Origin of the sequence: Saccharothrix sp. NRRL B-16314 (genome assembly GCF_000716595.1) — a bacterium.
Taxonomy (GTDB): domain Bacteria; phylum Actinomycetota; class Actinomycetes; order Mycobacteriales; family Pseudonocardiaceae; genus Actinosynnema.
The window spans coordinates 735,537-966,222 of record NZ_JNXC01000001.1 but is presented as its reverse complement, the minus strand read 5'-3'; the positions used below and the strand labels follow the sequence as shown (position 1 = coordinate 966,222).

Annotated in this window: 219 protein-coding genes, 4 tRNA genes and 2 pseudogenes (2 of these 225 only partly in view); 74 read left to right on the top strand and 151 right to left on the bottom strand. The window is 70.7% G+C overall.

Annotated features, from left to right (window positions below; genetic code table 11):
- A protein-coding gene (locus OQ02_RS04735; RefSeq protein WP_033436819.1) for a type IV toxin-antitoxin system AbiEi family antitoxin crosses the window boundary here: on the bottom strand, positions 1-804 show its 5' portion. Its footprint begins 315 nt before the window's first position; the window shows 804 of its 1,119 coding nt (coding positions 1-804); it begins with the start codon at positions 802-804; its stop codon lies off the left edge, out of view.
- Positions 805-983: 179 nt separating this feature from the next.
- Here OQ02_RS04735 and OQ02_RS04730 point away from each other — a divergent pair, with 179 nt between their 5' ends.
- Positions 984-1,559 (top strand): HhH-GPD-type base excision DNA repair protein, encoded by a 576-nt coding sequence (locus OQ02_RS04730; RefSeq protein WP_033437059.1) that lies wholly within the window; start codon positions 984-986, stop codon positions 1,557-1,559.
- 9 nt (positions 1,560-1,568) lie between these two features.
- On the top strand, positions 1,569-3,338 hold the full coding sequence (locus OQ02_RS46615; protein WP_033436818.1) for a serine/threonine-protein kinase: 1,770 nt from the start codon (positions 1,569-1,571) through the stop codon (positions 3,336-3,338).
- Here the strand turns inward: OQ02_RS46615 and OQ02_RS04720 are convergent.
- Positions 3,269-4,495 carry an MFS transporter gene (locus OQ02_RS04720; protein ID WP_033436817.1) on the bottom strand — a complete coding sequence of 409 codons (1,227 nt, stop codon included), beginning with the start codon at positions 4,493-4,495 and terminating at the stop codon, positions 3,269-3,271. The two genes, OQ02_RS46615 and OQ02_RS04720, sit on opposite strands and share 70 nt — an antisense overlap.
- Positions 4,496-4,573: 78 nt before the next feature.
- Here OQ02_RS04720 and OQ02_RS04715 point away from each other — a divergent pair, with 78 nt between their 5' ends.
- From OQ02_RS04715 to OQ02_RS42165, 7 genes are all read left to right on the top strand, one after another.
- Complete coding sequence (locus OQ02_RS04715; RefSeq protein ID WP_081915369.1) at positions 4,574-4,891, top strand: ArsR/SmtB family transcription factor; 318 nt, start codon at positions 4,574-4,576, stop codon at positions 4,889-4,891.
- 20 nt (positions 4,892-4,911) lie between these two features.
- The gene (locus OQ02_RS04710; RefSeq protein ID WP_156076871.1) at positions 4,912-5,337 is read left to right on the top strand and encodes a hypothetical protein; all 426 of its coding nucleotides are present in this window, start codon (positions 4,912-4,914) and stop codon (positions 5,335-5,337) included.
- Between the two features lie 54 nt (positions 5,338-5,391).
- On the top strand, positions 5,392-6,168 hold the full coding sequence (locus OQ02_RS04705) for an ABC transporter permease (RefSeq protein WP_231499860.1): 777 nt from the start codon (positions 5,392-5,394) through the stop codon (positions 6,166-6,168).
- Positions 6,161-6,967 (top strand): ABC transporter permease, encoded by an 807-nt coding sequence (locus OQ02_RS04700; protein WP_231499859.1) that lies wholly within the window; start codon positions 6,161-6,163, stop codon positions 6,965-6,967. Before OQ02_RS04705 ends, OQ02_RS04700 begins: the two co-directional genes overlap by 8 nt.
- A complete protein-coding gene (locus OQ02_RS04695; RefSeq protein WP_033436813.1) occupies positions 6,964-7,920 on the top strand; it encodes an ABC transporter ATP-binding protein in 957 nt (318 codons plus the stop codon). Before OQ02_RS04700 ends, OQ02_RS04695 begins: the two co-directional genes overlap by 4 nt.
- A gap of 35 nt (positions 7,921-7,955) precedes the next feature.
- Entirely contained in the window at positions 7,956-8,351 is a 396-nt protein-coding gene (locus OQ02_RS04690) for a bacteriophage spanin2 family protein (protein WP_033436812.1), read from the top strand.
- Between the two features lie 67 nt (positions 8,352-8,418).
- A complete protein-coding gene (locus OQ02_RS42165) occupies positions 8,419-8,643 on the top strand; it encodes a DUF1918 domain-containing protein (RefSeq protein WP_081915367.1) in 225 nt (74 codons plus the stop codon).
- Here OQ02_RS42165 and OQ02_RS04685 read toward each other — a convergent pair.
- Positions 8,565-9,326 carry a TetR/AcrR family transcriptional regulator gene (locus OQ02_RS04685; RefSeq protein ID WP_081915366.1) on the bottom strand — a complete coding sequence of 254 codons (762 nt, stop codon included), beginning with the start codon at positions 9,324-9,326 and terminating at the stop codon, positions 8,565-8,567. The two genes, OQ02_RS42165 and OQ02_RS04685, sit on opposite strands and share 79 nt — an antisense overlap.
- 79 nt (positions 9,327-9,405) lie before the next feature.
- Here OQ02_RS04685 and OQ02_RS04680 point away from each other — a divergent pair, with 79 nt between their 5' ends.
- Positions 9,406-10,314 carry an NAD(P)H-binding protein gene (locus tag OQ02_RS04680; RefSeq protein WP_033436811.1) on the top strand — a complete coding sequence of 303 codons (909 nt, stop codon included), beginning with the start codon at positions 9,406-9,408 and terminating at the stop codon, positions 10,312-10,314.
- A gap of 54 nt (positions 10,315-10,368) precedes the next feature.
- Here OQ02_RS04680 and OQ02_RS04675 read toward each other — a convergent pair whose 3' ends face one another.
- Positions 10,369-11,178 (bottom strand): inositol monophosphatase family protein, encoded by an 810-nt coding sequence (locus tag OQ02_RS04675; RefSeq protein WP_051771829.1) that lies wholly within the window; start codon positions 11,176-11,178, stop codon positions 10,369-10,371.
- A gap of 68 nt (positions 11,179-11,246) precedes the next feature.
- Complete coding sequence (locus OQ02_RS04670) at positions 11,247-12,236, bottom strand: malate dehydrogenase (protein WP_033436809.1); 990 nt, start codon at positions 12,234-12,236, stop codon at positions 11,247-11,249.
- Positions 12,237-12,392: 156 nt separating this feature from the next.
- Between OQ02_RS04670 and OQ02_RS04665 the strand changes: the two genes are divergently transcribed.
- Positions 12,393-13,016: a pentapeptide repeat-containing protein gene (locus tag OQ02_RS04665; protein WP_442973569.1), complete on the top strand. Its 624-nt coding sequence runs from the start codon at positions 12,393-12,395 to the stop codon at positions 13,014-13,016.
- 87 nt (positions 13,017-13,103) lie between these two features.
- Here the strand turns inward: OQ02_RS04665 and OQ02_RS40735 are convergent, their stop codons facing one another.
- From OQ02_RS40735 to OQ02_RS04630, 6 genes are all read right to left on the bottom strand, one after another.
- Positions 13,104-16,199 carry a TNT domain-containing protein gene (locus OQ02_RS40735; RefSeq protein WP_156076870.1) on the bottom strand — a complete coding sequence of 1,032 codons (3,096 nt, stop codon included), beginning with the start codon at positions 16,197-16,199 and terminating at the stop codon, positions 13,104-13,106.
- 83 nt (positions 16,200-16,282) lie between these two features.
- Positions 16,283-17,791: a TNT domain-containing protein gene (locus OQ02_RS04650; RefSeq protein ID WP_033436808.1), complete on the bottom strand. Its 1,509-nt coding sequence runs from the start codon at positions 17,789-17,791 to the stop codon at positions 16,283-16,285.
- Entirely contained in the window at positions 17,788-18,309 is a 522-nt protein-coding gene (locus OQ02_RS04645; RefSeq protein WP_063746995.1) for a hypothetical protein, read from the bottom strand. Before OQ02_RS04645 ends, OQ02_RS04650 begins: the two co-directional genes overlap by 4 nt.
- Entirely contained in the window at positions 18,287-20,044 is a 1,758-nt protein-coding gene (locus tag OQ02_RS04640; RefSeq protein WP_033436807.1) for a WXG100-like domain-containing protein, read from the bottom strand. The genes OQ02_RS04645 and OQ02_RS04640 overlap by 23 nt, the downstream gene beginning before the upstream one ends.
- Positions 20,045-20,072: 28 nt before the next feature.
- Positions 20,073-20,384: a WXG100 family type VII secretion target gene (locus tag OQ02_RS04635; RefSeq protein ID WP_051771692.1), complete on the bottom strand. Its 312-nt coding sequence runs from the start codon at positions 20,382-20,384 to the stop codon at positions 20,073-20,075.
- Positions 20,381-20,878: a YbaB/EbfC family nucleoid-associated protein gene (locus tag OQ02_RS04630; RefSeq protein WP_051771689.1), complete on the bottom strand. Its 498-nt coding sequence runs from the start codon at positions 20,876-20,878 to the stop codon at positions 20,381-20,383. The genes OQ02_RS04635 and OQ02_RS04630 overlap by 4 nt, the downstream gene beginning before the upstream one ends.
- 115 nt (positions 20,879-20,993) lie before the next feature.
- On the opposite strand from OQ02_RS04630, the gene OQ02_RS04625 reads away from it, so the two are divergent.
- The 4 genes from OQ02_RS04625 to OQ02_RS04610 are packed head-to-tail and all read left to right on the top strand — an operon-like array spanning position 20,994 to position 24,341.
- A complete protein-coding gene (locus OQ02_RS04625) occupies positions 20,994-22,211 on the top strand; it encodes an MFS transporter (protein WP_156076869.1) in 1,218 nt (405 codons plus the stop codon).
- Positions 22,204-23,133 (top strand): DMT family transporter, encoded by a 930-nt coding sequence (locus OQ02_RS04620; RefSeq protein ID WP_081915364.1) that lies wholly within the window; start codon positions 22,204-22,206, stop codon positions 23,131-23,133. The genes OQ02_RS04625 and OQ02_RS04620 overlap by 8 nt, the downstream gene beginning before the upstream one ends.
- Before the next feature lie 37 nt (positions 23,134-23,170).
- Positions 23,171-24,028 carry a bifunctional methylenetetrahydrofolate dehydrogenase/methenyltetrahydrofolate cyclohydrolase gene (locus tag OQ02_RS04615; protein ID WP_033436806.1) on the top strand — a complete coding sequence of 286 codons (858 nt, stop codon included), beginning with the start codon at positions 23,171-23,173 and terminating at the stop codon, positions 24,026-24,028.
- 19 nt (positions 24,029-24,047) lie between these two features.
- Positions 24,048-24,341, top strand: coding sequence for a DUF3017 domain-containing protein (locus OQ02_RS04610; protein ID WP_051771826.1), 294 nt, complete (start codon positions 24,048-24,050; stop codon positions 24,339-24,341).
- Positions 24,342-24,350: 9 nt separating this feature from the next.
- Here OQ02_RS04610 and OQ02_RS04605 read toward each other — a convergent pair whose 3' ends face one another.
- Entirely contained in the window at positions 24,351-24,914 is a 564-nt protein-coding gene (locus tag OQ02_RS04605; protein ID WP_033436805.1) for a TetR/AcrR family transcriptional regulator, read from the bottom strand.
- A 74-nt stretch (positions 24,915-24,988) separates the two neighbouring features.
- Between OQ02_RS04605 and OQ02_RS04600 the strand changes: the two genes are divergently transcribed.
- Entirely contained in the window at positions 24,989-25,558 is a 570-nt protein-coding gene (locus tag OQ02_RS04600) for a dihydrofolate reductase family protein (RefSeq protein ID WP_033436804.1), read from the top strand.
- A 680-nt stretch (positions 25,559-26,238) separates the two neighbouring features.
- Here OQ02_RS04600 and OQ02_RS04595 read toward each other — a convergent pair.
- The 5 genes from OQ02_RS04595 to OQ02_RS43575 all read right to left on the bottom strand — a co-directional run bounded on the left by OQ02_RS04595 (position 26,239) and on the right by OQ02_RS43575 (position 32,801).
- A complete protein-coding gene (locus OQ02_RS04595; protein WP_033436803.1) occupies positions 26,239-29,556 on the bottom strand; it encodes an error-prone DNA polymerase in 3,318 nt (1,105 codons plus the stop codon).
- Positions 29,557-29,806: 250 nt separating this feature from the next.
- On the bottom strand, positions 29,807-31,381 hold the full coding sequence (locus tag OQ02_RS04590) for a Y-family DNA polymerase (RefSeq protein WP_156076867.1): 1,575 nt from the start codon (positions 31,379-31,381) through the stop codon (positions 29,807-29,809).
- Between the two features lie 54 nt (positions 31,382-31,435).
- Positions 31,436-32,119: a hypothetical protein gene (locus tag OQ02_RS04585; RefSeq protein WP_033437046.1), complete on the bottom strand. Its 684-nt coding sequence runs from the start codon at positions 32,117-32,119 to the stop codon at positions 31,436-31,438.
- Positions 32,120-32,445: 326 nt separating this feature from the next.
- Entirely contained in the window at positions 32,446-32,598 is a 153-nt protein-coding gene (locus OQ02_RS43580; protein WP_156076866.1) for a hypothetical protein, read from the bottom strand.
- An 8-nt stretch (positions 32,599-32,606) separates the two neighbouring features.
- Entirely contained in the window at positions 32,607-32,801 is a 195-nt protein-coding gene (locus OQ02_RS43575; RefSeq protein WP_156076865.1) for a hypothetical protein, read from the bottom strand.
- Between OQ02_RS43575 and OQ02_RS04580 the strand changes: the two genes are divergently transcribed.
- Positions 32,788-33,384 carry a hypothetical protein gene (locus OQ02_RS04580; RefSeq protein WP_033436802.1) on the top strand — a complete coding sequence of 199 codons (597 nt, stop codon included), beginning with the start codon at positions 32,788-32,790 and terminating at the stop codon, positions 33,382-33,384. The two genes, OQ02_RS43575 and OQ02_RS04580, sit on opposite strands and share 14 nt — an antisense overlap.
- A gap of 121 nt (positions 33,385-33,505) precedes the next feature.
- Here the strand turns inward: OQ02_RS04580 and purH are convergent, their stop codons facing one another.
- The 7 genes from purH to OQ02_RS04545 form a co-directional block, all read right to left on the bottom strand.
- Positions 33,506-35,089: a bifunctional phosphoribosylaminoimidazolecarboxamide formyltransferase/IMP cyclohydrolase gene (gene purH / locus OQ02_RS04575; RefSeq protein ID WP_033436801.1), complete on the bottom strand. Its 1,584-nt coding sequence runs from the start codon at positions 35,087-35,089 to the stop codon at positions 33,506-33,508.
- On the bottom strand, positions 35,086-35,721 hold the full coding sequence (gene purN, locus OQ02_RS04570) for a phosphoribosylglycinamide formyltransferase (RefSeq protein WP_033437045.1): 636 nt from the start codon (positions 35,719-35,721) through the stop codon (positions 35,086-35,088). The genes purH and purN overlap by 4 nt, the downstream gene beginning before the upstream one ends.
- 55 nt (positions 35,722-35,776) lie before the next feature.
- Entirely contained in the window at positions 35,777-37,330 is a 1,554-nt protein-coding gene (locus OQ02_RS43570) for a cell division protein PerM (RefSeq protein WP_033436800.1), read from the bottom strand.
- A 102-nt stretch (positions 37,331-37,432) separates the two neighbouring features.
- Positions 37,433-38,116: a DUF5336 domain-containing protein gene (locus OQ02_RS04560; RefSeq protein ID WP_033436799.1), complete on the bottom strand. Its 684-nt coding sequence runs from the start codon at positions 38,114-38,116 to the stop codon at positions 37,433-37,435.
- Positions 38,117-38,299: 183 nt separating this feature from the next.
- On the bottom strand, positions 38,300-39,190 hold the full coding sequence (sucD, locus tag OQ02_RS04555; RefSeq protein ID WP_033436798.1) for a succinate--CoA ligase subunit alpha: 891 nt from the start codon (positions 39,188-39,190) through the stop codon (positions 38,300-38,302).
- 2 nt (positions 39,191-39,192) lie between these two features.
- A complete protein-coding gene (gene sucC / locus OQ02_RS04550) occupies positions 39,193-40,362 on the bottom strand; it encodes an ADP-forming succinate--CoA ligase subunit beta (protein ID WP_033436797.1) in 1,170 nt (389 codons plus the stop codon).
- A gap of 309 nt (positions 40,363-40,671) precedes the next feature.
- Complete coding sequence (locus OQ02_RS04545) at positions 40,672-42,312, bottom strand: hypothetical protein (RefSeq protein ID WP_156076864.1); 1,641 nt, start codon at positions 42,310-42,312, stop codon at positions 40,672-40,674.
- 130 nt (positions 42,313-42,442) lie between these two features.
- Here OQ02_RS04545 and OQ02_RS04540 point away from each other — a divergent pair, with 130 nt between their 5' ends.
- Together OQ02_RS04540 and OQ02_RS04535 are read left to right on the top strand one after the other, a co-directional pair.
- A complete protein-coding gene (locus tag OQ02_RS04540; protein ID WP_051771823.1) occupies positions 42,443-43,423 on the top strand; it encodes an esterase/lipase family protein in 981 nt (326 codons plus the stop codon).
- A 261-nt stretch (positions 43,424-43,684) separates the two neighbouring features.
- Entirely contained in the window at positions 43,685-44,401 is a 717-nt protein-coding gene (locus tag OQ02_RS04535; protein WP_231499856.1) for a M23 family metallopeptidase, read from the top strand.
- Between the two features lie 280 nt (positions 44,402-44,681).
- Here OQ02_RS04535 and OQ02_RS04530 read toward each other — a convergent pair whose 3' ends face one another.
- A complete protein-coding gene (locus tag OQ02_RS04530) occupies positions 44,682-45,089 on the bottom strand; it encodes a winged helix-turn-helix transcriptional regulator (RefSeq protein ID WP_051771686.1) in 408 nt (135 codons plus the stop codon).
- Positions 45,090-45,199: 110 nt separating this feature from the next.
- Positions 45,200-47,542 (bottom strand): DNA helicase PcrA, encoded by a 2,343-nt coding sequence (gene pcrA / locus OQ02_RS04525; protein ID WP_033436795.1) that lies wholly within the window; start codon positions 47,540-47,542, stop codon positions 45,200-45,202.
- A gap of 46 nt (positions 47,543-47,588) precedes the next feature.
- On the opposite strand from pcrA, the gene OQ02_RS46610 reads away from it, so the two are divergent.
- A complete protein-coding gene (locus tag OQ02_RS46610; protein WP_331281521.1) occupies positions 47,589-48,020 on the top strand; it encodes a chorismate mutase in 432 nt (143 codons plus the stop codon).
- A 64-nt stretch (positions 48,021-48,084) separates the two neighbouring features.
- Here the strand turns inward: OQ02_RS46610 and OQ02_RS04515 are convergent, their stop codons facing one another.
- Positions 48,085-49,149, bottom strand: a complete 1,065-nt coding sequence (locus tag OQ02_RS04515; protein WP_033436793.1) for a histone deacetylase — start codon at positions 49,147-49,149, stop codon at positions 48,085-48,087.
- 64 nt (positions 49,150-49,213) lie between these two features.
- Between OQ02_RS04515 and OQ02_RS04510 the strand changes: the two genes are divergently transcribed.
- From OQ02_RS04510 to OQ02_RS04485, 6 genes are all read left to right on the top strand, one after another.
- Positions 49,214-49,531, top strand: a complete 318-nt coding sequence (locus OQ02_RS04510; RefSeq protein WP_033436792.1) for a hypothetical protein — start codon at positions 49,214-49,216, stop codon at positions 49,529-49,531.
- Between the two features lie 222 nt (positions 49,532-49,753).
- Positions 49,754-50,668 (top strand): hypothetical protein, encoded by a 915-nt coding sequence (locus tag OQ02_RS04505; RefSeq protein ID WP_033436791.1) that lies wholly within the window; start codon positions 49,754-49,756, stop codon positions 50,666-50,668.
- A gap of 453 nt (positions 50,669-51,121) precedes the next feature.
- Positions 51,122-51,904 carry a hypothetical protein gene (locus OQ02_RS04500; RefSeq protein ID WP_156076863.1) on the top strand — a complete coding sequence of 261 codons (783 nt, stop codon included), beginning with the start codon at positions 51,122-51,124 and terminating at the stop codon, positions 51,902-51,904.
- 158 nt (positions 51,905-52,062) lie between these two features.
- A complete protein-coding gene (locus tag OQ02_RS04495) occupies positions 52,063-52,977 on the top strand; it encodes a hypothetical protein (protein WP_033436789.1) in 915 nt (304 codons plus the stop codon).
- A gap of 361 nt (positions 52,978-53,338) precedes the next feature.
- The gene (locus tag OQ02_RS04490; RefSeq protein WP_033436788.1) at positions 53,339-54,718 is read left to right on the top strand and encodes a serine/threonine-protein kinase; all 1,380 of its coding nucleotides are present in this window, start codon (positions 53,339-53,341) and stop codon (positions 54,716-54,718) included.
- A 108-nt stretch (positions 54,719-54,826) separates the two neighbouring features.
- Positions 54,827-56,407: a serine/threonine-protein kinase gene (locus OQ02_RS04485; RefSeq protein WP_033436787.1), complete on the top strand. Its 1,581-nt coding sequence runs from the start codon at positions 54,827-54,829 to the stop codon at positions 56,405-56,407.
- 1 nt (position 56,408) lies between these two features.
- Here OQ02_RS04485 and OQ02_RS04480 read toward each other — a convergent pair whose 3' ends face one another.
- Positions 56,409-57,302 (bottom strand): LysR family transcriptional regulator, encoded by an 894-nt coding sequence (locus tag OQ02_RS04480; RefSeq protein ID WP_033436786.1) that lies wholly within the window; start codon positions 57,300-57,302, stop codon positions 56,409-56,411.
- A 76-nt stretch (positions 57,303-57,378) separates the two neighbouring features.
- Here OQ02_RS04480 and OQ02_RS04475 point away from each other — a divergent pair, with 76 nt between their 5' ends.
- From OQ02_RS04475 to OQ02_RS43565, 3 genes are all read left to right on the top strand, one after another.
- On the top strand, positions 57,379-58,302 hold the full coding sequence (locus tag OQ02_RS04475) for a DMT family transporter (RefSeq protein ID WP_051771684.1): 924 nt from the start codon (positions 57,379-57,381) through the stop codon (positions 58,300-58,302).
- 183 nt (positions 58,303-58,485) lie between these two features.
- Complete coding sequence (locus tag OQ02_RS04470) at positions 58,486-58,896, top strand: SsgA family sporulation/cell division regulator (protein WP_033436785.1); 411 nt, start codon at positions 58,486-58,488, stop codon at positions 58,894-58,896.
- Positions 58,897-58,917: 21 nt separating this feature from the next.
- Positions 58,918-60,627 carry a serine/threonine-protein kinase gene (locus tag OQ02_RS43565; RefSeq protein WP_051771681.1) on the top strand — a complete coding sequence of 570 codons (1,710 nt, stop codon included), beginning with the start codon at positions 58,918-58,920 and terminating at the stop codon, positions 60,625-60,627.
- Between the two features lie 10 nt (positions 60,628-60,637).
- Here OQ02_RS43565 and OQ02_RS04460 read toward each other — a convergent pair whose 3' ends face one another.
- Complete coding sequence (locus OQ02_RS04460) at positions 60,638-61,288, bottom strand: response regulator (protein ID WP_033436784.1); 651 nt, start codon at positions 61,286-61,288, stop codon at positions 60,638-60,640.
- Positions 61,285-62,523: an ATP-binding protein gene (locus OQ02_RS04455; protein ID WP_231499855.1), complete on the bottom strand. Its 1,239-nt coding sequence runs from the start codon at positions 62,521-62,523 to the stop codon at positions 61,285-61,287. The genes OQ02_RS04460 and OQ02_RS04455 overlap by 4 nt, the downstream gene beginning before the upstream one ends.
- A 110-nt stretch (positions 62,524-62,633) precedes the next feature.
- Here OQ02_RS04455 and OQ02_RS04450 point away from each other — a divergent pair, with 110 nt between their 5' ends.
- Both OQ02_RS04450 and OQ02_RS04445 read left to right on the top strand, forming a co-directional pair.
- Positions 62,634-63,851, top strand: a complete 1,218-nt coding sequence (locus OQ02_RS04450) for a PspC domain-containing protein (RefSeq protein WP_033437038.1) — start codon at positions 62,634-62,636, stop codon at positions 63,849-63,851.
- Positions 63,844-64,047 (top strand): hypothetical protein, encoded by a 204-nt coding sequence (locus OQ02_RS04445; RefSeq protein ID WP_033436783.1) that lies wholly within the window; start codon positions 63,844-63,846, stop codon positions 64,045-64,047. Before OQ02_RS04450 ends, OQ02_RS04445 begins: the two co-directional genes overlap by 8 nt.
- A 68-nt stretch (positions 64,048-64,115) precedes the next feature.
- On the opposite strand, the gene guaA is transcribed toward OQ02_RS04445, so the two are convergent.
- Positions 64,116-65,675: a glutamine-hydrolyzing GMP synthase gene (guaA, locus tag OQ02_RS04440; protein ID WP_033436782.1), complete on the bottom strand. Its 1,560-nt coding sequence runs from the start codon at positions 65,673-65,675 to the stop codon at positions 64,116-64,118.
- 51 nt (positions 65,676-65,726) lie between these two features.
- Here guaA and OQ02_RS04435 point away from each other — a divergent pair, with 51 nt between their 5' ends.
- Entirely contained in the window at positions 65,727-66,452 is a 726-nt protein-coding gene (locus tag OQ02_RS04435; RefSeq protein WP_051771667.1) for an aminoglycoside phosphotransferase family protein, read from the top strand.
- Positions 66,453-66,487: 35 nt separating this feature from the next.
- Positions 66,488-67,933: an aldehyde dehydrogenase family protein gene (locus OQ02_RS04430; protein ID WP_033436780.1), complete on the top strand. Its 1,446-nt coding sequence runs from the start codon at positions 66,488-66,490 to the stop codon at positions 67,931-67,933.
- Here OQ02_RS04430 and OQ02_RS04425 read toward each other — a convergent pair.
- Positions 67,923-68,489, bottom strand: coding sequence for a TetR/AcrR family transcriptional regulator (locus tag OQ02_RS04425; protein ID WP_033436779.1), 567 nt, complete (start codon positions 68,487-68,489; stop codon positions 67,923-67,925). The two genes, OQ02_RS04430 and OQ02_RS04425, sit on opposite strands and share 11 nt — an antisense overlap.
- Before the next feature lie 113 nt (positions 68,490-68,602).
- On the opposite strand from OQ02_RS04425, the gene OQ02_RS04420 reads away from it, so the two are divergent.
- The gene (locus OQ02_RS04420; protein ID WP_033436778.1) at positions 68,603-69,394 is read left to right on the top strand and encodes an SDR family NAD(P)-dependent oxidoreductase; all 792 of its coding nucleotides are present in this window, start codon (positions 68,603-68,605) and stop codon (positions 69,392-69,394) included.
- Positions 69,394-70,755, top strand: coding sequence for a cytochrome P450 (locus OQ02_RS04415; RefSeq protein WP_033436777.1), 1,362 nt, complete (start codon positions 69,394-69,396; stop codon positions 70,753-70,755). Before OQ02_RS04420 ends, OQ02_RS04415 begins: the two co-directional genes overlap by 1 nt.
- Here OQ02_RS04415 and OQ02_RS04410 read toward each other — a convergent pair.
- Genes OQ02_RS04410 through OQ02_RS04400 form a run of 3 tightly spaced genes read right to left on the bottom strand, consistent with a single transcriptional unit; the run spans position 70,730 to position 74,853 of the window.
- On the bottom strand, positions 70,730-72,145 hold the full coding sequence (locus tag OQ02_RS04410; RefSeq protein ID WP_197043209.1) for an FAD-dependent monooxygenase: 1,416 nt from the start codon (positions 72,143-72,145) through the stop codon (positions 70,730-70,732). The genes OQ02_RS04415 and OQ02_RS04410 overlap by 26 nt on opposite strands.
- Positions 72,142-73,101 (bottom strand): MBL fold metallo-hydrolase, encoded by a 960-nt coding sequence (locus tag OQ02_RS04405; RefSeq protein WP_033436776.1) that lies wholly within the window; start codon positions 73,099-73,101, stop codon positions 72,142-72,144. The genes OQ02_RS04410 and OQ02_RS04405 overlap by 4 nt, the downstream gene beginning before the upstream one ends.
- Before the next feature lie 33 nt (positions 73,102-73,134).
- Positions 73,135-74,853, bottom strand: a complete 1,719-nt coding sequence (locus OQ02_RS04400) for an FAD-dependent oxidoreductase (protein ID WP_033436775.1) — start codon at positions 74,851-74,853, stop codon at positions 73,135-73,137.
- A 124-nt stretch (positions 74,854-74,977) separates the two neighbouring features.
- Here OQ02_RS04400 and OQ02_RS04395 point away from each other — a divergent pair, with 124 nt between their 5' ends.
- Entirely contained in the window at positions 74,978-76,768 is a 1,791-nt protein-coding gene (locus OQ02_RS04395; protein WP_033436774.1) for a hypothetical protein, read from the top strand.
- A gap of 57 nt (positions 76,769-76,825) precedes the next feature.
- Here OQ02_RS04395 and OQ02_RS04390 read toward each other — a convergent pair whose 3' ends face one another.
- Both OQ02_RS04390 and guaB read right to left on the bottom strand, forming a co-directional pair.
- The gene (locus tag OQ02_RS04390) at positions 76,826-77,959 is read right to left on the bottom strand and encodes a GuaB3 family IMP dehydrogenase-related protein (RefSeq protein ID WP_033436773.1); all 1,134 of its coding nucleotides are present in this window, start codon (positions 77,957-77,959) and stop codon (positions 76,826-76,828) included.
- A gap of 60 nt (positions 77,960-78,019) precedes the next feature.
- Entirely contained in the window at positions 78,020-79,534 is a 1,515-nt protein-coding gene (gene guaB, locus OQ02_RS04385) for an IMP dehydrogenase (RefSeq protein WP_033436772.1), read from the bottom strand.
- A 67-nt stretch (positions 79,535-79,601) separates the two neighbouring features.
- Here guaB and OQ02_RS04380 point away from each other — a divergent pair, with 67 nt between their 5' ends.
- Entirely contained in the window at positions 79,602-80,051 is a 450-nt protein-coding gene (locus tag OQ02_RS04380) for a DUF5319 domain-containing protein (RefSeq protein ID WP_051771664.1), read from the top strand.
- Positions 80,052-80,110: 59 nt separating this feature from the next.
- Here OQ02_RS04380 and OQ02_RS04375 read toward each other — a convergent pair whose 3' ends face one another.
- The 5 genes from OQ02_RS04375 to OQ02_RS04355 form a co-directional block, all read right to left on the bottom strand.
- Positions 80,111-81,007, bottom strand: coding sequence for an anti-sigma-D factor RsdA (locus OQ02_RS04375; RefSeq protein WP_231499854.1), 897 nt, complete (start codon positions 81,005-81,007; stop codon positions 80,111-80,113).
- 36 nt (positions 81,008-81,043) lie between these two features.
- Complete coding sequence (locus OQ02_RS04370) at positions 81,044-81,616, bottom strand: sigma-70 family RNA polymerase sigma factor (RefSeq protein WP_033436769.1); 573 nt, start codon at positions 81,614-81,616, stop codon at positions 81,044-81,046.
- Positions 81,617-81,887: 271 nt separating this feature from the next.
- A complete protein-coding gene (locus OQ02_RS04365) occupies positions 81,888-82,484 on the bottom strand; it encodes a response regulator transcription factor (RefSeq protein WP_015805222.1) in 597 nt (198 codons plus the stop codon).
- Positions 82,485-82,564: 80 nt separating this feature from the next.
- Positions 82,565-83,467: a hypothetical protein gene (locus OQ02_RS04360; RefSeq protein WP_156076862.1), complete on the bottom strand. Its 903-nt coding sequence runs from the start codon at positions 83,465-83,467 to the stop codon at positions 82,565-82,567.
- Positions 83,468-83,688: 221 nt separating this feature from the next.
- On the bottom strand, positions 83,689-84,615 hold the full coding sequence (locus OQ02_RS04355; RefSeq protein WP_033436768.1) for a MerR family transcriptional regulator: 927 nt from the start codon (positions 84,613-84,615) through the stop codon (positions 83,689-83,691).
- 270 nt (positions 84,616-84,885) lie between these two features.
- On the opposite strand from OQ02_RS04355, the gene OQ02_RS04350 reads away from it, so the two are divergent.
- Positions 84,886-85,182: a WhiB family transcriptional regulator gene (locus OQ02_RS04350; RefSeq protein ID WP_033428626.1), complete on the top strand. Its 297-nt coding sequence runs from the start codon at positions 84,886-84,888 to the stop codon at positions 85,180-85,182.
- Positions 85,183-85,313: 131 nt separating this feature from the next.
- On the opposite strand, the gene groL is transcribed toward OQ02_RS04350, so the two are convergent.
- The 3 genes from groL to OQ02_RS04335 form a co-directional block, all read right to left on the bottom strand.
- A complete protein-coding gene (groL, locus tag OQ02_RS04345) occupies positions 85,314-86,933 on the bottom strand; it encodes a chaperonin GroEL (protein WP_033436767.1) in 1,620 nt (539 codons plus the stop codon).
- An 82-nt stretch (positions 86,934-87,015) separates the two neighbouring features.
- Positions 87,016-87,309 carry a co-chaperone GroES gene (gene groES, locus OQ02_RS04340; protein WP_015105192.1) on the bottom strand — a complete coding sequence of 98 codons (294 nt, stop codon included), beginning with the start codon at positions 87,307-87,309 and terminating at the stop codon, positions 87,016-87,018.
- Positions 87,310-87,455: 146 nt separating this feature from the next.
- Positions 87,456-89,216: a hypothetical protein gene (locus tag OQ02_RS04335; protein ID WP_051771659.1), complete on the bottom strand. Its 1,761-nt coding sequence runs from the start codon at positions 89,214-89,216 to the stop codon at positions 87,456-87,458.
- A 126-nt stretch (positions 89,217-89,342) separates the two neighbouring features.
- Here OQ02_RS04335 and OQ02_RS04330 point away from each other — a divergent pair, with 126 nt between their 5' ends.
- Positions 89,343-90,854 (top strand): alkaline phosphatase D family protein, encoded by a 1,512-nt coding sequence (locus OQ02_RS04330; RefSeq protein ID WP_033436766.1) that lies wholly within the window; start codon positions 89,343-89,345, stop codon positions 90,852-90,854.
- Between the two features lie 30 nt (positions 90,855-90,884).
- Here OQ02_RS04330 and OQ02_RS04325 read toward each other — a convergent pair whose 3' ends face one another.
- Positions 90,885-91,745 (bottom strand): NAD(P)-dependent oxidoreductase, encoded by an 861-nt coding sequence (locus OQ02_RS04325; protein WP_033436765.1) that lies wholly within the window; start codon positions 91,743-91,745, stop codon positions 90,885-90,887.
- A 99-nt stretch (positions 91,746-91,844) separates the two neighbouring features.
- Here OQ02_RS04325 and OQ02_RS04320 point away from each other — a divergent pair, with 99 nt between their 5' ends.
- Positions 91,845-94,982: an AfsR/SARP family transcriptional regulator gene (locus tag OQ02_RS04320; RefSeq protein WP_037329522.1), complete on the top strand. Its 3,138-nt coding sequence runs from the start codon at positions 91,845-91,847 to the stop codon at positions 94,980-94,982.
- Positions 94,983-95,142: 160 nt separating this feature from the next.
- Here OQ02_RS04320 and tsaD read toward each other — a convergent pair whose 3' ends face one another.
- From tsaD to tsaB, 3 genes are read right to left on the bottom strand one after another with little or no spacing between them, the layout of a single operon-like run.
- On the bottom strand, positions 95,143-96,195 hold the full coding sequence (tsaD, locus tag OQ02_RS04315) for a tRNA (adenosine(37)-N6)-threonylcarbamoyltransferase complex transferase subunit TsaD (protein ID WP_033436763.1): 1,053 nt from the start codon (positions 96,193-96,195) through the stop codon (positions 95,143-95,145).
- Complete coding sequence (rimI, locus tag OQ02_RS04310) at positions 96,188-96,646, bottom strand: ribosomal protein S18-alanine N-acetyltransferase (protein ID WP_033436762.1); 459 nt, start codon at positions 96,644-96,646, stop codon at positions 96,188-96,190. Before rimI ends, tsaD begins: the two co-directional genes overlap by 8 nt.
- A complete protein-coding gene (gene tsaB, locus OQ02_RS04305) occupies positions 96,643-97,317 on the bottom strand; it encodes a tRNA (adenosine(37)-N6)-threonylcarbamoyltransferase complex dimerization subunit type 1 TsaB (protein ID WP_033436761.1) in 675 nt (224 codons plus the stop codon). Before tsaB ends, rimI begins: the two co-directional genes overlap by 4 nt.
- A gap of 71 nt (positions 97,318-97,388) precedes the next feature.
- On the opposite strand from tsaB, the gene OQ02_RS04300 reads away from it, so the two are divergent.
- From OQ02_RS04300 to OQ02_RS04285, 4 genes are read left to right on the top strand one after another with little or no spacing between them, the layout of a single operon-like run.
- Positions 97,389-97,760, top strand: coding sequence for a MerR family transcriptional regulator (locus OQ02_RS04300; RefSeq protein ID WP_033436760.1), 372 nt, complete (start codon positions 97,389-97,391; stop codon positions 97,758-97,760).
- Positions 97,748-98,053, top strand: a complete 306-nt coding sequence (locus OQ02_RS04295) for a thioredoxin family protein (RefSeq protein WP_033436759.1) — start codon at positions 97,748-97,750, stop codon at positions 98,051-98,053. Before OQ02_RS04300 ends, OQ02_RS04295 begins: the two co-directional genes overlap by 13 nt.
- A gap of 34 nt (positions 98,054-98,087) precedes the next feature.
- Positions 98,088-99,425 (top strand): acyl-CoA synthetase, encoded by a 1,338-nt coding sequence (locus OQ02_RS04290; protein ID WP_033436758.1) that lies wholly within the window; start codon positions 98,088-98,090, stop codon positions 99,423-99,425.
- A complete protein-coding gene (locus tag OQ02_RS04285; RefSeq protein ID WP_033436757.1) occupies positions 99,422-100,639 on the top strand; it encodes a carboxyl transferase domain-containing protein in 1,218 nt (405 codons plus the stop codon). The genes OQ02_RS04290 and OQ02_RS04285 overlap by 4 nt, the downstream gene beginning before the upstream one ends.
- A 280-nt stretch (positions 100,640-100,919) precedes the next feature.
- Here the strand turns inward: OQ02_RS04285 and tsaE are convergent, their stop codons facing one another.
- The 5 genes from tsaE to glmS all read right to left on the bottom strand — a co-directional run bounded on the left by tsaE (position 100,920) and on the right by glmS (position 107,146).
- Entirely contained in the window at positions 100,920-101,378 is a 459-nt protein-coding gene (tsaE, locus tag OQ02_RS04280; RefSeq protein WP_033437034.1) for a tRNA (adenosine(37)-N6)-threonylcarbamoyltransferase complex ATPase subunit type 1 TsaE, read from the bottom strand.
- Positions 101,375-102,478, bottom strand: a complete 1,104-nt coding sequence (locus OQ02_RS04275; protein ID WP_033436756.1) for an alpha/beta fold hydrolase — start codon at positions 102,476-102,478, stop codon at positions 101,375-101,377. Before OQ02_RS04275 ends, tsaE begins: the two co-directional genes overlap by 4 nt.
- Positions 102,475-103,599 carry an alanine racemase gene (alr, locus tag OQ02_RS04270; protein ID WP_033436755.1) on the bottom strand — a complete coding sequence of 375 codons (1,125 nt, stop codon included), beginning with the start codon at positions 103,597-103,599 and terminating at the stop codon, positions 102,475-102,477. Before alr ends, OQ02_RS04275 begins: the two co-directional genes overlap by 4 nt.
- A 238-nt stretch (positions 103,600-103,837) precedes the next feature.
- The gene (locus tag OQ02_RS04265) at positions 103,838-105,268 is read right to left on the bottom strand and encodes a bifunctional ADP-dependent NAD(P)H-hydrate dehydratase/NAD(P)H-hydrate epimerase (RefSeq protein ID WP_033436754.1); all 1,431 of its coding nucleotides are present in this window, start codon (positions 105,266-105,268) and stop codon (positions 103,838-103,840) included.
- Between the two features lie 15 nt (positions 105,269-105,283).
- Entirely contained in the window at positions 105,284-107,146 is a 1,863-nt protein-coding gene (glmS, locus tag OQ02_RS04260) for a glutamine--fructose-6-phosphate transaminase (isomerizing) (RefSeq protein ID WP_033436753.1), read from the bottom strand.
- 133 nt (positions 107,147-107,279) lie between these two features.
- Between glmS and OQ02_RS04255 the strand changes: the two genes are divergently transcribed.
- Entirely contained in the window at positions 107,280-108,095 is an 816-nt protein-coding gene (locus tag OQ02_RS04255; protein WP_033437033.1) for a dienelactone hydrolase family protein, read from the top strand.
- A gap of 33 nt (positions 108,096-108,128) precedes the next feature.
- Here OQ02_RS04255 and OQ02_RS04250 read toward each other — a convergent pair whose 3' ends face one another.
- From OQ02_RS04250 to OQ02_RS04180, 15 genes are all read right to left on the bottom strand, one after another.
- A complete protein-coding gene (locus OQ02_RS04250; protein WP_033436752.1) occupies positions 108,129-108,575 on the bottom strand; it encodes a hypothetical protein in 447 nt (148 codons plus the stop codon).
- 2 nt (positions 108,576-108,577) lie between these two features.
- Positions 108,578-111,565, bottom strand: coding sequence for a hypothetical protein (locus OQ02_RS04245; RefSeq protein WP_033436751.1), 2,988 nt, complete (start codon positions 111,563-111,565; stop codon positions 108,578-108,580).
- A 4-nt stretch (positions 111,566-111,569) separates the two neighbouring features.
- Entirely contained in the window at positions 111,570-111,863 is a 294-nt protein-coding gene (locus OQ02_RS04240) for a WXG100 family type VII secretion target (RefSeq protein ID WP_033436750.1), read from the bottom strand.
- A gap of 810 nt (positions 111,864-112,673) precedes the next feature.
- The gene (gene glmM, locus OQ02_RS04235; protein WP_033437032.1) at positions 112,674-114,008 is read right to left on the bottom strand and encodes a phosphoglucosamine mutase; all 1,335 of its coding nucleotides are present in this window, start codon (positions 114,006-114,008) and stop codon (positions 112,674-112,676) included.
- Positions 114,009-114,188: 180 nt separating this feature from the next.
- A complete protein-coding gene (gene rpsI / locus OQ02_RS45550; protein ID WP_081915358.1) occupies positions 114,189-114,851 on the bottom strand; it encodes a 30S ribosomal protein S9 in 663 nt (220 codons plus the stop codon).
- On the bottom strand, positions 114,848-115,291 hold the full coding sequence (rplM, locus tag OQ02_RS04225) for a 50S ribosomal protein L13 (RefSeq protein WP_033436749.1): 444 nt from the start codon (positions 115,289-115,291) through the stop codon (positions 114,848-114,850). Before rplM ends, rpsI begins: the two co-directional genes overlap by 4 nt.
- Before the next feature lie 253 nt (positions 115,292-115,544).
- Complete coding sequence (locus OQ02_RS04220; RefSeq protein ID WP_033436748.1) at positions 115,545-115,838, bottom strand: WXG100 family type VII secretion target; 294 nt, start codon at positions 115,836-115,838, stop codon at positions 115,545-115,547.
- A 78-nt stretch (positions 115,839-115,916) separates the two neighbouring features.
- The gene (locus tag OQ02_RS04215; protein WP_033436747.1) at positions 115,917-116,231 is read right to left on the bottom strand and encodes a WXG100 family type VII secretion target; all 315 of its coding nucleotides are present in this window, start codon (positions 116,229-116,231) and stop codon (positions 115,917-115,919) included.
- A 144-nt stretch (positions 116,232-116,375) separates the two neighbouring features.
- Entirely contained in the window at positions 116,376-116,798 is a 423-nt protein-coding gene (locus OQ02_RS04210; RefSeq protein WP_156076860.1) for a hypothetical protein, read from the bottom strand.
- 16 nt (positions 116,799-116,814) lie between these two features.
- Positions 116,815-118,659, bottom strand: coding sequence for a type VII secretion-associated protein (locus OQ02_RS04205; RefSeq protein WP_033436745.1), 1,845 nt, complete (start codon positions 118,657-118,659; stop codon positions 116,815-116,817).
- A gap of 44 nt (positions 118,660-118,703) precedes the next feature.
- A complete protein-coding gene (locus tag OQ02_RS04200; RefSeq protein ID WP_051771657.1) occupies positions 118,704-121,673 on the bottom strand; it encodes an AfsR/SARP family transcriptional regulator in 2,970 nt (989 codons plus the stop codon).
- A 99-nt stretch (positions 121,674-121,772) separates the two neighbouring features.
- Positions 121,773-124,508, bottom strand: a complete 2,736-nt coding sequence (locus tag OQ02_RS04195; protein WP_033437029.1) for an AfsR/SARP family transcriptional regulator — start codon at positions 124,506-124,508, stop codon at positions 121,773-121,775.
- A 105-nt stretch (positions 124,509-124,613) separates the two neighbouring features.
- Positions 124,614-127,319 carry an AfsR/SARP family transcriptional regulator gene (locus OQ02_RS04190; protein WP_051771651.1) on the bottom strand — a complete coding sequence of 902 codons (2,706 nt, stop codon included), beginning with the start codon at positions 127,317-127,319 and terminating at the stop codon, positions 124,614-124,616.
- 279 nt (positions 127,320-127,598) lie between these two features.
- Complete coding sequence (locus OQ02_RS04185) at positions 127,599-130,349, bottom strand: AfsR/SARP family transcriptional regulator (RefSeq protein ID WP_033436744.1); 2,751 nt, start codon at positions 130,347-130,349, stop codon at positions 127,599-127,601.
- 548 nt (positions 130,350-130,897) lie between these two features.
- Complete coding sequence (locus OQ02_RS04180; RefSeq protein ID WP_033436743.1) at positions 130,898-134,902, bottom strand: type VII secretion protein EccC; 4,005 nt, start codon at positions 134,900-134,902, stop codon at positions 130,898-130,900.
- A 305-nt stretch (positions 134,903-135,207) separates the two neighbouring features.
- Between OQ02_RS04180 and eccD the strand changes: the two genes are divergently transcribed.
- Both eccD and mycP read left to right on the top strand, forming a co-directional pair.
- Complete coding sequence (gene eccD / locus OQ02_RS04175) at positions 135,208-136,602, top strand: type VII secretion integral membrane protein EccD (RefSeq protein WP_033436742.1); 1,395 nt, start codon at positions 135,208-135,210, stop codon at positions 136,600-136,602.
- Positions 136,603-136,609: 7 nt separating this feature from the next.
- Entirely contained in the window at positions 136,610-138,040 is a 1,431-nt protein-coding gene (mycP, locus tag OQ02_RS04170) for a type VII secretion-associated serine protease mycosin (RefSeq protein WP_033437027.1), read from the top strand.
- A gap of 91 nt (positions 138,041-138,131) precedes the next feature.
- Here mycP and OQ02_RS04165 read toward each other — a convergent pair whose 3' ends face one another.
- From OQ02_RS04165 to eccB, 3 genes are read right to left on the bottom strand one after another with little or no spacing between them, the layout of a single operon-like run.
- Positions 138,132-139,211, bottom strand: a complete 1,080-nt coding sequence (locus tag OQ02_RS04165) for a WXG100 family type VII secretion target (protein ID WP_033436741.1) — start codon at positions 139,209-139,211, stop codon at positions 138,132-138,134.
- Positions 139,211-139,579, bottom strand: a complete 369-nt coding sequence (locus OQ02_RS04160; RefSeq protein ID WP_051771815.1) for a hypothetical protein — start codon at positions 139,577-139,579, stop codon at positions 139,211-139,213. Before OQ02_RS04160 ends, OQ02_RS04165 begins: the two co-directional genes overlap by 1 nt.
- A 58-nt stretch (positions 139,580-139,637) precedes the next feature.
- Positions 139,638-141,281 (bottom strand): type VII secretion protein EccB, encoded by a 1,644-nt coding sequence (gene eccB / locus OQ02_RS04155; protein WP_051771649.1) that lies wholly within the window; start codon positions 141,279-141,281, stop codon positions 139,638-139,640.
- Positions 141,282-141,410: 129 nt separating this feature from the next.
- On the opposite strand from eccB, the gene eccE reads away from it, so the two are divergent.
- From eccE to OQ02_RS04135, 4 genes are all read left to right on the top strand, one after another.
- Entirely contained in the window at positions 141,411-142,748 is a 1,338-nt protein-coding gene (eccE, locus tag OQ02_RS04150; protein WP_156076859.1) for a type VII secretion protein EccE, read from the top strand.
- The gene (locus tag OQ02_RS04145) at positions 142,745-143,467 is read left to right on the top strand and encodes a hypothetical protein (RefSeq protein ID WP_033436740.1); all 723 of its coding nucleotides are present in this window, start codon (positions 142,745-142,747) and stop codon (positions 143,465-143,467) included. Before eccE ends, OQ02_RS04145 begins: the two co-directional genes overlap by 4 nt.
- A 254-nt stretch (positions 143,468-143,721) precedes the next feature.
- Positions 143,722-145,284 (top strand): S8 family peptidase, encoded by a 1,563-nt coding sequence (locus OQ02_RS04140; protein ID WP_033436739.1) that lies wholly within the window; start codon positions 143,722-143,724, stop codon positions 145,282-145,284.
- 43 nt (positions 145,285-145,327) lie between these two features.
- Positions 145,328-145,669 (top strand): Uma2 family endonuclease, encoded by a 342-nt coding sequence (locus OQ02_RS04135; RefSeq protein ID WP_051771643.1) that lies wholly within the window; start codon positions 145,328-145,330, stop codon positions 145,667-145,669.
- 63 nt (positions 145,670-145,732) lie between these two features.
- On the opposite strand, the gene OQ02_RS40000 is transcribed toward OQ02_RS04135, so the two are convergent.
- Both OQ02_RS40000 and OQ02_RS44700 read right to left on the bottom strand, forming a co-directional pair.
- A complete protein-coding gene (locus OQ02_RS40000) occupies positions 145,733-146,575 on the bottom strand; it encodes a glycosyltransferase family 4 protein (protein WP_063746994.1) in 843 nt (280 codons plus the stop codon).
- Entirely contained in the window at positions 146,572-146,799 is a 228-nt protein-coding gene (locus OQ02_RS44700) for a glycosyltransferase (protein ID WP_197043207.1), read from the bottom strand. Before OQ02_RS44700 ends, OQ02_RS40000 begins: the two co-directional genes overlap by 4 nt.
- 49 nt (positions 146,800-146,848) lie before the next feature.
- Here OQ02_RS44700 and OQ02_RS04125 point away from each other — a divergent pair, with 49 nt between their 5' ends.
- Both OQ02_RS04125 and OQ02_RS04120 read left to right on the top strand, forming a co-directional pair.
- Positions 146,849-147,595: a PIG-L deacetylase family protein gene (locus tag OQ02_RS04125; RefSeq protein WP_033436738.1), complete on the top strand. Its 747-nt coding sequence runs from the start codon at positions 146,849-146,851 to the stop codon at positions 147,593-147,595.
- Positions 147,592-148,530 carry a lysylphosphatidylglycerol synthase domain-containing protein gene (locus OQ02_RS04120; RefSeq protein ID WP_033436737.1) on the top strand — a complete coding sequence of 313 codons (939 nt, stop codon included), beginning with the start codon at positions 147,592-147,594 and terminating at the stop codon, positions 148,528-148,530. Before OQ02_RS04125 ends, OQ02_RS04120 begins: the two co-directional genes overlap by 4 nt.
- Here the strand turns inward: OQ02_RS04120 and truA are convergent.
- The 38 genes from truA to rpsL all read right to left on the bottom strand — a co-directional run bounded on the left by truA (position 148,487) and on the right by rpsL (position 172,038).
- Entirely contained in the window at positions 148,487-149,287 is an 801-nt protein-coding gene (gene truA, locus OQ02_RS04115; protein WP_231499853.1) for a tRNA pseudouridine(38-40) synthase TruA, read from the bottom strand. The genes OQ02_RS04120 and truA overlap by 44 nt on opposite strands.
- Positions 149,288-149,346: 59 nt before the next feature.
- Complete coding sequence (rplQ, locus tag OQ02_RS04110) at positions 149,347-149,925, bottom strand: 50S ribosomal protein L17 (RefSeq protein ID WP_033436735.1); 579 nt, start codon at positions 149,923-149,925, stop codon at positions 149,347-149,349.
- A 58-nt stretch (positions 149,926-149,983) separates the two neighbouring features.
- Positions 149,984-151,036: a DNA-directed RNA polymerase subunit alpha gene (locus OQ02_RS04105; protein WP_033436734.1), complete on the bottom strand. Its 1,053-nt coding sequence runs from the start codon at positions 151,034-151,036 to the stop codon at positions 149,984-149,986.
- A 151-nt stretch (positions 151,037-151,187) separates the two neighbouring features.
- The gene (rpsD, locus tag OQ02_RS04100) at positions 151,188-151,793 is read right to left on the bottom strand and encodes a 30S ribosomal protein S4 (RefSeq protein WP_033436733.1); all 606 of its coding nucleotides are present in this window, start codon (positions 151,791-151,793) and stop codon (positions 151,188-151,190) included.
- 23 nt (positions 151,794-151,816) lie between these two features.
- Complete coding sequence (gene rpsK, locus OQ02_RS04095; protein WP_033436732.1) at positions 151,817-152,224, bottom strand: 30S ribosomal protein S11; 408 nt, start codon at positions 152,222-152,224, stop codon at positions 151,817-151,819.
- 36 nt (positions 152,225-152,260) lie between these two features.
- Positions 152,261-152,641, bottom strand: a complete 381-nt coding sequence (gene rpsM / locus OQ02_RS04090) for a 30S ribosomal protein S13 (RefSeq protein WP_033436731.1) — start codon at positions 152,639-152,641, stop codon at positions 152,261-152,263.
- A 215-nt stretch (positions 152,642-152,856) separates the two neighbouring features.
- Entirely contained in the window at positions 152,857-152,970 is a 114-nt protein-coding gene (rpmJ, locus tag OQ02_RS04085; protein WP_010148647.1) for a 50S ribosomal protein L36, read from the bottom strand.
- Between the two features lie 53 nt (positions 152,971-153,023).
- Positions 153,024-153,245 carry a translation initiation factor IF-1 gene (gene infA / locus OQ02_RS04080; protein ID WP_005166804.1) on the bottom strand — a complete coding sequence of 74 codons (222 nt, stop codon included), beginning with the start codon at positions 153,243-153,245 and terminating at the stop codon, positions 153,024-153,026.
- A gap of 333 nt (positions 153,246-153,578) precedes the next feature.
- The gene (locus tag OQ02_RS47105; protein ID WP_197043206.1) at positions 153,579-153,836 is read right to left on the bottom strand and encodes a DUF1707 SHOCT-like domain-containing protein; all 258 of its coding nucleotides are present in this window, start codon (positions 153,834-153,836) and stop codon (positions 153,579-153,581) included.
- Positions 153,837-153,900: 64 nt separating this feature from the next.
- Positions 153,901-154,674: a type I methionyl aminopeptidase gene (gene map / locus OQ02_RS04075; protein ID WP_033436730.1), complete on the bottom strand. Its 774-nt coding sequence runs from the start codon at positions 154,672-154,674 to the stop codon at positions 153,901-153,903.
- A 50-nt stretch (positions 154,675-154,724) separates the two neighbouring features.
- Complete coding sequence (locus OQ02_RS04070) at positions 154,725-155,276, bottom strand: adenylate kinase (RefSeq protein ID WP_033436729.1); 552 nt, start codon at positions 155,274-155,276, stop codon at positions 154,725-154,727.
- A complete protein-coding gene (secY, locus tag OQ02_RS04065) occupies positions 155,276-156,586 on the bottom strand; it encodes a preprotein translocase subunit SecY (protein ID WP_033437022.1) in 1,311 nt (436 codons plus the stop codon). Before secY ends, OQ02_RS04070 begins: the two co-directional genes overlap by 1 nt.
- Positions 156,587-156,839: 253 nt before the next feature.
- A complete protein-coding gene (locus OQ02_RS04060) occupies positions 156,840-157,439 on the bottom strand; it encodes a LysE family translocator (protein WP_033436728.1) in 600 nt (199 codons plus the stop codon).
- Between the two features lie 247 nt (positions 157,440-157,686).
- Entirely contained in the window at positions 157,687-158,130 is a 444-nt protein-coding gene (gene rplO / locus OQ02_RS04055; RefSeq protein ID WP_037329521.1) for a 50S ribosomal protein L15, read from the bottom strand.
- Positions 158,127-158,312: a 50S ribosomal protein L30 gene (gene rpmD, locus OQ02_RS04050; protein WP_033436727.1), complete on the bottom strand. Its 186-nt coding sequence runs from the start codon at positions 158,310-158,312 to the stop codon at positions 158,127-158,129. Before rpmD ends, rplO begins: the two co-directional genes overlap by 4 nt.
- A 2-nt stretch (positions 158,313-158,314) precedes the next feature.
- Positions 158,315-158,920, bottom strand: coding sequence for a 30S ribosomal protein S5 (gene rpsE / locus OQ02_RS04045; RefSeq protein WP_037329520.1), 606 nt, complete (start codon positions 158,918-158,920; stop codon positions 158,315-158,317).
- 34 nt (positions 158,921-158,954) lie between these two features.
- Entirely contained in the window at positions 158,955-159,353 is a 399-nt protein-coding gene (gene rplR / locus OQ02_RS04040) for a 50S ribosomal protein L18 (protein ID WP_037329519.1), read from the bottom strand.
- Position 159,354: 1 nt separating this feature from the next.
- Positions 159,355-159,894 carry a 50S ribosomal protein L6 gene (gene rplF / locus OQ02_RS04035; protein ID WP_033436726.1) on the bottom strand — a complete coding sequence of 180 codons (540 nt, stop codon included), beginning with the start codon at positions 159,892-159,894 and terminating at the stop codon, positions 159,355-159,357.
- 17 nt (positions 159,895-159,911) lie between these two features.
- Positions 159,912-160,310, bottom strand: a complete 399-nt coding sequence (gene rpsH, locus OQ02_RS04030) for a 30S ribosomal protein S8 (RefSeq protein WP_033436725.1) — start codon at positions 160,308-160,310, stop codon at positions 159,912-159,914.
- A gap of 128 nt (positions 160,311-160,438) precedes the next feature.
- Positions 160,439-160,624 carry a type Z 30S ribosomal protein S14 gene (locus OQ02_RS04025; RefSeq protein WP_033436724.1) on the bottom strand — a complete coding sequence of 62 codons (186 nt, stop codon included), beginning with the start codon at positions 160,622-160,624 and terminating at the stop codon, positions 160,439-160,441.
- A 2-nt stretch (positions 160,625-160,626) separates the two neighbouring features.
- Positions 160,627-161,190 (bottom strand): 50S ribosomal protein L5, encoded by a 564-nt coding sequence (gene rplE, locus OQ02_RS04020; RefSeq protein ID WP_033436723.1) that lies wholly within the window; start codon positions 161,188-161,190, stop codon positions 160,627-160,629.
- A complete protein-coding gene (gene rplX / locus OQ02_RS04015; RefSeq protein ID WP_033436722.1) occupies positions 161,190-161,504 on the bottom strand; it encodes a 50S ribosomal protein L24 in 315 nt (104 codons plus the stop codon). The genes rplE and rplX overlap by 1 nt, the downstream gene beginning before the upstream one ends.
- Positions 161,505-161,506: 2 nt before the next feature.
- Positions 161,507-161,875 carry a 50S ribosomal protein L14 gene (rplN, locus tag OQ02_RS04010; protein WP_033436721.1) on the bottom strand — a complete coding sequence of 123 codons (369 nt, stop codon included), beginning with the start codon at positions 161,873-161,875 and terminating at the stop codon, positions 161,507-161,509.
- Positions 161,876-161,950: 75 nt separating this feature from the next.
- Complete coding sequence (rpsQ, locus tag OQ02_RS04005; RefSeq protein ID WP_033436720.1) at positions 161,951-162,232, bottom strand: 30S ribosomal protein S17; 282 nt, start codon at positions 162,230-162,232, stop codon at positions 161,951-161,953.
- Entirely contained in the window at positions 162,229-162,477 is a 249-nt protein-coding gene (gene rpmC, locus OQ02_RS04000) for a 50S ribosomal protein L29 (protein ID WP_033428581.1), read from the bottom strand. The genes rpsQ and rpmC overlap by 4 nt, the downstream gene beginning before the upstream one ends.
- Positions 162,477-162,896 (bottom strand): 50S ribosomal protein L16, encoded by a 420-nt coding sequence (gene rplP / locus OQ02_RS03995; RefSeq protein ID WP_033436719.1) that lies wholly within the window; start codon positions 162,894-162,896, stop codon positions 162,477-162,479. The genes rpmC and rplP overlap by 1 nt, the downstream gene beginning before the upstream one ends.
- 3 nt (positions 162,897-162,899) lie before the next feature.
- On the bottom strand, positions 162,900-163,724 hold the full coding sequence (gene rpsC, locus OQ02_RS03990; RefSeq protein ID WP_033436718.1) for a 30S ribosomal protein S3: 825 nt from the start codon (positions 163,722-163,724) through the stop codon (positions 162,900-162,902).
- Positions 163,724-164,140, bottom strand: a complete 417-nt coding sequence (gene rplV, locus OQ02_RS03985) for a 50S ribosomal protein L22 (RefSeq protein ID WP_037329518.1) — start codon at positions 164,138-164,140, stop codon at positions 163,724-163,726. Before rplV ends, rpsC begins: the two co-directional genes overlap by 1 nt.
- A gap of 35 nt (positions 164,141-164,175) precedes the next feature.
- Entirely contained in the window at positions 164,176-164,457 is a 282-nt protein-coding gene (gene rpsS / locus OQ02_RS03980; protein ID WP_033436717.1) for a 30S ribosomal protein S19, read from the bottom strand.
- Between the two features lie 18 nt (positions 164,458-164,475).
- Positions 164,476-165,312: a 50S ribosomal protein L2 gene (rplB, locus tag OQ02_RS03975; protein WP_033436716.1), complete on the bottom strand. Its 837-nt coding sequence runs from the start codon at positions 165,310-165,312 to the stop codon at positions 164,476-164,478.
- A gap of 22 nt (positions 165,313-165,334) precedes the next feature.
- The gene (rplW, locus tag OQ02_RS03970) at positions 165,335-165,634 is read right to left on the bottom strand and encodes a 50S ribosomal protein L23 (RefSeq protein ID WP_033436715.1); all 300 of its coding nucleotides are present in this window, start codon (positions 165,632-165,634) and stop codon (positions 165,335-165,337) included.
- Positions 165,631-166,323 (bottom strand): 50S ribosomal protein L4, encoded by a 693-nt coding sequence (rplD, locus tag OQ02_RS03965; protein ID WP_033436714.1) that lies wholly within the window; start codon positions 166,321-166,323, stop codon positions 165,631-165,633. Before rplD ends, rplW begins: the two co-directional genes overlap by 4 nt.
- 2 nt (positions 166,324-166,325) lie before the next feature.
- Positions 166,326-166,976 (bottom strand): 50S ribosomal protein L3, encoded by a 651-nt coding sequence (gene rplC / locus OQ02_RS03960; RefSeq protein WP_033436713.1) that lies wholly within the window; start codon positions 166,974-166,976, stop codon positions 166,326-166,328.
- 52 nt (positions 166,977-167,028) lie between these two features.
- Positions 167,029-167,334, bottom strand: coding sequence for a 30S ribosomal protein S10 (gene rpsJ, locus OQ02_RS03955; RefSeq protein ID WP_003938093.1), 306 nt, complete (start codon positions 167,332-167,334; stop codon positions 167,029-167,031).
- Positions 167,335-167,661: 327 nt separating this feature from the next.
- The gene (gene tuf, locus OQ02_RS03950; protein ID WP_033436712.1) at positions 167,662-168,855 is read right to left on the bottom strand and encodes an elongation factor Tu; all 1,194 of its coding nucleotides are present in this window, start codon (positions 168,853-168,855) and stop codon (positions 167,662-167,664) included.
- Positions 168,856-168,994: 139 nt separating this feature from the next.
- Positions 168,995-171,097, bottom strand: a complete 2,103-nt coding sequence (gene fusA, locus OQ02_RS03945; RefSeq protein WP_033436711.1) for an elongation factor G — start codon at positions 171,095-171,097, stop codon at positions 168,995-168,997.
- Between the two features lie 96 nt (positions 171,098-171,193).
- Positions 171,194-171,664: a 30S ribosomal protein S7 gene (gene rpsG / locus OQ02_RS03940; protein ID WP_033436710.1), complete on the bottom strand. Its 471-nt coding sequence runs from the start codon at positions 171,662-171,664 to the stop codon at positions 171,194-171,196.
- Entirely contained in the window at positions 171,664-172,038 is a 375-nt protein-coding gene (gene rpsL / locus OQ02_RS03935; RefSeq protein ID WP_030473471.1) for a 30S ribosomal protein S12, read from the bottom strand. The genes rpsG and rpsL overlap by 1 nt, the downstream gene beginning before the upstream one ends.
- 153 nt (positions 172,039-172,191) lie before the next feature.
- Between rpsL and OQ02_RS47100 the strand changes: the two are divergent.
- The 6 genes and pseudogenes from OQ02_RS47100 to OQ02_RS03910 form a co-directional block, all read left to right on the top strand.
- A pseudogene (locus OQ02_RS47100) lies at positions 172,192-172,590 on the top strand (hypothetical protein); the annotation flags it as partial.
- Between the two features lie 79 nt (positions 172,591-172,669).
- The gene (locus tag OQ02_RS43550) at positions 172,670-172,927 is read left to right on the top strand and encodes a hypothetical protein (RefSeq protein ID WP_156076856.1); all 258 of its coding nucleotides are present in this window, start codon (positions 172,670-172,672) and stop codon (positions 172,925-172,927) included.
- 298 nt (positions 172,928-173,225) lie between these two features.
- Positions 173,226-174,095 carry a phosphotransferase gene (locus OQ02_RS03925; RefSeq protein ID WP_033436708.1) on the top strand — a complete coding sequence of 290 codons (870 nt, stop codon included), beginning with the start codon at positions 173,226-173,228 and terminating at the stop codon, positions 174,093-174,095.
- Between the two features lie 38 nt (positions 174,096-174,133).
- On the top strand, positions 174,134-174,433 hold the full coding sequence (locus OQ02_RS03920; protein WP_033436707.1) for a TFIIB-type zinc ribbon-containing protein: 300 nt from the start codon (positions 174,134-174,136) through the stop codon (positions 174,431-174,433).
- 108 nt (positions 174,434-174,541) lie between these two features.
- Positions 174,542-174,982, top strand: a complete 441-nt coding sequence (locus OQ02_RS03915; RefSeq protein WP_033436706.1) for a hypothetical protein — start codon at positions 174,542-174,544, stop codon at positions 174,980-174,982.
- Between the two features lie 62 nt (positions 174,983-175,044).
- On the top strand, positions 175,045-175,413 hold the full coding sequence (locus OQ02_RS03910) for a hypothetical protein (RefSeq protein ID WP_033436705.1): 369 nt from the start codon (positions 175,045-175,047) through the stop codon (positions 175,411-175,413).
- A gap of 73 nt (positions 175,414-175,486) precedes the next feature.
- Here the strand turns inward: OQ02_RS03910 and OQ02_RS03905 are convergent, their stop codons facing one another.
- The 7 genes from OQ02_RS03905 to OQ02_RS44695 form a co-directional block, all read right to left on the bottom strand.
- Complete coding sequence (locus OQ02_RS03905; RefSeq protein ID WP_197043205.1) at positions 175,487-176,314, bottom strand: class I SAM-dependent methyltransferase; 828 nt, start codon at positions 176,312-176,314, stop codon at positions 175,487-175,489.
- A gap of 5 nt (positions 176,315-176,319) precedes the next feature.
- Positions 176,320-177,555, bottom strand: coding sequence for an aminotransferase class V-fold PLP-dependent enzyme (locus tag OQ02_RS03900; RefSeq protein WP_051771637.1), 1,236 nt, complete (start codon positions 177,553-177,555; stop codon positions 176,320-176,322).
- Positions 177,552-178,748 carry a hypothetical protein gene (locus tag OQ02_RS03895; RefSeq protein ID WP_156076854.1) on the bottom strand — a complete coding sequence of 399 codons (1,197 nt, stop codon included), beginning with the start codon at positions 178,746-178,748 and terminating at the stop codon, positions 177,552-177,554. Before OQ02_RS03895 ends, OQ02_RS03900 begins: the two co-directional genes overlap by 4 nt.
- 29 nt (positions 178,749-178,777) lie before the next feature.
- The gene (locus OQ02_RS03890) at positions 178,778-180,079 is read right to left on the bottom strand and encodes a glycosyltransferase family 4 protein (RefSeq protein WP_033436703.1); all 1,302 of its coding nucleotides are present in this window, start codon (positions 180,077-180,079) and stop codon (positions 178,778-178,780) included.
- A gap of 97 nt (positions 180,080-180,176) precedes the next feature.
- A complete protein-coding gene (locus OQ02_RS40725; protein ID WP_081915355.1) occupies positions 180,177-181,175 on the bottom strand; it encodes an NAD-dependent epimerase/dehydratase family protein in 999 nt (332 codons plus the stop codon).
- Positions 181,176-181,255: 80 nt separating this feature from the next.
- Complete coding sequence (locus OQ02_RS03880; RefSeq protein WP_033436702.1) at positions 181,256-182,125, bottom strand: EamA family transporter; 870 nt, start codon at positions 182,123-182,125, stop codon at positions 181,256-181,258.
- Between the two features lie 86 nt (positions 182,126-182,211).
- Positions 182,212-182,388, bottom strand: coding sequence for a hypothetical protein (locus tag OQ02_RS44695; protein WP_197043203.1), 177 nt, complete (start codon positions 182,386-182,388; stop codon positions 182,212-182,214).
- A gap of 404 nt (positions 182,389-182,792) precedes the next feature.
- Here OQ02_RS44695 and OQ02_RS03870 point away from each other — a divergent pair, with 404 nt between their 5' ends.
- Entirely contained in the window at positions 182,793-184,007 is a 1,215-nt protein-coding gene (locus OQ02_RS03870; RefSeq protein WP_063747008.1) for a cytochrome P450, read from the top strand.
- 63 nt (positions 184,008-184,070) lie between these two features.
- On the opposite strand, the gene OQ02_RS03865 is transcribed toward OQ02_RS03870, so the two are convergent.
- On the bottom strand, positions 184,071-185,120 hold the full coding sequence (locus OQ02_RS03865; RefSeq protein ID WP_033436700.1) for a methyltransferase: 1,050 nt from the start codon (positions 185,118-185,120) through the stop codon (positions 184,071-184,073).
- Positions 185,121-185,311: 191 nt separating this feature from the next.
- Between OQ02_RS03865 and OQ02_RS03860 the strand changes: the two genes are divergently transcribed.
- The 3 genes and pseudogenes from OQ02_RS03860 to OQ02_RS03855 all read left to right on the top strand — a co-directional run bounded on the left by OQ02_RS03860 (position 185,312) and on the right by OQ02_RS03855 (position 187,985).
- Positions 185,312-186,646, top strand: coding sequence for an XRE family transcriptional regulator (locus tag OQ02_RS03860; RefSeq protein ID WP_156076852.1), 1,335 nt, complete (start codon positions 185,312-185,314; stop codon positions 186,644-186,646).
- Positions 186,647-186,693: 47 nt separating this feature from the next.
- A pseudogene (locus OQ02_RS47095) lies at positions 186,694-187,033 on the top strand (IS982 family transposase); the annotation flags it as partial.
- Between the two features lie 145 nt (positions 187,034-187,178).
- Positions 187,179-187,985 carry an NTP transferase domain-containing protein gene (locus tag OQ02_RS03855; RefSeq protein WP_081915353.1) on the top strand — a complete coding sequence of 269 codons (807 nt, stop codon included), beginning with the start codon at positions 187,179-187,181 and terminating at the stop codon, positions 187,983-187,985.
- Between the two features lie 64 nt (positions 187,986-188,049).
- Here the strand turns inward: OQ02_RS03855 and OQ02_RS03850 are convergent, their stop codons facing one another.
- The 15 genes from OQ02_RS03850 to rplJ all read right to left on the bottom strand — a co-directional run bounded on the left by OQ02_RS03850 (position 188,050) and on the right by rplJ (position 208,638).
- Positions 188,050-191,946 carry a DNA-directed RNA polymerase subunit beta' gene (locus tag OQ02_RS03850; RefSeq protein WP_033436698.1) on the bottom strand — a complete coding sequence of 1,299 codons (3,897 nt, stop codon included), beginning with the start codon at positions 191,944-191,946 and terminating at the stop codon, positions 188,050-188,052.
- A 125-nt stretch (positions 191,947-192,071) separates the two neighbouring features.
- Positions 192,072-195,554 (bottom strand): DNA-directed RNA polymerase subunit beta, encoded by a 3,483-nt coding sequence (rpoB, locus tag OQ02_RS03845; protein WP_033436697.1) that lies wholly within the window; start codon positions 195,552-195,554, stop codon positions 192,072-192,074.
- 458 nt (positions 195,555-196,012) lie between these two features.
- The gene (locus OQ02_RS40720) at positions 196,013-197,179 is read right to left on the bottom strand and encodes a hypothetical protein (protein WP_051771626.1); all 1,167 of its coding nucleotides are present in this window, start codon (positions 197,177-197,179) and stop codon (positions 196,013-196,015) included.
- A gap of 9 nt (positions 197,180-197,188) precedes the next feature.
- Entirely contained in the window at positions 197,189-197,701 is a 513-nt protein-coding gene (locus OQ02_RS03835; RefSeq protein WP_033436696.1) for a hypothetical protein, read from the bottom strand.
- A gap of 13 nt (positions 197,702-197,714) precedes the next feature.
- On the bottom strand, positions 197,715-198,956 hold the full coding sequence (locus tag OQ02_RS03830) for an MCE family protein (RefSeq protein WP_033436695.1): 1,242 nt from the start codon (positions 198,954-198,956) through the stop codon (positions 197,715-197,717).
- Positions 198,953-200,131, bottom strand: a complete 1,179-nt coding sequence (locus OQ02_RS03825) for an MCE family protein (RefSeq protein WP_033436694.1) — start codon at positions 200,129-200,131, stop codon at positions 198,953-198,955. The genes OQ02_RS03830 and OQ02_RS03825 overlap by 4 nt, the downstream gene beginning before the upstream one ends.
- The gene (locus tag OQ02_RS03820) at positions 200,128-201,297 is read right to left on the bottom strand and encodes an MCE family protein (RefSeq protein ID WP_033436693.1); all 1,170 of its coding nucleotides are present in this window, start codon (positions 201,295-201,297) and stop codon (positions 200,128-200,130) included. Before OQ02_RS03820 ends, OQ02_RS03825 begins: the two co-directional genes overlap by 4 nt.
- 1 nt (position 201,298) lies before the next feature.
- Positions 201,299-202,324, bottom strand: coding sequence for an MCE family protein (locus OQ02_RS03815; RefSeq protein ID WP_033437011.1), 1,026 nt, complete (start codon positions 202,322-202,324; stop codon positions 201,299-201,301).
- Complete coding sequence (locus OQ02_RS03810; protein WP_033436692.1) at positions 202,321-203,349, bottom strand: MCE family protein; 1,029 nt, start codon at positions 203,347-203,349, stop codon at positions 202,321-202,323. The genes OQ02_RS03815 and OQ02_RS03810 overlap by 4 nt, the downstream gene beginning before the upstream one ends.
- Positions 203,346-204,668 (bottom strand): MCE family protein, encoded by a 1,323-nt coding sequence (locus tag OQ02_RS03805; protein ID WP_033436691.1) that lies wholly within the window; start codon positions 204,666-204,668, stop codon positions 203,346-203,348. The genes OQ02_RS03810 and OQ02_RS03805 overlap by 4 nt, the downstream gene beginning before the upstream one ends.
- A gap of 34 nt (positions 204,669-204,702) precedes the next feature.
- Positions 204,703-205,542 carry an MlaE family ABC transporter permease gene (locus OQ02_RS03800; RefSeq protein WP_033436690.1) on the bottom strand — a complete coding sequence of 280 codons (840 nt, stop codon included), beginning with the start codon at positions 205,540-205,542 and terminating at the stop codon, positions 204,703-204,705.
- Between the two features lies 1 nt (position 205,543).
- Complete coding sequence (locus OQ02_RS03795) at positions 205,544-206,275, bottom strand: MlaE family ABC transporter permease (protein WP_231499878.1); 732 nt, start codon at positions 206,273-206,275, stop codon at positions 205,544-205,546.
- Positions 206,276-206,325: 50 nt separating this feature from the next.
- The gene (locus OQ02_RS03790) at positions 206,326-207,402 is read right to left on the bottom strand and encodes an ABC transporter ATP-binding protein (RefSeq protein WP_033436688.1); all 1,077 of its coding nucleotides are present in this window, start codon (positions 207,400-207,402) and stop codon (positions 206,326-206,328) included.
- 210 nt (positions 207,403-207,612) lie between these two features.
- Positions 207,613-207,999, bottom strand: a complete 387-nt coding sequence (gene rplL / locus OQ02_RS03785; RefSeq protein WP_033436687.1) for a 50S ribosomal protein L7/L12 — start codon at positions 207,997-207,999, stop codon at positions 207,613-207,615.
- Between the two features lie 81 nt (positions 208,000-208,080).
- On the bottom strand, positions 208,081-208,638 hold the full coding sequence (gene rplJ, locus OQ02_RS03780) for a 50S ribosomal protein L10 (RefSeq protein ID WP_033436686.1): 558 nt from the start codon (positions 208,636-208,638) through the stop codon (positions 208,081-208,083).
- A 257-nt stretch (positions 208,639-208,895) separates the two neighbouring features.
- Here rplJ and OQ02_RS43545 point away from each other — a divergent pair, with 257 nt between their 5' ends.
- On the top strand, positions 208,896-209,705 hold the full coding sequence (locus OQ02_RS43545) for a hypothetical protein (RefSeq protein ID WP_156076851.1): 810 nt from the start codon (positions 208,896-208,898) through the stop codon (positions 209,703-209,705).
- Positions 209,706-209,777: 72 nt separating this feature from the next.
- Here the strand turns inward: OQ02_RS43545 and rplA are convergent, their stop codons facing one another.
- The 5 genes from rplA to OQ02_RS03750 all read right to left on the bottom strand — a co-directional run bounded on the left by rplA (position 209,778) and on the right by OQ02_RS03750 (position 212,570).
- Positions 209,778-210,494: a 50S ribosomal protein L1 gene (rplA, locus tag OQ02_RS03770; protein WP_033436684.1), complete on the bottom strand. Its 717-nt coding sequence runs from the start codon at positions 210,492-210,494 to the stop codon at positions 209,778-209,780.
- Positions 210,495-210,571: 77 nt separating this feature from the next.
- The gene (gene rplK, locus OQ02_RS03765; RefSeq protein ID WP_033436683.1) at positions 210,572-211,006 is read right to left on the bottom strand and encodes a 50S ribosomal protein L11; all 435 of its coding nucleotides are present in this window, start codon (positions 211,004-211,006) and stop codon (positions 210,572-210,574) included.
- A gap of 113 nt (positions 211,007-211,119) precedes the next feature.
- Complete coding sequence (gene nusG / locus OQ02_RS03760; protein ID WP_033436682.1) at positions 211,120-211,998, bottom strand: transcription termination/antitermination protein NusG; 879 nt, start codon at positions 211,996-211,998, stop codon at positions 211,120-211,122.
- 64 nt (positions 211,999-212,062) lie between these two features.
- Positions 212,063-212,464 carry a preprotein translocase subunit SecE gene (secE, locus tag OQ02_RS03755; RefSeq protein WP_033437010.1) on the bottom strand — a complete coding sequence of 134 codons (402 nt, stop codon included), beginning with the start codon at positions 212,462-212,464 and terminating at the stop codon, positions 212,063-212,065.
- Positions 212,465-212,497: 33 nt separating this feature from the next.
- Positions 212,498-212,570: transfer RNA gene (locus OQ02_RS03750), tRNA-Trp, on the bottom strand.
- A gap of 187 nt (positions 212,571-212,757) precedes the next feature.
- Between OQ02_RS03750 and OQ02_RS03745 the strand changes: the two genes are divergently transcribed.
- The 3 genes from OQ02_RS03745 to OQ02_RS03735 all read left to right on the top strand — a co-directional run bounded on the left by OQ02_RS03745 (position 212,758) and on the right by OQ02_RS03735 (position 215,276).
- The gene (locus tag OQ02_RS03745) at positions 212,758-213,999 is read left to right on the top strand and encodes a pyridoxal phosphate-dependent aminotransferase (RefSeq protein ID WP_033436681.1); all 1,242 of its coding nucleotides are present in this window, start codon (positions 212,758-212,760) and stop codon (positions 213,997-213,999) included.
- A 154-nt stretch (positions 214,000-214,153) separates the two neighbouring features.
- Entirely contained in the window at positions 214,154-214,789 is a 636-nt protein-coding gene (locus tag OQ02_RS03740) for an MmpS family transport accessory protein (RefSeq protein WP_051771624.1), read from the top strand.
- A gap of 97 nt (positions 214,790-214,886) precedes the next feature.
- On the top strand, positions 214,887-215,276 hold the full coding sequence (locus OQ02_RS03735) for an MmpS family transport accessory protein (RefSeq protein WP_033436680.1): 390 nt from the start codon (positions 214,887-214,889) through the stop codon (positions 215,274-215,276).
- Between the two features lie 6 nt (positions 215,277-215,282).
- Here the strand turns inward: OQ02_RS03735 and OQ02_RS03730 are convergent, their stop codons facing one another.
- From OQ02_RS03730 to OQ02_RS03705, 6 genes are all read right to left on the bottom strand, one after another.
- A complete protein-coding gene (locus tag OQ02_RS03730; protein ID WP_033436679.1) occupies positions 215,283-215,711 on the bottom strand; it encodes a MaoC family dehydratase in 429 nt (142 codons plus the stop codon).
- Positions 215,708-216,157 carry a MaoC family dehydratase N-terminal domain-containing protein gene (locus OQ02_RS03725; protein WP_033436678.1) on the bottom strand — a complete coding sequence of 150 codons (450 nt, stop codon included), beginning with the start codon at positions 216,155-216,157 and terminating at the stop codon, positions 215,708-215,710. The genes OQ02_RS03730 and OQ02_RS03725 overlap by 4 nt, the downstream gene beginning before the upstream one ends.
- Positions 216,158-216,243: 86 nt before the next feature.
- Complete coding sequence (gene rpmG / locus OQ02_RS03720; protein WP_015105301.1) at positions 216,244-216,408, bottom strand: 50S ribosomal protein L33; 165 nt, start codon at positions 216,406-216,408, stop codon at positions 216,244-216,246.
- A 75-nt stretch (positions 216,409-216,483) separates the two neighbouring features.
- Positions 216,484-216,556, bottom strand: a tRNA-Met gene (locus tag OQ02_RS03715).
- Positions 216,557-216,600: 44 nt separating this feature from the next.
- Positions 216,601-216,673 (bottom strand) — tRNA-Thr (locus OQ02_RS03710).
- Positions 216,674-216,745: 72 nt separating this feature from the next.
- Entirely contained in the window at positions 216,746-219,349 is a 2,604-nt protein-coding gene (locus OQ02_RS03705; protein ID WP_033436677.1) for a putative bifunctional diguanylate cyclase/phosphodiesterase, read from the bottom strand.
- A 486-nt stretch (positions 219,350-219,835) separates the two neighbouring features.
- On the opposite strand from OQ02_RS03705, the gene OQ02_RS03700 reads away from it, so the two are divergent.
- Positions 219,836-220,627, top strand: a complete 792-nt coding sequence (locus OQ02_RS03700; protein ID WP_051771623.1) for a GNAT family N-acetyltransferase — start codon at positions 219,836-219,838, stop codon at positions 220,625-220,627.
- A gap of 15 nt (positions 220,628-220,642) precedes the next feature.
- Here OQ02_RS03700 and OQ02_RS03695 read toward each other — a convergent pair whose 3' ends face one another.
- A complete protein-coding gene (locus OQ02_RS03695) occupies positions 220,643-221,143 on the bottom strand; it encodes a hypothetical protein (RefSeq protein ID WP_033436676.1) in 501 nt (166 codons plus the stop codon).
- A 267-nt stretch (positions 221,144-221,410) separates the two neighbouring features.
- Between OQ02_RS03695 and OQ02_RS03690 the strand changes: the two genes are divergently transcribed.
- A complete protein-coding gene (locus OQ02_RS03690; RefSeq protein ID WP_033437007.1) occupies positions 221,411-221,653 on the top strand; it encodes a hypothetical protein in 243 nt (80 codons plus the stop codon).
- A gap of 101 nt (positions 221,654-221,754) precedes the next feature.
- Here OQ02_RS03690 and OQ02_RS03685 read toward each other — a convergent pair whose 3' ends face one another.
- Positions 221,755-221,940: a hypothetical protein gene (locus tag OQ02_RS03685; protein ID WP_231499851.1), complete on the bottom strand. Its 186-nt coding sequence runs from the start codon at positions 221,938-221,940 to the stop codon at positions 221,755-221,757.
- A gap of 104 nt (positions 221,941-222,044) precedes the next feature.
- Between OQ02_RS03685 and OQ02_RS03680 the strand changes: the two genes are divergently transcribed.
- From OQ02_RS03680 to OQ02_RS03670, 3 genes are read left to right on the top strand one after another with little or no spacing between them, the layout of a single operon-like run.
- A complete protein-coding gene (locus tag OQ02_RS03680; RefSeq protein WP_051771622.1) occupies positions 222,045-223,022 on the top strand; it encodes a DUF3631 domain-containing protein in 978 nt (325 codons plus the stop codon).
- Positions 223,023-223,024: 2 nt separating this feature from the next.
- A complete protein-coding gene (locus OQ02_RS03675; protein WP_033436674.1) occupies positions 223,025-223,210 on the top strand; it encodes a helix-turn-helix transcriptional regulator in 186 nt (61 codons plus the stop codon).
- The gene (locus tag OQ02_RS03670; protein WP_063746992.1) at positions 223,207-224,694 is read left to right on the top strand and encodes a tyrosine-type recombinase/integrase; all 1,488 of its coding nucleotides are present in this window, start codon (positions 223,207-223,209) and stop codon (positions 224,692-224,694) included. The genes OQ02_RS03675 and OQ02_RS03670 overlap by 4 nt, the downstream gene beginning before the upstream one ends.
- A gap of 77 nt (positions 224,695-224,771) precedes the next feature.
- Here the strand turns inward: OQ02_RS03670 and OQ02_RS42140 are convergent, their stop codons facing one another.
- Positions 224,772-227,348 (bottom strand): P-loop ATPase, Sll1717 family, encoded by a 2,577-nt coding sequence (locus tag OQ02_RS42140; protein ID WP_231499877.1) that lies wholly within the window; start codon positions 227,346-227,348, stop codon positions 224,772-224,774.
- Positions 227,349-228,287: 939 nt separating this feature from the next.
- Positions 228,288-228,368 (bottom strand) — tRNA-Tyr (locus OQ02_RS03660).
- 123 nt (positions 228,369-228,491) lie between these two features.
- On the opposite strand from OQ02_RS03660, the gene OQ02_RS03655 reads away from it, so the two are divergent.
- Positions 228,492-228,983 (top strand): YajQ family cyclic di-GMP-binding protein, encoded by a 492-nt coding sequence (locus OQ02_RS03655; protein WP_033436672.1) that lies wholly within the window; start codon positions 228,492-228,494, stop codon positions 228,981-228,983.
- Positions 228,983-229,855: a glucose-1-phosphate thymidylyltransferase RfbA gene (gene rfbA / locus OQ02_RS03650; protein ID WP_033436671.1), complete on the top strand. Its 873-nt coding sequence runs from the start codon at positions 228,983-228,985 to the stop codon at positions 229,853-229,855. Before OQ02_RS03655 ends, rfbA begins: the two co-directional genes overlap by 1 nt.
- Here rfbA and htpX read toward each other — a convergent pair.
- Positions 229,852-230,686, bottom strand: the 3' portion of a protein-coding gene (htpX, locus tag OQ02_RS03645; protein WP_033436670.1) for a zinc metalloprotease HtpX. The gene runs 29 nt beyond the window's last position; 835 of the gene's 864 nt are visible here — the last part of the coding sequence; its start codon lies beyond the right edge, outside the window; its stop codon occupies positions 229,852-229,854. The two genes, rfbA and htpX, sit on opposite strands and share 4 nt — an antisense overlap.

Below are 230,686 nucleotides of genomic sequence, written 5' to 3'. Positions count from 1 at the left end.
CAGTTCTTCTTTCGCGCTCGACCACCACGATATTCCCTCGGTCGAGAAACCGCCGAGAAAGAGCGCGGGCGAGAGCGTGGTCGAATATGCCTCCGACCACCGGCTCAGCAATTCCCCAGCCCTGGCCAGCCTACGACCACCTGGCACGTCGTACAGGTAACCCGCGTTGGACAGATCATCGACGACGGCCTTGGCCGTGCCGAGCGAGACCCCGCCGGCACCCGCAAGCCGCCGCAGTGGCTCTCCGGCCATGTGAGGCCAGCCGAGCAGGACGAACCCGACTCGAAGCCCTGCGCGACCGAACGCCTTGCTGCCACGCGACGAAGGCGCTTCCTTCCGCCCGACGGCCTTGCGGCGACCTCGAACGTGGACGAAGACGTCGTTCCACGCGATGTGCGCATTGCCGGCCACGTCCACGTAGTCGATCCCTCGCGCACGGAGCAGTTCAGCGGCCCGCTCGGTGATCGAACGCGCAACAACGAGGGTCGGCAGCGACGCATGGGGGTGGAGCGCGGTCGCGAGCTCGGGAGGCACATGTCGCTTGATCTCGACAACGTACGTCCGACTCGATCCGGAGGGCGTGCTGACCTCGACAAACGCGTCAACCTCGGCGTCAGAGGGGGTGGCGGGTCGCACGACAGCACGAAGGCCGAGCTGTCCCAGCAAGTCCGGGAGCGCGGTCTGCGGTTCATCCTTGTTCAAAATTTCACTCTGTTCATTCCCGCTGAACATGCCGTCATATTGAACGATGCTTGGCTGGTGCGCAACCGTGGCCGACCCCCGCAGGACCTTGCGTACTGCCATTCGCGCTCATGGGACATGCCCGTCAGGACGGCCGCCCGACTGGTGTTCGGGCCTTCGATCATGTGCATCGTGCGTCGCAGAGCGGCGTTGCAGCGCAGTGGCCTTGGGATGTGCCCGACGGCTTGCCGACAGGACAGCATCACCCAGCACCCCGTGCCTGACGTGGGAAGATGGCCGACATGCCGAAGAAGCTGCGCCTCACCGGGGACCCGGAGGCCGACAAGCTGCTCAGTGAAGACCACTTCGCGCTGCTCACCGGCCTGCTGCTGGACCAGCAGTTCCCGATGGAACACGCCTTCGCCGGACCGCGGAAGATCGCGGACCGGATGGACGGGTTCAGCATCACCAAGATCGCCGAGACCGACGTGGACGAGTTCGTGGAGCTGTGCGTGCAGCCGCCCGCGATCCACCGGTACGGCGGCTCGATGGGGCGCCGCGTCCACGCGTTGGCGCTGCACATCTTGGAGAACTACAAGGGCAAGACGGCGAACATCTGGAAGTCCGGCAAACCGGACGCCAAGGAGGTGTTCCGCCGGGTGAAGGCGCTGCCCGGGTTCGGTGACCAGAAGGCCCGCATCTTCGTCGCGTTGCTCGGCAAGCAGCTCGGCGTCACGCCGGAGGGCTGGCGCGAAGCGGCCGGCGCGTACGGCGAGGAAGGCTCACGACGCTCCATCGCCGACGTCACCAGCCCCGAGACGCTGGCCGAGGTCCGCGCGTTCAAGAAGGCCGCGAAGGCAGCCGTCGCCAACGGCTAGAGTCCCGACGTGCAGTTGCCCGGACTTTCCGACCTCACGCCGTTGGGCCAGGGCGGCTTCGCCACGGTCTACCGCGCCCGCCAGGTCCAGTTGAACCGCGAGGTCGCGGTGAAGATCGACAACCGGGTCTTGCAGACCGAACGCGATCGGCGGCGGTTCCTGCGGGAGGCGCACGCCGCCGCCCGGCTGTCCGGGCACCCGCACGTGGTGTCCGTGCACGACGCCAACTTCACCCCGCAGGGCACGCCCTACCTGGTCATGGAGCTGTGCACGGGCGGGTCGCTGGCCGACGTGGTCCGGCGGGACGGACCGCTGTCGGCGGACCGGGTGCGGCAGCTCGGCGTGCAACTGGCGGACGCGTTGGCCGCCGCGCACGCGGAAGGGGTGCTGCACCGGGACATCAAGCCCGGCAACATCCTGCTGGACCGGTACGGCACGGTGAAGCTCGCCGACTTCGGGTTGGCGGCGTTGCTGGACGCCGAAGGTTCCAGCACGGTCACGCGTGACGCGTTGAGCCCCAGTTACGCGCCGCCTGAGGCTTTCGCCATGGCCCAGCCCACACCGGCCGCTGACGTGTACGCGCTGGCGGCGACGTTGTACGACCTGCTCGCCGGGAAGCCCCCTCGGCCGGTGCCGTGGCCGGTCGAGTCGTTCGATCACCTGGGTGACGTGCTGCGGTCGCCCGTGGCACCGGTGGTCGGGGTGCCGCGGGAGTTGCACGAGGTGTTGGTTCGGGCGCTCGAACCGGATGTCGCGCGGCGGACGCCTGGTGCGGCGCGGTTGCGGGATGAGTTGAGCCGGGTTGCCATGACGCCCGGCGGGCACGGTGGGTCGGACGGGGCCGCTGGTCCCGGCGGGCCGGGTGGGCTGAGTGGCCTGGGCGGGCAGGGTGGTCTCGGCGGGCCGGGCAGTCTGGCCGGCCCGGGTGGGCAGGGTGGCCAGGGTGGTCCCGGCGGGCAGAGTGGGCAAGGTGGTCTGGCCGGGCCGGGCGGGGCTTCTGGCCCCGGCGGGCCGGGCGGTCTTGGCGGGTCCGGCGGGGCCGCTGGTCCCGGCGGGCCGGGTGGTCTGAGCGGGCCTGGTGGGGTGCAGTGGCCGGGTGGGGCGGTTGGTTCCGGTTGGCAGGGCGGGGCGGGCGGCCCTGGCGGACCGCAGGGACAAGGCGGGGCGGTCGGTTCGGACGGCCGCGCCGGGCAGCGGTTTGAGCCGCAGGTCGGGTCCGGTTACGTTCGGCCGCCCACCAAGAAGCCCTGGCCGTTGGTCATCGGTGCAGCGGTGTTGGCGACGGTCGTCGCAATTGGTACGTGGTGGTGGGCAACGAAGAACAGCGGCACCTCCGCGCCGGGTGCGCAGTCCACCGGCACGACGACCGGATCCACTACCAGCGCCGAACTCCCGCCGCCCGACCTCAAGCCCTGCGCGACGGGCTACTGCGTCGACGAGTCGACCTGCTACCGGGGCATCGTCTCCGTCGGCGGCGCGGCTTCGACGGCACGCCGGGTCGCCAACTGCTCCGAAGAGCACCGCTGGGAGGCGTTCGCGGGCGGCTGGTTGTCGGGGCCGGTGCCGCAGGTCGACAGCGACGACCTGGTCAAGGCCCCCGAAGTCGCGAACGTCTGCACGGCCGAGGCGATGAAGGCGAACACCCGACCCACCGTGGACACGTCGGACTGGAAGTTCACGGCGGTCGGGTTCGCGGACGGCGAGGCGTCCTACTTCCACTGCTTGGCGAGTTCCCCCGAAGGCGGCGAGACGACCACCAGCGCGTTCGGCGGGTCCTGAGGTTCGTCGGAACCCTCACCCTTCACCGGCCTCATGGCGAAGAACAGCATCACCAACGCGACCGCGGCGAGCAGCCCCGCGATCGGTGCCAACGCCACCAGCCCGACCCAGCTGATCACCAGCCCGCCGACCACGCCGGACAGACCGACACCGAGGTAGATCGCGGACGCGTTGAGCGACAGGAGCAGTCCACCGCTGCCGGGCGCCAACGCGATCAGCCAGCTCTGCGTCGGCGGGTTCGTCGACCACGTCAAGGCTCCCCACACGAACAGCGCGACGGCGGCCGACACGGGGGTGGTCAAGGTCAGCGGCAACGTGGCCAGCACGACGGTGAAGCAGCCGACCAGCACGACGAGCAGCTTGCGCGGGTCGAACCGGTCGGTGAGCCGACCACCGGCCCAGTTGCCGAACACACCGCCCAGCCCGTACGCGACGAGGAGCACGCTGATCATCACGCCTTCCACGCCGGCGGTTTCGGTGAGCAGCGGCGCGATGTAGTTGAAGACGCTGAACACGGCGAGGCACGCGATCACGGTCAGGCCCAAAACCATCAGCACGCGCCGGTCGGCGGCGGGTGCGAAGCGCTCGCGGAGGCGGACCACCGGCGGCGCCTCGACGCGGGGCAGCCAGCGCCACACGGCCAGCGCCGCGAGCCCCGAGACGGCGGCGATCAACGCGAACACGCCCTGGTAGCCGAGAGGCCCGCCCAGCAGGTTGCCCGCCGGCACGCCGAGGACGAGGGAGAACGTGAGGCCGCCGAAGACCAGGGCGACGGCCCGGCCGCGGCGTTCCGGCGGGGTGAGCACGGTGGCGACGAGCGTCGCGGCCGGTGTGTAGACGGCCGCGCCGAGCGCGCTGATGACGCGCGCGGTCAGGAGGAGTGGGTAGTTCGGCGCGACGGCGGCCAGCAGGTTGCCGAACGCCGAGACGCCCAGCGCGGCGACGAGGAGGGTGCGGCGTTCCCAGCGGCCGGTCAGCGCGGCCAGCGGGGGTGCCGAGACCGCGTAGGCGATGGCGAACGCGGTCAGGAGCTGGCCCGCGGTGGCGTGGGAGATGTTCAGTTCCCGGCTCACGGCCGGCAGGACGCCGGAGACGATGTAGGCGCTCGTGCCGATGGCGAACGCGCCGACCGTCAGCAGATACGTGCGGGCGGACAAGGTGTGCTCCCCCGATCGAGTGATGATTCGATCGGTACCGTACTACGACGACCGTCGAAGTTCGACCAGTCTCGTAGTATGCGTGCCATGACGACCATGCTCGCGCACCCGGAGCGGGACGAGATCCGGATAGCGGCGGTGCTGCAGGCGTTGGCGGACCCCGTCCGACTGGAGATCGTGCGCGCGTTGGCCCGGTGCGAGGAAGGGATCTCGTGCGGGGTGCTCGACCTCGGGGTCACGGCTTCCACGTTGACGCACCACGTGCGGACGTTGCGGGAGGCGGGCGTGGTGCACGTCCGGCCGCAGGGGACCTCGCGGATCAGCTCGTTGCGACGGGCCGACCTGGACGCGTTGTTCCCCGGGTTGCTCGACGGCGTGCTGGCGGCCCGGCAGTGAGCGGCCCGGCAGTGAGCGGCATGGGCGACAAGGGGCCGGGCGACACCGGAGCGGGAGTCGGCGGCGCCAACGACTGGGAGTGGGTTCGGGTGCTGGCCCAGGGCAGGGTCTACGACGAGGCGCGGCCCGCGGTGAACCGGGCGGCTTGGGCGGCGGTGGCGCTCGCCGCTTCGCACGGCGGTGAGCGCAACGGGTTGCGGCGGGCTCGGGCCGTGGCTGATCGGTTCGCGCTGCGCGCCCGCGTGGCGGGGTCCGTCGGGACTTGGGCCTCCGATCCGGACGCGTTGGTGGCGGACGTGTTGGCGGAGAACGGTTTGCCGGACCGGTTCCTGAAGGCGGTGGCGCGGGGTTTGGCGCCGGTGGTGCCGTTGGTGCGGGACGGCCGGTTGCGGGAGCGCGGGGAGCAGTGGTTGGCGGTGTGGGGTCCACCGTCCGGTTCGAACTGACCGGGCCGGCCGAACGCGGTAAATCGGTTGCCCCCGTTCCTAGGGTTGGAAGACGTGCGCGCCTACGCCCGTCTTGCGCTGGCCGGTTTCCGCAGGTATTCCACCTATCGACAGGCGATGGTCGCCGGAATGGCGACGAACGTCGCGTTCGGGCTGCTCAGGATGGCCGTGCTGGTCGCAGCCGTCTCCCAGGGGCCCATCGCCGGCTATGACGTGGCCGCCACCGCCACCTACGTGTGGCTCGGCCAGGGGTTGATGGCAGTGGTCGTGCTGTGGGGCGACAAGCAGCTGGCCGACCGCATCCGCAGCGGGGACGTCGTGGTCGACCTCTACCGACCGTGGCACCTCCAGTCGGCGTTGCTGGCCGAGGACGTCGGGCGTGCCGGGTACGCCGTGCTCGTGCGGCTCGCACCACCGATCGCGTTCGGGGCGTTGTTCTTCCCCTTCCGGTGGCCCGAGCCGGCCACCTTGCCGTTGTTCGCGGTGAGCGCGGTGCTCGCGGTGGTCGTCAGCTTCGGGATGCGGTTCCTGCTGAACGCCACCACTTTCTGGCTCCTCGACAACCGCGGCGCGCAGGCGCTCTACACCGGGTTCGCCTGGCTGCTCAGCGGGCTGGCCGTGCCGCTCGCGTTCTTCCCCTCCTGGGCCGCACCGGCTCTCTGGTCCACGCCGTTCGCCGCCATGCTGCAAGCGCCGATCGACGTGTTCCTCGAACGCGGTTCGCCCTGGCCGCTGCTGGCGGGGCAGGCGTTCTGGGTCGTCGTGGTCCTCGGGGTGGGGCACCTGGTGCTGCAACGCGCGGTGCGCAAGGTGGTCGTGCAAGGTGGCTGACTCGACCGCCGGCATTTACGCGAAGCTCATCGGCGCACGCCTGCGCGGGCAGATGTCCTACCGCGCGTCGTTCGTCCTCCAGTGCGTGGCCAACGCCCTCGGCCAGCTGACCGAGCTGGCGATCATCCTCGTCCTGTTCGACCGCGTCGGCGCGCTCGGCGGCTTCTCGGTCGACGAGGTCGTTTTGATGTACGCGCTGGCGGGGACCGCGTTCGGGATCGCGGACCTCGTCGCCAGCCAGCTGGACGAGCTGCCGACGTACATCCGCACCGGGACGTTCGACGTCCTGCTGCTGCGCCCGCTGGGCACGCTCGCGCAGATGATGGCGACCGACCTCCCGCTGCGGAAGCTCGGTCGGATCGTGGCCGGTGTCGTCGTGCTGGTCTACGCCTTGAGCCACAACGACATCGCGTGGTCGCCGTTCACGGCGGCGCTGGTCGTGGTGGCGCCCCTCAGCGGCGCGGTGATCTTCTCGGCCATCTGGATCGTGGCCAACGCGATCTGCTTCTGGGTGGTCGACGGCCAGGAGCTGGCCAACGCGGTCACGTACGGCAGCAACGCGTTCACCTCGTACCCCGCCACCGTGTACGACAAGTGGCTGCGCCGGTTCTTCGCGTTCGTCATCCCCGGCGCGTTCGTCGCCTACTACCCCAGCCTTGCCCTGCTCGACCGCCCGGACCCGTTGGGCGGTCCCGCTTTCCTCGGCTGGGCCTCACCGCTGGTCGCCGTTGCCGCAGCCGTCGTCGCCGGCCTCATCTGGCGCGCGGCCGTCCGGCACTACCGAGGGACTGGATCATGATCGAGGTGCGCGACCTGTGCCGCGAGTTCACGGTGACGACGAAGGTCGGCCGCTTCAGGCGTGAGAAGCGCGTCGTGCGGGCGGTGGACTCGGTCGCGTTCGACGTCGCCGCAGGGGAAGCCGTCGGGTACGTCGGCCCCAACGGGGCGGGCAAGTCGACCACCATCAAGATGCTCACCGGCATCCTCGTGCCGACGTCCGGGCGCGTCCGGGTGTCCGGAGTGGACCCGTCGCGGGCTCGGCGTGATCTCGCGCGGCGCATCGGGGTGGTCTTCGGCCAGCGCAGCCAGCTCTGGTGGGACCTGCCGCTGCGGGACAGCTTCGACCTGCTCCGCGCGATCTACCGGGTGCCGCAGGGTGATCACGCCAGTCGGCTCCGGGAGTGCGTCGACCTGCTCGACCTCGGACCGTTCCTGGACACGCCGGTCCGCCAACTCTCCCTCGGGCAGCGGATGCGCGGCGAGGTCACGGCGGCCCTGCTGCACGGACCCGAGTTGCTCGTGCTGGACGAGCCGACGATCGGCCTCGACCTGGAGTCCAAGGAACGCCTGCGGGAATTCCTGGCCGACCTCAACGCCCAGCGCGGCACGACGCTCTTGCTCACCACGCACGACCTGGACGACATCGAGCGGCTGTGCCCGCGTCTCGTGGTGATCGACCGGGGCACGGTGCTGGCCGACGGGCCGTTGGACGAGCTGCGCGCGAAGGTCGCGCCGGACCGGGTTCTGGTGGTGGACTTGGAAAAACCGGCCACGGGGCTGGACGGGCTGCCCGGTGTCACCTCGGTGCGGACCGAGGTGAACGGACTGCGACACCACCTCACGTTCCGCCGGGCGGACACCACCGCGGCGGCGCTCATCTCGGCGGTGGCGGCTCGCGCGGAAGTGCACGACCTCGTAGTCGTGGAACCCGAAATCGACGATGTGGTGCGTCGCCTGTACGCGCGTCGGTAGAGTCGGACGAAACGGTCAACGAACGGGAGCACTCCATGCGCGCAGGTCGTCCGCTCGCCACCATCATGCTGGCGCTGGGCCTCATCGGGGTCGCGTCCGGCTGCGAGGCCGTACAGCAGGCGTCGGACACCGCGAACCAGGTCGGCCAGGCGGCGGACAAGGCGACGCTGTGCATCGAGGCGCTCAAGCTCGCGAACTTCACCCCCGACTCCGCCGACCCGCAGAAGGCGCTCGAGGAGACCCAGAAGAAGGCCGAGGAGCTGAACGCCCTCGCCGCGAAGGCCGGCGACACCACGCTCAAGGACGCCATCACCGGCGTGTCCGACACCATGAGCAACGTGACGGTGGAGGACCTGAACCCGGCCAACGCCGCCGCGTGGGCGCAGGAGAAGCTGGACACCGTCGCCAAGCTGTCCAACGCCTGCTCCTGAGCGGAAATGCCAGGCTGTCGGTACCTTCGGAACAGTCCTACGCTGTGACGCACCGGAGGTGTTGCAGATGCACGCGACAGTAGGCGACCGGTTGCACGTCCACAGCCGCGCGGTCGGTCTCGACGAGAAGATCGGCGAGATCGTGGAAGTCCGCGGCTCGGAAGGTGCGCCCCCATACCTGGTCCGGTTCTCGGACGGCCACGAAGGCCTGGTCTACCCAGGCCCGGACACGCTGGTCGAGCCCCGGACGTCCGAATCACCCAGGATCAAGGACTCGACCTCGGCGCGGTAGAGCAGCGCCGGGTCGATCCCCATCGGTCCGAACTGGCCCGCGACCTCCAGGCTGAGCACGCCGTGCAGCCTGGTGAAACCCCGCAGGCCGGCGAGCAGCACGGCGGGTGGCACGGTGCCCTCGCCGCGCGAGCCCGCCCACGCCACGAGCTGGGCGTCCAGCCCGGCCGTGGCGTCCTCACGCGGCGGTTCCCCCGTCGCCAGTGCCCCCGTCGACTGTGCCCCTGCCGGCGGTGCGCCTGCCGCCAGTGCCCCCGTCGGCAGCACAGCCAGGAACGCGCTCATCGTGCGGTGTGCGGCCATGATCGTGTCTTCCGGCGCCTGGTAGCCGGGTAGCGGCGTGCCGAGCAGCAGCAGGTACCGGTGCGGCTGGGCGATGGCCCACGACCGGAAGCCCGCCGCGAACGCGCGCACCCGATCGGGTGGATCTGCGCCCTCCGACGCCGAGACCGCCGCCTCGACGGCGTCCGCCAGGTCGTGCCACGCGTCCCTGACCAGGTCGTTCAGCAGGTCGTCGCGGCCCTTGAAGTACCGGTAGAGCGCGGGCCCCGTCACGCCCATCCGCTTGGCGATGGCGTTGACCGAGATCCCGGCGATCCCCTGTTCCGCCAGCTGCTCCAGCGCGATGCGCTTGGCCTCGACCTTCGTCTCCTCGCGGAACCGCTCGCGCCGCACGTTGACCACTCTCCGCACCTCCTTGACAAACGCACTCTAACTTGTGTTAGAACTTCTAACAACAGTGAGAGCTTGGTACGGAGGCGTCATGACGGTGGTCGTGCTGGGAGCGGGTCGGGGCATCGGTCGGGAGATCACCAGGCAGTTGGTGGCGGCGGGCAGAGAGGTACGGGCGGTAACACGTTCGGGTGGAGTTCCGGAGGGTGCGCAGGACGTGCGCGCGGACCTGATGGACCGGGCGTCGACGCTCAAGGCCGTGGAGGGCGCGTCGGTGGTCCACCTGTCCGCCAACGTCCCGTACACCAGCTGGGCGGACATGCTGCCGACGATGTTCGACAACACCGTCGCCGCAGCGGAGGCCGCCGGTGCGAAGATCGTGTTCGCGGACAACCTGTACTCGTACGGCCCGGTCACCGGCCCGCTGACCGAGGACACGCCGGAACGACCGGCGGGGCCGAAGGAGAAGCTGCGCAGCGAACTGGGCGCGCGGTTGCGGCAGGCGTCCGTGCCGGTGGCGACCGGTCGTTCCTCGGACTACTACGGTCCGGGCGGCACCTCGTCGCTGCCCGGCGAGCTGATGATCAAGCCGATGACGCGGGGCAGGAACGCGCTGTGGTTCTGGCCGCTGGACCTCCCGCACACGTTCGCCTACCTCGCCGACACGGCGCGGGCGCAGATCGTGCTGGGTGACGACGCGCGGGCGGACGGGAAGGTCTGGCACACGCCGGCCGCCGGGACGGTGACCGTCCGGGAGTTCATCGCGCTGACGGGACGGGTGCTCGGCAACGCGCGCAAGCCGCTGCGGCTGCCGTCGTCGACCGTCACCGTGAGCGCGATGTTCGACAAGCGGTTGCGCGGCTCCGGCGAGATGGACCACCAGCGGACCCGCGCGTGGGTGGTGGACCACTCCGCGTTCGAGTCCACTTTCGGGCGATTTCCGGTGACACCGCACGAGGAGGCGATCGCGGAAACGGCGCAGTGGTACCGGTCCGCGTGATCCACAACCCCGTTCGTTGAGCGAAACGGCAACCTGGGAACGTTCCCGGGCACGTCAGCCGAGGATGGTGCCGATCAACTCGTCGGCGAGGGCGGGTGTGGCGGCGGCGATGCCCGACCAGCGGCGGGAGAGGTCCAGGTCGAAGGTCAACGGCCGGCCGTGCAGGTCGAGCAGCGCACCACCGGCGGCGGGCACGGTCACCAGGGCGGCCATCAGGTCCATCAGCCGGTGGGTGTCCGAGCCGGGATCGGCGAACGCGTCGATGGAACCCTCCGCGACCAGCGCCGTCTCCAGGCACGTCGTGCACAGCACGCGAATCCGGTCGGCTTCGTTCGCCACCCGCATCCAGGCTTCCTCGGTGCCGCGCTTCGGACGCATCATGCACACCGACGCGCCCTTGAGCTTCGTGCGGCCGGTCGTGCGGAACGGCGTGGGCCTGCCCGCGTGCGCGGACCACGCCCGGCCGGTGTCGAACCAGACGGTGAGGGCCTCGACCGGCTGGTCGTCGATCACCAGCGCGCCCGCGAAGCACGACAGCGGCACGCCGAGCGCGGCGTTCGCGGAACCGTCCACCGGGTCGATCACGAGGGTCGCGACTGACCCGTTGTCGAGGAACCCGGCCTCTTCGGACAGCAGGTTGGCGCCCGCTCCGGCGGCGGCCTCGGCGATCGCGGCCTCCACGATCGCGTCCACCCGCATGGTCGGCGTGCCGTCCGCGCCGTCGGCGACCTCCTCCCGCAGCTGCACGCGGGTGAAGTCGCGGCGGGCCTGGCCGTAGGCGCGGGACGCGGCGAGCGCGGTGGCGGCGAGCGCGGGGTGCACGTCGGAGGGCAGGTCGGGCGTGGGCACGGGCCACTGGTTCATGACACCCAACATGCCACGAGAGGGCCACCCTCGGGCGGCCCTCTCGTGGGGTACGGCTCTTCGGGAACTCAGATCAGGCCGAGAGCCTTGACCGCGTCGCGCTCCTCGACCAGCTCGGCCACGGAGGCGTCGATGCGGGCGCGGGAGAAGTCGTCGATCTCCAGGCCCTGCACGATCGAGTACTCGCCGCCGGTCACGGTGACCGGGAACGACGAGATGATGCCCTCCGGCACGCCGTACGAGCCGTCCGACGGGATGGCCATCGAGACCCAGTCGCCCTCGGCGGTGCCGTTGACCCAGTCGTGGACGTGGTCGATCGCCGCGTTCGCCGCCGACGCCGCCGAGGACAGACCGCGCGCCTCGATGATCGCCGCGCCGCGCTTGGCCACGGTCGGGATGAACTCGTTCTCCAACCAGGCCTGGTCGTTCACGGCCTCGGCCGCGACCTGACCGTTGACCTCGGCGTGGAACAGGTCCGGGTACTGGGTGGCCGAGTGGTTGCCCCAGATGGTCAGCTTCTTGATGTCGGTGACCGACACCTGGAGCTTCTTGGCCAGCTGCGCCAGCGCCCGGTTGTGGTCCAGGCGGGTCATCGCGGTGAACCGCCCGGCGGGCACGTCGGGCGCGTGCTGCTGGGCGATCAGGGCGTTGGTGTTGGCGGGGTTGCCGACCACCAGCACGCGCACGTCGTCCGCCGCGCCCGCGTTGATCGCCTCGCCCTGCGGCTTGAAGATCCCGCCGTTGGCCTCCAGCAGGTCGCCGCGCTCCATGCCCTTCGTGCGCGGGCGGGCGCCCACCAGCAGCGCCACGTTCACGCCGTCGAAGGCGGTCTTGGCGTCGTCGGTGATGTCGATGCCGGACAGCAGCGGGAACGCGCAGTCGTCCAACTCCATCGCGGTGCCCTCGGCGGCCTTGACGGCCTGTGGGATCTCCAGCAGGCGCAGGCGGACCGGGACGTCGGGGCCGAGGAGGTGGCCGGAGGCGATGCGGAACAGCAGTGCGTAGCCGATCTGGCCGGCCGCACCGGTGACGGTGACGTTCACGGGCGTGCGGGTCATGTGCCTTCCCGAATGTTGTGGCTTCAGTCCTCGGGCACGACCACTAGGCAGGCTGACGACCTGTCAGCGGCGGTCTCTACACCGGGACCGCGCACCGGGCGGGGTTACCCGGCAGGTCGGAGGTTACCAACTGGCGAACGATGACAAGGTGTGACAGTGGACATCATCGGGGACGGCACCGGGGACAGCGCCGTGGACATCGTGGGTGAGGACTACTCCGACGCGGTCCTGTACGGGCAGGAGTTGGCGGGCCGGTCGTTCGTCCGGTGCGACTTCACCGAGGCCGACCTGCGCGGGGTGAGGACGTCCGGGTGCACGTTCACCGAGTGCACGTTCGACCGGACCGACCTCGGCGAGTCCGCGCACGACGCCACCGCGTTCCGGTCGTGCCGGTTCACCAGGGCGGTGCTCGCGTCGTCCACGTTCACGTCGTGCTCGTGGCTCGGGTCGGTGTTCGTGGACTGCGCGATGCGGCCGATCTCGTTGAAGGAGACCGATCTCACGCTCGCCGGGCTGACCGGCGCCGTGCTGCCCAAGGCGTCGTTGCGCGGGTTGCGGTTGCGCGAGGCCAACCTGGAGGGCGCCGACCTGCGCGAAGCGGACCTCCGTGACGCCGACCTGACCGGCGCCCGACTGCTGGGGTGCCGGTTGGAAGGCGCCGACCTGCGGGGTGCGCGGCTGGACGCCGACGGGCTCGCCCAAGCCACCCTGCGCGGCGCGCGGGTGGACTTGGACACTGCCGTCGCCTTCGCCGCCGCGCACGGGTTGCGCGTCGGCTGACGGTGCGTCGGTGGTTCAGGCCGTCGGTGGTTCAGGCCGTCGGTGGTTCAGGTCGTCGGTGGTTCAGGTCGTCGGTGGTTCAGGCCGTCAGTGGTTCGGGGCGTCCTGGTTGGCGACCTCCACCAGCACGCCGTCCGCGACCATGTCGTCGATCGTCTTCGGCATCAGGTAGGCGGTGCCGCCGCCCTGCTGCTCGAACCACGGCACGGCGATGCCGGTCAGCACCTCGACCGGTCGGCGCAGGCGGTAGACGTGGTACGGGCGGTTGATCCAGGACGGCACCAGCGAGCGCTGGCCGAACGGGGTGCCCGCCGCGTAGACGAGGTTGCCCTCGCCTTCGCCGAAGCGGTCCACCTCCATGCCGGCGGGCAGCTCGACCATCTTCTTGTGCCGGAACAGGGTGAGCGGTGGCTCGCCGTTCATCGGGTTGATCGGCCAGGAGCGCTGGGGCTTCGGCTCCTGGGTCGACGTCATGGCGCCCGACTGCGACGCGGGCTGCACGACCTGGGTGGCCTGCGCGGACGGCGCGGGCACCGGCGGTTCGACCGGCGGGCGCTGCTGCTGCGGCGGTCCGGGGCGACGCGGCGGTTCTTCGCGGAACCCGTTGTTCAGGCCGTTGTTCATGCCGTTGTTGAGCCCGTTGTTCACCCCGTTCATCGGCGGACGCGGGCGCTGCGGTGGTGGCGGCGGCATCGGGGCCGGTGGGCGGGGTGCGCGGCGGTTGGTGAGCACCAGCCGGCCGATCAGGTAGGCGGCGGCGTCCTCCAGGCGGTCGAAGCGGACCGGGTTGGTGGGGCCGTGGTCGAAGTACGACACCTCCCAGTCCTGGCCGTCGACGCGCAGCATCCAGGTGTGGTCGGCGGGCTCGCCGCCGAACCGGTAGGCGGTGGGCGGCACGTCCAGGCCGTCCAGGGTGCGGCGGACGGCGGACAGCTCCCGCTCCTCGTCCGGCGTGACCTGGCGCGGCTCGGGCGGCTTCGGCACGTCGACCTGCACCGGCGGTTCGACCGGCGGCGGGCTCAGGATCGGGGCCGGTGGCGCGGGCTGGTCCACGTCGTCGAACAACTCCACCGCGGGGGCGAACTGGGTCGCCTGGTCCGCGAACGGCGGCGGCACCTGCTCGGTGACGTGCTGGTCGGAGTGGTGCTGGTCGGAGTGGTGCTGGTCGCCGGCCTGGGGCTCGTCGTCCCGCGACTCGAACCGGGTGTCCTCCGGCTCACCGAAAGCCTGCTCGCCGAACGGCTGCTCGGTGTGCGGCTCGGTGTACGACTGCTCGGCGAAGTGCGACTCCGCCCGCTCCGGCGCGTACAACCGGTCCTGGTCCATCTCGAACTCGGCGGTGACCTCGGCAGCGTCTTCGCCGGCGGCGTCGACCGTGTCGACCGTGTCGTTCGTACTGTCGTTCGTACTGTCGTTCGTGCTGTCGTCCGCCGGGTGCTCAGCGGTGTCCTCGGGTGCGACGGACGGTTCCCCGAGCGGCTGCGGCTCGTGCTCCGCTGACGGCTCGTACCCCGGCTGGTCGTACCCGGACTGCTCGTAGACGGGCTGGTCATACCCAGGCTGCTCATAACCGGGCTGGTCGTACCCGGGCCGCTCGTAGGCAGGCTGGTCGTACGCGGGCTGCTCGTGGGCCTGCTCGACGTGCGCGGGCTCGTCGGTGATCGCCCTTACTTCGGCGGTCTCCTCGGCGGGCTCGGTCGCGGGCTCGGCTTCGGGCTCCTCGTCGGTGAACGGGTTCCAGGTCTGGGTGTCGTGCAGCTCGGGAGCGCGCGACCCGGTGTCGTCCGGCTGCGGCTCGCCCAGCTGTGGTTCGCCCAGCTGTGGTTCGCCCAGCTGTGGTTCGCCCAGCTGTGGTTCGCCCAGCTGCGGCTCGTTCGACTGCGGCTCGGCCGACTGCCGCTCCACCGACTGCGGTTCGCTCGGCCGTGATTCGCCCGGCTGTGGTTCGTCCGGCTGCGGGTTGCCCTGCTCCGGAGTACCCGACTGGATCTCGTTCAGCCGGGTCTCGTTCGAGTCACCCTCGTACGCGGCGGGGGCGAACAGGTCCATGCCGTCCACGTAGGACTCGCGCCGGTACCGGTCGTCGATCACCGGGCCGTCCTCGTCGAACCGCACCCGGTACGGCGGACCGTCCTGGGCGTACTCGATGATCTCCGGCCGCAACTCGGTGAGGTTCGCGGTCTCCTCGACGTCCACCGGCGGCTCGGGCTGGTTCACCGGCTCCGGCGCGCGGTCGGCGGCCAGGGCCGGCAGTGGCGCGACGACCGTCGTGCCCACCTCGACCGGCTGCTCGACCGGCGCTCCCACCGGCTCCGCGACCGGCAGCACGGTGCCCTGCGGCGCGGCGGGCGCACCCAGGTTCGCCGCGGCGGCGACCCGCGCCTCCTCGCTCACCTCGGGCAGCACGAAGTCCTGCGCCTTGGCCCGCTCCACCAGCTCCGGCTCCGGCGGCACGTCGTACGCCCGCAGGTAGTAGCCGACCGCGGCGGGCCAGATCCAGTGCCCGTCGGTCTGGAACGCCACCGGCACCAGCGCCGGCGCGTCCGGGTTCAGCACGTCCGCGTCGAACCCGCGCCCGATCACCGCGACCGGCGCCCGGTCCAGGTAGCTCAGCAGCAGGTCGCGGTCCGTGTCGGCGACCGGCGGCCGGTTCACCGACGGACGTCCGCCCGGACCGGCGCCGTCGAACACCCGGGCCGTGCGGAACGCCCGCGGCTGGTCGTGCGGCAGCTGGTCCTGCGGCGGCGGCGCGGTCTGCTGGAGGCGGCGGCGCAGCCAGTCCGGCACGTTCTCGTCGGTGCGCGGGAAGAACCGCATCTCGTCCAGGTACGCCTGCGGCGGCGGTGGCGTGGTCCAGGACGGCTCGGCGCGGTCGAAGTCCAGGTTGTAGCTGGACGGGTGGTCCAGCTGGTACCGGGCGTTGGACCAGCTGCCCCGGCCGTCGCGGTACATGCCGGCGCGCAGACGCGAGAACAGGCCGGCCACCTCGTGGGGCGGCGACCAGGCACGCAGGGCGCCGTCGGCCGTCCGCACCTCGGCGGCCAGCTCGAAGTACCGGCCGGTCGCGCGGTACTCGGCCGTCACGTGCCGCCACTCCTCCGGCGCGGCCCGCATCAGCGTCAGGCCGATCTGCTTGACCAGCGCATCCTGCTCGGTCGGGTTCAGCGGCTTCAGCTCGGACACGTGCAACATCTTCCCCCTCGGGTCCCGGTGCCCGCACGGGGACCCGCTGAGCCGAACGGACCAATGACGCGCTGCGACTGTCGCTAGACCCCCGGTGGCGACGTCCGAAGCGCCGCCGCGGCCTCCTCCACCAGGCTCCCACCGGCCAGAAGATCGCGCACCGACTTCGCCAGGAAGTACCCCGTGCCGCCGCCGACCTGCCCGAACCACGGCACCGCGACGCCCTTCAACGCCGGGATGGGCTTCATCACCCGGTACAGGTGGTACGGGCGGTTCAGCCACTCCGGCGGCAACGAGCGGCTGCCCGGCACCGTGCCGGCCGTGTAGACGAGGTTGCCGGTGTCCGCGCCGAACCGGTCCAGCTCGGTCCCGACCGGGATGACGACGTCCTCGTGATCCCGGAACAGCGACAGCGGCGGTTCGTCCGGCAGCGGCTGGATGCCCGCGACCGGCGTCACGAGGGCGCCGGTGTCCGCCGCGGGCGTCCGATCGAGGTCCGACTGCCACAGCAGCTCGGCCAGCAGCACCTTCGCCGCGTCCACCGCGTGCTCGTACACCCTCGGGTGACCGTGCGGGCCGCGGTCGGCGTCCCAGAACTGGACCTGCCAGCCGGACCGCCCGGGCACGGGTTCGATCACCAACGCGTCCGGCTTCGGCTCCACGATGCCGTACGCGGACGCCGCGACGCCGTAGTGGTCGAGCCGGGCCTTGAGGTGGTCGAGCGCGCGTTGGTCGACGTCGGTGATCACCCGCGGCCGGTGCTCGGGCAGCGGTGCGCCCTCGGCCTGCCCGGTGGCGACGGCGCTCGCGGCGGCCTCCGCGTCCGGTGAGACCTGCGGCACGGCGTACTCGTTGTCCCGGATGTGCTCCACGAGCTGCGGCAGCGGCGGCACGCGGTGGTGGCGCAGGTAGTGCGCCACGCCGCCCGGCCACACCCAGGTGCCGTCGGTGTGGAAGGTCAGCGGCACGGACGGCGGCGCATCCGGCTTGAACACGTCCGTGCCGCGGGAACGCGCGGACAGCACGACCGGCGCGTTCTCCAGGTAGGCGAGGAGGTCGTCCAGCTCCTGCGGGTGCACGGCCGGGCGGTGGTGCACCGGGTTGCCCCGCGGGTCGGTCCCGTCGAACACCGGCGCGGCGAACAGGCTGCTCCTGGCCGGCCCCAGCCCCACCCGTCCCCGCAGCCAGGCCGGGATCGCGCCGTCCTCGCGCGGGTAGAGCTGCAGCTCCTCGGCGTAGTGCCCCGGCGTGGGCGGCTGGTTCCAGTCCGGCTCGTGGTCCCGGTCGAACTCCGCCGAGTACGTGTCCGGGTGCACGAGGTGGAACTTCATCGAGAACCACGTGCCGACGCCCGGACCGGCCATGCCGGCGCGCAGCTGCACGAAGAACGGCTGCGCCTCCGGCGGCAGGTCCCAGTCGAACGACGAGCCGTACATGGTCACGCCGGAGACCTGCGCCTCCAGGTGGCTGCCCATCATCCGGAAGTCGACGAACAGCTGCTCCCAGTCGCCGGGCAGGCGCTGCACCAGCAGGGTGGTGACGGAGCCGAGGACGGCGTTCTGGTCCTCGACGTCCAACTGCGGCGCGGTCATGTGTTCTGCTCCTCGGTGCTCGCGTCCTTGGGGCCGGCGTGTTCGAGGTCGGCTCTCCCGGGGCCGGTGCTCGCCTCGACCAGCTTCGCGCGCAGCCAGTCGGGGAGGTAGGCCTCGTCGCGGGGGAAGACCTGGAGGTCACGGGCGAAGTCCGCCGCCGGCACCGGCGGGTCGAACCCGGGGTCGTGGTCGACGTTGTAGGTGACGTCGATCCGGGCCGGCGCGTTGACCACGCACCGCGCCGAGAACCACGTGCCGCGTCCCGGCTGGTACAGCACCTGCCGCAGCTCCTGGAAGGCGGCGATCAGCCCTTCCGGCGGGACCACCTCGGGGGTGCCGCGGTCCGGCATGTACACCTTCAACGTCGCGTCCTGCACCGCCACGGTCATCCGCACCAGCAGGTCGATCCGCCGGAAGCCGTCGGGAGCAGCGTCCAGCAGCACGCCGCCGATGTGCTGGAGCAGCTCGTCGTGGCGCTGCTCGGAAGCCGACCGGTCAGAGGGCTGCGTCGTGCTCATTCGGGTAGCTCCTGACGTGGATCTCGGTGGTGCCGTCGGCGAGCGTCACGCGCCATCGGGTCTGGTACGTGTGCGGGTGGAGGTGCAGCGGGTCGCGCAGGGCGACCGTGTCGATCACCTCGACCGTACCGCCGGACTTCGTGAACTTCGCGCTGTCCTGTTCCATCCGGTGCCAGGTCCCGTCGGTGACGAAGGCCGGGCGCCTGGCTCCCTGGTCCGTGTCGACGTCCTTGTGGGGCAGCGGATCCGTGGCGGGTTCGGTGGCGGTTTCCTCCGGCCATTCATGACCGGACGCCGGGGTGTGCTCGTCGGTCACGTCGGGCGTGACGTCGTCCGGTGGGCCTGCTTCGGGTGCTCGGGTTCCGGGTGCCGACCGACCGCGCGTCGAAGCACGAGCAGCCGCACCGCCGGCCATCGCACCGCCGGCCACCGCACCGGCCAGCGGCACCCCACCCGAGACCGCACCGCCGGCAGTGGGAGCAGCAGTCGCAGGCCCGCCACCGGACCCGCCGCCGACAGACCCACCGACAGCAGGTGCACCGACAGCAGGCGATGCGGGAGCCGGGCCAAGGCGGCTACCGATGGAAGGTCCCGCGCCACCACCGGAAAACGTCGGCACCGAAGCATCCGGGCGCCCGCCGGGAGTCCCGCTGAACGACGTAGACGACGTGGCAGGCGATGAGTCGCCACCACCGGCAAAAGAAGTCGGCGCGGTCATCGCCGGCGCAGCCGCCGAAGTCGAAGTCGTCCCCGCCGGCGGCCGGTTCAACCCGTCCCGACTCACGGGCGCCCAACCAGGCGAACCGACCGGCCCGCCGACCAACCCACCAACGGACCCGTCAACCCGCGGTGGCCCGGCAGGCAGACCGTCCTTGGCCCCGCCGATCGAACCGGACACCCCACCCGGCGACGCGCCCGTCGGCACGTCCTGCGCCGGGATGTCCTGCCCCACCGCCGCCGGGCCGACCGGGGACACCGCCGGGCCGACCGGGGGCACCGCGCCCTCGACCGCACCACGCGTAGCACCGACCGGCACCTGCCCGGTCGGCTCACCGCCCTCGACCTTCAGCCCGCCCGGGACACCGCCCACCACCCCGGACGACACCCTCGGCACCGCCGCCGACACCGCCCCTGGCACCGCCGCCTCGGTGATCCCGCCCCGGTCCCACGCCTCCCGATCACCGCGCGCCACCTGCACGGCCTGGGTGGTCGCGTCGACACCGACCGAGATCACGACCTCCCCCAGGATCGCGATGACCAGCTGACGGAACGCGAACTGCACGATCAGCCGCGTGGCCTGCTGAGCGATCGGAACACCCGCCGTCGACGCGCCGAACGTGCCGAACGCCGCCGCGACCAGCGCCGCGATCTCGATCGCCAGCGCGACCAGCGCCGCGATGATCGACAGCTTGGCGTACTCCACCTCCGACGCCGTGTTGTCGCAGCTCTCCGCCAACTCCTCACAGGTCTTCCGCAACGTCGACAGGTACGAGTCGTCGCCGTCGGAGAACTTCTGCCAGTACTCCCGGAACTCCTCGCCCGCTCCACCCGCCTGGCTCGCGACCACGGACGACGCCGCGCCGTTGCCCTCGTCGATCACGGACTGCACGCCCCGTGCGGCGGCGCGATAGGCGTCGGCCATCCGCCGGAGTGCCGTTTCGTCACCTTCCGGCCAGCTCTGCCCGACCACGACCGGGAAGAGCCAGGTGACCTCGCCCGGGATCTCGATGCCCAACGCCGTGCCCCTCAGTGAGTCCGGGAGATCAGTAGGTCCGGGAGATCCCGGTCGCGTTTCCCTGGTCGGAGCCCTCGTAGGCGTCGGCGCTCGCCTCCACGCCGGTGCGGATCCCGTCAAGCGCCTGCGCGAGTTCCTTGAAGGCGTTCAACGTCGCCTCGGAGTTGCGCACGTACTCCGCGGCGAACGCCTGGCCGGATTCGTCACCACCCCAGCACTGCCCCTCGGCCTTCAACGCCGAGTCCAACGCCTGCATGACGCCGTCCAGCGCATCGCCCGCCGCGCCGAACCGACCCGCGCCCTGGCGCAGGCCGGCCACGTTGACGTCGAACCCGCTCACCAGCCACTCCTGTCCATGACGCTGCTGCCGTCGTCGGCGGGCGGTGTGGGACGACCGGGTTGCGGCGAGGCCTCGGGCACGACCGGCGGCTTGGGGATGAGGTCGGCCAGCGCCGGCACGCCGGGCAGCATCTCGGACAGGTCGACGCTCGCGCCCTGCTGCGCCGGAGCCAGCACCTCGTTCAACTCCGTGCGCGCCTGTGCGATGGCCTGCCGCACGGTCTCGGTGGCGAGTCGGGCCAGCTTGTCGGGTGTGGAGCGCTCGAAGGCGTTCGGGGAGAACTCCAGGGAGGTCAACGCGCCGCCGGAGTCGACGGTGGCGCGGACGGAACCGTCCTCGGACACCGCGCTCGCCGTGATCGCCATGGCCTGCGCCTGTGCTTCGCGCACCTCGGCGGTCTTCTTGTGCAGCTCCGCCAGGAGGGAGTCGACCCGTTCGCGCATGGCCGCGTTCCGCGCCTCCAGCTCGGCCCGTCGCCCGGTCGGATCGGTCACGGCTGTCCCCTCGTATGCGCCACCCAGAAGGTGCTGACGCGGACGGAGGACCGCGGGTTCCCTCGGATCTCCGTGACCGATCGCCGTGACCGATCTGTCGGGGGGTGGGGGCAGAGTGTCACCCGTGCTCCGCCCGTACCGGCAACTCGCCGCGATCCCGCATCTCCCCTGGCTGCTCCTGTGGTCGGTGGTCGGCCGCATCCACCTGCCCGCGACGCCGTTGGCGGTGTCGTTCCTGATAGCCGGGTGGACGGGCTCGTACGCGGTGGCGGGCGTGGTCGGCGGTGCGTTGACGTTGGGCATGGGCGTGGCGGGGCCGATGCGGGGACGTGCCGCGGACCGGAGTCCGGCCGGGCGGTTGCTGCTGGTCACGGCCTCGGGCTACGGCGTGGGCATCGTGGTGCTCGGCCTGCTGCCCGGGTTCACGCCCGGCTCGGCGTGGCCGGTGGCGGCGGTCGTGGCGTTCCTGACGGGGTTGAGCACGCCACCGGTCACGGCGATGAGCCGGGCGAGCTTCCCGAGGCTGGCCACCGGTTCGGCGCGGTCGGCGGTGTTCACCGTCGAGGCGTCCGTGCAGGAGGCCATGTACATCGCCGGTCCGGCGGGGGCGGCGGTCGTGGTGGCCGTGTGGAACGGGCAGGTCGCGCTGTGGCTGTGCGGTGCGCTGGCGGTGCTCGGCGCGCTGGGGTTCGGTGGCGCGCTGCGCCGGGCCGGGCTTGATCAGCCGGCGGGCCTGGCGGCGGAGCGCGGCAGGCGGACGTTGTTGCGGGACCGACCGCTCGTGCTGGCGTTCGGCGCGTCGTTGTGCATGGTGGCGTCGCTGGTGTCGATCGACCTGGTGATCATCGCGTGGGCCCGTGACCTCGGCACGCCCGCGGTCGCCGGTGTGCTGACGGCGGTGTGGGGCCTGGGGTCGCTGGTCGGCGGGTTGATCGCGGGCGGGCTCGGCGGGCAGGCCCGGTTCCCCCGGCGGATGCTGTTGATGGCGCTCGGTGTCGCACCGCTGGTGCTGGTGCTGCCGCCGGTGCTGGAACCGTCGTCGGTGTGGCTGATCGGCCTGGTGCTGGGGGTGGGCGGGATGGCCATCGCACCCGCCATCGCGGCCAACAACGAGCGGATCAGCGGGCTCGCGCCGGAAGACCGCAAGGTCGAGGCTTTCGGCTGGATGGGCACGTTCACCACTGCGGGTTCGGCGTTGGCGCTGCCGCTGGCCGGCTCGCTGCTGGACCACTTCGGGCCTGCGGCGGCGGCCGGTGCGAGCACGGCGGCGGCGCTGCTCGGCGCGGTCCTGGCGAGCCGGGTGCGCGAGCGGGAGGCTGTTCCGGTTGGGTGACCGGGTGCGGCTGGTCGGTGCGCTCGTCGCGTTCGTCGGCGGGGTGTTCCTGGCCGTCCAGGGACGGTTGAACGGCGAGTTGGGGCACGTGCTCGGCGACGGTTTCCTGGCCGCGCTGGTGTCGTTCGGCGGTGGGTTGGTGTTGTTGCTGTCGGCGGTGCCGACGACGGCCGCCGGACGTGCCGGGCTGGCTCGGCTGCGCTCGTCGCTGCGCGCCGGGCACATCCGCTGGTGGCAGTGCGTCGGCGGTGCCTGCGGCGCGTTCTTCGTGTCCACGCAGGGGTTGACGATCACGGCGCTGGGCGTGGCCGTGTTCACCGTGGCGGCGGTCGGCGCGCAGGCCGTGAGCAGCCTGCTCGTGGACCGGGCAGGCCTCGGACCGGCCGGTCGGGTCTCGTTGACCGCGCCGCGCGTGATCGGCGCGGGCCTCGCCGTGGCGGCGGTCGCGCTGGCGGTGTCGGACGAGTTCGGCGACCCGTCCGACCTGTGGCTCGCTCTGCTGCCCGCCGTGGCCGGCCTCGGCCTCGGCTGGCAGCAGGCCATGAACGGGCTGGTCCGCGAGGCGGCGCAGAGCACACGGGTGACCACGTTGGTCAACTTCGGCACCGGCACCGTCGTGCTGCTCGCGGTGTGCGCGGTCGACCTGGCCGTGCGCGGGTTCCCGACGCGGGCGCCGGCCGAGCCGTGGTTCTACCTGGGCGGCGTCCTCGGCATCGTGACCATCGGCACGGCCGTGCTGGCGGTGCGCTGGCTGGGTGTGCTGGTGGTGGGCCTGTGCCAGGTGGCAGGCCAGCTGGTCGGCGCGATCGCGGTCGACGTGATCGCACCCGCCCCGGGCGGGCACCTCTCGGCCGCAACGGTCGTCGGCGCGGTGTTGACGCTGCTCGCGGTGGTGGTCGCGGCGCGCCCGCGGGCACGGTGATGCGAACGCGGACGGCGGTGATGAGAGGATGAGGCACGTGACTGCGACGACTCTCGACGGCAAGGCCACCCGGAACGCGATCTTCGAGGACCTGCGCTTGCGTGTCGCCGCGTTGGTCGAGCAGGGGGTGACCCCCGGCCTGGCCACCGTGCTGGTCGGTGACGACCCCGGTTCGCACTCGTACGTCCGCGGCAAGCACCTGGCCTGCGCGAAGGTCGGCATCACGTCGATCCGCCGCGACCTGCCGTCGGACATCACGCAGGCACAGCTCGAAGAGGTCATCGACGAGCTGAACGCCGACCCGGCCTGCACCGCGTACATCGTGCAGCTGCCGCTGCCCAAGCACCTCGACCCGAACCCGATCCTGGAGCGCATCGACCCGCACAAGGACGGCGACGGCCTGCACCCCGTCAACCTGGGCAAACTCGTCCTGGGTGACGAGGGACCGCTCCCCGCCACGCCGCGCGGGATCGTGGAGCTGCTGCGCCGGTACGACGTGCCGATCGCCGGGGCGAACGTGACCGTGGTCGGTCGTGGCGTGACCGTCGGCCGGCCGATCGGGCTGCTGCTGACCCGTCGCAGCGAGAACGCCACCGTGACGCTGTGCCACACCGGCACCAAGGACCTGGCGGCCGAGGTGCGGCGCGCGGACATCGTGATCGCGGGTGCGGGCAGCCCCGGCTTGATCACGGCGGACATGGTGAAGCCCGGCGCGGCCGTGGTCGACGTCGGCATCACCCGGACCGAAGCCGGCCTGGTGGGCGACGTGCACCCGTCGGTGGCCGAGGTCGCCGGGTACCTGGCGCCGATCCCGGGTGGCGCGGGTCCGATGACCATTGCGATGCTGCTGACCAACACGGTCGAGGCAGCCGAGCGCAACGTGGCGACGGCCTGAGGCGGAAGCGGTGGAGTTGTTGCCTGAACAGCGCTGGCGGTCCGCGGCAGGCAGGCACCTGCCGTTCGCGCTGGTGCTGGGCGTGGTCGGGTTGGGTCTCCTGCGGATCGTGCAGTACCACTGGCGGCAGGGCGCGGTGCTGATCGGGCTCGCGCTGCTGGTCGCGGCCCTGCTGAGGGTGCTCGTGACCGACGAGCAGGCAGGCCTGATCGCGATCCGCAGTCGCAGCGTCGACGCGTTGCTGTACTCCGGTTTGGGGTTTTCCGTGATCGTGGTGGCGATGACCATCATCGGCGGCCCGCTGGACCGCTGACGCCGCTGGCTACGCGCGGTCGACCAGGACCGTGATCAACTCCTGCATCTCCGCCTCCGGCAACACCTCCGGCAGGGTCAGGTGCTCGACGATCATGCCGCTCATCGCCAGGTAGAGGGACACGACGGTGGTCCGGTCCCCCGGCAGCCCCGCGTCCAGGTGGAAGCGGACGTTCTGCTCCAGGTTGTCGCTGATCGTCTTGGTCAGCGCGGCCTGCAACTCCGGCCGCCTGGTCGCCTCGAGGCGCAGCTCCAGCAGCGCCAGGTACCCCGTCCGGTCGACCTGGAGCCGTTCGAGCAGGTCCCGGAGCAGCCGCTCCACCAGGCTCTTGTCCGGTGGGGCCGCCATCGTCTCGGCCAGCCGCAGCGCGCTGGGCGCGAGCCGGACGTGCACGTACTCACCCACCTGCCGCAGCAGGTCGTCCCGGTTGGCGAAGTAGTTCGACGCGGTGCCGTTCGGCACCCCCGCCTCCTGGTCCACGGCACGGAAAGTCAGACCACGGGCACCCTCTCTGGCCAACACTTCGACCGCCGCATCGACGAGCACCGTACGCCTGGTCGGGTTGCTCACCATGATTCCTCCTTGACAACCACTCCAGCCATAGTACTACAGTCAGAGTGGTCACCGAAACCCCCGGAGGAGATCCCGTGCGAACCCTGACCTACTTCATCGCGACCTCGCTCGACGGCTTCATCGCCGACCCGAAGGGGGGCTTCGGCGACTTCCTGTTCGAAGGCGACCACATGACCGCCCTCTTCGAGGAGTACCCGGACACCATCCCCGCGCAGGGGCGCGAGGCGTTGGGCATCGACGCGCCGAACCGGCACTTCGACACGATCCTCATGGGCCGTGCGACCTACCAGGTGCCGGGTGGCCTGCCGAGCCCGTACCCACATCTACGCCAGTACGTGGTGTCCAGCAGGCTCAGCACCACACCGAGCGACGTGGAAGTGGTCGCGACCGACCCGCTGGCCAAGGTTCGCGAGCTGAAAGCCGAGTCCGGCCTGGGCATCTGGCTGTGCGGTGGCGGCAGGCTGGCCGCCTCGCTGCTGCCCGAGATCGACGAGCTGGTCCTCAAGGTCCACCCGATCGTGCTAGGCAAGGGCATCCCCCTCTTCGCCGGCGAGGTCCCGGCGACCCGCTTCGCCAAAGGATCGACCAGAACCTTCGAGACCGGCGTCGTGTTCAACACGTACACGAAGGCCGACGCCCTCTGACCTCGACGTGCCGGCGAGCCCGCCCGGCCTGATCAGGAGCGGTTCGATCAACGGTGAACGGCCGGCGCACCTCCCGCCGGACCGTTCACCACCTGCCCGCCCAACGCCACTACGTCCGATCCCGACCAAGCCGCCACCCCAGCCGGCCATCAACCCACTCGGCCGCCACGCCTCAGCCACCAACCCACCCAGCCGCCACCCAGTCGGCCGCCACCCCGCACAGCCGCCACCCCAGTCGGCCGTCAACCCAGTCGGCCGTCAACCCAGTCGGCCGTCAACCCACTCGGCCGTCAACCCACTCGGCCGCCACGCCTCAGCCACCAACCCACCCAGCCGCCACCCAGTCGGCCGCCACCCCAGTCGGCCACCAACCCACTCGGCCACCAACCCGTCGGCCGTCCACCCACCCAGCCGCATCCCGATCGGCCACCAACCAGTCGGCCGTCCACCCACCCAGCCGCATCCCGATCGGCCACCAACCAGTCGGCCGTCCACCCACTCAGCCGCCACCCCAGTCAGCCGTCAACCCACGCCACACCTTCCGCTCGGTCATCCCGAGTCGAGGAACCTCCCGATCCCCAAGTCCGAACACCACGGCCAACCGCCGGCGGATTCGGGCACCACGATCGGACCCCCGGCGGGCATTCCGGGGGATGTCCCCGGAATGGCCCAGTGCACCGTCACCGGAAATCCCGAGAACGAGACGGTATGCGCAGGTCCAACTGCTGCAACCGCTCCGCCCGAATACTGATGACCCCTTCAGCCGACTCGACCACACCTCGAACGAGCAGTGCAGGACTGCTCCGGGCGACCTTCCGGTAGCGGGCCCACAACCCGGTCGTGCACACCACGTTGACCATCCCGGTCTCGTCCTCGATGTTGAGGAACGTGACGCCTCCCGCAGTACCGGGCCGTTGCCGGTGGGTAACGGCGCCACCGATCAACACCCTGGTCCCGTTGGGCACCCGAACCAACTCGGCCGTCGTCAGCGCACCCAGACCGACCAGCCGTTCACGCACGAACTGGGTCGGAAAACTGTCCGGCGACAACCCCATGGCCCACACATCCGCAACCGCCAACTCCACCTCGTCCATACCGGGCAGGGCAGGCGCATCAGTTCCGACCACGGTTCCGGGCAACCGATCAGGCCGGATCTTCGCCACGGCCCCCGCCGACCACAACGCCGCACGCCGATCAAGGCCAAAACACCCGAACGCACCCGCGGTGGCCATGGCCTCCACCTGAGCGGTGGTCAAACGCACCCGGGCACCGAAGTCCGCCATGTCCGCATACGCCCCACCACCCGACTCCCGTTCCGCGACGACGAGTTCGGCGACCTTCTGACCCACCGTCCGAATACTGCCCAGACCAATGCGCACCGCGTACTCACCGTCGACGAGTTCAAGGGTCGCGTGCGCAAGGCTGGCATTGACATCAGGCCCGAGCACCCGGACACCGTGACGGCGGGCGTCCGCCACCAGTGATTGAGGGGAGTAGAAGCCCATGGGCTGAGCACGCAGAAGAGCCGCGCAGAACGCGGCCGGGTGGTAGAGCTTGAACCAGGAGCTGACGAACACGATGTGCGCGAAGCTGAGCGCGTGGCTTTCCGGGAAGCCGAAGTTGGCGAAGGCCAACAGCTTCGAGTAGATCTGCTCGGCCAGTTCGGGACCGATTCCCTTCGCCGCGGCGCCCTCGTGGAAACGGTCGCGGAGGCGTTCCATCCGGTGCGTGGAGCGTTTGGCGCCCATGGCGCGGCGCAGTTCGTCGGCCTCGGCAGGGCTGAAGTCGGCCACGTCGACGGCGATCTGCATCAACTGTTCCTGGAACAGCGGGACGCCGAGGGTCTTCTTGAGCGCGCCCTCCAGCAGGGGGTGGTCGTAGTCCCACTCCTCCTTCCCGTTGCGGCGGCGGATGTAGGGGTGCACCGAGCCGCCCTGGATCGGGCCGGGGCGGATCAGGGCGACCTCGACCACCAGGTCGTAGAACGTCCGCGGCTTGAGCCTGGGGAGGGTGGCCATCTGGGCACGGCTCTCGACCTGGAACACACCGACCGAGTCGGCGCGCTGCAACATCTCGTAGACGCGTTGGTCTTCCAGGTCGAGGTCACCGATGTCGACCTCGATGCCCTCGTGCTCGCGCACCAGGTCGATGGCGTAGTGCAGGGCCGACAGCATTCCCAACCCGAGCAGGTCGAACTTCACCAACCCGATGGAGGCGCAATCGTCCTTGTCCCACTGCAACACCGTGCGGTCGGTCATCCGGCCCTTCTCCACCGGGCACACCTCGCTGACCGGCCGGTCGCAGATGACCATGCCGCCGGAGTGGATGCCCAGGTGGCGCGGGAAGTTCTCCAGTTCGGCCGCCAACTCCAACACCGGACGCGGTATGCCGCCTTCGTCCACTGTGGACCGCAGTGGACCCCACCGGTCGATCTGCTTGCTCCACGCGTCCTGCTGGCCGACCGAGTAGCCGAGCGCCCGCGCCACGTCCCGGATCGCCGACCGGCCGCGGTAGCTGATGACGTTCGCGACCTGCGCGGCGTGCCGTCGTCCGTACTTGCGGTAGACGTACTGGATGGCCTCCTCACGGCGGTCCGACTCGATGTCGAGGTCGATGTCTGGGGGGCCGTCGCGGGCCGGGGCCAGGAAGCGCTCGAAGAGCAGGTCGAACCGGACCGCGTCGACGTTGGTGATGCCCAGCGCGTAGCAGACCGCCGAGTTCGCGGCCGAGCCGCGGCCCTGGCACAGGATGTCGTTGCGCCGGCAGAACGACACGATGTCGTGCACGACGAGGAAGTAACCGGGGAAGTTCAGCTCTTCGATGATCTTCAGCTCGTGCTCGATCTGCCGGTACGCCCTCGGGTTCTCCCCGATGGACCGGTAGCGGTGGGCCGCGCCCGCGTAGGTCAGCTCACGCAGGTGGCTGTTCTCGTCGTGACCGGCCGGCACGTCGAACGGCGGCAGTTCCGGCGCGATGAGCTTCAGGTCGAACTGGCACTGCATGCCGAGCACGGCCGAGCGTTGCACCGCGCCGGGGAACCGGGCGAACCGGCGGGCCATCTCCGCCCCCGACCGCAGGCACGCGGTGCGTCCGGGCGGCAGCCAGCCGGTCATCTCGTCCAGGCTGCGCCGTGCCCGCACGGCCGCCATCGCCGCGGCCAACCGACCGCGCGCGGGCACCGCGTAGTGCACGGCGTTCGTCGCCACGGTCGGCAAGCCCAGGTCGTGGGCCATCGCCCACAGCAGGTCGTTGCGCGGGCCGTCCTCGGGGTAGCCGTGGTCGGTCAGCTCCACGAACACCCGGTCCGCACCGTAGAGGTCGACCAGTCGGCGCAGCTGGGCGAACGCCGCCTCGGGGCCTTCCCGCGTCAACGCCCGGCGCACCGCGCCCTTGCGGCAGCCGGTGAGCACGACGCAGTCGTCCTTGGTGTCCGCAACGACCTCGTCCAGCCGGTAGACCGGTCGTCCTTTCTCGCTGCCGTCCGCGAGTTGGCCGGTGGTGATCGTGCGGCACAGCGCGTGGTAGCCGTCGCGGTTGGTGGCCAGCAGGAGCAGGTGCTCGCCTTCCGGGTCGGGCACACCGCTCTGCGGTGCGGACAGCCCGAGGCTCAGCTCGGTGCCGAACACCGTGCGCATGCCGAGTTCCTTGGCCGCCTCGGCGAACCGCACCACGCCGTACATGCCGTCGTGGTCGGTCAACGCCACCCCGTCCAGCCCGAGCTGCTGCGCCGCCTCCACCAGCTCCTCCGGATGGCTCGCGCCGTCGAGGAAGCTGAAGTTGGAGTGGCAGTGCAGCTCGACGTAGGGCACGCGGTTGCGGGTCGCACCGAGGTCGTCCACCTTGACCGCGAAATCGGGCGGCGCCTCGTAGCGGTCACGATGACGCGTCCACGCCGGACTGTCGCCGCCGTCCGGGACCGGAGCCCCATTCGACGGCGCTCGTCCCGACAGCGCGCGCTCCAGGTCCGACCAGTGGACCGGCGGGTTGTTCCAGCCCATCAGCGCAGGTCGTCGGGAGCTCGCCGAGGTGCCGGGATCTGCGACAACGGGATCGACGGCGGAATCGACGGCGGGGGCAGCGACGGGGGCAGCTGCGCCGGGAGCCAGCCGAAACTCACCACGTAGGCCGGCCCACCACGCTGATCCGACCCGCCGAAGTCGGCCAACCACTCAGCCAAACCACGGCGATCCGCACGATCCCGGCCATCCCGAGAACCCCGGCGATCCCGCTCGAAAAAGTCACCGCTCATCAGTCGTACACCCCTTCCACCGCCCACTTCCCACCCGCCCGGATCAGCAGGAACGCCAGTTCCTCGCCGTCCGAAGCGGCACCCAGCACCTGGAGCCGCGCCCCGCGCATCGCGGCCTCCTCGTCCCACCAGCGCTCGTCCACCGGCCACGGCCCCGACCACGCCACGACCTGCCGCGTCCGACCGGCGTGCACGATCCGGTGCGGCTGGACGACCAGCTCGGCGTACCCGGTGACCACGACGTCCGCGCCCGACTCGTCCAGCAGCGCCACCGGCTCGGGTTCGCTGAACACCGTCGCCGGCGACGGCGCGGGCAGCTGCCCCGGCCACGGCTGGTCCGGGTCCGCCGCCGGGGTGCGCTCGTCGCCCCACGGCACCAACCGCACCCGTTCCACCGGCCCACGACCACCTCCCAGCACGGGCGTGAGCACGGCGTCCGGCCCGAGCAGGCCTTGGACGTGCACCATCGCCCGCGCCGCGCGTTCCGCCGCCTCGCCCTGGTCCTGCCCCGCGCCCGGCCACAGGCCCAGTTGCAGGACGGTGGCGTCGACGACCTCTTCCGGGTCGAGCCGGAGCAGGTGGATTCCGGCGGTGAGCCGGGCGCGGGTGAGCCACCCGTCGAGTTGCCAGCGAACCCGGTCCGCGATGCCCTGCGGGGTGAGCGGGTCCGCGCAGCGCCACACCCGGTGCAGTTCCTCGCCGTTCTCCGTCGTGGCGCGGATACCGAGCCGCGTGCACGCCAGGCCGCGGTCGGCGAGGCCTGTGTGCAGGCGTTCGGCGAGGCCCTTCGCCGCGAACGCCGCCGCGTCGACCCGGTCGATCGGCGGGTCGAGTTGCCGGGTGACCGACAGCTCGGGCGGCGGGCGGCGGCGTGACCGGGCACGTTCCTCCAGTCCTGCGGCCAACCGGTGGGCCAGCACGGCTGCCCGACCGAAGCGGGTGGCGACGTCCCGCTCGGGAACGGCGGCGAACGCGCCGAGGGTGCGCAGACCGAGGCGGCGCAGCAAGTCGACCAGTTCGGCCCGGTCCTCGCGGTGTTCGGCGGGCTGGTCGAGTTCGTGGACGCCCAGCGGCTCGAGGAACTCCCTGGTCCTACCGGGCGGCACGATCAACCCGCGATGCGCGGCCAGGGTCGCCGCGAACAGCCCGTCGGCGAAACCGACCTGCGCTTCCACGCCGACGCGGACCGCCACCTGGTCCACCAGGCGTTCGGCGGCCTGCTCGGCGGACTTGTAGTAGCCGACCGGGCCCTGGGCCGCGACGACCACCAGCCCCGGCCGCACCACCTCGATCCCCGGCGCGAGCTCTTCCACCGCCACCGCGACCGGTTCGAAGAGCCGGGCGTCACGCACCTCGTCGTAGTCGAGGACGACCAGCTCGGGACACTGCCCCTGGGCCGCGCGCCGCCGCATCCCACGCCGCACGCCCTCTGCCCGCGCGACCGCCGAACAGGCGACGACTTCACCCGATCCGATCACGGCGGCAGGCACGTGCGGCGGGAGCGCGGCCTCCGCGGAGGCCGCCACCACCGGCCAGTCAGGACACCAGACGGCAAGCGTGTACAGGGGATTCACCTCTTCAGGGGGACGTGAGGCGGGTTCAAGGGGACGTGAGGCGGGCAGCACCGGTCACACCGCCTCGGCCGTCGTCGGGCGCGGTGCGGTGAGAGGGATCGGACCGGGACGCGATGTCGCGGTTCCGGGGAGGGGAAGACGGGTCTGCCTCGGTCTGGCGGCAGCGCCCCGCCCGGTCGCCTGGACCGTGACGGTCCGAGTGGACAGCACACCGTGACCGGCTTCCAAACCGGTCCACGGGCCGGGGACTGCGGTCAGCTCCACGTCGGCGCCCGGCCACTCGACCGCGAACGGCAGCAGGACGGCTTTGCGGTGACGGGCTCGCGCCGAGAGTTTGCGGGAGGTAGCCGGCGTGACCGGCGTGGCCACCGCGACCAGGTCGAAACCGTCGAGCAGCGCCGCGATGGTCTTCTCGACCTCGCCCTGGTCCCTCCCTGGACGAGGGACCAGGGCGAGGCGGTGGACGGCCACCCCCAGTTCGGCCGCCGCGAGTGCCCCACACCGCGGCAGACCTGCAAAAGCCGCCCAGCACCCTTCCGCCGTCGCCTCGGCCACCAGCGCGAGCAGCAACGATGTCGACCCGCGCACCGACACCGTGCTGCCCCGCCGCAGGCCGCCCCACGGGAGGAGCTCTGCCAGTTCCCCGCGAACCGGCAGAGCCAAGGCCGGTGCCGTGGTCAGCCCGCCCGCCGCGCCTACCCCGAGCGCGGTCAGCGTCGCCGTTGCCGACCTGGACACCCACCCTCCTCCCACCGATCCGCGCGCACCCCTGTGCGCGGATCGCCGTGGGAAGTCGGCGACCTGTCTGTCGAACGTGTGTTCGAACGACAGGACGATCTTATCCCGAAGCAGCCCACCGGTGTCAATGCCAACGGTGTCCCCGATCGGGTGGCCGGCAGACTTCCCGCGCACAGCGGTCGACACCACAGGGGGGCCGTGAACGCACCTCAGAACCCGCACAACCAGGCTCGACAGCTCCAGCACCAGCCCGGATCCGGCCCTCGGCAGCCCTCACCAGGACCACAGGGCCACGGCCAACCGGGCGCGCCCGGACACCCCGCCGGCTACGGCAACCGGGCGGCGGCCACCCCGGCCCTCAGCAACCCACCGGCTACCAGCAACCGGGCGGGTACCCGCAGTCCGCCGCCCAGCAGCAGCCCGCCACCCAACAGCCCACCGCTCAGCAGCCCGCCACCCGACAGCCCACCGCTCAGCACGCCGGCGCTCAGCAGCCCGGCGGGTACCAGCCGGCGGGCATCCAGCAGTCAGGCGAGTACCCGTCGGCAGGCGTCCAACCGGCAGGCGTCCAGCAGCCCAGCGGGTACCAGCAGCCCGGCAACCAGCAGCCCGGCGCGTACCAGCCCGGCGCGTACGGTCCCCAGCAGCCGAGGAAGAAGCGGACCGGGTTGGTCGTCGGCATCGTGGTCGCGGTGGTCGTGCCGGCCGTCGGCGGTGTCCTCGGCTCGTCCTACCTGAGCTACACCGACGAACCCGGCGGCGGTCCCGGCACGGAGCCGGTCGCCCAGTGCGTGCTGAGCGGCGACCTCAGGTCACAGGCGCACGTCAGCAGCTTCCGCCTCCTCCAAGCGCCCGCCGACGAAAACTCCGGCATGAGGCACAGCCATTGCATGTGGGGGCAGACCAAGGGCAAGGACGGCCCCGACCCGCGCACACTCGGCTTCCACGTCTACGACTACACCGAGTTCTCCGAGAAGGACGACCGCAACGTCGAATCGGCCAAGGGCAGCTACAACGGCTTCACGTCGTACGCCGCCGGCCGGCAGGCCAAGCCGGTCGACGGCCTCGGTGACGAGGCGATGATCGTCATCCCGGCCGGCGCCGATGACCTGACCGAGGTGAACCTCTTGGTCCGCAAGGGCGCGGTGGTGTGGAACATCCGCTACTCGGGCCACGACAAGGGTTTCTTCACCGACGCGGGGTTCCCTGTCGCGGACGCGGAGGCCGTCGCGCACAAGACGGCCGAAGAGCTGATCTCGAAGTAACGGGCACGGGGGCTCCTCGCACGCAGGCGAAGAGCCCCCGACCAACCGGAAACCACCAACCGAAAACCACCAACCACAACCACCGGCCGAAAACCACCGGCGGAAACCACCAGCCGGAAGCTCAGTGCGCGAAGTGCCGCGTCCCGGTCAGGTACACGGTCGCACCGGCCGCCTCCGCCGCCGCGATCACCTCGGCGTCACGGACCGACCCACCGGGCTGCACGATCGCCCGCACACCGGCCTCCACCAGCACTTCCAGCCCGTCCGGGAACGGGAAGAACGCGTCCGACGCGGCCACCGCGCCCCGCGCGCGGTCACCCGCACGCGCGACCGCGAGCCGTGCCGCGTCCACCCGGTTGACCTGACCCATGCCCGCACCGACGGTCGCACCACCGGACGCCAGCAGGATCGCGTTCGACTTCACCGCCCGGCACGCCCGCCAGACGAACGCCAGGTCGGCCAGCCCCGCCTCGTCCAGCGGAGCGCCGCAAGCCAACGTCCACTTGGCCGGGTCGTCGCCTTCGGCCTCGATGGTGTCCGCGGTCTGCACCAGCAGCCCGCCGGACACGGCACGCATCTCCACCCCGCCGCGCTCGGGCGCCGGCGCGACCAGGATGCGCACGTTCTTCTTGCGCGTCAGCACGTCCACCGCGCCATCAGCGTACGAAGGCGCGATGACGACCTCGGTGAAGATCTCCGCGACCTGCTCGGCCATCTCCACGGTGACTTCGCGGTTCGCCGCGATCACCCCGCCGAACGCGCTCACCGGGTCGCACGCGTGCGCGTTGCGGTGCGCCTCGGCGATCGCACCGGGACCGTCCACATGGGACACCGCGATGCCGCACGGGTTGGCGTGCTTGATGATCGCCACGCACGGCAGCTCGTGGTCCCACGCCGCACGCCACGCGGCGTCACCGTCGACGAAGTTGTTGTAGGACATCTCCTTGCCGTGCAGCTGCGACGCCGTCGCCAGGCCGGAACGCCCGTCGCCCTGCGTGTACAGCGCCGCCCGCTGGTGCGGGTTCTCGCCGTACCGCAGCACCTGCTTGCGGTTCCACGTCGCGCCGACCCAGCCGGGGAAACCCGAGCCCTCGTCGTCGGGCGCCACCACGCCGCCCAGCCACGAAGCGACCGCCACGTCGTACGACGCGGTGTGCCGGAACGCGTCCACGGCCAACCGCTGCCGGTCCGCCAGGCTGAACCCGCCGGCCCCGACCTGCTCCAGCACCCACGAGTACCGCGACGGGTCCACCACGACGGCCACGCTGGCGTGGTTCTTCGCCGACGCCCGCACCATGGCCGGGCCGCCGATGTCGATCTGCTCGACGCACTCGTCCGCCGACGCGCCCGAGGCCACCGTCTGCGTGAACGGGTACAGGTTCACCACGAGCAGGTCGAACGGCTCGATGCCCAGCTCGCGCAACGTCTCCACGTGCGCCGGGCGCCGGGTGTCCGCGAGCAGGCCCGCGTGCACGCCGGGGTGCAGCGTCTTCACCCGGCCGTCCAGCGCCTCCGGGAACCCGGTGACCTGCTCGACGGGCGTGACCGGCACGCCCGCGTCGGCCAGCGTGCGCGCCGTGCCGCCGGTGGAGACGATCTCGACCCCGGCCGCGTGCAGGCCGGTGGCCAGTTCCAGCAGCCCCGACTTGTCGGACACCCCGATCAGGGCCCGACGAACCGGTCGCCTCTCGGCAGGAGTGGTCACGGGATGCTCACCTTTCGTCCGTTCACGGTGCAGCCCTCGCGGGCCAAGCGGGCGACCACGTCGACCAGCAGCCGCCGCTCCACCACCTTGATGCGCTCGTGCAGGCTTTCGACGTCGTCGTCATCGGCGACGACGACCGCCTCCTGGGCCAGGATCGGCCCGGTGTCCACACCACCGTCCACGAGGTGCACGGTCGCGCCGGTCACCTTCACGCCGTAGTCGACGGCGTCGCGGACGCCGTGCGCGCCGGGGAAGGCGGGCAGCAGCGCGGGGTGGGTGTTGACCATCCGGCCGCCGAAGCGGGCCAGGAAGTCGGGTCCGAGGATTTTCATGAAACCGGCGGAGACCACCAGGTCGGGCCGGTGCTCCTCGACGGCGTCGGCCAGCGCGGTGTCCCACGCGGCGCGGTCGGCGTGGTCGCGCAGCTTCACCGTGAAACCGGGGACGCCGGCGCGCTCGGCGCGGCTCAGGCCCTCGATGCCGTCACGGTCGGCGCCGACGGCCACCACCTCCACCGGGTAACCGGGGTCGGCCGCCGAGTCCAGCAACGCCTGCAACAGGGTGCCGGAACCGGAAACGAGGACGACGACCCTGGCGGGGACGGGAAGCCGGAGTGTGGTCGCGGCGCTCAGCGTGCTCTCCTTGCTGGGGACTGTCACAGCAGCTCAAGAGCAGCCTAGGCGTTGGCTACCGGGGCTTGTCGGCCAGGTCCGGGTCGGCGTCGTCCGGCCCGTCCGGCTCCTCCGCGTCATCCGGCTCGTCCGGTGCTTCCGGCTCGTCCTCTTCGTCGGAGCCGTCGACTTCGCCCGGGGCGGGTTCCTCGTCCTCGAACTCCTCGAGGTCGTCGTACTCGTCCAAGTCGTGCTCGTCGAGGTCTTCCTCGTCCGGGTCTCCGTCGTCCAGGTCTTCCTCGTACTCCTCGTCCTCTTCCTCGAACTCCTCGACCTCGTCGTCGTAGTCGGTGACGACGGCATCGTCTTCCGACTCCAACTCGGGCTCAGCCCCTGGCTCGGACTCGGATTCCGGCTCGGCCTCCGGCTCCGGCTCGGGCTCCACCACCCGCGGCGGCCGGGGTCCGGAGAACCATGCCACGACCACCCCCGGCACGGTCACCCAGCCGAACGTCAGCACGGCCAGCAGCCCGGCCGGGATGGTCACCGGGTTGAACACCCCACCGCCCAACGCGCCACCGGACACCGCCGCCAAGACCAGCGTGCCCACACCCGCCGTGACCGCCGCGACGAGCACCGCGCGCACCCTTGACCGGGGCGTCTCAGCGGCGTTGCGCAGCGAGAACCCGGCCAGCACGCCCACCACACCGGGCACGATCAGCACCAACGGCAGGTAGACCGCCTGCTCCTCGGGCAACGCGGCCAGCAGCGGCACGGCGGGCACCGGGCCGCCGGTGAACTCCAGCGGTCCGACCACCACGGACCCGATCGAGAACCCCGAGCCCACCACGTACGACAGGGCACCGACCACCGCGTTCGGCAGGTACGCCAGGCACATCAGCCAGATGCCGAGACCGGTGCCGATCGTGCCGCCGACCGGGTGGAACAGCGAGGCGGTGGTGGACCACGAGGACACCAGGCCCAACACCAGCAGGAACGCGCCCGCCGCGGTGAGCGCGGACAGCGCCAGCGCACCCGCGCGCAGCCCGCGCCGGGCCACCGGGTCGATCCGCTCGAACACGACCTCCACCAGGCCGCAGCGCTGCGCGACACCCGCGACGGCCGCCAGCGCGGACACCGCAGCGCACCCGAAGAACGCCACCGCCGGCGTGGCCCGCACCGGACCGTCGTCGCCCATCAGGAACGCGATCACGCTGCCGACCACGGCGTGCGCGCCCGAGATCGCGAACACCACCGACCGCGCCTGCAACGGCTCGAACAGCCCCAACCGGTCCGCCGCGCTGGCCGCCGCCCGGTACACCAGCAGCATCACCAGCGCCGTCGGCAGCAGCGGCAGCATGCCGAGCTGCCCGCCGTCGAACCGCAGCGGCACGTGGTGCGCGACCAGCCAGCCCGGCGCGGCGGCGGTCAGCACGCCCGTCGTGGAGAACGACGCGTGCGCGGCCGTCGACGAGACCAGCGCGAGCAGCGCGGCCACCGCCGCGTAGCCGACGACCACCGAACCGGCGGCGGTCATCGTGAGCACCCGCACCCGTTCGGCGCGGGAGAACTCGGGCGGGCGGACGGAATCCGTCACGACGCCGTGCGAAGTCGCTTGCTGCACCGACATCCTCCCACTGTCCCAGTAGCGATGAGCCATTCGGGCGAGGCTCGCCGGGTACGCGAAAGGGGTGGCACCGGAGATCCGGTGCCACCCCTCGCACGACTTGGCTCAGCCCTGCTGCGGTCCGCCGAACCCGCCGGGCGGGGTGCCCTGACCCGGCTGCTGCGGCGGCACCGCCTGGCCGGGCTGACCGAACTGGCCCGGCTGCGGCATGTAGGACGTCGGCTGCGGCTGGTTCGGCTGCTGCCCCGGCTGCGGCTGCCCCTGCTGGGGCGACACCGGCTGGCCGAACTGGCCGGACGGCGGGCCGAACTGCTGCGGCTGCTGCTGTCCGGGCGGCGGGAAGCCACCGGACTGCGGGTTCCAGCCACCGGGCTGGCCGTAGATGTTCGCCGCCTTGGGCTGGAAGTTCACCACGCCGACCTCGAGCAGCAGCGCGAGCACGACGGCCGCCGTCTCCAGCAGCGCCACCAGCAGCAGCACGATCTGCATGCCCTGGACGTCGGCTTCGGTGGTGATCAGGCCCTGGAGCAGCCCGAGCGTCGGGATCAGCGCGAACGGGACCGCCGCGTACAGCAGGCCCTTGGGCGCCTTCGGCAGCACCGACAGACCGGCGAGCGTGCCCGCCGCGTACAGGTACGCCTCCGAGTGCACGTCGTCCGCGAAAGCGAGGAGGTACGCGATGAACGCCATACCGGCCGCGAGCAGCGGCAGGATGAGGTTCAGGTTCACGCCCACCGCCGGCTGCGCCGGACCCGGCTGCTGCTGAGGGGCGCCGTACGGCTGGGACATGGTGCGGTCTCCTCCATCTGTGGCTCTGACGTCGGTTCGACAGAACGCTAGCCGATGCACACTCTCCGACGATGACCGGACTCCCGTGGTTCCCCCGGATGTGCGCGCCGGCCTGCCCCGAACGAACCGAGGGCCACCTCCGCGTGGAGGTGGCCCTCAGTGTGTTGCACGAACGGACGAATGTCAGCCGATCGTCTTCATGATCTCCCGCATCAGCCCGGCGGTCTCGCTCGGCGTCTTGCCGACCTTGACGCCGGCGGCCTCGAGGGCCTCCTTCTTCGCCTGCGCGGTGCCGGCCGAGCCGGACACGATCGCGCCCGCGTGGCCCATCGTCTTGCCCTCGGGCGCGGTGAAGCCCGCCACGTAGCCGACGACCGGCTTGGTGACGTTCTCCTTGATGTACGCCGCGGCCCGCTCCTCGGCGTCGCCGCCGATCTCGCCGATCATCACGATCGCCGCGGTCTCCGGGTCGGCCTCGAAGGCCGCCAGCGCGTCGATGTGGGTGGTGCCGATGATCGGGTCGCCGCCGATGCCGATGGCGGTGGAGAAGCCGAAGTCACGCAGCTCGAACATCATCTGGTAGGTCAGCGTGCCGGACTTCGACACCAGACCGATCTTGCCCGCGCCGGAGATGTTGGCCGGGATGATGCCCGCGTTGGACTGCCCGGGGCTGATCAGACCGGGGCAGTTCGGGCCGATGACCCGGGTCTTGTTGCCGGTCGCGACGGCGTGCGCCCAGAAGGCGGCGGTGTCGTGCACCGGGATGCCCTCGGTGATCACGACGGCCAGGCCGATGCCCGCGTCGATCGCCTCGATCACGGCCGCCTTGGCGAACGCCGGCGGCACGAAGATCACGGTCACGTCGGCGCCGGTCGCGCTCATGGCCTCGGCCACGGAGCCGAACACCGGCAGCACGTTGCCGTCGAAGTCGACCTTCTCGCCCGCCTTGCGCGGGTTCACGCCGCCGACGATGTTCGTGCCGGAGGCCAGCATCCGCTTGGTGTGCTTGGTCCCCTCGGCGCCGGTCATGCCCTGGACGATGACCTTGCTGTCCTTGGTGATGAAGATAGCCATCGTCAGACCCCCGCAGCCGCGAGCTCGGCGGCCTTGTCGGCCGCGTTGTCCATTGTGTCCACCACGGTGACCAGCGGGTGGTTGGCCTCGGCGAGGATCCGCCTGCCTTCCTCCACGTTGTTGCCGTCCAGGCGGACCACGAGCGGCTTCTTGGCCTCGTCGCCCAGGATGCCCAGCGCGGCCACGATGCCGTTGGCGACCGCGTCGCACGCGGTGATGCCGCCGAACACGTTCACGAACACCGAACGCACGTCGGGGTCGTGCAGGATGATGTCCAGGCCGTTGGCCATGACCTCGGCCGACGCGCCGCCGCCGATGTCGAGGAAGTTCGCGGGCTTGACGCCCTTGTGCTTCTCACCCGCGTAGGCCACCACGTCGAGGGTGGACATCACGAGGCCGGCGCCGTTGCCGATGATGCCGACCTGGCCGTCCAGCTTGACGTAGTTGAGGCCCTTGGCCTTCGCCTTGGCCTCCAGCGGGTCCTCCGCCTGCTTGTCCACCAGCGCCTCGTGGCCGGGGTGGCGGAAGGAGGCGTTCTCGTCCAGCGTGACCTTGCCGTCGAGGGCGACGATCTTGCCCTCGGGGTCGCGGACCAGCGGGTTGACCTCGACCAGCGTGGCGTCCTCGGAGACGAACGTCTCCCAGAGCTTCACGATGACGTCGGCGACCTGGTCGGCCACCTCGGCCGGGAACTTGGCGGCGGCCACGATCTCGTCGGCCTTCGCGCGGTCCACACCGGTGATCGCGTCGACCGGCACCTTGGCCAGGGCCTCGGGCTTGGTCGCGGCGACCTCTTCGATGTCCATGCCGCCCTCGACGCTGGCCATGGCCAGAAAGGTGCGGTTGGCGCGGTCGAGGAGGAAGGAGAAGTAGTACTCCTCCGCGATGTCGGACGCCGGCGTCACGAGCACGCGGTGGACGATGTGGCCCTTGATGTCGAGGCCGAGGATCGCCTCGGCCTTGACCTCGGTCTCGTCCGGGGTCTCGGCCAGCTTGACGCCGCCCGCCTTGCCCCGGCCGCCGGTCTTGACCTGCGCCTTGACGACGACGGTCTGGCCGAAGCGCTCGGCGATCGCCTTGGCTTCGGCGGGGGTGGTCGCCACGTCGCCCGGAAGTACCGGGACGTCATGGGCGGCGAAGAGATCCTTCGCCTGGTACTCGTACAGGTCCACTCGGGTCTCCTGCGACGTCGGTGTCGGACACCGCGTCCTTCGTGCGGTCCTCTGAGGTCCGGCGCTCCAGGCTGGGGCCTGGTGCCCACACGTACCAGGCATCACCTGGAACGCCGGCATAGCCGAGGGGGACCGGCTCGACGCGGCTTCGCAAGACACTATCGACCGGCCAGGACTACTCCGCATCCCACGCCCGTGAAGTCGGTCATAACGGTGGTGAGGTCGATCACCACACCGATTCAGCAGGCACTTTCCTCACAACCGGTTCCCGCGGGCTGTGCGGCTCCGCGGGGCGGCCCGGCGCACCGCTCAGCGGGCGGTGCGGAGGGCGGCGGAGACGAGGAACGCGGCGGTGGCCGCCGCCGCCAGCCACAGACCGGGGCCGGGCACGGCGCCGGCGGCGCGGGCGGCGGTGAGCGGGTACTCCAGCGCGCGCACCCCGGTGACGACGGCCGCCCCGAGCAGCAGCGCCGCGCCCCGGTCCGCACGGGCCTTGAGCGCGACCCCTGCGGCGACCACCGCGGCGACCAGCGCCACGAGGAGCCCCCACGACCCGGCACCCAGGCCGAACGCGCCGATCGGCACGTAGTCCGAGGCCCGCAGGACGGGCAGGGCGAACGCGCCGACCGCGAGCAGCGCGGCGATCATCGTGCCGGCGATCAGCGGCAACGGCGGTTCGGCTCCGGCGACGCCCACCTCGTCCCGCTCGACCGCGCCGGCCAGGGCCGCGGTGCCGGCAGCGGCCGCCGCAGCCGCGACGGAGGCGACGGTGAACCAGACACCCGGGCCCGGCTGGGCGCTCAGCTCGGTGGCGGCGAAGACCGCGTCCAAGGCGCCTCCGGCCGCCAACGGGACGGTCGCGGTGGCGACGATGAACGCGGGCCGGACGGCGGCCTTGGCGATCAGCGCCGCGGCGAGCACGGCGGTGGCGATCGCGGCCGGCCAGAGCAGGCGGGCCGCGTAGTCCGTCGGCGGCGTGAGGCCCATGGGGAGGACCAGGTGGTCGGTGGACGCACCCGCGACGGCCGCCGCCGCCGCGACGAGCCCGAGCACGCCGGCGATGACGTGCAGGCGACGCGCGCCGGGCAGTTCGACGTCGTGCACCTCCTTGTCCTTCTCCGCACCGGCCTTGGCCGCGCGCTGCGGCCACGCGAGCGCAACCGCGGCGCCGAGGACGAGGAACGGGCCGACGGCCGGGCCGATCCCGTCGGCCGCGAGGGCCGTGGCGATCGGCGGGAGCGCGAGGGCGAGGAGGACGGCGGCGAGGCCGAGGAGTCCGCCCTTGCGGGCTTCGTTCGTGGTGGCGCTGGCCGCGAGCACGGCGAGGGCCGGCGCGGCGAGCGTGACGAGCAGCCCGCCCACCATCGGCAGGGTCGGCGAGTCGAACGGCCCACGGGCCGGGACCAACGCGTCGGACGAGGTGAACGGCACGGTGAACAGGCCGATTCCGGCGACGATGCCCGCCGTGGCGGGGAGCATGAAGCTCGCGCGTTCACTGCGGACGTCCGGTTCCGCACCGAGGGTGGCCATCGCGCCGACGCCCGCCGCGATGAGGAGGACGTGCCCGGCGAGGAGCAGCCACACGCCCGCGCTGGGGGTGGGCGGCAGCAGGCTGGTCGGCCGGAGCAGTTCGGGGCGCGACGCGTCGATGGGGCCGACCGCGAGCTGGAGGTCGTCGAGGAGCCGCCCGACGGCGAACACGGCGGGGGCGACGAGGGCCGCCGCAGCGGTCGACTCCTGACCTCGGGAGAGGAAGAACGCCGCCGAACCCGCAGGCAGAAGGGCCAGGAGCGCCAGGAGCGGCCAAGCCGTGAACGCGGGCGGTGCGGAGTCCTCGACCACTCCGAGGGCCGGGGCCACCGCGGTGAGCAACGCGCCCGCCACCGCCACCCCGACCGCGGCCCGCAGTCTCGTGGGGGTGGCTGAGACCGGTTCAGCGGTTCGGATCACCGCTCGGACGCTAGCAAAACCGGGCGGCACCCGAAGGGCGGGCGGCTCACGGCGGCGCGGCGGTCCGCGCATGTGGAGAAAGGACAGTGGGTACCCCTACTTGGTGAGCACATCACTTACGTTCAGCCGCATGGGTGATGGCGCGCGGCGGGCGGTCGGGGCGTGGCTCGGTGCGGGCCGGGCGTTGGCCGACGAGGTGCTCGGCGTCTCCGGTGACGTGCTCCGCGCCGTCGCCTCACCGGGCGGCGTGCGTGGCGTCGTGGTCGAAACGGCCTGGTTGGCGGCGCACACGGTGCTGTACCCGTGGGGCGTCCTGGAGGAGCGGTTGAAGCCCGACGGGCACTTCCGCGCCTACCGGACCGACGGCCTCCCGCCCCGTCAGCGCGGCCTGGTGGTTTCGGCCATGGACGCGGCGGGAACCCCCATCGTGTTGGTGCACGGCATCGGGGACAACAGGTCCGCCTTCGCAGTGCTGTCGGGGGCATTGCGAAGGCGTGGCTTCGGGGTTGTGCACGCCGTGAACTACAGCGTGCTGACGGCGTTGACGGGGGACGTCCGCCGGTCGGCCGCGCTGCTGGGGGAGCATGTCGAGCGGATCTGCGAGCAGACCGGGTCCGACCGGGTGCACGTCGTCGGCCACTCGCTGGGCGGCCTCATCGCCCGCTACTACGTGCAGCGCCTGAACGGCGACGCACGCGTGCGCACGCTCGTGACGCTCGGGACACCGCACGGCGGCACGCTGGCCGCCTACCTGCTCTCCACCACCCTGACCAGGCAACTCCGGCCCGGTTCGGAGCTCCTGTCCGAATTGGCCGAAGCATCCCGGCCGTGCCGCACGAGGTTCGTCGTGGTCTGGAGCGAGATGGACCAGGTGATCGTGCCGCAGCGGAACGCCCGGTTGGCGCACCCGTCGTTGCTCGTGGAGGAGCACCGGATACGTGATTCAGGTCACCTATCCCTGCCTGTTGACTCCCGAACGCTACGCGCTGTCATGAGCGCTATCACACGTTCGGATGACGAGCAAAATCACCCCATCGTGCCTGCACGCACGGGGTCTCCGAACGCGGCCCTGACTGAGGGTCACGGCTCACACTCCGGCCTTCCGCACTGACCGCTATTCGGTAGACATCGCCATCGGGGATTGCCCTTAGGGGCTCCGCGCCGTTATCTTCCCCCGGTCCGTTGTCACGGTCTGGTCACAAGCAGGACGACGAGTCGGTACCCCGACCGGCTCAACCGGGATCCCCCGCCCGGTGTCCGACCGGACTCCCCGAAGACGGAAGGCCAGGTTTTGTCTCAACACCGCTCCCCCGGCGGCCATACGAGTTCAGCTGTGCTCGAAGAGGCGGTAGACCGCGCTTCGACGCGTCCAGTGAGCACGCACCGGCTTCCACCACCGCCCTCGGCGCTGCGCGGCCGGATCGTGGTCGCAGCCGTTGCCGTCGGCGCGTTCGCCGCCGCAGGCGCCGGGCAGACGATCCACGCTCTGGGCTCCGACTCGTCGGCCGCGTCCGACGAGATCACGCCGCTCGCGAACGCCTCCGAAGGCGCCGCAGCGTTCGGCGTCGGCGGCACAGGACCCGCGTCACCGCAGGTGCTGCCGGTCGCCAAGACGGTCGACTCCGCCGCCGAGGCGCAGAAGCTCGTCAAGAGCCAGCAGATCACCGAGGACCGCGAGGCCGCCGAAGCCGAGGCCAAGCGCCCCAAGTTCTCGCACCCCGCCGCCGGCTCCTTCACCTCCGGTTTCGGCGGTCGCTGGGGCGAGATGCACTACGGCATCGACATCGCGGGCCCCATCGGCACACCGATCCTGTCCGCCGCGGATGGTGTCGTGATCGAGGCCGGTCCGGCAAGTGGTTTTGGCCTCTGGGTCAAGGTCGAGCACGCCGACGGCTCCGTCACCGTCTACGGCCACGTGGACACGTACTCCGTTTACGAGGGCCAGCGGGTCCGGGCGGGCGAGCAGATCGCCCGGATGGGCAACCGCGGCTTCTCCACCGGCCCGCACCTCCACTTCGAGGTCTGGAACCCGGACGGCAAGAAGATCAACCCGTTGACCTGGTTGAACTCCAAGGGCATCAGCGTCTGACGCGGTTGGTCCCACACGCGGACAAGAAGGGCCGGGCTGCGCGGAGCAGCCCGGCCCTTCCACTGTGCAACCGCCCCCCGAAGGCGATCCCTCCTGCGGCCACCGCCCCGACACGGCGCCCGCCCCACTACCTTCCCCCCTGTCGCCACGAAGCGGCTCCCCTCGGCCGGTTCACCCCGAACGACCCGCCCGTTCCGCTTGTGACACCCCTAAAGACGCGCGGACCCGAGTCTGGTTGCACCCGGACCAGGCCACGATCGGGTGACGGCCGGGTGAACGATCAGGCCGCGCCGGCGGTGGCGTCGAACGCCGCCCTCGCCGCCGCGATCTCCGCCTCGTGCCGGTCCGACCAGTCGCTCAGCACCCGGGCCGTCCGGTGCAGGCTCGCGCCCAGCGGGGTCAGCTCGTAGTCCACCCGCGGCGGGGCGGTCGGGTGGACGGTCCGCAGCACGAGCCCGTCGCGCTCGAGTCGGCGCAGCGTCACGGTCATCACCCGCCGGCTCACGCCGTCGATCTTGCGCCACAGCTCGTTGAACCGGTGCGACCGCTCGGCCAGGTACGCCAGCGCGAGCAGCGACCACCGGTCACCGACCCGGTCCAGCACGGCGCGCACCTCGCACCCGGCCCGGTGGTCCCACTGGCGCGCCTCGCCGTCGGCGCAGTCCACGAAAGAAACGCGTTCGTCCACGAGCCGTATTCTCGTGAGTGTTGCATGCACATGCAAGAGAGACGCGCGCCTCGACCGCTCGCACCGGTCGAACGGCGAAGGGCGAAGGGCGAACTACCGCTGAGCGCCCCTCAGAGCTTCACGAGGGGCACGCCGCCGATGAGCATCAGCCGCACCGTCCCAGCGCCGCCGAAGTCGATCGTGGCGGTCGCACGGGGCCCCGAACCGTCCACGGCCACCACGCGGCCGAGCCCGTACTTGTCGTGGCTCACCCGGTCGCCCACGTCCAGCGCCACCGCCGGCGTGTTCTTCCACCCGGCGTTCGACGGCGCGGGCCGCGACGGCGTGGACGACCCGCGGCTGCCCCACGACGTCGGCGCGGACGGCGCGGAGCGCTTCGGCTCCACCCGCCGCCACTCGACCAGGTCGGGCGGGATCTCGTCCAGGAACCGGGACGCCGGGTTGGCGGACGGCTGGCCCCACGCCGAGCGCACCAGCGACCGCGACAGGTACAGCCGCCGCTGCGCGCGGGTGATGCCGACGTACGCGAGCCTGCGCTCCTCCGCCAACTCGGTCGGGTCGCCCAGCGCCCGCATGTGCGGGAAGACGCCGTCCTCCCAGCCGGTGCAGAAGACGACCGGGTACTCCAGGCCCTTGGCGGTGTGCAGCGTCATCAGCGTGACCACGCCGTCCGACTCCGCGTCCGGCACCGAGTCGGCGTCCGCGACCAGCGACACCCGCTCCAGGAACGCGGCCAGCGAACCCTCGGCGGGCAGCCCGTCGTCCAGGGGCACGGCCTCGTCGGCGACGGGCACCGCCGCGCCGAGGTCGGTGAACTCGCGGGCCACCGTGACCAGCTCGTTCAGGTTCTCCACCCTGGTGTGGTCCTGCGGGTCCTCGCTGGCCTCCAGCTCGGCCCGGTAGGCGGTCTTCTCCAGCACCGCCTCGAGGATGTCGGCCACGTCGTCGCCGCGGTCGACCAGCACTCCCAGCTCGTCCATCAGCTCGACGAACCCGGCGATCGCGTTGCGGGAGCGCGGGTTGAGCAGCGGCACCCTGCCCTCGACCGCCGCGCGCAAGGCCGTCGCGAAGCCGATCCGCTCGCGCTCGGCGTACGCCGACACGCACGCCTCCGCGCGGTCGCCGATGCCGCGCTTGGGCACGTTGAGGATGCGCCGCAAGGACACCGTGTCGTCCGGGTTGGACAGCGCCCGCAGGTACGCCAGCGCGTCCCGCACCTCGCGCCGCTCGTAGAACCGGACACCGCCGACGACCTTGTAGGGCAGGCCGAGGCGGATGAAGATCTCCTCGAACACGCGCGACTGGTTGTTGGTCCGGTAGAACACGGCGATCTCGCCGTTGTTCGCCTCGCCGCCGTCCACCAGCCGGTCGATCTCGCGCGCGACGAACGCCGCCTCGTCGTGCTCGTTGTCCGCGACGTAGCCGACGATCTTCTCGCCCTCGCCCAGGTCGCTCCACAACCTCTTGTCCCGGCGGTCGGGGTTGCGCGAGATGACCGCGTTCGCGGCGCTCAGGATGGTCTGGGTCGACCGGTAGTTCTGCTCCAGCAGGATGGTGGTGGCCTGCGGGTAGTCCCGCTCGAACTCCACGATGTTGCGGATCGTCGCGCCGCGGAAGGCGTAGATCGACTGGTCGGCGTCGCCCACGACGCACAGCTCGCCCGGCGGTACGCCGTCCTTGCCGGTGCCGATCAGCTCGCGGACCAGCGTGTACTGCGCGTGGTTGGTGTCCTGGTACTCGTCCACCAGCACGTGCCGGAACCGGCGGTGGTAGTGCTCGGCCACGTCGGGGTGGCCCTGCAGCAGCTCGACGGTCCGCATGATCAGGTCGTCGAAGTCCAGCGAGTTCGACTCGCCGAGCCGGCGCTGGTAGCTCTCGTAGACCTCGGCGACGCGGCGCTCCAGGTCGTTGGTCGCGCGGTCCTTGGCGGTGGGCGCGTCGACCAGCTCGTTCTTCAGGTTCGAGATGTGGATCGCCAGCGTGCGCGCCGGGTAGCGCTTCGGGTCGAGGTCGAGGTCCCGGGCCACCAGCGTGATCAGCCGGCGGGTGTCGTCCGAGTCGTAGATCGAGAAGTTGGACGACATGCCGAGGGTCTTGGCCTCACGGCGCATCACCCGGACGCACATCGAGTGGAACGTGGACACCCACATCGAGCGGGCCCGCGCGCCGACGAGGTCGGACACGCGTTCCTTCATCTCGGCGGCGGCCTTGTTGGTGAAGGTGATCGCCATGACCTCGCCGGGGTGGACCTCGCGCTCGGCGAGCAGGTAGGCGATCCGGCGGGTGAGGACGCGCGTCTTGCCCGAGCCGGCACCCGCCACGACCAGCAGCGGGGCACCGGCGTGCTCGACCGCCCGGCGCTGGGACGGGTTGAGGTCTTCGAGCAGCCGTCCGGGGTGGGAGCCGGTGGACCGGGAGGGGTGACTTGTGGGCAAGTCGAACAAGGCGCTCATCGCCTGTTCACGTTACTCGGTGGCCCCGACAGTCCTCGGCTGTGGCATGATGAAGCGGTGCGCATGGCCCACTTCGAGTTTTTTTACGGGAACCGGACTCCGGCTCCCGTGGAGAGCTAGCGCAACCAAGCCACCACGAAGCCCCGGAGTCCTCGGACCCCGGGGCTTCGTTGCTGCCCAGGGCTGGGACTCCCACCAGAGTCGAGAGGTCGTCACCATGAACAGCACCGAAGCCGCACCGGACATCGACGCGTTGCGCGAGGAGATCGACCACCTGGACGCCGAGCTGCTGCAGATGGTCAAGCGCCGGGTCGAGATCTCCAAGATCATCGGCGCCGCGCGGATGGCCGCCGGCGGCACGAGGATCGTGCACAACCGCGAGATCGACGTGATCAACCGGTACAAGGAACTCGGCCCCGAGGGCCACAACCTGGCGATGATCCTGCTCAAGCTCGGCCGCGGCCCGCTCGGGCGGTGACGTGGCCGCGGCTCCGGGGACTGCAGCCCGGTCACCGCGACCTCGCCGTGGTGGTCCGGTCGGGTCACTGACGTGCGAACTGCCAGCTGGTCAGGGTGGACTTGGCGCGGGCCAGGTCCACCTCCACCAGCTGGGTGTCGTCCGGCACGTAGGCCAGCGGGTCGTCCAGCAGGTCCAGGTCCAGCAGGCCCTCCACCAGTGAGTGCAGGCACAGCGCGGAGTAGCCGCGCAGGTAGCCGCCCTCCTGGGTGAGCACGGTCGGCAGCCCGAGTCCCGCCACGGCCCGGCCGATCGAGCGGTACCCGTCGGCGGTCAGGTTGTGCCTGCCGTTCGGGTCGAACGCGGACCCGTCGAAACCCGAGGCGCAGACCAGGAAGTCCGCGCCGAACTCCGCCAACGCCGGGAACGCGACCTCGGCCAGCGCCCGCCGGTAGGCGCCGTCGCCCGCACCCAGCGACAGCTCGACGTTGATGTTCGACGCCCCCGACTCGGCCGGCGACCCGGTCTGGACGTGGTTGGCGCCCCACGGCCCGTGCCGCATGTGCACGGACACCGTCAGCACGTTGGGGGTGTCCCGGAAGACCTCCTGGGTGCCGTTGCCGTGGTGCACGTCCCAGTCCAGGACGGCGACCCGGCGACCCGCGCGGCGGGCCGTCTCGGCGACCAGCGCGGCGTTGTTGACCAGGCAGTACCCGTCCGCCAGCGCCGGCTGGGCGTGGTGGCCGGGCGGGCGGACCAGGGCGTACGCCAAGCGCGTCCGGCCGGCGGCGACCGCCTCGTACGCCGCCAGGGCGGTGCCGGCCGCGGCGCGGATCGCGTCCCACGAGCCGGGGCCGACGACCGTGTTCACCTCGACGGTCGTGCGCCGCCCGCACGCCGCGCGGAGGTCGTCCAGGTAGGACGGCGCGTGGACGCGCGCCAGCTCCTCGTCCGTGGCGAACCTCCCGGTCGACCAGGACAGGTGAGGTGCGATCGGGCCGTGCTCCAGGGCGTGCCGGAACGTGCGCAGCCGGGCCGCGCTCTCCGGGTGCGGCTCGGCCACGTCCAGCCACTCCCAGCGGCCGGGCAGCTCCCACAGGCCGACGCCCGTGTCGTGCTCCAGGCAGGCGTCGTGCCAGAAGACCTCCACCTCAGGTGGATATCAGGGCGATCACGGATGGTCCAGCGGCTTTGGTCGAGGGCACACTGTGCACATGGGAGTCATCGGTCTGATCACTGGCCTCATCGCGATCGTGGGTGTGCTGGCCGCGCTGGCGCACGACGGCTACCTCGCGATGCTCGGTTCCGCCGCCAAGTCCAAGCGCGCCGCGGGCGCGCCGATCGCGCAGTACGTGCGCAGCCGGTGGACCGTCGCCGGCGTCACCACGATCATCGCGCTGGTCGGCCTGCTGATCACGTCGGGCACGGGCACCTCGGGCGACATCATCGGCGCGCTGATCGCCGGCGGCGCCGGTTTCGCCGCCACCAACGCGCTCCAGAGCACCCGGAAGAAGTTGAACAGCGGCAGCTGATCTGGTCCTCAGATTCACACTTACGTGTGTCGCTCAGTGCCACAGGCCTGATCTGCACGGCTCCACGGGGACCCTGCTCCTACTCTGAAGTAGTTGCGGGGTCCTCAGCGTCCCACCCCCATGCCCCGCGCCACTTGAGCCATCCAGGTGAGCGTGAAACCGATCAGGTGAACAGGGCTACGAGGGTCGTCAGGCCAGGGGGCGGGAGGGGTCTGCACAGCTATGGACATCGGGGAACCGGGACAGTCGGGCCGGCAGCGGCATGAGGACGGGGCGGCGCTCTGGCGGCCCTCGGGCGGTGAGTCGGACGAACCGCCCCCGCCACGCGTGGTGGTACGCCCGCTGTCCCAGCCGCCACCGCCACCGCCGTTGTCGCTGCCGGACCAGTTCGCCGACACCGACGCCGTCGGGCTGGGCAAGTTCAACATCGGCATGGTGCCCGCCTCGGTGACGCCGCCCCGGACGTGGAAGCGGGCCGCGTGGTTCGCCGTGCTGTCCTCGGCGGGCGTCCTGGTCGGCCTGGCCATCGCGGCGGTGCAGCTGGTCGGGTCGCAGGGCCCGGTCGAGCGGATCGGGATGCCCGGCTACCCGACCGACGTGCCGCTGCTGACCGGTTTCGCCACCACGCCCCCACCGCCGCCGTCCCCCGCCACCCCCGAGCCGGGCCGTGAGCCCGTCGCCCGCGCCGCGCCGGACGGCCTGCGACCGCCCGCAGGCGACCACCGAACGGCCGCGGGCGGCAGCTCGTCCGCCGACCACACCGCCGACGCGCCGTCGACGGCGCCGCACGTCATCACCACGGTGCCGGCGGACGCGCAGCCGGTGGTGGACCCCGCCGCGATCGCGAGCAGCACCGAGCTGTTCTACGAAGACGTCGCGGACGACTCGGGCAGCGCGTTGACGCTGGTCTCCGATGCTCTCCGGCCGAACGGCGGCGCGTTGCTCCAGCGGTTCGCCGGGGTGTCGCTGATCGAGGTGGTGGAGATCAGGGTGGACGCGGTGAAGGGGCTCACGGTCAGCACGTTGCAGATGACGCACGACGACGGCACCACGAGCACGGAGAAGCGCGAGCTGGTGTTCACCACGACCGGCGATGTCCCGCTGATCGACGGCGAACGCCCGGTCGACGACGCGTAGCGGCCGGACGACGACGCGTAGCGGTCGGACGCAGCGCCGGCGGACTCGTGGCGCCGGTGGGCGGCGGTGGACTTGTGGCGGCGGCCGTACGGCGGCGGTGCACGGCGGGCCGTACGCAGCGACGGCACGCAGCGGCGGTGCGCGGCGGCGGGCATCCGACGGCGGCACGTGGCGGCGGCATCCGACTGCGGGCACCCGGCGATGGGCGCGTGGCGGCCGTATGTAGCGGCGCACCAGTGGCGGCGGTGGCGGGTAGTGGCGGTGGCCGTAGGCAGCGCCGTGACGCGCGTCCTGTGCGCCGTCCCCGTAGCGCCGTTCCGTAGTCCTTCGCCCGTTCGAGCGACGACTTTTGACCACTGGCCGCCACGAACGAGTGAACTCCCGCGCTGAGCTGGCTTCTCGTCCGCCGGGCACGGTACGAGTCTTGGCGACGTCACGACGAGGGAGTCGCCAGTGCAGCGCCCTAGGAAGAGCGGTCGCAGGCACAACCGCGCGGGTTCGGTCACGGTGGCCGAGTTGATCAGGAAACAGCCGGTACCAGTGCGCATCCAGTTCCACGGCCACGCCGCCGGCCGCACCCTGGCCACCGAACTGCTGGGCGACGAGGAGCCGCCGACGACCCGGCGGCCACCCACCCGGGCGGTCAAGCTCGCCGGTGTGGCCACCGGGGCGATCGTGTTGTTCGCCGCGGTCTCGGCCGCCTCTTTCCTGGCGGGGAACCGCCCCACCGGTCCCGAGCAGCCGCACGCCGCGGCGCCCGCGGCGATCAACGGGGCGTCCGCGCTCCGGCCGGACGTGCTGTCGGCGGAGCTGGGTGGCGACCGACCGCGACCGGCTGCCGCCCCGGCGCAGCAGGGCCCGCCGCCCGCCGCCGACCTGCTGGTCGAACCGGCCGTGGTGGTGCCGCCGTCCAGCCTGGTGGCCGGGCCGAACCCCCGCGTGGACGTGGTGCGGCGGTTCTTCGAGCTGCTGCCGGCCAACCCCGCGGACGCGTCCCGGCTGCTGTCGCGGGACCTCCTCGGCGGCGACGTCGACGACTTCGTCGCGTCGTGGGACGACGTGCAGGCGATCACCATCGAGTCGACCACCCTGCGGCCGGACGGCACGGTGCTCGCGGTGGTGTCGATGCAGGAGCGCACGGGTCGGTGGATGCGGGTCGAGCAGGTTTTCCGGTTGACGGAGACGACCGTGCCCAGCATCGTCGGCGCCGAGGTCCTATCAGCCCAACGCAGCTGACTCTCCGTAGCGATCTTCCCCAAACGTTCACTTAGCGTACATAAATCGTGCCTTTGCCAAACAAACTTCACTCAAAGGGGTTACGAAGACGGTCACGATTCGGTATCCATGATCCCGGTCAGTAGCGCAATGCACTCCCCGGGAGAGGTGTTCCAGCGGTGTCGAACGACGACAAACGCCGTCGACAGGATGGCTCGACGGCCAAGCTGTCGGTCGCCGACCTGCTCGCCAGGCGCGAGGCGGAGACGCAGCCCATCCCGCGGATCACCGAGCGGATCAACGACGACGAGGACACCGTGCGCTTCTCGGCGGCAGCGCTGTCGTCCGCGGCCCGGTCGTCCGGGGCACCCTCTGCGGCGCGATCGTCGGCAGGGCCCAGCTCCTCGACGGGCAAGTCGCCCGCGACCAACCTGTCCGGCCGCGAGCTGCACATCACCGAACTGCTGCGCCGCGAAGGGCGCGCCGGCGAGGAGGAGCGCGGCGGCGGGTTCTCCGTGCCGAAGCTCGTCGCGATGGCCGGTGGTGGCGTGGTGCTCGCCGGCACCGTCGCGTTCTCCGCGTCCAGCCTGATGTCGTCGCCGGACGAGCGACCGCTGGCCGAGGTGCGCTTCGACGCACGCGCCGCCGCACGGGGCACCAACCCGCTCACCAAGGACCTCGGCGCAGCCGCCGCCAAGCAGCAGCAGGCGCAGCAGGCACAGGCCGAGACCACCACCACGACGCCCGAGCAGACGCAGCAGCAGACGGTCGAGCAGACCGCTCAGCGCGCGCCGCAGCAGGCACCGCAGCAGACGACCACGACCACCACCACCACGACGACGGAGCAGGCGCCGACGACCCAGGCGTCCCCGTCGACCAGCGAGCAAACGACGACCCCGCCGCCGAGCACCAGCACCGGCACCACGACGCCCGCGCCGCCGAGCTCCAGCACCGCGCCGCCGCCTTCGTCGTCCGAGACGACCACCCCGCCGCCGACCGAGGAGACGGGCATCGGCCTCGACCTCGGGCTCGACCTCGGTGGAATCCTGAACCCGCTCGGCGGCGGGTTCGACTTCTTCGCCCCGGCGAGCTGACGGCACACCGTCCACAACGGTCCGCCCGGGATACCCGGGTGGACCGTTCGCGGTGTCCCGGCACGGGGTCCGGCGCGCCCGGTCGGACGGCTCACCAGGCGGTTGGGCCGTTCGGCCGCAAATACCGCGATCTTCGTGCGAACGGGTGTCCCTACGGGTCGGTATCGGGTATCCCTTCCCGGTCACCCCTCGGCTCACGTGACCTGCGCGACGGCTCGAAAGGCGTAGTCACGACCGGGGTAGGCTCTGCGGGCGGGCGGTGGCCTAGCCTGTTCCGCGCACCGATCCGCACGACGAGGAGCCCGAGCGTGAGACCTGCTGCCACCGCCGCGGTCACGCAACGCCCCAGCGAGGTGGTCCGGTGAGCAACGAGGATCGCGTCATCGCGGACCGCTATCGCTTCCTGGACCGGATCGGCAGCGGCGCGATGGGCGTCGTGTGGCGCGCGCAGGACGAGCGCCTGGGCCGCATCGTGGCGATCAAGCAGCTGCTGCTGGCACCGAGCCTGGACGAGCGCGAGCAGGACGAGGCCATCCAGCGCGCCATGCGCGAGGGACGCATCGCCGCCAAGCTGCACCACCCGAACGCCATCGCGGTGTACGACGTGGTGGAGGAGAACGGCGCTCCGTGCCTGGTCATGGAGTACCTGCCGTCGTACAGCCTGGCCGACACGATGGCCGAGCACGCGCCGCTCGACCCGATCGAGGTCGCGCAGATCGGCATGCAGGCCGCCGCCGCGCTGGCCGCCGCGCACGCGGCCGGGATCGTGCACCGGGACGTGAAGCCCGGCAACGTGCTGCTCGCCGACAACGGCCTCGTCAAGATCACCGACTTCGGCATCTCGCGGGCCAGCGACGACGTCACCGTGACCAAGACCGGCCTGATCGCGGGCACGCCCGCCTACCTGGCGCCGGAGATCGCCCGCGGCCAGGACCCGTCGCCCGCCTCGGACGTGTTCTCGCTCGGCTCGACGCTCTACGCGGCGGCCGAGGGCGAACCGCCGTTCGGGTTGTCGGAGAACACGCTGGGCGTGCTGCACTCCGTCGCGGCGGGCCGGATCAACCCGCCGACGCTCGACCACCCGCTGACCGACGTGCTGCTGCGGCTGCTCAGCTACGAACCGGCCGACCGGCCGACCATGGCCCAGGCCCGCGACCTGCTGAACGCGGTCGCGCAGGGCCGCGACCCGAGCCTGACCGGCCTGCTGCCGGCCAGCTCGCCCGGGTTCCCGCCGGTGGTCACCGCGGGCGCCACGGCCCTCATCGACGGCGACCGGACCCGCGTGGTGCGGCCCGGCCACCGCTCGACGGATGGCGCCTTGCCGGTCAGCCCGCCGCCACCGCCGCCGTCGAAGCCCAGCGGCAACCGGCCGCTGGTGATCACCGCCGTGGCGTTGGGCGTGGTGCTGCTGCTCGGCTTCCTGCTGGTGGCGCTGGACGTGTTCGACCGGAAGGAGCCCGTCACGCCGCCGATCAGCGAGACGAGCTCGTCCACGGCCACGCCGACCACGACGGTGCCGGCGACGAGCGCGGTGACGACCACGGTGGAGACGGAGACCGTGACGGTCCAGCCGACCACGACGGTCGAGCAGCCGACGACCACCACCACGCCACCGCCACCACCCCCGACCACCACCCCCGTCACGACGACGAAGACGACCGCCTCGGTGCCGACGCCCACGAGCGCGCCGACGACGACGTCGGCCCCGCCGGTCACCACCGTGGTGTCGGGGGGATCGTGAACCTCGTAAGGTGGTGCCGATCCCATTCGGGTGACGCAACGTTCTTGTCCTAGTGGCGTCTTGTCGTGTGCCACTGAATGAAGCCCTAGCAGCTACTGGGAGCACGCCGTGAGCGACGATGGCCGCCTGGTTGCCGGCCGCTACCGACTTGGCCGGCGGATCGGCAGCGGTGCGATGGGCATCGTCTGGCAGGCGCACGACGAGCGCCTGCACCGGACCGTCGCGGTCAAGCAGCTGCTGCTCCAGCCCGGCCTGGCGGAAGCCGACACGGACGAGGCGAAGCGCCGCGCCATGCGCGAGGGCCGGATCGCCGCCCGCCTCCAGCACCCGCACGCGATCGCGGTGTACGACGTGGCGGAGGACGACGGCCAGCCGTGGCTGGTGATGGAGTACCTGCCGTCCAAGAGCCTCTCGTCGGCCCTGTCCGAGCGCGGCACGCTGCCTCCCCGTGACGTGGCCTCGATCGGCTCGCAGGTCGCCTCGGCGCTCGCCGCCGCGCACAACGCGGGCATCGTGCACCGCGACATCAAGCCGGGCAACATCCTGCTGGGCAACGAGGGCACGGTGAAGATCACCGACTTCGGCATCTCCCGGGCCACCGGCGACGTCACCGTCACGGCCACCGGGATGCTCGCGGGCACGCCCGCCTACCTCGCGCCCGAGGTGGCCAAGGGGTACGACCCGGGCCCGCCGTCCGACGTGTTCTCCCTGGGGTCGACGCTGTACGCGGCGATCGAGGGCGCACCGCCGTTCGGGTTGAACGAGAACACCATCGCGCTGCTGCACCAGGTGGCGTCCGGCAAGGTCGTGCCGCCGAAGCAGGCCGGTCCGCTGACCGCGCTGCTGATGCGCCTGCTGCGCGCCGAGCCCGAGGACCGGCCGACCATGGCCGAGGCCCGCGAGGCGTTGGCCGCGGTGGCGGCGGGACGGGCCGCGCCCGAGTTCCCGATGGCGATGCCGCAGTCGCACCCGCCGTCGTGGCAGGGCACGCCCGTGCAGGCTCAGGCGACCCGTGCGCCGGCCGTCCAGCACAGCCCGCAGCCCGCCGCGACGAGGGTGGCACCCGCCCTGCAGCCCGCGCCGCAGCGGCAGCAGAGCCACACCCCGCCGCACGGCCACCCGATCGGCGCGTCGAGACCGGCCGCGAAGAGCGGTCCGATGAAGAGCAGGCGGTCCGCCGTGGTCACCGCGCTCGCCGTCGCGGGCGCCGCCGCCGTGGGCATCCTGCTGGCCAGCATCGTGTCCGACGGCGACGCCGACGACAAGCAGGCCGGCGCGACCACGTCGAACACGGCCGTGGAAGCGGGCGGTTCGGCGTCGGCGACCCCGCCGAAGAAGCCGGTCAGCCCGCCCCTCACGATCACCACCGACCCGACGCCCGCGCAGCAGGAGCAGACGGTCCGGGACTACTTCGCCATGCTCCCGGCGGACTCGGACGAGGCTTTCGGCCGCCTCAGCGACAAGATGAAAACGACGTCCGGCGGGCTCGCCGGCTTCAAGGGCCGGTGGGACCAGGTGAAGTCGGTCTCCCTCCGCGAGGTGTCGCAGAACGCGGACTACGCGTACGTGGTCGTCCTCGAGTACGAGATGAAGAACGGCTCGCGCACCACCGAGCGCAAGCTGGTCGGCCTGGCCTGGCGGGGCCAGGGCCTGTTCATCGACAAGGAAGAGCTGCTCGCCTACCCGTGACCTAGCGGGACGAGGCCTTCAGGGCTTCGAGCAGGCTGGTCACGGCCGGTGAGCCGACGCCTTCCTCCCGGATCGCGGCGCAGATGGTCCTGGTCGGCTCGGGGTGGCGCAGCTTGCGGATCACCACGCCGGGGTGGACCACGCCGAGGCTGAGCTTGGGCACGATGGTCACGCCGAGCCCGGCCGCGACGAACCCCTGGGCGGTCGGGTAGTCGTCCGCCTCGACCACGACGTTGGGCGCGAACCCGGCGCCCGCGCAGGCGTCGAGCACGATGTCCCGGCACGGCCCGGGTGACATCACCGAGTCCACCCACGGTTCCTCCGCCAGGTCGGCCAGTTCGATCACGCGCTTGCGGGTCAGCTCGTGCCCGCGCCGCAGCACGGCCAGGTACGGGTCGTCGAGCAGGTGCACGAGGTGCACGCCCCGAGGCGGCTCGCCGTCGCCGTGGTGGACGACGATGGCGACGTCGGCGCGGCCGGCTTCGACCTCCACCATGGGGTCGACCGGCTCGGTCAGCTTGAGGTCGAGCCGGACGTCCGCGTGCTTGGCCCGGAACAGCGCCACGGCGGGCGGCACGAGTGCCGCGCCCGCGGTGGCGAAGTACCGCACCCGGAGCCGCCCGGTCCGGCCCGCGCGCAGGTCGGCGAGCGCCGACTCGGCCTCGACCAGCCGGTCGGCGATGTGCGCGGCGTGCTCGGTGAGCATCCGGCCCGCCACGGTCGGCCGCACGCCCCGTCCGACCCGGTCCAGCAGCGGCAGGCCCGCCTGCTTCTCCAGGGCCGTGACCTGCTGGCTGACGGCCGAGGGCGTGTACCCGAGGTTCACCGCCGCGGCGGTGATGGAACCGGTGGCCACCACGGCCCGGAGCACCTGCATGCGTCGCACGTCCAACATGCCGCGACCTTACAGCTGTGCTTAAGGATCGTGCAGTTCTATTCACTTGTGCTGATGCCAAGCGACCGCGCAAAGTGTGTCCGTGAACAAGCCCGGCACGCTGATCAGGATGGGTGTCCTAGCCCTCATCTGGGGGTCCAGCTTCCTGTGGATCAAGATCGCACTGACCGGCCTCTCGCCGATCCAGATCACCTTCACCCGCACCGCGCTCGGCACCGTGGTGCTGGTAGCGCTCGTGTACTGGAACAAGCAGAGGCTGCCCCGGGACAAGCAGTCCTGGCGGCACCTGACGCTCGCCGCGTTCTTCGGCACCGCGCTGCCGTTCGCGCTGTTCGCGATCGGCGAGCAGACCGTGGACTCGGGCGTCGCCGGTGTGCTCAACGCCACCACGCCGCTGTGGGCGCTGGGCATCGGTCTGGCCCTGGGCACGGAGCGGCAGCGCAACCCCGCGCGGCTCGCGGGCCTCGTGCTCGGCTTCGCGGGCGTGCTGCTGATCTTCGCGCCGTGGCAGCAGGCCGGTCTGGCGAGCTGGGGCGCGCTCGCGTGCCTGGCCGCTGCGGCGTCCTACGCGGTCGCCTACGCCTACATCGGCCGCACGGTGTCCGGGCGTGGCCTGACGTCGATGCAGATCTCCTCGACGCAGCTGGTGGCCGCGACGGGCATGGCGGCGATCGCGATGCCGGTGGCGGGGTTGCAGCCGGTGCACCTGTCCTTGGGGCCGCTGGTCGCCGTGGCGATCCTGGGCGTGTTCGGGACGGGCGTGGCGTTCGCGCTGCACTACCGCGTCATCGAGGACGAGGGCCCGACGAACGCCACGATGGTCGGCTACCTGCTGCCCGTGGTCTCGGTGCTGCTCGGCGCGCTGTTCCTCGGCGAGGCGCTCAACGCACGGGTCGTCATCGGCATGGCGGTGGTCCTCGTCGGCGTCGCGCTGACCCGGAAGCAGCCCGCCGCCGTCATCGCGCCGGCGCCGAAGGAGCCTGCGACTACGCTCAAGTGACCTGCGCTGACCGACTGTTACTCGTCGGTACGGCCAAGTGAGACAGGGGTCGTGGGCAAACGGGTGGACTTGAGACCCAGGTCTCCCCCGATCGTATGGTGTTCACGCGAACCGCGTCCCGATTCCCCCTCTCGGACGTCTCCTCACATGAGAGGGACGACTCCGGAAGGGAACCCACTGGACATGAGCAACGACAGCATCACCATCACGACGACGTTCCACCTCCTCGTCCCGGGCATCACCCCGGCGCCGGTGGCGGCCGAACTCCACTACGAACCAGAGGACCCGTACGCGGTAGCCGTGCTGTTCCACACCGGGCAGGGCAAGGTCGAGTGGATCTTCGCCCGGGACCTGCTCGCGGACGGCCTGCTGACGTCGTCCGGTGAAGGCGACATCCTGGTCCGGCCGGCCGCCGACGACCCGGAGCGGGTGCTGTTGGAGCTGAACGCGCCGACGGGCTTCGCGATCCTGTCCGCCGAGGCCGAGGACATCGCCGAGTTCCTCGACCTCACCTACGACGTGGTCCAGCCCGGCGAGGAGGACCTGTGGATCGACTTCGACCGTGAGCTGGCCAAGCTGGTCTCGACCAACTGACCGATCGCCTACCCTCTGGGCGTGGCGGAGTCCGGGGGGACGGTAGGCGGCAGGTACACGCTGGTCGAGCAGATCGGCAGCGGCGCGATGGGCGTCGTCTGGCTGGCGCGCGACGCGTTGCTCGACCGCCCGGTGGCGGTGAAGGAGCTCCGGCCGGACCTGGCGTTCGAAGAGGTGCAGGTGGTCGGGGCACGGGCCATGCGCGAGGCGCGCAACGCGGCCCGGCTCCAGCACCCCAACGCCGTCGCGGTCTTCGACGTGGTGGTCGAGGACGACCGGCCCTGGCTGGTCATGGAGTACGTCCCCGCGCGCACCCTGGGTGCGCTGCTGACCGAGCGGGGCACGGTGGACCCGGCCGAGGCGGCCCGGATCGGCGGTCGTGTGGCCTCCGCGCTGGCCGCGGCGCACGCGGCGGGCATCGTGCACCGGGACGTGAAACCGTCCAACGTCCTCATCGGCGAGGACGGCACGGTCAAGTTGACCGACTTCGGCATCTCCCGCGCGGCGGGCGACGGCACGCTCACCGGCAGCGGCATGATCACCGGCACTCCCGCGTACCTGGCGCCCGAGGTGGCGCGCGGTGAGCAGCCGGACACCTCTTCCGACGTGTTCTCCCTCGGTGCGACGCTGTACGCGGCGACCGAGGGCCAATCGCCCCACGGTGTGAGCGACAACAGCTTCGGGCTGCTGTACCGGGCCGCGCTGGGCAAGGTCGAGCCACCGACCCGCTCCGGGCCGCTGACCGGCGTGCTGATGCGGATGCTCGCCACCGACCCCACCACCCGGCCGACCGCCGCCGAGGCGATCGGACTGCTGGCCGAGCCGCCCGCCGAGCCCGAGTCGCCTGACCAGTCAGAAGGCCAGTCAGAAGGCCAGTCGCACGACCAGTCGCACGCCGAACCGGCCGCGAAACCGCCCGCCAGGGCCCGCGCGAAGTGGCGCGCCAAGCCACGTGCCGGTTCCGACGACCCGGCCGCCGCGTCACCCGCAGAGCCGCCCGCAGAGTCGCCCGCAGCGTCGCCCGCCGAACCACGCCCGAAGTGGCGCGCCAAGTCACGTGCCGGTTCCGACGACCCGGACACCGCACCACCCGCCGCGTCGCCCGCTCAGCCCTGCCCGAAGTCACCCGCCGAGCGCCGCGCGAAGTGGCCCGCTGAGCCGGCCGCGGCATCGCCGGGGACGGTGCCTGCCGAGGTGCCCGCCGAGAAGTCCACCGGCCAGGCCGGCGGGCAGCGTGGTGGGCAGACCGGCGAGGGGGCCGCCGATCCGTCCCCCGAGCACGAGCGACGTCGTTGGCTGGTGCCGGTCACCGTGGCGGCCGTGCTGGTGCTGCTGGCGGTGGTCGGAGGCGCCGCCGCGTACCTGTGGCCCCGGGCGCGCAACGGGCCCGGCACCCCGGTCACGACCACAGCACCGGCCTACACCACCGAGGACGCGGTGGCGATGGTGCGCGGGCACTACGAGTCGTTGCCGGAAGACCCGCAGACCGCCTACCGGAACCTGGCCACGCACTACCGGCCGACCTTCGAGGACTACACCGGCAACTGGAGTCGGTACGAGCAGGTCCGCGCCGACGACATCAGCGCCGAGCAGGGCCACCCCACCCGGTTCCTCGTACGTGTGCGGGTGACGTTCGTGCAGGACGGGCACGAAACAGCCGGCTGGTACGAGCTCACGGTCGAGTTCGCCGAAGGCAGGCTGCTGATCGTCCAATCCCGGGAGACCGGCTAGCGGGCCGGGTTCAGACCAGCCTGCGGTCGGACGCCCAGCGGGACAGTTCGTAGCGGTTCGACAGCTGCGTCTTGCGCAGCACGCTCGACACGTGCGTCTCGACCGTCTTCACCGAGATGAACAGCTCCGACGCGATCTCCTTGTACGCGTAACCACGGGCCAGCAGCCGCAGCACGTCCCGCTCGCGCGGGGTCAGCAGGTCCAGCTCCGGGTCGCTGATCGGCGCCGCACCGGGCCGGTCGGCGAACGCGTCCAGCACGAACCCGGCCAGCCGGGGGCTGAACACCGCGTCGCCCTCCGAGACCCGCACCACCGCGCGCACCAGCTCCTGGCTGGAGATGGTCTTCGTCACGTACCCGCGCGCACCGGCGCGGATGACGGCGATGACGTCCTCGGCCGCGTCGGACACCGACAGCGCCAGGAACACCACCTCGGGCAGCGCCGTGCGGATCTGCCGCAGCACCTCCGCGCCACCGCCGTCCGGCATGTGCACGTCGAGCAGCACCACGTCCGGCCGGTGGTGCCCGATGCCGGCAACCGCCTCACCGACCGAACCGGCCTCGCCGACCACCTCGATCTCGTCGGTGATCGAGTCCAGCTCGGCCCGCACCCCGGCGCGGAACAGCGCGTGGTCGTCCACCAGGAACACCCGGACGGTCATGTCCTGGACCCCGTCTCTCGCTTGTCTGCGGTCTTCCTCGGCATCATCAGCTGCACCTCCGTGCCCTCACCCAGCCGGGTGCGGATCCGGACTTCGCCGCCGTGCCGGTCCATCCTCCCCCCAATCGAGTCCGCGAGGCCATGCCGGTCCTCCGGCACGGTCTCCGGGTCGAAGCCCTTGCCCCGGTCCCGGACGAACACGGTCACCCGTTCGGGTTCCACTTCGCCGTAGACGCTGATCTCACCGACGCCCGCGTGCTTGGCCGCGTTGACCATCGCCTCACGGGCCGCCTGGACCAGCGCGTACAGGTTCGGGTCCAGCTCGCAGTCGCCGACGACGACCTGCTGCACGGCCAGCGCGAAGCTGTCCTCCACCTCGCCGGCGGCCTTGGCGATCGCCGCGGACATGATCGTCGGCTGGCTGTTGTCGTCGACGACCCGCCCGTACAGCCACTCCCGCAGCTGCCGCTCCTGACCGCGGGCCAGGCGCTTGACCTCGCGCGGCTGCTCGGCCTGCTTCTGGATCAGCGCCAGCGTCTGCAGCACGGAGTCGTGCAGGTGGGCGGCGATCTCGGCGCGCTCCTCGGTGCGGATGCGGACCCGGCGCTCCTCGCCGAGGTCGTTGATGAGCTTGATCCACAGCGGCACGGTGAGCACCGCGACACCGCCCAGCGTGGCGACGACGGCGAGCAGCGCGAACCGCAGCTGGTCGATGCCGTAGCTGTTGACCAGCAGCACGCCGATGCCGATGGCGACCAGGGCGATGCCCGCCAGGACGCGCACGATCGTGCTGCGGCCCGCCCCGAGGAAGCCGGACTTCGCTCCGTCACGCCAACGGCGGCGCTGCGCCTCGTCGGCCTCGCGCCAGACGACCGCGGCGCCGACCAGGGCGACCGCGAGCGGCCCGGCGATCCAGCCGCTCACCGGGCCGGAGAACAGACCGGCCAGCACGGCCGCGGCGATGCCGAGCGCGACCAGGCCGAGCGCCTGCTGGCGTTCCCTCGGGTTCGGCGGGTCCTCCGGTTCGCTGACCGGGCGTTGCGGCACGAACAGCCACAACAGGCCGTAGGCGATCACGCCGACGCCGTTGAGCGCGGTCAACGCGGCGAACGCCGCTCGCACCCAGAACACCTCGATGCCGAGGTGGTCGGCGACACCACCGGCCACGCCCGCGACCACCCGACCCGTCCGCCTGCGGCGCACCGGATCGACGACGGCCTTCGTCTCCACACTCACCTCTCGATGGTCACACGCGCGCAGGGGGCGGTCATCAGGGTTCCACCCGATGCCCGGTTCAGGGTGCGTCCCCGATGTGCGGCGCGCCGGTTCTGAGCAAGCTGGTCACCGTGAGCGGGAACATCAGCGCAGCCAACGTCGAAGAGACGCTGAGGGACTTCTGGGCCACCAGGCCCAGGCGGCCACACGACGGTCGCAAGATCGCCGGTGTCGCCGCCGGTATCGCACGGCGGTACCAGCTCGACCCGGTGATCGTCCGGGTCGCGTTCGTCGCGATGGCGCTGTGCAACGGCGCCGGGGTGCTCATCTACCTGCTGGGCTGGTTGTTGCTGGCGCAGGCCGACGACGAGGTGTCGGCGGCGGAGTCGTTGCTCGGGCGGGGCCGCAGCTCGACGCCGACCGCGTTGACCATCCTGCTCGGGATCGCGGTGATCCCCGCGACCGGGTTCTTCGTCGACGGCGGCTTCACCATGGTCGGCGGCGTGCTGCTGTCCGTCGGCTCGATCTACCTGCTGCACCGCGGTCGCGGGCAGCTCAACCGGCCGGACGCACCGGCCTTCGACGTGGGGGAACCGGTGTCGACGGACGACCAGACGACCACGAGGGTGTCGCCGCCCGCCTGGGACCCGCTCGGCGCGGCCCCGTTCGCGTGGGACCTGCCGGAGCCCGCGGGCACGCCGGCGGCGACGACGCCGGCGGTACCGGCCCCGCGGCCGGTGCGCCGCAGGTCACGGGTGGGTGTGGCCACGTTCGGCGCGACCATGGTGGTGCTGGCCGGGTCGCTGGTGGCGTCGTCGTACTCGTCGTGGTTCGGCGTCGAGCACGTCCTCGGCCTGCTGGTCGCGGTGCTCGGCGCGGGCATGGTGATCGGCGCGCTCCGCGGTGACGGTGGGCGCGGGCTGCTCTGGCTGGTCGTGCCGATGTCGATGATCGGGGTGGCGCTGACGTCGGTCGACTTCGAGGGGATCGACTCCGACCGGATGGGCAACACCGAGGCCAGACCGACGTCGGTGGAGAAGGTCGAAGCCCGCTACGCGACGAGCATCGGTGAAGTGGACCTGGACCTGACCGGCCTGCCGAACGAGGGTTCCGTGACCACGGAGGTCGAGGTCGGGTTGGGGAGCGCGAAGGTCAGGGTGCCCGCCGACGCGGACGTGACGGTGACCTGCCGGACCGAGCTGGGCTCGGTGGCGTGCCTGGACCAGAAGTCCGACGGCAAGGACAGCCGCGAGGAAGTCAGTGACAACGGCGCCGATGGCGAAGGCGGCCTGAAGATCGTGCTGGACGTGCGCAGTGAAGTCGGAGACGTGGAGGTGAGTCGTGGCTGACCGGGATTCGATCGAGAAGCGTGGGGTCGACGTGGTGGGGCTGGTGTTCGGGCTCGCGGCCCTCGTCGCCGCCGCCTACATGCTCTCCGACGGCGCGTCCTGGCCGGACTTCCTCGACCTGAGGTGGGCGCTGGCCGGCGGGGCGATGGTGATCGGTCTGGGACTGCTGGCGGGGTCGGCTCGACGGCGCCGCTAGCGGGGGGATGGCAGGGAAAGCGAAAGGCCCGTCCTGGGGAGGACGGGCCTTTCGCGTGCTCGGGGGATCTACTCCCACTCGATGGTGCCCGGCGGCTTGCTCGTCACGTCCAGGACCACCCGGTTGACCTCGTTCACCTCGTTGGTGATGCGGGTCGAGATGCGCTCCAGCACGTCGTACGGCAGGCGCGTCCAGTCCGCGGTCATGGCGTCCTCGCTGGACACCGGGCGCAGCACGACCGGGTGGCCGTAGGTGCGGCCGTCACCCTGCACGCCGACGCTGCGCACGTCCGCCAGCAGCACCACGGGGCACTGCCAGATCGACCGGTCGAGACCGGCGCTGGTCAGCTCCTCGCGGGCGATCGCGTCGGCCTTGCGCAGGACGTCCAGGCGCTCGGCCGTCACCTCGCCGATGATCCGGATGCCGAGGCCGGGGCCGGGGAACGGCTGGCGCTGCACGATCGTCTCCGGCAGGCCCAGTTCGGTGCCGACCCGGCGCACCTCGTCCTTGAACAGCGCGCGCAGCGGCTCGACCAGGGTGAACTGGAGGTCGTCCGGCAGGCCGCCGACGTTGTGGTGGCTCTTGATGTTCGCGGTGCCCGCGCCGCCGCCCGACTCGACCACGTCGGGGTAGAGCGTGCCCTGGACCAGGAACGAGTAGTCGCCCTCGGCCTTCAGGTCCCGCTCGGCCTGCTCGAAGACCCGGATGAACTCCCGGCCGATGATCTTGCGCTTCTGCTCGGGGTCGGTGACGCCGGCCAGCGCGTCCAGGAACCGCTCGCGCGCGTCCACGGTCACCAGGTTCACGCCCGTCGCGGCCACGTAGTCCCGCTCGACCTGCGCCCGCTCACCCGCGCGCAACAGGCCGTGGTCGACGAACACGCAGGTCAGCCGGTCACCGATGGCGCGCTGGACGAGGGCCGCGGCGACCGCCGAGTCGACGCCGCCGGACAGGCCGCAGATGGCCTTGCCGTCGCCGACCTGCTCCTTGATGCGGGCCACCTGCTCGTCCACGATCGAGGACGTCGTCCACTGCGGCCGGATGCCCGCGATCTCGTGCAGGAACCGGCGCAGCACCTCCTGGCCGTGCGGCGAGTGCCCCACCTCCGGGTGGTACTGCACGCCCGCGAACCGGCGTTCGGTGTCCTCGAACGCGGCCACCGGCGCGCCTTCGCTGCTCGCCGTCACGGTGAAGCCCTCGGGCGCCTTCGTCACGCAGTCGCCGTGGCTCATCCACACCGGGTGGCTGGCGGGCAGCTCCTCGTGCAGGAGGCCGCCCGTCTGCTGGACGCCCAGGTCGGTGCGGCCGTACTCGCGGGTGCCGGTGTGCTCGACCGTGCCGCCGAGGGCGCCCGCCATGGCCTGGAAGCCGTAGCAGATGCCGAAGACGGGGACGCCGACCTCGAACAGCTTCGGGTCGATCTGGGGCGCACCGGGCTCGTAGACGCTCGACGGGCCGCCGGACAGCACGATCGCGAGCGGGTCGCGTTCCAGCAGTTCCGCCACCGGCGTGCTGTGCGGGACGACTTCCGAGTAGACCTGCGCCTCCCGGACCCGCCGGGCGATCAGCTGCGCGTACTGCGCACCGAAGTCGACTACCAGCACAGGGCGGTTGCTGCTCTCGGCCACTGGGGGAAAACCTCTCGTCTGGCGGATCCGCGCAGGTGAAGGATGTCATGCGTGGAAGAGGAAGCGCTCACCGGTGGCGGGCTCAACGAGGTGGTGCGGGTCGGGTCGACGGTGCGCAGGCCGACCGGCCCGTGGACCCCGAACGTGCACCGGCTGCTGGAACACCTTGCCCCGCTTGGCATCTCGCCGGTCGTGCACGGGGTGGACGACCGCGGGCGCGAGGTGCTGTCGTACCTGGAGGGTGAGGTGGGCCACCCGCCGCTGGCGGACGGACTGCGCACCGACGAGGTGCTGGTGGCGGTGGCGCGGATGGTCCGCCGGCTGCACGACGCGTCGGCGGCGCTCGTGGCGTCCGGCGCGGTGTCGGTGGACGACGGCTGGCAGCACCCGGCCCTGTCGCCCGTCGAGGTGATCTGCCACAACGACCTCGCGCCGTACAACATGGTGTTCCGCGACGGCCTGCCCGCGGGGGTGTTCGACTTCGACACCGCCCGGCCGGGTCCGCGGTGGTGGGACGTCGCCTACACGGCGTACTGCCTGGTGCCGTTCTCCCCGGAGTTCGGCACGCCGGACGAGCAGTGGCGGCGGGCCGGGCTGTTCTGCGCCGAGTACGGCATCCCGGTGGCCGGGCTGGGGCGCCGGGTGCTGGCCAGGCTGGACGACATGATCACGATGATCCGCGACCGGCCCGAGTTCGCGCGGCAGCGGGCGGAGGGCCACGACCACTACTACCTGGGCCATGCGGAGTACGTCCGAAATCACTTCCAAGATCGATAGGTCCAACCACCCCGTGCGGGCCTACGGTGTGGACCATGGACGCGTTCACCCCGCAGCCCAGGCCCTGCTGGATCGCCGGACACGCCGAGCAGGGCGGGCAAGCCATCACCGTCCACCACCCGTACGACGGCACCGAGGTGGCCTCGGTCGCGGTGCCGGAACCGGAGCAGGTGGAACGGGCGGTCGCCGCCGCGGCGGCCGTGGCGAAGGAGTTCCGCCGCACACCGGCGCACGTGCGGGCGGCGGCGCTGGAGCACGTGTCGCGGGCGATCGCGGCGCGGGCCGAGGAGATCGCGGAGACCATCACGGCGGAGAACGGCAAGCCGCTGAAGTGGGCCGACATCGAGGTCAAGCGCGCGGTGAACACGTTCCGCTTCGCGGCGGAGGAGGCGCGGCGGTTCACCGGCGACCTCCAGCGGCTGGACACCGACCCGAACGGCGAGGGCCGGATGGCCGTGGTGCGCCGGGTGCCGCGCGGGCCGGTGCTCGCCGTGGCGCCGTTCAACTTCCCGCTGAACCTGGTCGCGCACAAGGTCGCGCCCGCGTTGGCGGTGGGCGCGCCGGTGATCGTGAAACCGTCGTCCGCCACGCCGCTGTCGGCGTTGCTGCTCGGTGAGCTGCTGGCCGAGACGGACCTGCCGGAAGGCGCGTTCTCCGTGCTGCCGGTGCGTGGTTCGGAGATGAAGTCCCTGGTCACGGACGAGCGGCTGCCGGTCATCTCGTTCACCGGTTCCACCTCCGTCGGCTGGTCGCTGACCGATTCGGCGCCGCGCAAGCACGTGCTGATGGAGCTGGGCTCCAACTCGGCCGCGATCATCTGCCCGGACTGGCCCGACCTGGACTTCGCCGCGTCCCGGATCGCCACGTTCGGCAACTACCAGGGCGGGCAGTCGTGCATCGCGGTGCAGCGGGTGCTGGTGCACCGGGACGTGGCCGAGGCGTTCGTGCCGAAGCTGGTGGAGGCGGTGCGGGCGTTGAAGACCGGTGACCCGCACGACCCGGAGGTCGAGGTCGGGCCGCTGATCGACGAGGACAACGCGAAGCGGGTCGAGGAGTGGGTGGCCGAGGCCGTGGCCGCCGGCGCGACGCTGCACACCGGCGGCGGGCGTACCGGGACGACCGTGGAGCCGACCGTGGTGCAGGACGTGCCGCAGTCGGCGAAGGTGTGGCACCAGGAGGTGTTCGGGCCGGTGCTGGCGGTGTCCGTAGTCGACTCGGTGGCCGAGGCGTTCGAGCAGGCCAACGCCACGGAGTACGGGTTGCAGGCCGGTGTGTTCACGCGGGACGTGACGGTGGCGTTCGAGGCCGCCGCCGAGCTGGAGGTCGGCGGCGTGATCATCGGTGACGTGCCGTCCTACCGGGCCGACCAGATGCCGTACGGCGGCGTGAAGGGGTCGGGCACCGGGCGTGAGGGCGTGCGGTCGGCGATGGTCGACTTCACCGAGGAGCGCACGATGGTCCTCACCGGCATCACTCTGTGACCGCGCCCTTCGCCAACAGCACCAGGCCGTCGACCAGGTCTTCGGTGCCGGAACCGGTGGCGAGGGCGCGGAGCTTGAGGCCCATCACCATGCCCACCACGGCACCGGCGACCCGGTCTGCGTCCTTCACCCCCATGGACGTCAGGACGGTCGCGGCGAGCCGGTCGTAGGCGGCGAAGCACTCGGCGGCGGCGGCGCGCAGCTCCGGGTCGCGGCCGGCGTGCAGGTACAGCTCGTACGGCGCCAGGCGCTCGCTGTCCGTCCGGGTGGCCTCGGCGACCTGGCCGACGATCTCGACCACCTCGGCCAGGTCGGCGCACTCGGTCGAGTTCTCCTTCGCCAGCTCGCCGAACCGCTTGGTCTCCTCGGTGACGAAGTACCGCAGGCTCTCCCGCAGGAGGTCCTGCTGGGTGGCGAAGTGGTAGGTGACGGAACCGAGCGAGACGCCCGCCTCCTGCGCGATGCGCCGGTTGGTCACGCCCGCGATCCCGTCGTCGCCGACGATCCGCAGCACGGCGCTGATGATCCGCTGCCGGGTCTCGGCGGGCCTCGTCATGGCGTCATTGTCCCCTGCTCCGCCTCGTCCACCCGAAACTCGGTGGCCATTCACGGCCGCCGCCATCCGCGCTACTGTTCGTTCGAACGAACAGTAGCGTCAACGGAGGTCCCATGCACGTCGACGGAACGACCGTTCTGCTCACCGGCGCGACCGGCGGCATCGGACACGCCATCGCCCGCGCGTTCGCCCGCCGGGGCGCCGACCTCGTGCTGACCGGCCGCAAGACGACCGAGCTGGAAGCGCTGGCCGCGGAGACCGGCGCCCGCGCCATCACCGCCGACCTCGCCGAACCGGACGGCGTGCGGCGGTTGGTCGAGGAGGTCGGCGCGGTGGACGTGCTGGTCGCCAACGCCGCGCTGCCGGCCAGTGGGGCACTGCTGGAGTTCACGCCCGAGCAGGTCGGACGGGCGCTGGCGGTGAACCTCGAAGCGCCGATCGCGCTGACGCACGCGCTGCTCCCGTCGATGCTCGCCGCCGGACGCGGGCACGTCGTGCACGTCGGCTCCTTGGCGGGCAAGGTCGCCTCCGCGTACTCGTCGCTCTACAACGCCACCAAGTTCGGGCTGCGCGGGTTCGCGCTGGGGCTGCGCGACGAACTGCACGGCACCGGCGTCGGCGTGTCCATCGTGCAGCCCGGTTTCGTGCGGGACGCCGGGATGTTCGCCGACACCGGCGCCAAGCCGCCCGCCGGGATGCGCACCGTGTCGCCGGAACAGGTCGCGGCCGGCGTGCTGACCGCGATCGAGCAGGACGAGGCCGAGCTGAACGTCGCGCCGCCGGAGCTGCGGGCGCTGAGCGTGCTCGGCAGCGCGTTCCCGGCGTTCTCGTCCGCCATGCAGCGGGTGATGTCGAACGACGAAGTGATGCGGAAGATGAGCGGGGCGAACCAGGGGAAGCGCTGATGGCTGCGAAAGCGATGGACTCCATGGACACGACCGCGATCCCGCACCCGCGCTGGCGGGTGCCGTTGCTGGGTGACGTCGTCGGTGCGGGCCGGCGCACGCCCGTGCAGGACACCATGGCGCAGGCCCGCAACCTCGGACCGATCTTCACCCGGCGGTTCCTGCGGCGGGAGATCGTCTTCGTCGCCGGCGCCGGGCTGGCGGCGGAGCTGGCCGACGAGTCGCGGTTCTCCAAGCACCTCGCGCTCGGCGTGGAGGCGTTGCGCGACATCGGCGGCGACGGCCTGTTCACCGCCTACAACGAGGAGCCGAACTGGAAGGCGGCGCACGACGTGCTGCTGCCCGCGTTCACGCAGAGCGCGATGCGCGGCTACCACTCGACCATGGTCGACGTGACCGCGCGGCTGGTCGAGAAGTGGGACCGGGGTGAGGTCGTGGACGTGTCGGCGGACATGACCAAGCTGACCCTGGAGACCATCGGGCAGGTCGGGTTCGGGTACTCGTTCGAGTCGTTCGAACGGTCCTCCACCCACCCGTTCGTGCGCGCGATGGTCGGGTCGCTGGCGTACGCGCAGGGCACGACCACCACGCTCCCGTTGGTGCGCAAGCTGTTCGGCCGTGCGGCGAGGGAGCAGTACGAACGCGACCTCGCGTACCTGGCCGAGGTCGTGGACGAGGTGATCCGGTCGCGGCGCGGGACGCACGGGACGGACCTGCTCGGGCTGATGCTGTCGTCCGGCGAGCTGGACGACGTGAACATCCGCAACCAGGTGATCACGTTCCTGGTGGCGGGGCACGAGACGACGTCCGGTGCGCTGTCGTTCGCGCTGCACTACCTGTCACGGCACCCCGAGGTGGTCGAGCGGGCGCGGGCCGAGATCGACGCGGTGTGGGGTTCGGCGGAGGTGCCGGAGTTCGAGCAGGTCGCCAAGCTGCGGTACGTGCGGCGGGTGCTGGACGAGGCGCTGCGCCTGTGGCCGACCGCGCCGGGGTACGGCAGGCAGGCGCGGGAGGACACCGTGCTGGGCGGGAAGTACCCGATGCGGACCGGGCAGTGGGCGTTGGTGCTGCTCCCGTCGGTGCACCGCGATCCGGAGGTGTGGCCGACCCCGGAGGCGTTCGACCCGGACCGGTTCGCGCCCGCCGAGGTGCGCGCGCGGCCCGGACACGTCTACAAGCCGTTCGGGACGGGTGAACGGGCGTGCATCGGGCGGCAGTTCGCTTTGCACGAGGCGACGTTGGCGTTGGGCACGGTGTTGCGGCGGTATGACCTGGTCGGCTCGCCCGACTACCGGCTGAAGGTGGCGGAGACGCTGACGTTGAAGCCGGAGGGGTTCATGTTGACGCCTCGGCGTCGGTGAAGCCCTTGGCGCGACGCAGGGCCCGGTCGAGTTCGCCCTGACCGAACCCGGCTGGGGCGCGCTCGATGGGGGTGCGCTCGGCTGGGCGGGCCTCGGGCGGGGTGCCATCGGTCCCGTTGGGGTGGGTTGGGGCGCGGCCGGTTGGGGCGAGGGCGGCGGTGTGGCCGTCGGGGCGGATCAGGGCGTCCGCCTCCACCGTGAAGCCGGGGCCGTAGCGGTGGCTGTGCGGGCGGAGTTCGCCGTTGCCGTTCGTGGTCAACGGTGAATCGCGGTACGGGAAGGGCTCGAACAGGCTGCCCGAGTCGATCCGGTCCGTCAGACCGTGCTCCAGCACGTGCCGCCGGTAGGCACGTTCGGCTTCCGTCCGCGGCACCAGGAAGCGCATGGTCCTGCCGGTGACGCGCAGGTTCTCATCGGCCGCCGCCGCGCGTTCGTCGTGGTACGACTCCAGCAGGTGCGGACCCGCCTCACCGGCACGGGAGAGGGCGATCTTCCACGCCGCGTTGTCCGCGTCGCACACCCCCGAGTTCAGGCCACGCGCGCCGAACGGGCTCATCACGTGCGCGGCATCGCCCGCCAACAGGACGTTCCCCACCCGGAACCGGGCGGCTCGGCGCTGGTGGAAGCGGTACGTGGACTGCCACAGCACCTCGTACGGACGGTCGCCGGTGATCGCGCGGATGTGATCCTCGGTCAGCTCGAAACCCTCCGGCACCTGCCAGTCGATCCGGTGCACCCCGTCCGGCTGGGGGTGCACGAGAACCTGCCGGCCGGGGTTCCACGGCGGGTCGAAGTAGAAGCGGCGCTCCGGCTCGGGGTGACCCAGGTCGACCCGGATGTCCGCGATCACGAACCGGTCGGCGAACGAGTGGCCGTCGAACGCGACGCCGAGCAGCTCGCGGACCGTCGAGTGCGCACCGTCCGCCGCCACGCAGTGCGTGCCTTCGTGGATCTCGTCGACCGTCCGCAGGATGACGCGGTCGGTTTGTTGCACACCAACGACTCTCTGACCGTAACGGAGGTCGATCAGCGGCTGTCGACTGGCTTTCGCATGCAGGATCTCTTCGACCACGGTCTGGGGCGTGTTGACGAACGGCGGGAAGCCCTCCGCGTGCGGCAGCTCGACGGTGAGCACCTCGCGGTCCCGGTAGTAGGTCCGGCCGCGGTACCAGGTGACGCCCGCGTCGACCACGGCCTGCCCGACGCCGACCCGTTCCAGGATGTTCAGCACGTCCCGGTGCACGCAGATGGACCGCGAGCCGACCCCCTGGCGGCGTTCGGCAGCCTCGAGGACCGTCGTCGGCACACCCGCGCGAGCCAGCAGGAGCGCGGCGGTGAGCCCCACCGGACCAGCGCCGACCACCAGCACCGGCCGCGACCCCGGGCTCATCGCAACGCCGCCCACACCTCGCGGTCCCGCTCCGCCGTCCAGATCCGGGGCCAGTCCACGCCATCGCACTCGTCCCAGTACCGCTGCACGTCGAACGGGAGGCAGTGCTCGAAGATCGGCCAACGCCCGTAGCGCGGCGCGAGAGCGGCATGCGCGGCCTCGAACGCCTCCTTCACCGTGCCACCACCCACGTGCACCGTCCCGACCGCCCGACGGAGTTCGTCCAGGAAGTGCCGGGACTGCGCGATGGCCGCCTCCACCTCCACCCGGTCCCGCGCCGGCGCGCCGCGCCCACCCACCAACTGCTCCGCACCCAGCGCGGCGACGCGGTCGAGCGTCGTCGTGGCCCACTCGTCGTGGAACGCGTCGCCCGTGTACAGCGCGGCCTGCGACTCGACCAGGTCACCCGCGAACAGGATCCGCTGGTGCGGCAGCCACACCACGATGTCCCCGGCGGTGTGCCCCCGTCCGGAGAAGCGCAGTTCGACCTCACCCCGGTCACCGCCGAGCGGGATGGTGAGCCGGTCGGAGAAGGTGAGGGTCGGCCAGGTCAGCCCGGGAATGCCCTCGGGTTCCTCGAACAGCCGGGGCATCCGGCCGTACTCGCTGAGCCAGTCCGCCCGACCGCGTTCGGCGATCAACGCCCTGGTGTTCTCGTGCGAGACGACCTCGGCCGCGTCGAACGCGCTCGCACCCAACGTCCGGACCGCGTGGTAGTGGCTCAGGACCAGGTAGCGGACGGGTTTGTCGGTGCGCTCGCGGAGGACGTCCAGCCAGCGCCGGGCGGCCTTCGGCGTGGCGCGGGCTTCGACGCAGACGAGGAAGTCCTCGCCCTCGATCGCGCCGACGTTCGGGTCACCTTCGGCGGTCAGGGTGTAGACGCCGTCGGCCAACTCCACGAACTTCTCGTCCTTGGGCGCGAGGTCGGCGCTGGACGCGAACGGCTTCGTTGCCACACAACCCACCATAGGGCCCTTGGCACGGCCGGGTCAGGACGACTTGACCTCCACGATCGGCAGCCGCAGGGCGCCGGGCGCACCGGCCGGGACGGCGGGCCGCAGAGGTGGCACCGGAGCGATCCGCCGGTACCCGGAGGCCTGGTCCGGGCGCCGGTCCTGCTCGCCCTTGTTCGGCCACACCGAGAACGCCCGCTCGGCCTGCGCCGTGATCGTGAGCGACGGGTTCACGCCCAGGTTCGCCGAGATCGCCGCGCCGTCCACCACGGACAGCCCCGGGTAGCCGTAGACCCGGTGGTACGGGTCGATCACGCCGGTCTCCGGGTCCGCCCCGATCGCGCAGCCGCCGATGAAGTGGGCGGTCAGCGGGATGTCGAACAGCTCGCTCCACGTGCCGCCCGCGATGCCGTCGATGTGCCGCGCGGCGAGCAGGTTCGCCCGGTGCCCGGCCGGGATGAACGTCGGGTTCGGCTCGCCGTGGCCCTGCTTCGAGCTGAGCTTGCGGCCGAACAGGCCCTTCTTGGTGAACGTGGTGATGGAGTTGTCCAGGCTCTGCATCACCAGCAGGATCACCGTCCGCTCGCTCCACCGGTGCACGGACAGCAGCCGGGCGAACCGCAGCGGGTGCCGCACCGCCTGGGACAGGAACTGCAGGATGCGGGGCGTCGACTTCGCGCCGTCCGTGGCCAGCGTCTGGAGCAGCCCCATGGCGTTGCTGCCCTTGCCGTAGCGCACGGGCTCGATGTGGGTCTGCTCGTCCGGGTGGATGGACGACGTGATGGCCACGCCCTGGCTGAAGTTGCGCTCCTCGTCCACCGTGAAGCGACCCGCGCCGATGATCGACTCGGAGTTCGTCCTGGTCAGCTCGCCGAGCTTGGGCGAGATCCCCGGCAACGCGCCCTCGTCCCGCATCCGGTGCAGCAGCTGCTGGGTGCCCCACGTGCCCGCGGCCAGCACGACCTGGCCCGCGGTGATCGTGCGGCGGCCCTTGCGCAGCTTGCCGCCGGTGCGCCGGGTGCCGACCGCCCACGTGCCGTCCGGCGCCTGGCGCAGGTCGGTGACGGTGGTCAGCGGCAGCACCTCCGCGCCGTTCCGCTCGGCGAGGTACAGGTAGTTCTTGACCAGCGTGTTCTTCGCGCCGACCCGGCAGCCCGACATGCACGCGCCGCACTCGGTGCACCCGGTCCGGGCCGGTCCCGCGCCACCGAAGTACGGGTCTTCGGCGGCCTTGCCCGGCTCGCCGAAGAACACGCCGACCGGCGTCGGGTGGTACGTGTCGGCGACGCCCATGTCCTCGGCGACCTGCCGCATGACCGCGTCCGACGGCGTCGTGGTCGGGTTCTCCACCACGCCGAGCATCCGGCTCGCCTGGTCGTAGAACGGGGCCAGCTCGGATTCCCAGTCGGTGATGTGCGCCCACTGCCGGTCCGCGTAGAACGGCTTGAGCGGCCGGTACAGGGTGTTGGCGTAGACCAGCGACCCGCCGCCGACGCCGGAACCGGCCAGGACCATCACGCTGCGCAGGGCGTGGATGCGCTGGATGCCGTAGCAGCCCAGCGCGGGCGCCCACAGGTAGCGACGCAGGTTCCAGGACGTCTTGGCGAACTCGTCGTCGGCGAACCGGCGGCCCGCCTCGACCACGGCCACCCGGTAGCCCTTCTCGGTGAGCCGGAGCGCGGCGACGCTGCCGCCGAAGCCCGAGCCCACCACCACGACGTCGTAGTCGGTGTTGTTACCGGCGAGTTCACCCATGGTTGCGAGGTTAGGGGTTACTTCCGGTAACAGCTAGTCCTCGACCGGTTCAGGCCCAGGTCGGACCAGGAGGCTCGACACGACTCGACAAGAACCGGCGGACGCCGACGCCTACGCTGCACGGGTGATCCGCAGGCGAGCGGACCGTGACGCGCGGTCGAGCAACCAGGCACGCCACCTCGCGGTGGCCGGCGCCGTCGTGCTGCTCGGCGCCTTCACGCACCCGTCGAGCGCACCCCGTTCCGACCCCGGCGTCTACTCGTACGCGACCGACGACCACGTCGTCGTCATGCGGGGCGACGACGTCGTCACCCGCTGGTCGACGCAGGGCGCGGCAACCGGCCGCATGGTGTGGACCGACGACGGCAACCACGTGGCCTTCCTCGCCGAAGGGGACGCGGCACGCGAGCTCGTCACGCTGGACGCCCGTTCCGGCGCCGAACGCACCTTGCCGTGCGACACCTGCGCACGCGTCGCCGCCGCCGGCAACGACGTCCTGATGGTCGGCACCCAGGACGGCGACGGCTTCTCCGGCCTGCTCCGGCTCGACCTGGGCCGCGCCACGCCGCCGGCCGACGTCCCCGCCGACCTCCCGCCGCTGGTCGACGCGGCCATCTTCTCCGGCACGAACGGCGAAGTGCTGCTGCAAGGCGTGGACCGGACGGGCGGCGAGGTCCACCTCCGGGTCAGGCCCGACGGCACGACGTCACCGGTCGGCACCGCCACCCACGCCCGCCGCGACCGGCAAGGGCGGACGTTCCTGCGCGAACTCGTGGACGCCGCCGTGGCCGTGGACCACGAGGGCAACACCGTGTACGCGGTCGTCGGCGGCTTCCAGGCGCCCCAGGGCTCCTGCGAGCACGCCGCCGAGGTGTTCGTCGCCCTGCCGTCGCGGCAGAGCACCGTGCCGACCGACCTCAGCGGTGCCACTCCCGTCCCCGACGTCGACGCCGCCACCAGCACCACCGTCCTGTCCGCGTGGTGGGACCACGACGACCGCCTGCACGCGGCGGTGCTGGCGAGCGTGTGCGACGGGGAGGCGTCCATCGGGCCCACCAGCGGCGAATGGGTGCTCGACCACAACAGGTGGACGCAGGTCTCGACCGACCTCACCCTCGGCTCGCGGTCCCTGCGCGACGGGTCGGAGGTCGTCACCCGGTTCACCGGAGATCACTGGGGCGGCGCGGACCTCGTCCTGGAACGCGGGCCCGAGCCGACCCACATCGCCGACGGCGTGCTCAGCCTCGCCGCGCCGATGCCCCGCCGGACCGGGAGCGACCAGGTGCTGGAGCACCTCTGCGACCCGCGCGACGCCGTGTGCCTGGCCCGCGTCGGGCGTGACTACGAGGCGGGCTCCGCGACCGGGGACTTCGACGGCGACGGCGCACCCGACCGCGCCACGGTCGTCCGCGACCAGCGGGGCACCACGTCGGTGAAGCTCGCGTTCGCCGGCGGGCGATCGGAGACCGTCGCCCTCACCGCGACCGTCGACCAGGGCGTGCCGCACTGGGCGGGCGCGACCGACCTCACCGGGGACGGCCGGGCCGAACTCCTCGTCCCGCTCGGCACGAAGGCGAACGGCGTGGTGCTGGGGCTCTTCCGGTACGCGGACGGCCGGCTCACCGAGGTCCAGGGCGACCTCACCGGCCCGGTCGTCGGCGCGGGCGCGCAGGAGGCGTCCGGCATCCGGTGCCTGGAGGAGGACGGCCGCCGGCTGCTGCGGACCCGGACCGCCCGGACGGGCTCCACCGAGTACGTGCTCCGCGAGGTGACGTACGCGGCCGACGAGTCCGGCCGGCTCGTCCGGGTCACCGACGAGAGCTTCACGTTCCCGACCGGCGCGGACGGCGCGCTGCCCCCGCAACTGGCCGACGTGCCCGGCGTGCACTGCCCGGGCGTGCCCGCCCTGTTCTGAAACGACCGCTGCCCCCGGACGGGTCCGGGGGCAGCGGTGTGGGTCGACGGCGCGGGCTCAGCCGCGGATCGTCAGCCCGACCTTCTGGAATTCCTTCAGGTCCGAGTAGCCGGTCTTCGCCATCGCCCGGCGCAGCGAGCCGAACAGGTTCGTCACGCCGCGCGGGTCGACGGACGGCCCGAACAGCAGCGTCCGCAGGTCCACCACCTGGTCCACACCGGTGGACACGTGGCTGCGCGGCACCGAGGGGTGCGCCGACGCGGCGGTCCAGTACAGGCCCTGGCCCGGCGCCTCGGACGCCGCCGCCAGCGGCTCGCCCAGCATCACCGCGTCCGCACCGCACGCGATCGACTTCGCGATGTCACCGCTGGTCAGCACGCCACCGTCGGCGATCACGTGCACGTACCGGCCACCGGTCTCGTCCAGGTAGTCCCGACGCGCCGCGGCGGCGTCCGCGATGGCCGTGGCCATCGGGACACCGATGCCGAGGACGGAGTCCGTCGTGGTCACGCCCGGCGTGTAGCCGTAGCCGACGACGACGCCCGCCGCGCCCGTGCGCATCAGGTGCATCGCGGTCCGGTAGTCGCCGACGCCGCCCGCGATCACCGGGATGTCCAGGTCGGCGATGAACGACTTCAGGTTCAGCGGCTCACCGTCGCGGGACACGTGCTCGGCCGAGATGATCGTGCCCTGCACGACCAGGATCTCGACGCCCGCGGCCAGCAGGTCCGGGGTCAGCTCGGCGGCCCGCTGCGGGCTGACCCGCACCGCGACCGTCACGCCCGACTCGCGCACCTGCTTGATCGCCTCGGCGATGAGGTCCATCCGGACCGGGGCCGAGTGCAGCTCCTGGAGCACCTTCACCGGACCGGCCGGGTCGTCGGTGTCCTCCACCGCCTGCACCAGCCGGAACAACGCCTCTTCGACGTCGCTGTGCCGGGCCCACAGGCCCTCCGCGTTGAGCACGCCCATGCCGCCCAGCTCGCCGATCGCGACGGCCGTGCCCGGCGACACGATGGCGTCCGTGGGGTGGGTGATCAGCGGGATCTCGAACCGGTAGGCGTCGATCTGCCACGCCGTCGACACGTCCTTGGAGGACCGGGTCCTCCGGGACGGGATGATTTCGAGGTCGTCCAGCTCGTAGGCCCGCCTCGCGGTCCGGCCCATGCCGATCTCGACCAGATCGCGCACCTTCGTCGTCCTTCCGTGGAGCCAGCGGAACTTGGGAACCCTAGCTCACGCGGGTGATGTTCAGCGGGTCGTGTAGTTCGGGGCTTCGACCGTCATCGTGATGTCGTGCGGGTGGCTCTCCTTCAACCCGGCCGCCGTGATCCGCACCAGCTGCTTCTGCTGGAGCTCCGCGACCGTCTTCGAGCCGGTGTAGCCCATCGCCATCCGCAGACCACCCACCAACTGGTACGCCACCTGCGACAACGGGCCGCGGAACGGCGTGCGCCCCTCGATGCCTTCGGGCACCAGCTTGTCCTCGGACAGCACGTCGTCCTGGAAGTAGCGGTCCCGGGAGTACGACTTGCTGTTGTCGCCACGCCCGCGCAGCGCCGCCAGCGACCCCATGCCGCGGTAGGTCTTGAACTGCTTGCCGTTGACGAGGATCACCTCGCCCGGCGCCTCCGCGGTGCCCGCGAGCAGGCTGCCGAGCATGACCACGCTCGCGCCGGCCGCGATGGCCTTGGCGATGTCACCGGAGAACTGGATGCCGCCGTCGCCGATCACCGGGACGCCCGCGGGGCCGCACGCCAGGTTCGCCTCGTAGATCGCGCTGATCTGCGGCACGCCGACGCCCGCGACCACGCGCGTGGTGCAGATCGAGCCGGGGCCGACGCCGACCTTCACGCCGTCCGCGCCCGCGTCCACCAGCGCCTGGGCGCCACCGCGGGTGGCGACGTTGCCGCCGACCACGTCGACCTCGTCACCGAGTTCCTTCTTCACCCTGGCGACCATCTCCAGCACGTAGCGCTGGTGGCCGTGCGCGGTGTCGACCATGATCACGTCGATGCCCGCCTCGGCCAGGCTCATGGCCCGCGCGAAGCTGTCCTCGCCGGTGCCGATCGCGGCGGCGCACAGCAGCCGGCCGTCCGGGTCCTTCGAGGCGTTCGGGTACTGCTCGGTCTTGACGAAGTCCTTGACCGTGATCAGGCCGCGCAGCTTGCCGTCGCCGTCCACGATCGGCAGCTTCTCGACCTTGTGCCGGCGCAGCAGGCCGAGCGCGGCCTCCGCCGACACGCCGACCTGCGCCGTGACCAGCGGACCCTTCGTCATCACCTCGCTGACCTTGCGCGAGTGGTCCACCTCGAAGCGCATGTCGCGGTTGGTGATGATGCCGACGAGCTTGCCGCTCGGGTCCGTCACCGGCACGCCGGAGATCCGGTAGCGGGCGCACAGGTCGTCGACGTGCTTGATCGTGTCGTCCGGGGTGCAGGTCACCGGGTCGGTCACCATGCCCGCCTCGGACCGCTTGACCGTCTCGACCTGGCGGGCCTGGTCCTCGATCGACAGGTTGCGGTGCAGCACCCCGATGCCGCCCTGGCGGGCCATCGCGATGGCCATCCGCGCCTCGGTCACCGTGTCCATCGCGGCCGACGCCATCGGGATGCCCAGGGTGACGTTGCGGGACAGCTTGGTCTTCGTGTCCACGCCGCTCGGGATGACCTCCGACTCGGCGGGCAGCAGCAGTACGTCGTCGAAGGTCAGTCCCAGCATGGCGAACTTGGGCGGGACTCCGTCAGCGTTGAGCTCGCTGGTCATGGCGGCTGGCTTGCCTTCCGTCGTGCGGTGATCCCGCCGCCGCGGAGGAGGGGTTTCCACAGGCGGGATGGGTTCAGGTCATGGTATCTGGACGCGGGCGGGGGTCCGCCCGGTACCGTGCGGGGTCGTGCCGCACGACGCGTTGCCACCAGACCCGTTCGCGGGCGACCCGGAGGACCCGGCCCGGGTCCTCGGCGAGCCCGACCACGACCACGACCAGCCGCCGATGGACGACGCCGAGCGGGCCGAGCTGATCGGCGACCTCAGCGACCTCGCCGTGTACCAAGCGCTGCTGGAACCCCGTGGTGTCAGGGGAATCGTGGTGGACTGCGGCGAGTGCCAGGAGCCGCACTACCACGACTGGGCACTGCTGCGGTCGAGCCTGGAGCAGCTGCTGGCCGACGGCCGGATGCGCCCGCACGAGCCCGCGTACGACCCCGATCCGACGTCCTACGTCAGCTGGGAGTACTGCCGCGGCTACGCCGACGGCGTCACCGCCACCGAGAGCGCCCGCTGAAGTTGTGACGAAGCCCGCCCCCCGTGCGAGGGGCGGGCTTCGTCACATCGTGCGTGCGGCTAGTTCCCGGGAGCGGTCTGGACGCCGTCCGTGGTGCCCGGCGTGACCGTCTCGCCCTCGCCCCTGGTCTTACCGCTCGGGGTCTCGACCGAGGTGGGCTGGGCGGTGGCCACCGTGCTCGGGATCGGCTCGGTGGTGGTCGTCGTCGGCGCGGTCGTGGTGACCGGCGGCGTGGTCGTGGTGACCGAGGGCGAGGTCGGCCCGACCGGGGACGTGGTCGGCAGCGTCGGCGTGGTGGCCTGGGTGATCGTGGTCGGCGGGACGGTCGGGGTCGGCGTGGTGCTGGTCAGCTCCTCCAGCAGCGACTCGCGCTTCTGGGTCAGGTCGTCCTTGCCGTCGTCCGGGGAGACCGACGGCAGGCTCTGACCCGCCTTCAGCAGCGCGTCCCTTGCCTCGCCGTAGCGGCCGTCGCGCAGTGCCGCGCGGGCGGTGTCGAGATCGTCCTTGACCGCGACGGCGGCTTCCACCGACCGGGCGTGCTCGGAGTAGAGGACCCTGGTCAGGCCCCAGAGCGTGTCGCCGGGCTGCGCGTCGCGGGCCACCAGGCTCATCCCGGTGAACGCGATCGCCAGCACGGCGGCGGCGCTCGCGATGGGGATCAGGAAGCGGTTCTTGCCGCGGGGCTGGGTGCGGGCGGCGGCGATCGTGGCCGCCGCGGTGTCGGTGTCGACGAGCTCGCCCATGGGCGGGTCGTCCACTTCCCGGCGCCAGGCCAGCAGCAGTGCGTTCAGCTCGTCCTCGACGAGCGAGTCCGGCTGGTCGCCGTCCCGGTCGCCCAACGCGTCGAGCAGCGCGTCGTCGGCCCTGATGCCCGCGAGGTCGTCACCCGGCTCGATCGACGCGTCGTCGGCCAGGGTGTCATCAGACTGCGGCGGTCTCTCATCTCGTCCGCGCACGACTTCTCCATTGCCCTTCTCGTGCTGGTCGGCCACTCAGACCACCTCCTCCGCTGCCAACGTCTTGCGCAGGCGGGCGAGGGCTCGGTGTTGCGCCACCCTCACCGCACCCGGCGTCGAGCCGACCGCGTCGGCGGTCTCCTCGGCCGACAGGCCGACGACCACTCGGAGCAGCAGGATTTCCCGCTGCTTCTCCGGCAGGACCTTCAGGAGCACGGCCATCCGCTCCGACAGCTCGCCCTGCATGGCGCGCTGCTCCGGACCGGCCTCCGTCTCGGGTGCGTCGGGTACCTCCGGCACCGGTTCGGACCGGTTCCTGGCGGCTGAGCGGTGTGCGTCCGCGACCTTGTGCGCGGCGATGCCGTAGACGAACGCCAGGAACGGTCGACCCTGGTCTCGATAGCTGGGAAGGGCCGTCAGCACCGCGAGACACACCTCCTGGGCCACGTCGTCCGCCGAAGCGAATGACCTCTCCTGCCTGCCGACTCGGGCGCGGCAGTACCGCACCACGAGGGGTCGGATGGATGCCAGGAGCCGCTCGATCGCGTGGCGGTCGCCATCGACGGCTGCGCCCACTTCGGCGTCCAGTCCGTCCCCCAAGTTGGTCATCGCAGACAACTGCCCTGGTGTTACGCGTAGGCGTACGACATAGAACAGCACGGGACGATCGACGTCGCCCGTACCGGTGATGCTTACCGTACCGGTCGCGCGCCCCAAAGCACGGCAACGGGGTCATGAAGGGGTCTTTGGACCTAGTCCGACCAGGCGACACGCCGGGAACGCGAACCGGCCCGGCGACAGTGGCGTCGCCGGGCCGGCCCGGGAAGGTCGGGAGTGCCGGTGTGACCCGTCTTACGGGGCCCCGCAGGTCCTCTCAGGCCTACGAGACGAGACCGCGGCGGAAGCCGTGTGCCACGGCCTGCGCGCGGTCCCGCACACCCAGCTTGCGGAACAAGCGGCGGGCGTGCGTCTTCACCGTGTCCTCGGACAGGTAGAGCTCGCGCCCGATCTGCCCGTTGCTCTTGCCCTGGCTCATCCCGCGCAACACCTGGAGCTCGCGCTCGGTGAGCTGGACGCCCGGGTCCGACGGTTGCCGCGGCGCGGGCACGCTGGTGCTCGCGAGCGTGTGCGCCAGCGCGGCCACCAGCTCGGGGCGCGAGGCGTCCCAGCGGAGGTAGCCGCGGGCGCCGCCGGCGATCGCCGCGGCGATGCTGCCCGCGTCGTCCGGTGCGCCGAAGACGATGACGTTTGCCTGCGGGTTGGCCGAGACGAGTCGTCGGGTCGCTTCGACCCCGGTCGGGACGGCGCGCTGGGTGCCAACCAGTACGACGTCGACCGGCTGCCGAGAGAACCGAGCCAACAACTCGTCACCGTGCGCTACGCAGTCGATGCGGCTAACCCCTGGGACAGCCGACATCACGCGGGTGAGACCCTCCCGCACACTGCGCCGGTCGTCGCAAATAAGGACCGTGGTCACGGGGACTCCTTCCTGCAGCCGAGTGACGTTCCACATCCCCTATCGGACGCTAGAGGCCGAACCTTGACACGATCCGGTGCTTAATCCGTCAAGAAGTTCGTCTCAGCATCTGCGTTCGGGGGTTCCCCGGAACGGAGCAGCGCAGTCGGGATCCACGGCGAGAGTGCGGCGAGGTGGCGACCGAGCGGGTCGGCTCTGCGCAACACGCAGCTCAGAGCGTTTTTGGCGCTGTCCTTCACGTTTTCGCTTCCCGCAATACTGCGGTCAGCCTGGGCGTTCGCCAGGACGAGCGCCGTCGGCCAGATCAACGAGATCAGGCCGCTCCGGTGCGTGTGATTTAAGTCACAGTACAGCAGGTCGAGGCCTCGGCCAACGCTTTCGGGTGTCCCCCACACCACGAGTGCGGTCCCCAGGACGAGGTCGGACTTGAGGATGTGTCGCGTCGCGCCGGCCTCCCGGGCGGTCGCGGCGGCCACCTCGGCCGGGCGCACCGCCTGCTCCGCGTGACCGCCGGCCAACGCGATCTCGGCCGCCAGCCACTGGTGCCGCACCCGGCTGCGCCAACCGCGCGGCTCGACCCTCGCGTGCAGTCGCCGGGCCTCGACCAGCCGCCCCGCGCCCACCGCGTCGGCGGCCAACCCCAACAACGCGTCGGCCCGCGCGCCGGCCAGGTCGACGTCGTCCGCGTCACCGCTCTCGCCCTCGGCAGCGGTCACCAGGGCCAGCGCCCGCCCGTCGAGGCTTCGCGCCGCCGCGTGCCCGCCCAGCTGCCGCCGGTGCGAGGCCAACGTGGAAGCCGCCAAGGACCCGAACAGCCCTCCGGCCCGCATCACGTCACCCAGCACCCCGGCAGCCGCCGCGTAATGCCCCTGCCCGCCCAGCGCCACGGCGGCCAACCACCGCTCCTCGACCCCACCGGCCAGCGCGCCCCAGACCTCGTCCCCCGGCCGGTCCCCGAACGCCACCTGTCGCAACCAGCCCACCTGACCCACCCCGCCCACCTGACCGACAGCCCACCTGACCGACCGCCACCTGACCGACCGCCGAAGCCTCGCGAGTCGACTATCCGAACCCGCGAGTCCAGGCCCGAGTCCACCACTCGGGCACCGCGAGGCCACCACTCGGGGACCACGAGCCGGCGGCCTGAGAACGTCACCGACCAGCCGCGTGGCGAACCGGGCGGGGTGGGACGGGGTGGGGTGGGTCAGCAGACGGCACGTTCCACGGCGTCCGCCGCGGACGCCAGGTCGTTGATGCGCTCCGCCGGCTGCGGCACGACGCCGCGCTCCCAGCCGGGGCCGCCGGCGAACACGCGCACCTGCTGGCGGGTCCTCGGCAGGGCCGCCACGACACCCGGATCGGCGTAGCGCGAGAGCTGCGCCCAGAGCACCACCGCCGACGGCGCGGTGCGGCGCACGGCCACGGCCAGCGCGTCCGACGGCAGCGCCGCCCCCAACTGCCTGGCACCGATCCCCCGCTGCGCCAGCACCGCCGCCAACGGGTAGAGCGGCAGGTTGTGCCGCTCGTCCGGCATGCACGCCAGCAGCACGGGCCGGTGGTTGCGCGGGCTGGTCACGACCGGTGTCGCGCGGAGCACGGCGGCCAGCACGCACTCCTCCACCAGGTGCGACACCTCCACCCCCGCGCCCGACTGGTCCCACCTCGCCGCCAGCGCGGACATCACCGGGCGGACCACCTCGTCCCACGCCGCCACCACGCCGTCCACCTCGATCGCGTCGGCCAGCAGCGTCTGCACGGCCGCCGAGTCCATCGCCAGCGCCGCCCGCCCCACCCCGCGCGCCCGGCGGTTCGCCGCCTGCAACCTGAGCCCGCGACCACCGGCCGAGCCCGACACCCCGTCCAGCTCACCGCCGGTCAGCAACGCCGGCCCGGCCACCCGCGCCGGGCGCACGGGGCTCGCGAGGGCGTACTTGGCGGCCTCGGCGGACGACGCCCCGCGCAGCAGGGCCCGCTGCATCAGCTCGAGGCGTGCTACATCGAGTGGCGCGTACTTCCTGTGTCGCCCGGTCGTGTGATCGCTCGGTCCGAGGCCGTACCGGCGGTCCCACGTGCGCAGGGTGGCCGGCGCGACACCGAGCCTGCGGGCGACGGCGGCCACCGAGAGGGTCACCGAATGCGCTGGATCGTCTTCTGCCGCAATGGTTTCCGGATCGCCTTCCGGCACGGTCCCGGTGTGGTCGGGGGGCGTCATCACGCTGACATCGTCCGTTCACCTGCCGTCACCGGCAACTCCGGGACGGGCACCGACCGCTCACCCATCGTATGAATTGCCGGAAAATGCCCCCGCACCCCCTTGAACAAGTTTTGGCGCGGTTCTACGGTGGATCACCATTAAGCCGAATGGAGCAGTTCACGTCCATGGGCCAAGGAGGCGGTCTCGATGGCGGACACCCGAAGGCTTCCCGGTCCCAACGCGGATCTGTGGGACTGGCAGATGCGCGGCTCGTGCCGCGGGATGGACAGCGCGTTCTTCTTCCACCCGGACGGGGAGCGCGGACCGGCACGGGCACGGCGGGAGGCACGGGCGAAGGCCGTGTGCCTGTCGTGCCCGGTGCTGGAGATGTGTCGGCGGCACGCCTTGGCGGTGCAGGAGCCGTACGGGATCTGGGGTGGTCTCTCGGAGTCCGAGCGGGACAGCATCATCAAGGCGCGCAAGCGGCAGTTGACGCCTGCTTGAGCGGAACGGGCAGACCGGGCACCGACGCGCCGAACGCACGGAGGGGCGGCACCTCGCTGGGTGCCGCCCCTCCGCGTTCGCTGCCGATCCGACCAGCCGGAACACCGGCCGCCGAGTCGACGGCCGGTTGATCAGTGACCGTGGCCGTGACCGTGGCCGTTGCCCGCGGCGGACTCGTCTTCCTTCTTCTCCACGATGGCGCTCTCCGTGGTGAGCACCATGCGGGCGATGGAAGCGGCGTTCGTGACCGCGGAACGGGTGACCTTCACCGGGTCGATGATCCCGGCTTCGAGCAGGTCGCCGTAGACGAGCGTGGCGGCGTTGAGGCCGAAGCCCCACTCCTGCTCGCTCACCTTGTTCACCACGACCGCGCCTTCGAGACCGGCGTTCGCGGCGATCCAGAAGAGCGCCGAGCCGAGGGCCTCGCGGACGATCGCGACACCGGTCGCCTCGTCACCGGACAGGCCGAGGCCGCCGTCGAGCACCTTGGCCGCGTGCACCAGCGCCGAACCGCCGCCGGGCACGATGCCCTCCTCGACCGCTGCCTTGGTCGCGGCCACCGCGTCCTCGATGCGGTGCTTGCGCTCCTTCAGCTCGGTCTCGGTGGCCGCGCCGACCTTGATCACCGCGATGCCGCCGGACAGCTTGGCCAGCCGCTCCTGCAGCTTCTCGCGGTCCCAGTCGGAGTCGGTGGCCTCGATCTCGCGGCGCAGCTGCTCCGAGCGACCGGCCACGTCGGCCTTCGAGCCGCCGCCGTCGACGATGGTCGTGTTGTCCTTCGACACGACGACCCGACGGGCGGAGCCCAGCACGTCCAGGTTGGCCTCGGACAGCTTGAGGCCGACCTCGGCCGCGATCACCTGGGCGCCGGTGACGACCGCGAGGTCGTCCAGGAACGCCTTGCGGCGGTCGCCGAAGTAGGGCGCCTTGACGGCGACCACGCGCAGCGTCTTGCGCAGGGCGTTGACGACCAGGGTGGACAGCGCCTCGCCCTCGACGTCCTCGGCGATGATGACCAGCGGCTTGCCGCTCTCGGCCACCTTCTCCAGGATCGGCAGCAGGTCGGCCAGCGCCGAGATCTTCTCGCGGTGCAGCAGGATGCGGGCGTCCTCGAACACCGTCTCCTGGGCTTCGAGGTCGGTCGCGAAGTGCGCCGACACGTAGCCCTTGTCGAACTGCACGCCCTCGGTGATCTGGAGCTCGGTGGCCATCGAGGAGGACTCCTCGACGGTGATCACACCGTCCTCGCCGACCTTCTCGATGGCTTCGCCGAGCAGGGCGCCGATGGACTCGTCACGGGACGAGACGGTGCCGACCTGGGCGATGTTGTCGCGGCCCTTGACCGGGGTCGCCTTGGCCTTGAGGGCGTCGACGACGGCCTCGGCGGCGGCCTGGATGCCGACGCCGAGGGACATCGGGTTCGCACCCGCGGCGACGTTGCGCAGACCCACCCGCACCATGGCCTGGGCCAGGACGGTCGCGGTCGTGGTGCCGTCGCCGGCCACGTCGTTGGTCTTGGTCGCGACGCTCTTGGCGAGCTGCGCGCCCAGGTTCTCGAACGCGTCGTCCAGCTCGATCTCGCGGGCGATGGTCACACCGTCGTTGGTGACGGTCGGCCCACCGAACTTCTTGTCGAGCACGACGTGCCTGCCGCGCGGACCGAGGGTCACCTTGACCGTGTCCGCGAGCTTGTTCACGCCGCGCTCAAGGGCCCGACGAGCGTCCTCGTCGAAGCTGATCTGCTTGGGCATTGCTTAACCTCTCTTGATGCGAAACGCCCCGGGAAGCCCCGGTGATGGGGTTCGCCGGGGCGCCTTGCGTGTCAGCCGATCGTCAGTTGATGACGGCCAGCACGTCGCGGGCGGAGAGGATGAGGTACTCCTCGCCGTTGTACTTGACCTCGGTGCCGCCGTACTTCGAGTAGATGACGACGTCGCCGACAGCCACGTCCACCGGGACGCGGTTGCCCTTGTCGTCGATCCGGCCGGGGCCCACCGCGATGACCTTGCCCTCCTGGGGCTTCTCCTTCGCGGTGTCCGGGATCACGAGGCCGGAAGCGGTCGTGGTCTCGGCCTCACTGGCCTGGACGACGATCTTGTCCTCGAGCGGCTTGATGTTCACGCTCACCGGGCTGACCTCCACGGTCGTCGAAAGCGTTGGCAGGTTGCGTTTACGGCTCCTGCCACCCCGCCGTCGCGGGGGTCGGGGCGGTTGCTGGTGCCGTGCATCTAGCACTCTACCCATGCGAGTGCCAACGGTTCAACGAGCCCCCGTCACTCCATCCGGGCACCCAGTCCGGCGACGCCCTCCAAGTCGGCGCGGAACTGCTCGAAACCACGCCTCAGCGCCTCCGCCGCACCCTTCGTGACCACGTCACGGGCCTTGTCGTCGAAGTCGACCCCCTCCTCCGGGAACGGGAACGCGCCGCGCAGCGCGACCAGCGCACCGCCGACGGCGATGTCGGCCAGCGGTTCGAGGTCGAGCCACGGGATCGGCGGGTTCTCCACCTTGCCCGCGAGGGGGCCCCACGGGTCGAGCCACGGCCGCAGCCGGGGTTCGAGCTGGACGACCTGGTCGATCACCCAGTGCAGGGTCTGGCACGCGCTCGCCTGCCTGCCGAGCACGTCACGGGCGTGCACGCCGATCTGGAACAGCTCGCTGAGGTGCACCCGGCCCACGCTCGCGTCCGGCTGCATGAGGGTCGCCTCGACCAGCCGGTCCGACCAGACCAGGTCCCACCAGAACCGCGACCGCATGCACGTGATCCGGTCCGGCGGCGCGATCCACACGCCGACGTTGACGTAGTACTCCTTGATCTTGTCCAGGGCGTTGCGGCCGGACGGGCTGTACAGGAACCCGGTGTGCTTGGACAGGTGCGTGCCGGGGGTGCCGCCACCGCCGCCGGGGAAGTCGTCGAACCCGCCGCCCTCGACCACGCCGATCAGGTTCACGTTGACGAAGTGGTGCCAGGTGGAGTCGGTGACGACCCGGCCGACGTCGCAGCGGTGGCCGTCGTAGGTGGACACCACGCCGAAGCTGTGCGCCACGGTCGGCTGCTTGAGGTTCGCGCCCGCGTTCGACGACGCGGTGTTGCCCGCCGGCACGCGGCCCCGGGCGACGACCTCGGGTGACAGCTGCCCCGTGCCGTCGGTGGCGTCCGGGTACTCGGGCGAGCCGTCCCGGCAGGCTCCGGCCAGGCTGGACGGCACCCGCGTCTCGCCCTCGTGCGGGTGGTCCGGGAAGACGTCGATCCGGCCCGTCCGGCCGCACATCACCGGGTGCGGGTAGCGGGCTTCCTTCAGGATGTTGGCGTAGGTCGAGTAGAGCTTCAGGTCGAGCACCTGCGGCACGTCGTCGCTCTGGTCGCTGAACTGCGAGCCCGCGTCGTGGCCGACCCGGTTGGAGTCGTTGCGGCGGGCGGTTCCCATGCCGACCTCGCCGACGCCGAAGTCCGCCCAGTGGCGCATGTTGCGGACCCGGTCGACCGAGCCGCACAGGGCGTTGCCGAGGGACCCGTGGTCGCCGGTGGCGAAGATGCCACCGCCCTTGTTCATGTGCGCGGTCAGCGCGTTCAGCTCGGCGTCGCCGAGGCGGTTGGCCGGGAAGCGGCCGGGGTTGCCGGACCGGTTCGGGTAGCCGCCGTTGTGGAAGTTGGTCTCGATCCCGAACAGCCACACCTCGTCGAAGCCGGTGGGCGTGAAGTGGTTCGGGTCGTCGAACGCGAAGCCCTTGATGCTGCGGGCGATGCCCGGCGCGCCCAGCATGACGCCGGCGTTGGAGACGCCTGGCCGCAGGTGGGCCACGGTGATCTCGAACCGCACGTAGCTGCGGCCGTCGTTGAGCAGGATGTCCACGAAGGTCTGGAGACCGAAGTCGCCGAGGCCGAAGTCGAGCCCGCCGTCGGTGACCAGCAGGGTCTTGACCGTGCACGGTCGCCGCCAGGGGAAGATGATCGTCTGGTCTTCGAGGTGGAGCCTGGTGCGCCTGTCCACCAGGTCGACGAGTCGCTGGTTGCCTGTGCCGATGCCGTCCATTCGAGTGTTCTCGCAATCCGGTCGATGGGGGGCGGCGGTTGCCCCTCGTTGGACTGCGGAGTGCTGGATGCCCTGAGTAATACCTGCGTTCACCCGTTCGCCACTCTGTTCGGTCACGGTGAGCGCATGACCGTGACCCGACGTTCCCTGCTCATCGGCGGCGTGGCCCTCGCGACCGCGGCGACCGCGGGCGCAGGCTTCCCCAAGCTCGCCGACCCCTTCACGTTGGGCGTCGCCTCCGGCGATCCCCTCCCCGACAGCGTCGTGCTGTGGACGCGCCTCGCACCGCAGCCGCTCGCCGAGGACGGCCTCGGCGGCATGCCAGACCGGGTCGTCCCGGTGCACTGGGAATTGGCCGAGGACGAGCGCTTCCAGCACGTCGTGCGGCGCGGCGTGCAGCCCGCCAAGCCGGAGGCCGGGCACAGCGTGCACGTGGAGCCGTTCGGCCTGCGGCCCGGCCGCGAGTACTTCTACCGGTTCCAGGTGGACGGCCACCTGTCCCCGGTCGGCCGCACCCGGACCGCGCCCGACCCGTGGGTGCTCGGGCAGGACCTGACCATGTGCTTCGCGTCGTGCGCGCACTACGGCGAGGGCTACTTCACGGCGTACCGGCGACTCGCCGAGGACCACCCGGACGTGGTCCTCCACCTGGGTGACTACCAGTACGAGTACGCGGCGAAGGCGGCCGACGTGCGGACGGTGCTCGGCCCGGAGACCCGGACGCTGGCCGACTACCGGCTCCGGCACGCCCAGTACAAGACCGACGCCGACCTCCAGCTCGCGCACTCCGTCGCGCCGTGGGTCGTGGTGTGGGACGACCACGAGATCGAGAACAACTGGGCCGACGACGTGCCCGAGCAGCCCGACCCGAACTTCGCGGCACGGCGCGAGGCGGCGTTCAAGGCGTACTACGAGAACATGCCGCTGCGCCGGGGCGCGCGACCCGACGGCGTCGACCTCCAGCTGTACCGGCGGCTCGGCTGGGGCGGGTTGGTCAACTTCCACATGCTCGACACCCGGCAGTACCGGGACGACCAGGCGTGCGGCGACGGGTGGAAGACCTGCGAGGACGCCGCCCTGCCCGGTCGTTCGATCACCGGCGCGGCGCAGGAGGCGTGGCTGCTGGACGGGTTCCGCCAGTCCCGGGCGCGCTGGGACGTGCTCGGCCAGCAGGTGTTCTTCGCCGAGCGCGACCGCAAGGACGGGCCGGAGAAGGAGGTCTCCATGGACGGGTGGGACGGCTACCTCGCGTCCCGCGACCGGGTGACGCGCGGGTGGGTGGACGCGGGCGTGCGCAACGCCGTCGTGCTGACCGGTGACGTGCACGCCCACTACGCGGCGGACGTGAAGCTGGACTGGAACGACCCGGCGTCACCCACCGTCGGCACCGAGCTGGTGTGCTCGTCGGTGACGTCCGGCGGGAACGGCAACGACACGGTCGACCAGGTGCAGCTGCGGCTGAACCCGCACATCAAGCTGCACAGCCGGCGGCGCGGGTACGTGCGGACGAAGTTCACCGCGCAGGAGATGCGGGCGGACTTCCGCACGCTGCCGTACGTGCGCACGGCCGGGGCCGAGGCCACGACGCTCAAGTCGTTCGTCGTCGAGGACCGCAACCCCGGCCTGAACCCGGTGTGACCGCTGGTGCTTCCGGCGTTCCCCGCTTGATCAGCCGCGGATGACGTTGATCAGGGCGGTCCAGCTGTCCTTGCCGTGCCCCGCCTCGGTGGCGCGGTCGTAGAGGGCCTGGACCGCCCTGGGCAGCGCGGTGTCGAGCCCGGCGGTCTCGCTCGCGCCGACGACGTGCGCCGCGGTGGCGCCCATCATGGTCACGTTGGCCAGGTCGCCGGGGTGCCGGTCGGAGTCGACGTGCCGGGCGGTCTCGTCCACGTACATCGACAGCGAGGACAGCACGTCGGTGAGGTAGGGCGCGTACCGCTCGGCCGTGACGCCCGCCGACTTCACCAGCGCGATGCCGTGCAGCATCGCGGCCAGGGACGTGAGGAAGACGTCCAGCTGCGCCTGGTAGAGCAGCTGGGCGAGGGTGTGGTCCTCGCCCATGTAGTCCGCCCGGCCGATCACGGCGAGGGTCTCGGCGTGCCGGTCGAACACCTCGCGCGGACCGCTGTAGAAGACGTACGCGGACTCGTCGCCGACCAGGGGCGCGGGCACCATCACGCCGCCGACCAGCAGCTCGGCACCCCGTTCGGCCAGCCAGGCGGCGGCCTTGAGGGTGGTGTCCGGGGTGTCGGAGCTGAGGTTGACGACCACCCGGCCGGCCAGGTCGGCGCCGTCGAGGACGTCGTACATCGCGGCGTAGTCGGTGAGGCTGAGGACGACCAGCCGGCTCGCGGCGACGGCCTCGGCCGCGGTGGTGGCGCGGGTGGCGCCCAGGGCGACGACGGCGTCGGCGCGGGCGGGGGTGCGGTTCCAGACCGTCGTCGGGTGTCCGGCGGCGAGGAACCGGGTGACCATGGCCTGGCCCATCGGGCCGAGTCCGATCAGGGTCAACGGGGTCTTGTCGGTCATGTGCTCTCTTGCTCCTTCGGTGATGTGCTTCCCACCGTGGCCGAGGGCGCGCACGGTCCGCTGGGGGTTCGCTGGGGGTGCTCCGGTTACGGTCCGTGCGTGAGATTCGGGGTGTTGGGACCGCTCGGGGTGTGGACGGCCGGTGGTGAGGCGGTCCGGGTGCCGGAGGTCAAGGTCCGGCTGCTGCTGGCGGACCTGCTCGCGCACGAGGGGCGGCCGGTGTCGGCGGACCGGTTGGCGTTCGACCTGTGGGGTGACGAGCCGCCCGGCAACCCCGTGAACACGCTCCAGACGAAGGTGTCGCAGCTGCGGCGGGCGTTGGAGTCGGCCGAGCCCGGTGGTCGTTCGTTGGTGGCGCACGGGCCGGCGGGGTACGAGATCCGGGTCGACGCGTCCACTTTGGACGTGCTGCGGTTCCGGGAGCTGGTGGCCGCCGGGCGGATCGGCGAGGCGTTGGCGTTGTGGCGGGGTGAGCCGCTGGACGAGTTCGCCGACGCTCCGTTCGTGGCGCCGGTGGCGGCGCGGTGGAGTTCGGAACGGTTGGCGGCGCTGGAGGAATTCGCTCGTACGGGTGAAGTCGACCTGGCCGAGGAGGTGGCTCGGCACCCGATGCGCGAACGTTTGCGCGGCCTGCACATGCGCGCCCTGTACCGGGCCGGGCGGCAGGTCGAGGCGTTGGCGAGCTACGCCGAGCTGCGGCGGCTGCTGGCCGAGGAGCAGGGGTTGGAACCCGGCCCGGAACTGGCCGCACTGCACCAGGCGATGCTCAACCACGATCCAGCCCTCGACGCCCCGGTCCTCAGCGCCCCGGTCCTCAGCGCCCCGGTGGCCGGCCCTCCAGTGCCCGGCGCTCCAATGCCCGGCGCTCCGCTCGTCGGCGCTCCAGCTGTCGGCGCTCCGGCACCGGACACTTCGGCGCCGGGCGCTCCGGCACCCCACCTTTCGGCGTGCACGAACCTGCCCGTGCCGGTGAGCGACCTGGTCGGCCGGGACGAGGCGGTCGCGGACCTGTGCGAGCTGCCCAGTCGTGCCCGGCTGGTCACCCTCACCGGCCCCGGCGGGGTGGGCAAGACCCGGCTGGCGCTGGAGGTCGCGCGGCGGGTGTCCGTCGCGGACGGGGTGTGGCTGGTCGAGTTGGCGGGCGTCGGGCGGGCCGAGCAGGTGGTGAGCGCGGTCGCCGACGTGCTCGGCGTGCGCGAGGACACGTCGGGGATGGCCTTGGTGGAGGCGTTGCGCGCCCGTGAAGTGCTGCTGGTGCTGGACAACTGCGAGCGGCTGGTCGAACCGGTCGCCGCACTGGTGTCCCGGCTGCTGCGGGCGGCGGCGGGTCTGCGGGTGCTCACCACCAGCCAGGAACCGCTCGGCCTGTCGTTCGAGACGGTGTGGGCCGTCCCGCCGCTGGACATCTCGGACGCGGTCACGTTGTTCGCAGCGCGCGCTGCCGCCGCCGCTCCCGGTTTCACGCTGACTCCGTCCAACGCGGCGGTGGTCGAGGCGATCTGTCGACGGCTCGACGGGTTGCCGCTGGCCCTGGAGCTCGCCGCGACGCGGGTGCGCGGCCTGGGCGTGAACGCGCTGCTGGAGCGGCTGGACGACCGGTTCCGGCTGCTGGCCACGGGGCACCGTGACGCACCGGCCCGGCAGCGCACCCTGCGGGCGATGATCGACTGGAGTTGGGACGTCCTCGGTGAGGACGAGCGGATCGTGCTGCGGCGACTGTCCGTGCACGTGGACGGGTGTGCGCTGGACTCGGCGGAGGCCGTGTGCGCGGGCGGTGGCGTGGCTCCGGGTGATGTGTCGGACGTGCTGACCCGGCTGGTGAACCGGTCCCTGGTGGTGGCGCCGGAGCACACGGGCGAGCCGCGGTTCCGGCTGTTGGAGTCGGTCGCCGACTACGGGCGTGAACGGCTGCGTTCAGCGGGCGAGTTCGAGGAGGTTCGGCGGCGGCACGCGGCGTTCTACCTGGGGTTGGCCGAACGGGCGGACCCGGAGTTGCGCGGGGCGCGGCAGTTGGAGTGGTTGGACCGGCTGGATGCGGACACCGCGAACCTGCGTGCGGCGCACGACGCGTTGGACCCGGCGGGCGCGGGGCGGCTGGTGCGGGCGTTGACCTGGTACTGGTTCCTGCGCGGGCGGCTGCGGGAGGGGCGTCGGCTGATGACCGCTGCCGATCCGGTGACGGCGGCGTGGCGGGCGGGGTTCGGGGTGCTGCTGGGTGAGGCGGCCGATCCGTCCGCCCTGGCCGGGACGGCTTCGATCGTCGACCCGCTGGATCGGGCGCGGGCTCGGTGGTTCCTGGGTTACATCTTGTCCACAGTCGGCGATATGCCGACTGGTCAGCGGCTGACCGACCAGGCCTTGGAGGCGTTCGAGGAGCTGGGTGACGACTGGGGCGTGGCCGCCGCGCACAGCGACCGGGTGAGCCAGGCGCTGGCCGGCGGTCAGGTGGACGTGGCCCGGGAGGCCGCCGAGCGGTCTGCCGCGTTGTTCACCGCACTGGGTGAACGTTGGGGGCAGCTGAAGGCGTCGTTCGGGCTGGGCGTGCTGGCACAGCTGTCCGGGGACAACGCGTCGGCCGAGGCCGTGCACCGCGAGGGGTTGCGGGTGGCCGAGGAGCTGCGGTCGTGGCCGGAGGTGTCGTACAAGCTGTCGTGGCTGGGACGGGTGGCGCTGACCGACGGCGACTACGCGAAGGCCCGTGACCTGCACGAACAGGCTCGGCGTGCGGCGGCGGAGCACGGGTTCTCGCCGGGTGAGGCGTACGCGGAGACGGGGTTGGCGTTGGGCGCGCGGCGGGAGGGGCGGCTGGACGCGGCGGAGGCGCACTGGGACCGGCTGCGGTCGTGGCACCGGCGGGTCGGGTTCGAGGCGGGTGGCACGTTGGCGCTGGCCGAGTTGGGGTTCGTGGCCGAGTTGCGCGGTGACGCGGCGCGGGCGTTGGCGCTGCACTCGGAGGGGTTGGCGCTGGCCCGGCAGGTGGGTGACCCGCGGGCGATCGCGTTGGCGTTGGAGGGGGTGGCGGGGGCTCGGGCGCTGGCGGGTGACGCGGAGTCGGCGGCCCGGTTGTTGGGTGCGGCGACGGCGGCGCGGGCGTCCGTGGGCGTGCCGCTGCCGGCCGGTGAACGGGGCGACGTGGACCGGATCACCGCCGCGGCCCGTGAGGTGCTGGGGTCGGCCGGCTTCGAGGCGGCTTTCGCCGTCGGCCACGCCCAGTCCCTGACCACCACCATCCCGTGAGTCCTACGTTCAGGACCCGTGAGTCCTACGTTCAGGACCCCCGAGTTCAACGCTCAGAACGGCCCGGACCGACGCGAACGTTCAACTCACACGTCCTGAACGTAGGACTCACGCGTTCCCAACGTAGGACTCACGGGTCCTGAACGTAGGACTCACGGGGTCAGAGGATTTGGATGGTGGTCACCGGTAGGCCGGGGGTGGTGGAGAGGTCCAGGGACGACGGCTTGGCGTCGGCGGCGACCAGGTGGGCGCCCAGGGCAGCGATCATCGCGCCGTTGTCCGTGCACAGGCGGGGACGGGGAACGCGCAGCTCGAGACCCGCCTCGGCGCAACGCTCGGCGGCCAGGCCGGAGAGCCGCGAGTTCGCCGCGACGCCGCCGGAGATCACCAGCGTGTCCACGCCGAGGTCCTTGCAGGCCCGGATCGCCTTCGCGGTGAGCACGTCGGCCACCGCCTCCTGGAACGACGCGGCGACGTCCGCCAGCGGGATCTCCTCGCCCGCGCGCTCCTGCTTCTCGACCCACCGGGCCACCGAGGTCTTCAGGCCCGAGAACGAGAAGTCGTACTTCGAGTCACGCGGCCCGGTCAGCCCGCGCGGGAACGCGATCGCGCAGCCGTTGCCCTGCTTGGCGAGCTTGTCGATCGGCGGCCCGCCCGGGTACGGCAGGTCGAGCAGCCGGGCGACCTTGTCGTACGCCTCGCCCGCCGCGTCGTCCACCGTGGACCCGATCTCGGTGATCTTCTCCGCCAGGCCCTCGACCAGCAGCAGCTGCGAGTGCCCGCCGGACACCAGCAGCGCCAGGCACCGCTTCGGCAGCGGACCGTGCTGGAGGGTGTCGGCGGCGACGTGACCCGCGAGGTGGTTGACCCCGTAGAGGGGCTTGCCCAGCGCCGCCGCGTACGCCTTCGCCGCCGACACGCCGACCAGCAGCGCGCCCGCGAGCCCCGGTCCGGCGGTGACGGCGATCGAGTGCACGTCCCGCAGCTCGATCCCGGCCTTCTCCACCGCACGGCGCATGGTCGGGACCATCGCCTCCAGGTGCGCGCGGGACGCGACCTCGGGGACCACGCCGCCGAACCGGGCGTGCTCCTCCACGCTGGACGCGACCTCGTCGGCGAGCAGTTCCATCGCCCCGTCCGGGCCGAGCCGGACGATGCCGACGCCGGTCTCGTCGCACGAGCTCTCGATTCCGAGGATGAGCCGGTCAGTCACGGTTCGCGGGCCTTCCCATCGTGTATGCGTCGGCACCCGACGGCTGGTAGTAGCGGCGGCGCAGGCCGAGGTGCTCGAAGCCGTGCGCCAGGTACAGGTTGATCGCGGGCGCGTTGTCGGTGCGCACTTCCAGGAACACCGGCAGGCCCGCCTCGTCGGCCTTCGCCAGGAGCGTCCGCAGCAACGTCTTGCCGACGCCGCCGCCCTGGTGCGCGCCGGTCACCGCGATCGTGTGGACGCTGGACTCGAAGTCCGTCAGGCCGAGGCCCGCGTACCCGATCAGCGCGCCGCCGGCGTACGCGCCGACGTAGAAGTTGCCGTGGTCCAGCTCGCTGCGGAACGCGTCCTCGCTCCACGGGTCGTCACCGGCGAACAGCTCGTGCTCGATCTCCGCGCACCGCGGCACGTCCTCGTGGCGCAGCGGCGCGATCGTGACGGTGCCGGTGGTCACGCCTTCGTCACCCGCTTGCGGCCGGCCGGCTCCACCGCGTCGGGTCGACGCAGGTAGAGCGGGGTGAGGGCGGCCGGACGCGCCCCCGCGAGCAGTTCCTCGGCGGCCACCGCGACCAGCGACACCGGTGACGGGTAGCGCGCCTCCACGACGGGGAGCCCGATGACGTCGGCGTAGATCTCCGCGCCCTCCCCCGCCGCGTCGGACACGGCGGGCAGCTTGCCGACCAGGTCGGCGGGCCGGTCCACGTGCGGGCCGTCGGTGCGCCGGCCGGCCGCGTCGTAGGCCGCCCAGTACACCTCCTTGCGGCGCGCGTCGGTGGCGACCAGCAGCGGCCTGCCGGTGGCGGCGTCCAGCGCGATGGCGTCCGGGGTCGGCACGGGGTAGACGGGCCGGTTGAGGGCCTGTCCGAGGGCGGCCGCGGTGACCAGGCCGACGCGCAGGCCGGTGAACGGCCCCGGCCCCGAGCCGCACACGATGGCGTCGAGGTCGGCGAGCACGTGCCCGGCCTGTTCCAGCGCCTCCAGGAGGTGCGGGGTCAGCAGCTCGCCGTGCGCCTTCGAGTTCACCGTCACCCGCCCGGCGAGCAGGCGCGGCGGCGAATCGGGCGTCAGTTCCACCACGCCGGCCGTGACGGCGGGCGTGGCAGTGTCCAGAGCTAGCACCAGCACAACAGACAAGGGTACGGGTGGCACAAGCCACACTGGACTTGACGTCCACGTCAAGGCGGAGGATCGGGTCTGTGCGCATCGGAGAACTGGCGCGGCGGGGTGGGACGACCACTCGCGCACTGCGCTACTACGAGTCCCTCGGGCTGCTGTCGTCCCGACGCGGGGCGAACGGCCAGCGCGAGTACGACGAGGACGACCTGCGGCTGGTGAACGAGATCCGCTCGCTCGCCGACATCGGGTTCGCGCTGGAGGACACCCGCCCGTTCGTCCAGTGCCTGCGTGACGGCCACCGCACCGGTGACGCCTGCCCGGCGTCCGTGGAGGTGTACCGGCGCAAGGTCGCCGAGCTGGACGCCTGCATCAGCCGGCTGCAGGCGGTCCGGGACCAGGTGCGCGCGCAACTCCAGGAAGCCGAGCAGAGGAGCAGGCCGTGCGGACGTTGACCGACGACGAGTTCACCGAGGCAGTGGGTACGGGCAACGTCCTGGTGGAGTTCCGCGCCGACTGGTGCGGGCCGTGCCGGATGCTCGAACCGGTGCTGGCCGAGATCGACCGCGAGCGCGACGACCTGACCGTGGTCAAGGTCGACACCGACGCCAGCCCCCGCACCGCGCGCGACCAGCAGATCATGTCCGCGCCGACGCTCCAGCTCTACAAGGACGGCGAGTTGGTGGCGCAGACGGTCGGCGCCCGGCCGAAGATCCACCTGTTGGCGTGGCTCGAACCACACTTGTGATGCGCACGACGGTGGAGCACTCCACTGTAGGGGGATGCTGCTGCCAGCGTTGGCCTCGCCGTCGCCGAAGATCGCGCCGAAGATCGCCCTGAGGTTCCCCGAACGGGAACTGACGTACGAGCAGTTGGCCGCCGAGGCCCGCCGCGTCGCCTACGGGCTGGTGGGCAAGCGGCGGGTCGCGGTGTGGGCGCGGTCGACGCCCGAGACGTGCGTGGTGGTCGTCGGCGCGTTGCTCGCGGGCGTGCCGGTCGTGCCGCTCAACCCGAAGGTCGGCGAGAAGGAACTCGCGCACATCCTCGCCGACAGCACACCCGACCTGGTCGTCGACGACGAGCTGCCGCGCGGTGAGCCGGTCGACCTGCCGGAGCCGGACGGCGAGGCGCCCGCGCTGATCGTCTACACCAGCGGCACGACCGGGCCGCCGAAGGGCGTGGTGCTGCCGCGACGCGCGCTCGCCACGAACCTCGACGCGTTGGCACAGGCCTGGGAGTGGACCGAGGACGACGTCGTGGTGCACGGGCTGCCGCTGTTCCACGTGCACGGCTTGGGTGTCGGGGTGCTCGGCCCGTTGCGGCGCGGCGGGACCGTGCACCACCTGGGGTCGTTCAGCGTGGCGAAGGCGGCTCAGGCGTTGGCCTCGGGCGGCACGATGATGTTCGGCGTTCCCACGATGTACCACCGGATCGCGGGCGAGCCCGAGCACGCCGCCGCCTTCGGCAAGGCCCGGCTGCTGGTGTCCGGTTCGGCCGCGCTGCCCGCGTCGGTGCACGAGCGCATCGAGCAGCTGACCGGCCGGCGGGTGGTCGAGCGGTACGGGATGACCGAGACGTTGATGAACACGAGCGTCCGCGCGGACGGCGACCGGCGGCCGGGCACGGTCGGGCCGCCGCTGGACGGCGTGGAGGTCCGGGTCGTCGGCGAGGAGCCGGGCGAGATCGAGGTGCGCGGCCCGAACCTGTTCCTGGAGTACCTGAACCGGCCGGACGCCACCCGGGACGCGTTCCACGACGGCTGGTTCCGCACCGGTGACCTGGCCGTGGTCGACCCGGACGGGTACCTGCGGATCGTCGGCCGGCGCGCCACGGACCTGATCAAGAGCGGCGGCTACAAGATCGGCGCGGGCGAGATCGAGAACGCCCTGCTGGAGCACCCTTCGGTGGCCGAGGTGGCGGTGACCGGCGAGCCGGACGACGACTTGGGCGAACGCGTGGTGGCGTGGGTCGTCGCGCGCGGCGAGGCCCCGGCGCCGGAGGTGCTGAGCGACCACGTGGCCCGGCTGCTCTCGCCGCACAAGCGACCGAGGGTGGTGCGCTACCTGGATGCGTTGCCGCGCAACGACATGGGCAAGGTGCTGAAGCGGGAACTCCGGTGAACCCCCTGGGCTGGCCGGGCTACGAGGAGCAGCTCGCGCGGGCGCGGGAACGGTCCGGTGGCGCCGAATCGGTCTCGTGGCGGCGGCGCCGGCACGCCGTGGTGATCACGTTCGACTTCCGGTTCCTCGGCGGTTCGGTGGGCACGGCGACGGGCGCGCTGATCGAGGAGGCGTTCACCGAGGCGCGGGCCGCGCACCTGCCCGTGGTGTCGATGATCGCGACCGGTGGCAGCCGGATGCAGGAGGGGATGCTGTCGTTGCGGCAGCTCCAGCGGGTGACGCGGCTGTGCGCGGCGCACCGGCAGGCCGGGCTGCCGCACGTGTCGGTGCTGTGCGACCCGACCACCGGCGGCCTGTGGGCGTCGCTGGGTGCGGGTGCGGACGTGGTGATCGCGGTGTCCGGCGCGCAGGTCGGGTTCGCGGGCAGCAGGGTGCGGCCGGCCGACGACCCCGCCTACACGGCCGAAGGCCAGTTCGCGGCCGGGACGGTCGACCTGGTGGTGTCCCGCGACGAAGTCGACCCGATCGTGTCACGGACCCTGGACCTGTTGACCCGTGGTGACGCCGTGCCGGCGGAGGTGCCGCGCGCTCTGGGCGCTCAGGAACTGCCCGAGAACGGGTGGAGCGCGGTGTCGGGAGCGCGCGCTCCGGAACGTCCGCGTGCGGCTGCCTACCTCGACGACTACTTCGACTTCCGCGTGCCGATCAGCGGTGACCGCGCGGGCGGGGTGGACGCGGGGATGCTGTGCGGCATCGGGCGGCGGGGAGGGCGGGCCATCGCGTTCGCCGCGCAGACCGGCACCGCCACCACGCCCGCCGGGTTCCGCACGGCGTCCCGGCTGATCCGGCTGGCCGAGCGGTTCGCGCTGCCCGTGTTGACCTTGGTGGACACGCCCGGCGCGGCCAACGACGCGGCGGCCGAACGGGCCGGGGTCGGCGCGGCCATCGCGGAACTGTTCACGACCGTCGCGGAAGCCCGCGTGCCGATCACCACGCTGGTGATCGGGGAGGGCGGGTCCGGTGGCGCGTTGGCGCTGTCGTCGCCGGAGCACACGTGGATCACGCCCAACGCCTACTTCTCGGTGATCGCGCCGGAGCCGGCGGCGGCGATCCTCAAGCGCGACGACGTGCCGCAACTCGCCGACGACCTGCGGCTGCGTCCCCAGGATTTGGTGGAGCTGGGCGTGGTGCGCGGTATCCCGGATCACCGGTAGTCCACAGGCAGCCACCAGTTGTCCACAGGCCCGCCGCGATCACCGCCAACCGTCGGTCCCCGTCGGTAAGATCAAAGCAGGGGTCCCCTGGCGGGGACGCCTGCGTAGCGTGGGTCCGGCGGCCCGCGTCAGTCCAGCGGCCCGCGTCAGTCCGACAGCCCGCTCAGCCCGACAGCCCGCGTCAGCCGCATCCATCCGGCGGCCCGACAGCCCGCGTCAGCCCGCATCCATCCGACAGGTCCCGTCAGCCCGGCAGCCCGCGTCCATCCGACAGCCCTCGTCAGGCCGGCAGGTCGCGCTCGGTCCAAGCGCCGTGCGGGTGCAGGTGGGCGATCCGCACGTCGTCGTCCTGCCGTTCCAGCCTGATCAGCAGGTGGTCCTCGGACAGCCGCTCGGCCGCGCCCTCACCCCACTCCACGGCCACCACCGCGTCGACCAGGTCCGTGTCCAGGTCCAGGTCGTCCAACTCGTCCAGGTGCCCGCCGAGCCGGTAAGCGTCCACGTGCACCAACGGCACACCGCGGCCGTTCGGCGCCGGCTCGTGCACGCGGGCGATCACGAACGTCGGCGAGCTGACCCGGCCCGTCACGCCCAGACCGGCCGCCAGCCCGCGCACCAGCGCCGTCTTGCCCGCGCCCAACGGCCCGGACAGCAGCACCAGGTCACCGCCCCGCACCAGACCACCCAGCTTGCGCCCGAACTCCTCGGTGTCCTGCACCTCGGGGAGCGTCACGCTCACGCTCGTCGCCACCACCGTCGCCCGCTTTCCGACCGTTCGACGGCACTGCGCCGAACCAGACCGACCAGGTGCCCGGTGACCAGGTCGGGTTGTTCCAACATGAGCATGTGACCCGCGCCGGACACGCGGACCAGTTCGCCGTGCGGCATCTCCTCGGCCATCCGCTCGGCGTGCGAGAACGGCGTCAGCTTGTCCGCGTCACCGCTCATCACCAGCACCTCGCAGTGCCGCAGACCGGCCAAGGCCTTGTACCTGTTGTGCGTGCCGAGGGTTTCCAGGAACTCGGTGAGCACCTGCACCGTAACGCCGTTGATCATCTGTTCCATCAGGTCCACCAGCGACGGGCTGATCTTGCCGGCACCGAACGCCAGCGCCCTGATCCCGCTCCAGGTGAGCGTGGTCGACCGCTTGCGCACCCACTCGACGAGGCCCGGTTGCAGGCCCGCGATCCGGCTGACGCCCAACGTCACCGGGTTGTAGCGGGACAGCATCGACTTCGGCAGACCCGCACCGCCGACCGCGCCCGCCGCGGTGCCGACGAGGGCCACGCCGCGCACCCGTTCGGCGAACAGGTCCGGCCGCTCCTCGGCCAGCGCCATGATCGTCATGCCGCCCATGGAGTGGCCGACCAGCACCAACGGGCCTTCGGGCGCCATCGAGCGGATCACCGCGTCGAGGTCCTTGGCGCACTGGTCGATCGTGCTGCCCTCGGCGCTGGACCGACCGGAACGGCCGTGGCTGCGCTGGTCGTAGATCACCTGGCGCACGCGCGGCTCGGTGAGGGTGGCCAGGTCACGTCGCTGGAAGTGCCAGCAGCGGCGGTCCAGGGCGAAACCGTGCACGAGGACGACCGTGACCTCGGGTTTTCCACCGTCCTGGGGGTCGACCTCCTCGACCGACAGCGGCACGCCGTCGTCCGCCGCGACGGTGGACTCCCGGTTGGGCGTGAGGCGGCCCAGGGGTTCGTCGGCGAGCGGGTCGTCGGCGCGGCGGTCGAGCTCGACCTTCTTCTGGTTGGCCGCGACACCGACCGCGACGCCCGTCGCGGCGGCGCCGAGGATGCCGCCGGCCCAACCGACGGCCTTCCACACCGTGTTCACCGGCGGGACCCCGTGTACGTCCTTGCCACCCTCGGCCGGTACATGCCGGTGACGATCTCGTAGTCGATGGTGCCGGTGGTGTCGGCCCACTCGCGGGCCGTCGGCTCGCCCTCGTCACCGGCTCCGAACAGCACGACTTCGTCCCCCTCGGTCACCACGTCGTCGCCGCAGTCGACCACGATCTGGTCCATGCAGATGCGGCCGACGACCGGGCGGCGCTTGTGGGCGAGCCACACGTGCATCCGGTTCGAGAGGCTGCGCGGCACGCCGTCGGCGTAACCGACGGGCACCAAGGCCAGGTTCGTGTCGTTCTTGGCGGTCCAGCTCAGACCGTAGGACACGGATTCACCCGCCGGGATGCGCTTCGTGAGGGCGACTGCGGAGCGGAACGTCATCACGGGGCGGAGGTCGGCCGGTACGGGGACCGGGTTGAGGCCGTAGATCGCGATACCGGGGCGGACGAGGTCCAGGTGGAGGTCCGGGCGGGTGATGACGGCGGCGGAGTTGGCGATGTGCCGGCGTGGGTCGAGGCCTGCGGCGAGGGCTTCGCGGTAGGCGTCGTCGAAGCGTTCGGCCTGGGCGTCGGTGGCGGGGTGGCCGACCTCGTCGGCCACGGCCAGATGTGACCAGATCGAGTGAACTTCGATGTTCGCCGTCTTGGCGGCCAGGTCGACCAGCTCGGACCAGTCGGCGGCCGGGCAGCCGTTGCGGGACAGGCCCGTGTCGATCTTGAGGTGGACGCGCGCGGTCCTGCCGGCCTTCCCGGCCGCTGCGGCGATGTCCTTCAGCTGCGTGATCGAGGAGGCGGAGAGGTCGACATCCTGCTCCACGCCGGGGGCGTAGTCCGTTCCAGACGGGTCCAGCCAGGCCAGGATCGGCACCGTGCACCCGGCCGCCCTCAGCGTGAGGGCTTCGGTGAGCGAGCAGGAACCGAGCCAGGTCGCACCCGCGTCGACGGCCGCTCTCGCCACCTCCACGGCGCCGTGCCCGTACCCGTCGGCCTTGACGACGGCCATCGTGTCGGCGTCCTTGGCGAGGCCGTCGAGGTAGGCCACGTTGTGCCGGAGGTTCTCGAGGTCGATCACGACCTCAGCGCGAGGAGCAGCCATAACACCGCTCATGGTGACACAACCGCCTACCGGCGGTTCCAGTGCCCGAACCCGCGAGCCACCCCCCACCCCGTCGTGAGTCCTACGTTCCCGTCCCGTGAGTCCTACGTTCAGGACACGCGAGTCCTTCGTTCGGAACGACCGTGTCCTACGTTCGGAACCCCTGAGTTCAACGCTCAGTACGAGGACTGTTCTGAGCGTTGAATTCGGGGGTCCTGAACGTAGGACTCACGCGTTCCGAACGTAGGACTCACGGGGGCTGAACGTAGGACTCACGGGGGTGGGGGGTGGACTCGCGGGTGGTGCGGATGGCGTCGGGGAGGGCGCGGAGGAGGGCGGTGGCGGGGATGGGGGCTCCGTTGGCGGCCAGGGCGGCGGCCAGGGCGTGGACCTTGGCGGCGGCACCGGCGGCCAGGACGGGGTCCAGGCGGGCGGCCAGGAGTGAGCCCAGGAGGCCGGAGAGGACGTCGCCGGAGCCGGCCGTCGCGGCCCACGAGGTGCGGGCGCGGTTGACCAGGACGCGGCCGTCCGGGCCGGCGATCACGGTGGCGTGGCCCTTGAGGAGCACGACGGCGTTGTAGCGCTTGGCGGCCCTCTGCGCGGCGGCGACGCGATCGGCGCCGACGGGGCCGGCCAGGCGTTCGAACTCGCGGTCGTGCGGGGTCAGCACGAGCGGGGTGTCGGGGTCGCGGGCGTCCCACAGGTCCGGGTTGTTGGCGAGCATGGTGATCGCGTCGGCGTCGGCGCACACCGGCACGCCCGCCTCCAGGACGGTCCGGAGTACCGCCTCCGCGCCCAACCCGGTGCCCACGCCGGGGCCGACCACCCACGCCTGCACCCGACCGGCGTCCGTGATCGACCCGGTGCAGATCGCCTCCGGCCACCGCGCCCGGACGCCCTCGGCCGCCGCACCCGCGTACCGGACCATCCCGGACGTCCCCAGCAACGCCGCACCGGTCGCCAGCACCGCCGCGCCCGGGTAGGTCGCCGAACCGGCGGCGACGCCCGTGACGCCCTGCGTGTACTTGTCGTCGTCCGGCCCCGGCACCGGCCACGCCAGGCCGACGTCGGCGGCGTCCAGTTCGGCCAGGTCGGGCCCGGCCAACTCGGCGTCCAGCCCGATGTCCACCAGCCGCACGTCGCCGCAGTCCGCCAACGCGTGCACGGGCTTCAGGCAGCCGAACGTCACGGTGGTGTGCGCGCGCACGGCCGGTCCGGAGATCGCACCGGTGTCGGGGTCGATCCCGCTGGGCAGGTCGACCGCGAGCACCGGCGCGTCGAGGTGCGCGACGTGCTCGGCGGCGTCCGGGCGGAGCGGACCACGGGCGGACAGGCCCACGATGCCGTCGATCACCAGGTCGACGTCGGCCAAGCGGGGCACCACCCGGCCGCCGACGCGACGGAACGCGGCCAAGCCCTCCGCGTGCACACGATCAGGTGTCAGCAGGACAGCGGACACGGCGACTCCGCGCTTGCGGAGGTAGTAGCCGGCCCACAGCGCGTCACCGCCGTTGTTGCCCGCTCCGACGAGCAGGCCGACCCGCCGCTTGCCCGCGAGCAGCTCCGACGCCACGACCGCCACGCCGAAGGCCGCCCGGCGCATCAGCGCGCCCGGCGGCGCGACCGCCATGACGCGTTCCTCCGCCGCCCTGACCCGTGCCGCAGTCCACAGACCCCGCATGGGGCCAAGCCTGCCCTACTCGACCGTGACGGACTTCGCGAGGTTGCGCGGCTTGTCCACGTCGTAGCCGCGGCTGCGCGCGATCTCCGCCGCCAGCACCTGCAACGGCACGGTCGAGATCAACGGCTGGAGCAGCGTCGGCACCGCCGGGATCTCGATCAGGTGATCCGCGAACGGGCGAACCGTCTCGTCACCCTCTTCGGCGATCACGATCGTGCGCGCACCGCGTGCCTGGATCTCGGAGATGTTCGACACCAGCTTGGAGTGCAGCACCGCACGCCCCTTGGGCGACGGCATGACCACGACGACCGGCAGGCCCTCTTCGATCAGCGCGATCGGACCGTGCTTCAACTCGCCCGCCGCGAAGCCCTCGGCGTGCATGTAGGCGAGTTCCTTGAGCTTCAGCGCGCCTTCGAGCGCCACCGGGTAGCCGACGTGCCGGCCGAGGAACAGCACGGCCTTCGAGTCGGCCAGCTCACGGCCCAGCGCGCGGACCTGCTCGACCGTGCCGAGCACCTTCTGCACGGCGTCCGGCATGGCCTCCAGCTGGTGGAACTCCTGCGCCACCTCGTCCGGGTACTTCGTGCCGCGCGCCTGCGCCAGCGCCAGGCCGACCAGGTAGTTCGCCGCGATCTGGGCGAGGAACGCCTTGGTCGACGCGACACCGATCTCCGGACCGGCGTGCGTGTAGAGCACGGCGTCGGACTCGCGCGGGATCTGGGCCCCGTTCGTGTTGCACACCGCCAGCACGCGGGCCTTCTGCGCGCGGGCGTGCCGGACGGCTTCCAGCGTGTCGGCCGTCTCACCGGACTGCGACACGGCGACCACCAGCGTGTCCCGGTCCAGCACCGGGTCGCGGTAGCGGAACTCGCTGGCCAGCTCGACCTCGACGGGCAGCCGGGTCCAGTGCTCGATCGCGTACTTGGCGACGAGGCCGGAGTGGTAGGCCGAGCCGCAGGCGACGACGAAGACCTTGTCCACGTCCCGCAGGTCCTGGTCGGACAGGCGCTGCTCGTCCAGCACGATCCGGCCGTCGAGGAAGTGGCCGCGCAGCGTGTTGGCCAGCGCCTCCGGCTGCTCCTCGATCTCCTTCAGCATGAAGTACTCGTGGCCGCCCTTCTCGGCGGCCGACAGGTCCCAGTTGACGGTGAACGGCTTGGCTTCCGCCGGCTCGCCGTCGAAGTCGGTCACGGTGTAGCCGTCGCGGTCGATCACCACGACCTGGTCCTGACCCAGTTCGACGGCCTCGCGGGTGTGCTCGATGAACGCGGACACGTCGCTCGCGACGAACGTCTCGCCCACGCCGACGCCGACGACCAGCGGTGACGAGCGGCGGGCGGCGACGACCAGGTCGGGGTGGTCGGCGTGCGTCACGACCAGGGTGAACGCGCCTTCGAGGCGGCGGACCACCAGCCGGACGCTCGCCGTCAGGTCGCCCTTGGTGTCGCCCTCGTCGTACGCGCGGGCGATGAGGTGCGCGGTGGTCTCGGTGTCGGTGTCGCTGGCCATCTCGACGCCGGCGGCTTCCAGCTCGGCGCGGAGGGTGGCGAAGTTCTCGATGATGCCGTTGTGCACGACGGCGACGCGACCGGTGACGTCACGGTGCGGGTGCGAGTTGCGGTCGACCGGCGCGCCGTGGGTGGCCCAGCGGGTGTGCCCCATGCCGGCGGTGCCCGCGAAGCCCTCGCGGCCGACCTCGTCCAGGCGGGTCTCCAGGTTCGTCAGCCGACCCGCCTTGCGTTCGACGGCGAGGCCGCCCGCGCCGTCGAGCACCGCGACGCCCGCCGAGTCGTAGCCCCGGTACTCCAGCCTGCGCAGCCCGTCGAGCACGACGTCGAGCGCCGACCGGTGGCCCACATATCCCACGATTCCGCACACGGGGACAGCGTAACTAGACCAGGGCCATCACCCTAAAGGGCCACTTCAGGACGTTTGCGCTGGTAGTGGACATTATTGGTGTAGACCAATCGTTGCGTGCGCGGCGCGGGCACGATCGACTACCGTTCGCGTGGTGAGCGGCTACTCGGCGAAGCAGGTGCTCGACCAGCTCAGCAGGCCGGGCGAACACCCCGTGCTGCGCGGCGACCTGGCGTTGGTGGGACTCCCCGGCCTGATCTACACGCCCTCGGCCGGGCTGGGACTGCCCGCGGTGGCCTTCGGGCACGGCTGGTTGCAGCCGGTCAACCGGTATCGGGCGCTGCTGCGGCACCTGGCGTCGTGGGGGTTCGTGGCGGCTGCGCCCGGGACCCAGCGGGGGCCGTTGATGTCGTCCCGGCTGCTGGCCGGGAACCTGCGGACCACGCTCGACATCTGCACCGGCGTGCGACTGGGCGACGGCGGGATCAGCGTCGACGCGGCACGGCTGGCGGTGGCCGGTCACTCGATGGGCGGAGGCGCGGCGGTGCTCGCCGCGGCCGACGACCCGCGGGTCCGGGCCGTCGTGACGTTGGCCGCATCGGAGACCCGGCCGTCCGCGCTGGACGCGGCGAGGCGGGTGACGGCGCCGGGGTTGCACCTGGCCGGCGGTGAGGACCGCATCGCGCCGCCCGTCGGGCACGCGGAGGCGATCGCGGAAGCGTGGCAGGGGCCGGTGCAGCTGCGGTCGTTGCCGAAGACCAGCCACCTGGGTTTCGCCGAGGGTCGGCACTGGAGCGAGCTGCTGCTGGACGGCAAGGGCGAGCGCTCGTCGCAGAAGCTGGCGCGGGCGTTGATGACGGCGTTCCTGCTGCGCATCCTCAAGGGCGAGAAGCAGTGGGACGTGCTGCTGGACGGCGACGTGAAGGGCGCCGCGCTGACGTACCAGCGCGGCGCACTCGTCCACCGCTGACGACGGCACGGCCCGTGAGCCGTGCCTCTCGCGTCAGGTCAGCCAGCTCTGGCCGCTGAGGTCGTCGTCGTCATCGACCGGCGACGGCCGACGACGCTGGACCACCGGCGGCGGGGGTGGGAGTGGGGTCGGGAGCTGGGGCGGGGGCGCGGCCTGGAAGGACTGCGGCGCGACCGGAGCGGGTGCGGTGTCCGGCTCGTCGTCCTCCGGGCCGAGGGCCAGCTCGCCCGAGGACTGCGGCCCGCGTTCCCACTGCGGCTTGCGAGCGGGCTGGGAGCCCGCGGCGGCGAGCTGCTGCGCCTTCTCCTGGAGCTTCGCGCGTTCGGCCGCCAAGCGCTCGTCGCGTTCCTTCGCCTCGGCGGCCAGACGTGCCTGGCTCTCCCGCAGCACACCGGTGACCTCGGCGTTCGCCCGCCGGAACCGCTCGGTCTGCTCCGCGAACGCCTGCTGCACCTTCGGGTCGACCACGATGACGGTCACGGTCAGCGGCCTCCTTCTTCACCGAGCACGCCCTGGACCCGGCTCAGGCTCAGGTCGTCGTCGAACAGCGATCCGGTGGTCCGCCACTGGCTCGGGCTGCGCTCGTTGTCGCCGCCGCCCTGCTGACCGCCACCGGCGGGCATCCCGCCGCCCATCATGCCCCCGGCCATGCCGCCCGCCATGCCGCCGCCCGGCTGGCCGGCGCTGCTGCCGTCCTGCATGGAGGGCAGGGTGGCCGATCCGGGCTGGGCCGCCTGGGAGGCGTTCGTGTCGGCGAGGCCGTGGTCCGCCGCGTCGGCGGACGGGCTGCTCCACGGGCTCTCGGCGCCGCCCGGCGAACCGCTGGGTGAGCCGCCGAGCACGGAGTCGGCGCCGTCGAAGCCGCTCGGTCCGCCGAACATGGAGGCGCCCGACGTGGAGGTCGTGCCCTCGGTGTTCAGGGTCAGGGGCGGTGCGAAACCGGAGTCGGAGCGGGGTGCGAAGTCCTGGAAGGACGACGCTGCCGCGGGCTCGGTGAAGCCGGGCGCGAAACCGGAGTCGGGTGCGGGCATCGCCCGGAAGCCGGAACCCGGACCACCGCCCGCGCCACCGCCGCCGCCCATGCCGCCGCCGTCCGCGGGCATCGCGCTGAAGCCGGGGCCCGCGACACCGCCCCCGGCGGGCATCGCGCTGAAGCCCGGAGCCGCACCACCACCGGCACCGCCGCCTGCGCCACCGCCTGCGGCACCGCCAACGCCGCCGCCCTCGGCGGGCATCGCGCTGAAGCCCGGTGCCGCACCGGCCTCGGCCGGCATCGTGGTGAAGTCAGGGCCACCACCCATGCCACCGCCCACGCCGCCGCCGTCGACGGGCATGGCGCTGAAGCCCGGTGCCATCGCACCCTCGGCGGGCATCGTGGTGACCGGCTCGGTGAAGCCCGGCACCGCGCCCTCGGCGGGCATCGTCGTCACCGGCTCGGTGAAGCCCGGCATCGCACCCTCGGCGGGCATGGCGCTCAACGTCGGCTCGCCCATCGCGGGCATCGGCGCGGCGGCGTCCATGCCCGGGATGCCGGCCACGCCCTTGTCCGCGTCGTCCTCGCCGAACTCGACGCCGTACTCCTGCGGTTCGCCCGCGCCGTCGTCCACGGTGAGGTTGATCTCACCCGTCAGCGGGTCGACCTCGGCGGTGATCGACAGGCCGTCCAGCTCGATCAACGCCTTGCCGTCCGCACCCGCCTCGATCGGGACCGCGCCGTCACCACCGCCCGTGCCGCCGACCGCACCCGGCGTGGCGGGGGTGCCGGCGGGCGTGGCGGCGGTCGCTCCCGCCAGCGCGCCGGCCAACGCCGCCCCGCCGTTCTGACCCATCAGGGCCTTCGCGGCGTCCGGGTTGTTGCTGAAGTCGACGTCGTAGGTCTTCGGCGGGCTCTGCGGCGTGTCGACGGTGATCTTGACGTGGCCGTTCGCGTCCGGCTCGGTGATCTGGATCTCGTTGTCACCGCTCTTGATGGTGACGGTCTCCGGCGCCTCTTCGCCCTTGAGGCCGTCGGGTGCGCCGTCGGGCTTGCCGTCACCGTCGAGGTCGTCCGGCTTGCCGTCGCCGTCGGTGTCGCCCGGCACGTCGGGCTTGCCGTCGCCGTCCTTGTCCAGCGGGTTCTCCGGCTTCGGCATCTCCGGCACGCCACCGCCGCCACCGGGCGGGCCACCACCGGGGGTCCCACCGCCGGGCGTCCCACCACCAGGGGTGCCGCCGCCCGGAGTCCCACCGGGCTGCTCGACCTTCTCCCGGTCGCCGCCGTCCTCGCCGAACACGGGCGGGTCTCCGACCTGGCCGAACGGCTGGTCCTTGATCTGGCCTTCCAGCTGGCCGAACATCGTGTCGTAGGCGGTCTGGACGCCCATCTGCACGGCCTTGCAGTAGCCGTCGAACGCCTGCTGCTTGCCGTCGAACTCCTGGCACAGGCCGCGCAGCTTCTGCTTGGCCTCGTCCATCAGGCGCTGCCGGACCTCCTTGGCGTGGTCCGCCCACCCCATGAAGTTGCCGATGATGCCGCCGACCGGACCGCCGAGCACGATGCCGATCGCGCCGCCGATGAGCATGTCCGGGATACCGGAGAACCAGTCACCGAGGCTGAAGTCGCTCTCGTTGATGTCACCGCGGGCCATCCGGATCTGCTTCTTCGCCTCGTCCACCGACAGGCCGCCGCACTGCTCGGCGTACATGTCGTGGATGTGCTGCGCGAATTCCTTGACCTGCTGCTGGATCGTGGTCACGCCGGTCACGATGGTGCCCGGCGCGTTCTTCGTGTCCTGGATGAAGGTGCCGGCGGTGTTGAGGAACTTGCCGTTGTAGCCGTTGGCGGCCTGCGCGGCCTCGCCCTCCCAGGACGCCAGCCCGTTCCACGCGGTGCCGAGGCCGTTCTGGTGGTTGTCCAGGTCCGCGACCGCTTTGTTGATCTTGTCGGCGTCTTCGCGGAACTTGCCGAAGTCGATGTCGCGGACTTCGTCGTAGTTCTTGTAGATGTGGCCCTTGAGATCGGGGGCCTGGCCGCCGTGACCGGCGAGCGGCGCGGCCTCCTGGTAGATCGGGATGAACTTCTCGAAGAACCGCAGGCCGGGTGCGCCCGCGTCGATCAACTCGTTGGAGTTGCCGAAGTCGCCGGTCTCGTTGAGCACCTTCTGCGTGCTGCCGAGCTCGCGCTCTTCCTTGGCCTCGGCGACGAGCTTGTCCGCCTCGCCCCCCTCCATCGTCCAGTCGCCGTGCCGCACTTCCTGGCCGGCGTTGAAGGCGAGGCTGCCGCCGAGGGTCACGGGGGCGAGCAGGACTCCGCCCGTGTGCTGCCAGAAACCGGGGTCGTTGGGCACTTCGACGCCGTTCGCCTCGGCGTAGCGCCGGACGTCCTCTTCACTGCCACCGGCGCCCGCCAACGCGCGGACCAGCTGCTGCTTGGTCTCCGGCGTGACGTTGGGGTCGTCGAGGAGCTGCTTGATCTCGTTCTGGTCGGCCACCTCGTCACCCCTTGAACTGGTCGCTGGTGGCGGATTCGTTGCTCTCGTACGTCTTCGCCACGTCCTTGAGGCGCAGCGCGACGTTGCTCGCCTCTCGACCGAACGTCTCCATGCTGGCCTGGAGGCGGTCGAAGTAGACCTTGTACTTGGTCTCGGTGCCCTGGAACTTCCGGCCGACCTGGCCCGCGCCCACCGCCGGCGTCACCGAGTTCTTCAGCTGGATTATGTCCGCGCTGTGATCCTCGTACTGCTTGGCAGCGTTCTGCAGTTCACCCGGCCCAACACCGAAGCCCGCCATCGAATGCCTCCCCGTTTCCCCGGATCAGACGCCGGAAAACCTGCTCCGGTTCCTCGAACAGGGTGCCGGCTCGGGCCGGTCCGCAGACCGGGAACGGGGATTGCGGTTGCTCGGGCAAACGCGATCCGCGCCGTGTCCCGCACCAGGGCGATCCGGTTCGGTAACGCTGTCTCAGCCCTGTGGTGACGGCGGACCGCCGGTGGGCGGTTGCGGCGGGTAGGGCGGCCCTGGCGGCTGCCCTGGGCCTGGTTGGCCGTAGCCGGACTGGCCGGGGTTGGGCGAACCAGGGTCAGGCGGGCTGTAGCCCGGCTGGCCAGGGTTGGGCTGGTCATGGCCAGGCTGACCAGGGCTGGCCTGGCCATAGCCCGGCTGAGCGGGGCCGGGCTGGCCGTAGCCGGGCTGACCATGGCTGGGCGGACCGTAGCCGGGCTGGCCGGGGCTGGGCTGGCCATAGCCAGGCTGAGCGGGGCCGGGCTGGCCGTAGCCGGGCTGACCATGGCTGGGCGGACCGTAGCCGGGCTGGCCGGGGTTGGGCGGGCCATAGCCGGGTTGAGCGGGGCCTGGGTGGCCGTAGCCCTGCGGGCCGGGGTTGGGCGGGCCGTAGCCCGGCTGACCGGGACCGGGGTGGCCGTGGCCGGGGGGTGGGCCGTAGCCGGGTGGGCCGTAGCCGGGCGGTGGGTGGCCCTGGTGTCGGGAGCGCTTCTTCGTCGTCACCACGATGAGCACCACCACCGCGGCCACCAGGCCGAGGAAGAGGATGATCAGCTCCAGCGGCCCGATCCTCAGCATCGACGCACCCCGTCCCGACTGTCAGCGCACGGACGAAACGACTCCGGCCAACCGCTGTGCGGCGGATTCGGCCAGCTCCGGCGTCGCGGCCTCGACCATGACCCGCACCAGCTGCTCGGTCCCGGACGGGCGCAGCAGCACGCGACCGGTGTCGCCGAGTTCGGCCGACACCGCGGCCACGGCCTCGTTCACCGCCGCGTCCTTCGCCACTGCCGACTTGTCCCCGACGACCACGTTGATCAGCACCTGCGGCAGCCGGCTCATCACGCCCGCCAGCTCGGCCAGCGGCTTGCCGGTCTCCGCCATCCGCGCCATCAGGCGCAACGCGGTCAGCAGCCCGTCACCGGTGGTGGCGTGCGCCGGGAGGATCACGTGCCCGGACTGCTCACCGCCCAGCGCGTACCCGCCCGCCCGCAGCTCCTCCAGCACGTACCGGTCGCCGACGGCGGTGGTCTTGAGGGCGATGCCGTGCTCGCGCATCGCCAGGTGCAGGCCGAGGTTGCTCATCACGGTGGCGACCAGGGTGTTGTCGGTCAGCTCACCGTTCTCCTTCATGCCCAGCGCCAGCACGGCCATGACCTGGTCACCGTCGAGGTCGTTGCCGTCGGCGTCGACCGCCACGCAGCGATCCGCGTCACCGTCGTGCGCGATGCCCAGGTCGGCCCCGTGCTCGACCACGGCGGCGCACAGCTCCGCGACGTGGTTGGAGCCGCAGCCGTCGTTGATGTTCAGGCCGTCGGGCGCGGTGTGGATCTCGACCACCTCGGCGCCCGCGCGGCGGTAGGCGTCGGGCGCGGCCACGGAAGCGGCGCCGTTCGCGCAGTCCACCACGACCTTGAGGCCTTCCAGGCGGTGCGGCGTCACCTTCAGCAGGTGCTGCACGTACTGGCCCTCGGCGTCCTCGACGTCGCGGACGCGGCCGATGCCGGCGCCGGTCGGGCGGTACTCGCGGTCGCCGAGCTTCTGCTCGATCTCGTCCTCGACCGCGTCGGGGAGCTTGTGCCCGCCCGCGGCGAACAGCTTGAGGCCGTTGTCGGGCATGGGGTTGTGCGAGGCGGAGATCATCACGCCGACGTCCGCGCCCAGCGCGGACACCAGGTAGGCGACCGCCGGGGTGGGCAGGACGCCCGCCCGCAGGACGTCCGCGCCCGCCGATGTGAGACCGGCCACCACGGCCGCCTCCAACATCTCGCCGCTGGCCCGCGGGTCGCGGCCGACGACCGCGACCGGGCGGTGCGAGCGGTCGTGCTCGGCCAGCACGCGGGCCGCCGAGGCGGCGATGGACAGCGCGAGTTCGGGGGTCAGGTCCGCGTTGGCGAGACCGCGTACGCCGTCGGTGCCGAACAGCCGAGCCATGATCGCCGTGACCTCCATGGGTGAACCAAGCACAACACGCCGGCGGAGCCGGCAATTCAATTCGATTGCGGTAAGCCGGGTATCGCAGAACGACACCCGGAAATGCACTGCGGGAGCAGCAGTTCGACGAAAGAACTGACTGCTCCCGCAGGGATGGTGCTCGCCGGACCTGGGAAAAGGTCAGCGCTTGCTGTACTGAGGCGCCTTACGGGCCTTCTTCAGACCGTACTTCTTCCGCTCCTTGACCCGGGGGTCACGGGTGAGGAAGCCGGCCTTCTTCAGCACCGGGCGGTCCTCGGAGTCGACGGCGATCAGCGCACGCGCGATCGCGAGGCGCAGCGCACCGGCCTGGCCGGTGGTGCCGCCGCCACGCAGGGTCGCGATGACGTCGAACGTCTCCGGCTTCTCCGTCGTCACCAGGGGCTCACGGATGAGCTGCTGGTGCACCTTGTTCGGGAAGTAGTCGTCCATCGACTTCCCGTTCAGGGTGAACTTGCCGGTGCCGGGGAGGAGCCGCACGCGGACGATCGCCTGCTTGCGGCGGCCGACCGTCTGCGCGAGGTGGTGCGCACCCGCGTTGAGGGTGTGCCGCACGACGGGCGTGGGCTCGGCCTCGACGGCTTCGGGCGCCTCCGCCTCGGCGGCGTCGGTGTCGACCTCAGCGGCGTCGACCTCGGTGGCCTCCGCCTCTGGGGCGTCCGCCTCCGAGGCGTCTGCCTCGGGGGCTTCCGCCTCGGGAGCCTCCGCCTCGACGGCTTCGGTCTCGACGACGTCGGTCTCGACGGTGTCGAGCTCGGCCTCAGGGGTGGTCACGTCGATGTCCTCGGTCTGCTTCTCGGTCACTGGGCGACCTTCTTGATCTCGAACGGCTGCGGCTGCTGGGCAGCGTGCGGGTGGTTCGGGCCCGTGTAGACCTTGAGCTTGCCCGCGATCGCGCGGCCGAGGCGGTTCTTGGGCAGCATGCCCTTGATCGCCTTCTCGACCAGGCGGTCGGCACGGGTGTCGAGCACCTCACCGAACGAGCGCTGGCTCAGGCCGCCCGGAAAACCGGAGTGCCGGTACACGAACTCCTGATCACGCTTCTTGCCGGTCAACGCCACCTTGTCCGCGTTGATGACGATGACGAAGTCACCGGTGTCAACGTGTGGTGCGTAAGTCGGCTTGTGCTTGCCGCGCAGCAGCGTCGCGGCCTGGGTGGCGAGCCGACCGAGCACCACGTCCTGGGCGTCGATCACGTGCCAGGTTCGGGTCACCTCGCCGGGCTTCGGGCTGTACGTGCGCACGGGTCTACCTCGTCGTCACTTGCGTCTGGGGTCATTGCGGCGGTTGCTCAGGCCAGAGACCCCAGGTGGGCAGAGGACCAGAACACGAGGAACGCATAGTGCGAACCAGATACCGCACAACAACGTAGGAAGATACCGGTTGGGGTCGGGGCGGGTCAAAACGACCCCTCCGAAACCGGCTGGAACAGGCCGGGAACACGGCTGCGGGCCCCGGATCCTCGAGGATCCCGGGGCCCGCGAAGGTGGCCTGGGCTCAGCCCCAGCGACCGCGGTTCTTGTTCTCGGCGGCCTGGTACGCCTCGGTGGCCGCGGCGACCGCGGTGCCGACCTGGGCGAGCACCTGCTGGAGGCCGGCGGCGGACTGGTCCCACGCCGTCTGGGCCTGCTGGTACGCCTCGCTGGCGCCACCCTGCCACTGCGCGATGACCGGGTTCAGGCGGTCCTTCAGGTTGTCGAGCTCCGACTGGACCTTGCTCGCCTGCGAGCTGATGTCGTTGGCGGCGTTGCCCAGCTCAGCGAAGCTGACCTTGATCTGGTTGGTGTCCATGGTTTCCCCTCGGATGTGGAGTCAAGAAAGCAGAAAGCAGGTGGAACGAACTGACGGACAAAGTGCAGAAATCCGCGATCACGCGCCGCCGAGACGGCCCATGATCTGGGACATCTCCTGCGCCTGCTCTACTTCCTGCTGGAGGTAGGTCGCCGCGCTGCCGCTCATCTGCTCGGCGATGTCGAGCAGCGCCTTCTGCAGCTTGTCGGCGTCCTCGCGGAACCGCTCCATCATGGTGTTGAACGCGAGGGCGGCCTGACCGGACCAGACACCCGAGAGACCGTCGATGGTGCCCTGGAGCTGGGTCAGGATGCCCTGAACGGACTCGTTCGTGCTGACGATGTCCTTGCCGGCGTTGACAAGTTCCTCATGTCCGGTCTCGAAACCAGCCATTGGGTGCGACCCCCTAGGTCGAAGTGATCAGGCGTTCTCGTTCGTACGCCTCTTACGACGCAGACCCTCCCACGGCCGGTTCCACGTTGTCCCGACTTCTTCGGAAGTAGTTGCGGTTGTAAACGCATGGGTGGCGGAACCGCGTCAGTAGAGGATTCGCGCTTGCGAAAAGTCCTCGTCATCGCCACCTTCGGGGGGCAGTTGACCGCTCGGGCCCGCTACTGCGCGGGAACCGAGCACCGGCCGTTCCGGGACCGCATTTGCATTTGCGTCCGTTTGCTCTCGCGATTTCTCCGGCGCGAGCAGTTCGGCGGCCGGCGGCAGTTCCTCGACGGGCAGCCCCTGGTGCCGGCGGAAGCCGGTGGCGACGCGCTGGACGTCGGGTGACGTGGCCGCGTGCCGGTCCGGCCGGACCTGCCGCGCCTTGGCCTGCTCGGCCAGCTCCCGGTTGCGCTCGCGCTGGGCCGCGTTCTTCGCGCCGGCGGCGGCTGCCGCGCGCCGCCCCCTGGTCACCGCGGCGTCGAGGTCCGAGCGGAACCGGGCGAACGCCTCCGGGATGCCGGTCATCACAATCCCCACAAAGTCAGCTGGTCACGGTCAGCGTGCGGACGACCTGCTCGCACGCGGGGCGGACCCGGTCGCGCCCGCCCTCCGGGTACTGGCAACCGACGCTGACCTGCACCTCGTCCTGGAACAGCACGTACCAGTCGATGGTGGCCGGGCCCGCCTCTTCCCGGTAGTAAACGACATCCTTGGCCGCGAAGTCGGCGGAAGCGTCGAAACCGGACACGTTCTCCCGCGCGTCGTACTGGCCGCGCAACTCCGTTTCGGCGCGGGTCCGGTCCTTGGTGGCGTCATAGGTGAGCTTGCGCTCCTCGACCGCGATGACGTCCAGCTCGGATTCCGCCGATTCGGGCTTGAGCAGCACCTTGCGGGTCTCGACCTGACCGCCGGTCTGCTGCCAGCCCGTCGGCGCGACGAAGCTGTAGTCGTACTGGGCGACGGTCTTGCCCTCGGCCGACGGGGTGGTGGTCGGCGGCGCGGTGGTCTGCCCGCCGGCTCCCGGGCCGCCCCTGCTGAGCGCGAACGCCACGGAGGCGCCGGCGACCGCGAGCACCGCGACGACGATCGTCACGATCAGCGGCGCCCGGTTCTTGCGAGGCGCCGGTCGGGGGGTCGCCGCACCGGTGGACGCCGGTCCGGTCGAGGCCGGTCGGGTGGACGGCGGTGGGAAGTAGGGCTGCGCGAACCCGGACGGCGGTGACGGCGGCGTGATCCGCCGGGTGATCTTCCGGGTCGCCTGGCCGTCGGTGATCTTCCGGGTGACGTCGCCGCCACCCGGTGGCAGCGCGCCGGTGCGCAACGGGTCGACGCTCACCGCCCGCAGCGCGCCGCGGGCCACCACGGTCTCGGGCTGGTCGATGCTCGTCGGCACCACACCGGACTGGTCCAGGACCAGCCGGGCGACCAGCGGGATGCGGCTCGACCCGCCGACCAGGAACACGCCGGCCAGGCCGCGCGGGTCGAGCCCGGCGTCACGGACGGCCGTCACGACCAGCGCGGCGGCGCGGTTGAGCGGCGCGCTGATGAGGCGTTCCAGGTCGGTCCTGGTGACGTGGGCGTCGGCGAACGGTGGCGGCATCGGCACGTCGGTGTAGGCGTGCCGGGACAGCGTCTCCTTCGCGCCGCGCACGTCCTGGCGCAGCACCCGGCGCTTGCGGCGGTCGGTCATCTCCCGACCTTCGACGAGCTGCTGCCACGCGTCCGGGTCGCCCGGCGAGACCAGCGACCCGACGTGCTCCAGCAGGGCCTGGTCGACGTCCGCGCCGCCGAAGCCGGGATCGCCCTTGGTGGCGAGCACCCGGAACGCGCTGCCCTGGCGGGCGATCACGCTGGCGTCGACCGTGCCGCCGCCCAGGTCGAGCACGGCCAGCGCCGCGCCGTCCTGGATGGCGTGGGTCGCCGAGTGGAACACGGCCGCCGCGACCGGCTCGGGCACCAGGCGGAGTTCCTGGCCGAGCCCGCGGGCGGCTTGCAGGAGGACGCGGGTCCGGATCGCGCCCCAGTCGGCGGGGTGGGTGAGCACCAGCAGGTCGACCCGCGCGCCGCCGGCGACGCGCCGCGCCTCGTCCACGGCCCTGGTCAGCACGGCCCGCACCACGTCGGCCACGGGCAGCACGCTGGTGCCGAGCAGCAGCTCGCCCTCGTCGATGCGGCGCTTGGGGTGCGGCTCGTAGCGGGACGGGTCCACGGCGGCCTGGCGTTCCGCCTCCTGGCCGACGAACAGCGTGCCGTCCGCGGCGGCGAACACCGCCGACGGCACGATCGGCTGGCCGTCGACCACGACGACCTGCGGTTCACGGCCGTGCAGGGACATGGCGACGCAGGTGCTGGACGTGCCGAAGTCCACCGCCACGTGCAAGCTCATCCGTCATCCCCTCGTCGGCCGGGGCGGGCTCGCATATGCATACCTCACGGACGGGCTGCCCGGTCGGCTGGTCGGGCGATCGCCGCCGTGGCGTGTTCGTAGGCCTGCTCCATCCGCTCGATCGCGCGGGCCGCTCCCACGTGCCGGTACTCGCGCAGGGCCGGTTCCAGCACGAGCACCGCGTCGTCCGGCCGGCCCAGCGCCAGGTAGCCCTCGGCCATGGACGCGACGGCGTTCGCGGCGCCGATGCCCTCCCCGATCTCGACGAAGATCTGGTACGACCTGGCGGCGAGCCGGACGCCCTCGGTGTGGTCGCCGGTGGCCACCTTCACCCGGCCGGCGAGGTTGGTCACGTACCCGACACCCCTCGGGTCGTCGACCACCGTGACGAGTTCCATCGCCCGGTCCATCGCCCGGACCGCCCGCGCCAGGTCGTCGTTGTCCAGCGCGCAGCGGGCGACGCCGTAGTGCACTTGAACCTCGGGCAGCGTCAGCCCGAGCTCGCGGCAGATGTCCAGCGCCTCGTCGAAGTACACCAGCGCTTCCGCGTACTGGCCCAGTTCACCGAGCATCAGCGCGAGTTCCCGCACGGTCGAGCAGTAGGCGGTCCGGGAACCGCTGCGCTTCGCCACCTCGACGGCGCGGCGGGCCAGGTCGATCCCCGGCTCCTCGCCGCTCATGTGGCGGTAGTGCGCGAGCGATGCCAGGGCGATGGCCTCCGCCACCGCGTCGCCGTGCCGGCGGTACGCCTCGGTGCACGCCTCCAGCGTGCGCAGCAGGCCGTCCTCCACGGACCGCTTGAGCAGCTGCACCGCCCGGTGGTACTCGACGCGCCAGGCCAGCGGGGAGTCGCCCTCGGCGCGCACGGTGTCGCGGACCAGTTCGGCCAGCTCCACCACCCGCTCGGTCGGGATGTAGATGTCGAGGTACCTGATGGTGCGTTCGTAGACCGCGTCCGCCGCCACCCCCCAGCCGCGGCGGCACGCCGTCTCGATCGCGCGTTCGAGCTGGACCTGTTCGACCAGCAGCCACTTGACGCCGTCCGCGGTCAGCCGCTCGACCTCGCACGGCGCGAGGACCTCCGACGGCGCGAACGGGAGCATCGGCAGCTCGTCCACGCTCACGGCCAGTCGTTCGCACGCGGCGTCCGCCAGGGTCGTCAACGTGTCGACGTAGTCGCGCAGGGCGGCGGCGCCGCCTTCGTCGTCCTCGCCCAGCTCGGCGGCGTAGACGGCGAGGATGTCGTGCAGCCGGTAGCGCGGTTCGCCGGTCGCGTCGCGGCCCACGTCCTCCAGGAGGTTGGCCTCGACCAGCTGCTCGACGACCTGCTCCGGGTCGTCCAGGCCGGTGAGCGCCTTGACCACCCAGGACGCCACGTCGGACGCGCCGAGGAGGCCGAGCCGGCGGAACGCCAGCGCGGCGTCGGGCGGCAGGGCCTCGTAGCTCAGCTCCAGGCTGGCCCGGACCTCCAGGTCGCCCGCGGCCAGCTCGTCCAGCCTGCGGCGCTCGTCGGCGAGCCGGTCGGCCAGCTTGGTCAGCGGCAACGACTGGCGCGCGGCCAACCTGGCGCCGACGATCCGCAGGGCCAGCGGCAAGCCTCCGCACGCCTCCACGATCGCCGCCGCGGCCGAGGCCTCCGCCGCCACCCGGCGTTCGCCGATCATCCGCGACAGCAGGGCGAGACCCGACGGAGCGGCCAGCGGTGGCACCCGGAGCGGGCGGATGCCCGGCAGGCCGCCCAGTTGGTGCCGGCTGCTGATCAGCACGGCGCTGCTCGCGGTGCCCGGCAGGAGGTGCCGCACCTGCTCGAAGCCGGCCGCGTCGTCCAGGACGAGGAGCACCGCGCGGTCGGCGATGCGGGACCGGAACGCGGCGGCGCGGGTCTCCAGCCGGTCCGGCATGGCGGTGGGGTTGAGGCCGACCGCCGTCAGCAGCTCGGCCAGCACCTCGGCGGGGTCGCGCGGTGCGGCGCCGGCGCCGTCCAGCCGGACGAAGAGCTGCCCGTCCGGGAAGCGGGCCCGCAGCGCGTGCGCGACCCGGATCGTCAGGGTGCTCTTGCCGGTGCCGGGCGCACCGGTGATCGCCACCACCGGCACGGCCGTTCCCGACGGGTCGCCGGTGAGCAGCGCCGTCGCTTCCGCGCAGAGGTCGTCGCGCCCGATGAAGTCGGCCGTGTCGGGTGGCAGCTGGCACAGGGCGGTCCACGGTTTGAGCGCGTGCGCCGGCTCCGCGCCACCGACCAGCACGGTGCGGTGCACGGCCCGCAGGTACTCGCTCGGGTCGACGCCCAGCTCGTCGGCCAGCAGCCGGCGCACGGTGCGGAACGCGGCCAGCGCCTCGGCCTGCTGGTCGCTGCCGTGCAGGGCGAGCACCAACTGGCCCCAGAACCGCTCGCGCAACGGGTACGCCCTGGTCAGCGAGCGCAGTTGGGGCACGAGCCCGCCGAACCGGCCCGCCGCGAGGTCCACCTCGATCCGGCGTTCGAGGACGACCAGCCGCTCCTCCAGCAGCGGCTCGACCTCCGCCGTGTGCAGGACGTCGGACCGCACGTCCGACAGGGGCTCGCCCCGCCACAGCGCGAGCGCTTCGGCGTACTCGCCGTTCGCCGCGAGCCGGCGGAAGCGGTGCAGGTCGAGCGATTCCGGCTCGACGTCGGCGACGTACCCGTGCGTGACCGTGCGGACCACGTTCGCGGTGCCCAGGGCCTGGCGCAGCCGCCGGACCACCATCTGCAACGTCGCCTTGGCCCGGTCCGGGTTCGGCGCGCCGTCCTCCCACAACCGGTCGACCAGGGTGTCGACCGCGACGGGCTGGTTGGCGCGCAACAACAACGTCGCCAGCAGCACCCGCGCCCGACCCGCCGGGATCGTCAGCCGCGCACCGTCGTGCCAGACCTCCAGCGGGCCCAGCACGTTGAACCGCGTCCGACCCGGCGAAGCGGGGACGGCGGTGGAGGAGGACGACTGCTGTGCCGGAGGTGCGGCGAGCCCCGGTGCCGTGAACCGAGTCGCCATACCCCTCCTAGGACAACCCCACTTTACGACTTTCGCCCGTGGCGCGAGAACGTGGAACGCGGCTACCTGCCACTACCGGCCCCCGACGCCCGCACGGGATCACCGCAGGCCTTCGAGTTCACGTCGTACCTCGTCGGCGTGGGGGTGGTGCAGCTCCTCGAAGGCGGTCAGCGCGTTGCGCAGGGCGGCGCGTGCGGCGTCGAGGTCGCCAGCGCGGCGGTGGGTCTCGCCGAGTTCGCGCCACGAGCCCGCCTCGTAGTAGCGGTCACCCGACCGCGCGAACAGCTCCACCGCCTTCCGCTGCACGGTCAGGGCTTCCTCCAGCCGGCCCAGCTCGCGGTAGGCCATCCCCAGGTTTTCGGTCGCGGCGGCGTGGCCGGGCATGTCGGTCAGGTGCTCGTACAGCCCGATCGCGTCCGCGGCGAACCGGACGGCCTCTTCGTACCGGCCGAGCAGGAGGTAGCTGTACCCGCTCGACGTGAGTGCTCGCGCCTGACCGTGCACGTGACCGAGTTCCCGGAACAGCTCCAGCGCGCGCAGTTGCCGCGGCAGCGACTCGGCCGGTATGCCGCGCAGCTCGTAGCAGGCGCTCAGGTTGACCAGTGCGTACGCCTCGGACACCCGGTCACCGGCCTCCCGGAACAGGTCCAGGGCGGCGTTGAGGTGGTCCTCGGCCTCGTCCCAGCGGTGCAGCAGCGAGGCGGCGCGTCCGAGGCCGCGGTGCATGTCCGCCCGCCCCCGGACGTCGCCCAGCCGTTCCGCCGCGCCGAGCCCTTCCCGGCAGACCTCCACCCACTCCGGCCAGTGCCCGCTCGCGTGGCAGAACGCCGCCATGAACCGGGGGATCAACCACGCGTGGGCGTCGAACCCGTGCTCGGCCGCGTAGTGGGTGGCGGCGAGCAACGTGCACAACTCGGTGCGGTACCAGGCCATGGCCGCGGCGTGCGACTCGGCGGGTTCCGGGCCCACTCCCGGTCTGGCGGGTGGCAGCGCCACCGGCTCCCGCTGCGGGAAGACCACCTTGTCGGCCTGCTCGGCGGTGTGCGCGATGTGGTCGAGCAACCGGCCACGCGCCTCGTGGATCTCGGCGGCGGTGTGCTCCGCGTCGGCTTGGTCCGCGGCATAGCTGCGGAGCAGGTCGTGGACCGCGTAGCGGCCCGGCGTGTGCTCGGAGATCAGGTTGGCGTGCGCCAGCTCCACGAGGGCGCGGCGCGCCTCGGCGAACGGGAGCGCCGCGAGGCTCGCGGTGGTGGCCGGCGAGATGTCGGGTCCGGGGTGGAGGCCGAGCAGCCGGAACACGCGGGCGGCGGGGTCGCTCAAGTACTTGTAGGACCACGAGAAGACGTCGCGGACGGACGTCGACCGGTCGCCGGTGTCCAGCGCGTCGAGCCGGCTCCGGTCGGCCGCCGGCTCGGCCGCGAAGGCCCGCAGCGACGCGGCCGGCTCGACCGCCGTGCGCGCCGCAACCACCGCGAGTGCCAGCGGCAGGCCACCGCACCAGGTGACGAGTCGGTCCACCGAGCGCGGGTCGGCGGTCGACCTGGCCTTGCCGACGCCCGCTTCCAGCAGCGCGACGGCCTCGTCGCGGTCCATCAGGTCGAGCGGGACGGGCCGGGCGCCTTCCTGGACGACCAGACCGGTGAGCCTGCTCCGGCTCGTGACCACCACCAGGCAGCCGGGGGTGCCCGGCAGCAGGGGGCGGACCTGGTCGGCGTCGCGGGCGTTGTCCAGGACCACCAGCACCGACCGGTCGGCGAGCAGGCTCCGGTACAGCGACGCCTGCGCGTCCACGGTCTGCGGTATCCGGCCGGGTGGCACGTCGAGCGCTTCCAGGAACCCGCGCAGCACGTCCGTCGGCGATGCCGGCTGCCCGGACGGGTCGAACCCGCGCAGGTTGGTGTAGAGCTGGCCGTCGGGGAACCGGTGCGCGACCCGGTGCGCCCAGTGCACCGCGAGCGCCGTCTTGCCGATCCCCGCCGTGCCGTTGATCGCCGAGATCACCACCGCGGAGCCGGACTCGGCGGCGGGGTCCGGCACAGCGGCGTCCAGGTCCACGAGCGCCTGCCGGCGTCCGATGAAGACGCGCGGCGGCGCGGGCAGTTGGCGCGGCACCCCGTCGCGCGGCGCGGAACCGGCCGATCCGTGTTCCAGGATGCGCTGGTGGAGGCCGCGCAAGGCCGGACCGGGGTCGGCGCCGAGTTCGTCGGCCAGGTACGTGCGCACCTCTTCGTAGACGGCCAGCGCTTCCGCCTGCCGATCCGACCGGTAGAGGGCCAGCATCAGCTGCGCCCAGAACTTCTCGCGCAACGGGTGCCGCCGGGTGAGGACGCGCAGTTCCGCCACCACCTCACGGGCCCGCCCGGCGTCCAGGTCGACGTCGACCCGCTGCGCCAACACGTCGAGGCGGTGTTCCAGCAGTGGCGCGACCTCCTCGCCGTGGAGGGTGTCCGACCGCACGTCCGGCAGCGGGTCGCCCCGCCACACGGCGAGCGCGTCGGCGTAACGCCCCTCGTCCACCAGCGCGCGGTACCGGTGGAGGTCGAGGCTGCCCGGTGGGACGTCGGCGACGTACCCGGCTTCGGCGGTGCGGATCACGTTCGCGTCGCCCAGCGCCTGGCGCAGCCGGGTCACGGTCATCTGGAGCGTCGCCTTGGCCCGCGCCGGGTTCGGCGGCGCGCCGTCCCACAGCCAGTCGACCAACCGGTCCGCGGGCACGACCTCGCCCGCCCGCAGGAGCAGCGCGGCCAGCAGGACGCGGCAGAGCCCGGCCGGCACCGGCACCTCGCGGTCGTCCACGCTGACCCGGAGCTCGCCGAGGACTTCGAACCCGATCACAGCGGACGCACCCAGAACCGACGAACCCAGAACGGTGAGCGCGCCGCGCGTCGACCACGAGCCGCGTCGCACGAGCCGGATGTCCTCATGACCACGTCTCCAGCACTACAACTCCTTCAGCCGCGCACGAATCCGGTTGGCCACCGCGGACGTGGCGGGCCACAGCGCCAGCGCCGCCGTCAGGCTCTCCCGCGCGCCCGCCACGTCGCCCATCGCCGCCAACGTCCGGGCCAGGTTGTCCAGCGCCGCGGCCTCGGTGGTGTGGTCGCGCGCCTCGACGGCCGTCGCCAGGGCCTGTCGGTACGCCTCGACCGCTTCGTCCGTCCGCCCGGCGGCGGCGAGCGCGTTCCCGTAGTTGTCCAGGAAACGCCCCGTGACGACCGGGTCCTCGGTGCCCTCCACCAGCCGCAGCGCCTCCAGGCTCGCCGCGACCGCCTCCTCGCCGCGACCACCGGCCGCCAGCGCGCTGGACAGCGTGTTCAACGTGATGGCCTCCCCGTGCCGTTCGCCGACCTCGACCAGGATGCGCCGCGACTCCTCCAGCATCCCGATCGCCTTCGCCGACTCCCCCTGGCGGATGTGGCAGATGGCCAGCGCGTTCAACGTCAGCCCCTCGCGCCGCCGGTCACCGGCCGCCCGGCGGAAGTCGAGGACCTGGCGGTGGACGGCGATCGCGTCGTCGTACCGCTCGGCATCGCTGTACGTCATCGCCAACGCCTGCGCCGTGACCGACCGGACGTCCGGGTCCTCGACGGTGCGCGCCGCCGCCATGGCGATCTCCAACGCGGGGACGGACTCGGTGAACCGCTTGGCGATGTCGAAGAACGCCCACTGCGCGACCGGCAGCCGCCACGCGTGCTCGAACCCCGCTCCCGCCGCCCACCGCGTCGCGGCGGCCAGGTTCGCCTGCTCGACCTCGCACCACTCCAGCGCCTGCCGGCGGTCGGCGAACTCCAGCGCCCGTTCGCGCGAGGCACCCGTGCTCACGTCGGGGCGCAGGCTGCGGAGCAACGCCGTCGCGTTGAGCGCGGTGTCGGTGTAGAAGTCCAGCAGGCGGCGCATCGCCTCGCTCCGGGTCTCCTCGTCGTCCTCCGCGAGCGACTTCGCCGCGGCGTACTCCCGCAACAGGTCGTGCGACGTGAAGCGACCCGCCGCCGGTTGCCGGACCAGGTTCGCCGTCACCAGCGTGGACACCGACCGCCGCGCTCCCGCCACGTCACAGCCGAGCAGCGCCGCGACCGCCGCGATCGCGATGTCGTCACCAGGAACCAGGCCCAGCAACCGGAAGGCCGCCCGCGCGTCGGCGTCCAACCCCACGTACGACGAGTCGAACGCGGCGCGCATGGCGAGTTGTTCGTCCCCCTCGATCGCCAACGCGTCCAGGCGGTCCTCACCCCGCAGTTCACCGACGTACCGGGCGAGGTCCGGGGCCGCCCTGCCCGCCAGGTGCGCGCCCGCGATCCGCAACGCGAGGGGCCAGTGCGCGCACGTCACGGCGAGGTCCGCCGCCGCCTCGGGCGCCGCGTCGAGCACGTCGACGCCCAACACCCCGCCCAGCAACGCCAACGACTCGTGCGGGCGCAAGGGCTCGATCACGAACGACCGCGCGCCGTGACCGTCGACGAGTTCCGGCAGGCCCTCGCGACTCGTCACCAGCACCGCGCAGCGGGGGTCCTCCGGCAGCAGCAGCCGCACGTCCTCCACCCGGCGCACGTTGTCCAGCAGCACCAGCACCCGCCGGTCCGCGAGCAGCGACCGGTACAGCGACACCTGCTCCTCCGGGTCGCCCGGCACGTCCTCGGCGGCGATGCCCAACGCCCTCAGGAACCGCGGCAGCACGACCGCGGCGGTGACCGCGGACGAAGGCGAGTAGGAGCGGAGGTCCGCGAAGAGCTGCCCGTCGGGGAAGGCGTCCCGCAGCAGTCGGGCGACGTGCACCGCCAGCGCGGTCTTGCCGATGCCCGGCGCCCCGGAGATCAACGTGAGCGGGACGCGGGCGTCGTCCGCCGACAGCAGGGCGGTCAGCTCCGCCACCACGTCGGCGCGGCCGACGAACTCGGGCACGGGCGGCAACTGGCGCGGCACCACGCCGATCGGCCGCTCCCGCACGGCCCGGCCCGTCAGCACTCCGGCCTGCAACTCCCGCAACGCCCGACCGGGGTCGATCCCCAGCTCGTCGGCCAACCGCGCCCGCACCGTCTCGTACGCCGCCAACGCCTCGGCCTGCTGCCCCGCGCCGTGCAGCGCCCGCACCAACTGGCCCCAGAACCGCTCGTGCAACGGGAACCGGGCCGTCAGCACGCGCAGCTCCGGCACGACGTCGAGCGACCGCCCCGCGTCGAGGTCGGCGTCGATGCGCTTCTCCGTCACCACAAGGCGTTCGTCCAGCAACGGCGCGACCTCGACGCGGTGCAGCGAAGCCGACCGCACGTCCGACAGCGGCTCACCGCGCCACAACGCCAACGCCTCGGCGTACCGGCCCCGCTCCGCCAAGTCGCGGTAGCGGTGCAGGTCGAGGCTTCCCGGCGGCACGGCCGCGACGTACCCGCCGGTCGCCGTGCGCACGATCTCCACCGGGCCCAACGCCTGCCGCAACCGCCGCACCACCATGTGCAGCGTCGCCCTGGCCCGCGACGCGTTCGGCGGCGCCCCGTCCCACAGCCAGTCCACCAGCACGTCGACCGGGACGACCTGGTCGGCGCGCAACAACAACCCGGCGAGCAGCACGCGCGCGCGACCGGCCGGCACCGGCACGGCGCGACCGTCGAACCTCACCTCGAGCGGTCCGAGGACACCTAGTTCGACCGACACGACCCTCCTACTCCGCACCGGCGCGGGACGCCCGAGCCGTGACAGCGCCGCGTGAGTGGACTGTGAGGGCCACCGGTCACAGTGGACACGTTCACCGCCGCCCCTCTACGGGGTGCGCGGGACCGGCGGTCCGATCAAGGGGGGAAAGCCGGTTCCGGTCGCCGGTGGGTCGTCGGGGGGCGACGCACCGGAACGGCCCCGCGCCGCGGTGACGCCCGTACCCGCGGGCGCCCTCGACTCCTCCCCGTCGAGGGCCCTGCGGGATCGGAACAACGGCCGTCACGACAGGGCCGCCGCTCTCGCCCGCAACGCCTCGGCCGTGCCGTGGCCCAACTCGTCCAGGATCACCAACGCCTCCTGCCAAGCCGAACGCGCCGCACCGCGATCACCGGCCGCCACGTGCGCGTCACCGAGCCGTTCGAGGGTCGCGGCCTCCTCGTAGCGGTCGCCGCTCTCGCGGTACCTCGGCAGCGCCTCCCGGTAGCAGCGGACGGCCTCGGCCGGATCGTCCAGGCGGTGGTGGATGTAGCCGAGGCTGTCCCACGTCGCCGCTTCCGCCAGCACGTCGTTCACCTCGCGGAACAGCACCAAGGCCCGGCCGCAGTCGGCCAGCGCCCGGTGCAGGTCCTCGCCGAGCATCGCCCTGGCCCAGCCGACCGCGTTCAGCGCCCGAGCCGTGCCGGCGCGATCACCCAGCGCCTCGAACACCGCGAGGGCCTGCTCCGCGTGGTGCAGGGCGTCGTGCAGCCGGTCCGCCGCCTCGTACAGGCCGGCCAGGTGGCGGTGGATGTGCGCCTGGCTCTGCCGGTCGCCCAGCTCCCGGACCAGCTCCAGCGCCGCGGTCAGGTTGGCCTCGGACTCGGCGAACCGGCGCAGCGGGATCATGATCCGGCCCAGGCCGCGGTGCGTCGAGGCCAGCGCGACCCGGTCGTTCAGCCGCTTCGCCGCCGCCAACGCGATCTCCAGGCACCTGGCCTGCTCGTGCCAGAACGAGCGCAGCCGGGCGAACGCCGTGGTCGTCCACGCCAACTGCCAGGCGTGCGTGTCGAAACCGCGCGCGGCGGCGTGGCCGACCGCGGCCATCAGCGACCCGTGCTCCAGCTGGAACCACGCCAGCGCGTCGGCCCGCCCGGTCAGCTCCGGGACCACGACACCGGGCGCCGGTTCGGCGAACGCGATCTCCTCCCGCTGCGAGTACAGGAGCCGGTCGGCGTTGTTCGCGGTGTGCAGGTAGTGGTCGAGCACGCGGCGCAGGGCGTCGCGCAGGGCGGCCTGGTCCTCGTGCCGCGCGGTCAGATCACGCGCGCACGCGTGCACCAGGTCGTGCAACGAGAAGCGGCCCGGCACCGGCTCCGAGATCAGGTGCAGCCTGCTCAGCTCGCCCATCAGCCGCCGGGCCTCCCGCGGTGGCACGCCGGCCAGGCTCGCCGCCGCCGGTACCGACACGTCCCGGCCGGCGTGCACGCCGAGCAGCAGGAACATCCGGGCCGCCGGCGGGCTCAACCGCTCGTAGGACCAGGAGAACACCGTCTTGACGCTGGCCGTCGCGTCACCCGTGTCCAGCGCCTCCAACCGGGTCCGCTCGTCGGCCAGCTCGCCGGCCAGCGCCCGCAGCCGGAAGTCCGGGTGCGCCGCCGCCCGCGCCGCGACCACGGCCAGCGCCAACGGCAGGCCCGCGCAGTGCCCGATCAGCTCGCGCACCGCGTCCGGCTCGGCCGTCACCCGCGCCCGGCCGAGCTGCCGCTCCAGCAGCGCCGTCGCCTCCTCGTCCGACAGCACGTCCAGCGGCAACGGCCGCGCGCCCTCGCGCACCACCAACCCGTCGAGCTGGTTGCGGCTGGTGACCAGCGCCAGGCAGCGCGAACCGCTGGGCAGCAGCGGACGCACCTGCTCGTTGTCCGCGGCGTTGTCCAGCACCACCAGCACCCGGCGCTCGGCCAGCAGGCTCCGGTACAGCCCGACCTTCTCGTCCAACCCGGACGGGACCCGGTCGCGCGCCACGCCCAGCGCGCCGAGGAAACCGCGCAGCGCCTCGTCCGGGCTCATCGGCACGCCGGTCGGGTCGAACCCGCGCAGGTTCACGTAGAGCTGGCCGTCCGGGAACCGGTCGCGGCTCTGGCCCGCCCAGTGCAGCGCCAACGTCGTCTTGCCGACGCCCGCCGTGCCGTTGATCGCGGAGATCACCACCGTGCCGCCCGCCGCGGCCGTGTCCAGCAGCGCCCACAGCGCTTTCAGCTCGTGCTCGCGCCCGACGAAGAACCGGGTGTGCATCGGCAGCTGCCGCGGCGCGGGCGTGCCCGGCGAGTCGGGCGTGCGCTCGGTGATGTCCGGTGCGGCGGTGAGGATGCGCTGGTGCAGCTCCTGCAACCGCGGGCCCGGGTCGACGCCCAGCTGCTCGGCCAGCAGCTCGCCGACCGAGCGGTAGGCGGCCAACGCCTCGGCCTGCCGGTCGGACCGGGACAGGGCCTCCATCAGCTGACCCCAGAACCGCTCGCGCAACGGGTGCTCGCGGGTCAGCGAGCGCAACTCCGGCACCACCTCGGCGGCCCGGCCCGCGGCCAGGTCGGCGTCGAGGCGGCGTTCCAGCGCGTCGAGGCGTTCCTCCAGCAGCGGCACCACGTCCTCGCCGTGCAGCACGTCCGACGGCACGTCCGACAGCGGCGCGCCGCGCCACAGGTCGAGCGCCTCGGTGAACCGGTCCCGGCCGACCAGGTCGCGGAACCGGTGCAGGTCCAGGGCGTCCGGCGGCACGTCCGCCGCGTACCCGCCGGTGGCCGTGCGGACCACGTTCGCCGCGCCGAGCGACTGGCGCAGCCGCGTCACCACCATGTGCAGGGTGGCCCTGGTGCGGGCCGGGTTCACCGACCGGCCGTCCCACAGGCGGTCGACGAGGTCGTCCATCGGGACCACGCGGCCGGCGCGCAGCAGCAGGCTCGCCAGCAGCACCCGCGCCTTGCCGGTCGGCAGGGCCACCTGCCTGCCGCCGTGCCAGACCTCGAGGGGCCCGAGCACCTTGAACTCAGTCTTCACGCGCCTCCCCCTCGGTCCGCCGCAGCGCCCGGAGAGGCCGCCGCGACTTGCTTGTGAGGGATTGCCCCGCCGGGGAGCGTTCCCCACGGCACCTCACCCGGGATGCCACTACGCGGAGTGGACCACCGGCACCACTTCCGTCACATGCAGGCCGGAGCATAGAGCAGCGCGGCGACATCCGAGAGGTCTCCGTGAGTCGAGTGTGAGAGGCGCCCGGCACAGTGACGGCGTTCACCGCGAGCGACCGACCGGACGCGCACGGCAGTCGGCGACACCGGGGGGTACAGCCGTTCGCGCAGGTGGCACGGCCGCGACTCGTCCGCTTCGACGGGTGACGGCCGGCGGTGGCAGCACGGCGCGCGCCGGTTCGGCGGTCCTCCGCGGAACCGGCGGGCGCCGTCGACCCGGGTGGGCGACGGCGGCCGTCCGCTCAGCGCGTAACTCCGAATCTTCGACGCCACAGCGCCCGGAACACCCGTGACGCCGACCCGGGAACCCCCGGAAACGCGAAAAGCCCCGCCGAAGCGGGGCCCTCCACGTGTTCCGGACTACTCGGGGTCGATCCAGGCGACCTGGATGCGCTGCTGACCCAGCTTGCGGGTGACCAGCGTGCCCCGGCCGGGCGGCTGCGGCGACGGCTTGAGGTTGCCCACGATGGAGCCCTCCTCCTTCGAGCCGGAGCCCACCATGATCGGCGCCGAGATCTCCTTCAGCTTGCCCAGGATCGGGTCGTACATCGCCCGCGACGCGCCACCCATGCGGCGGACCGCGACGATGTGCAGACCGACGTCCTTGGCCTGCGGGATGAACTCCGCCAGCGCCTGCAACGGGTTCTGCCCGCCCTGCGGCGCGACCAGGTCGTAGTCGTCCACGATCACGAACAGCTCGGGGCCCTTCCACCAGGAGCGGTTCTTCAACTGCTCCTGGGTGACGTCCGGACCGGGCAGCCGGCCCGTCATCGAGCCCCGGACGTCCTTGATCATGTCCGTGAGCTGCGCCGACGACACCGCGTAGGACAGCAGGTGGTCCGTCTCGATGTAGCCGAGCATCGTGCGCCGGTAGTCGACCAGCATGATCAGCGCCTCGGACGAGGTGTAGCTGTTCATGATGCCGCGGACGATCGTGCGCAGCAGGTTGGTCTTGCCGGACTCGCCGTCGGCCAGGCACATGAAGTGCGGGTCGGCGTCGAAGTCCAGGTACACCGGCGCCAGCTCGTCCTCGTTGACGCCGACCGGCACCAGGTGGCCCCGGTTCGGGCGGACCTGCTGCACCTGGGCCATGAAGTCGGCGTAGGGCAGCAGGTCGGGCAGCAACCGGACCTGCGGCGCGCGCTTGCCGCGCCACGCGGCGTTGACCTTGGCGATCATGTCCTGCACGCCGGCGGCCACGTTCTCCGCGTCCGACGACGCGTCGATGCGCGGCAGCGAGGTCAGGAAGTGCAGCTTCTGCGGCGACAGACCGCGACCCGGGCGGCCGGCCGGGATGTTGACCGCGACCTTCCGGTCGACCTCGGACTCGCTGGGGTCACCGAGGCGCAGCTCGAACCGGGTGCCGAGCAGGTCCTTCATCGCGGGCCGGATCTCCGCCCACCGGTTCGCCGCCACGACCACGTGCACGCCGTACGACAGACCCTGCGCGGCCAGCGCCTGCACCATCGGCTCCAGCGCCTCGAACTCCTGCCGGAAGTTCATCCAGCCGTCGACCAGCAGGAACGCGTCACCGAAGTTGTCGTCGCGGATCTCGCCGCGCCGCCGGCGGTTGCGGAACTCGACCATCGAGTCGATGCCCTGCGCCCGGAACCGCTGCTCGCGCTCGGCGATCAGGCCCGACAGCTCGGCCACCATCCGGCGCGCCTTGTCCACGTCCAACCGGCTGGCGAAACCACCGACGTGCGGCAGCTTCTCCAGTGACGCGAGCGTGCCGCCACCGAGGTCGAGGCAGTAGAACTGCACTTCCTCGGGGGTGTGCGTCAACGCCATGGACGTGATCAGGGTGCGCAGCATCATCGACTTGCCGGACTGCGGACCGCCGACGATCGCGCCGTGGCCCGCAGCACCGGAGAAGTCCGCCCACAGCAGGTCGCGCCGCTGCTCGAACGGCTTGTCCACCACGCCGAGCGGCACCTGGAGCTTGCCGTTGGAGAAGAAGCCCGGCGCGGTCAGACCGCGGTCCTCGGTGGCCTGCAACGGCGGCAGCAGGGTGTCCAGCGACGGCGGCTCGTTGAGCGGCGGCAGCCACACCTCGTGCGCCGGCGGACCCTGGCCCACCAGGCGTTCGACGATGACTTCCAGCTCGGACGGCTCGTTGCTGTCCTCTTCCTTCTTCTCCTGCTTGACCGGTTCCAGCGGGCGGACCGGTTCCTTGGGGATCTCGATGTAGTCCGGCACGAAGTACCGGGGCCGCTTGTCGCTGCTCACCGGCGCGGACGGGCCGGCGACCTGCAACCCGGCGGGCCGGTACGGGCCGGACACGTACAGCGCCTTGAACCGCGTCAGCGGCGAGCCCTGCACGCCCAGGTACCCGGAACCGGGGATGGGCGGCAGCTCGTAGGCGTCCGGCACGCCGATCGCGGCGCGCGACTCGGCCGCGGAGAACGTCTTCAGACCGATCCGGTACGACAGGAACGTGTCCAGACCGCGCAGCTTGCCCTCTTCGAGGCGCTGCGAGGCCAGCAGCATGTGCATCTGGAGCGACCGGCCGACACGACCGATCTGGAGGAAGATGTCGATGAAGTCCGGCTTCGCCGTCAGCATCTCGGAGAACTCGTCGATGCAGATGAACAGCGCGGGCAGCGGGTCGATGTCGGCGCCGTTCTCACGGGCCTTCTCGTAGTCCCACACGTTCTTGTAGTTGCCCTTGGCCAGCACTTCCTGGCGCCGGGACACCTCGCCCGCGATGGCGTCCTTCATCCGGTCGACCAGGGTCAGGTCGCCGGCCAGGTTGGTGATCGTCGCGGCGACGTGCGGCGCCTTGTCCAGGCCGAGGAACGTCGCGCCACCCTTGAAGTCGACCAGGATCATGTTGAGCGAGGTCGACGAGTGCGTGGCCAGCATGCCCAGCACCAGCGTGCGCAGGAACTCGGACTTGCCGGAACCGGTCGCGCCGATGCACAGGCCGTGCGGGCCCATGCCCTCCATGGCCGCTTCCTTGATGTCCAGCTCGACCTGCTGACCGAACTCGCCGATGCCGAACGGCACCCGGTAGCGGTCGCGCACCGGCCGTGGCCGCCACGCGCCCTGCACGTCGAAGGTCATCGGGTCACCGGGGATGCCGAGGAACTCCAGCAGCGGCGGGTTGTTGCTCATCGACAGCGGGTCCTCGTCGCTGCCGCCCGCGTCGACGCCGCCGATCCGGTACGGCGAGATCCGCCGGGCCAGCGCCTCGGCCTCGACCACGCTCAGCCAGTCCGGTCCGCCGAACCACTCGACACCGCTCGCGCTGCGCGCGCCGAGCTTGCCGTCCTCGATCACCAGCCGGAGGCCGCGGCGTGCGGTCAGGTTGCCCAGCGACTCGGACAGGTCCAGCAGCGTGACGCCGACCAGGCCCTCCTCCAGGATGATCTGCTCTTCCCGGGTGACGTCGCCGTCGTCGATCACGATCACGATGTGCGGCTGGTCGGCGGGCGGCGGCGCGTTGCGGGTGAACCGCTGCCGGTCGCGCAACTGGTCGTCCAGCATCTGCTCGACCTCGGCCAGCGAGCTCGCCATCATCCGCATCTGGCCGATGCCGTCCACGATCTGCGGGTGCTGCACGTGCGGCAGCCACTTCATCCACTCCCACTCGGCCTTGGTGCGGCCCGTGGTGACGACCGCGATCAGCAGGTCGTCCGGCGAGTGGAAGGTCGCCATCTGCGCGAGCAGGGCGCGGGCCAGGCCGCGCTTCTCCTCGATGTCGCCGAGCAGGCCGACGGCGGCGAAGCCGCGCAGCGCGATGGAGATCGGCAGGTCGGGCACGAGCGAGTGGGCGCGCACGAACCGGCGCAGCGCCAGCGTCGCGATCGGCTCCAACTCCTCGACCGGACCGGTCTGCGGCGGCACGAGCCGGGTGGCCAGCCGCTGCGAGCCGCGGCCCGCGCGCAGGTGGCAGAAGTCGGGGTCGTTCTGCCGGCGTTCCCACATGCGCCGGGTGGTGGCCAGGGACCAGAGCATCTGGGGGTCGGGGTGGACCCACTCGCGCTCGGCGCGCTGCTCGTTGGCGGCCTCACGGGCGCGGTCCCGCATCTGGCCGAGGTACCGCAGGTAGTCCTTGCGGTCCTCGTTCATCTCGGCCTTCTTCTGGCCCTTGCCGCCGCCCATGCCGCCCGCCATCATGCCGATGGTCGAGATCAGCATCATGCCCGGCATGATCATCGCCGCCGGGCTGCGGGCGCTGTACTGGAACATCAGCACCATCATCCCGACGGACGCCACGATCATGACGACGGGCATCGCCTTCATCATGATGTTGCCGGGGATGACCCGGGGCACCTCGGGTGGCGGTTCGAGGTGGACCTCACCACCGGGCGGGCGGGGAGCGGCGAGGCGTGCCGTGCGCTTGAACTGCAGCGTGCTCACCTGACAGGCACCTCTTCAGCGTCGATCCCGTTGCGATCCCCCCGTCCCGGCAGGACCGGGAAGACGGGCGGGCCACCAGCGGCACGAGCCACCCGTGGCAACCGACACTATGGCGCATCGGAACCCCGCACGGCGGGGGGTCGGTGAAATCCGCGTCCCACCTGTTGCGCGGAACGGCCCTGCCGGGGCACCCGCTGCGTCCATACTGTGTCCGCTCCGATGGGGCGGACCGAAGCACGTCCGACCGGACCAATAAGGTCCCGGACGGACCCACAAGCACACACTCATTGACTTAGGGGGCGCTGGTGGCGACCGGTACGACGGTGTTCAGCAGGGTGACGGTGGTTGCGCCGCGAACGCGTATCGACGTCGCGCTGCCCGCCGACGTCGCGGTGGCCGACCTGCTGCCGATGCTGCTGGACATGGCCAAGGAGGCCACTCCGGACGGTGGCGTTCGACACGGCGGGTGGGCACTGGCCAAGCTGGGCGACAGCCCGTTGGACCCCAGCCGCACGCTCGCGTCGCTCGGCGTGGTCGACGGCGAGCTGCTCCAGCTGCGCAAGCGCAACGAGAACCCGCCGCCCCCGCTGTACGACGACGTGGTCGACGCGATCGCCGAGTCCGACCCGGACAGCTTCCGCCCGTGGACCAAGGACACGGCCCGGCGCTACGGCCACCTCGCGGGCGCGTTGGCGCTCATCACGGCCGCCGTCGCGGTGCTGATGGCGGGCCCGTTCGGCGGCGGCGGCAACCTCGCACCGGCGATCTGCGCGGGCGTGGTGGCCATCGCGGCGCTGGCCGCGGGCGCCGTGGTGGCCCGGTCCTACAACGCGACCGGCACGGGCGTGCTGATCGCCGCGGCCGGCGGCCTGCCGATGGCGTACGTGGCGGGTCTCTACATCGTGCCCGGCCCGCTCGAACGGCCGAGCCTGCTGCTGGCCAGCGTGCTGGTGCTGATCTTCGCCTCGGCCGCGATCATGCTGATCGGCCGGGGCATCACGGTGTTCATCGCCGCCGCCACGGCCGGCGCGCTGAGCGCCATCGCGTTCCTGATCGGCATCTTCGTCGACCACCCGATGCACGGCATCGCGGCGGCGACCACGGCCGTCGCGCTGGCCGCGCTGTCCGCGCTGCCCCGGCTCACGATCCAGCTGGCCAAGCTGCCGCTGCCGACCGTGCCGGGCAGCGCCGAGGACCTCAAGGAGGACACCGGCTTCCCGGAGTACTCCGTGATCGAGCGGCGCACGGCCAACGCGCACGAGTACCTGACCGGCATGATCATCGGCTGCGGCGGCATCGCCGCCCTGTTCGCGGTGATCGCCGCGGGCAACGGCTCCATCTGGGGCCCGCTGCTGGCGATCGTGGTGACGCTGGTGCTGCTGCTGCGCGGCCGGTCCTACGCGAACGGCGCGCAGGCGGTGGCGCTGCTGGCCAGCGGCCTCGTCGCGGGCGCGGGCGTGCTGCTGGGGTGGCTGGTGCAGTCCTCGCCGGGCGACCGGCTGCTGTGGGTGTTCGGCACCCTCGTGCTGCTCGGCGCGGGCGCGCTGGTGCTCGGCGTGATCTTCCCCAACCAGAAGTTCTCCCCGGTGCTGCGGCGCACGGTCGACGTGCTGGAGGCCATCCTGATCGCCGCGGTGCTGCCGCTGGCGCTGGCGGTGATGGACCTCTACGTGGCCATGCGCCAGCTCATCCCCGCGTGAGGCCGTGATGCGCATCCGCAGGATCGCCGCGCTGGCCGCGGTCACGGTGACGCTCGTGAGCGCGCCGGGCGCGCACGCCCAGCCGACCACGACCACGAACCAGGACAGCCGGCCGAACTCGCAGCCGCCGCCCGTCGACAAGGGCGCCTTCAGGCCGTTCACGGACCCCAAAGAAGACGTCAACTACCAGAAGAAGACGCAGTGCATCACCTCGGGCACGGGTGACAAGCGCATCCCGAACAAGCCCTGGGGCCAGATGCAGCTCCGGCTGGAGGAAGCGCACCGCTTCGCCACCGGCAAGGGCGTCATGCTGGCGATCATCGACACCGGCGTCAACGCCGAGCACCCGCGGCTCGCCGGCCGGGTCACGCCGGGCGGCGACTACGTGGAGACCAACGACCGCGGGATCGTCGACTGCGACGGCCACGGCACCGAGGTCGCGGGCGTGGCGGCGGCCAGCCGGGACGACGAGACCGGGTTCGTCGGCGCCGCACCCGAGGCGAACGTGCTGGCGATCCGCCAGACCAGCGACCACTACAACTACGAGGACCCGGCGAAGCTGGACAACCGGGCGTCCGCGGGCAAGGTCGGCACCCTGGCGCAGGCCATCGTGGCCTCCGCGACCAAGGGCGCGAAGGTCGTCAACATCTCGCTGACCGCGTGCGAACCGCCGCGCGAGCCCAGCGACCAGGAGCGCCAGCTCCAGGCCGCGATCGACTGGGCGGTCAACGAGAAGGACGTCGTCATCGTGACCGCGGCGGGCAACATCGACTCGCAGGGCGGGTGCGCCGCCCAGAACGACAACCAGAACCCGGCGAACGTCAAGGTCGTCGCGTCACCGCCGTGGTACGCCGACGACGTGCTGTCCGTCGGGTCGGTCAACATCGACGGCGAGGTGTCGTCGTTCTCGGTGTGGGGCCCGTGGGTCAGCGTGGCCGCGCCCGGCGAGAACATCGTCACGCTCGACCCGGCCGGCAAGGGCCTGACCGACGCCAACGCCGACCCCAACGGGCAGCTCTCCCTCATCCAGGGCACCAGCTTCGCGTCGCCGTACGTGGCGGGCGTGGCGGCGCTGGTGCGCGAGCGCTTCCCGCACCTGAACGCGCGCCAGGTGATGGACCGGATCAAGGCCACCGCGCAGCACCCGGGCAACCCGAGCGGCCGGAACCACAAGGTCGGCTACGGGATCATCAACCCGGTCGCCGCGCTGACCGCCGAACTGCCGTCCGAGCGCGAGGGCGCGAAGCCGGTGAAGCCCACGCAGCTGATGACGACCCTCGACCCGCTGGACCCGCCGAACAACGCGCCGATGATCGTGGCGCTGTCCGGCACGGGCGCGGGCGTCGGGCTCCTGCTGCTGACGCTCTTCATCGTGCACACCGTCAACCGCAACCGGGCCAGGCGGGCCACCGTCCCCGCGAGACGCTCGTCGATCTAGTCCACTGGAGACAGGAGAAGGGCCGCCCACCTCGGGCGGCCCTTCTTCGTTCGCCTGCCGCGCCGTCGTTCGCCTGCCGCGCCGTCCGCGCTCAGTCCTCGCCGAGGACGGGCGGTGCGGACTTCTTGGGCTTGCCGAAGACCTGCTCGGTCGAGCCCGCCAGCTGGACCTTCGACTTGTGCTCCTTCTCGCCGCCCTGCTGACCGCCCGCGCCGGCGCCGCCCATCATCCCCATGCCGCCCATCATCCCGGCGCCACCACCGGCGGACGGCGTGCCGGACGGACCCGCCGCCGCGGCGGCTGCCGGACGGGCGCCCTGTTCCACGGGGTGCGGCTCGGCCACCGCCGTCGAACCGCCCTGCTGCATGCGTTCCGGGGCACCCCCGCCGGCCACACCACCGGGCACGCCACCACCGCCGCCGCCGGGAACACCGCCGCCACCGCCACCCGGCATCCCGCCGCCGGAGCCCGAACCAGCGGCGGCCGGCTTGGTCTCGGCGGGCGGTGTGGCCGGGGCTCGCGGCACGGTCGGCTTGTCCGGCTTGGCCGGCTCCGTGAACGCCCAGTTCTGCTCGGGGTACTTGTGCTCCATCTTCACGTCGGCGAAGTCCGACGAGCCGGAAACCCCGTCGCACAGCCGGAGGAACGCCTCCAGCACGTCGCGCACCGACTCGTGCAGCTCCTTCGCCGGGTCGTGCAGCTCGTCCAGCGCCTCGACCACGCGCCGGTCGCCGTCCACCGGCAACGCCGCCGCGCCGGACACCGCGTCGGCCGCGTCGGCGAACACCCGCGACATGTCCTCGACGATGTCGCGGATGCCGTCGGCGGTGTGGTCCAGCGCCTCGCCCATCGCGTGCATCGCGTCGGACATGTCGTGCCCGGCCAAGCCGACCGTGCGCATGTGCTCCACGAACGAATCCGCGTCCTTGCCCTGCCACGCCGAGTCGAGCTTGCCCAGCGGCTTGGTCAGGTCGCGCGTCACGTGCTCGGCGACGAGCCCGGCCTTGCGCCAGCGCTCCGCCTCGTCGCTCAGGTCGTTCCAGTCGCCGACGACCGGCGTGAAGTAGTCCGCCACGAGGTCGCGCACGCCGAGCCGCCGGCTGATCCCGGACAGGTAGTCCAGCTCCGGCCCGACCGCGGCGGCGATCTGCCTGCCGTCCTTGCCCCGCATCAGAGCGACCCCGTCCGGCGTTCCACGGCCTTGATCATCGCGACCGCTTCGTCGTCCTGCGCGCCGTAGTGCTCGGCCACCTCGTGCAGGCCCTTCGCCGCCGACGTCAGCACTTCGCACGCCCGGTCGAGCTGCTGGTTCAGCATCGCCGCCGCCCGGCCGTACGCCTCGGCGTTGCGCAACGTCCGCCCCAGCTCACCGAAGCTCTGCGGGCGCACCGGCTCCTCCCGGAGCTCGGCCCGCGCACGGGTCAGCTCCTCGGCCGCCTCGTCCACCCGCTTCGCGTACAGCTCCACCCACCGCGGGTCGACCGACACCTGCCCGGTGCCCGTCGCCGCGACCGCGGGCCTGCGTGTGACCTCGTTCACCACGACACCTCCCGCACCTCTGACGGGAACCGGCCCACGCCGGTTCCGCCGAACGGGGTCAGCTGCCCTGCTTCTTCGCCTGCTCCTCGGGCAGCAGGCTGTTGCTCTTCGGCGCCGGGATGGAGTCCCAGCTGCGGGCGGCCTCGTTGCGGTTGAGCTGCGGCCCGTTGGGCAGCAGTCGCAGGATCGACTCCGGCCCGGGTGCGAAACCGTCCCCGCCCAAGCCCAGCGCGCCGCTCGTCGTCGTGTCCGGGATGCCGTACTTCACGCCGCGGCCGGTGATCAGGTGGATCGGTCCGCTGCCGAAGTCCTGGGTGGACGTCGAACTGCGCACCACGGCCGACTTGCCCGGCATCATCACGAACTCGCCGACGACCTCGCCGGTCGCGCCGACCTGGTTGATGGACACCGGTCGGGCGTCGGCCGGGATCGGCAGCGACGGCGCGATGGTCACCTTGGTGTGCTGGGACTTGTTGTCCGACGTGACGTCCTTCGCCTGCCAGCCGAGGCAGATCACCCGGTTGTTCTGGTTGGCCTCCAACACCTCCGGCACGTCCGGCGGGTAGTCGGCGAAGTCGAGCTGCTCGGTGGTCTGCGCGTCGTTGATGTCCGCGATGTCGACCAGCTTCGGCTCGGCGCCCTGCGCGTAGGCCGCGCGGAGCAGGTCGGCCGCGGCCCGGCTGACCTTCTGCAGGCCGTCCTTCAGCACCACGTGGAACTCGGAGTCCGCGCCGGACCGGCGGACCTCGATCACCGCGCCGACCTTCAGGCCGCTCGGCCTGGTGATGTACGTCACCGGCTGGCCGCGGTTCGGGATCTCGGGCGCCACCAACGGCTTCGCCTCGGGGATCGCGTTGAGCAGACCGGTGCTGATCGCCCGCGGCTTCTTGTTCGCCAGGTTCAGCGCGGTGCGGACCTCGGCGTTGCTCAGGTCGACCTTCGCCCGCACCGTGGACGTCGACGTGATCTTGGAGTTCACCGGCGCCTTGTAGATCAGGTACGCCTGCTTGTCGTCGGTGCCCGCCCGCACCAGCAGGGCGCGGTTGCCGTCGAGCAGCTCGCCGCCGCCGCTGATGCCGGCCAGCACGGTGGTGGTGAACTTGCCCGGCGCCGACGGGTCGTTCAGCGACTCGTCCAAGTGCAGCGTGTCGCACACGGACCAGTCCGAACCGATCCGGTCCTCCGGCTTGGGCAGCACGTCCGGGCCGTCCGGGATACCGGTCAACCGGCCCTTGGGCAGCTTCGACAAAGCCTTCTCGCTGACCAGTTTCGGCGTGCCGCCCGCGACCTGCGGCGCCTGGTTGACCGCACCGGCCGCCGCGTCACCGCCGCCGACCGACTGCTGGCTCGTGTCCGGGGTCTGCAGCTGCAACAGCAACAGCCGCGCGGACGCCAGGTTCGTCATCGGGACCAACGTCCTCGCGTTGCCGATCTCGCGCACGACGTAGACCTGGCCGGTCTCCTTGGAGATGGCGATCTGCGTGTCCTTGTCGAGCTGCGGGTCCGGCGAGAAGAAGCCGAAGATGAGGAACCCGATCATGCCGATGATGCCCAGCAGGACACCCACCGCGGTCGCGCGAGAGTGCGTGCGCATCGGGTCGTGCAGCATCACCGCGTCTCTGCGCACCAGGGCGGACTGCATCCTGCGCAGCACGAAGCGGTAGGCCTGGACCTGTGACTTGGTGGTGGGTGTTGATGCCATTCTCGGCTCGCTGCTCTCCCAGTCGCGGTACGGTCTGCACGATAGCCGGACGGCGGGTGGTCCGTGTGCGGGTTGGTCAGACCCGGTCGGTCCACCCGGCGCACGCCGACGGAAAGAGAACCAGAGCGGATGTCCGTGACCACCCCACATCCGGGCCAACCCAACCCCGCCATGGCGCGCGCGCAGGCCGCAGGTGGCGCCGTGCGCGCCGCGCTGCTCCGGGCACGGCGCCGCACCGCAGGCGCGAGCCTGGGCGCGCTGCCGGTCGCCAACCTGGTTGTGCTCGAGGTCGGCGTCGCCATCGCCCTGGTCCTGCTGGCGATCGGCGCCACCGGCGACGGGATCGAGCCCGTCCTCATGTACATCGCGGGTGGGATCGTGCTGATCGCGCTGATCCTCGCGTTCACCAGGTCACGGGGTCGCTGGCTGACCCAGTGGATCGGACTCGTCGCGCGGTACAGCTTCCGCTCGCACGGCCGCACGGCCAAGCGCAGCGGCCCGGTGGAGATGAAGCCTCCGTCGGAGGAGGAGTCCTCGGTCATCGGCCCGGACGACCCGCGGGTGGCCCTGCTGCGCCTCGCGGTGCCGGACCTGGTGGTGGCCAGGGGCGTCGACCACGAACGCCGCCCGCTGGGCATGGCCTGGCACCAGGGCGCGTGGACCGCCGTGCTGCTGGTCGACCCGGCGCCGGGTCTGATCACCGCGGTGGGCAGCGCGCCGTCGTTGCCGCTGGGCGCGCTCGCGCCGACGTTGGAAGACCGCGGTGTGGTGCTGGACGCGATCTCCGTGATCTGGCACTGCTACCCGGGCAGCGCGGCCCTGCCGGTGAACTCCCCCGCGCTCAACTCTTACCTCGAAGTGCTCGGCCCGCTGCCCGCGGCGGCCCGCCGGACCACGTGGATCGCGGTGCGGCTCGACCCGCGGCGGTGCGCGGCGGCGATCCGGGAACGCGGCGGCGGCGTCGTCGGCGCGCACCGCGCGTTGATCGGCGCGCTGTCACGCGTGCGCAACGCGCTGGAGTCGACGGGCGTCTCCATCCGCCCGCTCGACCCGGACGAGCTGATCCGGGCGGGCATCTCGGCGGCCGAGCTGACCTCGGTGGCCGGTGCCAACAAGTCGGTGTCGCTGCGGGAGAAGTGGTCCGGTGTGACGGCGGGCGGCGTCGGCCACGCCAGCTACGCCATCACCGGCTGGCCCGCCAAGGGCATGCGGAACAACCTGAACGCGCTGACCGGCGTGCGCGCGTTGTCCTCGACGCTGTCCATGACGATCTCGCCGAGCAGCGAGCAGGGCCAGGTCGGCCTGCGCGGCATGGTGCGGGTCAGCGCGCGGACGCCGTCCGAACTGGACCGCGCGGACGACCGGCTCAAGGCGTTGGCCGACAAGCTCGACATCACGCTGACCCCGTTGAACGGCCTCCAGGTCGCGGGGCTGGCCGCGACGCTGCCGCTGGGAGGTGTGGCGTGAGCAACTCCCGGTTGCTGAACTCGCAGGGCAAGGGCGTGGCGCCGGAGTTCCTGGTGTCGCCGCAACTGCTGGACGTGGTGAGCCCGTCGGGCGACCGCGGCGGCATGGTGCTCGGCTCGGGTCTCCAGGGCGAGCCGCTGACGATCTCGGTGCTGCGGTCCGCGCCGACCCGCATGGTCGTGGTCGGCGGGCTGTACCTGGCCCGGCAGATCGCGTTGCGGGCGATGGCGACGGGCGCGTGGATCACCATCGCGACGGGTCGTCCGGCGGCCTGGCAGCCGGTGGTGCGCGCGGCGGGCGCGGGCCCGGACGGCCGCCCCTCGCCGCTGGTGCAGCTGCGCCGGCTGAGCCCGGTGGAGCTGCCGCGGCCGTCCGAGGACAGCCCGCTGCTGGTCGTGCACGACGGCGGCCACGTGCCGCAGGAGCTGTTCCCGCCGCGGTCGCCGTGGCAGACCACCATGTACGTGCTGCCCTACCTGCACCCGCAGGCGGCGAACACCGCGAATTCCGCGGACCTGGTGCTGCTCCAGCGGTTGCCGCTCGGGCAGGCGCAGCTGGCGTCGCAGATCTGGCGGCTGCCGCCGCAGATGGCGCACCAGCTCACCACGCTCAAGGACGACCAGGTGATCGCGCTCGGCGCGAACCTGTGGCGGCCGTTGCGGTTGGTCACCACTCCCGGTGAGCAGCAGATCCTGGGTGCGGTCCGCCGCGGCGACTGACCCCGACAGCACCGACGTGCCGGATGTGCCCCTGGACGGTTGTCCGGGGGCACATTTTTCGCGGTAGGTCCAGTCACTCCCCGCAGCAATGCGTTCACAGCGCGACAAAATCTGTGGAGGAGCGGATCGTCGGGTATTGCCGGCAAATCATTGCGCCCCACCCGCAGGGCGAACTAGGAACAACTCACCGTGTCCGGTCGGTTTCGCGGTGACACCGGCCTGGCACCCACCCTGCGAAGAGGAGACCCCCTGCCATGGGAGACGTTCGCGCGTCCTGGACGAAACGGTTGGCCCGCGTCGGGCTGGCGACGGGTACGGCGTTCGCGGTGACCGCCGCGCTGACCACCTTCACGTCGGCGGCCGAAGAGGGTGCCATCCTCGGGTTGGGTGCGCCGAACTCCGTGAAGGACAGCTACATCGTCGTGCTGAAGGACGTCGGCGCGAGCAGCGTGGACGCGTTGAGCGGCAAGTACGAGGCGAAGGTCCTGCACCGGTACTCCAGTGCGCTGCGCGGCTTCTCCGCCACCATGACGGAGGCGCAGGCCCGCAAGCTGGCCGCCGACCCGTCGGTGTCGTACGTGCAGCAGGACGGCGAGGTGACGATCTCCGGCACGCAGGCGCCGACCCCGTCGTGGGGCCTGGACCGGATCGACCAGGCCGCGCTGCCGTTGGACAACTCCTACACGTACCCCAACGAGGGTGAAGGCGTCACCGCCTACATCATCGACACGGGCATCCGGTTCTCGCACGCGGACTTCGGCGGTCGCGCCGTGAGCGGTCGCGACACCGTCGACAACGACAACGACGCCTCCGACTGCAACGGCCACGGCACGCACGTGGCGGGCACCGTCGCCGGTGGCTCGTACGGCGTGGCGAAGAAGGCCAAGCTGGTCGGCGTGCGGGTGCTCAACTGCTCGGGTTCCGGCACGTACGCGGGCGTCATCGCGGGGATCGACTGGGTGACGGCGAACGCGGTCAAGCCGGCGGTCGCGAACATGTCGCTGGGTGGTGGCGCGGACGCGACGGTCGACCAGGCCGTGCGCAACTCCATCGCGTCCGGCGTGACGTACGGGCTCGCGGCGGGCAACGACAGCGGCGCGAACGCGTGCAACACGAGCCCGGCGCGGACGCTGGAGGCGATCACGGTCGGTTCCACGACCAACACCGACGCCCGGTCGTCGTTCTCCAACATCGGCACCTGCCTGGACATCTTCGCGCCCGGCTCGAACATCACGTCGGCCTGGCACACCGGTGACAGCGCCACCAACACGATCAGCGGCACGTCCATGGCGACGCCGCACGTGGTCGGCGCGGCGGCCGTCTACCTGGCCGCGAACCCGGCGGCGACGCCGCAGCAGGTGCGGGACGCGCTGGTGAACGGCGCGACGAGCGGTGTCGTCGGCAACGCGGGCACCGGGTCGCCGAACAAGCTGCTGCGCGTGGTCGGCGAGTCCACCCCGCCGCCCGGCGGGTGCGCCGCCAAGACCAACGCGACCGACGTGGCCGTGCCGGACCTCGGTGTGGCGTCCAGCCCGATCACGGTGGCCGACTGCGGCGGCAAGGCGGGTGCGGCGGCGACGGTCGAGGTGCACGTCAAGCACACGTACCGGGGTGACCTGGTGATCGACCTGGTGACGCCGAGCGGTGCGGTCAAGCAGCTGAAGGTGCAGTCCGGTTCGGACAGCGCGGACAACGTCGACGCGACGTACACGGTGAACCTGTCGGCGGAGAACGCCAACGGCACCTGGCAGCTGCGGGTCCGTGACACCTACGGCCAGGACACCGGTTACATCGACACCTGGACCCTCGACCTCTGACCCTCCGACCACCACCCCCAGCGGCCCCTCACCCCTCCCGCCGGTGAGGGGCCGCTCCACGTTTCACCTGGTCGCCTTCGAGCTGGCAGTACAGATCCGCATCGCGATACGCGCGGCCGGGCGAAACGACCTGCGCGTCGTCCCGGCGGTCAACGTGAAGGTCTCCGCGACCTCGCGGACCGGTCTGATCCCGGACGTCGTGATCGTCAACGGACTCGCCGACGTGGCCTTCCCTGCCGACGCGCGGCTGCCGGCGGTGGAGGTGGGGTCGCCCGGCGACACGCGCGGCGAGCGAGATGCGAAAACAGCCGCCTACGCGTCGGCAGGTGTGCCCTTCCTGTGGACGGTCGACTCGAGCAGGTGGTCCAGGTCCCGGGTCCGGTGACCACCACCACGGCGGCACCGGTTCCGAGCGCCGTCGACCCGGGCGAACCGGACTTCCGACCCCTCACACCCGCGCCGAGCACGAGCGCAGCGCCTCCAGCACCCGTGGCCAGGTGCAGTGGGTCGGCTCGGTCCCCCGGTTGTGCTCGGCGATCCGGGCACGCTCCTCCCGGTCCACCACCAGCCGCGTGATCCCGCCGGCGAGGTCGTCGGTGAGCAGCCCCTCCACCCCGTCGCGCACGAAGTCCGCCACCCCCGTCCCCGGCCGCGCGACGACCGGCACCCCCGCCGTCCGCGCCTCCAACGCCGCCAGCCCGAAGGCCTCCTGCCCCGCCGGGTTCACGAACACGTCCGCCCCCGCCAGCAGGTGCCCCACACCCTCCCGGTCCAGCCGGCCGGGCAGGCTGACCCACCCCATCCCGTGCCGTTCGACGTACCGCCGCAGCACCGCCATCTCCGGCCCCGACCCCGCCAACGTCGCCCGCAGCGGCACGTCCACCCGCACCGCGCGCAACGCCGCCAGCAACGCCATCGGCTCCTTCCGCGCCGCCAGCCGACCCACCGACACCACGTGCACCGCGTCGTCCGGCCGCTGCGTCGGGATTCCCCGCCACCGCGACGGCGTGATCCCGTTCGGCACCACCCCGACCGAGATCCCGGGCACCGCGTCCCGCATCCGGTCCGCCGCCGCCCGGCTCACCGCCGCCAACGTCATCGGCGCGGAACTCCACGACGCGAGCCGGTCCAGCGCGCGGTAGCACCACTGCACCACCGGGTCCCACATGCTGTGCACCACGACCACCGTCGGCAACCCCAGCCGCAACGCCGACCGCACCCCCGACCACGCGAACGGCGAGATGGCGCCGACGTGCACGTACACGACCGACGGCACCAGCGGGACGATCACCCGGTCGAGGTGCGACCCCGCCCGGGGTGCACCGGCAGGTCCCACGGCACCCGGACCGCGATCCGGTGCACCGAGTACCCGTCACCCGGCGACGCGAGCCTCGTCGCGGTCACCACGTGCACTTCCTCGCCGCTCGACGCCTGCGCCTGCGCCAGACCCGCTACCTGCACCTCGATCCCGCCCAGCCGCGGCAGGAAGCAGTCGGTGACGTGGATGATCGACAAGTTCGCTCCCGTCAAGCCGCCGAACGGACCAACTGCCACTCTTGCACCCGTGAGCCGAACGTGCGTCTTCTTCCACGCCCACCCCGACGACGAAGCCCTGCTGACGGGCGGCACGATGGCGCGCCTCGCCGGGGAAGGCCACCGGGTGGTGCTCGTCATCGCGACCGCCGGTGAACGGGGGTTGAGCGCCCGGCACACCGACCTCGGCGCCGTCCGCACCAGAGAGGCGCACGCGTCGGCCCGCGCGCTCGGCGCGGCACGCGTGGAGTTCCTGGGGTACGCCGATTCCGGGCTGTCCGGCCGGGACGGCGACGACGGGTTCGCCCGCGCCGACGTGGCCGACGCCGCCGGGAAGCTGGCCGAGCTCCTGCACGAGGAACGCGCCGACCTGGTCACCACCTACGACCCCCACGGCGGCTACGGGCACCCCGACCACGTCCAGGTCCACCGCGTCGGCACGCTGGCCGCCGAACTGGCCGGCACACCCCGCGTGTGGGAGGCGACGGTCGACCGCACCCTGCTCCTGCGCGGCCTGAAGCTCGCCCGGCTGGCCCGCAAGTTCGACCTGGCCCCGTTCGAGCAGGCCTTCACCGCACGTCACGAGATCACCCACTCGGTGGACGTGCGGCGGTATGCGCACGCGAAGCGGGCGGCGATGGCGGCGCACGCCACGCAGACCACCGGTGGCGAGTCGACCAGAACCCTCGCCGCGCTGCTCACGCTGCCGCCGCCGCTGTTCAAAGCGGTGCTGGGCACCGAGTGGTTCGTGGAGCGCAAACGGTTGCGGGCCCGATGAGGCGGTGGTCCCGGCTCGGCGCGTCGCTGGCGTCACTCGGCTTGGCGACGTGGCTGGTGATCGCCCTGGTGCCCGCGGTCGGCGGCGTCGCGTGGACCGCCGTCGGCGACCAACTGCGCCGGGTCGGCCCCGGCACGGCGCTCTGGCTGACGGTCCTGTGGCTGGCCGGCCTCTGGGCGTACACCTACGTGCTCACCGGGTCGCTGCCCGGCCTGCGCAACACCCAGGCGTTCACCCTGAACGCGGCGGGCAGCGCGATCAGCAACGTGCTGCCGTTCGGCGGCGCGGCCGGCGTGGCGCTCACAGCCGTGATGGCGTCGAGCTGGGGCCACTCCGCACGGGCGATCACCACGTCGGCGATCGTCAGCGGCCTGTGGAACACCCTGTCCCGGGCGGCACTGCCGATCGTCGCCCTGGCCGTGCAGGGCGCGGTCGTGCCGGGCGACGGAGTCCTGGTCGCGACGATCGGCGCCACCGCCGGCCTGCTGACCGCCGTGGTCGTCCTGCTCCGCCTGCGGTGGCTCGGCCGGCTGCTCGGGAGCCGGGCCACCCGGTTCCTGCTGCGGCTGCGCCGGGAAACCGGCCAGGTCGTCCGGGACCGCTGGCCCCAGCTCACCGCCGCCATGCTCGCCTACCTGCTGCTCCAGGGCGTGCTGCTGTGGTGCTGCCTGGCCGCCGCCGGCGTCCAGCTCGAACCGGGGCAGGCGGTCGCCGCGTTCGCGGTCAGCCGGCTGCTCACCCTGGCCGTGATCACGCCCGGCGGGTTCGGGATCACCGAGAACGGCACCATCGCGCTGCTGGTCGGCCTCGGCGCACCAGCAGCTCCGGCCGTCGCGGGCGTGCTGCTGTTCGCGTTCTTCACCTACCTGGTGGAGATACCGCTCGGCGCCGTCACGTGGCTCGGCTGGTCGGCGCGACGCGCACGTTCCGGGTGACGGCGGCCCGCGCGGCCAGCTCGTCGTCCGCCGGGTAGTCGACCCGGACCAGCGCCAACCCGTGCGGCGGCGCCACCGTGACCTCGCTCGACCGCGCCGTGAGCGACAGCAGCGACGCGGGCCAGCCCACCGGCTTGCGCCCCTCGCCCACCGCGAGCAGCGCACCGACGAGGCTGCGCACCATCGAGTGGCAGAACGCGTCCGCGGACACGAAGGCCGTCAGCACGTCACCGTCCCGCACCCACTCCAGGCGTTGCAGCTCGCGGATCGTCGTCGCACCCTCGCGCCGCCGGCAGAACGCGCAGAAGTCCCGTTCGCCCAGCAACAACTGCGACGCGTCGTTCAACGCGTCGAGTGACAGCGGGCGCGGCCAGGCCAGCGTGTCCAGCCGCCGCAACGGGTGCGCGCCGGAAGCGGCATCGGTGACCCGGTACTCGTAGTGCCGGCGCAACGCGGCGAACCGCGCGTCGAACGCGGCGGGCACGACCCGCGCCGAGAACACCCGCACGTCCGCCGGCAGCGCCCGCGCCAGGCGCTTGGGCAACCCGCCGACGTCCACACCGGACGGCAGGTCGACGTGCGCCACCTGCCCGGACGCGTGCACACCGGCGTCCGTGCGGCCCGCCACGGTCAGCTGCACGTCCTCGCGCAGCACCGTCGACATGGTGTCCTCCAGCACGCCGCAGACCGTCCGGCGATCGGGCTGCCGCGCCCACCCGGAGAAGTCCGTGCCGTCGTACGCCAGGTCCAGTCGCACACGAACGAGCCCGTCGTCCCCAGCGGGAACGACGGGCTCGTCGGTGAAGTTCGCGTCCGTCAGGACTCGTCCTTCTTCTCGTCCTTCGGAGCCTCGTCGGCGCCCTCGGCGGGCTCCTCGGAAGCGTCCTTCGTGGCGGACTCGGGCGCGTCGGCGTCCTGGTCCTGCACGTCCTCGACCTCGGTCTCCTCGGTCACGGCGGCAGCCTCGTCCTGCTTGGCGGGAGCCGCGTCCTTGGCGAACTTGGTCTTGCGGGCGCGCTCCGCCTCGGAGGTGACGGTCTGCTCCGCGACCAACTCGATGACGGCCATGGGCGCGTTGTCGCCCTTGCGCGGCATCGTCTTGGTAATGCGGGTGTAGCCACCGGGGCGGTCGGCGAACTGCGGACCGATCTCGGCGAACAGCTTGTGCACGATGTCCTTGTCGCGGATCACCTTGAGGATCTCACGACGGTTGTGCAGGTCACCGACCTTCGCCTTGCTGATCAGCTTCTCGGCGTACGGGCGGAGCCGCTTCGCCTTCGCCTCGGTGGTCGTGATCCGACCGTGGGTGAACAGGGACGTGGCCAGGTTGGCCAGCATCAGCCGCTCGTGGGCCGGCGAGCCCCCGAGACGGGGTCCCTTGGTGGGGGTGGGCATCGAATTGCTCCTCGGATTTCTTTCTGATCCTCTGCTCCGGCCCGGCCGCTAAGCGACCTCAGAGCTGCTCGGTCTCCGCGTAGTCCTGGCCGTCGTCGTGGTTGTCCACGGCGGTGTCCGTGCCCCAGCCTTCGGCGGGGTAGTCGGACGCGGCGGCCGACGGGTCGAACCCAGGGGGGCTGTCCTTCAGCGCGAGGCCGAGACCGACGAGCTTCATCTTGACCTCGTCGATCGACTTCGCACCGAAGTTGCGGATGTCCAGCAGGTCCGCCTCGCTGCGCGAGACCAGCTCGCCCACGGTGTGGATGCCCTCGCGCTTGAGGCAGTTGTAGGACCGGACGGTGAGGTCCAGGTCCTCGATCGGCATCGCGAACGCCGCGATGGTGTCCGCCTCGGCGGGCGAGGGGCCGATCTCGATGCCCTCGGCGTCGACGTTCAGCTCGCGAGCGAGACCGAACAGCTCGACCAGCGTCTTACCAGCCGACGCGACAGCGTCACGCGGCGTGATGGACGGCTTGGTCTCGACGTCGAGGATCAGCTTGTCGAAGTCGGTCCGCTGCTCGACACGGGTGGCCTCGACCTTGTAGGTCACCTTCATGACGGGCGAGTAGATCGAGTCGACCGGAATGCGGCCGATCTCGGCACCGGCCTGCTTGTTCTGGACGGCGGGGACGTAACCGCGACCGCGCTCGACCACGAGCTCGATCTCCAGCTTGCCCTTGCCGTTCAGGGTGGCGATGTGCAGGTCGGGGTTGTGCACGGTGACACCGGCCGGAGGCACGATGTCGCCCGCGGTCACCGCGCCCGGCCCCTGCTTGCGCAGGTACATGGTCACCGGCTCGTCCTCCTCGGAGCTGACGACCAGCTCCTTGAGGTTGAGGATGATGTCGGTGACGTCTTCCTTCACACCGGGGACGGTCGTGAACTCGTGCAGCACACCGTCGATGCGGATGCTGGTCACGGCCGCGCCGGGGATGGACGACAGCAGGGTGCGGCGGATCGAGTTGCCGAGGGTGTAGCCGAAGCCCGGCTCCAGCGGCTCGATGACGAACCGGGAGCGGGTCTCGTTGACCGCTTCCTCGCTGAGCGAGGGACGCTGGGAAATCAGCACTGGGTTCTTCCTCTCTTACCCCGACGCCCGCTATTTGACGTCGTGGAAGCCGGTCGCGGAGACCGGCAAACGCATGCGACACACCATTCCGTGCCGCCGCGGGACCCGACTGGAGGGGAATCCGACCAGGTCGGATTCCCCTCCAGGAGGATCACTTCGAGTAGAGCTCGACGATGAGCTGCTCCGTGACGGGCGTGTCGATCTGCGCCCGCTCCGGGAGCTGGTGCACCAGGATGCGCAGGTTGGACTGCACGACCTGGAGCCACGCCGGGATCGGCCGGTCACCGAAGGAAGCGCGCGCGGCCTCGAAGGGCAGCGTGGGCAGCGACTTCGGCTTCACGTCGATGATGTCGAACTTCGACACCCGGAAGCTCGGGATGTTGACCTTCTGGCCGTTCACGATGAAGTGACCGTGGCTGACCAGCTGGCGGGCCTGACGACGGGTGCGCGCGAGACCCGCGCGGTACACCACGTTGTCGAGCCGGGACTCGAGGATCTGGAGCAGGTTCTCACCGGTCTTGCCGGTGCGGCGAACCGCTTCCTCGTAGTAGCGGCGGAACTGCTTCTCCAGCACGCCGTAGGTGTAACGAGCCTTCTGCTTCTCCTGGAGCTGCAGCAGGTACTCGGACTCCTTGATCCGACCGCGGCCGTGCTGGCCGGGCGGGTAAGGACGACGCTCGAACGCCTGGTCCCCGCCGACGAGGTCGACCTTGAGACGGCGCGAGATGCGAGTGGCCGGTCCGGTATAGCGAGCCATAGTGTCTTACTCCTCCCCGTGCCTCAGACCCGGCGCCGCTTGGGCGGGCGGCAGCCGTTGTGGGGCTGCGGGGTCACGTCCTGGATGGTGCCGACCTCGAGGCCGGCTGCCTGCAGCGAACGGATCGCGGTCTCGCGGCCGGAGCCGGGACCCTTCACGAACACGTCCACCTTGCGCATACCGTGCTCGGCGGCCTTGCGCGCGGCGTTCTCGGCGGCCATCTGCGCGGCGAACGGCGTGGACTTGCGAGAGCCCTTGAAGCCGACGTGGCCGGCGGACGCCCAGCTGATCACGTTGCCCATCGGGTCCGTGATGGACACGATGGTGTTGTTGAACGTGCTCTTGATGTGCGCCTGGCCGTGCGAGACGTTCTTCTTTTCCTTGCGCCGGACTTTCTTGACCCCGGCGCCCGTGCGGGACTTGGGTGGCATGTCTGGGTGAACTCCTACTGCTAGAGACGCGAGGTCTTACTTCTTTCCGGCCTTCTTCTTGCCGGCGACGGTCTTCTTCGGACCCTTACGAGTGCGCGCGTTCGTCTTGGTGCGCTGCCCGCGGACGGGCAGGTTGCGACGGTGGCGCAGCCCCTCGTAGCAGCCGATTTCCATCTTCCGGCGGATGTCGGCCTGAACCTCGCGGCGGAGGTCACCCTCGACCTTGAAGTGGTTCTCGATGTATTCCCGCAGCTTCGCCAGGTCGTCGTCACCGAGATCCTTCACCCGGATGTCCGGGGAGATCTCGGTGGCGGTCAGCAGCTCCTTCGAGCGCGTCCGACCGATGCCGAAGATGTAGGTGAGCGCGATCTCCAACCGCTTTTCGCGGGGGAGGTCGACGCCAGCGAGTCGTGCCATACGGCGCTTGCTCCTAACAGTGGTGTCGCTCCAGGTCTGCTCCTCGCCCGATCCCGGGACTGACTCGCTGTGTCAGTGTCCGTTCGCTCTCGCGACCGGTGTCCCGGCCCCGGCCTGGAGTCCGGGGGTGTGCCGCACGTGGTTCCTCGTGCGGCAGGTGCGAGGAGGCTTACTCGGTGTCGCGTCCGCTGAAGACTCGACTCGTGCTGGTCTGGTCAGCCCTGGCGCTGCTTGTGGCGCAGGTTCTCGCAGATCACCATGACCCGGCCGTGACGGCGGATCACCTTGCACTTGTCGCAGATCTTCTTGACGCTCGGCTGGACCTTCACGCCTGAGCTTCTCCTGCGTCAGCCGGCGTGCCCTTGTGCGAGCACGCCGGAGGTCACTTGTAGCGGTAGACGATGCGCCCGCGGGACAGGTCGTAGGGCGAGAGCTCCACGACAACCCGGTCCTCAGGGAGGATGCGGATGTAGTGCTGACGCATCTTGCCGCTGATGTGTGCCAGGACCTTGTGACCGTTCTCCAACTCGACGCGGAACATCGCGTTGGGAAGCGGCTCGACTACGCGGCCCTCGACCTCAATGGCCCCGTCCTTCTTGCCCATGTCCTCCGCGTTTCGTGACGGTGGGTGTTGCTTCCGAAGTGCGGGCACGCAGCGCCCCGACTCCTCCAGGCCCTTGCGAACCCTGTCAGCACCGGGGAAGAGCTCCCCGGGCATGACGGAACCGGCGCGACGTGTGCGCCACCCGTCCATACTACGCGGGTCGGCGCGAACGCCCAAATCGGCCAGGTGACCCGGCACAGCGCCACCGGCGGCCGACGTCGTTGGGCGCCTACGAGAACGGCGTTACGATTGAAATCGCCGCTGCGGGCGTGCCCGGGTGCCGGGCCAGATCGCGGTGAGCGCCTTCAACGCCTATCCCCCCACGACCGGACTTCACCGGATCGGGTGACGTCGGCGCCGTGACCGCGACGGCGTGGGCGGCGGGCCGGACAGGCGGGACGCCCGGCAGGTCGGCCGGCTCACCCCGCGTCCTGGCCGCCCAGGCCCGCACCACCCCGGGTCGAACTCGGCCAGGTCGAGGCTGCCCTCGGCGTGTGCGCGGTGCAACCACTGCCGGACCGGTTCGCGTTCGACGTCGGAGGCCCGGACGTCGGAGGCCCGGACGTCTTCGGGCCGGACTGGCCGGTTCACCGCTCGATCCGACCGCACGAGCCGTCCACGAGGAGGCCGGACCCGGCACGGCCGAGCGGGAAGGTCAGGCGTCGAGGGCGGTGAGGACCCAGGGACCGTCGTCGGTGATCGCCACCGAGTGCTCCCAGTGCGCCGCGCGCGAGCCGTCGGACGTGACGACGGTCCAGCCGTCGTCCAGCTCCACCGTCTGCTCGGACCCCAGCGTCAGCATCGGCTCGATCGCGATCGCCATGCCGACCTTCAGGCGCGGGCCCTTGCCGGGCTTGCCGTAGTTCGGCAGGAACGGGTCCATGTGCATCTTCGTGCCGATGCCGTGGCCGCCGTAGCCCTCCACGATCCCGTACTCGATGCCGTGCTCCTCGCCGGCGAGGATCGTGGCCGACTCGATCGCGAACGAGATGTCGCTCAGCCGACCGCCGGGCACCGCCGCCTCGATGCCCGCGAGCATCGAGGCCCGCGTCGCGTCGGACAGCTTCAGCTCCGCGTCGGACACCTCGCCGACCGCCAGCGTCACGGCCGAGTCGCCGTGCCACCCGTCGAGGATGGCGCCGCAGTCGATCGAGATCAGGTCACCCTCGACGAGCACCTGCGTGCGGCTGGGGATGCCGTGGACCACCTGCTCGTTCACCGACGCGCAGATCGACGCCGGGAACCCGTGGTAGCCCTTGAACGACGGGATCGCGCCGGCGTCGCGGATGGTCTGCTCCGCCAGCTCGTCCAGCTCGGCGGTGCTGACCCCGGCCTTGGTGTGCGAGGTCAGCAGCGCCAACGTCCGCGCCACGACCAGCCCGGCGGCCCTCATGGCCTCGAGCTGCCCGCGGCTCTTGATCTCGATCATGCGGTCCCGACCGGGGACGATCCGACGCAGCGCACCGACAAGTCCACCGCTCACTTCAGGTCGCGCAACGCGCGGACAGCGCGCTCGCTGATCTCGTCGACCTCGCCGACCGCGTCGATGGTCACGACGATGTCCGCGTAGTAGTCGAGCAGCGGTGCGGTCTCCGTCCGGTACACCTGCTGGCGGTGCCGGATCACGTCTTCCTTGTCGTCCGTGCGACCGCGGGCGAGCAGCCGCTCGACCACGACGTCCTCGGGGACCTGGAACTCCAGCACCGCGTCGAGGGCGTGGCCCTCGGCCGCCAGCATCCCGCCCAGCACGCCCGCCTGGGCGGTGTTGCGCGGGAAGCCGTCGAGCAGGAAGCCGTTCACCGCGTCCGGCTGGGCGAGCCGGACGCGCACCATCTCGTTGGTGACCTCGTCCGGCACCAGCTCGCCCGAGTCCAGGTACTCCTGGACTTCCTTGCCCAGATCGGTCTGCTCGCTGATGTGCGCGCGGAACAGGTCCCCGGTGGAGATGTGCGGCACGCCGAGCTCATCGCTGAGCGTCTTTGCCTGGGTGCCCTTGCCCGCTCCAGGCGGGCCGACGAGAACGAGTCGCACTAGCGGAGGAACCCTTCGTAGTTGCGCTGCATGAGCTGGCTCTCGATCTGCTTCACGGTGTCGAGGCCGACACCGACCATGATCAGCACCGCCGTGCCGCCGAACGGGAAGTTCTGGTTCTGGCCCTGACCGGTGAGATCGAGGAACAGGTTCGGCAGGATGGCGACGATGCCCAGGTAGAGCGAGCCCGGCAGCGTGATCCGCCCCAACACGAAGCGGAGGTACTCGGCGGTGGGACGGCCCGGCCGGATGCCCGGGATGAACCCACCGAACTTCTTCATCTCGTCCGCGCGCTCGTCCGGGTTGAACGTGATGCCGACGTAGAAGTAGGTGAAGAAGACGATCAGCAGGAAGTAGAGCGCGATGTGCACCGGGCTGGACTGGCTCACCAGGTGCGTCTGCACGAACGTCGCCCACCAGCCGGGGGCGGAACCGTCGTTGGACGTCGTCAGCCTGGAGATGAGGTCCGGGAGGTACAGCAGCGACGAGGCGAAGATGACCGGGATGACACCGGCCTGGTTCACCTTGAGCGGCAGGTAGGTCGACGTGCCGCCGTACATCCTGCGGCCGATCATGCGCTTCGCGTACTGGACCGGGATGCGGCGCTGCGCCTGCTCCACGTAGATGACGCTGGCGATGATCAGCAGTGCCGCGAGGCAGACCAGGAAGAACGTCAGGCCACCGCGGTCGAGGATGAGCTTGCCCTCGATCGGGATGCGCGCCGCGATGCCGGTGAAGATCAGCAGCGACATGCCGTTGCCGATGCCCTTCTCGGTGATGATCTCACCGAGCCACATGATCACGCTGGTGCCGGCGGTCATGGCGACCACGAGGACGACCAGGTTGAAGATGCTGTCATCGGGGATGACGTCGAACTCGCAGCCCTGGAACAGCTGCCCTCGCACGGCCAGGGCGATGATGCCCGTGGACTGCAGGACCGCCAGCGCGATGGTCAGGTAGCGGGTGTACTGGGTCAGCTTGCCCTGACCCGCCTGCCCTTCCTTCTTCAGCTGCTCGAACCGCGGAATCACCACGGTGAGCAGCTGCACGATGATGCTGGCGGTGATGTAGGGCATGATGCCCAGCGCGAAGATCGACAAGTTCAGCAGCGCGCCGCCGCTGAACAGGTTGATCAGGGAGTAGATCCCCGATTGGTCGACCGCCTCGACGCACTGTTTGACGTTCTTGAAGGAGACGCCCGGCGCGGGCATGGTCGCGCCCAACCGGTACACCACGACGATCCCGAGTGTGAAAAGGATCTTCTTGCGTAGGTCCGGCGTCGCGAGAGCCGAGCGGAATGCGCCGAGCACGCGAACCTCCATCAGCGTTGCCGCCCCACTGGGGTCGGCATCCTGCGGTACCGGCTGTGTTGCCGGCACAGTCTTGCGGACGTGCCGTCGACCATCGCCGACGGTGGCGGAAGCGACGGGTGGCCGCGACCGACCCGGAGGGCATCCGGGTTCAGCCCGCGACTTTAACAGTCACTTGGCCGATAGCCGTAGTCAGTCTTCCTGCACACTTCGTACATGATCGGCCACCACCGCCGGCAAGCCCCCGAATGGATCAAGTTCGACTCGTGGCCAGCACGCCTGCCATGCCCAGTAGAACAGCCGCGGTGCCCTTGTCGAACCTCGCCTTGGCCCGCCGGGTGAGCCCGGCCTTGCGGATGCCCGCGCCGAGCACCACGTACGCCGTGCCGGCCAGCGCCTCCGCGACCAGGTACACCAGCCCGAGGGTGGCGAGCTGCCACGGGATCGGGCCGCGGGCCGGGTCGACGAACTGGGGCACGAACGCGGTGAAGATGAGCAGCGCCTTGGGGTTCGTGATCGCGACCAGGAACTCCTTGCGCAGCGGCGTGCCCTTCGCGACGGGGGTTTCGCCGCCGCCGGGCTCGGCTGACAGGAGCCGAACGGCCAGGTAGACGAGGTAGGCGACGCCGGCCCACTTGACCACCGTCAACGCGGTCTGGCTGGCGGCGAGGAGTGGCCCGAGCCCCGCGACGACCGCGCCGACCATCAGGGAGAACGCCGCAAGGCGGCCCAGGAGCGCCGTAGCGGCCCGCAACGGACCGTGGTGGACCCCGTGGTGCATCCCGAGGAGGTTGTTGGCGCCAGGGGTCAGTGCGACCAGCACCGAGGCGCCGAAGAAAACAGCGAGCCACATGAGTGCACGCTAACCCGGCGGCCAAGCGGGTTTACGCCGTGCGCGAACGTCCGTCTCAGCAGCACTTCAGGCCCTCGTCCGCCGGCGGGACGCCCCTCGCCGAACGCCGGCAACCGTCAAAAACCAGTGAGTCCTACGTTCAGAACCCGTGAGTCCTACGTTCAGAACCCCCGAATTCAACGCTCGGAACGCGAACGGCCCCCGGAGCGGGAGGCTCCGGGGGCCGTTCGACAGTGCTTCGTGCGTGTCAGAGCACGGTGGTGGTGCCACCGGCGGCGGCGATCTTCTCGACCGCGCTGCCGGAGAACTTGTTCGCCACGACGTCGACCTTCACGCCGTCCAGGTCACCGTTGCCGAGGACCTTCACGAGCTCGTTCTTGCGCACCAGGCCCGCGTTGATGAGGGCGTCCACGTCCACCCGGCCACCGTTCGGGAACAGGCGGGCGATGTCGCCCACGTTCACGACCTGGTACTCCGTGCGGAACGGGTTGCGGAAGCCCTTCAGCTTCGGCAGGCGCATGTGCAGCGGCATCTGGCCACCCTCGAAGCGCGGGGAAACGTTCTTCCGCGCGCCGGTGCCCTTCGTACCGCGACCGGCCGTCTTGCCCTTGGAGCCCTCACCGCGACCGACACGGGTCTTCGCGGTCTTGGCGCCGGGGGCCGGACGCAGGTCATGGATCTTGATGGTCACGACTGGACCTCCTCGACGACCACCAGGTGGCGCACGGTCTGGATCAAACCGCGCACCTGCGGCGTGTCCTCGCGGACCACCGACTGGCGGATCTTGCGCAGACCGAGGGTCCGGAGGGACTCACGGTGGTTGCGCTTGGTACCGATGCTGCTCTTGACCTGGGTCACCTTGAGCTCGGCCATGGTCACACCGCCCCTGCACGTGCACGGAGCATGCCGGCGGGAGCCACATCCTCGAGCGGCAGACCGCGACGGGCGGCCACCTCCTCGGGACGCTGGAGGCCCTTCAGGGCCGCCACCGTGGCGTGCACGATGTTGATCGCGTTGTCGGAGCCCAGCGACTTGCTCAGCACGTCGTGGACACCGGCGCACTCGAGCACCGCGCGGACCGCGCCACCGGCGATGACACCGGTACCGGCCGAAGCCGGGCGCAGCAGCACCACACCGGCCGCCTTCTCGCCCTGGATCGGGTGAGGGATCGTGCCCGCGATGCGGGGGACGCGGAAGAAGTTCTTCTTCGCCTCCTCCACACCCTTGGCGATCGCCGCGGGCACTTCCTTGGCCTTGCCGTAGCCGACACCGACCATGCCGTCACCGTCGCCCACCACGACCAGCGCGGTGAAGCTGAAGCGACGACCACCCTTCACGACCTTCGAGACGCGGTTGATGGCAACCACGCGCTCCAGGTGGGGGGTCTTCTCCTGGGCCGCTCCGCCGCGGCCACCGTCACGACGGTCGCGGCGCTCTCCGCGCTCGCCCCCGCCGCCTTCGCGACGCGTGCGTCCTGGCATCAGGCGTCCCTCTCAATTCCGGTGATGTGCATTGTCAGAACTCCAGCCCCGCCTCGCGGGCGGCATCGGCCAGAGCGGCGATCCGACCGTGGTAGGCGTTGCCGCCCCGGTCGAACACGACCTTGGTGATCCCGGCGTCCTTGGCACGCGCGGCGGCCAGCTGACCGACCTTCGTCGCACGGGCCTTCTTGTCGCCGTCGATCGCCCGGACGTCCGCCTCCACGGAGGAGGCAGCCGCAAGGGTCCGGCCGGCGATGTCGTCGATGATCTGCACGGTGATGTGCTTCGACGAGCGGTGCACGACCAGGCGCGGGCGCTCCGCCGTGCCGCTGACCTTCTTGCGGAGGCGGAAGTGACGGCGCGTCTTGGCGATGCGGCGAGTGGTCGAGATGTCCTTGCCCACCGGCTTGCGCTTCGTTGCAGTCTCGCTCATGTCACTTACCCGTCTTTCCGACCTTGCGGCGGATCTTCTCACCCGAGTAGCGCACGCCCTTGCCCTTGTACGGGTCGGGCTTGCGCAGCTTGCGGATGTTGGCGGCGACCTCGCCGACGAGCTGCTTGTCGATGCCGGCCACGGAGAAGCGGGTCGGGGTCTCCACCGCGAAGGTGATGCCCGCGGGGGCCTCGACCTTCACCGGGTGGCTGTAGCCCAGCGCGAACTCCAGGTCGGAACCCTTCAGCGCCACGCGGTAACCGACACCGTGGATTTCCATCTTCTTCTCGTAGCCCTGCGTCACGCCGACGACCATGTTCTGCACCAGGGTGCGCGACAGGCCGTGGAGCGAGCGGCTGCGACGCTCGTCGTTCGGGCGCTTCACCTCGAGAGTGCCGTCCTCGGCCTTCTCGATGATGATCGGCTCAGCGATGTTCAGCGACAGGGTGCCCTTCGGGCCCTTGACGCTGACAGCCTGGCCATCGATGTTCACGTCGACCCCGGAGGGGACGGTGATCGGCAGTTTTCCGATGCGCGACATTGCCTAGTCCCCCTTCCTCACCAGACGTAGGCGAGGACTTCTCCGCCCACGCCCGACTTGTTGGCCTGGCGGTCGGTCATCAGACCGCCAGAGGTCGAAATGATCGCGACGCCCAGACCGCCCAGCACCTTCGGCAGGTTGGTCGACTTCGCGTAAATGCGCAGGCCCGGCTTCGACACGCGGCGGAGGCCGGCGATGCTGCGCTCCCGGTTCGGGCCGTACTTCAGCTCGATCACCAGGTTCTTCGCCACGTCGCCCTGCTCATCGCGGTAGCTCGCGATGTAACCCTCGCGCTTGAGGATCTCGGCGATGCTGGCCTTCAACTTGGAGTGCGGCATCACGACCTTGTCGTGATAAGCCGAGTTCGCGTTCCGCAGACGCGTCAACATGTCTGCGATCGGGTCGGTCATCGTCATGGTGACCTGGTCAACCTTTCTCGCTGCGGTTCCCCAGCCAGGGTCCGAGCCGACCTTGCGGCCGGCTGGTCGTGGACGGGCCTACAGCGAAGTGATGAGTCTCAGAAAAACCTGCCGCCGAGCCGGACTTACCAGCTGGACTTGTTCACACCGGGCAGCTCGCCCCGGTGCGCCATCTCGCGGAGGCAGATCCGGCACAGGCCGAACTTGCGGAACACCGAGTGCGGGCGACCGCAACGCTGGCAGCGGGTGTAACCCCGCACCTTGAACTTCGGCTTGGCCGCGGCCTTGTTGATCAGCGCCTTCTTGGCCATGATCAGTTCTCCTTGAACGGGAAGCCCAGGTGCTTCAGCAGCGCCCGGCCCTCTTCGTCGTTGGTCGCGGTCGTCACCACGGTGATGTCCATGCCGCGGGGGCGGTCGATGGCGTCCGGGTCGATCTCGTGGAACATCGACTGCTCGTTGAGACCGAACGTGTAGTTCCCGTTGCCGTCGAACTGCTTGCCCGAGAGACCGCGGAAGTCGCGGATACGCGGGAGGGCGATCGTCAGCAGGCGGTCCAGGAACTCCCACATGCGGTCGCCGCGCAGCGTGACGCGCGCACCGATCGGCATGCCCTCGCGCAGCTTGAACTGCGCGATGGACTTGCGGGCCTTGCGGACCTCGGGCCGCTGGCCCGTGATGATCGACAGGTCCTTGACGGCGCCCTCGATCAGCTTGCCGTCGCGGGCGGCGTCACCGACACCCATGTTGACGACGACCTTCACCACGCCGGGGATCTGCATGACGTTGGCGTACTCGAACTGCTCGCGCAGCGCGACGACGATCTCTTCGCGGTAGCGCGTCTTCAGCCGCGGCAGGGTCTTCTCAACGGTGGTCATCAGATGTCCTTCCCGTTACGACGGGAAATGCGGACCCGCTTACCCTCGTCGTTCGTCCGGTAGCCCACACGGGTCGGCTTGCCGTCCGAGTCGACCACCATCACGTTGGACACGTGGATGGGGGCCTCCTGGGTCACGATGCCGCCCGACTGCGCGCCGCGCTGGGTCTGCGTGATCCGGGTGTGCTTCTTGATGCGGTTGACGCCCTCGACCAGGACGCGGTTCTCAGCGGGGTAGGCCATGATGACCTTGCCGCGAGCACCCTTGTCCTTGCCGGCGATAACCACGACGGTGTCGCCCTTCTTCACCTTCATGATCAGAGCACCTCCGGCGCCAACGAGATGATCTTCATGAACTTCTTGTCGCGGAGCTCACGACCGACGGGGCCGAAGATGCGGGTGCCCCGCGGCTCGTTGTCGTTCTTGATGAGCACCGCGGCGTTCTCGTCGAACCGGATGTAAGAGCCGTCGGGACGGCGCTTCTCCTTGACGGTGCGGACGATGACCGCCTTGACGACGTCGCCCTTCTTGACGCCGGCACCCGGGATGGCCTGCTTCACCGTCGCGACGATGATGTCCCCGATGCCCGCGTAGCGGCGGCCCGAGCCACCGAGAACACGGATGCAGAGGATTTCCTTCGCACCGGTGTTGTCGGCGACGCGTAGCCGCGACTCCTGCTGGATCACTTACCTACTCCTTGACCATTCCTGGCCCGCCAGATTTCCGACCTGACGGGCTCGGTCCGCTGCACCCGTGTGGGTTTACTTGGCCTTCTCGAGGATCTCGACAAGACGCCAGCGCTTGGTAGCCGACAGCGGACGCGTCTCCATCAGGAGGACGCGGTCGCCGACGCCGGCGGTGTTCTGCTCGTCGTGCGCCTTCACCTTGGTGGTGGAGCGCAGGACCTTCGAGTACCGGGCGTGCTTCTTCCGGTCCTCGAGCGCGACCACGATCGTCTTGTCCATCTTGTCGGACACGACGTAGCCCTCGCGGACCTTGCGGTCGTTGCGCACCTCGGTCTTCACTTCGTTGCTCTCGCTCATGCCGCACCCTCACCAGTGGAAACCGCGTCGGGGGAGGCCGAGAGGCCCAGCTCCCGCTCCCGCATCACGGTGTAGATCCGGGCGATCTCATGCCGGACCGTGCGCAGGCGGCGGTTGTTGTCGAGCTGCCCGGTGGCCATCTGGAAGCGGAGGTTGAACAGCTCCTCCTTCGCCTCCCTCAGGCGCAGCACGAGCTCTTCCTCGGTGAGCTCACGCAGCTCGGAAGCGGTGGTACCCGCTGCCATCAGAACTCACCACCCTCACGCGTAACGATGCGGCACTTCATCGGGAGCTTGTGGATCGCGCGACGCAGCGCCTCGCGGGCCACAGCCTCGTTCGGGAAGCTCATCTCGAAGAGCACCCGACCCGGCTTGACGTTGGCCACCCACCACTCCGGCGAACCCTTACCGGAACCCATGCGGGTCTCGGCGGGCTTCTTGGTCAGCGGGCGGTCCGGGAAGATGTTGATCCAGACCTTGCCACCACGGCGGATGTGCCGGGTGATGGCGATACGAGCCGACTCGATCTGCCGGTTGGTCACGTAGGCGGGCTCCAGAGCCTGGATGCCGAACTCGCCGAAGGTGACCCTCGTGCCGCCCTTGGCAGCACCGGACCGTCCGGGGTGGTGCTGCTTGCGGTGCTTAACCCTGCGCGGGATGAGCACGACTCAGCCCTCCGTCTTCTCTTCGGTCGGCGCGGCGGCCTGGTCGCCCGCAGCGGCCCGGCCGGCCTCGGTGCTGGTCGCGGTGGTGCCGCTGGCGCCCGAACGACGCGCCCGGTTCGGGCGGTCGGCACGGTCGCGGTCGCGGCGCGGCGCGCGGTCGGCCGCCGGAGCGGCGTCACGCTCACGCTTGGCGCTGAGGCCACCGACAATGTCGCCCTTGTAGATCCACACCTTCACGCCGATACGGCCGAACGTGGTGCGGGCCTCGAAGAAGCCGTAGTCGATGTCGGCGCGCAGCGTGTGCAGCGGCACACGGCCATCGCGGTAGTGCTCGGAACGGGACATCTCGGCACCGCCGAGACGGCCGCCGCACTGCACGCGGATGCCCTTCACCTGGGGCGAGCGCATGGCCGACTGGATGGCCTTGCGCATCGCGCGGCGGAAGGCGACCCGGTTGGACAGCTGCTCCGCCACGCCCTGCGCGACGAGCTGCGCGTCCGACTCGGGGCTCTTCACCTCGAGGATGTTGAGCTGCACCTGCTTCTTGGTGAGCTTCTCCAGCTCACCGCGGATGCGGTCGGCCTCGGCGCCGCGGCGGCCGATGACGATGCCCGGCCGGGCGGTGTGGATGTCGACGCGGACCCGGTCACGGGTGCGCTCGATCTCCACCTTGGAGATGCCCGCCCGCTCCATGCCCTTCGAGAGCAGCTTGCGGATCTTGACGTCCTCGGCCACGTACTCGGCGTACTGCTTGTCGGCGTACCAGCGGGACTTCCAGTCCGTGGTGATACCAAGTCGGAAGCCGTGCGGGTTGATTTTCTGGCCCACTACCGAGCCCCCTTCCTGTCAGCGCCGGCCTTCGCGCTGGTCTTCTTCGGACGGCTCTCCACCTCGACGGTGATGTGGCTCGTCCGCTTGCGGATCCGGTACGCACGGCCCTGGGCGCGCGGGCGGAACCGCTTGAGGGTCGGGCCCTCGTCCACGTAGATCTTCGACACCCACAGGGTGTCGGGGTCCAGGGACAGGTTGTTCTCGGCGTTGGCCACGGCGCTCTGCAGCACCTTGCGGACCGGCTCACTTGCCGCCTGCGGCGCGAACTGGAGCACGGCCAGGGCCTCGCTGGCGCTACGACCCCTGATGAGCTCGACGACGCGACGCACCTTCATGGGCGTGTCACGGACGTAGCGAGCCCGAGCCACGGCGCGCGGGAACTCCGGCGCTTCGGCTTCGTTACGGGCGTTCATCGCTGCTTCCCCTTGCTCTTCCTCTAGTTCGTCGCCTAGCGACGGCGCGACTTCCGGTCGTCCTTGATGTGGCCCTTGAACGTGCGGGTCGGGGCGAATTCGCCGAGCTTGTGCCCGACCATCGCTTCCGAGACGAACACCGGCACGTGCTTGCGGCCGTCGTGCACCGCGATCGTGTGGCCCAGCATGTCGGGGATGATCGTCGACCGGCGGGACCAGGTCTTGATCACGGTCTTCTTGCCCGACTCGTTGAGAACGTCCACCTTCTTGAGCAGGTGGTCGTCCACGAAGGGGCCCTTCTTAAGGCTGCGAGGCATCCTTCACTCCCTCCCTGCTCAGCGCTTCTTACCGGTGCGACGACGCCGGACGATGAGCTTGTCGCTTGGCTTCTTGCGGGCACGGGTGCGACCCTCGGGCTTACCGGCCGGGTTCACCGGGTGGCGACCACCGGACGTCTTGCCCTCACCACCACCGTGCGGGTGGTCCACCGGGTTCATGGCCACACCGCGGACGGTGGGCTTGCGGCCCTTCCAGCGCATCCGGCCGGCCTTGCCCCAGTTGATGTTCTGGTGCTCGGCGTTGCCGACCTCGCCGACCGTGGCGCGGCACCGGACGTCCACGTTGCGGATTTCGCCCGAGGGCATCCGCAGCTGGGCGTAGGGGCCGTCCTTGGCGACGAGCTGCACGCTGGCGCCTGCCGACCGGGCGATCTTCGCGCCGCCACCGGGGCGGAGCTCGATCGCGTGGACCACCGTGCCGACCGGGATGTTGCGCAGCGGCAGGTTGTTGCCCGGCTTGATGTCAGCCTTCGGGCCGTTCTCCACCATGTCGCCCTGCGACAACTTCGACGGCGCGATGATGTACCGCTTCTCACCGTCGAGGTAGTGCAGCAGCGCGATGCGCGCGGTGCGGTTGGGGTCGTACTCGATGTGCGCGACCTTGGCCGGCACGCCGTCCTTGTCGGTGCGGCGGAAGTCGATGAGGCGGTACGCCCGCTTGTGGCCACCACCCTTGTGCCGCGTCGTGATCTTGCCCGAAGCGTTGCGGCCACCACGGCCGTGCAGCGGACGGATCAGCGACTTCTCCGGCGTCGACCGAGTGATCTCGGCGAAGTCGGAGACGCTCGCACCGCGACGACCGGGGGTCGTCGGCTTGTACTTGCGAATGCCCATCTCTACGCAGTCCTCGTCGTCATCAGGCGGCCGGGCCGCCGAAGATCTCGATCGGCTTGCTCTCGGCGGACAGCGTCACGATGGCGCGCTTGGTGTCCTTGCGCTTGCCATAACCGGTCCGGGTCCGCTTGCGCTTGCCCTGGCGGTTGAGCGTGTTGACGCTGACGACCTTGACGCCGAAGACCTTCTCCACGGCAATCTTGATCTGGGTCTTGTTCGAGCCGGTGGCCACCACGAAGGTGTACTTGTTCTCCTCGAGCAGCCCGTAGGACTTCTCGGAGATGACCGGCGCGAGCAGGATGTCCCGGTGGTCGGGGATCACTTCGCGGCCTCCTCGTCCGACTCGGACGACTCGGCGGTGGCCTCGGCGGAGCCCTGCCCGTGCTGGGCCTTGCTCGCCAGGAACACGTCGAGCGCGTCCTTGGTGAACACCACGTCGTCGTTGACCAGCACGTCGTAGGTGTTCAGCTGGTCCGGCGCGATGATGTGCACGTGCGGCAGGTTGCGCAGGCTGACCCACGAAACCTCGTCCGTGCGCAGCAGCACCGCAAGCACGCGACGTGCCTCGCTGACCGTCTCCAGCACCTTGCGGGCCGTCTTGGTCGACGGGGCGTCGCCCTCGACGAAACCGCTCACCACGTGCACCTGGCCGGCGCGCGCCCGGTCGGAGAGGGCACCGCGCAGGGCGGCGGCCTTCATCTTCTTGGGGGTGCGCTGGCTGTAGTCACGCGGCTGAGGACCGTGCACGACGCCACCACCGGCGAACTGCGGCGCGCGGGTCGAGCCCTGACGGGCGCGGCCGGTGCCCTTCTGCCGGTACGGCTTCTTGCCACCACCGCGGACTTCGCCGCGGGTCTTGGTGGCGTGCGTGCCCTGGCGGGCCGCGGCCAACTGGGCCACGACGACCTGGTGCAGCAGGGCCACGTTCGCCTGTGCGTCGAAGATCGCGGCGGGCAGCTCGACGGAACCGTCGGTCTTGCCTGCCGGGGTGCGGATCTCAACGGAAGTCATGATCAGGCACCACCCTTCGCAGCGGTCTTGATGAACACGGTGCCGCCCTTGGGGCCGGGAACCGCGCCCTTGATGAGCAGGAGGCCGGATTCGGCGTCCACGCGGTGCACCTTCAGGTTCTGGGTGGTCACGCGGACGTGGCCCATGCGGCCCGCCATGCGCATGCCCTTGAACACCCGACCCGGAGTGGCGCAACCGCCGATGGAACCGGGGGAACGGTGCTTGCGCTGCGTGCCGTGGCTCGCGCCGAGGCCGTGGAAGCCGTGGCGCTTCATGACGCCCGCGGTGCCCTTGCCCTTGGTGGTGCCGACCACGTCGACCACCGCGCCGGCCTCGAAGACCTCGGCGGTGATTTCCTGGCCGACCGTGTACTCGGACGCGTCCGTGGTGCGCAGCTCCGCCAGGTGCCGGCGGGGCGTGACGCCCGCCTTGGCGTAGTGGCCCGCGACGGGCTTGTTGACCTTGCGCGGGTCGATCGCGCCGAACGCCAACTGCACGGCCGAGTAGCCGTCGATTTCCTGGGTCCGAACCTGGGTGACCACGTTCGGCTCGGCCTTGACGACGGTAACCGGAACGATCCGGTTGTTCTCGTCGAAGACCTGAGTCATGCCGAGCTTGGTGCCCAGGAGGCCCTTAACCTGCCTGTCAGACATGGGTCTCGTTACTCTCCGCCCCAAATGGGATCAACACTGCCGCGTCCAACGCTTACTGGATGTTGACGTCGACGCTCGCCGGCAGGTCGATGCGCATGAGCGCGTCCACCGTCTTCGGCGTCGGGTCGAGGATGTCGATCAGACGCTTGTGCGTGCGCATCTCGAAGTGCTCGCGCGAGTCCTTGTACTTGTGCGGCGAGCGGATGACGCAGTAAACGTTCTTCTCAGTGGGCAGCGGCACAGGCCCGACGACCCGAGCGCCGGTGCGCGTCACGGTCTCGACGATCTTGCGCGCGGACGCGTCGATCGCCTCGTGGTCGTAGGCCTTGAGCCGGATGCGGATCTTCTGTCCCGCCATGATGGCTTGCCGTTCCTCTGCTTCTAGTACCGCTGCGGTGCGGGCACCTTGCACGAGGTCACGGGACCTCCGGCGCGCTCCGCCCCCTATTCAGGATTGACACCGAGCGGTGTCACGGTGCCCGGTCCACGCGGTCGGGCGTGTCGCGCCCCAACACATAGACCGGTCCCACTGCTCAAACGTGTGGGATTGTCTTTCTCGATCAAACCCCGCTCGTGACGGGGCGGCCGAGTCCAGAACTCGAACCGGCCGCCCCGACGAGCAACCCGTCAATGGTCGCACACGTGCGTGCCCAGACCAAATCGGGGGTGTGCAGTTAGAGCCAGATCACTTGATGATCTTGGTGACCGAGCCCGCACCCACGGTGCGACCACCCTCGCGGATGGCGAACCGCAGACCCTCGTCCATGGCGATCGGCTGGATCAGCTTCACGGCCATGGTCGTGGTGTCGCCCGGCATGACCATCTCGGTGCCCTCGGGGAGGGTCACGACGCCGGTCACGTCGGTGGTGCGGAAGTAGAACTGCGGGCGGTAGTTGTTGAAGAACGGCGTGTGGCGGCCACCCTCGTCCTTCGACAGGATGTAGACCTGCGCGTCGAACTCGGTGTGCGGGGTCGTGGTGCCCGGCTTCACGATCACCATGCCGCGCTCCACCTCCTCGCGCTTCACGCCGCGGAGCAGCAGCGCCGCGTTGTCGCCGGCGCGACCCTCGTCGAGGAACTTCTTGAACATCTCGATCGAGGTGACCGTGGTCTTCTTCGAGGTCTCCTTGATGCCGACGATCTCGACCTCTTCGTTGACCTTGACGATGCCACGCTCGATACGACCGGTCACCACGGTGCCACGGCCGGTGATCGTGAAGACGTCCTCGACCGGCATCAGGAACGGACGGTCGACCTCGCGCTCCGGCTCCGGGATGTTCTCGTCCACGGCGGCCATCAGGCCGAGCAGCGCCTTGCCCCACTCGGCGTCGCCCTCCAGCGCCTTCAGCGCGGAGACGCGGACGACCGGCAGGTCGTCACCGGGGAACTCGTACTCGGAGAGCAGCTCGCGCACCTCGAGCTCGACGAGCTCCAGGATCTCCTCGTCGTCCACCATGTCGGCCTTGTTCAGGGCCACCACGATGTAGGGCACACCGACCTGGCGGGCCAGGAGCACGTGCTCCTTGGTCTGCGGCATCGGGCCGTCGGTCGCCGCGACCACCAGGATGGCGCCGTCCATCTGCGCCGCACCGGTGATCATGTTCTTGATGTAGTCGGCGTGACCGGGGCAGTCGACGTGCGCGTAGTGCCGGTTCGCCGTCTGGTACTCGATGTGCGCGATCGAGATCGTGATACCGCGCTGCTTCTCCTCCGGCGCCTTGTCGATCTGGTCGAACGGCGTGAAGGGGTTCAGGTCCGGGAACTCGTCGTGCAGCACCTTGGAGATCGCCGCGGTCAGCGTCGTCTTGCCGTGGTCGATGTGACCGATGGTGCCGATGTTGACGTGCGGCTTCGTCCGCTCGAACTTCGCCTTCGCCACTGGATTGTCCTCCTGGACTTCTATTGCTTAGCCCGGCGGGCGGATCACTGCCCGCCGGGCGTCACGTCAGGGTCGGTTGTGCGGACCCCGGGGCATCCCCCCGGAGAGCCCGCGTGGTGCTGCGGTGCTCCGGTTGGGGTTACTCGCCCGTAGCCTTCGCGATGATCTCCTTCGCGACGTTCGCGGGAACCTCGGCGTAGGAGTCAAAGGTCATCGAGTAGTTCGCGCGACCCTGGGTCCTGGACCGCAGGTCGCCGACATACCCGAACATCTCCGACAGCGGGACCAGCGCCTTCACGACACGGGCACCACTGCGCTCTTCCATGGCCTGGATCTGGCCACGGCGGGAGTTCAAGTCGCCGATCACGTCACCCATGTAGTCCTCGGGCGTGGTGACCTCGACGGCCATCAGCGGTTCGAGGATGGCCGGGCTCGCCTGGCGGGCGGCTTCCTTGAGCGCCATGGAACCGGCGATCTTGAACGCCATCTCGGACGAGTCGACCTCGTGGTAAGCGCCATCGGTCAGCGTCAGCTTGACGCCCACCAACGGGTAACCGGCCAGCACGCCGTACTGCATCGCGTCCTGGGCACCCGCGTCCACGGACGGGATGTACTCCCGCGGGATGCGACCACCGGTGACCGCGTTGACGAACTCGTAGAGCGCGCCGTCCTCGGTCTTCTCCAGCGGCTCCAGGTCGATGAGGACCTTCGCGAACTGGCCCGAACCACCGGTCTGCTTCTTGTGGGTGTAGGAGTACTTCTCCACCTTGCGGCGGATCGTCTCCCGGTACGCCACCTGCGGCTTGCCGATGTTGGCCTCGACCTTGAACTCGCGGCGCATGCGGTCCACCAGGATGTCCAGGTGGAGCTCGCCCATGCCGGCGATGATGGTCTGGCCCGTCTCCTGGTCCAGGTTGACCCGGAACGTCGGGTCCTCCTCGGCCAGCTTCTGGATCGCCGTGCCCAGCTTCTCCTGGTCGGCCTTCGTCTTGGGCTCGATCGCCACCTGGATGACCGGCTCGGGGAAGGTCATGGACTCCAGCACGATGGGGTTCTGCGGGTCGCAGAGCGTCTCACCGGTGGTGGTGTCCTTCAGGCCGATCACCGCGTAGATGTGGCCGGCCATGGCCTCGTCGACCGGGTTCTCCTTGTTGGCGTGCATCTGGAAGATCTTCCCGATGCGCTCCTTGCGGTCCTTGGTCGAGTTGATGACCTGGGTGCCGGAGGCCACCTTGCCCGAGTAGACCCGGATGTAGGTGAGCTTGCCGAAGAACGGGTGGGCGGCGATCTTGAACGCCAGCGCGGCGAACGGCTCGTCGGTCTTCGGCGCGCGGAAGGCCGGCGTCTCGCCGTCCTGCAGCGTGCCCTCGACCGGCGGGAGGTCCAGCGGAGCGGGCAGGTAGTCGATCACCGCGTCGAGCATGGGCTGGACGCCCTTGTTCTTGAACGCGGAGCCGCACAGCACCGGGTAGCCGGCGCGGTTCTTGACGATCGCGCGGATACCGGTCTTGATCTGCTCGACGGTCAGTTCCTCGCCCGCGAGGTAGGACTCCATGAGGTCGTCGTCGGTCTCGGCGACGGCCTCGATCAGCTGCTCGCGGTACTCGGCGACCTTGTCGGCGAGGTCGGCCGGGATCTCCTCGACCGTGTAGTCCTCACCCTTCTGGACCTCACCGCGCCACGTCAGCGCACGCATCTCGACCAGGTCGATGACGCCGATGAAGTCGCTTTCCGACCCGATCGGGAGCTGGATCGGCAGCGGCTTCGCACCCAGGCGCTCCTGGATGGTGCGGACGGTGAAGTAGAAGTCCGCGCCGAGCTTGTCCATCTTGTTGACGAAGCAGATGCGCGGGACGTCGTACTTGGTGGCCTGGCGCCAGACCTGCTCGGACTGGGGCTCGACACCTTCCTTGCCGTCGAACACCGCGACGGCGCCGTCGAGCACCCGCAGGTTCCGCTCGACCTCGACGGTGAAGTCGACGTGGCCCGGCGTGTCGATGATGTTGATCTGGTGGTTCTTCCAGAAGCAGGTCGTCGCGGCCGACGTGATCGTGATGCCGCGCTCCTGCTCCTGCTCCATCCAGTCCATCACCGCGGCGCCGTCGTGCACCTCGCCGATCTTGTAGCTGATCCCGGTGTAGAACAGGATCCGCTCGGTCGTCGTGGTCTTGCCCGCGTCGATGTGGGCCATGATCCCGATGTTGCGGACCTTGGCCAGGTCGGTGAGCACGTCCTGTGCCACGGGTTTCTTCCCCTGTCTTGAGCTAGCTGGTAGCAGGCTCACTAGGGCCGGGAGGCGCCAGGCGGGGCAACTCGGGGCTGCCCGCCTGGCGGCACGTCACCAGCGGTAGTGGGCGAAGGCCTTGTTCGACTCGGCCATCTTGTGCGTGTCCTCGCGGCGCTTGACGCTCGCGCCCAGGCCGTTGCTCGCGTCGAGCAGCTCGTTCATCAGGCGCTCGATCATGGTCTTCTCACGGCGCTGCCGGGAGAAGGTGATCAGCCAGCGGAGCGCGAGCGTGGTCGAGCGGCCCGGCTTCACCTCGACCGGCACCTGGTAGGTGGCGCCACCGACGCGGCGGGACTTCACCTCGAGGGCGGGCTTGACGTTGTCCAGCGCACGCTTGAGCGTGACGACCGGGTCGGTGCCGTTCTTCTCGCGCGCGCCTTCGAGGGCGCCGTACACGATCCGCTCGGCCACGGAGCGCTTGCCGTCGACCAGCACCTTGTTGATGAGCTGGGTCACCAGCGGAGAGCTGTAGACCGGGTCGGAGATCAGCGGCCGCTTCGGGGCCGGTCCCTTGCGGGGCATCAGCTCTTCTCCTTCTTCGCGCCGTACCGGCTGCGAGCCTGCTTGCGGTTCTTCACGCCCTGCGTGTCGAGGGAGCCGCGGATGATCTTGTAGCGGACACCGGGGAGGTCCTTCACACGACCGCCGCGCACGAGCACCATCGAGTGCTCCTGCAGGTTGTGGCCCTCACCGGGGATGTAAGCCGTGACCTCGATACCGCTCGTCAGCTTCACGCGGGCGACCTTGCGCAGCGCCGAGTTCGGCTTCTTGGGCGTGGTCGTGTAGACGCGGGTGCACACACCGCGCCGCTGCGGGCTGCCCTTGAGCGCCGCGGTCTTCTGCTTGGCGACCTTGTCCTGCCGGCCCTTGCGGACCAGCTGCTGGATCGTTGGCATACGCCGGCTGCTTCTTCCGTTTGCGTGCCCGCCGCGTGGGCGACGAGCGCTGTTTACTTGGTCCCTCTCTGCACCCGAGGTCGGGCGTGTCGCTGCCCTCGGCGCCGCCGAAAGGCAACGCCATCCCCTCAGGTCCGCAGGCGACATCCCAGGATGCCCCTACGCGTGGAGGTCACCGCGGCCGGCTTTCCAGCACCACTGGCGCGTAGGCACGCGGAGCGGCCCGACATGGGTCGGGCACGAGTACCAAAGATACCCCGCTTAGTTCCCACGGGTCAAAACGGATCCGCGACGCGGCCCGATCGAGCAGACAACACCCGGAAGCTGCGAACCACCGGGGGTAGGTCCGTGACGGACGCACGTGCCCGGCGTCTCGCGGGTTATCAGAACATGACGGAGCGGATGACGCAGCTCCGCGTGACGGCAGTTTCACCCGATCGAGTGGTGAGCGTCGTCGCTGGACCGGGTGGCTCCGACCTCGACGTCCAACTCCAGCCGGAGACGCAACGCATCCCGTCGCACGCGCTGTTCCGCGCCGTCATGAGCACGCTCCAGCAGGCCTTCGCCGAGTCCACGCGCCGGTCGGCCGAGGTCGTGCAGGAGTTCGCGGGCGATCAGCGTCGTGGCCAGGGTGAACAAGGTGCAGGAGGACGTGTTCGGCAACGACCCGGCCGAGCAGGCGCCACCGCACCTGAACGCGCCCGCGCCGGGGGCGTCGTTCGCCCAGCAGGCGAACGCCCAGCCGCCACCGCCGCTTCGTCCGCCCATGCCGCCTGCCGGTCGGCCGATGCCCCCGGCCAGCCGGCCGCGCCGCAGCCGCCCGTGCCGTCCCGCACCGCCGCCAGATCATGACCCGGACGACGACTTCGGCGGCTCGATCCTGCGCTGAGAGGGACGGCATGACATTCGGGGTGGGACGCCGAGGCGGTCATCGCCTCCGCGCCTGGCGAGCCGGCAGGGCCAGGCGGCCGACGCGAGCCGCTCGCGTGAAAGACCTCGTTCGGCGAGGCCAGCCTGTACGAGAAGGTCGCCTGCGTGCGGTGCGGTGCGGGTGCGGTCAAGGTGGTCGAGGTGTGGCGGGAAGGCCGACCGGACGCTGTGCGCCGGGGGTGCCGAGCCCCGAGTCTACCGGGAGCCGGCGACGACCGTCTGCCTGGCCGAGGCCTGAGCCGGGTCACACTGGTCCGGTGAACTCTGATCTCATCGCGGGCATGGCGGCGCTGGTGGCCGCCGACGCGACGCCCGAGGTGCTCGCGGTGCGCGGTGACGTCGTGGTGGTCCGGGTCGCGGACGTGGTGCTCAAGGCGCACGAGGCCGGCACCGACCTCGCGGTGCTCGCGGCGCGGCTCCGGCTGGCCGGCGACCCGCGGTTGGGTGAACTCCTGCTGGCGCCCCGGTCGGCGCCCGCGGTGGTGCTCGGACGGGTCGTCACGGCGTGGCCGATGGGCACGCCGGTGCCGCAGAGCGAGCCCGAGGACCTGCCGATGGAGGCGGCCGGGCGGATGCTGGCGGCGTTGCACCGGTTCACCGCCGACGACTTCGCGCCGCCCGTGCCGCTCGCCGGCGCGCACCCCCGGATGGAACGGGCCGTGCGCGATCTGACCCTGGACACGCCCGCCGCGCGGCTGGTGCGCCGGGCGTTCGCGACGCTGCCGGCGTTCGGCACGGCCGGGACCACGCTCATCCACGGCGACTGGCACCTCGGTCAACTGGTGTGGCGGGACGGGTACCGGTTGATCGACGTGGACGACCTGGGCGTCGGCGACCCGGCGTGGGACCTGGCCCGACCGGCCGCGCTGCACGCCGCGGGGGTGCTGGACGCCGAGGCTTGGGGACGGCTGCTCGGGGCGTACCTCGACGCGGGCGGCGCGGGCGTGCCGCGGGACGACCCGTGGTCGGTGCTGGAGGCGCCAGCGCGCGCTTTGGTCGTGCAGATGGCGGCGCGTGCCCTTTCCGCTGCGCAGCGCGACGAGAAGGAGCTGACCGAAGCCCAGGAAGCGCTGATCGACGCGTGTGCCCGCATCGTGTCGGCACACGAACCCATTCCGCGCGGCTAATATCGGATTTATCGCGTCAAGAGCAGGAGGCTCACACGATGCAGTGTCCCAAGTGTCATGCGAACATGCGCACCTTCGACCGCATGGGCGTGCACATCGAGCAGTGTGATGGCTGCCGCGGGGTCTTCCTCGACTACGGCGAGCTCGAGGCCATCACCCGCTTGGAGCAGCAGATGGCGCCGCCCCCGCCGCCCGCCGCGCCGCAGCCGGCGCAGGTGCACTACGTCCAGCAGCCGGTGGTCCAGCCGGGTTGGGGCGCCGCGCCGGGGTACGGCCACGGCGGTCACTACGGCCACCGGAAGCACCGCGGCCTGGGTGGGCTGTTCTTCTCGTCCTGATCTCCCGGTCCGGTCCAGCGGTGGTGGCCCCGCGCCTCGTGCGCGGGGCCACCGTTGCCACTACCGAAAAACCAGGTGATAATCGGTAGTGACCGGAGGAGGTCCGTCATGTCCGTCGCCACCGAGGCCGCGCAGATCCGTGACCTGTTCGATCGGATCGAGGAGATCGAAGAGGTCGCGTCGAGCCTGGCCGAGGGCGACGAGCGGCGGCACAAGCTGCACGGCGTGGTGACGAAGACGCTGCGCAAGGCGCCACCGGTGCGTCCGGTGGTGGCCGGGGAGCTGCTGGACCTGACCGAGAAGACGGTCAAGGCGTGGGCGCGCGAGGGCGTGCTCGCCATCCACAGCCGTGAGCCGCGGATGCTGTTGGACGCCGAGCGGTTGCACGAGGTGCTGCACGTGGTGGCGGACCTGAGGCGGGCCGGCAGGAGCCGCGCGCTGTTGGACGAGGTGCACCGGCGGTTGAGCGATTCGGCGCTGTTGGAGCGCGGCGACCTGGCCGACAGCCTGGCGCAGATGCACCGCGGTGAAGGACGCGTGGTGCGCTGATCAAGGTCGTCGAGACGCCGGTCGCCAGTCACCAGGCGGCAGGCCTGCGCGGTGCCGCGCGGGTGGCGTACGAGAGGTTCCTGGACGAACTGGCGCACAGCGGCTGCCTGGCCCTCGGGTACCGCGTGACGGGCCCCGAACCACTGCCCCGGCTCTGCGTGAAACACCTCCGCGGCGCCGATCGCGTGATAGTCGCATTCCCCACCCCCCGGACCGCGTGGATATTGCTCGTCGGACCGCACGACGACGATCCCGGCCGGGACCTTTACGAGACTTTGTACGAACTAGCCGGCGTGCGCCCGAAACTGACCGAAAAGCGCACCAAACCGCCGTGCTGCGAGGACGCCGCTCCCCCCGTCGCCGACGCCGACCTGGTCGACGACCTGGTGGCGCGAGCCCGCGCCCTGGCCAAGTCCCGCCGGCGGCCGTGAGACGGGTGCGGCGGCCCGCGCCGACCGCGGTGCGCCCGGGCACGGCCCGCGCCGGCCCGGACGCGCTCACGGGTCACCGGCCGACGACGTAGCTGACCATCGTCGGGATCGTCACCAGTCCCGTGTCCGGATCGCGGTGGGTCTCGGCCTCGGCCTCGATGTCGGCCGCCACTTCCGCCCGCCGGTCCGCGGGCACCCGCTCCCAGAACAGCCGCATGCCGTGCGTCCAGGTCCAGTCGACCAGCGCCCGGCCGGAGGCCGCCGTCAGGTGCAGCACCTCGTCGCGCACGGCGGCCACGCGGAACCCTGCGGTCCGCAGGTCGGCCAGGACGCGCTCCTCCCCGCCGAACGCCGAGGACTGGGGGTAGACGCGGGTGCCGGACTCGTACTCCGTCACCCACTTGGCGATCGAGGCGAGGCCGAAGATCAGGGGGCGCGGGGTCAGCACGGTGGTGGGGGCGGACACGCACAGCCTGCCGCCGGGCCGCAGCAACTCCCGGAACCGGGCGAACGCCGCGCCGGTGTCCGGCAGCATGTGCACGCTCATGCTGCCGATCACCGCGTCGAACGAGCCCGCCGGGAAGTCCGGGTCCTGGCCGTCCATCCGCAGGACCTCGACCCCGGGCAGGCCGAGGGCACGCACTTCGGCCGCCGTCGCCGCCACCATCGCCTCGGACAGGTCGATGCCGACGGCGCGGCCGTCACGGCCTGCCGCGGCGGCGGCCGGGAACAGGGCGGCACCCCGCCCGCACCCCACGTCCAGCACCGCGTCGCCGGCGCGGATTCCGGCCAGTTCGACCACTCGGCGTCCCACCGGCTGGAAGTAGTCGACGTCGAAGGGGTCGTAGCGGTCGGCGACCGCGTCGAACGCGGCACGCAGCACCGGTCGGACATCGGACAAGGTGATCACCTCTCGGCATCGGTGAGACCGGGGACAAGGGCGCTCAACGCCTCGACGCCGCGGTCGACGTCGGCCGGCGAGTTCACCACGCTCGGGGCGAAGCGGACGGCGCTGCTGCGGTAGGGCGTCTGACCGGCGACGACACGGGCCTCGAGGAGCCGTTCGACCACCACGTCCGGCGGCACGTCCGCCACGTCGAAGCAGACCATCCCCGCCGACAGCGCCGGGTCGACCGGGGTGCGCACCGACACTCCCGGCACGGTGGCCAAGCCCTCCTGGCAGCGGTCGTTGAGCTGTCTGGTCCGCGCTGCCACCGCGGTCCTGCCGATCGCGGTGTGGAACTCGAACGCCTCGGCCAACGCCCACCGGTGCTCGAAGGCGGGGAACCCGCCTGGGCTGAACCTCCGTCCCGGGGGCGCGACGTCGTCCGGCGAGAACCCCAGGTACCAGGGCCAGAACACCTCCACGTCGAACGACGGCGAGACCGGGGTGACCGCGTCCCACCCCCGCCGGCTGCCCCACACCAGGCCGGTGCCGCGCGGCCCGAACAGCCACTTGTGGCACCCGGTGACGAAGAAGTCGCACCCCAGGTCGGCGACCCGGAAGTCCTCCACGCCGAAGCCGTGCACGCCGTCGACGCAGACCAGCACCTCACGGCCTTCCGCCCGGCCCCGGTTGACCTCGGCGACCAGCTCGCCGAGCCGGCCGAGCGGCAGTTTGACGCCGGTGCCCGAGTGCACCCAGGTGAGCACCAGCAGCCGGGTCTCGTCGGAGATGCCCTCGCGCAGCGCGGACACGACTTCCTCCTCCGTCACCAGCCGGGGTTCCCGGTAGAGCCGGATCACCCGGTGCCGCGCGCCACTGGCGGCGGCCTTGAACCGGAGCATCTCGGAGGCGGCGTAATGCTCGTGCGCGGTGCTGACGATCTCGTCACCCGGCCGCAGCCGAAAACCGGCCAGCACGACGGCCAGGCCGGCGGTGGTGCTGTCGGTGAGCGCGATGTCGCCGGGCGCGGCGCCGAGGTAGGCGCCCGCGCGGTCGAGCACCACGCGCACCAGGTCGTCGCGGTGGTGGAAGTACAGCGCCGGGTTCGCGTCCAGGCCCGCGCGGTGTCGCTCGACCGCTGCCCGGACCGGACCGGGGTGCGAGGCGACCAGCGACATCGACAGGTGCGCGTAGGACGGGTCGAGCAGGAACTCCGCGCGGACCTGGTCCCATGACGGCGGACCCGGCGGACTCACGCCGGGCCCCTGTCCACACCCCACTTGAGGCGTTCGACCGGGGTGAGCTGGATCAGCTTCGCCCCGCGCCGGATCGCTTCCTCGTCCAGCACGGCGATGCCCGCGGGCGTCGGGTCCGGCATCAGCCGGCGCTCGTGGGCCTCCATGATCTGGTAGATGTCGAAGCCGTACTGGTTGCGCATGATCCGGTAGCCGAGCTCGTTCATCATGCAGTTGGTGCTGCACGAGCCGGTGTTGCGCGGCACGGCCCAACCCAGTGCCTCCAGGTCGGCGATCTTGCGCTCCAGGGTCGGTTGGGGGATGAACTCGTAGAACGGCACCATGACCGTCCGGGTGCGGAACGTGCGCAGCAGCTCGGCCGCCTCCGGCGCCTTGGCCTCGGCATGGGCGCGCAGCATCGACACCATGTCCTCGACCGCGGCGTCCAACGGGGGCAGCGCCCCACCCGGCACGTACGGCTTGCCCCGCATGTTGGTGCGGTTCTGCCCCTTCTGGGTGCCGATGAAGCAGAGGGGCACGTCCTTCTCGTGGCAGAAGACCGACGACTGCGCCACGATCGTGGAGAAGCACGGCCAGCACGCGGGGCCGTAGGACATCGCCGCACGCAGCAGGTGCGGGTCCTGCTCCTCGTTCACCGCGAACCCGAGCCGGAACAGCGTGTTCATCGGGTCCTGCTCCGGCCGGGTGATGACCAGCTCGACACCGAGCTTCTCGCACAGCGACTCGGCGTTGGCCAGTGCCGCGGGCGACTGGTAGCCCTGGTCGAGCATCCAGGCCACGACCCTCAGGTCGCCGCGCTGGGCCAGCTTCATGAGCATCCAACTGGAGTCCTTGCCGCCGCTGAACAGCACGACGGCGTCGTAGCGGGAGCCGGACCTGCGTTCGGGCACGCTCTCGATCAGCGCGGCGGGCGCCGCGTCCGCGGGCACGCCCAGTTCACGGGCGACCGCACCGGCGTCACGTGGCCAGGCCGCGCTCTCCCGGTAGACGCGCAGGAGCAGGTCCAACTGCGCGCTGCGGTCCTCGGCGACCGGCCGCTCGACCTCCGGTGAGGGTGCGGCGACACCCGCGCAGTGCGCGCACAGCTCGGGGTCGGGCGAGACCGGATCGCCTTCCACCGTGGCGACGTACCGGTCGTAGGACAGCGGCATCCCGCATCGGACGCACCTGGAGCTGTCGGGTTCGATCGGCATGGCAATTGCCTCCTTGTCACGCGGTGAGGTCATGTGGTGACCGCGAGCGGCTCTTCTGCGGCGACCGTGGCCGGATCGGCTGCCATCGGCCCGAAAACGTCCTCGTGCAGGCGGCGCAGCAGGACGGGGTCGCCGACCGAGCGGCGGTCCACCAGCCCCTGCCGCTGCGCCTCCACGACGATGTCCCGGGTCGTGCGCAGCCCGTGGTGGGTGAGCACGGCCCGCACGGACTCCGGCAGCCCGTCGACGTGGAGCCCGCGGTCCGCGTCGACGGGCTCCGTGGCCCGGCCGGTCGCGGTCAGGTCGCGGACCAGGGCGGTGAGCACGACCATGGTGTGGTCGTAGGTGCCCCACGCGGGCAGCTCGACGCGCAGGTCGGCGGCTCGGTCGAGGACGTCGACGCAGGCGGCGGCCAGGCCGTCCGGCCGCACGCGGGCGAAGTCGTAGGGGCTGACACCCTTTGCGACCGCCTCCACCTCGGCAAGCGCCCCGTTGTGCGACCCGATGAAGTAGGGGAAGCCGTCCCACCGCGGCACGACGACCGGCACCCCGCACGCCAGGGCCTCCAGCGGCGCCTTGCCGTAGGTCTCGAAGATGCTCGTAGCGCCGGACCAGTAGACGTCGGCCGAGTTGTACAGGTCGACGGTCGACGCGCGCTCGAGCCGCTGGAAGAGGACCGCGTCGCCCATCCGGGGTGCGAGGCGGTTGTAGTACGGCGGGTCGACGTGCGTCACGGACATGACGAGCAACGCGTCCGGCCGTGACTCCCGCACGAGCTCGTACGCCTCCAGCAGCGGGCCCAGGCCCTTGTCGTTCATGAACCGGCCCGTGTACAGCAGGATGCGGCGGTCTTCCGGCAGACCGAGCGCACGCCTGCTCGCGGCGCGGTCCCGCGGCCGGTAGACGTTCTTGATGCCGAACGTGCAGATGTTGCGCGCCGGGATGCCGGTCAGCCGCCGGTAGGCGTTGGCCGCGTTGGTGGAGCCGCAGATCACCAGGTCGGCCGGGTGCGGGTGCGCGGCGACGAGCAGGAAGTAGAACAGGATGTTCAGCGGGTACGGATTGGTGTGCGGGATCATCAGCGCCGGGCAGTGGTAGCCGTCGCGGCGCATGAAGTACAGCAGCGGCAGGGAGTCCACGTACTCGGCGATGACCAGGTCGACCTTCGACAGGTCGCAGGACTCGGCGAGCGTCCGGTACTGCTGCTCGAAGAAGGCGAAGTCGTGCCGGTCGGTCGGCAGTTGCGCGATGCGGAAGAGGAGGAGTTCCCCCTCGACGCAGAACTTCTCGACGTCGTCGGGTGCGTCGGTCAGCGCCAGCACTGTGGTCACGCGCGCTCCTGGTCGTCTCGGGGCGGGTGTGCGTCTCGGGCGGGTGGCGACGGGCGGGGGCCGCACCTGCCGGTGGAGGGCAGGTGCGGCAGTCCGCTCAGGACTTGGGGAGGGTTTCGAAGTACATCTGCATCGAGCCGAGGTCCGGCCACTGCGACTTGGCCTCCCGACCGGCCTCCACGACCCGGCGCACGCCCTCGCGGACGCTGATCGTCGGCTCGAAGCCCAGCACTTCACCGGCCAGGGTGGTGTCGGCGAGCAGCCGCTCGGCGTAGATGGCGATGGGCACCGGCACGTACTCCGGCTCCAGCTCGACGCCCATCTCCTCGCCGACCAACGCCAACGCTTCGTTGAAGGTCGTCTCGATCCCGGTGCCGACGTTGAACTCCTGCGTCTCCAGGTCGGTCTCCAGCGCGAGCTGGAACGCGTAGCCCGCGTCCTCGACGTAGATGAAGTCCCGCGTCTGGTTCCCGTCGCCCCACAACACCGGGCGGACGCCGTTGAGCGCGGCCCAGGCGAACAGGGAGATGACGTTGGCGTAGCCGCCCTTGCTGAACTCGTCGTGGCCGTACACGCTGAACGGCCGCATCCCGATGGCCTTGATGCCGTACCGCTCGGAGTACTGGCGGGCCGCCTCCTCGTTCCACTTCTTCGACAGCGCCTTGAGGTCCGGCGGCTTGATCTCCATGCCCTCGACGTAGGGCACCGGGTTGCCCTCGTAGACGGCGCTGGTGCTGGCGTAGACCAGCTTCTCCACGTCGCTGCGGCGCACCGCCTCCAGGATGTTGAGGAAGCCGTGCGTCGTCACGTGGGCCCCGTCGATCGGGTCCTCCTCGTACATCAGGAACGACGACGGCGCGGCGAGGTGGATGACGGCGTCCTTGCCCTTCACCGCCTCGGCCACCAGCCGGTGGTCGCGGGAATCGCCCTCCACCCAGTTCACGCTCTCCCGGACGTCCGGTGGCAGGAATTCCTTGCCACCGATCTTGTAGTTGTCGAGCGAGGTGATCTCGTACCCGTCCCGCACCATCCTCCGGATCATGTTTCGGCCGATGAACCCCGCGCCACCGGTAACCAGGACATGCTTGGCGGACATACTTCTCCCATGTTTGCGAACGAGCGGACAGGAACAGTTCAAAAATGCCGGTCGTGGGTTCGTCGAGCCGAACCGGCGGATCACGAGTAAGTCAGCATCAACACCCCGCCGGTCACCACGAGGGCGCCTACGAACCGGCGGGCGAGTTCCTTCTCCTTCAGGAAGAGCCACGCCCCGACCAAGGCCATGACGACGCTGAACTCTTTTGCGGGCGCGATGACGCTGACCGGTGCGATGCGCAACGCGAACAGCACGATCACGTAGGCGGTCGGGGCCAACACGCCGACCAGGAGCACCTCGCGCCGGTTGTGGGTCCACAGCCGGCGCAACCGGGGTCGGTCGCGCAGCGCCACCGGCGCCAGCAGCAGCACCTCGAACACCGAGATGCCCCAGTAGAAGAGGAACGGCGACAGGCCCAGTCCGGAGACGGCCTGCTTGTCCCACAGCGTCGCCGCGGTGTTGGCCAGCCCGATCAGCGTGCCGAACGCGACGCCGTAGATCTTCGCGGTGCGGGTGGAGTCACCGGTTGAGCGGTAGGCACTGATGATCACCACCCCGACGACGACCACCAGGACTCCGACCAGCCCCAGCGGTCCTGGTCGCTCACCGAGCAGCACCACCGCCGCCGTGACCGAGAACAGCGGCGCCATCCCGCTGGACAGCGGGTAGATCACCGACAGGTCGGACTTCGCGTAGCCGAGTTGCAGCAGGACGTAGTACGCGAGCTGGAACAACGCGCCGACCGCGACGGCCAGCAGCACAGCGGGCAGGTCCACCAGGCCTTCCCGGAACAGCAACACCAGGCCGACCGGCAAGACCAGCAGGCTGCCGACGATCTTGTAGAGCCACACGAAACCCGCGCCGCCGTCCGATACCCGCTTGGCGCACACGTTCCACCCCGCGTGCGCGACCGCGGCGACGGCCACGAGCAGAACCCCCAGTGGGACCAACAACGAATCCTCCGGTCCTCCGTGCCGAGACGGCCTGTTGCGACGACCGTGCGCCGGAGCGGCGGAAGCCGCCCCGGCGCGTCGGGTCACCGAACGGAGACCAACTCGTAAGCGCCCGCCACGGCGGTGGCCCGGGGAGCCAGCCACTCGGTGCGGTCGGACATCCACTCCGTGCGGCCCGCCAGCCACTCGGTGCGGTCGGACATCCACTCCGTGCGGCTCGCCAGCCACTCGGTGCGGTCGGACAACCAGGTCGTTTCCACTGATCACTCCTTGCCAGATGGACGTGCACACCTGAAATCGGCATACCGAAATCGGCGCCCAGGGCGGCGTCGGCCGAAAAATGGCGCAGTAAGATGACGAGTGAATTACCCCAGACACCGGATGAGCCGGCCGACTATTACCCGCAAACTACGCCCACTACATTTCTAGCGATTGACCGGGAGCACCTCAATAGACCGATCGGGTAATTGCGAGACCGGGTAGATCCTTAATTGTACCAGCCGAAAACTTCCCCCTAACGGACCATTGACCGGCACCGCGACCCCCGTCACCCGGGCGGCGGATTGTCCAATGACGGGGAATGCAACGTTATGATCGTCGAATCGAGGCGGCACCGATCGCCGTGATTCACCATTTCCCGTACCGCGTCCGGAGGGAGCTCGTGGTGCTCGACACCGTTCCGGGACTCGACCTGTCCGACCAGCCCGCGGGTTACGAAGCGTTGAAGGCGTGGTGGGCGCACATGCGCGAGCACGCCCCGATCCGGCGCGACCGCGTCCTCGGCCACTGGCACGTGTTCCGCCACGCCGACGCGACGGCCGTGCTCACCGACCACGAGACGTACTCGTCAGACCTGCGCGACCTGGTCGTGCAGCCCGAGCAGTTCGCGATCGTGGCGCGCGGCGCGTTCAACGGCTTCGACCCACCCGACCACCGCCGGATGCGCGGCCTGGTGGGCAAGGCGTTCACGCCCAGGGTCGTGGAGGCCCTGGAGCCGGTGGTGCGGCGCATCACCCGCGAACTGCTCGACGAGGTGCGCGGCCGGCCGGAAGTGGAGTTGATCGACGCACTGGCCTACCCCCTGCCGCTGGCGGTGATCGCGGAACTGCTGCGCATCCCGCTGAGCGAGCGCGAGCGGTTCCGCCGCTGGGCGGACGCGCTGTTCTACCAGGGGCGGGGAGACGACCCGGTGATCATCCCGACCGAGGAGATGCTGCGCTCGGTCGAGCCGCAGATCGGTGAGATGAACGCCTACTTCCTCGACGTCATCGCAGACCGGCGACAGCGACCCGGTGACGACCTGATCAGCCAACTGCTGCTCGCCGAGGACGAGGGGCAGCAGCTCGCCGACGAGGAGGTGCTCGGCGTCTGCGGGTTCCTGCTGGTCGCCGGGCACATCACGACGACGATGGTGCTGGGCAACGCCGTCCACCTGCTGGCCACCCGGCCCGACGTGGCCGATGCGCTGCGCACGGAGCCGTCGGCGATCCCGGCGGCGGTCGAGGAGGTGCTGCGCCTGCGCGGGCAACTCCCCGCGACCGCGCGGCGCACCACGCGGGAGGTCACCCTCGGCGGGCAGGTGATACCGGCGGGCGACGTCGTCCTGGTGTGGGTCGCCTCGGCCAACCTGGACGAGCGGCAGTTCCCGGACGCCGACGAGTTCCGACCGCGGCGCCGGCCGAACCGGCACCTGGCCCTGGGCCGGGGCATCCACTTCTGCATCGGCGCGCCCCTGGCCCGGCTGGAGCAGAAGGTGGCGCTGGAGGCGCTGCTCGCGGACTGGAGCGACTTCCGCCTCGGCGACGGCGTCGAGGAGGTCGACCCCCGGCAGGCGATCGGCCTGCGCGCACTGCCGATCCGCCCGGTGTGGGCCCGCTGAGGCGGTCCGGGGCTCGGCCGTCCGCACCACGACGTCGACACGAGACCGCCGACGCAGGGGGCCTCAGTCGCGGGCGACCGTGAAGACCAGCAGGTGCGCGCCCTGCTCGGGCACCAGCGGAGTCGTCGACTCCAGTCGGAGACCCGACGCCACTCCCAACGCCCGGAACTCGTCCAGCCCGCGCTCCCGCGCACCCAGCAGCACCAGCATCGCCATGTCCCGCTGGCTCACCAGTGTGCGCGCCGCCAGGTCGTGCCCGTCGCCGACCAAGCGCTCCGCCAGCAGTACCGTGCCGCCCGGCCCGGCCGCCTCGGCACAGCGCCGCAGGATGCGCTCGCTGTCGGCGTCCTCCCAGTCGTGAATGATGTTGGACAGCAGGTAGACGTCTCCACCGGCGGGCAACGGGTCGAAGAAGCTGCCGGCGGCCACCTCCACCCGGTCGGCGACACCGGCCGCCTCGAAGGTGGTGTGCGCCCGCCGCGTGGTGCCGGGCAGGTCGACGAGAGTCCCGCGCAGGTGCGGGTGGCGGCGCAGCACGTCGGCCAGCAGCAGGCCGGTGCCCCCGCCGACGTCCACGAGGCGCGTCACGCCCGACCAGTCCCACCGGGAGGCGACCGCGGGCCCGAAGACCGCGGCGTGCCCGGCCATCACCTCGTCGAACGCCTTGGAGAACTCCGCGTCCGCAGCCAGGTCCTCCCAGAAGGGCCGGCCGAACACCGACGGCCACGCGCTCGTGCCCGTGCGCACGGACTCCAGCAGCCCCGGCACCGCGCGGTCGGTCCGCTCGGCCCACGGGTTCGACTGGTCCAGCAGGCACGCCAACCGCGCCGGGTGGTCCGCCATCAGCACCCGGCCGCGCGGCGCGAGCTCCACCCGGTCCGGTCCCGCTTCGGTGAACAGCCCCAGGTTCACCAGGTGGCGCAGCACGCGGCGCAGCGCACCGGGGTCGGTGCCCGACCGCTCGGCCAACTCGGCCACACCGGTGCAGCCCCCGGCCACCAGGTCGGGCAGCCGGCAGGTGACGGCCAGGCGTACCGACCACGGGGTGAACAGCGTGGACATCGCCGCCACCTCCCTCACGACGGCGGCGTCCTCCCCGGCTTCGTCACTCATCCGGACACAGCTCCCTCTGCTCGGAGATCCACTTGATCGCAACGTAACAACGGGCCCGCTCTCGTCGCCGCCACCGAACGAGGGACATCGCCGAGGCGGACGACCGGTACCCGAATTCCAGCCGTTACCGCTCTGAGTAGTTATCTGGTTACCTAAAGACAACAGTCGGCACGGCCCAGGGGAGGCACATCGTGGGTTCCAAAGCCGGACGGGCACACGGGCCGTTCGCCGCGGAGTTGGAACGACTGCTCGCACGCCGGGGGATGTCGTGGCGGAAGTTCGCCGATCTGGCGGGGTACACCCCCGGCTGGCTGAGCAAGATCAAGAACGGCACTCCGCCGTCGGTCGACTTCGCCCGGCGCTGCGACGAGTTGCTGGAGGCCCGCGGCACGCTGCTCGCGCTCGTCGGCAGCACCGTGCCCCGGCCCGCGGAACTGCCGGCGGCCGTCGCCGGTTTCGTCGGGCGGCGTGGCCACCTGGACCAGCTCGACGCGCTGCTGGCGAAGCTGCACCGCCCCGGCGCCTCCCGCATCGCGGTGATCGAGGGCGCTCCGGGCGTCGGCAAGACCGCTCTCGCGCTGCGCTGGGCGCACGACGTCTCGCACCGCTTCCCGGACGGCCAGCTCTTCGTCGACCTGGGCGGGTTCTCCCACGACCACTCCCCCGCCACGCCCGAGGACGTGCTCGAGGAGTTGCTGCTCGGGCTCGGCTCCCCCGTTGACGTCGGCCTGCTGGACCTCACCCGCCGGGCCGCGCTGTTGCGGTCGATGCTCGCCGACCGCGAGGTGCTGCTGGTGCTCGACAACGCCGCCGACTCCGACCAGGTGCAGCCGCTGTTACCCGGTTCCGGCTGCTGCTTCGTGGTCGTGACCAGCCGTCGTTCACTGCCCGCCCTGGCGGTGCGCACCCACGGCGAACGGCTGGACCTGGGTCGGCTGAGCGACGCCGAGGGGGAGGAACTGCTGCGCGAGGCGCTCGGCACGGCACGGCTCGCCGCCGACCCTTCGGCGCCGGCGGCGTTGGCCGAGCTGGTGCGGCGGTGCGGCCACCTGCCACTGGCGCTGCGGATCGCCGCCGAACACCTCATCACCGACCCGCTGCTGTCCGTGGGCGACCTGGTGCGGCACCTCGCCGAGGAGGACAACAGGCTGAACGTGCTCGCCTTGGACGACCAGGTCGCCGTGCGGACCGTGTTCTCGTGGTCCTACCGCCGCTTGGACGTCGAAGAGCGCCGCGTGCTGCGGATGATCAGCACCCTGGGGCACACGGAGATCACCGCGGCTGCGGTCGGCGTGCTGGCGGGACTGGAGCACGAGCGGGCCCAACAAGTGCTGTACTCGTTGGTCGTCGCGCACATGCTCGAACACCTGGGCGGCGACCGTTACCGGCTGCACGAGCTGCTGGCCTTGTTCGCGGCCGAACGGGCGGAGCACGAGGACGACCGGGCGCATCTCGCGGCGGCAGTGCCCGCCTCGAACGACGATCCGCCCTGGACGATTGATTCCGAGGGATGGCCGGGCCCGTGACGTGAGACGGGGTGTCGACGATCGGTTGTGACGACCGACATCGACACCCCGCGTTGACGACGGAACGACCCGGCCAGACCCTGATCGCCGACCGCCACCACTACGGCCGCGACTTCGAACGGGCACTGGCCGACGCCGGAGTCGACCTGCTGCGCCCGGCCCGCAAGGGCGAGCCCGAACGGCCCGACGCGCGACTGTTCAAGCCGCTGCGCCGGACCATCGAGTCGATCAAAGACCTTCAAGGCACAGCTCGACCTGGAACGGCACGGCGGACGCACCCCCGCCGGGGTGATCGTCCGCGTCCTGCAACGCATCCTCGCCCTCACCGCCGCCATGTGGCACAACGACAAGACCGGACAACCGGTCAAGCGCCCACTGGTCGCCTATGGGCTACTGATCCCGTGGAATCGATCATCCAGCGGGCCGCCCACTGCCGTCGACGCGGCGGTGCGCGGATCGCCGGCCATGTTTACCGCAAGAGTCAACGGCTCAACACTGCCGATGACCGGCGCGAACGACGAATGTTGCCAGTATGCGGCAAACATCCCACGTCTTGCCCCTGGCCCGGCTGTCCTCGTCGCCGAGGGCCGTGATACTCACCGCGGGTCGAAGCGCGGAACTGGGGCGCGCTACCGCGGACCGCCCGGCGAGCCTCGTCGAGGTTCGCGGCGACACCCTGATCAGAAGGCAGAAGGCGGCGTTGCGCCGCGCGGGTGTGTGGCGGATCGGCGCGGTCGTCGGCTGGCGCACGGACGGCTTCCACGGCACGGACCTGACGCTGTTCGAGAACCCCCTCTGGGCGAGCACCACCTCGCTCGACTCACTCGCCGTGGCCGACGACTGGCTGCGCCGCGCCACGGTGGTGGTGCAGTTCGGCAACGTCGTGTGCTCGGCGGAAACCATCCGGCGGCTCTGCGCGGCCCCCGGTCCGCTGGCCGTCGCCTTCGACCCCCACTGGCGGGCGCTGTGGGCGCGGCGGCGCGACGATCCGCGGTCGGACGCCGACCCCGTCGTCCTGGACCGCAGCAGGCGGTACGTGGCGCGGATGGGGGGCCGTCCCGGCGACGGGCCGGTCGCGCAGGGGCAGTGGCTGCGACTGGTGAAGCTGACCCCCGCTTCGTGGCAGGTGCTGCGGCGGATGCGGGACACCGGACAGACCGAGGGCCTCGGCGTCGGCGACGCGCTCGCCCGACTGGTCCGGAGCCGGTCGGTGCCGGTGACGGCGGTGCCGTCCGCCGGTCCCTGGTTCCCGTTCGACAACCCGACCGACCTGGAAGTCGGCCGCGACGTCATGGACGAGCTGGACGGTTCGGCCGCGGCGGGATCGCGCTCGGCATGACGAGCCGGAAAGGCCAGAGGCCCCGGAGCGGTGCTCCGGGGCCTCTGGCTCATGCGGTTCGACTTCAGCGGTAGTCGCGGCCGAAGTCGTAGTCGTCCAGCGGGACGGCCGCGCCGGTACCCGTGCCGAAGACGTCCGGCGTGTAGTAGCCGTCGTCGTAGCTCGGGATGGCGTAGGCAGCCGCGCGGGCTTCCTCGGTGGGCTGCACCTGGATGTTCCGGTACCGGTTGATGCCGGTGCCGGCCGGGATCAGCTTGCCGATGATCACGTTCTCCTTCAGGCCGATGAGCTTGTCCGAACGCCCGTTGATGGCGGCGTCCGTCAACACCCTCGTCGTCTCCTGGAAGGAGGCCGCCGACAACCACGAGTCCGTGGCCAGCGACGCCTTCGTGATACCCATCAGCACCGGACGACCGGCAGCGGGCTCGCCGCCTTCGGCCACCACGGCCCGGTTGCCCGACTCGAACTCCGCGCGCTCGACCAGCGAACCCGGCAGGAACTCGGTCGCACCCGAGTCGATGATCGTCACTCGGCGCAGCATCTGCCGGACGATGACCTCGACGTGCTTGTCGTGGATCGCCACGCCCTGGGCCCGGTACACCTTCTGGACCTCGCCCACCAGGTGGAGCTGGGCCTCACGCGGACCCATCACGCGCAGCACCTCGTGCGGGTCGGGCGTGCCCTCCAGCAGCTGCTGGCCGACGCCCACGTGGTCGCCGTCCTGCAGCGGGCCGGTGACCGTGTTCGCGAGCCGCTGACGCTTGGACAGCTTCTCGAAGAGGATCTCCTCGGACCCGTCGTCCGGGATGAGGGTGATCTTCCAGAAACGGTCGCCGTCCTCGATGCGCACCCGGCCGTCGACGTCCGCGATGGGCGCCTTGCCCTTCGGCACCCGGGCCTCGAACAGCTCCTGCACACGGGGCAGACCGGTGGTGATGTCGTCACCGGCCACACCACCCTGGTGGAACGTGCGCATCGTCAGCTGCGTGCCGGGCTCACCGATGGACTGCGCGGCCACGATGCCGACGGCCTCGCCGACGTCGACCAGCTTGCCGGTCGCCATCGAGCGGCCGTAGCAGGACGCGCACACACCGACCGCGGACTCGCAGGTCAGCACCGAGCGCACCTTGACCCTGGTCACGCCCGCCTCGACGAGCGTCGCCAGCGCCGGGTCGCCCAGGTCGTCACCGCGGTTGAGCACGAGGTCGCCGCCCGCGTCGGTGATGTCCTCGGCGAGCGTCCGCGCGTACACGCTGGTCTGCGCGAACTCGGCCAGCACGACCTTGTCGCCCTGCTTCTCGCCGACCGTCATGACCACGCCGCGCGAAGTGCCGCAGTCGACCTCGCGGATGATGACGTCCTGCGAGACGTCCACCAGACGACGGGTCAGGTAACCCGAGTCGGCGGTGCGCAGCGCGGTGTCGGCCAGACCCTTGCGGGCGCCGTGCGTGGCGATGAAGTACTCCAGCACCGACAAGCCCTCGCGGAACGAGTTCTTGATCGGACGCGGGATGTACTCGCCCTTCGGGTTGGTCACCAGACCGCGCATACCGGCCAGCGAGCGGACCTGGGTCATGTTGCCCGCCGCCCCGGACATCACGATCATGCGGATCGAGTTGTCCTCGGGGAAGTTGGCCTCCATGGCCTCGGCGACCTCTTCCGTCGCCTTGGTCCACACCTTGACGAGCTCGTTGTTGCGCTCGGTGTAGGAGAGCTGACCACGCTGGTAGCGCTTCTCCACCGCGTCGGCGAGCTTCTCGTACTCGTCCAGGATGCCCTGCTTGGCGGCGGGCATGAGGACGTCCGAGATCGCCACCGTCACGCCGGACCTGGTGGCCCAGTGGAAACCGGCGTCCTTCAGCCTGTCCAGCGTCCGGGCGACGGTCACCATCGGGTACCGCTCGGCGAGGTCGTTGATGACCATCGCCTGCCGCTTCTTCGGCGCGACCTCGTTGATGAACGGGTAGTCCGGCGGCAGGATCTCGTTGAACAGCACCCGGCCGAGGGTGGTCTCGGCCAGCCACGGGCGACCGGGCTCCCAGCCCTCCGGCTCCTGGCCCTTCGGCGGGTTCTTGTCCGTGATCCGGATCTTGACCATCGCCTGGAGGCCCAGGACCTTGCGGTCGAACGCCATCTGCGCCTCGGCGGGCGAGGAGTAGGCCTGGCCCTCGCCGAGGTCGCCGTCCTTGTGCCGGGTCAGGTGGTACAGGCCGGTCACCATGTCCAGACGCGGCATGGCCAGCGGCTTGCCCGACGCGGGCGACAGGATGTTGTTCGACGACAGCATCAGCACGCGGGCCTCGGCCTGCGCCTCGGCCGACAGCGGCAGGTGGACCGCCATCTGGTCACCGTCGAAGTCCGCGTTGAACGCCTCGCAGACCAGCGGGTGCAGCTGGATGGCCTTGCCCTCGATCAGCTGCGGCTCGAACGCCTGGATGCCGAGCCGGTGCAGCGTGGGCGCGCGGTTCAGCAGCACGGGGTGCTCGGTGATGACCTCTTCCAGCACGTCCCACACGGCGGGGCGCGCACGCTCCACCATCCGCTTGGCGGACTTGATGTTCTGCGCGTGGTTGAGGTCGACCAGCCGCTTCATCACGAACGGCTTGAACAGCTCCAGCGCCATCTGCTTGGGCAGGCCGCACTGGTGCAGCTTGAGCTGCGGGCCGACCACGATGACCGAACGGCCGGAGTAGTCGACGCGCTTGCCGAGCAGGTTCTGGCGGAACCGGCCCTGCTTGCCCTTGAGCAGGTCGGACAGCGACTTGAGCGGCCGGTTGCCCGGACCCGTCACCGGACGACCGCGGCGGCCGTTGTCGAACAGCGCGTCGACGGCCTCCTGGAGCATCCGCTTCTCGTTGTTGACGATGATCTCGGGCGCGCCGAGGTCGATCAGCCGCTTGAGGCGGTTGTTCCGGTTGATGACCCGGCGGTACAGGTCGTTCAGGTCGGACGTGGCGAAGCGGCCACCGTCGAGCTGCACCATCGGGCGCAGGTCCGGCGGGATGACCGGGACGCAGTCCAGCACCATGCCCTGCGGGTTGTTGCGGGTCGCCTGGAAGGCGGCCACGACCTTCAACCGCTTGAGGGCGCGGAGCTTCTTCTGGCCCTTGCCGCTGCGGATGGTCTCGCGCAGCACGTCGGCCTCGGCGTCCACGTCGTAGTCACCCAGGAGCCGCTGGATGGCCTCGGCGCCCATGGCGCCGGTGAAGTAGTCGCCGTAGCGGTCGTACAGCTCGCGGTACAGCATCTCGTCCGCGATGAGCTGAGCGCGCTCGAGCTTGGTGAACGTCGACCAGATCTCGTCGAGCCGGTCCAGCTCGCGCTGGGCGCGGTCGCGGAGCTGGCGCATCTCGCGCTCGCCGCCCTCCTTGACCTTGCGGCGGACGTCGGACTTGGCGCCCTCCGCCTCCAGCTCGGCCAGGTCGGCTTCCAGCTTCTGCGCCCGGGCCTCGACGTCCGCGTCGCGGCGGTTCTCGACGCGCTTGCGCTCGACCTGCATCTCGCTCTCGAGCGTGGGCAGGTCGTTGTGGCGCAGGTCGGCGTTCACGCCCACGATCACGTAGGCCGCGAAGTAGATGATCTTCTCGAGGTCCTTGGGCGCCAGGTCGAGCAGGTAGCCCAACCGGCTGGGGACGCCCTTGAAGTACCAGATGTGCGTGACCGGCGCGGCCAGCTCGATGTGGCCCATCCGCTCACGGCGCACCTTGGCGCGCGTCACCTCGACGCCGCAGCGCTCGCAGATGATGCCCTTGAAGCGGACGCGCTTGTACTTGCCGCAGTAACACTCCCAGTCCCGGGTGGGACCGAAGATCTTCTCGCAGAACAAGCCGTCCTTCTCGGGCTTGAGCGTGCGGTAGTTGATGGTCTCGGGCTTCTTGACCTCGCCGAAGGACCACTGGCGGATGTCGTCCGCGGTCGCGAGACCGATGCGGAGCTCATCGAAGAAGTTGACGTCTAGCACGTCTACTCTCTTCCCCTTATTTGTTTCGTTGCCCCGGAAGGCGGTGCTTGGGAGCTGGTGGCGGGGCCACCGCGGGGTGCCTGTCCTCGATTCGCAGGGCAGGCACCCGCGGTGACCGACGAGGGTCAGTTGACGACGTCGTCCACGGACGGCGACTCGGACCTCGACAGGTTGATGCCGAGGTTCGCCGCCGCGCGTTCGAGGTCTTCGTCGTCGCCGTCGCGCATCTCGATCGCGGCGCCGTCCGAAGACAGCACCTCGACGTTGAGGCACAGCGACTGGAGCTCCTTGAGCAACACCTTGAAGGACTCCGGGATACCCGGCTCCGGGATGTTCTCGCCCTTGACGATGGCCTCGTAGACCTTCACGCGGCCGAGCACGTCGTCGGACTTGATGGTGAGCAGTTCCTGGAGGGTGTACGCGGCGCCGTACGCCTGCATCGCCCAGCACTCCATCTCACCGAAGCGCTGGCCACCGAACTGCGCCTTACCACCCAGCGGCTGCTGTGTGATCATCGAGTACGGGCCGGTCGAGCGGGCGTGGATCTTGTCGTCCACCAGGTGGCCGAGCTTGAGGATGTACATGTAGCCGACCGACACCGGGAACGGGAACGGCTCGCCGCTGCGCCCGTCCAGGAGCACCGCCTTGCCGTCCTCCTTCACCAGGCGCTCGCCGTCGCGGTTGGGCAGCGTCGAGCCGAGGAGGCCCATCAGCTCGTCCTCGCGCGCACCGTCGAACACCGGGGTCGCGGTCTTGGTGTCGGGGTCGACCTCGTACAGGCTCTCCGGCAGGTTCTTCGCCCAGTCCGGGTCCCCGTTGATGCTCCAGCCCTGCTTGGCGATCCACCCGAGGTGGGTCTCCAGGACCTGGCCGATGTTCATACGACGCGGCACACCGTGCGTGTTCAGCACGATGTCGACCGGGGTGCCGTCCTCCAGGAACGGCATGTCCTCGACCGGGAGGATCTTGCCGATGACGCCCTTGTTGCCGTGGCGGCCGGCGAGCTTGTCGCCGTCCTGGATCTTGCGCTTCTGGGCGACGTAGACGCGGACCAGCTCGTTGACGCCGGGGGGCAGCTCGTCGTCGTCCTCACGGCTGAACACGCGGATGCCGATGACCTTGCCGCGCTCGCCGTGCGGCACCTTCAGCGACGTGTCGCGGACCTCGCGGGCCTTCTCGCCGAAGATGGCGCGGAGCAGGCGCTCCTCCGGGGTCAGCTCGGTCTCGCCCTTGGGCGTGACCTTGCCGACCAGGATGTCGCCCGGCTGGACCTCGGCGCCGATCCGGATGATGCCGCGCTCGTCGAGGTCGGCCAGGACCTCCTCGGAGACGTTGGGGATGTCCCGGGTGATCTCCTCGGCGCCCAGCTTGGTGTCCCGCGCGTCGATCTCGTGCTCCTCGATGTGGATCGAGGTCAGGACGTCGTCCTGGACGATGCGCTGGGAGAGGATGATCGCGTCTTCGTAGTTGTGGCCCTCCCACGGCATGATCGCCACGAGCAGGTTCTTGCCCAGGGCCATCTCGCCGTTCTCGGTGCACGGCCCGTCCGCGATGACCTGGCCCGCCTCGACCCGGTCACCCTCGTTGACGATGGGCTTCTGGTTGATGCAGCTGCCCTGGTTGGACCGGCGGAACTTGTGCAGCGCGTAGGTCTGCCGCGAGCCGTCGTCGGCCATGACCGTGATGTAGTCGGCGGAGATCTCCTCCACCACACCGGTCTTCTTGACCACGACGACGTCACCGGCGTCGACCGCGACGCGCAGCTCCATGCCCGTGCCGACCAGCGGGGACTCGCTGCGCAGCAGCGGCACCGCCTGACGCTGCATGTTCGCGCCCATCAGGGCGCGGTTCGCGTCGTCGTGCTCGAGGAACGGGATCAGCGCGGTCGCGGCGGAGACCATCTGACGCGGCGACACGTCCATGTAGTCGACGTCGCCCGGGTCGATGAACTCGACCTCGCCGCCCTTCTTGCGGACCAGGACGCGGTCCTCGGTGAAGTTGCCGTCCTCGTCGATCTTGGCGTTCGCCTGCGCCTTGACGTACCGGTCTTCCTCGTCGGCCGTCAGGTAGTCGATCTTGTCGGTGACCCGGCCGTCGACGACCTTGCGGTACGGCGTCTCGATGAAGCCGAACGGGTTCACCCGCCCGAAGGACGACAGCGAGCCGATCAGACCGATGTTCGGGCCTTCCGGCGTCTCGATCGGGCACATGCGGCCGTAGTGCGACGGGTGGACGTCGCGGACCTCCATGCCGGCGCGCTCACGGGACAGACCACCCGGGCCCAGCGCCGACAGGCGGCGCTTGTGGGTCAGGCCCGCGAGCGGGTTGATCTGGTCCATGAACTGCGAGAGCTGCGAGGTGCCGAAGAACTCCTTGATCGCCGCCACCACCGGACGGATGTTGATCAGGGTCTGCGGCGTGATGGCCTCGACGTCCTGGGTCGTCATGCGCTCGCGGACGACGCGCTCCATGCGGGACAGGCCGACCCGGATCTGGTTCTGGATCAGCTCGCCGACGGTGCGCAGGCGGCGGTTGCCGAAGTGGTCGATGTCGTCGACCTCGACCGGCACCTCGGTGTCGCCGGGCTGCATCGTCGTCTCACCGGCGTGCAGGCGGACCAGGTACTCGATCGTCGTGACGATGTCGTCCTCGGTCAGCACACCCGTGGAGATCGGGGAGGCCAGGCCCAGCTTCTTGTTGATCTTGTACCGGCCGACCTTCGCCAGGTCGTAGCGCTTGTCCTTGAAGAACAGGTTCTCCAGCAGCGCCTGCGCGGACTCCTTGGTCGGCGGCTCGCCCGGACGCAGCTTGCGGTAGATGTCGAGCAGTGCCTCGTCGGTGCCCGCGGTGTGGTCCTTCTCCAGCGTCGTCAGCAGCGTCTCGCTGAACGAGAAGCGCTCCCGGATCTGCTCGGTGGTCCAACCCAAAGCCTTCAGCAGCACGGTCACCGGCTGACGGCGCTTGCGGTCGATGCGGACACCGACCGTGTCGCGCTTGTCGACGTCGAACTCCAGCCAGGCACCCCGGGACGGGATGATCTTGACGCTGAAGACGTCCTTGTCGGTCGTCTTGTCGATCGCGGTGTCGTAGTAGACACCCGGCGAGCGGACGAGCTGGGAGACCACGACCCGCTCGGTGCCGTTGATGATGAACGTGCCCGTGTCGGTCATCATCGGGAAGTCACCCATGAACACCGTCTGGCTCTTGATCTCGCCAGTGGTGTGGTTGGTGAACTCCGCCGTGACGAACAACGGGGCGGCGTACGTCATGTCCTTGTCCTTGCACTCCTCGGTCGAGGCCTTGACCTCGTCGAAGCGTGGGTCGGAGAAGGAGAGCGACATCGAGCCGGAGAAGTCCTCGATCGGCGAGATCTCGTTCAAGACCTCTTCAAGGCCGCCCATCGGCGCCTCGTCACCTTCGTCGACGCGGCGCTGGAACCACGCCTCGTCGCCGGTGAGCCATTCGAACGACTGAATCTGCAGGTCGAGCAGGTTGGGCGTCTGAAGCGGTTCGTGGATCTTCGCGAAAGAGACTCGCTTCGGCGCTCCGGGAATCCCCGACGTGGAGTTGGTCGCAGCAGTGGCCTTGGTCGCGCGAGAGATCGCCAAGATGCGTCCTTCCAGGGACAGGTAGCTGGCTAGTCAGCGGAACTAGCACGGCTGTCAAGGGTGCGGCGATGCCCGGCAATCCAGCTCTCGGCGAAGGGCAAACGGAAAGAGGGCAGCGCAAAGGAGCAGTCTAGCCACGCGCGCGGCAACTGTCGAGAGGCACCTGGAAGGACCTTTCTCGTGCTCACCGACAGAGTGACCCCGCCGACGCCCACAGTCAAGATGCCACGCGGCGATCACTCCACTGGCGCAAACGGTGATAACGCGGAGTTACCGCCGTGACCTGCGAAAACGCCGGGGCGTGAGCCTGCGTGAACCTTTGGCAGGTGCGCGACCCCCGAAGGGACATGTCGACGACGCCGCTCGGTTACCGGCTTGAAGTGTGATGCAGATCACGTTGTGCGAAGGTCAAACATGGGGGTCAGGAGTCCTGGTCGGACGTCCGGAGGTCCGACCCGTCAGCACTTGGCGGTCTCGACCGCCTGATCACCGGCCTGGCCGAACATCTCCATGTTGTCGACCTTCCACCGGCCGTCGACCTTCTGCGCGCCCACCCGCATCATCGCGATGCCGCCGCTGCTCTGGTTGTCGGTGGTGCGGAGCGCGACCTGGTCGAGGAAGAGGAGCACGGTGGCGCGGTCGTCGTCGAGCGAGGTCACACCGGTGGAAACGGCCTTCACCGTGACCACGAGCTTCTGCTCGGGCGCGAGCTTGCGGACCGGGTCGAAGATCGCGTTGTACTGGCACTGTGCCTTGCCGACCAGCAGTTCGTTGGCGGCCTTCTCGGTCGCGCCGACGTCGGCGAAGTTGTAGGAGAACGCCTTCTCGACGGCTTCCCGGGTCTGACCGGCGACTTCGGTGGTGCCGGCGCTGTCCACCAGGGCCTGGTTGTAGCGGACGTCGCCCGCCTGGTGCCGGAACCACAGGCCGAGGCCGACCAGGAGACCGGCGAGCACGACCAGGGCGATCGGGAGGAGCAGGCCGTGCCGGTCGGTGCGGTCGGCGGTGTGCGCTGCGCTGTGGTCGGCGGTGCGGTCGGCGGCGCGGTCGGTCCAGTCGGCGTGGGCGGTGCCCGACCTGCCGTGCTTCCGCTTGATGTCGGTGAACACGCTCGCCGGGACGGGCTCGCCGGTGCGCTTGCGACGACCGGTCGGGCGGGCGAGCGGTGTGGGCGCGACCTCGCCGCCTTCGATTCCGCCGCCTTCGACCTCGTCGTCTTCGACCTCGTCGTGCTCGTCCTCGACCTCGTCCGGACCGGGCTCGATCAGGCCGGCCGCTTCCACCTGGCGGCGCTCGGCGCGCTCGGCCTCGGCACGCAACTCCTGGCGGCGTTCGGCCTCGCTGAGCGGTTCGTCCGGCTCGGCGGCCTGCTGTGCGACGGACCCGGCAGCGACGGGCTCGGTGTTGGAGTCGCTGGTGGAGTCGTCGGTGGTGACGCCTTCGGGGTTGGCGACTTCGGGGTTGGTGTCGTCGACCTGCGTGAACTCGGGCCCGGTCTCAGGACCGGCGACCTCGGCAGGCGTCGCCCCGGGGCGTTTGCGCAGGCCGGCGACGCGCGGCCGGGTGGTCGGCGTGGTCGGGACGGGGCGGCGGCGGGGCGGCGGTGGCGGTGGCACTGACGTCATCTCCTCGGGTCACGCGCCGCCGGCCGCGACCGGCCCCAGCGCGCTGAGCTTCCAACCGGCATCGGTGCGGACCAGGTCCGTCTGGTACCGGTTGACCTTCTTCACCGCCTGCCCGCCCTCCGGCGTCACGGTCGTCTCCACCACGGCGATCAGGTGCGCCTTCCCGGCCCGCGCGTCCAACTCCGTCACGGCCGCGTCCAGCACCCGGCTCACGGTCACCGTCTTGGCGTCCTCGATCTGCTTCTTGCGGGTCGCCCGATCGCCCTCGACCTCGGAGCGCAACTCGCCGGTGGACGTGTCGAGCCACCGGTCCAGGTCCTCGTCGACCTTCTTGTAGTCGAGCGTCGTGAAGTTCGCGATCCCGACCTGCCCGACCCGGAGCACCTCTTCCCGCTCCCGCGAGAACGCCACCGACTCGTCGGACGACGCGCTCCACCAGGACACCCCGGCCCACACCGCGTACCCGGCGGCCAGCACCGCCAGCACGGCGGCGACCGGCAGCACCCAACGTCGGACGTGCATCCGCAAACCTCCCTCAGCCCGGCAGACCGAGCAACTGCCCCAGGCTGGTGAGCACCGGCGCCTCGACGGCCCGACCCGAACCCGGGTCCGCGGCCGGTTCCCGACCCGGCTGCGACGTCGCGTCGCCGACCGGCGTGCCGGGCGTGCCGCCGTAAGGGGCGTTCTGCGCACCCCTCACGCTGGTGGCACTACCCCGCGCGAGCGCGCAGTAAGCCTGGGTGTTCAACCCGATCGGGTTGGTGTCCGTGCCGGTCCGCACCGGCGTCCCCTCGTAGCCGACGGTGCACGGCGGCGGGTCGAACACGTTCAGGGCCAGCCCGAAGTGCGCGCCCGTGCCGTCGCCCTTGGCCACGGTGAACCCGCCGCCGACCACGATCGGGTAGGTCACGGCGATCTGCTCCAGCCCGTCCAGCCTGCTCACCAGGATGTTCCCGGTGGTCAGCAGGTTGGCGAACACCACGCCGAGGTTCGGCCCGCTCTCCCGGAGCAGCGCCGACACCTGCTCGGCGGCCTGCGGCGACACCGCGATGAGCCGCCGGATGTCGGCGTCCGAGTTCTTCAGCTGCTCGGCCAGCGCCCGCAGGTCGGTGGAGAACGACCGGATCGCGCTCCCCTGCGAGGCCTGCGTGTTCAGCACGACCAGCCCGTCGTTGATCAACGCCTTGGTCTGCGGCAGGTGCTCGGTCGCCGCCTGGGTGAACGCCCGGGTGTTGTCCAGCAGCACCTGGAGGTCCGGCCCGGTGCCGTTGAACGCCAGGTCCAACTCGTCCACCACGGTCCGCAGCGACTCCGTCGGCACCGACTTGGCGAACGAGTCGAGGTTCGTGAGCAGCGCGTCGACCGGCGGCGGCGTCTTGGTCGCCGACCGCGGGATGACCGCACCGGCCTCCAGGTACGGCCCGTCCTCGCCGCGCGGCCTCAGGTCGACGAACTGCTCGCCGACCGCGGACCGGTTGGCGACCACTGCCTCCAGGTCGGCGGGGATGTCGGGCGCGCTGGGGTCGATGTCGAGGTCGACCTCGAGGCCGTCGGCGGTCAGCCTCATCTGCCCGACCCGCCCGACCGCGACGCCGCGGTAGGTGACCTCGGCGTTGGTGAACACGCCGCCGGAGTCGGCGAGCTGCATCGTCACCACGTACCCGGACGCGCCGAACAGCCTGCCGAGCCCGACGTACCGGGCGCCGACGTAGCTCACGCCGAGCAGCGCGATCAGCACGAACACGCCGATCTGGACCTTGACCTTGCCGGGGATCACCGCCCACCTCCGAGCAGTCCGCCGAGCACGTCACCCAGGCCCGACGACGTGCCGGACGTGCCGGGCAGGGGCAGGTTCGGCAGCGGCAGCGGCAGGGACGGCGCGTGGCCGTCGATGCCGGGCAGACCGGGCAGGGCGGGCAGTGGGGACTGCCGCGACCGGCCCAGGTTGTCCAGGATCGTGCCGAGGTTCAGGTCCATGTCCACGTACAGGTTCGTGTAGTCGCCCTTGATGGCGTCGATCGACGAGTCCGGGAACGGGTAGGTCAGCAGCAGCTCGAAGGCGTTGGGCAGGTTCGTGCCCGCCTCGGTGAGCTTCTGCAACGTCGGCGCCAACGCCTTCAGGTCGGCCACCATGTCGTCCTTCGACTTGTTCACCGTGTCCACCGCGACGTCGGACAGCGCGTCCAGCGACTGGAGCAGGGTGACCAGCTGGGTCCGCTGCTCGCTGAGCACCTTGAGCCCCGGTTCCAGCCCGTCCAGCACACCGGCGATCTGCTCGCGCTGGACGTTCAGCGCGCCGCCGAGGCGGTTCAAGCCGTCCAACGCACGAGTGATCTCGTCCTTGTGCCCGTCCAGCTCGCCGACCAGCGTGTCCAGGTTGTGCAGCAGCGACCGGATCTGCGGCTCGTTGCCCTCCATGGCCGCGTTCAGCTCCCGGCTGATGTCCTGGAGCTGGGCGACGCCACCACCGTTGAGCAGCATGGACAGCGCGCCGAAGACCTCTTCGACCTCGGGGTTGCGGTTGGTCCGCTCGACCGGGATGACCGAGCCCTCGCCCAGCGCGCCCTCTTCGCGTCCCTCCACCGGCCCGGCCAGCTCGACGTACTTCTCGCCGAGCAGCGCGGACTGGCGCAGCCGGGCGACGGCGTTGCCCGGCAGCTTCACGCCGCCGTTGACCAGCACGGTCACCTCGGCGGTCCAGCCGTCCGCGGCGAGGTCGATCCGGTCCACCCGGCCGACCGGCACGTCGTTGACCTTCACGCCCGCCTGCGGCACCAGGTCCAGCACGTCCTTGAACCGGACCTTCACCTGGTACGGCCGGTCACCGACGTCCGCGCCGCCGGGCAGCGGCATGTTGTAGACGCCGTCGAAGCCACCCGAGCCGCAGCCGGTCAGCACCGTCAGAGCCAGGGCGCTCGCCAGGAGCGCCGAAGTGCGCCATGAACGCCTCACTGGGGCACCCCCGCGAGTGGCAGGGGCAGCGGCACCTTGCCCTGGGACAGGTCGGTCAGCACTTCGGCGGGCGTCTTCAACGGCACCGCTCCGCTCAGGACTGGTTCCAGCTGACGGCACACGTCCGCGAGCGGGCCGGGCACGCGACCCGGTTCGAGGCCCTGGACGATCTTGCAGACCAGCACGATCGGCGGCTGGTTCAGCTCGTTGATGTCGGCGCGCACGTCGAGCGTGCCGGACGTCGCGTTGTAGGCGTTCTGGAGGTTGCCCAGGGCCAGCGGCGCGGTGTCCAGCGCCTCGGCCAGCGAGGCGCGCTGGTCCACCAGGATCTGGGTGATGCCGGCGAGCTTGTCGACGTTCGACTTGAGCACGGCCCGGTTGTCCTGGATGAAGCCCTGCACCTGGCCGAGCGCGGAGGCCAGCTCGTTCAGCGCGCCGCCCAGGTTCTCCCGCTCGTCGGCGAGGAAACCCGCGACCTCGGCCAGCTGCTGGTTGACGTCGCGCACCTGGCTGTCGTTGGCGGCGAGCATGCCGGTGAACTTCTGGAGGTTGTCCACCGTGCCGAACAGGTCGTCCTTCGAGCCGGACAGCGTGCGGGTGGCGTCACCGAGCTGCTTGATGGTGTCGCCGAGCGCCTGGCCGTTGCCGTCGAGGTTGTCCGCGGCCGAGTCGAGCAGCTCGGACAGCGCGCCGTCCTTGTTCGCGCCGTTCGGGCCGAGCGCGGTGGTGAGCTTGTTGAGGCTGTCGTACAGCTGGTCCAGCTCGACGGGGGTGGCGGTGCGCTCACGCGGGATGGTCGCGTTCTCGCCCATCGCCGGGCCGCCGGTGTACACCGGGGCGAGCTGCACGTACCGGTCGCTGACCACGCTGGGCGCGACCACGACCGCCTGCGCGTCCGCGGGCACCTTCACCGTGCGGTCGAGCGACATGACGACCTTCACCGTCGTGCCCTGCGGCTCGACCTCCTCGATGGTGCCGACCTTCACGCCGAGCACCCGCACGTCCGAGCCCTCGTACACGCCGACGGCCGCGCCGAACACCGCCGTCCCCTTGCGGCTGTTGGCGCCCGCGAAGATCCACCACACGGCCAGCGCGGCGACGAGGGCGAGCACGCAGGCGATCGACACGGCACGGACCAGGTCGCGGCCGATCCTCGTGGTCGCCATGTCAGTTACCACCCGTCGGTGACGGACTCTGCACGCCGGGCGGGAGGCAGCCCTCTTCGTTGAACCCGACCGCGCCGAGGTTCACCGCCGGCGGCAGCAGCCCGCAGATGTACGTGTCGAACCAGCGGCCGTTGCCCAGGGTGTTCGCGAACACCCGGTAGAACGGCCCCACCAGCGACAGGCTGCGTTCGAGCTGGTCCTGGTTGCGCTGGAGCATCGTGGTCACCCGGTCCAGCTGCTCCAGCGCGGGCCGCAGCTGGGCGGAGTTGTCCGCGACCAGGCCGGACAGCTCACGGGACAGCTCACGGGTGCCGGTGAGCAGCGCCGAGATCGCGTCCCGGCGCTTGCGCAGCTCACCCAGCAGCAGGTTGCCGTCCGCGAGCAGGTTCTCGAACTGCTCGTTGCGGTCGGCCAGGGTCTTGGTGATCTGGTTCGTGTTCGCCAGCAGCCGCGCCAGCTGCTCGTCCCGCGAGGAGATCGTCTTCGACAGGGCGGACAGGCCGTCCAACGCGCCGCGGACGCTCTCCCCCGAGCCCTGGAACGTCTCCGACAGCACCTCGAAGCTGTCCGCGAGCTGCTTGGTGTCGATCTGCCCGACCGTGGACGCCAGGCCGTTGAACGCCTCCTGCACGTCGTACGGCGACAGCGTGCGCTCGCGCGGGATCGGGACGCCCGGGTTCAGCGGCTCCGACCCCTGCGGGTCGAGGGCCAGGAACTTCTGCCCGAGCAGGGTCTTGATCCGGATGGTCGCGGTGGTGCGGTCGCCCACCCACGCGTCCTTGACCTTGAACGACACCTTGACCTTGTCGCCGTCCAGCTCGACCTTGGTCACCTTGCCGACCTTCACACCCGCCACGCGCACCTCGTTCGTCGGGATCAGGCCGGCCGCCTCGGTGAACTCGGCCGAGTACGTGGTGCCGCCGCCGATGAGCGGCAGGTCGTCCGAGTAGAAGGCGGCCAGCATCAGCAGGGCGATCACGGTCAGGCTCACCGCGCCCACGGTCACCGGGTTGCGTTCGGTCTTCACGGGCGGCACCTCGGCTGGGTGATCGGCAACGGCGTGATCGTGATCGGGTCGTTGACGACCGGGGGCACGCTGATCGTCCCCGAGCCCTCGCACAGGAAGAAGTTGAACCAGGACCCGTAGGACGCGGTCCGCGACATCGCCTCGATCTTGCCGGGCAGCCGCTGGATGACGCCCTCGACGACCGCCTCGTTGTCCGCGAGCGTCTGCGACACCAGGCCGAGGTGCGCGATGTTCTCCTTGAGCGGCTGCCGCGACTCCTCCAGCAGGCCCGCCGTGGTGGTGGTCAGGTCACCGAGGGCGCTGATCGCGTCCCCGATCGGCTGCCGGTCGCCCGCCAGGCCCGTCGTCAGCTCCTCCAGCGTGGTGACCAGCGTGGAGACCTGCTCGGTGCGCGAGTTGACGGTCTCCAGCACCGCGTTCAGGTTGGTGATGACCTCACCGATCACCTTGTCGCGGCCCGCCAGCGTCGACGTCAGCGACGCGGTGTGGCGCAGCAGGCTGTCGATCGTGCCGCCCTCTCCCTGGAGCACCTGGATGATCTCGTTCGACAGCTGGTTCACGTCGTCCGGGTTCAGCGCCTGGAACAGCGGCTTGAAACCGTTGAACAGCACGGTCAGGTCCAGCGCGGGCTTGGTGCGCTCCAACGGGATCACGTCACCCGGCGCGAGCGGGGACGCGTCGCCGACGCCGTGCTCCAGCGCGATGTACCGCTGGCCGACGAGGTTGCGGTACTTGATCGTCGCGGTGACCGACGCGGGCAGCGTCCGCTCGCCCTCCAGCGAGAAGTCCACCTCGGCCACCCGCCGGTCGACCACCCGGATCTCCTCCACCTGGCCGATCCGGACGCCCGCGATGCGGACGTCGTCGCCCTCGTTGAGCGCGGTCACGTCGGTGAACCTGGCGGTGTAGGCGGTGGCGCCGTTGAAGTTGACGTTCGAGATGGTCACCGCGAGCAGCGTCGTCGCCAGGATCGTGATCGCGGCGAACACGGCCAGCTTGACCAGCGGTGCGGCCAGGGACCTCACACCGTCACCTCCGCACCCCGGTACAGGGGGCCGAGCAACAACGACGTGAAGCTCGGCATCTCGTTCTTGCGCATCCCGAACTGCGGCGCGAGCAGTGCGGCCAGGAAGTCCTGCTCCTCCGGCGAGTTGGCCAGCGAAGGCACGCCATGGAACGTCGACGGCGACGTCGTGCCGCCCTGGGAGGACGCGGGCGGCAGCACACCGTCGTGCGCGGAGCGCGCGGGCGGCGGGCTCGACGACCCGTCCTTCACCGGGCCCTCCGGCGGGTACTGCGGGAACGGGTCCGGCCGCGGCACGACGTCGTAGCAGCGGGGGCCGCGCTTGTCGGCGTACTCCGGCTCGTCCTTGCCCGGCTCGTACTTGCCGCGGTTGGCGGTGACCTCCAGCGTGATGTGCAGGCCCGGCTCGTCCGTGTCCTTGCCCCACACCTGGTCCATGATCGGCTTGAACTCGGCCAGGCCCTTCAGCAGGCACGGGTACTCGGGCGAGTACTTGGCCAGCAGCTCCAACGTCGGGCGGCTGACGTCGGCGAGCTGGATCAGGTTGTTCTTGTTCACCGCGAGGAAGCTGTTCATGTCCAGCGCGGTCGTGGTCAGCGTGCCGTACATCGCCTGCAGGTTGTCGCGCTGCTCGACCAGCGTGCGGCTGGTGACCGTGGCGTCGGTGAGGGCCTGCACCAGGTCCGGCGCGGCGTCGGCGTAGACGTCGGTGACGTCCGCGAGGCGGCTGATGCCCTCCTTCAGCGCGGGCAGCTGCGGGTTGAACTCGCCCAGGTGCGCGTCCAGCTGCACCAGCGTCTCGCCGAGCGGCTTGCCGCGGTTCTCCAACGCCTGCGACAGCGCCGTCAACGTGGTGGCCAGCTTCTCCGGCTGCACGGCCTGGAGCACCGGCATCAGGTCGTCGAGCACCCGCTCCAGCTCGATGGCGCTGCTGGAGCGGTCCTGCGCGATCACGTCACCCTCGGCCAGCGGCTGCCGCGCCTGCTTCGGCAGCACCAGGTTCACGTACCGCTCGCCGAACAACGTCTTCGGCAGCAGCCGCGCGGACACGTTGGCCGGGATGTGCCGCACCTGCTCGGGGTCGAGCGCCAGGTCGAGCTCGGCGCCGTCGCCCGCGGTGCGGATCGCCTTGACCTCGCCGACGATCATGCCGCGGACCTTCACGTCCGAGTCCAGCTGGAGCTGGTTGCCGACCCGGTCGGTCTTCAGCGTCACCTTCACGACCTCGGTGAACGCGTCGTTGTACAGCGCCACCGTGAGGGTGAGGAAGAGGGCGATGATCGCGAGGAACGCGACGCCCAGGAGCCGGATCTTCAGCATGGCGCCACCGCCGCCGGGAAGAACACGTCCGAGGTCATCCCGCGATCCTCACCGTCGTCGTGGTGCCCCAGATCGCCATGCTGAGGAAGAAGTCCAGCAGGCTCGTCGTCACGATCGCGGTGCGCACCGCGCGGCCGACCGCGACACCGACGCCCGCCGGGCCGCCGCTCGCGCGGTAGCCGTAGTAGCAGTGCGTCAGGATGATCACGACCGCGAAGACGAGCACCTTGCCGAACGACCAGAGCACGTCGACCGGGGGTAGGAACAGGTTGAAGTAGTGGTCGTACGTGCCCGCCGACTGCCCGTAGAACTGGACGGTGATCACTCTCGCCGCCAGGTACGACGTGAGCAGGCCGATCACGTACAGCGGGATGATCGCGATGAACCCGGCGATGATCCGCGTGGTCACCAGGTACGGCAGGCTGGGGATGCCCATGACCTCCAGCGCGTCGATCTCCTCGGAGATCCGCATCGCGCCGAGCTGGGCGGTGAAGCCGGAGCCGACCGTGGCGCTCAACGCGAGCCCGGCGACCAGCGGCGCGATCTCGCGGGTGTTGAAGTACGCGGACACGAAGCCCGCGAACGCCGACGTGCCGATCTGGTTCAGCGCGGTGAAGCCCTGGAGGCCCACGACCGTGCCGGTGAACACGGACAGGCCGACCATCACGCCGATCGTGCCGCCGATGACGGCCAGCGCGCCCGTGCCGAAGCTGACCTCGGCCAGCAGCCGCAGCGTCTCGCGCAGGTAGCGGGTCAGCGTGCGCGGGGTCCACGCGAGCGCGCGGAGGTAGAACCACAGCTGGTCGCCGAACGTGTCCAGCATCGAGAGCGGCGCGTTCGCCACCTTGCGCAGGCGGTCGTTGACCGTGGCCATCTCAGCTCCCCTTCGCCGGGACGACCTGGAGGTAGATCGTGGTGAGCACGAAGTTCACGAAGAACAGCAGCAGGAACGTGATGACGACGGCCTGGTTGACCGCGTCGCCGACGCCCTTCGGTCCGCCCGCCGGGTTGAGGCCGCGGTAGGCGGCGACGATGCCCGCGAGGAACCCGAAGATCAACGCCTTGATCTCGGAGATCCACAGGTCCGGCAGCTGGGCCAGGGCGCTGAAGCTCGCCAGGTAAGCGCCGGGCGTGCCGTCCTGGAGGACCACGTTGAAGAAGTAGCCGCCCATCACGCCGACCACGCTGACCATGCCGTTCAGCAGCACGCTGACCAACATCGCGGCGAGCACGCGTGGCACGACGAGGCGCTGGATCGGCGAGACGCCCAGCACCTCCATCGCGTCGATCTCCTCGCGGATCTTGCGGCTGCCCAGGTCGGCGCAGATCGCGCTGCCACCCGCGCCGGCGATGAGCAGGGCCGTCACGATCGGGCTCGCCTGCTGGATGATCGCCAGCACGCTGGCCGCGCCGGTGAAGGACTGCGCGCCGATCTGGCGGGTCAGCGAGCCGATCTGGAGCGCGATGACCGCGCCGAACGGGATCGACACCAGGGCCGTCGGCAGCACCGTCACGCTCACCACGAACCAGCACTGCTGGATGAACTCGCGGAGCTGGAACGGGCGGCGGAACGTGAGGCGGACGACGTCGATGGCGAGCGAGAACATCCGTCCCGTCTCGCGCAGCGCGCCGACGCCGGGGAACGTCGCCCGTGCGCTCACAGGACGCCCCCTCGACGCGGCCACGGGCTGGGAGTCGACGGGCTGGGCGCCGCCGGGACGGCACCGACCGCGACCCGGTAGTGGCGCTGCTCGTCCGGGGTCAGGCTGGCGATGATGCCCTGCTGGGCCTCCGGCGGCAGCGTGTGCAGGATGCTCATCACCCGGTCCTTGCGCCGCCGGACCGCGCCACGCGGCGGGAGGCCGGGCGTCGGCTCCAACTGCGGCACCACGCCGCGCACGTCCTCGTCCGGCGAGCCGTCCGCGTGGCCGGCGTCGCGGTGGGCGAGTTCGGCGGCCATCGTCGCCTGGTCCTTCTCCTCCGACATGCCGATCGGACCGATGCGGCGGCCGTTGAGGAACTGCTCGACCACCGGTTCGTCGCTGGTCAGGAGGACTTCACGGGGGCCGAACATGATCAGTTCGCGGCGGAAGAGCATGCCCAGGTTGTCCGGGACCGTGCGGGCGACGGTGATGTTGTGCGTGACGATCAGGATGGTGGCGTCGATCTGCGAGTTCAGGTCGATGAGGAGCTGGCTCAGGTAGGCCGTGCGGACCGGGTCGAGGCCGGAGTCCGGTTCGTCGCACAGGATGATCTCGGGGTCGAGCACCAGGGCGCGGGCCAGGCCGGCGCGCTTGCGCATACCGCCGGAGATCTCGCCGGGGAGCTTCTTCTCCGCGCCGACGAGGCCGACCATCTCCATCTTCTCCAGCACGATCCGCCGGACCTCGGCCTCCGTCTTGCGGGTGTGCTCGCGGAGCGGGAAGGCGACGTTGTCGAAGAGGTTCATCGAGCCGAAGAGGGCGCCGTCCTGGAAGAGGACGCCGAAGAGCTTCCGGATCTCGTAGAGCTTGTGCTCCGAGCAGCGGACCAGGTCCGTGCCGTTGATCGTGATCTTGCCCTGCTCCGGCTTCAGCAGGCCGACCAGGGACTTGAGGAAGACCGACTTGCCGGTGCCCGACGGGCCGAGCATCACGCTGACCTCGCCCGGCGGGAGGGTGAGCGTGACGTCCCGCCAGATGGTCTGCTTGCCGAAGGACTTGGTCAGGCCTTCGACGACCACCTCGACGCCCATCGCACCTCCTGGTCACCGGCAACAACGCCCAGACGCCGGACAGGCCGGCGTCATACCGGTGCAACGAGGAGCCCCCCTCCCGGTTACTCACCAGTTGGGCTAACGCGGTCTCAGGTCAGTAACGGTGGCAGACAGCACGAGGGCGGGCACCCGGTGTGGGTGCCCGCCCTCGTAGCGGCGCGCGGTGTTCGAATCCCTTGCGGGATCAGATCACTTGAGCGAGATCTTGGCGCCGGCAGCCTCGAGCTTCTCCTTGGCGGCGTCGGCGACGTCCTTCGCCACGTTCTCCAGGAGCGGCTTCGGAGCGGCCTCGACCAGCTCCTTGGCCTCCTTCAGGCCCAGGCCCGAGACGACCTCGCGGACGACCTTGATGACCTGGATCTTCTTGTCGCCGGCGCCCTCGAGGACGACGGTGAACTCGTCCTTCTCCTCCTCGGCGGGGGCGGCAGCGGCGGCCGGGCCGGCAGCGGCAACCGCGACCGGAGCGGCGGCGGTGACCTCGAAGGTCTCCTCGAACTGCTTCACGAAGGACGACAGCTCCAGGAGCGTCATCTCCTTGAACGCGTCGAGCAGCTCGTCGGTGCTGAGCTTCGCCATGATGGCGGTCCTTTCTCTTTCAACGCCCGAACTGCGGCCGGGACGCGGAGTGTCTGGGTGTGATCAGCTTTTCGGGCGTGATCAGCTTTCGGCGGGAGCCTCGGCCTCGGCGGCGGCAGGCGCCTCCGCGGCCTTCTTCTCCTGGAGGGCAGCAGCCAGGCGAGCGACCTGGGAAGCCGGGGCGTTGAACAGACCCGCGGCCTTGGCCAGGTTGCCCTTCATCGCGCCCGCCAGCTTGGCGAGCAGCACCTCGCGGGTCTCGAGGTCCGCGATCGCGGAGACCTCTTCGACCGAGAGGGGACGGCCATCCATGTAGCCGCCCTTGATGACCAGGGCCTTGTTGTCCTTCGCGAAGTCACGCAGCGCCTTCGCCGCGTCGACCGGCTCGCCTTCGACGAAGGCGATCGCGGTCGGGCCGACGAGCAGGGCCTCGAGACCCTCGACGCCCGCGTCCTCGGCGGCACGCTTGACCAGCGTGTTCTTCGCAACGGTGTACGTGGTGCCCGCGCCGAGAGCGCGACGCAGCGTGGTGAGCTGCGCCATGGAGAGGCCGCGGTACTCGGTCACGACAGCGGCCGAGCTTCCACGGAACTTGTCCGTGAGCTCGGCGACGGCCGAAACCTTGCTGGGCTTCGCCATGATCGCCTCCTCTCTGGGCTTGTGACGCACCGGTCGAGCCGAGAGGCCGCGCAAAGCAAAAACGCCCCAGCGCAGCAGCACGGGGCGTGACAGACGCGTGAACGCCTAAGTCTTCCTCGTTCTCCTGCGCGGGCCGCCCGCATCGCGGGACCTTCGCTCCCAGCCGACAAGGGCCAGGACGACCAGCGGTCTTTGGTGAACCATCGGCAAGAGTACGGGATGTGTCGTCGCGGCTCCAAATCGGCATGATGTGACCCGTGACCGAAGAGCCCCCGAGGAACCCGCCGCCGCCGGACATCGACCCGGAACAGCTCCGGCAGTTCCAGGAGTTCCAACGGTTCCAGGAGTTCCAGCGCTTCCAGCAGGCCCAGGGCGCAGGACTACCGCCGAGCCTGCCTCCCGGCACCACACCCGCAGCCCCATTCCCTGCCGGCCCACCTCATGCCGGCCCACCCCCGACCGATCAACTCCCAACCGGCCAACCCCCGACCGGCCAACCCCCGACCGTCCAACCCCCGCGCAAGCCGCTGTGGAAGATCCTCCTGCACAGCCGACTGGTCCGCCGCCTCGTCTACCTCGCGGTCGTGCTGCTCGTGCTGTCGTACTTCTACGACAGGTACTTCGGCGGTGACGACCCCGGTGACATCGCGGTCGACAGCGGCGGCGACAAGGGCAACATCATCGCGCCCCAGACCCCGTACGGCCTCCAGGGCACGGTTGCGCTGTTCTACAAGCACGTCATGAACGACGACTCGGGCCGCGCGTGCCTGCTGTTCTCGGAAGACGACGCGAAGAAGGCGTTCGCCACCGCGTTCGGCGCACCGAACTGCGAGGACGCCGTGCACGGGCTGCACGGCAAGGTCACCCGTGAAGTCGACTACCGGCAGATCAGGTTCCCGAGCACCATGCGCGAAGTGCCCACAGGCGGGTCGGTCGAGGTCAGCTCGTGCGCGCTGGACGTGAGGGGCGGGCCGCGGTTGGGCAAGTTCGTGCTGTCCGCGCAGCAGAACAAGACCTGGGTGATCACCGGCTACGAGGCCGAGCCCGCGGACTGCGTCGGTCCGTGACCCCTGGCGGAAGCAGCAGCGCCCCTCGGCGGGAGGCCGAGGGGCGCTGCTGGGTGCTTCGACGTGCCGAGATCAGGCGGTGGCGTCGTCGGTCAGGAGGTTCCGGGTCCGGTTCGGGTCGACCGGGATGCCGGGGCCCATCGTGGTCGAGACGGTGATCTTCTTCAGGTACCGCCCCTTCGCCGCCGACGGCTTGGCCCGCAGGATCTCGTCCAGCGCGGCGGCGTAGTTCTCGACCAGCTTCTCCGGGTCGAACGACACCTTGCCGATGACGAGGTGCAGGTTCGCCTGCTTGTCAACGCGGAAGTTGATCTTACCGCCCTTGATCTCGTTCACGGCCTTGGTGACGTCGGGCGTCACGGTGCCGGTCTTCGGGTTCGGCATCAGGCCACGCGGGCCGAGGATGCGGGCGATGCGACCGACCTTCGCCATCTGGTCGGGAGTGGCGATCGCGGCGTCGAAGTCGAGCCAGCCACCCTGGATCCGCTCGATCAGGTCCTCGGAGCCGACCGCGTCCGCACCGGCGGCCTCGGCCTCGGCGGCCTTGTCACCGGTCGCGAAGACGATCACGCGGGCGGTCTTGCCCGTACCGTGCGGCAGGTTCACGGTGCCGCGGACCATCTGGTCGGCCTTGCGGGGGTCCACGCCGAGCCGGATGGCGACCTCGACGGTCGCGTCCAGCTTCACCTTGGACGTTTCCTTGGCGAGCTTGGTTGCCTCCAGCGGCGAGTACAGCCGCTCCCGGTCAACCAGCTCAGCAGCGTTCTTGTACGCCTTGCTGCGCTTCATGCTTCTGTCCTTAAGAGTGGATCAGCTGTGGTGACGAGCCAGCGCGTGGCTCTCCCACGACTACGAAAGAGAAAGGGTCAGCCTTCGACGGTGATGCCCATGGAGCGGGCGGTGCCGGCGATGATCTTCGCCGCCTGGTCCACGTCGTTGGCGTTGAGGTCGACCATCTTGTTCTGCGCGATCTCGCGCACCTGGTCCATGGTCACCTTGGCGACCTTGAGGCGGTGCGGCTCGCCCGAGCCCTTCTCCACACCGGCGGCCTTGAGCAGCAGCTTCGCGGCCGGCGGGGTCTTGAGCTTGAAGTCGAACGAGCGGTCTTCGTACACGGAGATCTCGACCGGCACGACAGTGCCGCGCTGCGACTCGGTCGCGGCGTTGTACTGCTTGCAGAACTCCATGATGTTGACGCCGTGCTGACCCAGCGCGGGACCAACGGGCGGCGCGGGGTTCGCGGCCCCGGCCTTGATCTGCAGCTTGATGACAGCTGCGAGCTTCTTCTTCTTGGGAGGCATCTCGGTTCCTTTATTGCGGTGTCCGCGCGCGGCCCTGCCAGCCGCAGCGTGGCTGCCGGCGCCTGTCCGTCAGAGGGGCACCGGAGTTCTTGTTGTCCTGGCTGGACCTTCGGCTAGATCTTGGAGACCTGGCTGAACGACAGCTCGACCGGGGTCTCGCGACCGAAGATCGACACCAGCACCTTCAGCTTCTGGCCGTCCGCGTTGACCTCGCTGATCGTCGCGGGCAGCGTGGCGAACGGGCCGTCCATGACGGTGACCGACTCGCCGACCTCGAAGTCGACCTCGACGGCGGACTTCGTCGGGCTCGCGGCGCTCTTCTTGCCGGCGGCGGGCTTCTGCTCGACCTGCGGCAGCAGGAACTTCAGCACGTCGTCGATGGTCAGCGGCGACGGCTTCGACGTCGCGCCGACGAAACCCGTCACGCCCGGCGTGTTGCGCACCGCGCTCCACGACGCGTCGTTGAGCTCCATGCGGACCAGGATGTAGCCGGGCAGCACCTTGCGCTGCACCTGCTTGCGCTGGCCGTTCTTGATCTCGGTGACTTCCTCGGTCGGCACCTCGACCTGGAAGATGTAGTCCTCCATGTCGAGCGTCTGGATGCGCGTCTCGAGGTTCGTCTTGACCTTGTTCTCGTAGCCCGCGTACGAGTGCACGACGTACCAGTCGCCGGGGGCGCGCCGCAGTGCTTCGCGCATCTCCTCGGCGGGGTCCGCGGGCTCGGCGTCGATGTCGACGGCAGCGAGGTCGACGTCCTCGACATCGCCACCGGATTCGACGTCACCACCGGACTCGACGTCACCGGCCGACTCGACGTCGTCACCGGCCTCGTCGTCACCGTCGGACTCGGACTCGGCCTCGACGGGGGCGGACTCCTCGGTGTCCTCCGTCGCTTCCGCCTGCTCGACGTCCTCGACGCCACCGTCGAAGTCCTGCTCGTCGGTCAGGTCGTTCAGCTCCTGGGCGTCAACGCCGCCGTTGTCGGAGGTCACTGTGGGTCTCGCTTCCTCTCATGCATCACATGTCCGCCGCCACCCGGGGCGGCGGGCGCTCGGCTCAGCCGAACACCCTGAACATGCCCCAGGCGAAGGCCGTATCAAGGCCGAACACAAACGCCACCATGAAGGCCACGAAGACCAACACAACTCCGGTGTAGGTGATCATCTGCTTGCGGGTCGGCCAGATGACCTTCCGCAGCTCGCTGACCACCTCGCGGACGTACCGGACGATCCGGGCGAAGAAACCGGCCCGCTTCTCCGAATCCGCCCGCGAGCGCGTGGGACGACCCTTCTTGGCCTCCTCGGCGTCGGAGTCGGCCTCAGCCGCCTTCTTCGCCTCGGCGTCCTTGCGGCCCGCCGGTCGCGCGGAGCCACGGCGCTCACGCCGCGCTGCGGCGGTAACCGGCCGGGACGCGCTCTCGCGCTCTTCCGGCTGGTCCTGCTCGCGGCCCTCGCTCATGCCGTCCTCCGCTTCAACCATCGCGCTTCGACGCAGGGGCGACAGGACTTGAACCTGCAACCTGCGGTTTTGGAGACCGCTGCTCTGCCAGTTGAGCTACACCCCTTTGAGGTTCTGGGACCAGAACCTCCTGGCTGGAGACGCCCCCCACCCTCCTCACGTGGCTCGTGAGGCAGCGACTGGACGTTCCAAGACCGGAAGCATACGGCACCAAGGGGCCGTCCTTCCAACTGGCCCGGTCAGAGGGGGTGCCGGAAGCCGAGTCGGTTGTGCGGTCTGCCACGATTGGGGCCATGGGCACGCCTGAAACGACCACCGGAACCAGTACCTCCGAGCACCCTCGCGTCTCGCAGCGGATCGCCGGCATCGCCGAGTCCGCCACCCTCGCGGTCGACGCGAAGGCGAAGGCGCTCAAGGCCGCGGGCCGACCGGTGATCGGTTTCGGCGCGGGCGAGCCGGACTTCCCGACCCCCGAGGCCATCGTAGTCGCAGCTCAGGCGGCCTGCGCCAACCCGCGCAACCACCGCTACACGCCCGCCGGCGGGCTGCCGGAGCTGCGGGAGGCCGTAGCCGCCAAGACCAAGCGAGACTCGGGCTACGAGGTGACCGCCGCCCAGGTGCTGATCACCAACGGCGGCAAGCAGGCGGTCTACCAGGCGTTCGCGACGATCGTGGACCCGGGCGACGAGGTCCTGCTGCCGGCGCCGTACTGGACCACCTACCCCGAGGCGATCACGCTGGCGGGCGGCGTGCCGGTGCAGGTCACCGCGGACGAGTCGACCGACTACCTGGTGACGGTGGAGCAGCTGGAGGCGGCGCGCACCCCGAAGACCAAGGTGCTGCTGCTGTGCTCGCCGTCGAACCCGACCGGCTCGGTCTACTCCCGCGAGCAGATCACCGCGATCGGCGAGTGGGCGCTGGAGCACGGGCTGTGGGTGATCACCGACGAGATCTACGAGCACCTGGTGTACGACGGCGCCGAGTCGGTGTCGCTGCCGGTGGCCGTGCCCGCGATGGCGGACCGGACGATCGTGCTGAACGGCGTGGCCAAGACGTACGCGATGACGGGCTGGCGGGTCGGCTGGATGATCGGCCCGGCGGACGTGGTGAAGGCCGCCGCGAACCTCCAGTCCCACCTGACCTCGAACGTGGCGAACGTGTCGCAGCGGGCCGCCCTGGAGGCCGTGTCCGGGCCGCTGGACGCCGCGCACGAGATGCGCGTGGCGTTCGACCGCCGTCGCCGCACGATCGTCGACATGCTGTCCGCCATCCCCGGCGTGGAGTGCCCGACCCCGCGCGGCGCGTTCTACGTGTACCCGTCGGTGAAGGCGTTGATCGGCAAGAAGCTGCGCGGGGTGGAGATCACCGACACGGTGCAGCTCGCGGCGCTGATCCTGGAGCACGTCGAGGTGGCCGTGGTGCCCGGTGAGGCGTTCGGCACGCCCGGCTACCTGCGGCTGTCGTACGCGTTGGGCGACGACGACCTGAAGACCGGTGTGACCCGGATGGCCGAGCTGTTGGCCGAGGTCGACTAGCACAAGACCGACGCACCGTCACGAAAGGCACCCGATCCGGGTGCCTTTCGTCGTGTTCGGACACAGTTCGATCACGGGCGGTAATGGTTTGGGTGGCACCACGATGGATCGGAGGTCCGGCTCGCCCCATGAGCCGCCCCCGACAGGAGAGCACATGTCCCACCCCCAGCAGCCGATGATGCAGTACCAGCAGCCCGCCCCGCCGCCGGCGCCCGAGAACGGCCTCGGCACCGCGGGGTTCGTGCTCGGTCTGCTGGGCCTGCTGTTCAGCTTCATCCCGATCATCGGCGTGATCGCGTGGCCGCTCGTCATCCTCGGCCTGATCCTCGGCCTGGTGGGGCTGTCCAAGGCCAACAAGGGCCAGGCGAACAACAAGGGCCTCGCCATCGCGGGCATCACGCTCTCCGCGGTGGGCCTCGTGGTCTCCATCCTGTGGGCGGCGGTGTTCACGAAGGCCGCGTCCGACGCCACGGACGCGATCGCGGACTTGGAGGCGCAGGCCAACAAGGAGTCCGTGCTGGTCTACGAGATCACCGGTGACGCGCCGTCCGCGACCGTCAGCTACTCGACGTTCAGCGACAGCGGGTCTTCCACCAACGACGAGGACGTCACATCCTTCCCGTGGACCAAGGAGTTCACCGTCAAGGGCCTGTTCAGCGGCGGCACGCTGACCGTCATGACCGGCGCCGAGGGCGGCACCGTGACCTGCAAGATCACCGTGGACGGCGTGGAGAAGAAGACCGCGACCGGCACCGGTGCGCACGCGCTGGCGAGCTGCTCGAACTTCTGACGCTGCGTAACCCCTTTGGGTGATGCGAGTAACCCTCGGTAGAACTACATCGATGGTCCTTCCAGTCGCATGGACATTCACCCGAGGAGTGCAACGCATGACGGAGTCCGACCTGCGCGAGCATCCCGGCCGCAGGTGGTTGGTGATCACGGCCTCGGCGGCGCTCGTGCTGGGCGCGCTCGTCCTGGTCCTGCTGACCACGTCCCCGGACCCGCCGGTCCGGGTCGTCTACCAGGTCAGCGGCACGGCGACCCGGGCCACCGTCACCTACTCGACCTTCCAGGGCGTCGAGACGCGCCAGGAGGAGCTGACCGCGCTCCCCTGGCGCATCGAGATCATCGCCGCCGAAGAACCCGACCACGGCGTCCTGACGGTCACCATCGGGCCGGACGGCGGGAACGTGGCGTGCGAGGTGCGCGTGGCCGACGTCGTCCGGCGTTCGGCCACGGCCACCGACGCCAGCACCAGCGCCTTGTGCAGCTTCTGACAGCGGCTAGAGGCCCTGGGGCAGCCGAACCCGGGCCGAAGCGCCGCCGAGCACGGACTTGCCCTCGAACGACGCCGTCACGGTGATCTTGAACGTCCCGTCCTCCAGGACCTTGGCCACCTTCGCGGTCACCTCGATCAACGCGCCCTCGGCGTCGTCAGGCACCGGTACGGGCCTGCCGAACCGCACGCCGTACTCCACGACGGCGCCGGGGTCGCCCGCCCACTCGGTGACGATCCGGCCGGCCAGGCCCATGGTGAGCATCCCGTGCGCGATCACGCCGGGCAGGCCGACCTCGTCGGCGAACCGCTCGTTCCAGTGGATCGGGTTGAAGTCGCCGGACGCGCCCGCGTACCGGATCAGGTCGGCGCGGGTCACGCGCACCGACAGCGGCGGCAGCTGGTCGCCGACGGAGACTTCCGATGCGGTGATCACGCGTTCTCCCCCCTGACCACGAGCGTGGACTTCGCGGTGGTCACCGGCTCGCCGTCCTCGGTGGTGATCTCGGCGCGCAGCGCCAGCATGTCGTTGCCCATCCGGGTCGTGACGCCGTCCACGTGCAGCTCCACCCGGAGCCGGTCGCCCGCGGTGATGGGGCGGTGGTGGACGAACGACTGGTCGCCGTGCACCACGCGGCCGTAGTCGAGGCCCAGGTCCGGGTCGTCGATCAGCAGGTCGTTGACCTTCAGGGACAGCACGACGGCGAACGTGGGCGGCGCGATGACGTCCTTGTAGCCGGCCGCGCGGGCGGCCTCGGGGTCGCGGTGCACCGGGCTCGCCTCGCCGACCGCGTCCGCGAACTCGCGGATCTTCTCGCGGCCGACCTCGTAGGGCGGCGACGGCGGGTAGGAACGTCCGGCGAACGACTGGTCGAGTGGCACCGGAAAAGGTTATACGCGGCGGGTCGCACGCGACGAGGCCCGCCCCGGATTCCGGGACGGGCCTCGTCGGAAGAGCGACTACCGGCTCAGCGGGTTTCCTTGTGAGCGCGGTGGGTCTTGCAGTTCGGGCAGAACTTCTTGATCTCCAGGCGGTCCGGGTCGTTGCGCCGGTTCTTCCTGGTGATGTAGTTCCGGTGCTTGCACTCCTCGCACGCGAGGGTGATCTTGGGGCGTACGTCGGTTGCAGCCACGGTCCTTGCCTTTCCAGAGCTCGTCTGCCCCGATTCCCCAGTACGGGCTTACCGCCTGGCGGGGATCCTGCTGAGTAGCGGTGGCCGGACTTGAACCGGCGACACAGCGATTATGAGCCGCTTGCTCTACCAACTGAGCTACACCGCTGAGACAACGCAGCCGCGATGCTTGAGCACCGCGGCCGGTTGTTGAGCCCCTTTACGGAATCGAACCGTAGACCTTCTCCTTACCATGGAGACGCTCTGCCGACTGAGCTAAAGGGGCTTGCTGTTGCGCTCTTGCAGCGAGGAGAACTCTACAACAGGCCCCGCGCCGGAAGGAAATCGGGGTGCCCGCTCAGTGCACCAACGTGAGCACCGTCTCATCCCGCGCACCCCTGACCTGCACGGTGCGGGCCCGCAGCCACGCCTCGAACCGGTCCTCCGACAGCGGCCGGGAGATCAGGTAGCCCTGCGCCACGTCGCAGCCCATGCCGACGAGCTGGTCGCGCGCCGCGTCGTCCTCGACGCCCTCGGCGACCACGATGAGCCCCAGCGAGTGGCCCAGCTCGACGATCGAGCGGACCACCGCCATGTCGCCCAGATCGGTGCCCATGCCGAGCACGAAGCTCTTGTCGATCTTCACCTCGTCCACCGGCAGCTGGCGCAGGTAGGCCAGCGACGAGTAGCCGGTGCCGAAGTCGTCGACGGCCAGCACGACGCCCATAGCGTGCAGGCGCCTCAACACCGGCAGGGCGCGCTCCGGGTCGGCCATCACGCCCGACTCCGTCAGCTCGAACGTCAGCAGCTCCGGCGGCACGTCGTGCCGCTTCAGCGCCGCCGCCACCCGGTCCGGGAACTCCTCGTCGGCCAGCGTCCGCACCGACAGGTTCACCGCGATGGACATCCGCAGCCCGCGGTCGATCCAGCGGCGCACCCTGGCCAGCGCCTTGTCCATGACGAAGTCGGTCAGCACGTCGATCAGGCCGGTGGCCTCGACGGCGGGCACGAACTCGTCCGGGTCCACCCGGCCGAACTCGGGGTGCTTCCAGCGCACCAGCGCCTCCGCGCCGACGACCTGGCGGCTCGGCAGCGCGACCTTCGGCTGGTAGTGCACGGAGATCTGGCCGTTCTCCACCGCCGACCGGAACTGGGTGACCAGCTGGAAGCGGCGCAGGAAGATCTGGCCCATGCTCGGCGCGTACTGGCGCAGCGGCTCGTTCTCGCTCGTCGCGCGCACCGCGACGTCGGCCCGCTGCAGCAGCGCGTCCGGGTCCGGTTCGTCGACCTCGCAGTCCGCCGTGGTGGCCCAGCCGACGACCGCGCCCGCCTCGACGGTGAGCCGGTCGACCGGGTACGGCACGGAGAGGGCGGCGCGCAGGCGTTCGGCGATCTCCTGGATGCGCTCGGCCTGCCGGTCCAGCATCAGGGCGGCGAACGCGCCACCCTCCAGCCTGGCCAGCGGCACCTCGGGCCCCAGCTCGTCGCGCAGCCGTCGTCCGGCGGCGACGACCATCCGGTTGCCCCACGCCTGGCCGAGCGCGTCGGAGACGGTGGACAGCACGTCCAGGTCGATCCGGACCACGACGGCGGTGTCGGCCTCGCGCATCGGCTCGTTCGCGGCCTCGCGGAAGCCGGGCCGGTTGAGCAGGCCGGTCAGCGGGTCGTGGTACGCGTCGTGGCGCAGCCGGGCGAGCAGCCGCCGGTTGTCGACGGCGGTGGAGAGGTGGCTCGCGAGCGTACGCAGGAGCTGGATGTCGGCCTTGCCGAAGCCGCGCCACCGGCTGAGCCGGTCGTGCACCTCGACCGCGCCGAGCAGCTGGGTGGCACCGCGCAGCGGCACGACCAGCGCTTCCTGCGCGTCACGGCGGGTCAGCGCCTCGGAGACCTCTTCGCCCGCGTCCACGATGCGGTAGTAGCGCACCGAGTTGCCGGGCAGTTGGAGCATCGCGTCCTCGCGCAGCACGCGCGGGTCGTCGCGGCGCATCCCCGGTGACAGCGGCTCACCCGCGACGAGGGTGCGCATCGGCGCCTGCGGGTCGGTGCGCAGTCGCAGCACGACCCGGTTCGCGTTCAGCTGCTCGCGGATGCGCTCGGCGATGAGCTGCCACTCGTCGTTCTCGCTGCCCTCGCCGTCCTCCGGCGCGGTGCCGCGCGGTCCGGTGGCGTGCCTGCCGGAACGGGCCACCCGCAGCGAGACCTCGCTCAGCGCCTCCAGGTCGCGCTGCTCGCGCAGCAGGCCGGAGTAGGCGAGGTAGATGGCGGTGATGCCGAGGAAGACCAGGCCGATCAGCAGGCCGCCCCACGGCGCCTTGTCGGCGATCTCGTAGCCGGCCAGACCCGCGGACGTGTTCAGCAGGGCGACCACGAGGGTCTGGAGCACCAGGCGCAGGCTCGGCGCGACCCGCATGCCCTTGCCCATGATCCGCAACGCGGTCAGGCCGAGCACGCTGGCCAGCAGCGGCACCGCGATGGTGCCGACGAACGCGCCCGCCCAGAACGGCCCTTCCGAGCCGAGCAGCCGCTTGATCCACTCGGCGACCGCGAAGGCCACCGAGATCTCCATGAACATCAGGCCCGCGTTGTAGACGGCGCGGTCCAGCACGCGGCGGCCGAGGAGCGTGCCGACGCCCGCGACGACGTGCGCGGCCAGGACGATCTCGAACGGCGCCACCAGCAGGCCGAGCACGAGCGGGATCTCGGTGAACGAAATGGTCCAGGCCACCCCGCTGCGCACGTCGACGTTGATCGCCAGCTGCTCGGCGAGCAGGAAGCCGATGACGAGCAGCGGGCCGGTCGTCCACAGCCGGTCGACGTCCGGGGAGGTGTCGGGCAGCCACATGCCGACGGCGATGGCGGTCAGGACGCCCGCGACCAGGAGCAGGCCCGCGAACACGCTGAAAGCGCGGTTCGTGGACCGGGTCGGCGCGTTGGGCGCCGTGGCCGACGCGTGGTCGGACATCCAGCCTCCTCGTCGGCCGTCGTCGCGGTAGGCCGGGTCGCGGCCTTCGGGCTCCGAGCGTGACTGAGGGGTCCCGAACAACGACCAGGACCCCTCCAAGGGTGCCAATGTACCCCGGTCGGGGGATGAAATGGCAGGTCGAGTAGCGGATTGCCACGAGAAGTAACGGAACGGCTCACACGATCAGTCGGCCCCTCATCGCCGTCGCGAGCCGGCCGGAGAGCCGTACCCGATCTTGGTCGAGGGCGGCCCGGACCAGCCCTCCGCGGCTCGCCGCGCGGTCTCCCGGCAGGTCGGCGCAGGCGAGCCCCGGCGTTCTCCACAGGGCGGGCGCGTGGTGGGCGGAACCGGTTACGAGACCCTCCGGGACTCCGTAGGAGGGGCCGGGGCAACGGCTCGGCGCGGTTCAGCCGCGGGTGCGGCGAGGATCACACGGGGGCCGGGCACGGCGGGCAATGCGGTTGCCGCGCGGGTTAGCTTCAGAAGGTGGACCCGTTGCTGCCCGGCTTCCCGCCCGTGGACGACCCGTACTCGTTCTCGGAGCTGTCCGAGGACTCGCTGAGCGCGAGCTGGGGTGCCTTGCGGACGCACGCCCTGACGTGGCACCCCGGTGCCGACCTGGACGACCAGCTGCGCCACTGGGAGCTGACCGGCACGGGTGATCACGACACCGCCGCGCTGGTGACCGTGCCCAGCCGTGCGGTCGACGCCGCCGACACGTTGGTGCGGCACGGTTTCTCGCCGCTGCTCGTGATCGCCGCCCGGCTGCCCGGACGTGGGCGCGGCGGCGGTTCGACGGTGAAGATCCGGCCGTTGACGCACGACGACCTGGACGCCGCGGTGGAGCTGAACGTCGAGACCACGCGGTACGACAGCCGGTTCGGCATGGTCACCACCCGGCCGTCGACCCCGGAGCGGTTGCGCGAGCACATCACCGGGATGTTCGACCGTCCGGAGCCGTGCGCCTGGCTCGCGGAGAGCGAAGGCGAGGTCGTCGGGTTCCTGTACTACGACCTGCCGGGGTACTCGGACTGGATCGCCGGGCGGACGTCCGTGCGGCCGGTGGCGTACCTCGGGCTGCTGGGGGTGCGGCCGGACGCGCGTGGCGGTGGGATCGGCGCGGCGCTGGCCGACCACGCGCACGGCCTGCTGGACGAGGCGGGCGTGGGCGTGACGCTGCTGCACCACGCCCTGCCCAACCCGCTGTCCACGCCGTTCTGGTACTCGCACGGCTACCGGCCGCTGTGGACGACCTGGCAACGCCGCCCGGCGCTCTAGCCACCGCCCCGCACGTCAGGCCCGGACGAGCTCCTTCTCCACCTTGGTTTCGCGCCGCAGCCCGTCGCGGATGCCGTCCAGCACCCGCCGCGCCTCCGTGGCCGCAAGGCGCTGCGCCGCACCGCTGCCGACCGCGTCGCGCAGCGCCAACCACACCGCGGCCTCGTCCTCCCGTACCGCGGTGAGCAGGTCCCGCTGTTCGGGGTAGGGGTGCAGGGCGATCTTCTCGGTGTGGGTCTTGAGGGTGGCCAGGACGGCCGCGGCCACCCCTCCGGTCGCGGCGACGCGGTCGAGCTTCGCGGGCAGGTCGACCGCGGTCAGCTCGGACAGCGACAGGGGGCCGAAGTTCAGCACGGTGTTCAGCCCGTACTCCAGGTCGTCGGCGGCGTAGAGGAGTTCACGCGCGTTCGTGCGCCGGGCTTGGCCGGACGAGCGACGCCGTCCCGTGAAGCGGACGACCAGGCCGAGGGCGACGCCGGTCGCCAGGGCGGTGACGGCGATGAGGATTTCGCTCATGCGCTCAGTCTCGTGGCCGTGCCGGAGGCGGCCCGACCGATCGGCGGCGACGGGTCGATCCGAGCGCCGGCCGGTCGCGGGCAGTTCGGTTGGGCTGAACAGGGCAACCGGTCGGCGTGGCGTCGTGGTCCGAACGGCTCAGCCGGGCAGAGTGGGGAAGGCCTCGTCCAGCCGGGTGAACTCGCCGCGTCGGGGTACTCGAAGGGCAGGTCGAGACCTCCTACAGGACAAGGAAGCAGGATGCGAAGGACGGGCGAGGGGGTCGCCATGATTGTCGTGAAGGAGCTGTCAGGCCGGGCCAAGGCCATGCTCCGCGCTGTTGCCGCGGGGCGGGGCCAGCTGTCGGGGGGATGCGAGCCGGACCTCTACGTGGACGGGTTGCCGTGCTGCGACCAGATGGTCACGCACGACTTGGTGCACGCGGGGCTGCTGCGGGCGCGTCGGGCGGTGCGCCTGGACGAGCGGTCGGACGCCGAGCTGACCGATGAGGGAAGAGCCGCGATCGCTTAACTCTCGAACATGCGTTCGATATGGGTTATGCTGCATCGCGAGGCCGGCACGCAAGCGAGAGGAAGCGCTTGCGCGCCGGCCTCACCTACACCGGGCTCCACCTACGCGGGGCCCCAGGTGGCGACGGCCACGTCGAAGTGCTCCCGCACCGCGGTGAGGTCCACTCCGACCAACGTCGCGCGCCGACCGTTCAGCGGCGCGTACGACTCGTAGACGTGCAGCACCGGCGCGACGCAGACCTGCTTGGTGGCCGGGTCCACGGCCATCAGCCCGCGGTCGAACAACACGTGCACGTCGGCGCGGAGCAGGATTCCCGCTTCGACGTCGTGCTTCTCGTGCTTCGCGAACTGCCGCAGGTGCGCCGGCGCTCTGGTACGCCCACACGTGGGCTGTGGAGCAGTTCTACGTCACGCCGCGGCTCGTGCTGTCCTCTGCTGAACCCGGATCGGGCAAGACCCGCGTCCTGGAGGTCGCCCAGTACCTGGTCAAGTCGCCTGAGATGACGTTCTCGGCGAGTCCGGCCGCGCTGTTCCGGATGGTCAGCAGCGCGCCCATCACGATCCTGTTCGATGAGGTCGACGCCATCTTCACGAAGATGGGCAGCGGTAACGAAGACCTCCGGGCGCTGCTCAACGCCGGGTACAAGCGGTCCGCCACGGTCGCCCGGTGCAAGGGCGACGCCAACAACATGATCGTGGAGCGGTTCGCGGTCTACGCACCGGCCGCGCTGGCCGGAATCGCCGGTGGAATGCCCGCCACGATCACCACGCGCGCCATCACGATCAACCTGCGTCGCCGACGCCGTGAGGAGCGTGTGGACGCCTTCCGTGAGCGCCTGGTGGCCATCGAGTCGGCACCGATCCGGGAAGCACTGGCCGACTGGATGACCAGCGTCGGCGAAGAGGTCGGAACGGCAACGCCCGTCATGCCGGAAGGCGTCACCGACCGACCAGCGGAAATCTGGGAACCGCTGCTGGCGATTGCCGACGCGGCCGGTGGGCACTGGCCGGAAACCGCGCGAGCCGCTTGCCGCCACTTCGTCGCCGAGGCCACCGCCGTGCCCGTGTCGGACGGAGTCCGGCTGCTCTCCGACCTCCGGACGTTGTTCGGCGAACGGCACGCCGACCGGATGAGCACCGTGGAAATCCTGTTGGCGCTTCACGAGCTGGACGAATCGCCGTGGGCCGACTTCCACGGCAAGCCGCTCAACGCTCGCGCGCTCTCCGCCGAACTGAGGGCTTACGGCGTGAGCGCCAAGGCGTTCAAGCACAACGGCGGCACGGTCAAGGGCTACATGGTCAACGGGGAGAACGGGCTCGCCGACGCCTGGTCGCGCTACCTGCCCGCCGAACACAAGGGGGAGAACTAGCCATGAGCCGACGTGAGCTGCTGACCGTCGCCGAGTTCTGCGCCGAGTTCAAGGTGGCGCGCTCGACCTTCTATGACTGGTTGGCCAAGGGCACCGCGCCACGGGTGCGGAAGTTGCCGAACGGTCAGTTGCGGCTGGACCGCCGAGACATCGACACGTGGTTCGACGGACAGGAAGTGGCCGCATGACCGACACGAGCTATGACGTGCGGATTTACGTCATCGACGTCTACAAGGGCAAGCAGAAGACGACCCATTGGGTTCAGTGGTCGGTGGCACGGAAGCGGTTCAAGGAGCCGTTTCGGACGTCTGCGCTGGCGAACAGCTTTCGCTCGGAATTGCTGAGTGCGGCCAACAAGGGCGAGGCGTTCGACCGGGATAGCGGGCTCCCGGTGTCGATGGTGCGCAAGACGAACGCCACGTCGTCGTGGTTCGCGTTCTCGTGCACGTTCGTCGACATGAAGTGGCGGGACTCGTCACCGGGGCAGCGCCGGACGATTGCCGACGCGTTGACGCCCATCACTTCGGCACTGCTCACGGGGACGCGAGGCAGGCCGGACGGGGACGTGCTCCGCCGCGCGATGCGGGTGGCGTTCAACACCAGTCGCCGTGACGCCCGACAGCCGGCGGACGTAGCCGCGGCGCTGGTGTGGCTGTCGCAGAACACCCGGCCAGTGTCCGACCTGGCGAAACCGGACGTGCTCCGGGCGTTGCTGGCCGATGTCGAACGGAAGCTGGACGGCACGCGGGCAGCGCCGGACACGATTCGACTGCGCCGGATCACGCTCGGCAGCGCGCTGAACTACGCGGTGGAGAAGGAGCTGCTGAGCGCGAACCCGCTGAAGGAGGTGACGACGAAGAAGCGCAAGAACGTCGCCCACCAGGTCGACCGGCGTTCGGTGGCCAACCCTGTCCAGGCCCGGACGCTGCTCCAGGCCGTACCCGGCATCGGGCGGACCGGTCGCAAGCTCATGGCGTTCTTCGGCCTGATGTACCTCGCCGCTCTGCGTCCCGAGGAAGCCTCCGTACTGCGTCGCAGCGACCTGGTCATGCCACCACGGGAGTGGGACCAGGAGGCGGGCCGGTGGCGGGTCACTCAGTGGGGTGACATCCACCTGGCCAAGGCCGCGCCCGAGATCGGCGCTGAGTGGACCGACAGCGGCCGACGCAGCGAAGAACGAGGGCTGAAGCACCGAGAGGACGGCGAAGGCCGCACAGTGCCGCTCTCACCCGAACTGGCAGTGCTGCTCTACGAGCACTTCGACCGGTTCTGCACCGCGCCGAGCGGGCTGCTGTTCGTCGCCGAGCGCGGGGGACGGATCGGCAGCTCGACCTACGGGCGGGTGTGGGCGCTGGCACGCGAAGCGGTCTTCACTGCCGACGTGATGGCCTCCCCACTCGCCAAGCGCCCCTACGACCTCCGTCATGCATGCGTCTCGACGTGGCTCAACCTGGGTGTGGAGACTCCACGGGTCGCCGAGTGGGCAGGCCACAGCCTTAACGTCCTGATGCGGGTCTACGCGAAGTGCCTCGACGGTGGAGAGGAGCGCGCCCGGCAGCTTATCCAAATACGCTATAAGACCAATATGTCACCATGGCATCGCCACGCTATCACATGCCCAACACCTATCGATGAACGTGGAGTTTTACCTCCACGACGAATTAACTGCTGATTAGCGTGTACTCGCGGCCGACAGACCTTGACCGCGAGTACACGCTAATCCTGCCATAGTAAATTCGCTTGAATAAATTACGCCTGCCCTCTACGCGTCATACCAAGAGCATGCCGATATAGGTCAGGCACACGGTAGCGGCGAACTTCTTCCTGCGTACCTTCATGCACGGCGATCAGACCAACCTCTAGAGCCAATTCAAGGTGTTCCAACGCGCCAGGTTTCACCGATTCAATGTCGCCGGGCACTAGAGGGGTGCGCCCGATTGTCTCCAAAGCGTCGACGATCGACTTAAGCTCGGGGAACTCTTCGTGCAATGCCCCAACCGCCTCATCGCTGACCCGTTCAAGGCTTGGAACTAGAGCACGCGGCCGGACAACACTCTGATCGTACGACGTGCGCTCTCGCGACTCCCACTCCACTGCGGCAGCAAATAGCTGCGACAATGTCCTAGGGCTATGATCGCCCTGTCCGTCAGCGAGTCGATTCCACACCCAGTTTCGAGTGAATGTAGTTTTTGCACCCTTCATCCGCTCACCGACGAGGACATTCCAAGCTTGATAAACTTCTTCCGAACGCCAAGAGTCGACATTTGGGCCAACACCAACTTGGGACAACAAGTTCTGAAATGCTGAGCTCCGAACAGCTTGCTTAAGTACAGTCTTGAAGTAGTCTGCCTGATCTTTCCACAGCAACTGCACATAGCGACCGAACAGGTGGCTTTTATTCTCGAACCTCAGTTGCTGCCAGATATCGAATCGCAATAGCACCTTGAACGAAAGGTGATCCAGTCTAGTTTCCGACTCGGTAAGAAAAGTAAATAGGCCAGCAACGGCGTCGGTCCGTCGATTCCTACTAGTTACATCATTGCCAAAACCGGTGTCCAACCCATCGAACAAGAGGAATCTCGATGAGGAGAGGCTCGCATCAAGTTCCCGAAGCCACCTACCGGCAAGCAGTCCGGCTTGCGCATCTGAAATCATCTTTGTCACTGTTTCAACGACAAAGAGTTCATCGGCTCGATCAGAGGTTTCCAGATTCTCAAGGTCTAGACCGAATCGCTCTGGCGGCAAGGTTCCTGGTTGCCTAGGCAGTGACAGGAAGGTAGCAAGCGCTGTGTAGCACGCCCAGAATCGCGACCAGCCTGCTTGGTTCTCAGTCAAAGCATTGTCAATCGCCGCAAATCCTTCGGCCCCAAGCACCCATGGGAACCTCTTTCGAAATGTGTGGGGACACATCACTACGACCGGCGCATCCCCACCGGGGCGATCCAACAACCACCTAAATACGGCGGTCTTGCCCGTACCCTTCCGCCCGATTACGAGCGGATACTGCGGATCCGACGCTTGTACGGCCACCCGTGTCTTGACGAAGTCGTCCAGAAGGTTTTCTTGCTCTTCAGCTTGGCCGCGCGAAAAGTTCAATTCTACCAGAGCTTCGCGCTTATCCACTGATCGAACTGTGCTTGGGGCCACAGGTCGAGGCAGTAGTTGCTCCAGCCAATCAGCAACAGGACCGTAAGTTTCATTGACAATCACCGAGGTATCCATGAAGTCTTTGAATGCTGTCTCAGGTGAGTATCCAATGACGTGCGTGAGCTCGTCAGCTTGAAGAGGCCCTGTATCTGAAGATCTCCGGTCGCCTACTCTTGCCAGCCACGTATCGATCCAGGACACTGCGCGTTCGCGGAATCTAGCAGCAGATGGTCCGGGAGGGATCGGTGAAACCAAGAAACGCGGCTCTGGAGAGATGGCATGCCCAGCATCTGAACGCCTCGTTTTAGCCGCCAAAAGCGACTGCACAAGTAGTTCAGTGCCGAGGTGCGCTTGAGGGTGCGGAAAGAAGCATACGACAGCCAAGTCCGAAATATCGAAGAGCAAGGGAGCACTGATCGGCGATATTCCAGTACGCGAATCAAGTAGGATAATTTCCGGTTGAATAGATGATTCAGAAGCTAGTTCGAGTAGGGCATGCAGCGGGTTACGCTCTTCTCTATACCAGTTCTCTGGCTCGATCAGGCGAAGGCGCTGCGCATAGTCAACCCCTAGCCTACCGGAGGGCAAACAATAAAGTTCGTCAGCCTCGCTTACTCGCTGTACATGGTCCCTGATATCAACCGACTCGCCTCGCTCAAGAGCAAGGAGCAAAGGAATGACGCCTTGTTCTGTTCTTGGCTCATCAAGGTGGAACATGTAGTGAAGCCCAGGAGCTTCGAAGTCCATGTCGACACACAGAACTCGTCGCCCTCGAGCGGCAAGCAACTTAGCGGCAGCAGCAAGCGCAGTCGTACGTCCGACACCGCCACGAAGACTGTAGAAAGTAACGATTGCAGGTGACTTAATGTCTTCGTCGAGGTCGCTAGCAAAGAGGAGCGGTTGACTTGATGACTGCTTCAGCGCCTCAGACCAAATTGGCAATGGTCCATCAATTTCCAGAGGCGGCGGGCCGTACCAGCCCTCTTCGGCGGAAGTAAGTAGCTCAGCGGCTTCGATCCACTCCTCCAAACCGGACAACAAAAGGCTGCGTCGCTCTGCATCCGAAAGTCCGGCCAAAGAATCACTGACAACTCGAATTCGCCACCCGGTTTCCAATCCTCGCGTCACGTAGATGTTAGCGATGACCATACTATTGCTAGCGGAGTTTTCCCTGAGCATGCGCTTCACGGTATCTGCATCGAGCATATGAGGATTCATGACTTCCTTCCGCTGCGTCGGATCGGGCGCGCGTACCTGATTCGATTGCTTACGATTCCAGCTAACGCGATCGCTCCATCAAGCAAATCCTTCGGCGCATGCTTCGAATCCACCACGCTGGTATATCTGATACTCGTATTCCAGTAGTCGAGAAATGCTCGCTTATGCCCTCCGAGATCATCTGACCTAAGCCCAGCCGCTTCCCACAATCCGTGAAGGTCGTGCCCGGCTTGTCCCGATTGAGGAAATGGCTTGCCCGAGCGAATAAGCAAACATTTTAGCTTGCACTCGATCACATACCCAGCTAGATACAGAGCGCCACAGAGGTGGCCGCCGTCCGCCAAGTGCTTTGCCTCAGTAGCGCGCATACGTGCGGCGTCCTCATACACCTCGATGACTCTCCCTTCATCAAGCATCGTCACTTATGCGGTGAGTAACCGCTGCCAGGCAGGTAGCTAGGTGCTTCGCCGCTGACCAGTCTTGCAAGCTTCCGCCTCAGCCACTGCCGCTGGGTGATTTCGAAGCCCGCCGGAGCAACCGCGAGTCGACTAGACACCGGATAGACCTACGGTACGACGCTCAGTTAGACGGCCACCATCTGAGCACGGTCGCACCACAGCGCTTCCACGTAGCAAGCGCGAGTAAGGGACACGCAGGCATGTGATGCATGTCACTTCTAGCCTTGGGCGTGGTGGGCTCGAACTTAGCCGTCTAAACCAACAGCATGTCGCCTATAGCACGATCGTCTCGCGGGGTTCATCCGGATCCGAACGCCGGGCCACGTCGGTACGTCCTCGGTACAGCCACCCGTAGAGGGCCGGTCCCGGTCGGACACGGCCGGACATGAACGAGAAGACCCCGTGACCTGTCTTTCCTGGTCACGGGGTCTTCGTCCTGATGTGGCGGGTAGAGGATTCGAACCTCTGTAGCTTTCGCGACGGATTTACAGTCCGCTCCCATTGGCCGCTCGGGCAACCCGCCCCGCCCCCGGTGGTGCCGGGTGCGGTGGAGACAATACATAAGCCCGTGGGGCCCTGCGCAACCGGGATACCCCGGTAGGCTTCCGGTCGGTTCAAGACCCACAGACGCGGAGGTACCGGGCACGTGGCAGATCCGTCGTTCGACGTGGTGAGCAAGGTCGACCGCCAGGAAGTCGACAACGCGCTCAACCAGGCCGCCAAGGAGCTGAGCACGCGGTTCGACTTCCGCGGCACGGAGACCTCGGTGGCCTGGGCGGGCGAGGAGGCCATCACCTTCCAGTCCGAGACCGAGGAGCGCTGCCGGGCCGCGATCGACGTCTTCCAGGAGAAGCTGGTCAAGCGCGGCATCTCGATGAAGGCCTTCGAGATCGGCGACCCGACCCTCTCCGGCAAGGTGTTCAAGGTGACCGGCAACCTGGTCCAGGGCATCACCAGCGAGAAGGCCAAGGAGATCGCGAAGAAGGTCCGCGACGAGGCGCCCAAGGGCGTCCAGGCGCAGATCCAGGGCGACCAGCTGCGCATCTCCGGCAAGAAGAAGGACCACTTGCAGGACGTCATCGCCCTGCTCAAGGGTTCCGACTTCGGTATCGCGCTCCAGTTCACCAACTACCGGTGATGAAGGGGATCGTCCTCGCCGGCGGCAGCGGCACGCGCCTGCACCCGATCACCCAGGCGGTGTCGAAGCAGCTGCTGCCGGTGTACGACAAGCCGATGGTGTACTACCCGCTGTCGGTGCTGATGCTCGCCGGCGTGCGGGAGATCCTGCTCATCTCGACGCCGGTCGACCTGCCCCTGTTCCAGCGGCTGCTCGGTGACGGCTCGCAGTTCGGCCTGAGCATCGAGTACGCCGAGCAGGCACACCCGAACGGCCTGGCCGAGGCGTTCGTCATCGGTGCGGACTTCGTCGGCGACGACGACGTGTCGCTGGTCCTGGGCGACAACATCTTCTACGGCCAGGGCTTCTCCAAGGTCCTCCAGCACCACGCCACCACGCTCGACGGCTGCGTGCTGTTCGGCTACCCGGTGAAGGACCCGGAGCGCTACGGCGTGGGCGAGGTCGACGCGGACGGCAGGCTCGTCTCCATCGAGGAGAAGCCCGCGCAGCCGAAGTCGAACAAGGCCATCACCGGCCTGTACTTCTACGACAACGCGGTCGTGGACATCGCCCGGTCGCTGAAGCCGTCACCGCGCGGCGAGCTGGAGATCACCGACGTCAACCTGGCCTACCTGCGCGAGGGCCGGGCGCGGCTGGTCGACCTCGGCCGCGGTTTCGCCTGGCTGGACACCGGCACGCACGACTCGATGCTGGAGGCGGGCCAGTTCGTGCAGGTGCTGGAGCACCGGCAGGGCGTGCGCATCGCGTGCCTCGAGGAGATCGCGCTGCGGATGGGCTTCATCACCGCCGACCACTGCTACGCGCTGGGCGAGAAGCTGGCGAAGTCCGGCTACGGCCAGTACGTGATGAACGTCGCACTAGAGGCCCGCTAGGACTTGCGGGCCAGCTCCTCCAGCCGGCGCACGCGGTCGGCGATCGGCGGGTGGGTGGAGAACAGCCTGGCCAGGTGCTCCCCCGGCCGGAACGGGTTGGCGATCATCAGGTGCGACTGCGCGACCACGGCCGGTTCGGGCGCCAACGGCGCGGCGCGCGCGCCGTGGTCGATCTTCCGCAACGCCGAGGCCAGTGCCAGCGGGTCGCCGGTCAGCTCGGCGCCCGACGCGTCGGCCTGGTACTCGCGGGACCTGCTCACCGCCATCCGCACGATGCAGGCGGCGACGGGGGCGAGCACGGCGATGAGCAGCAGCGCGAACGGGTTGGGCCGGTCCTCGTCACCGTCGGAGCCGAAGACGCCGGCGAAGATCGCCAGGTTCGCCAGCGTGCTCACCACGCCGGCCAACGCCCCGGCCACGCACGAGATGAGGATGTCGCGGTTGTACACGTGCGACAGCTCGTGCCCGAGCACGGCGCGCAGCTCGCGTTCGTCCAGCAGTTCGAGGATGCCGGTCGTGCAGCACACGGCGGCGTTGCGCGGGTTGCGGCCGGTGGCGAACGCGTTCGGCGCGGCCGTGGGGCTGAGGTAGAGCCGGGGCATGGGCTGACGCGCGGCCTGGGCCAGCTCGCGGACGATCCGGTACATCGCGGGCTGCTCGACCTCGGACACGGGCCGCGCCCGCATGGCGCGCAACGCCAACTTGTCGGAGTTGAAGTACGCGTAGGCGTTCACGCCCAGCGCCACGACCAGGCCGATGACCAGGGCGGTTCGCCCGAACAACGAGCTGATCGCCACGATCAGGCCGCTCATGGCACCGAGCAGCAACGCG

Bases quoted from the DNA above. Each gene is read 5' to 3' on its own strand.
- OQ02_RS03735 (WP_033436680.1), top strand. From the start codon at position 214,887: ATGACGGAGTCCGACCTGCGCGAGCATCCCGGCCGCAGGTGGTTGGTG.
- OQ02_RS04025 (WP_033436724.1), bottom strand. From the start codon at position 160,624: ATGGCCAAGAAGGCGCTGATCAACAAGGCCGCGGCCAAGCCGAAGTTC.
- glmM (WP_033437032.1), bottom strand. From the start codon at position 114,008: ATGGCTCGGCTGTTCGGCACCGACGGCGTACGCGGTCTCGCCAACGCG.
- OQ02_RS03795 (WP_231499878.1), bottom strand. From the start codon at position 206,275: ATGTTCTCGCTCGCCATCGACGTCGTCCGCCTCACGTTCCGCCGCCCG.
- rpsE (WP_037329520.1), bottom strand. From the start codon at position 158,920: ATGCCAGGACGCACGCGTCGCGAAGGCGGCGGGGGCGAGCGCGGAGAG.
- rplA (WP_033436684.1), bottom strand. From the start codon at position 210,494: ATGAAGCGCAGCAAGGCGTACAAGAACGCTGCTGAGCTGGTTGACCGG.
- OQ02_RS04605 (WP_033436805.1), bottom strand. From the start codon at position 24,914: ATGGTGAGCAACCCGACCAGGCGTACGGTGCTCGTCGATGCGGCGGTC.
- OQ02_RS04730 (WP_033437059.1), top strand. From the start codon at position 984: ATGCCGAAGAAGCTGCGCCTCACCGGGGACCCGGAGGCCGACAAGCTG.
- OQ02_RS04420 (WP_033436778.1), top strand. From the start codon at position 68,603: ATGCACGTCGACGGAACGACCGTTCTGCTCACCGGCGCGACCGGCGGC.
- infA (WP_005166804.1), bottom strand. From the start codon at position 153,245: ATGGGCAAGAAGGACGGGGCCATTGAGGTCGAGGGCCGCGTAGTCGAG.
- OQ02_RS04215 (WP_033436747.1), bottom strand. From the start codon at position 116,231: ATGGCTGGTTTCGAGACCGGACATGAGGAACTTGTCAACGCCGGCAAG.
- OQ02_RS04290 (WP_033436758.1), top strand. From the start codon at position 98,088: ATGCTGCTGCCAGCGTTGGCCTCGCCGTCGCCGAAGATCGCGCCGAAG.
- OQ02_RS03740 (WP_051771624.1), top strand. From the start codon at position 214,154: ATGTCCCACCCCCAGCAGCCGATGATGCAGTACCAGCAGCCCGCCCCG.
- OQ02_RS04460 (WP_033436784.1), bottom strand. From the start codon at position 61,288: ATGACCGTCCGGGTGTTCCTGGTGGACGACCACGCGCTGTTCCGCGCC.
- rplB (WP_033436716.1), bottom strand. From the start codon at position 165,312: ATGGGCATTCGCAAGTACAAGCCGACGACCCCCGGTCGTCGCGGTGCG.
- rpsM (WP_033436731.1), bottom strand. From the start codon at position 152,641: ATGGCACGACTCGCTGGCGTCGACCTCCCCCGCGAAAAGCGGTTGGAG.
- OQ02_RS04675 (WP_051771829.1), bottom strand. From the start codon at position 11,178: ATGAACCAGTGGCCCGTGCCCACGCCCGACCTGCCCTCCGACGTGCAC.
- OQ02_RS04120 (WP_033436737.1), top strand. From the start codon at position 147,592: ATGAGGCGGTGGTCCCGGCTCGGCGCGTCGCTGGCGTCACTCGGCTTG.
- OQ02_RS04060 (WP_033436728.1), bottom strand. From the start codon at position 157,439: ATGTGGCTCGCTGTTTTCTTCGGCGCCTCGGTGCTGGTCGCACTGACC.
- rfbA (WP_033436671.1), top strand. From the start codon at position 228,983: ATGAAGGGGATCGTCCTCGCCGGCGGCAGCGGCACGCGCCTGCACCCG.
- OQ02_RS03670 (WP_063746992.1), top strand. From the start codon at position 223,207: ATGACCGACACGAGCTATGACGTGCGGATTTACGTCATCGACGTCTAC.
- rplR (WP_037329519.1), bottom strand. From the start codon at position 159,353: ATGAGCGAGACTGCAACGAAGCGCAAGCCGGTGGGCAAGGACATCTCG.
- OQ02_RS03805 (WP_033436691.1), bottom strand. From the start codon at position 204,668: ATGCTGAAGATCCGGCTCCTGGGCGTCGCGTTCCTCGCGATCATCGCC.
- OQ02_RS04240 (WP_033436750.1), bottom strand. From the start codon at position 111,863: ATGGCGGGCTTCGGTGTTGGGCCGGGTGAACTGCAGAACGCTGCCAAG.
- alr (WP_033436755.1), bottom strand. From the start codon at position 103,599: ATGAGCGGTGTTATGGCTGCTCCTCGCGCTGAGGTCGTGATCGACCTC.
- OQ02_RS04220 (WP_033436748.1), bottom strand. From the start codon at position 115,838: ATGGACACCAACCAGATCAAGGTCAGCTTCGCTGAGCTGGGCAACGCC.
- rpsK (WP_033436732.1), bottom strand. From the start codon at position 152,224: ATGCCACCCAAGTCCCGCACGGGCGCCGGGGTCAAGAAAGTCCGGCGC.
- OQ02_RS04265 (WP_033436754.1), bottom strand. From the start codon at position 105,268: ATGCGGGGTCTGTGGACTGCGGCACGGGTCAGGGCGGCGGAGGAACGC.
- OQ02_RS04560 (WP_033436799.1), bottom strand. From the start codon at position 38,116: ATGTCCCAGCCGTACGGCGCCCCTCAGCAGCAGCCGGGTCCGGCGCAG.
- OQ02_RS03835 (WP_033436696.1), bottom strand. From the start codon at position 197,701: ATGCACGTCCGACGTTGGGTGCTGCCGGTCGCCGCCGTGCTGGCGGTG.
- OQ02_RS04505 (WP_033436791.1), top strand. From the start codon at position 49,754: ATGGACATCGGGGAACCGGGACAGTCGGGCCGGCAGCGGCATGAGGAC.
- OQ02_RS04710 (WP_156076871.1), top strand. From the start codon at position 4,912: ATGGGCGACAAGGGGCCGGGCGACACCGGAGCGGGAGTCGGCGGCGCC.
- rpsG (WP_033436710.1), bottom strand. From the start codon at position 171,664: ATGCCCCGCAAGGGACCGGCCCCGAAGCGGCCGCTGATCTCCGACCCG.
- rplC (WP_033436713.1), bottom strand. From the start codon at position 166,976: ATGTCTGACAGGCAGGTTAAGGGCCTCCTGGGCACCAAGCTCGGCATG.
- rplD (WP_033436714.1), bottom strand. From the start codon at position 166,323: ATGACTTCCGTTGAGATCCGCACCCCGGCAGGCAAGACCGACGGTTCC.
- OQ02_RS43575 (WP_156076865.1), bottom strand. From the start codon at position 32,801: ATGCCGACGACCAACCCGGTCCGCTTCTTCCTCGGCTGCTGGGGACCG.
- rplJ (WP_033436686.1), bottom strand. From the start codon at position 208,638: ATGGCGAAGCCCAGCAAGGTTTCGGCCGTCGCCGAGCTCACGGACAAG.
- OQ02_RS04210 (WP_156076860.1), bottom strand. From the start codon at position 116,798: ATGACCGGCATCCCGGAGGCGTTCGCCCGGTTCCGCTCGGACCTCGAC.
- OQ02_RS40720 (WP_051771626.1), bottom strand. From the start codon at position 197,179: ATGACGTCAGTGCCACCGCCACCGCCGCCCCGCCGCCGCCCCGTCCCG.
- rpsD (WP_033436733.1), bottom strand. From the start codon at position 151,793: ATGGCTCGCTATACCGGACCGGCCACTCGCATCTCGCGCCGTCTCAAG.
- OQ02_RS04400 (WP_033436775.1), bottom strand. From the start codon at position 74,853: ATGGGTGAACTCGCCGGTAACAACACCGACTACGACGTCGTGGTGGTG.
- rpsQ (WP_033436720.1), bottom strand. From the start codon at position 162,232: ATGAGCGAGAGCAACGAAGTGAAGACCGAGGTGCGCAACGACCGCAAG.
- sucD (WP_033436798.1), bottom strand. From the start codon at position 39,190: ATGGCTATCTTCATCACCAAGGACAGCAAGGTCATCGTCCAGGGCATG.
- OQ02_RS03800 (WP_033436690.1), bottom strand. From the start codon at position 205,542: ATGGCCACGGTCAACGACCGCCTGCGCAAGGTGGCGAACGCGCCGCTC.
- rpsS (WP_033436717.1), bottom strand. From the start codon at position 164,457: ATGCCTCGCAGCCTTAAGAAGGGCCCCTTCGTGGACGACCACCTGCTC.
- OQ02_RS42140 (WP_231499877.1), bottom strand. From the start codon at position 227,348: ATGCTCAGGGAAAACTCCGCTAGCAATAGTATGGTCATCGCTAACATC.
- OQ02_RS03695 (WP_033436676.1), bottom strand. From the start codon at position 221,143: ATGAGCGAAATCCTCATCGCCGTCACCGCCCTGGCGACCGGCGTCGCC.
- OQ02_RS04690 (WP_033436812.1), top strand. From the start codon at position 7,956: ATGCGCGCAGGTCGTCCGCTCGCCACCATCATGCTGGCGCTGGGCCTC.
- OQ02_RS04470 (WP_033436785.1), top strand. From the start codon at position 58,486: ATGAGCAACGACAGCATCACCATCACGACGACGTTCCACCTCCTCGTC.
- OQ02_RS03675 (WP_033436674.1), top strand. From the start codon at position 223,025: ATGAGCCGACGTGAGCTGCTGACCGTCGCCGAGTTCTGCGCCGAGTTC.
- secE (WP_033437010.1), bottom strand. From the start codon at position 212,464: ATGAGCGAGGGCCGCGAGCAGGACCAGCCGGAAGAGCGCGAGAGCGCG.
- OQ02_RS04680 (WP_033436811.1), top strand. From the start codon at position 9,406: ATGACGGTGGTCGTGCTGGGAGCGGGTCGGGGCATCGGTCGGGAGATC.
- OQ02_RS03865 (WP_033436700.1), bottom strand. From the start codon at position 185,120: ATGAGTGACGAAGCCGGGGAGGACGCCGCCGTCGTGAGGGAGGTGGCG.
- OQ02_RS04325 (WP_033436765.1), bottom strand. From the start codon at position 91,745: ATGACCGACAAGACCCCGTTGACCCTGATCGGACTCGGCCCGATGGGC.
- rplE (WP_033436723.1), bottom strand. From the start codon at position 161,190: ATGACCACCGTTGAGAAGACCCTGCCGCGGCTGAAGACGCGCTACCGC.
- OQ02_RS03705 (WP_033436677.1), bottom strand. From the start codon at position 219,349: ATGTCCGACCACGCGTCGGCCACGGCGCCCAACGCGCCGACCCGGTCC.
- OQ02_RS03855 (WP_081915353.1), top strand. From the start codon at position 187,179: ATGCGGCAAACATCCCACGTCTTGCCCCTGGCCCGGCTGTCCTCGTCG.
- rpsH (WP_033436725.1), bottom strand. From the start codon at position 160,310: ATGACGATGACCGACCCGATCGCAGACATGTTGACGCGTCTGCGGAAC.
- OQ02_RS04430 (WP_033436780.1), top strand. From the start codon at position 66,488: ATGGACGCGTTCACCCCGCAGCCCAGGCCCTGCTGGATCGCCGGACAC.
- OQ02_RS42165 (WP_081915367.1), top strand. From the start codon at position 8,419: ATGCACGCGACAGTAGGCGACCGGTTGCACGTCCACAGCCGCGCGGTC.
- OQ02_RS04350 (WP_033428626.1), top strand. From the start codon at position 84,886: ATGGCGGACACCCGAAGGCTTCCCGGTCCCAACGCGGATCTGTGGGAC.
- map (WP_033436730.1), bottom strand. From the start codon at position 154,674: ATGATCGAGATCAAGAGCCGCGGGCAGCTCGAGGCCATGAGGGCCGCC.
- OQ02_RS04595 (WP_033436803.1), bottom strand. From the start codon at position 29,556: ATGGGCTGGAACAACCCGCCGGTCCACTGGTCGGACCTGGAGCGCGCG.
- mycP (WP_033437027.1), top strand. From the start codon at position 136,610: ATGCGCATCCGCAGGATCGCCGCGCTGGCCGCGGTCACGGTGACGCTC.
- OQ02_RS04205 (WP_033436745.1), bottom strand. From the start codon at position 118,659: ATGAGCTTGCACGTGGCGGTGGACTTCGGCACGTCCAGCACCTGCGTC.
- OQ02_RS04335 (WP_051771659.1), bottom strand. From the start codon at position 89,216: ATGGACGGCATCGGCACAGGCAACCAGCGACTCGTCGACCTGGTGGAC.
- OQ02_RS04670 (WP_033436809.1), bottom strand. From the start codon at position 12,236: ATGACCCGCACGCCCGTGAACGTCACCGTCACCGGTGCGGCCGGCCAG.
- OQ02_RS03915 (WP_033436706.1), top strand. From the start codon at position 174,542: ATGTCCGTCGCCACCGAGGCCGCGCAGATCCGTGACCTGTTCGATCGG.
- rpsL (WP_030473471.1), bottom strand. From the start codon at position 172,038: ATGCCAACGATCCAGCAGCTGGTCCGCAAGGGCCGGCAGGACAAGGTC.
- OQ02_RS04480 (WP_033436786.1), bottom strand. From the start codon at position 57,302: ATGTTGGACGTGCGACGCATGCAGGTGCTCCGGGCCGTGGTGGCCACC.
- OQ02_RS04425 (WP_033436779.1), bottom strand. From the start codon at position 68,489: ATGACGAGGCCCGCCGAGACCCGGCAGCGGATCATCAGCGCCGTGCTG.
- OQ02_RS03745 (WP_033436681.1), top strand. From the start codon at position 212,758: ATGGGCACGCCTGAAACGACCACCGGAACCAGTACCTCCGAGCACCCT.
- OQ02_RS03895 (WP_156076854.1), bottom strand. From the start codon at position 178,748: ATGCCGATCGAACCCGACAGCTCCAGGTGCGTCCGATGCGGGATGCCG.
- rpmD (WP_033436727.1), bottom strand. From the start codon at position 158,312: ATGGCCGAGCTCAAGGTGACCCAGGTCAAGAGCAGCATCGGTACCAAG.
- rplK (WP_033436683.1), bottom strand. From the start codon at position 211,006: ATGCCTCCCAAGAAGAAGAAGCTCGCAGCTGTCATCAAGCTGCAGATC.
- guaB (WP_033436772.1), bottom strand. From the start codon at position 79,534: ATGACCAGCGAGCTCAACGCTGACGGAGTCCCGCCCAAGTTCGCCATG.
- OQ02_RS04645 (WP_063746995.1), bottom strand. From the start codon at position 18,309: ATGAGCACGACGCAGCCCTCTGACCGGTCGGCTTCCGAGCAGCGCCAC.
- OQ02_RS04370 (WP_033436769.1), bottom strand. From the start codon at position 81,616: ATGACCAACTTGGGGGACGGACTGGACGCCGAAGTGGGCGCAGCCGTC.
- OQ02_RS04165 (WP_033436741.1), bottom strand. From the start codon at position 139,211: ATGCGGGGCAAGGACGGCAGGCAGATCGCCGCCGCGGTCGGGCCGGAG.
- OQ02_RS03790 (WP_033436688.1), bottom strand. From the start codon at position 207,402: ATGGGCGTCGAGGTGGTCGTCGAAGGCCTGACCAAGTCCTTCGGCAAG.
- OQ02_RS04415 (WP_033436777.1), top strand. From the start codon at position 69,394: ATGGCTGCGAAAGCGATGGACTCCATGGACACGACCGCGATCCCGCAC.
- rplX (WP_033436722.1), bottom strand. From the start codon at position 161,504: ATGAAGGTGAAGAAGGGCGACACCGTCGTGGTTATCGCCGGCAAGGAC.
- OQ02_RS04540 (WP_051771823.1), top strand. From the start codon at position 42,443: ATGGGTGATGGCGCGCGGCGGGCGGTCGGGGCGTGGCTCGGTGCGGGC.
- OQ02_RS03820 (WP_033436693.1), bottom strand. From the start codon at position 201,297: ATGGCGACCACGAGGATCGGCCGCGACCTGGTCCGTGCCGTGTCGATC.
- eccE (WP_156076859.1), top strand. From the start codon at position 141,411: ATGTCCGTGACCACCCCACATCCGGGCCAACCCAACCCCGCCATGGCG.
- eccB (WP_051771649.1), bottom strand. From the start codon at position 141,281: ATGGCATCAACACCCACCACCAAGTCACAGGTCCAGGCCTACCGCTTC.
- rplQ (WP_033436735.1), bottom strand. From the start codon at position 149,925: ATGCCCACCCCCACCAAGGGACCCCGTCTCGGGGGCTCGCCGGCCCAC.
- OQ02_RS04380 (WP_051771664.1), top strand. From the start codon at position 79,602: ATGGGTTCAGGTCATGGTATCTGGACGCGGGCGGGGGTCCGCCCGGTA.
- rpmC (WP_033428581.1), bottom strand. From the start codon at position 162,477: ATGGCAGCGGGTACCACCGCTTCCGAGCTGCGTGAGCTCACCGAGGAA.
- OQ02_RS04330 (WP_033436766.1), top strand. From the start codon at position 89,343: ATGACCGTGACCCGACGTTCCCTGCTCATCGGCGGCGTGGCCCTCGCG.
- OQ02_RS04715 (WP_081915369.1), top strand. From the start codon at position 4,574: ATGCGTGCCATGACGACCATGCTCGCGCACCCGGAGCGGGACGAGATC.
- groL (WP_033436767.1), bottom strand. From the start codon at position 86,933: ATGCCCAAGCAGATCAGCTTCGACGAGGACGCTCGTCGGGCCCTTGAG.
- OQ02_RS04200 (WP_051771657.1), bottom strand. From the start codon at position 121,673: ATGGCGACTCGGTTCACGGCACCGGGGCTCGCCGCACCTCCGGCACAG.
- OQ02_RS04140 (WP_033436739.1), top strand. From the start codon at position 143,722: ATGGGAGACGTTCGCGCGTCCTGGACGAAACGGTTGGCCCGCGTCGGG.
- OQ02_RS03920 (WP_033436707.1), top strand. From the start codon at position 174,134: ATGCAGTGTCCCAAGTGTCATGCGAACATGCGCACCTTCGACCGCATG.
- OQ02_RS04510 (WP_033436792.1), top strand. From the start codon at position 49,214: ATGGGAGTCATCGGTCTGATCACTGGCCTCATCGCGATCGTGGGTGTG.
- pcrA (WP_033436795.1), bottom strand. From the start codon at position 47,542: ATGAGCGCCTTGTTCGACTTGCCCACAAGTCACCCCTCCCGGTCCACC.
- rplL (WP_033436687.1), bottom strand. From the start codon at position 207,999: ATGGCGAAGCTCAGCACCGACGAGCTGCTCGACGCGTTCAAGGAGATG.
- OQ02_RS43570 (WP_033436800.1), bottom strand. From the start codon at position 37,330: ATGTCGGTGCAGCAAGCGACTTCGCACGGCGTCGTGACGGATTCCGTC.
- OQ02_RS04695 (WP_033436813.1), top strand. From the start codon at position 6,964: ATGATCGAGGTGCGCGACCTGTGCCGCGAGTTCACGGTGACGACGAAG.
- OQ02_RS04410 (WP_197043209.1), bottom strand. From the start codon at position 72,145: ATGAGCCCGGGGTCGCGGCCGGTGCTGGTGGTCGGCGCTGGTCCGGTG.
- rplV (WP_037329518.1), bottom strand. From the start codon at position 164,140: ATGAACGCCCGTAACGAAGCCGAAGCGCCGGAGTTCCCGCGCGCCGTG.
- OQ02_RS40725 (WP_081915355.1), bottom strand. From the start codon at position 181,175: ATGTCCGCCAAGCATGTCCTGGTTACCGGTGGCGCGGGGTTCATCGGC.
- rplF (WP_033436726.1), bottom strand. From the start codon at position 159,894: ATGTCGCGCATCGGAAAACTGCCGATCACCGTCCCCTCCGGGGTCGAC.
- OQ02_RS03690 (WP_033437007.1), top strand. From the start codon at position 221,411: ATGATTGTCGTGAAGGAGCTGTCAGGCCGGGCCAAGGCCATGCTCCGC.
- OQ02_RS46610 (WP_331281521.1), top strand. From the start codon at position 47,589: ATGATGAAGCGGTGCGCATGGCCCACTTCGAGTTTTTTTACGGGAACC.
- OQ02_RS04650 (WP_033436808.1), bottom strand. From the start codon at position 17,791: ATGACCGCGCCGCAGTTGGACGTCGAGGACCAGAACGCCGTCCTCGGC.
- rpsJ (WP_003938093.1), bottom strand. From the start codon at position 167,334: ATGGCGGGACAGAAGATCCGCATCCGGCTCAAGGCCTACGACCACGAG.